A 230686-nucleotide genomic window follows, 5' to 3' on the forward strand; every position below is an offset into this window, starting at 1 on the left:
TTAGATCCAGATCACACTAGCCGTAGTTTTGCTATGGTTCCGAAGGATAAAGAAAAACAGATCATAAATAAAGAAAAAATCTTTGTTTTTTAAATAACTGATCTTTTTGATTAATCTGATCTTAATTGATTATATGATCTAATGATCTGGAGATTTTTGATGACGTAAGGTCATGTTTTAAATAGATATTTTAAAGCGGCAATTCGGAACTATGATCATGATTATTCCGAAACGATGATCAACAAAAGTCAGAAAGCATGATCACAAAGCGCCGTAAGCATGATCATTAAGTTTCTGAAAAGATGATCAAAAAGGTCGTGAAACGATGATCATGATGTTTGTACAACTTATCCACAGAAATAAAGGTACGCCTTGGAAAACTTTGTCTTCGTTTGCGGTAAAGCAATGGGGTTTTACCTTTGGAACAATGATCAAGAGCGTCGTTTTTCATCGTTCTGTCGCTACTTGTGAATACTATTTGCGCAAATGCTGAAACCTTGTCCAATTTTACATCGCGCGCCTTGTTTCTCTGCATTATCCCGAAACAAACGGAAGCATGATCATGATATCGCGTTCTACATTTTGTTTTCGGTTTATTTTCATCGTTCCACGTTTTTATCTTTGATTTAGCCTCTATCCCCCAGTCTATCTGCATTCATCCGTAAATTGGCCGTGAAAAAGCATGCTTCCGAGGCTGAAATTTACTTGATCATTTTTCCGATAAATTGATCGCATTGAAAAATCGATGTGCAATGTACTGGGACACATAATTTCCTTGATCATGCTTTCGTATTTGCTGCGCTCGACGGAAGAATGATCATGATGCGTCCTTGATCATTCTTCCGTACGATATCGCTGTTTTACATGAATAAACATACTGGATGCATGATCAAGGTAGTCGCTTCTCGTGTTTTTAATTAAAAACGTTCATTCATCGTCAAACACTAGATTCATCTCACACTATCCGTAATTTAGCGTCTTTCTATAATCGTTCCGGAAAAACTGTAGATTTACATTGTAAATGCGTGACAGTGTGACATTTTTATTCTTTCAAAGTTTGAAGCACTTTATTGGCATAGATTTGATTAAATTTTGTGATGTTTTTAAGGTGAAATCATAAAACAGGCGTTTGTGAGTGTTTTTTATGTGATGGTTATTCAAAATGCATGTTCACCTTTTTGTTGTTTTTGGATTGTAGTGCTGTACAATTAAATGCAGATATCCTTCCAACGGAATTTGGCATGAAAAGAGAAACAACGATTGAAAATCTCCAGGAATTAGCAGAACTGACGCAACAAGTTCAAGCTGACCGTATTGAGATTGTTTTGGAAGAGCGTAGTGACAACTACTTCCCACCAATGTCTAAGGCAATGATGGAAACCCGCTCAGGTTTGACTCGCCGTAAGCTGGACGATGCTATCGGTAAGATGGAAGCGGAAGGTCATCAATTTACAAAGAATAATGCCAACCATTATTCAATCACGCTTGAAGAAGCGCACATGCTAATGGATGCGGCAGAAGTGCCTAAATTCCATGAACGCAAAAAGAATTCTGAAAACAAACCGTGGATCATCAACGTACAAAACCAAAAGGGTGGTACGGGTAAATCGATGACTGCGGTTCACTTAGCGGCATGTCTGGCGCTAAACCTAGATAAACGCTACCGCATTTGTTTGATTGACCTTGACCCTCAAGGCTCTCTGCGTCTGTTCTTGAACCCACAAATCAGTGTGGCAGAGCATGACAACATCTATTCAGCGGTTGATATCATGCTTGGTAATGTGCCAGATGGCGTTGAAATCGATCGTGAGTTTCTACACAAGAACGTGCTGTTGCCAACGCAATACCCGAACTTGAAGTCGATTTCTGCTTTCCCAGAAGACGCAATGTTCAACGCAGAAGCATGGCAAACACTCTCTGAAGACCCGTCATTAGACATCGTTCGTCTATTGAAAGAGCAGTTGATTGACAAGATCGCGAATGACTTCGACGTGATTATGATTGATACCGGTCCACACGTTGACCCGCTAGTATGGAACGCAATGTACGCATCAAATGCGCTATTGATTCCTTGTGCAGCGAAGCGTCTTGACTGGGCTTCAACAGTAAACTTCTTCCAACACCTTCCTACGGTGTACGAGATGTTCCCAGAAGATTGGAACGGTCTTGAGTTTGTTCGTTTGATGCCAACTATGTTTGAAGACGACAACAAGAAGCAAGTTTCTGTTCTAACTGAAATGAACTATCTTCTAGGTGACCAAGTTATGATGGCCACTATTCCTCGTAGTCGTGCATTCGAAACCTGTGCTGACACCTACAGCACGGTGTTTGATTTGACCGTAGGCGACTTCGAAGGTGGTAAGAAAACGCTCGCTACTGCACAAGATGCGGTACATAAAAGTGCATTAGAATTAGAGCGCGTACTGCACTCTAACTGGCCGTCATTGAATCAGGGGTAATGAATAAATGGCATTGAAAACGTCTGAATTAAACGCGAAATTATTTGGTAAAACCAATAAGCGTCGTGTTGCGACACCTCAAGAAGCGCAAACGGCGGCAAAAGACAAAGCACAAACTATCGAACTTGCTGTAGCTGGCGAGAACACCGTTCAGTTTGAATTGGTGCGCATTCCTGCGGATAAAGTGGCGACAGACACTAGCGTATTTGCAGAGAACGCTCGTGAGCAATCTTTCCTAAACGAACACGCTTTATCAGATGTGTTGGTGACGTTGAAAGAACGTGGTCAACAGTATCCAGCGGTTGGTCGTCGCACTGAAGATGGCAAGATTGAAGTATTAGACGGTAGCCGCCGTCGTATGTCTTGTATCTTAGCGGGGCAGGATTTCTTGGTTTACGTTGGTGACAGCATCAACACAGACCACGCGAAATTCCTTTCTGATGTTGCAAACGCGCACAAGCCACTGTCTCTATACGAAAAAGGTAAAGAGATGCAGGCGAAACTTGAAAGTGGCGAAGCTGAAGACCAAAAAGCACTAGCAAAAATGTTCCAGTGTAGTGAAGCATTGGTGAGCGGTGCATTAAAAGCTGCGGCACTTCCGCTTGAACTTCTGCAAGCTTATCCGAATGTTGGTGATTTAGGTCGTCCAACAATTGTTAAGCTGCATAAGCAGTTCTCGACATTGAACGGCGAACAACAACAAAACTTGTTGGATAAGTGTCGCACGTCGGAAGGTTATTTGTGGCAGCGCAGTACAGCTCAAGGTGTGGCTCGTCTTACTAAAGAAGTGACAGAAAGCATCGAAAGCTGGATTGCAGAATTAGCGCCAGCGAAGCCGGCTAAGAAAGCTGAAAAAGTAGATCTAGTTAAAGGTCGCGCAAGCTACAGCCGTAAAGGTAACAACCTTGCTCTTAACTTGAAGAAAGTTGACGACAGCTTGATGGAAGAAATTCTGGCTTTCGTTGAGAGCAAAATGAAGTAAAACTCTTCTTGTTTGAAACCGCCTTCGGGCGGTTTTTTTATGTCTGCAATTTGACGAAGTCTCCATGAATCCAGATGTGATAACATGGCGTCAGTTCAATGCTTGGATACACGTAATGCTCGCACAATCTGAATTCCTTTCTCAGCTCCAGTTCCAAACTTACAAAGCCTTTCAACGCAATGGCGTGGTGATTTATGGTGATGCCGATTGGCAAAATGCCTTGATTGCCGAATTTCATCAGAAGCAACAAAATCAAACTTGGTTCTGCGTAGGTGAGTGGCAACTAGAAAACACCCACTGCGTAAATGCAAAACAAGGCAATATGTTGCTCGGCCGTGAGTGTGATGTGCTTCTGTTTGACGCAAGAAAAGAGCTTGATGCCAACAGTTTTACCTCGGCTCTTGGTGCGCTCGTCGGCGGTGGGCTATTGATTGTGGTTGCCGACAAAACGCAAGACGCGGATGAAGCGGAACTGTGGCTGCAAACGCAATGGCAACAACTCAGTGTTATTGAGGAGAATTTACCATTACCTCAATTACCCGATTTTATCCAAGCAGAAAAAGCGCATCAGTATAGCGAGCAAACTGAAGCGGTTTCTTTTATCGAAAAAGTGGTGAAAGGGCATCGTAAACGTCCGTTAGTATTAACCGCAGATCGTGGTCGAGGAAAAACCAGTGCGTTAGGTATTGCATGTGCGCAACTTCTAGAGCAAAAGCCATTACGAATTCTCGTCACCGCGCCAAGCATCAAAGCGGTCGAACCTGTTTATCAGCACGCGCAGAGAATGCTATCAACCGCAGAGCGGGTTAAGAAAGACCGATTAGAAGTGGGGCAGGGCTACATTCAGTTCATCGCACCGGATGAATTACTCTCTACTTTACCTGAGTGCGATTTGTTGTTGGTTGATGAAGCCGCCGCGATTCCGGTTCCTATGCTTAAGCAGATTACTGAGCAATATCATCGTCTCGTGTTCTCAACCACCATTCATGGTTATGAAGGTTGTGGCCGTGGCTTCACGCTTAAGTTTGTTGATTGGCTACAAAAGCAAAGACCTGGAATGAAGCTTTGTCATCTTCGACAACCTATTCGATGGGCAGTAAATGACAACTTGGAATCTTGGTTGTACCAAGCATTTTTACTGGATGCAGAACTCACGCCGAGTCAGCCTGCTGAGCTTGGCGATATTTCATTAATCAACCTCCGTAAGTCAGCGTTGATTTCTAATCCTTCCGTATTGAAAACGTGCTTTGCGTTGCTCGTGAATGCGCACTATCAAACCTCGCCAAATGATTTGCTGCATCTTTTGCAAGATGAACATTGCCAGATCTACGTAGCTCAGAATAAGAATGAAATCGTCGGGGTGATGTTAACGGTGGAGGAGGGCAACCTCGATTCGAATCTCGTTAAAGATATTCAACTTGGGAAGCGTCGTCCGAAAGGGCACCTGACACCAGTGACTATTATCAATCAACTTGGTTATGCTGATGTGGGTGCGCTTTCTACTTTGCGAGTCATGCGAATTGCGGTGCATCCAGATTTGCAAGGGCAAGGAATTGGCCAACAAATGTTGAAGCAGTTGGAACAAACTACACCGCCTCATATCTCTTATTTGTCCACCAGCTTTGGTGCAACAGAAGAACTGATTACGTTTTGGAAGCAATCTGGTTTTGAATCCATTCGTCTTGGAAGTATGCGAGATGCGGCAAGTGGGTGTTACTCGTTGTTGATGGTTCGCCAATGTGGCTCACAACAAGGTTGGATAAACGAAGCCAAATCGCTGTTCGAAGAACTGTTGCCATTGAGTGCGGCGTCTACGTATCCTAAGTTGGAGCCAAGCATGCTTCGCGCGCTATTACCAGCCTCGGTATCTACTTGCCAGTCCCATTTAACGAAACGCACTTTAATCGAGAGTTATGCTGAAGGTGGGAACAACTTTGAATCGGTCTCTGTTTGGATTCAGCAATGGTTACTGCAATGTGGTTTGGCTGACGTGTCTGACTTGATGATCAGTAAATTATTCTTAAACAAAGACTGGAGTGAGTGCGCTAAGCAATATGGCTTGCCGGGACGTAAGCAAGTTGAAGCGCAGATAAGGAATGAACTACAAGTTTTGATAGCTAAATTTACAGTGTAAACAGAACAAGCAATTTACACTGTAAAAGTGGTTAACGGGAGGAGAGGGTTTACACTGTAAATCCTCTCCTTTTTTATTTGGTCTTTTGCTAAGGCTGACGGTTGAGATGTAAGGCCAATCTCAATTTACACTGTAAACGGAAGTCTTATCTTATTAGCCATATATAAAATGAGCTAAATAATAAACTTTCCATAAAGTCAGATTACCCATTAGGGATGCTTCACCATCTATTCAAATACAGGTCGTGATGCTTTGGTGAAGTAGGGAGAGCGCAACGCAAAAAATGAATCTAAATCGGATTTAGAAATTCTGAGTGAGCTTATCTCTAGCTCATAAGTCGCGGGGCTTCCTTTAGTGATGTGAGCCTGATTCTGAGAATTGAGAGGTTTGTTCAGAAAATGATTTTGGTTAGACTGAATTGGGTGATGGGTAGCAGATGGATTGGTTATGTGGAAGATATGCCTTGAATGGTCGGAAGACAAAACGACGATTTTTGCCCGCCTACCGGGAGATATTGAACTCGGAGGTGAGCTAAATCAAAAGGAGTTGCCTGAACAGCTTCAAGCAATGAATGCCAGTGAGGCGTTTGTTGATGACGCTGAAGTGGTTCGATTCATTAACTGTGCTCGTGAGCGTAAAGCTGAAGCATACGAAGGCATCGTCGTCGCACAGATTAAGAATGCTCAGGTAGAAGTTGAACTGTCGAACAACGACATGCTCGCTAGCATGAACATTGTAGGTGCTTATGGTGGCCGTGGTTTGCGTGGCCCTGAAATCGTTCAAGCACTGGCTCATGCGAGAGTATCGAAAGGCATCAATAAGTTGGCACTTAAAAAAGTTATGGTCGTCAGCAATCAACTCAAACCCGGAGAAACCTTCACTCAACCTGTCGCCGTTGGCAAACAGCCCGTCAAAGGTAAAGACGCCATCTTTACGCCACTCGTCAAAGACATCACCAAACGTATCCTCAAACCGAAAGAAGGCCAATCGACCAGCGACAAGATTGATTTACGCAACTTGGGTGAAACCATTGCCGTTGATATTGGCGACGAGGTCATGCGTCGAACGCCTGCTACTAAGGGGATTCCAGGTTTTACTGTGCAAGGCCGCGTAATACCTCCTCAAGCAGGCAAAGACAGTCCGATTAAACCGGGTAAAGGAACGGAAATTAGCAAAGCCGATCCTAACCTTCTGCTCGCTTCTGTATCTGGGACACCTCTCATCAAAGACAAAACCATCGAAGTTGATAATGCGCTGTGTCTGAATAGTGTGGGCGTAAATACCGGACACGTTAAGTTTAAAGGCAATGTCATCATCGGCGGCAACATTGAATCTGGCATGATCGTCAAAGCGACAGGCTCTATTACCGTTGGTGGGTTTATTGAGTCTGCGGACGTGCAAGCTGAGGGTGATATCCAAGTGGCGAAGGGCATAATTGGCCACACAGTCAGTGATGGTCAGCCGAAGAGTTGCCACGTTCGAACCAAAACATCGATTCGTGCTAGTTACGCCCAGTATTGTGAATTGCAGTCTGGCGAGGATATAGAGCTCGCTGTGCACAGCATGAATAACGACATTGTATGTGGACGCAATCTGACGATACTTGATGCTAGCGGCAAAAACGGCACTTTAAGCGGTGGTGATGCCAAAGTCGGAAGTAAGGTGCTTTGTTCGCAACTTGGCGTAGAGGGCGATACCGCCACGAAAGTCGAGGCTTTTGCCCGCTACGCCTTGTACAAAGAGCGCATTGCCAGCTTAAAAGAAGAATACAAATCTGCCCAAGAAGGCACGATGGATGTGATTCGTAAGGAGCTTGAATTTAAGAAGCGTCCCAAAGCTGAACGTACCGATGAAGAGCAAGCTCAAATCGAAGTAATGAAAGCGCAAAACAATACTTGCCTTGAAGAAGTTAAACAGAAGCTAGAACACACTGAACAAGAGTTTGAAGTCTCGCTAGAAGAGAATATCGTCGAAGCCAAAGATCGCGTGTTTACGCGCGTTACAGTGCAATTTGGAGACGAACAGGTGACAACCAAACGCACCCATGGCGGTTGTGTGTTTAGCTTTAACCAATACGAAATCAAAGTGGCGGCAAATTTAGAGGAAGAAGACGTCGTCGCGATTTAACTCTTTAATCGGAAGAATCAAAAAGCCCGTGTATTGAGAGGTACACGGGCTTTTGTTTTTGAACGTTACGCAATGTGTTCTTGGTAGTAAGCACCAAGCGCACGTACATCACCGCTGCACATGATCTTCATTGCTTGTTTAATATGGTTAATGGGCCAATCCCACCATTTGATTTCTGACAACATGGCGACACATTCGTCGTCAAAGCGTTGGCGAACAATATGATTGTGACCAACAACAATCGAGTAGGGCGGGACATCTTTAGTGATGACTGAGCGCGCACCAATTACGGCACCATCTCCAATCTTCACGCCCGGCATGATCATCGCTTCGCTGCCAATCCATACGTCATTACCAATTATGGTATCACCTGCGCGTTCAAAGCCACTTTGTACATCTTCTCCAAACTCTTCAGGTGAAAATGGAAAGGTAGAAATCCAATCTACCCGATGGCCTTGATTGCCAGCCATCATAAAGGTCGCGCCAGAAGCGATGGAACAGAATTTGCCAATGATCAGTTTGTCCACTTCTCCATAAACGCCATCTTGCCACTCTTGTTGGGTAACGCTGTCGCCTATCAAATAACGAACCGATTGATCTTCAAATGTTTTACCGTGATAGAACCCCGAGTAATAACTGTAATCTCCCACCTCGATATTCGGGTTGGTGACATGGTCTTTGATCACTTGCCCTTTTAACCAAGTATCGAATGCGTTCATTCGTGATTCTCCGTTCCAATTTTAAGTTGTAAGCAGTGTAGAGCCTTTCTACTATTTCCAGTAGATTGTTTTTAGAGATTCATAATTACCATATGGAAATAAAGTGGCTTAGTTACGTGCCGATGTACATCGCTCTATGTGAAGAGAAGAGTATTGCTGGCGCGGCGAAAAAACTGTGTTGCTCAAACGCGCACGCGAGCCGTCAATTGAGGCAGTTAGAAGAGATTCTGTCCGTACAGTTGATTCAACGTACAACAAGGCAATTTAATCTTACTTACGATGGGCTGCGCTTTTATCAGCAAGTAAAGGGGTTGATGGAAGGAGCGGAGCAGATTAATGAACAAGTGATGGAAAGTGACCGAGTTGCCGGGCATTTGCGCATCGCGGCGTCGGCGTCATTTGGGGCAGCGTTATTGAACCGAGCCTTGATCGAGTTTCGCCAGTTATATCCGGAAGTGACGTTCGAAGTGATCTTTTCAGAAACGCCTGTGGATCTTATTGAGTCTGGCTTTGATGTGGCGTTTTTCTTCACGAACAATCCACCCGAGGGCTATATCGGCCACTATCTACGCTCTTTACACTGTAAACCGTTCGCACACAAAGCGTACTTGTCTAACAAACCAAGCATAACTACGCCGGAAGATCTTTATCAGCTTGACCACATTGTGTATCGCAACGAAGAGTTAAACCTCGATACGTGGGACTTCCATCATATGGAAACCAAACAAAAAGTGTCAGTGGCTTTGCAAAGTGTACTTAGCTTTAATTTGGTTCAATCCATGCTTGAAGCCACTCTTGCGGGATGCGGCGTTGCCATGCTGGATGAATTCGCATTGGAGAAACTCAACGGTGAAGAGCGATCGCAACTCGTGCCGTTACTCCCTGAATGGCAAACGGATGCGATCCTACCACTCTATATTCTTTATCCTAAACGTGAGCATTTACCAAAGCGAACGCAGGCGTTTATTGAGCATTTCAAACAGCAATCATTTTAAGCAGTAATCATTTTAAACTGACAGGTTGTCTTGAGCGTGCAGGTCTTTAATCTCTGCAGTGCCTTGAAAGTGTTGATTACAAGTGCGGCAGTAGAATTGAGGCGTTAACTCGTGATAGTGGTTACCGGTAAAACAGCGTGATACCAACACCATTAAACGGGCTGTTTTGCCGTTGATGTTTTCTGATTGAATGTTGATGCGTTTCATCACGCGTTTGTGTTCAGTCGGTTTGTTGCAGTGTGAGCAAAATTTTACAGGCATAAGGCTCTCATATTGATTCAGTGATGATTAATTGATGAGAGAGTACTTTGCTTAATGATGAAAAAGTAAACATGCATGTAATGATAATTGACAGCAATGCCTATTGGGAAACTCATAGAATGGCTAGTAACTGAAAAGAAGGAAGATTTCACTCCTCGATATTTTAAAGGCAGGAAAAATATCGAGGAGGAAATCTTAGCTAACTAAAACGAGTGTATGGACATTTACAGCTCGTAACGTAGCCCGAAGTGGTAGTAGCTTTCATCTGCATGTGCACCACCAAACGAGACTTCTTGTGCGTTTTCGTAACCGCGTGAGCCATTACGGTCAACGTAACTGGTGTAGATAGAAGAGCGAGGGGTCAGTTTGTATTGCACTTCAACTGTCGTATCTTTCAGCTCAAGCTCGTCGCCGTCGCTGTTTTCTAGAGAGCGGTAACCAGCACGTAGCGCCCATTTGTCATTTACACTGTAAACTGCGGTCAGCTCCATGACTTTATCGGTACTGGTTTCAGAGAAGTAACCTTCTAGCTCATCTTCTGAGTAAAGCGCACCTAACATCAAATCACCCAAGTAGTAACGCGTACCCGCACCCCAGAAGGTGTAATCGGTATCGTTATTTTCACGCACATCGCCTTTGCTTTTTTGCATTGCAACTACAGGGGCTAGTGTACCTAAATCGCCCATTTCTAGGGTGTAACGAAGTGCTGCGTTGTAGCCGTAATCGAGTTCAGAGGTGCTGTTACCAATAATGTAAGCCACAGATGCATCGAAGTTACCAATGCGGTTTTGGTATTGCAGCGTACCGTCTTGACGGAAAACTTGTGTCGCGGTTTTATCCACTTTATTTGCTTGGCGCGCCATAGATACGTCTGATGACGCAAACACATCACCAATGTCGGTGAACATGATTAATCCTGATGCAACACGGCCACCAGTGATTCGACCGTAATCTTGCGCATCAATACCAGCCCAAACGTAACGTGCTGTCAGAGATGGCTTGTCGTTCACTTGGTTGGCGTATTCTGCTGCACCTACCTGATATTGCGCTTGGCCAATGACAGAGGCGTGTTCGTTGATGGTTTGTGAGCCATTCAAACCAATACGGCCATCAAATTCGCCATTGGCATCACCGTGTTCATCATTTTTATTGGTGACGTTAAAGCCTAGACGAGAGTAAATGTTCAAAACCGACCCATCTTCTGCTTGGTAAAGTTGAGCGGCCATCGCTGCGTTTGACGCCATCAGAGTAGGGAGAAGTAGAGTTAAAATGTGCTTTTTCATGTGAACGACCTTTTCGTTTCTATTGTTTTTAAGCACGACAAAGCCCCTTCCGAATAACGGAATAAAATCAATGTCGTAAGAAGTAGAGAGAGGGTGCGCCCTTGAAAGCTCAAGGACGCGAGCTAGTCCATTCCTATAGGGGTTAGAATGATTTAGCTTAAATCAACGTCTTTGCAGCCAAAGAAGTAGGTAGCTAGGAAGCCAACGATGTAAGAGATAAGTAGGCCACCAATGAACACCATCATGCCGGCAAAGATGCCGCTAGCTGAGGTCATCAGCGGAATTGCAACGATACCAGATGGGCCGAAGACTGTGTTTAGACCGACAGGCAGGCCAAGGTAAGAGACTAAGCCGATAAAGAAGCCACCCGCTGCGCCACCAATACAAGCGGTGACGAACGGTTTAACGCGCGGTAGCGTTACGCCGTAAATCAGTGGCTCACCGATGCCAAGTAGACCTGGAATGATGGCACCTTTTACTTGTGTGTGTAGCAGGGCGTCTTTCTTAGCTTTGAAGTACAGCGCCATAGAAGCACCTACTTGACCGCCACCAGCCATGGCTAAGATAGGAAACAGCGAGTTAAAACCTTGTGCTTCCATTAGGGCAAAGTACACCGGCACAAACCCTTGGTGGATACCAAATACCACGGAAATTAAGAACAAACCTGCCAAAATCGCTGCGCCTAATGGGTTGTCATTCAAGTTTAGGAACAACCAAGACATGCCTTTGAATAGCTCACCACCGATTGGCATGATGATCAAAAACGTTACTGCACCCATGATCAAAAGCGTGACAACTGAGGTTAAGATCATGTCCAGATCGTCAGGCATATACTGACGCACTTTTTTCTCGACCTGAGCACCAATGATCGCTGCCATCAACACGCCAATAATGTTACCGCGCGGATCAATCGCAAAACCGAAGAACTCATTCATTCCTGAATAAATGCCCGACGTTGCATCGGGGTTGTAACCCAACACAAATAGCGAAGCGAGTATGGCGCCATTGACACCTGAGCCACCGAAAGCTTGTTGAGCGTTGTAGCCAATTAGAATGCTTAAGAAAGCGAACAGTCCTTTACCAAAGACCTTCATGTAGGCAATCAAATCCAACATAAACTGGCTTGGTGTTTGGTCGAGCACGAAGATTTGTTCCAATAACGTGGCAAAACCGAGCAGCAAACCCGCAGCGATAAAGCCGGGAATCAGCGGTGTAAATATGGTGGCAAACTTACTCAGAAAGCGTTGAACCGCACTGGTTTGTTTACTCTTCATCTGTTTTTTCTGTTCTGCAGCGACAGCAGAAAGATCCTGTTGTGGTGCGTCAGGCTCTTCGCTGTCACCAGAGATTAAGCTGTCGATCAACTTGCTCATCATATCGGCAGCTTGCTGAGCTTTACCGGGACCAAGAATGATCTGGAATTGCTCGTCGCTTTCTACCACACCCATGACGCCGGGAATTTGTTTAATGACGGATTGATCCGCCAAGCTGTTATTCGCGAGAGATAAACGCAAACGCGTCATACAGTTACCGCACTTACTTACGTTGTTACTGCCACCCACTGCGGCGAGCAATTGCGATACGGTGTTAGAGGTAATTTTGGCCATAGGGACTATCCTTCAGTACTAGGGCTATTTAGTTATTATTTAGTGCTGCACGAATAAAACCGTTGTGCTCGGCGAGGCGAGACTTGGCTTGCTCAGCATCCAAATCAGCCAGAATCATTAAAATTGCGGTTTTACAGTGACGTTCACACGCTTCAAGCGCTTTTTCTGCTTGTTCTTTTGTTGCGCCTGTTGCTTCAATCACAATGTTGGTTTGACGCTGAATCAGTTTGGCGTTGGTGGCTTCTACATCCACCATTAAATTGCCAAACACTTTACCGCTGCGAATCATTGCGCCAGAAGTCAGCATGTTCAGCACCAGTTTTTGTGCTGTGCCCGCTTTCATGCGTGAAGATCCGGTGACGACTTCTGCGCCCACTATCGGAAGAATGGCGATGTCCGCAGCTTCTGCCATTGCGCATTCAGGGTTGCATGCGATTGATGCCGTCGTTGCCCCTACAGATTTTGCGTACTCCAAACCACCTAAAACATAAGGCGTACGGCCACTGGCAGCGATGCCAACCACAACATCATGTTGAGTCAGATTCAGCGTCTTTAAATCGTCTTGGCCCATTTGAGCGTTGTCTTCTGCGTTTTCTACCGCTTTCAAAATCGCTTGATGACCACCAGCAATTAAACCGATAACCATATCTGGGTGTGTGCCATAAGTTGGAGGACATTCACTCGCATCAAGAATACCAAGGCGGCCAGATGTACCTGCGCCCATGTAAATCAAACGGCCACCATTGGCGAACGCTGCAGTAATGGCATCGACGGTTTGCGCGATTTGTGGCAATACGGCTTGCACCGCTAACGCGACTTTCTGATCCTCTTGGTTAATGACTTGCAGCATCTCGATGGTAGAAAGCGTATCGATCTCTGCGCTCGCTGGATTGCGGCTTTCTGTCACCAATCGGCTTAAATCAATTTTCATGTTTTGTACTCTTCGTAAATGTTCAATCTGAGGGCGATTCTATGGAATAAAATATTCAGGTTTGGTGATAAAAATCACACTTGAGGTTATTCTTTGTTCAGTGAAAATTTGGAATAATGACGGAGAATACTGATGAGATAACCTATGTAGAAACAAGGGTTGTTAAATTAATCAGGCAGTTAAAGAAAAGTTTGATTATTTCTGTTTTGGAATAATTTATTTAAAGTTTTTGGAATTTTGTCGTGTCCGTTATCAATAAAATCGTCGCAAGACGTACTCAACTCTCTCAAAGTGGTCGTTTGGTTGGCGATTGGATTGTCGAAAATGCAGAAAAAGCCGCCCAATTGACCAGTCAAGAGCTTGCTGCGCAAGTGCAAGTGAGCCAATCGAGCATCGTCAAATTCACCCAGAGAATTGGCTATAAAGGTTATAGCGAGTTCAAATTGGCATTGAACGAAGAGATTGGTCGAAAGCAAGCGATGCAATCCACCCCGCTGCACAGTGATATTCTGGCGGATGACCCGATTGCGGTGATTTCTCAAAAACTGGTTAAAGCGAAAACCGACGCTATGTTCCAAACGACCAATGCGCTCTCTTATGAGGCGTGTCACCAAGCGGTGAAGTGGTTGAGTGAAGCGCGCCGTGTGCAAGTGGTGGGTATTGGCGGCTCTGCGCTTACGGCAAAAGATTTGAGTTTTAAGCTGCTCAAGCTTGGAATTACCGCATTATCAGAACAAGACAGTCACGTACAAATTGCGGTTGCGCGTACGCTCTCTTCGCAAGACGTGCAGATCGCGATTTCTTTCTCAGGAGAACGTAAAGAGATTCTGGTGGCGGCGGAAGCGGCGAAAGAGCAGGGAGCAAAAGTAATTGCTTTGTCTGCTCCGGGGAGAAGCCGATTGAGAGACATTGCGGACATCACGTTTGATACCATCGCCAATGAAACAGAGCATCGCAGCTCTTCCATTGCTTCGCGTACGGCACAAAACGTGATTACGGATCTGTTGTTTATTATTTTGGTGCAACAAAGAGACGAAAGCGCGCGTCAGTTGATCAGTGATATCAGTACCGATATCAAGCAGATCCTTACTTGATCGCTTCGTATAGCTAGAAATTAAAGATCTGGATCGTGCTGCAACAAAGCAATAAACGCATCGAGATGCTTTTCAATCGTGAGATCCGCCGAGATCGGGGGCAATTCCACCGTAATACAAGGTAGTTGGCGTTCATTGCACCAAGTACCGAAAGACCCCGGCGTTTCGTAATCAACATCGTCAACGATAGGTAGATTGAATTGCTTGCCGAGCCATTTGGCCAAATCAGAATGAGCAGGGTCGTCGACAAACGCTAATGGCTCATGAAACGAGACCACAAATTTTGGCCTGCGCAGTTCAATCAAACTAATTAGTGCGTCAACTTCTTGCTCTAGCTGTTCTTTGCTGCCCGTTTTTACTTTCACGTCTCGGACAGGTGTATGCGAGCTCCAGCGATAGACTGTGCCGTGTTCTGTCCAATTCTGTGTAGGAAACGCACGGTTTAGATCGACTTGATTGGCATTGGCTCGTGTACCCAGTTGGTTTGCATCTGGGTTCATCGATAAAATCACATCGTGTTTCAGACACTCCACTGGCAAGCATCTTAACGCGCACGACAATCCGGCGATTGAGGCTGTCTCGTCGCCGTGTGTCCCCGCGAGAATAAGGCCTCGCGAGTTACTTTCTACTTGTGCTGGGAAGTACAACAACGGCGCGCCCAGTACCGATTTTCCATATGATGTTGGCGTAATTAAAAATGCCGCTCTTTCCGTTCTTGGAATTAGACTCACCGTAATCTCCTGATTGTTCGAGTAGTATCTATTCATCACTCAAGCTATATATAACTCATGTTACAGCCGTTGAACTTAGCATCTTGAGATTACTCGGATATAAACTGAACACTTAAAGTTCGTCAATGCTTGTATGATGAATAATGGTACTTGCTTCAAAAGACGTGTTAGGAGAACGAAAAACGATATGGATTTTAAAAAGCATTCAACAGCGTTGCTGGTTTCCTCTTTATTGACCCCATTTTTATCCGCTTCAGCTCTCGCTGATTCTTTGCCTGATGGTGTGCAACTCGCACCAGAACAACATTTAGTACGAGCAAACGATGCAGAAGCGGCGACGCTAGACCCTGCAAAAGCTGAAGGCTTGCCAGAGATGCACGTGATTCGTGATTTGTTTGAGGGATTAGTCATTCAAGATCGAGATGGCAATATCGTTCCTGGTGTTGCGGAATCTTGGCAAACCGAAGACAACCAAACCTTTGTGTTCCAGCTGCGTAAAGACGCCAAATGGTCGAACGGCGATCCTGTGACAGCGGATGATTTTGTCTATTCACTGCGTCGTGCAGTGGATCCGAAAACGGCTTCTCCCAATGTTTGGTATCTCAAACTTACTAAGATCAAAAACATCGCTGACGTAGCAGAAGGTAAAAAGCCACTGGATGATCTCGGTATCACCGCTGTCGATAAACACACTCTGCGTTTCGAACTTGATAGCAAGGTGCCGTACTTTGTCGCAATGACAGGTCACACTTCGATGATGCCGGTACACAAAGCAACGGTTGAGAACAGCGAAAAGCCGTGGAGTGACCCACAGCAGTTTGTTGGCAACGGTGCATTTGTTCTGGATAAATGGGTGGTGAATGAACGCATTGAGCTGAAAAAGAACCCAAACTACTGGGATAGCGCGGATACTCATCTCACTGAAGTGACATACATTCCGTTTGAGAACCAAAACGCATCGATTAATCGTTATGCGGTGGGGGAAGTGGACATCACCTCAGATGTACCAACCCACATGGCGCAAAAGTTGAAGAAGGACTACGAGCAAGCGTATACCGCGGTTCCGCTACTTTGTACTTACTACTACGCGTTTAACACCACGCGTCCTCCGTTCGATGATGAACGAGTTCGAAAAGCCGTGTCTTATTCGATAATGCGTGATGTGATCACGAATGGTGTCACACAAGTAGGTAATCTGCCTGCTTATACGTTCGCACACCAATACACCGCCGGCTTTGATGCGACTCAGCCTGAATACAGCACATGGACGCAAAAACAGCGTGATGAAAAGGCGCGCGAACTGCTGAAAGAAGCGGGATACGGTGATGGTAAGTCTCTGGATTTCAAATTGCTGTACAACACCAGTGAATCGAATAAAGCAATTGCAGTGGCGATTGCTTCTATGTTGAAGAACAACTTGGGCGCGAAAGTCGAATTAGAAAACCAAGAGTGGAAATCTTATCTCGTCGCTCGCAAACAAGGGGACTTCGATGTTATGCGCGCCTCGTGGTGCGGAGATTACAACGAAGCTTCGACCTTCTTGAGTCTACTGCGCTCTGGTTCGTCAGGTAACTTTGCGCGTTACAGCAGTGAAGCCTATGACAACGCGATGAATAGTGCATTGGCCGCAACGGATGAGAAAGCGCGTCAAGGTTTCTATGATCAAGCCGAGCAATTGTTGGCGGCAGATATGCCAATCGCACCGATTTACTACTACATGCAAGCGCGTTTGGTTCGTCCTACGGTTGGCGGTTTTGCCAAGAACAACGTAGAGGGCCGTATCTACTCAAAAGACCTCTACATTAAGAAGTAGCGCTCAAAACAAGCGATAAATAAGAAGCCCCGAAGATGTATCTCAAGGGGCTTCTTTTTATTGCTAGCGAGTAGAGAGCTTGTCCACGAACATTGCGACTCGTTTGCCAAGATACTCTGCTGTTGCAACATCTGAGGCATGCAACTGACCGTCTTCACCGCCTTGAGCAACAATGCCACCTTGCACACCATATCGGTTCAGATTCTGCTCGCCAGAATTGCTGATCTTATCCAATCCGACCCACATCATACCGTGCTGATTAGCTAGCGTTTGTAGGTACTGCAACGTCATTGACTGATCGCCATTCATTGCCCCACCACTGGTAAAGCCAGCCGCGATTTTTCCCGCCCATTTTTGGTAATACCAAGATTCACTGCTTGCATCTGCAAATGCTTTAAACTGCGCTGCTACGCCGCCCATATAGGTCGGTGAGCCAAATATAATCGCATCGCACTCAGCAAGTTCATCCATTAAGTTAGGGTTCACAAAACGTCCCTCAATGATCTCACTGCCTTCAATACGGTGAGAGAGGATTTCACATTCACCTTGCTGCTGAATGCCTTGTTGTTCAACGCCTGCAGCAATCGCGCGAGCAAGCTGACCAGTAACGTCGGTTTTAGAGAAATAAATAATCGCAATTTTGGACACAATGGTTCCTTTTCATCGTTGATTTTGAATCGTGCGAATAAGGCTAGAACCTCAAGCTTGGTTGAGGTCAAGAGATGGTTTGAAATGAGTGAACTAAATGTTTGCTGATCAATTTAAGAGCAATGTAGTTGTTCTTGGAGGGGGCTATTGGCTGAGGAACAAGTCGGTGGTAGATACGTCCAAAAAAACGACCGTATATTAGGTATTTAATTCCAGTAAGCACTTTGTTCTTATGAGAGAATATTCAAGTGATTGCGGGCAGTTTGTTTGTTAAGGGAGTCTGGGTTGATTTACTTATTTTATATATTGGTCTGTGCTTTAGTACTTACTTTCTTTAGCTTAATCTGGAGCGGTGTTAAGTTTTGGAATCTGTACCATGAGACTAGGCCGAGCCTTATGGAAAAAAAGAAGCTATATCTTGTTGTTAGCTTAGCTTCACTTATCGTTGGGTATTTGTTGTTGGAAGCTTTGCCATGGTTGCTCGATTACTCCTGCAGTAATAACTTAGAGGATTTTGTGTCTATCTGTGCTAAGCGTTAACTCGGTATGTTGGTTGGACTGTTTTAAGACGAATCAAAATTAAACAGTCTCCTAAAGACAGATAACTTTTCATCACAAACAAAAAGCCGATGTAGATACATCGCTTTTTAGTGGGTTATTTCTTTCTGCGGGTATAAATGCGTGAGGTGGTTTTTGGCTCCTCAGGCTTGGCCTTTTCTTTTGCCAGTTTGAGTACCGCTTTTTGTAGCATCAAATTGTTCGGGTAAGTGATTAGGTTGCCGTTGTCGTGCTTAATCAGCACGTGGAACATACGGATTTCCTGAATCTCACCACTGATGTCTTCGTCTTTATCTACCACTTTAATTCGGTCACCGACACGGTATGGGAAGACAAAGAAAATCAGAAAGCTTGCTGTGATGTTACTTAGAATCGACCACTGTGCGATGAAAGCCACACCCAATACCGCGAAGATAGACGATAGGAATAGCGACACATCGCCATAACCAATCCCGGTTACAATGGCGAAAAGCGAAGCAAACAAAAACAAGAACGCGACGTTGAAGCAGCGCTGAATAAAGCTCAAGCGCGCTTTGTTTACGCCTTTAGCTTCTGCCAAATTTAGGATCGCACGGTTGGCGATTTTCTTTAGCAAGCGATAAGCGATCAGAATGATGACGCCCATCAACACTTTATAACCGATAGAGCCAGCCGTGAAATACTGACTGATTTGCTCTAAATGCATCCAATGATTCATTTCTTCAACTCGAGAATATTAAGAAGGCGCGTGTTATAGCCGATTTTTGCTCGCAAGTAATTAACTATTTTAGATGCAGAGGAATATTAGTGTTGAACAAATTTTGACCGACATCTCAGTTCCGAATTGAGAAGAGATGAACTCTGATATCTGGTGCGTTGGCTGCTGCTAATCTAGAAACGTAACTTACGAGCGTTATGGAAAATGGTAGGGATGCGATGGAAGAAGATGAAAGGGCAATTATGGGATTGGTGGTTATTGTCGGCTTTGTGTTGCTTTGGATATTCCTCGAAGAGTTTGGCTACTTTGGATTACTGACCATCAATAAATAATGTATGGTCCGCCCCGTTATTGCAACTACAATTTAGTAATAACGGAGTTGGTTTGCGCTAATGTATTCGGAGTCCACGTTGGGAACATTAACTTCCCGCTCCACGATGATATCCGCGCCAGATTATCCTTAAAAGCCCCAAAGCAACTAGGTGCTATTTTTTGTATCAGGTTACTAATCTGGCCGATCGACCGTTTTTGTCATCACGTTCATTGGCGTTGCAAACTTGGTTATGGCTATACAGCCTTAAAAGCTTGGCGGTGGTACAACACCGCCCAAGCTATTCTTGCTAGCTTATTGGCAAGTGCGACTACCACTACATTAAACGGCTTTGTTGCTCGTAAATTGACTAACCAATCTCCAAACACTTTTCCTGTTGTTTCTATCCTAGATAGCACGGACCTCGCTCCATGTATAAATAGAGCGCGAAGGTGTTTGTTCCCTCGTTTACTCATGCCTAATAGCTTTGATTTGCCACCCGTTGAATACTGCCTTGGAACGAGTCCTAGCCATGCAGCCATCTCGCGACCTCCACCAAAGTTTGAAGGAGAACTGATATTAGCCACACACAGCGTTGCTGTTAAATCACCAATACCAGGAATACTCTTCAAAAGCTCGGCATTTTCATTATTTTCAGTAATTGCTTTCAGTTTTCTATCTTGAGTAGATACTTGCTCATTTAGGTATTTATAGTGCTCATGAATCGAGAGCAACTCAGCGACCAGACTCGGTGGTAGTTTTATATCTTGCTCGGCCAACCACTGAAATAGCGCTTTCATCTTGGCATGGCCTTTAGGAAAACTCAGCCCAAACTCAAGTAGTATTGCTCCAATTCGGCTCATACAAGCCGTTCGTTCTTTGATATAACCATCCCTCACTCGATGGATAGCTGCGATTACCTGAGCTTCCTCTGACTTGGCAGAGACAAATCTCATGCTTGGTCGACTCGCTGCTTCTGCTATCGCAGCTGCATCAATAAAGTCGTTCTTGTTACCTTTGACGTAAGGTTTTACATATTGAGGCGGGATAAGTCGAACTCGATGCCCATAGGCTTCACACTTTCTCGCAAGCCAGTGAGCACCACCACAGGCTTCAAAAGCGATGATGGTAGGTTCAAGTACAGATAAGAAACGAAGTAGTTGGATTCGACTAAACTTACGGCGAATAACGTCTTTGCCAGTGTGATTGTTACCAACCGCATGAAAGCAGTGCTTGCCTAAATCGATACCTAAGATGTGAATGGTAGACATATGGTTCACCTCGTTCTGAGAGCCTACTCTAAGCGTAGGGCTTGAGAGTGAGGCGGACCATATAATTAGCCCCGCTACGTAATGAGCGGGGCTTTTGTTTCTCTGAAGCTAAGTGTCTGCAGCTAAGTACCTGAAGCCAAGTATCTGAAGCTAAGTATCTGAAGCTAAGTATGCGTCTACTAGTTAGCGAACGTATTTCGCTGTCGCGCTGACAAACCAATGTTGCAACTTGCCTTCTGGGCTTTCTACCCACAGGTCGTTATGGTAGCGGTAGATGCGACCATTCACAGTGAGGGCTAGCGTGTTATCACCGGTTTGCTCCATGCGGATAAACTGATCAGAAGTCACCAAAAACGGCTCCAAATCATCCGTGCTTGCGCCTTTGTACACCACGAAGTAACCAAACATGTTGCCGGCATCTGGGTCTGTCGAATGAATGCGATGGCCAACCAGCGTGTAGTTGTCGTTGAGCGCTTCTTTGAGAGTTTGTGCCCCCACCGTCTCGTGAGATGGGATAAACACCCAAGCCAGTACACCTATCGCGATCACTAGCAGTAACAGCACTGCTCGCATGAAGTTTTTCATCATGGTTATCCGTTTAACGTTGGAATTTCATTTTGTACATGCGCTTATCCGCTAAATTGATCAGGAAGTCAATGTTGTCGGCGTCTTGCGGATAGCTCGCTACCCCTAAGCTGGTGGACAAAGAGCTTGCTTTATCAGAGGCAAGAATCGGTTTTTCAAACACTACGTTGATGTGGTGCGTCGCTTCGGCGATCTTGCTTTGCTCGGTGGCATTGATGAGTACGGCAAACTCATCACCGCCCATGCGATACACACTAAAGTCATCCATCGCCATGTTGCTCAGACGCTCTGCAACCTCGATTAAGGCGATATCACCCGCTTGGTGCCCCAAGGTGTCATTAATGTTCTTAAAGCCGTTCAGATCGAGCAGGAGCAGCGAGAATGGGGTATCGGTTTCCTCTCTGCGATGTAAATCGATGAACAGCGCGCTGCGGTTGGCAAGATTTGTCAGTGGGTCGCTCAAGGCCAGTTCTTTGTGGAACTTAGACTCGCGTTTGTAGAAGTAAGTCATCAACGCGACGGTGAGAACGAAAATGCCCAACAAGATGTACTGCGCTTGAAGTAAGTTGTAAGCACGTTCTTGTTGTTGTCTGTAGAGTGGGCTAGCAACTCGGAAGTTCTGAGTGACGTAATCAATCATCTCCATATACAAGTTCTGAGTGGCGCGATAAAACTGGGCGGCGGCAATACTGCTACCGGTTTTGGCTTCAACTAAGATTGGTTCGAGTTGTTGGAACTTGTCGAACAAGGATACGAAGTACACCCGCACTTCTTCACGAGATAGGAAAGAATCCGCTTCTTTGTTGTTGATCAGCAGATCAAAACGACTCCATGCCAGTTCATATTGTAACTCGGTGCCGTCGATGTTCATTACGCTTTCGTTCAAACGACGAGCTTCGCCCACCAATTCGGACAGCTCTTTGGACAAATGGAACAAGAACCAAGTCGCTTGGTTTTGTTGGTCGGAGTAGGTTTTGGTCAGCGCGCGGGTTTCTTTTAATAAAACGATGTTTGCGATCAGTAGTGTCGATGCAAACACGAGCAACATCAACTTACTCTTGGTTGAAAAGGGCCCTTGCTTCGGGGTTTTGGGTTTCGCCTTCATTATTGATCTTCTTTCGCACTTATTCTGTTGATTTGCCAAACCATTTGAGCGTGGTATTGCGCGTTATCAAGCTCTGGGTGTTCACTCATTGAGTAAATCAGCCAGTAAGGACCTTTGTTTCTGATTTTGATGTAATTTTGGTTTTGTTTGTATGCCACGATCGGCTGATAACGAAGAATGTCTTCGCGAGATAGGTCAGAGTGGTAGTCATTGAGCGCACGAACTTCTACATGCTGAGGAATGTTGCCAAACGTATGTTGCAACAGTGTACTCAGCTTAACGCCGTCAAACTCGGCGGGGGTTTCTAGCCAAGGTAGTTCGGTAATGTAGGTCGTTTGTGGCAGTGACTCTAGGTCTTTTAGTGTCACAACGACATTGGAATTTTCAGGACTGCTAAACTGTATCGTGTTTGCAAAAAGTGTCGGTGCAAACAAAAGCAAAGCGAGCGCCATTGTTTTTCTCATCTTGTGCCCTTTGAATTTATTGCCCTCATTCCGGTTGGATCGCGTTCACGAACCGATCCGCTGAAATTTCGGTTATATATTTATTAATAATAGAGCCAACTTGATGGATTTATATAATACGTTATGGGTGAAAAGTAACCGTTGGTTGAATATACGTCAAGGTTAATGACAGAGTTAAAAATACAACTATTGGATGAATATATCATTTAGCTCATTTTGTGTGCAGTTTGCTTCACGTTGTCTAACTTTCGCGACACTTTCATCTCATTAGGAGAGTCGATATGTTTGATTGGTACTATAAAGTTATCCTCAATTACACCAACTTTAGTGGCAGAGCGAGACGCCAAGAGTATTGGTACTTTACGTTAGTCAATGTGTTGATCAATTTGGTGATGGGTATCATCGACCGAGTCATTGGCAGCGTGATGCAAATGGAGAATTTTGGCTTCTTCGGTGTGATATATGCGCTGTTTATCATGATCCCGTCGATTGCCGTCACTGTGCGTCGTTTGCACGATTCAGGACGAACCGGTTGGTGGGCATTGATCGCCTTCGTCCCAATCATTGGTATTTTGGTGCTGCTGTACTTCTTGATTAAAGACAGTGAAGAAGGTTCGAACCAATACGGCGCGAACCCTAAATATCAATCATGACGAAGATAACCGTGATGCTGTCAGCTGTGATGGCGAGAGGCAAGTGGGTTTAGATGCCTGAACCCACTTGGAAATAGACCGCGTTGTCCTCATCACTGAAAGCGAAGTCCATACCTGCTTGCAAGCCATAACGACGGGCGATGAGGTAACGAAAGCCCACGCCGTAAGCGTACTCGGCATCGTTTTCAAATAGCGATTCTTCCGTTGAGGCGTAGCCAAAGCCACCGAAGAAGTTGGTCGACCAACGAGTGTTCCATTGGTAAGTCAATTGAGATTCCACCGAGAGTGTTTCATCCCCTTGGTATCGGTTCCTTGCCACACCACGCAGTTCGATATCTGGGTATGACGCAGGCGGTAAAAAGCGCTCGTCAGTATAAAGCGACTTGTATTGTCCACGCAGAGCCAGCGACCAATCATCGGCTAACTCCCAATAATTGATGCCCTCTACGTCCAGTTGTTCGTATTCGTAATCACTGCCAAACGCATCGTTGTACCAAAGGAATTCCGCTTTGTAGTTGTAGCCTTGTGTTGGACTAAAGAAGTTATTTCGGCTGTCCCATTCCAGTGTTAAGCCTAATCCAGAAGTGGTTGGAGAGGTATTGGTCAAGGTTTGCAGCAGCTTATCGGCAACAGGGGAGTTCGTGATTTTCTGGTCGGTAACGAAATAGAGCTGTTTCACACCGATAAACAACGGGGCATCAATAATGCGGTATTGAAGATGGTTGAGCATGCCGCCGCCAGTAATCTCGAAATCTAACCCTTGTCCATTGAATACTCCGTCTAGCCCCGGCAACGTGGACTGTGGGTAGAAGGTCATGTTGAAGTCGCCATAACCGACACCACCAAGGTAACGCACCGTGTCTTGTGCCCAAGTTCGGCGATGGCCAGCAAACCCCATCCAAGTACCATTCTCGGTCGCGAAGCCGCCAACTGCGGTGATCGCAGGCGTTAACAGCTGTGCGCCGCCATCGAGTGATGTTTCCGCCAGTTTGCGCCTTTTCTCCCGCTGCTCATCGGATTCATGCAAAAACACGCCAGTGAACCCCAAACCATAGCCGACAGCAGGTTCAGTAATCACGATCGGGACGGGTAGAAAGCCGTAGGCGTTTTCAGCAAGGTATTCACCCATATCCAATTGCCCATCGATGGGATCGAAAAAGCTTATCGCCTCGGCAATAGGAGAGGTCGCTAACAACCCGAAATAAGTCGAGGTTAGCAGGACTGACGTTGGTTTTTTCATAAAGTGCTAGCGTTAATTGAATGATGTTCAATTACAAGTTAGACGTCATTTCGACAAATTGCAATGGGACTTGTGTAAAGGGAAAGTGAGTGTTTTTAAAACACAAAAAGCCACCCAATAAATAGGTGGCTTTGTATAGAGAGGATTATTAAACCGTTTGGTTTCCTGTGCTCACTCGTTGGCTTAACGAGCCTAAATCAGGTGTTAAGCAAACAGGTACTTCGCGTGGAAGTTCAAGTGATCAGCGATAAAGCTAGAGATAAAGAAGTAGCTGTGGTCGTAACCCGGCTGCATACGAAGCTCAACTGCTGAATCGTGGGCTTTTGCTGCCGCCAGTAACGCATCAGGCTTCAATTGCTCAGCAAGGAAGTTATCAGCATCACCTTGGTCGACTAGCATAGGTAATGGTGATTTTGCTTGCTTAAGTAACTCGCTCGCGTCGTATTGTTTCCAGCTCTCGATATCAGTGCCTAGGTAAGCGGTAAACGCTTTTTGGCCCCAAGGGCATTGCATTGGGTTACTGATTGGGCTGAATGCTGAAATTGAACGGTACTGATCTGAATTTTTCAGACCAATGGTGATCGCACCGTGACCACCCATGCTGTGACCCGAAATCGACTTCACGTCAGAGACTGGGAAGTTACTTTCGATGATCGCAGGCAGTTCTTGGGTGATGTAATCGTACATGTGGTAGTGACGCGACCATGGCTCTTGAGTAGCGTTTAGGTAGAAACCCGCACCTTTACCCAAATCGTAGTTTTCGTCGTCTGCAACGTCGTCACCCCGTGGGCTAGTATCCGGTGCCACAATGGCGATACCTAACTCAGCCGCCATGCGAAACGCGCCCGCTTTCTGCATGAAGTTCTCATCGGTACACGTCAAGCCAGACAACCAGTAAACCACAGGTACTGGGTTTGATTTGGTTGCGTTTGGTGGCAAGAAGATCGCGAAGCGCATGTTGCAGTTCAAAGCGCGAGATTCGTGTGTGTACTGTTTATGCCAACCACCGAATACTTTGGCTTGGCTTAGGCTTTCAATGGTCATGAATAATCTCTCGATAAAACAATGATTTTTAACGGCGGACAAGACCGTTAAAGACAGCGGATGGTTCTCTTCTCAAAGGAGAGTGTATCCAGAGAGAAGAGCGCCTATTTCAAATTTTCAAATATCAGTCACATTCCGTGATCTGCTATCTTGGATTATTTATCCATGTGAAGAACAGTACGGATAGATTCACCTTTGTGCATCAATTCGAACGCTTCGTTCACGTCTTGCAGACCCATAGTGTGCGTGATGAATTCTTGTAGACCGAATTCACCAGCCATGTAACGGTTCACGATTTCTGGAAGCTCAGAGCGGCCTTTAACACCACCGAAAGCAGAACCACGCCATACGCGACCAGTTACTAGTTGGAATGGACGAGTTGAGATCTCTTGACCTGCACCAGCAACACCAATGATTACTGACTCACCCCAACCTTTGTGACAACACTCAAGTGCTTGACGCATCACGTTTACGTTACCGATACACTCGAATGAGTAGTCAACACCACCGTCTGTCATCTCAACGATAACGTCTTGGATTGGCTTGTCGAATTTCATTGGGTTGATTACGTCAGTAGCACCAAGTTGTTTCGCTAGGTCGAATTTGCTTTCGTTGATGTCTACACCGATGATGCGGCTTGCACCAGCCATACGAGCACCGATGATTGCAGAAAGACCGATACCGCCTAGACCGAATACAGCAACTGTGTCGCCTTTTTCAACTTTAGCTGTGTTTAGTACCGCACCCATACCAGTGGTTACGCCACAACCTAGAAGACAAACTTCTTCAAGTGGTGCTTCTTTGTTTACTTTCGCTAGTGAGATTTCTGGAAGAACCGTGTACTCAGAGAAAGTAGAACAACCCATGTAGTGGAAAATAGTTTCACCGTTGATAGAGAAACGGCTTGTGCCATCTGGCATTAGACCTTTACCTTGAGTTTCACGAACTGCCTGACATAGGTTAGTTTTGCCAGATTTACAGAACTTACACTCACCACATTCAGCTGTGTAAAGTGGGATAACGTGGTCGCCAACTTCAACGCTTGTTACGCCTTCGCCAACCATTTCAACGATACCGCCACCTTCGTGACCAAGGATTGAAGGGAAGATACCTTCTGGATCGTCACCTGATAGTGTGAATGCGTCAGTGTGACAAACACCAGTTGCTACGATACGTACTAGCACTTCGCCAGCTTTTGGAAGTTGTACATCAACTTCTTCCATTTTAAGTGGCTCGCCAGCAGCCCATGCAACCATTGCTTTTGATTTAATGTGAGTTTGACCTGGTTTGATTTCAAGCGACATTGGATGTTTCCTTTATATTCTCAGTATATGGAGTGACGTCATAAGCGTAGTTGAGGTTTGTTCACTACGCTGCGTCGTTTTGTTGGTGCCCATTCTAGGTGTTTCACGAAAAATGATAATCCGGCTAAATTGAAAATGATTTTTACGTATACGTAAAAATCAACCAAAAGGCATAATGATTTATGCGAGCGAAACAGGGTAAGTTGGAGAAAAACAAAGTAAGTACGAGAAAATTCGTTTTGGGGTTTGACCTCAAGCGTGGTTGAGGTTTTATTGTGTCGGCCATTGCGAAGAAACATCGATTTAGGATCAGAATGAACAACACAGATTTAAAGGCTTACTTAAACAAGATTGGCGTAACGCAGCAATTGAACGTCAGCGTGGATACGCTCTTTGCGCTACATAATGCGCAGCATCGCCGTTTGCCGTTTGAGAACTTTGATATCGCATTGGGTAAAGGCATTTCGACGTCTGAACAAGACATCATCGACAAGTTGGTTTACCACGAGCGCGGTGGCTACTGTTTTGAATTGAACGGTCTGCTGCTAAGAGTGCTACAACAGGTTGGCTTTGAAGCAAGACCACTGTTAGGCCGCGTACACTTATCTGGCACTCCTTCGGGCAGAACCCATCAGTTCACTTTGGTGACGCTTGGGGATGAAAAGTGGATTGTCGATGCAGGCTTTGGCTCAAATACACCACGCGCACCGCTGCCTTTTGTGACTAATCAACCTATTCATACCGATCTGCAAACATTCCGCTTTGTTGAGGATGAGCGTGTTGGCTACATGCTACAAATTCAGTCTTATGATGATGCAAACCAGTGGATTGATATGTACAGCTTGGACTTTGAACATGTGTTTGATGGCGACATTGTGTGTGGAAACCACTATGCGTCAACGTCACCTCATTCGCGCTTTACGTCCAGTCGCGTTGCCACGCTAGCGACCGAGTTTGGAATCATCACGTTGGCGAACCACACGCTAAAGCACCGCTTGAATAACGAAGTGGTTGAGCAAGAACTGGCAGAAGGGCAAAGCTACCTATCAGCACTGAAAGAACACTTTGGTATTGAGCTGAATGCCGAGTATCAAGACCTGAAACCACTGCCTCAGCTATAACCATTCTGAATGACTTAACCATTGATGCTTGGCGAAAAGTATAGTGAGCATCAATGGGTTTGATTTGGTCTACTCCAAGCTGTTTATCGGTTTAAGTTATTGATTAAAAAGAGTGTGAACGAAGGTCACAGAACGGAACGGCTTGCGATAAGTTGTAAGAAAGTCGCAACCTAATTGTCATTTTTTCTACCTAAGCTCCTCGCCCGATTTCAAAATTATTACTCTTTTATCGGGATGAGAAAAATGAAACGCAGTACATTGACCGTACTCTCCGGTCTGATTGCCGCTACTCTAGTTGGCTGTAATTCAGACTCTTCTAGCAGTGACACCCCAGAACTCGAAGCGCCAGTCCAAGTGGCCTTTATGCCAGACATCCACTTCCACGATGTGTATGGTGATTTCCAAGACGGCTCTTTCCAAGGCTTGTATACCAACTCAAGCGGTAAGTACGCGACGATTCGAACCATGCAATCGCAGATGGAATCGACTCGTCTGTTCAATGAAAACTACTTCGCAATGATTGCGGCTTTGGATGACGTGGTAGAGCGCGGAATTAAGTATGTGGCGCTACCGGGCGATTTCAGTGATGACGGCCAACCTGTGCACATGCGTGGTTTGGTTAAGATCTTCGACCACTATCGTGAAACATACGGACTTGAGTTCTTTGCAGCGCCAGGTAACCACGATCCGGGCAAGCCATTTACCGTAGCGGCGGGCAAATCGGATTACCTTGGTGAAGACGGCAAGAAACAACGCATTTTCAGTCGTGGTAAAGATGAGTGTGTTGATTACGAAGGCGAATGGGGCACGATTCCGGGTGAAGATGGCAACCTAGACACCATCTGTACGGAAGAAGTGAAAGAGTGGGGCTACAAGGAGATAATGGATATCCTTGGCACCCACGGTTTCTACCCACAAGAAGAGTACCTGTACTTCGAAACGCCTTACAGCAGCGACGAAGTCCGCAACAACTACTCGTATGAACTTGCTTCAGAAGAAGCGACTTACGACAAGCGTATGTTCGAGATTTGCCACCAAGGGACGGGCGGTGAGTACAAACAAGACGGTTACACCAACTGTGCGGTGGTTCCAGATACCAGCTACTTGGTAGAGCCAGTGAAAGGCTTGTGGTTGTTGGCCATCGACGCAAACGTCTACAAACCAAAAGACACCTTGCCAGATGGTTCGGTCAATGGTGAGGACTTTGATGGCTCTAGCAGCGCAGGTTACAACATGATGTTGACCCACAAGCAGCACGTTATCGAGTGGATCAGTGATGTGGTGAAAGCGGCGAAAGCGCAGAATAAAACCTTGGTGTCATTCAGCCATTTTCCAATGACTGATTTCTACAATGGTGCTTCAGAAGACATTGAAGACCTGTTTGGTGAAGGCAGTCATCAGCTTTCTCGCGAACCAAACGACGACACCAGTAAAGCGCTGGCTGCGACGGGTTTGAGCATTCACGTTGGCGGCCATATGCACTTCAATGATACCGGCAAGAAGAGCTATGTGATTGACGGTGTGCAACACACGCTGTTCAACATTCAGGCGCCTTCTCTGGCGGGCTACATTCCGGCTTATAAACTGTTGAACATTCGTCCTGATCACCAAGTTGAAGTAGAAACGGTCGTAATCGATAAAGTGGCCGGCTACAACGAATTGTTTGAGCACTATGCACGTGAGCATGAACACCTGACTGAACAAGCAGGTGATGATGAAACTGCAAAGGCGAGCATCTGGAACAAAGAGATTCTTGAAGCCGACAGTTACTACGCACTGACAGATTGGCACATTCGAGAGTTGACGCGCCTGCGCTTCTTACCGAGTGATTGGCCATTAGAAATGCGTGAGATGATCATGCACATGGATGGCGACGACATGCTGATTATGTCTCAGCTTTCGACGGAATTTACCGTGTGCCAGCTAGCGAAAGAGCTTGGCTATGACATCGTCAACTGTAACGAGAACGCTGTTGTCGATTACGAGCAGTTCCAGAAAGACTGGCAAGCTGCGTCGCAACAAGCAGAAGCCATTGCTCAAGAAGGCGGCTTTACGTTGACCGATTTTGCCGCATGGAATGGTGAAGAGCTAGCAACGGATTTTTACCGCCTGCGCAATGCCGATGAGTTGGCGTTCCGTGACATTGAAGAAGCGCAATTGCTGCAATATGAGCTGTTAAGTCGAGAGCTGTCAGAGTTCGCCGGAACGGTCGATTCAGAGCTTGGTGATTTAGGTGAATACTCGGTTGGCGAAGTGTTCCGCTCACGCTTTGGTAGCCTGTTTGTGATTCTTGAGAAGTTCGCGACTGGACAAGCGAGTGATCACTTCCTGATCGATACTGAGCAGCAAACGCTGATTGATCTTAAAGGTGAAGTGAAGCGCGATATTCTCAAAAGCGAATAGCACCCTTATCTAAAATATGGAAAGCGCAGCTCAGTCTGCGCTTTTTTATTTGCGCTGTCTCTCAGTAAGTGGCTTTTCAAAGGTTTACCTTTAACCATGAGAAATAAATGAGGTAAATCATGCGCTTTGAATACATACTTGATGATGAAGTCACCCAAGAACTCGACGCAAAGCTAAGAAGTTTGCTCTCCACTTGCTTCACCAAGGAGCAAGACAAAATCTTCCAAACTCAACGATACTTCAATGAAATGCCTCGTCACCGTTACCTCATTTGGGACGGAGACACCCTTGCTGCCCATGTTGCGGTCCATGAAAAACAAGTGATGATTGATGACCAATCCTTCCCAATAAGTGGCATTGCTGAAGTGTGTGTGCAGCCCGATTCACGAGGAAAAGGGTTGGTGAAGTTACTGCTCAAGGCGGTACATCAAGATGCTTTGGAGCGAGGCGATGCGTTCTCGGTATTGTTTGGCCGTACCCATGTCTACCAGTCCAGCGGCTATCAACCGATCAACAACTTACACATGAAAGTTCAGCCCAATAAGTGGGTTAGCACGAGCGACACTATGGTGTGCTCGCTGAACATCATTTGGCCACAACAGACGGTCCATTTAGTCGGCTATCCTTTTTAAACAGGTTTTCTCCACATGAAACTTTGTGTGAGAATACGCAATACATAGAATTCCACAGGAACCACATTCATGGCGAATTGGGAAGGCGTGAGCGAGTTTGTCGCTGTCGCAGAAACCAACAGCTTCACGGGCGCAGCCAACAAGTTGAAAACATCGGTGGCGCAAATCAGCCGCCGCGTGTCAGCGTTGGAAGAGCGTTTGGCGGTTAAGTTGCTGCACCGTACCACGCGAAAAGTTTCACTAACCGAGGCGGGGCAACTCTATTACCAGCAATGTAAACACCTTGTTGAAGGCTTGGAGTTGGCCGAATTGGCGGTAACGCAAATGCAAGCAGAACCGAAAGGCTTGCTCAAAGTGACCGCTCCTGTGACTTACGGTGAGATGAACTTAGCGCCGTTGTTGCATCAGTTTATTGAGAAATACCCGCAGGTAAATCTGGATTTGAATCTGACTAACCAAAAGTTAGATTTGATTGAGCAAGGCGTCGATGTGGCGATTCGTCTTGGACGTTTGCAAGACTCCAGTTTGATTGCCAAGCGCTTGTCATCTCGACAGCTTTACGTGTGCGCTAGCCCTGCGTACTTAGATCGCTCTGGCGAACCACATACCTTGTCTGAACTGAGTCATCACCAGTGTTTGGTCGGTACAGCAGATTACTGGCACTTTAAAGAGCAAAAGCGTGAGAAGTCTTTACGTGTTTCTGGCCGAATCAAATGCAACAGTGGCTTTGCGTTGGTCGATGCGGCAAAACGTGGTTTAGGTTTGGTGCAATTGCCGGACTACTACGTGCAAGAGGCGTTAGACAATGGCGAGCTGGTGGAAGTGTTAACCGATTACCGAGACGATCGTGAAGGTATTTGGGCGCTATACCCACAAAACCGAAACCTGTCGCCAAAAGTGCGCTTACTGATTGATTTCTTGGCTGAAAACATGAGCTGAGAAAGGTGTCCCCAGCACTTTGCTTATCAGGGGTTATTGATTCGCAAAGGCGGGGACTTGCAGGATGCTGCTTAGTTATTAAAGATGTCGTTCAATTTGTAAAACACGCTAGGCTGGTAGTACTTGAAGTGTGCTGTCAATTGACCTTCTTTTATCTCAGAAAAAGTACTTTCGACGCCATACGTAAGTTCCTCACTCATCCTTAGGAAATCGAGAGGCATATCTTTATCTTCAGCACTATTCATCACGACGGCTTGGTGACGAGTTTGGGCGTGAATATGCTCAAAGCTATGCGCTTTATTTACTTCCCAACCAATACCGTTACGGAAATAAGTTACGAGTGAGAAATCGTCCACATCGATAACTCTTTGTGTAATGGCTGTTCTGTGTTTTAAATCAATACCAACACGACTAATATTTAAAAGTTCGTTATTAAATATCAGAGTAATATCTGCGACTTGGCTACTAGTATCGGTCTTTTCCTGATAATAAACAGAAAACGTTTCATCAGATTCAGACCAGCGACATTCCATCTCATTGTGAAAACCAGATATATCATTCAAATGATAGTCTGATTCACAAAGGTCATGTATCTGGTCATAAGTTTTTTGAAAATGGTCGGCGACCGCTTGATACATCGGAACTACAGGTTCAATCGGATTTACAGGTTCTCCGGGTTCTATGGGGTGAACGGGTGTTTCTGGCTCAATGGGATGCACAGGATGTCCAGGTTCAATCGGATGAACAGGCTCCCCCGGCTCTATAGGGTGAACGGGAGGCGCGGGTTCGATTGGCTGAATAGGTTTTATTCCTGAATCAATGCCGTTGTCACCATTTGTGTCTGAGGAATTACAAGCAGCCAAAAGTGGCAATATACTCGCAAGCAAAAGAGTTTTCTTCATATTTCTACCTAGTCATTATAATTTCGTTTCGATGAAAATAAGAACACTCAATTACTATTCCATTATTCTCTTTATTATTTTTTATTTAAAGAGAAGAGTGATTCCTGACATTAAGGTTAATGCCTTTCCTAATATTATTTAAGCCAACTGACGTTTGGATATAAACAGAATAAAAAAGTAAACTTCAGATTTACGATAGATCTATATTCGTATATTGCCTCCTATTTTTAAAACTGCCTTTATGCGTATTCAGTGATTAACGTTTTTTTCAGCCAATCAGTCGCAATACCGTTGGCTCGAATTTCTGACGTGATCATGTCCATTCGGAACAAGTGTCCTTTTTCACCAAGACTAGTCTGGGTAATCACCACTTTGTGTGAGTTTCTTTTTGCCAATTCCAATGGGACGATAGCCCAACCGACATCTCTGCTTACAAGCTCTATGCTTGTCTCAATATCATCAATTCTCATCTTGTTTACTTCTTCTAGGTCGAGGAAGTGATTGTCCAAATTGAATACGCTACTGCGTGTTATTTGAGTCATGCCTACTAAATCACTTGGCACGACAACTTTATGTTGCAGAGGATTCTCTCTTGCACAAATTAAACAGGTTTTCACGTAATCAATGGTTTGATATTGGATTGTGCTATCAAAAAAGTGTCGCCCAACAATCAGTGCTAGATCGACCTCATCCGCTTCTATCATGGCAACCACATCTTGAGTTGGCCGCTTATGGAGCACCAATTCCACTTGAGGAAACTGTTGTTGAAATCCTATGATGATTTGTCGCATCTTGTCATCCACTAGCCAGTCATCAATGGCGACCACGACTTTATCCTCAACGCCTTGGGCCAAGTGCTCCGCGTGGCGCAAAAACTTACTCTCTGCTGCGAGCATACTTTTGGCATAACCGAGCAAATTTTCGCCTTCTACGGTGAGCTTTGGTTTATAGCCATCGCGTGAGAATAACTCGACCGATAAATCAATCTCTAAATCACTGATGGCATTGCTAATCCAAGACTGCGCTTTACCTTGTTTTCGTGCTGCGGCAGAAAAGGAGCCAAGCTCAGCGGCATTTACAAAGGCTTTTACTTTATCGGTGTTCATGCTTGCCTCGTCGTTATGGTGGGTAGATTATCGACAGCTTAACGAGGTTAAAAGATAGACTCTATATGGATTTGTTATAGTGATTGAAGTGGAGTTTTTAGAGAGTAGAAATGAGTTTGGTTGTAATTTATTGATATTTAAATAATATAAAAAATAAACGCTGAGCTTTTGATCAAAAACTCAGCGTTATCTATAGTAAAAGTAATATAAAGTTACATTTACTATTCGTTTAACTCAGCATCTTCGCGCTTGAGAACCTTGTGGCCATCTTCCGATACGCCTTGTTTCCAGTAACTGCTGAGGTAAAGGTTTTCACGTTCCACTTCTTTTTCGTTACGGAAGTATTGGCGTAGCGCACGCATCGAGTCGAACTCACAAGCACACCACACAGCAGCTTCACCTGTTTTCCATTCCAGTGAGCGAACCTTATCTTCGAGTGATTGCTCGGTGATCCAATGGATTTCCATACCTGCTGGTGCTTCGAGAGCTTGGATATCCGCTTCAGAGATCACACTGATCACCGCATAACCTGTAGCGTCCTCTGGCAGAGTGCGAATCTTTGCAGACAGCGCTGGCAGTGCAGTCATGTCCGCCGCCATGAAGAACCAATCTGCTTCTGTATTTAGGTTCGAGATGCTGCCTGGGCCTGCGATGTTAATGGTGTCGCCTTCTTTGGCAGACATTGCCCAACGCGCGGCAAAGCCACATTGTAGGTCTTTGGTGATGTGACGTACGAAATCGACTTCAATCGTGCATGCTTGCGGGTCGAAGCGTCGAATGGTGTAAGTACGCATGACAGGGCGGTTTTCTTCTGAGAAGCCTTGAATATCAGTGCCGCCGGTTTCGTTGAATAACAGCTTGATGTAGCTGCCTTCGCAATCTTGTGGGAAGTTGCCTAGCGCGTCACCTTGCAGGGTAATGCGCTGCATGTTTGGTGTGACGGCTTGTGTGTTGATGACAACGAGGCTTTTTGGTTGTGGTTTCTTTTTCATTTTAATTCACATTTCACTACGTTTGATAACTATTCTCTTTCTCATCTAAGGTTAACAGCATCTCAATAAGGCAGATAGTGTCTTTATCTAAATTTACACTCTGATCTGAGAATCGGCGATTTAATTTCGGTACGCCTCGCTCAAATGAACACTTCGTCGTCCCGCTTTATAAGATAGTGACTGGACAATAAAAAAGGGCACCGAAGTGCCCTTGAGAGAAGAATGGAGCTTGTTTACTGTGTTTGTTCTAACAAATGCGTCTTCAGGAATCGATCCATCGCTTGGTAACCATCGAGGCGGTTTTCAAGAGAGCGGAAGCCGTGACCTTCGTTCTCCTTAACGATGTACTCCACTTCAACGCCGCGGTCGCGCAGAGCATTAACGATTTGGTCAGATTCACTCTTCACCACTCGTGGGTCTTTCGCGCCTTGCAGAACCAACAGTGGAGCTTTGATTTGGTCTACGTGGAACACAGGTGAGTAGGCTTTCATCATTTTCGCATCTTCTGGATCTTCCGGATTGCCCACTTGCTCATGCAGCATGGCTAGGAAAGGTGCCCAGTATGGTGGGATAGAATCCATGAAGGTGAACAGGTTAGACACGCCAACGTAGTCGATGCCACATTTGTACAGGTCTGGCGTAAACGTCACACCAGCCAATGTCGCGTAACCACCGTAAGATGCGCCGTAGATACACACTTCGCCATCTTGTGCGTAACCTTGGTCAATCGCCCATTTTACGCCGTCCGTGATGTCGTCTTGCATCGACTGACCCCATTGCTTAAACGACTTCTCCCAAAACTCACGGCCATAACCTGTTGAGCCACGGAAGTTCATTTGCAGTACTGCGATACCACGGTTGGCAAACAGCTGAACTTCTGGTTGGAAGCCCCAATGGTCACGCGCCCAAGGACCGCCGTGTGGCAAGACCAATAGTGGTAAGTCTTTCGCTTCACGACCTTTTGGCAGCGTCAGATAACCATGAATGGTTAAGCCATCACGAGCGGTATAGGTGATTGGCTTCATCTCCGCCATGTCTTCTGGTTTATGCCAAGGTGCGTTTGCAGCTAACTTCTCAAGTTGGTCTGAATCGCGATCGTAATAGTAGTAATTTGGACGGTCGGTGTCGCTGTAGGTCACGACAATCATTTTTCTCTCGTCGCGAGTCGTGTTGTTCACCGAAATTTCAACGCCCGGAAGCTTTTCTTGCAGACGCTCAAAAGTCTCTTCATAACCTTTATCAAGGAAATGGTACTGACGCTTGTCCGTTACATAAGAGATAGTCGTGAGCTTGTTAAGTGCGTTTGAGTAACTCGCATTTGTGACGTCCACTTCTGGATGAGAGAAGATCTCGCGCACTTCTTTGTTTGCTTTCACATCGTATTCAATGATCGCGGATTTATCGCGGGTAATGCGAGAAGCAACGTACAAGTTCTTGTTGTCTGGTGTGAACGAGATTGGCGAGAAGTCTTCTTTGAAGGTGAGATTCTTTAACGGACGGAACTCTTCATCCACAGTGTCACGATAGAGGACTGCAGTGTTTACGCCGTCTGAAGTCGAAATCACACGAATGTTACCATCGTGGTCCGTACCCCAGTAACGCACGTTGCCTGGGTTTTGCGCAACCAGCGTGTTTTCACCTGTTTTCAAGTTATGACGATAAACATCAAACACTTGTCGGTTACGCTCGTTAGTCGTGATAAGAATGTCGTCAGGCTGGCTTTCTAAGGTGTCGATAACATAAGCCACGACACCGGACGTTGGTGTGATGGTTTTCTCTTCGCCCGTTTTTACGTTCACCGTAACGAGGTAGAAGTTTTCATCACCACCTGTGTCGCGAGAGTAGATGATGGTGTCATCGCCAACCCAGTAGTAGTAAGCGATGTCGCGATCGGCAATGGATGTGATGCGCTTGACTTGATCGGCTTTGCCCACGGGATGAACAAAGACGTTTTTACGATCTTGCCACGGTTTCATCATCGAAATGTAATCGCCAGCTGGGGAGATTTGGTAGCTCGATACTTCTGAATTACGGAAGAAATATTCCACCGGATATTCTGGCGGAATGACCTCTGCGGTGGTGGTGGTCGAGGTTTGGCTACAACCCGAAACGAGTAAGCCAAAAGCGGTAGCAAGAATGAGCTTGCGAGTACGCATTGTGTAACGCTCCTTGTGTGACAGACCTGTCAGCATCGTGCTTGTCGGTCAGAGTGAATCGATTGTCGCGGCAAAATACAGCGCCGTGACAAAGCAGTGACGAAGTGCGCCTATTCGCTAAATTAGCTTCAGGCGGATGCTTATTAAGTTTTCATGTTTTAGTCACTGCTGTTGCTACTATGACCCAATCCATCCGTGGAAGTGGCGATTATTTGTACTTACCGAACAAAGGACTAGCTAAAACTTGGCATAAGTCACACTTATCTTTCATTGTTTTGTCATTTATATCATTGGGATAGTCGATAAAAGCAGAAGCGCCGCCATGCCATAGTTGAAGCCTTTTACGCGTTTAGACGTGGTCAACCAACGTTGAAGTTGCATGCCTGCCGCCGTCCAAAAAGTCACAGAAGGCAGGTTCGCTAAGCAGAAGATGCCGGCGATAAAAGCCAGTTCTAGCCAAGATCCGCCGCTGCTGTATACGGTGATGGCAGTGAGTGCCATTGACCAGCCTTTAGGATTCACCCATTGAAACGCCACTGCACCCAAAAAGCTCATTGGTCGGTAATCATCTTTGACTTCCGTCTTGCTACTGGTTGCGATCTTGTATGTGAGGTACAACAAGTAAGTCAGGCTCATTACCTTGAGGATGCTATGCGTGATCGGATACGCGTGAAACAAGCCCATAAGACCAATGCCAACCAAAATCAGCATCGCAGCGAAACCCAGCGTGATGCCTAACATGTGTGGGATAGTGCGCTTAAAGCCGACGTTAGCACCAGACGTCATAAGCATGATGTTGTTCGGGCCCGGTGTAAAGGTCGAGACAAACGCAAACAGTGCCAACGCACCAAGTTGATGGTATTCCATAATGTGTTCCTGCATTTCTGTTTTGCCTGCACATAAGCGGGCAAGGGATTACGTTTTCTGACCGGTCGAGAACAATGATAGGTAGAAGCGCCATCAATTTTGTGCTTTTATTTGACGAAAACTCACTCGCTAAACAACAAAAGAGCATCATGGATAGATTTGACGAAAGAATATTGCAAGCGCTGAAATCAGACGGAAGAATCTCCAATGTGGAGCTGTCTGAACGAGTTGGATTATCGCCATCCGCGACCTTGCGTCGAGTGCAAGATTTGGAGCGAAAAGGCGTGATCAAAGGTTATCGAGCGGTGCTGGATAATCAGCAAATGGGCGTCGGTTTTGTCGCGTATGTGTCGATTGGCTTGGCATCGCACTCTAAACACGCGCAACTAGGCTTTGAAGAGCACGTTCGATTTGTCGACCAAGTTGTCGAGTGTCACAACATAACGGGTTCTAACGAGTACCTATTAAGAGTCGAAACTCAAGACCTTGCGGCGTACAAAGCGTTTCATGCCGATGTTCTTGGGGAATGCGAACACGTTAAAGCCATTACAACCATGGTGGTGATGGATACGCCAAAAGATGAGCGTTAATCCTTCCCCCTCGATTTTGTAGCACATCAATTTGAAGTGACTCGAAAGAGTCAGTCGAGTATGAGCATAGTCCACATAAAATGCTGGAAAGCAGTCTGCAATCTGACAATTCCAGCATTTATTCTCACCTTCTAAATAATCGCATCCTGCTAGTTTTTCTACGTCGCTGCCCGGTTCGCGAGCAGCGGGTCAGAAAATTTAAGGATGAATGATGAAATCATACGTAACCCTTCCCCTTGCAAGCTTGGGTGCACTTGCGGCTTTAAGCTCTTTTAATGTTAGTGCCCACGGCTGGGTCGAGTTTCCGAGCGCTCGCCAAAACACTTGTTATTTAGACGGCGGTTTTTGGACTAATGAAATTCCAAACCAGGCGTGTCAAGCAGCCTATGACGAATCGGGGGCTTACCCTTTCGTGCAACGTAGTGAGATTGCTGCAAACGTACCGAACTACCGTGACATGGCACACGTGAAAGCCATTGTGCGTGATGGCGAACTTTGTTCAGCGGGTGATGCAGCTAAAAAAGGTTTGAATATCCCATCGCCAAATTGGCAGCGCACTAACGTCACACCAGATGCGAATAACCAAATCGAATTGGTGTTCTTTGGCAAAGCGCCACATAACCCGTCTTACTGGGAGTTTTATCTTTCTAAACCTACTTATGACGATACTCAGCCACTGACTTGGGACGATTTAGAGCTGATTGATACTGCTGGCGATGTGTATGTGGATGCAGAAAAGCGCTACCGCATGCAGGTAACCTTCCCAGCTGATCGTTCAGGTGATGCGATTCTTTATACTCGTTGGCAGCGTATTGATGTGGCAGGTGAGGGTTTCTACAACTGTAGTGACATTACCTTAAACGGCAATGGTACAACGCCTCCTACCGATCCGGTTGACCCAACAGATCCTGCAAACAACCTGACCGCTCTGGGCTACTTTGTCCCACAAGGCTTTGGTCCGGTAGAAGCGGGAGACACGGTACGATTCCGCACGTTTAATGCAACAGGCAGCGAGATCGTCGATCTGTCACTAGCAATCAGTGCAAACAACACAACAACGTGGGCCGCGGAGTTAGCCGACCAATTTAATTCTCAGCAAACGGGCGATTGGTATGTTGGTATTTGGCACGAAGCAATGAACCACTACATGTTCGATACCAACAACATCTACGCAAACCAAGTGTTGGCTCCGAACGCTAACTTTAGCTACGCGTTGTCATTGATTAAAGGTGATACCACGCCACCAGTCGAGCCGACCAACCTTTGGAGCAAAGACGCGGTGTACAACCAGGGTGATGTCGTGACGCACAACGGCCGTGAATGGACTGCGCAGTGGTGGACAACTGGCGAAGAGCCGGGAACCACAGGTGAATGGGGTGTTTGGCGTTAAGCGCCACTCGTTTCAAATACGCAAAACCCTTCTCAATTGAGAAGGGTTTTCTGTTTTAATTCAGGCTGTTTTCGCTTTGCCATGGTTGCCAATTCATCATCGCATGGCTGGCTAATTTGAGCATCGGAATGTCTTCGTGGGTATCGCCGTAAGCGTAAATCGTTTCGTATTGGCTCAAGTCATAAGCACGTTGAACACGCTCGACCTTTCTTTCCAAACTGCAATCGCCACTTTGGTAACGGCCACTAATGTGTTCACTTTCGCCGAGTAACTCACTACAAAGTAATTGGTAGCCTTGCGTTTGGCTCCATGGTTTTAAGTAGGCGTTAAGTGATGCTGAGACAACGACAATGGTGTCGCCTCGCGCTTGGTGCCATTCTAGTTTCGCTTGAGCTTCTGGGCGAATGTGTTGCTCAATCACCTCTTTTGCAAACTGAGCTCCTAACGCTTCAACGTCTCGAGTTCTTCTTCCTGCAAAGGCGATGAAACTGGCGATAGGGCGCATTCGCTTAGCAGGAATGACGCCTGCCTTGTAGAGCGCATAGAACGGCAGAATCACAACGTTTCCGACCCACTTGCGCAGGCCAAAAACAGAATAGTGGAGGAAGGCGCTAAACATATCTTCATCTGTGATGGTGCCATCAAAATCAAACAGTGCGAGAGATGGCTTTTGGCTATCTGACAATCCGCTGCCTTATGGTTTAGTGTGCGTGTCCGTGAGAGAAGTTTATCACCATCACGCCCGCTGCGATAAGTGCCATGCCAATCCAAAGGCTAGTATCCATGTGCTGGCGGTAAACCAATTGCGAGATTAAAGTCACCGATACAATTGCCAAACCTGCCCAAAGGGCGTGAACAATGCCAACTGGCATGCCGCCTTTCATCGCCTGCGCCAAACAGACAAAAGCAGCCAAGTGACCAATCAAGACAAGGGTTGCAGGCAGTGGTTTGCTAAAGCCATCAGTGGCTTTAAGTGCAACGTGTGAAAGGGCTTCTGCGCCCACGCCTAAAAGTAAGAAAAACCAGCTCATTGTTATCGTTCGTCATCGGTTAATTTGGAATGGGGCTAGTATATTGATGTCGAATAAAATGATAATCCCATGAAAATTCAAATGACTTTTACTTGGTTGTAATAATAAGCTCGTCTTACATACGCTTACATCAACTCGTTGCCGCAATCGTTACACTGCCGCCGTCTTGGTAAAGGAGCGTGTATAGATGCATAAAGCAATAGCGAGTATTGCGGTGATGTTTGCACTGAGTGGCTGTGGTGGCGAAGGAATAACGACAGACTCTGTGCCTAAGTTTAAAGATCACAGAGCGAACTATGAGGTGGACGGTATCGATCTGCTGCATCGTTCGATCACCGACACCATTAGCGATGACTTACTGGGCTTTGAGGCCGAGAACTTGTCTCGCAAAGTGACTTACACGCTCGATCGACTCTCATTAAACATTTTGCGTGATTTTAATGTGAGTACCCTCGCGGAGTTGGAAGCTCTAGTCCCTAATGTTGGTGACAACAAAACCTCTCTGATTTTTGAGTTTCACTTGATGCGCCTAACACCTGAAATGGTGATGGTCAGCTCATCAAACGAGATTGAACACTTCTTTTATGAAGCGGACATCATCGAAACCCGTTTTGGTATCTCAACCTACAAATTCACCGAAGCACCGACGCGTGTTGACATGGTGGTGTATCCAGAAGGCATTGCGATTGAGGCATTCAACCAAGGTTATCAAGCTGAATATGATGCAAGCAAAGGCACGTATAAGGTGCGTTTGCAGTACGACGAGAATGGTGAAAAAAGCCAATATGATGAGCTGATAGTGGACTTGAACAGTGATCAAGTTCGGCTGGAGATAGGCACAACGACGATGGAAGGGCTAGAAGTCAAAGACACCGTTGAGCAAAGCCATCGATTCGAATACAACCGCAAGCAAAACACACTCTCACGCCAATAACACGTTTTTATCTATGAACATTGAAGTGATGACTAGGTTCATTTCTGAGTAACGGTTGGGAGACTGGCTCGGAGTCATGACTTCAATTTCTTTTGCGCCTCACCTAGACCCTTTATTGCGCACATGGGGAAAGTTAGGGTTTCTTTCCCCCGTTTTTCTTTACTGTTCGTCGGAATAACACGGAAGTCGACAATCTAGCGGTAGAAAACCGCCAACCAAATCGTCTCTTGTTCTGGATCTGTCCAACTGACACGATGCTTCGTATGCGCCGGAATGTTGATATGATCGCCCGCCTCTAAACGTTTTACAGAGCCATCTTCATAAGTCAGTTCGCCTGCGCCTTGTAGCACCAACACCCACTCATGTTCTTCTTGATCGTACCATTCGCCCTCTGGCGTGGTTTGCCCTTTTGAGACAATACGCTCGATGCGCAGTTGTTTATGTATGAGTAAATCTTCGAACACTTCTTCACTCAGATCACTGGGTAGGTCTTTAAACAGATTCATAGTGCTTCCTAAATAACGATCAGTCCAAATGGTGCGAGCAGTTGTTCTTGCTGCCAGTCGCAGATCTTAACACCGTATAAAGAGACGCGGCGAATGTCCAAACCTTCTAAATCGACGTGGGTAAGATCGCTCTCTTCTATATTAAAGCTGCCCCATTGTTCTCGACTGAATTCTCCTCTCGATAAGTCAGAGCCTTTAAAGCTCGCGCCCATCAAATTGGCGCCGTTCCATCGGTTTTCAAACAGGTCGCATTTCTCTAGCAGTGCGCGCTCAAAATTGGTGTAAGCCAAGTTGCAGCCCGTGATGTAGGCGATACAAAAGAACACGGTATTGCTGACGCGATTAGCGAAGTTGGCACTTTGAAAGTTTGCACCCTTCAAATCGCATTTGCGCAGTTCGATGCCGACGCAATCCGCGCCATTGAACTGAGACATGGCCAACATGCAGTTGCTAAAGCTAGCATCTTTCAGTTTGGCATAACGGAAACTGCAGCCTTCTATGTCGCTCGGTTGGATAAAACGGCAATCAATAAACTTTGCATCACTCAGATCGGCGTGGTCGAAATTGCACTGATAAAAGCGGCAGTTTTCAAAGGTGGTGTTTTGCAAATCGTGATGAGAAAAGTCTTCCTGTTCGAAAGTGAGATCGGTCTTAATCATGGCTTTTTATCTTTTCCTTGTTCGGTTGGAAGCAGACTAACACCCTAAGTGCCTGATTTTCCAGAAATATAACTTGTTGTATTTCAGTGGCTTACAAAGGCCGAAAATCGCCAATTTAAGCGGTCAAATTGGCGATTTGAAGTAGGTATTTTTTGAAAATAACTCGATCATATCGAGAAAAAAGTTTTGTTGAGCACAGAGGCTCTCAGGGGATGCGGAATGAGAACTGCGACGCACGCTTCTCACACGCACAGTTTGTATTACAGGATTGTGTCCTATTTGCATAATTTGTTGATCAATTTGGCGTTTTTGTATACGGAAAAGCTATATTTTTCACAAATTGATTTCCATCAAAATAGTAGGGTTTCTATATGCTAGATTGCGCGCAGCTCAAGAAAATAGTGATACTCGCGTGCTTCAAGGTTTTGGATTCATTAAGGAACTGCCCAAAAGGGAAGAGCGCAGCTGAGTACAAAAAGAAACAAAGCCCTACAAAAGGAAATAACAATGAAAAAAACAATCTGCAGTTTAGCAGTGGTTGCTGCGTTAGTGTCTCCAAGTGTTTTCGCTCACAGTGAAGGTGACTTCATTCTACGTGTTGGTGCGGCTTCCGTTGTACCAAATGACAGCAGTGACAAAATCCTAGGTTCTCAAGAAGAGCTTAAAGTGGATTCCAACACGCAGCTGGGCTTGACGTTCGGTTACATGTTTACCGACAACATCAGCTTAGAAGTGCTAGCTGCAACACCGTTTAGCCATGATATTTCAACAGATCTAGTTGGCAAGGACATCGCGAGTACTAAACACCTGCCACCAACAGTGATGGTTCAGTACTACTTTGGTGACTCACAAAGCAAATTCCGCCCATACGTGGGTGCAGGTCTAAACTACACCATCTTCTTTGATGAAGGTTTTAACGGCACGGGTAAAGGTGCTGGCCTTTCTGATCTGAAATTGGATGATTCATTCGGTCTAGCTGCAAACGTTGGTGTGGACTACATGATCAACGATAAATGGTTCCTAAACGCATCGGCGTGGTACGCAAACATTGAAACAGAAGCGACCTACAAAGCGGGTGGCGCGAAACAAAAAACTGACGTTGAAATCAACCCTTGGGTATTCATGATCAGTGGCGGTTACAAGTTCTAAGAAAAAGCAGTAGAAAAAGAACAACAATATTATTGGCATGACTTTTAGGGGCAGTTGCGGGGATTGCCCCTCTTTTTTTATTTCATTTTATTCTTCTACTCATCTCTCCTTTCTCTTCCTATTTCTATGATTTTTCTATTTGTAAATGCATCGATTAAAAAATGAATTTTCTGTTAATTCTCGATTGCTGAGAAAAGCGAAAAATTACTATAGCTAGGTTTTGAAATTGTTCTGATAAATTCGATGACAAGCATTCGGTTAATTATTAATCGAACGTCAAAATAAATATTACAAAATGAAGCTAAGGACTGGCTGACTAAGGAAAATTACTCGTAAAGCGTGGAAATTTTACGCGAGTATTTTTCAGTTTTGCTGTCGTTAGCTGAGAAAAATGTCTTTATTTTTCAACCGATAGACAGGAAGAACTTAAAATGAAAGGAACCACACTCATTGCAGTATTTGCTTCGGCAGTATCATTGTTCTCATACAGTGAGAAAATAAGTGCGGCAGAGAAATTTATTACTATCGGCACGGGTGGTCAAACGGGTGTTTATTACGTGGCAGGCCAATCGATTTGTCGTTTTGTAAACCGTGGTGCGGCAGACCACAGCATTAAATGTAATGCACCAGCTAGTGGTGGTGGCGTGGCAAACGTCAATGGTTTGCGCAGTGGCGAATACAATTTCGGCATCATGCAGTCAGATCACCAATACAAAGCCCTAGAAGGTGTGGCTCCTTTCCAAAATAACCAACCAATGACGGACATTCGTGCCGTTTTCTCACTACAAAGTGAAGTGTTCACTATTCTTGCGCGTAAAGATGCAGGCATCACCAATTTCGACGATTTGAAAGGCAAGCGCGTCAACATTGGTAACCCTGGTTCTGGTCAACGCGATACGTTTGAGCAAGTGATGCAAGCAAAAGGCTGGTCGCAGGATGTGTTCAGCTTGGTATCGGATCTGAAGCCAGCAGAACAAGCTTCTGCAATGAGTGACAACAACATCGATGCAATGAGCTACTTTGTTGGCCACCCAAACGGCGCGATTCAAGAAGCCTCAACCACAACGGATGCGGTGTTAGTGCCTGTGACTGGTCCTGAAATCGACAAGTTACTTGCTGAGCGTGCTTACTTCACCAAAGCAACCATTCCGGGCGGAATGTACCGTGGCAACCCGAACGATACGCAATCTATCGGCGGCAAAGCGGTGCTCTCAACCACAGCAGAGACGGATCCTGAGTTGGTGTACCAACTGACGAAATCTGTGTTCGACAACCTAGACCGCTTCAAGCGTTTGCACCCAGCATTTAAAGACCTAAAAGAATCAGAAATGATTGAAGTGGGTCTGTCTGCACCATTGCATGAAGGTGCGGTGCGCTACTACAAAGAGCGCGGCTGGTTGTAAGTAACTCTTAGAACCTTCGATTTTTAGCAAGCGCTGTGATGGGTTCGCAGCGCTTGCTTCTCTGTTGTTTGTGAGAAAATTATGGATAAGACGATCTCCACGTCCCATGCTGATACGCATCCGAGTGAACTGTCGGCAGAAGAACTGATTGCCCAAGATGTGGGTGCTCGCCTGCCAACCGGAATCATGGAAAAGCTGATTGCGGGTTTGGCGTTACTTTGGTCTTTGTTTCAACTTTGGATAGCGTCTCCGCTGCCCTTTATTGTTGGCTTCGGTGTGATGAACGACACCGAAACGCGCGCCATTCACCTTGGCTTTGCCTTGTTGCTTGCCTTCCTAGTCTTCCCCGCTTTTAAGCGCTCTCCGCGCGACCGTGTTCCTGCCTTCGACATCATGTTGGGTTTGATTGCTTGTGCCTCTTCGCTGTACTTGTTTGTTATGTACGAAGCACTAGCACAACGTCCGGGCAGCTTAACCACTGAAGACTTTATTACCGCATTGATTGGTTTGCCTCTGCTTTTAGAAGCGGCGCGTCGAGTATTGGGTCCAGCATTGCCTGTGATTGCGTTGGTGTTTATCGGCTACAGCTTGGCAGGCCCATACATGCCGGGTTTGTTGTCCCACCGTGGCGTGCAGTTGGATGCGCTAGCTAACCACCAGTGGATCACTACAGAAGGTGTGTTTGGTATTGCGCTTGGCGTGTCGACCAGCTTTGTATTCTTGTTTGTTCTGTTTGGTGCGTTGTTGGAACGCGCTGGAGCAGGGCACTACTTCATTCAATTGGCATTTAGCATGTTGGGGCACTTGCGTGGTGGCCCTGCAAAAGCGGCCGTCGTTGCTTCTGGCTTAACGGGTTTGATTTCGGGTTCGTCCATCGCCAACGTAGTGACCACGGGTACGTTCACTATTCCTATGATGCGCAAAGTGGGCTTCTCTCCAGAGAAAGCTGGTGCAGTGGAAGTGGCGTCATCGGTGAACGGGCAAATCATGCCCCCTGTTATGGGCGCTGCGGCGTTTTTGATGGTGGAATACGTCGGCATTCCTTATGTTGAGATCATTAAGCACGCCTTCTTGCCTGCTGCTATTTCTTACATTGCCCTTCTTTATATTGTCCATCTAGAAGCGCTCAAATTGGGCATGCAGCCAATTGATGCTGCACGTTCAAAACCTTGGCTAGCAAGACTCACGGGTTTTGCATTTGGTGCGGCGTTGATTTCTGGTTTGTCGATGGCGGTCTACTATGGCTTAGGATGGTTGAAGCCAGTATTGGGCGACTTTGTCCTGCTGGGGATGGCATTGATTCTTGCGGTAGTGTACTTGGCGCTGCTCAAAGTGGCGGCAAGCAATGAACCGCTACCAGAAGAGGATCCAGATGCTCCGCTAGAACAGTTACCAAATACGCGCGCAGTCTTGTTGTCTGGTTTGCACTACCTACTGCCTGTGGTGGTTTTGGTGTGGTGTTTGATGATTGAACGTTTGTCTCCGGGGCTGTCTGCTTTTTGGGGCAGTGTGATTCTGGTGGTGATCGTTTTGACTCAACGTCCTCTGCTGACTTGGATGCGTAAAGATGGCAAACACGATTACGGTAACTTTAAAGACGGTTGTATTGATTTGCGTGAAGGCTTGATTGCTGGCGCGCGTAACATGATCGGCATTGGTATCGCGACCGCCACCGCAGGCGTAATCGTTGGTGCGGTATCGCAAACGGGTGTTGGCTTAGTATTGGCTGATTTGGTTGAGATGCTGTCGATGGGCAACTTGCTACTCATGCTGATGCTTACCGCAGTATTGAGCTTGATTCTAGGCATGGGCTTACCAACTACGGCGAACTACATCGTGGTATCGAGCTTGCTAGCACCTGTTATCGTCACGCTGGGTCAACAACACGGTTTGATTGTGCCGTTAATTGCGGTGCACTTGTTTGTGTTTTACTTCGGTATCATGGCGGATGTAACGCCGCCAGTGGGTCTGGCTTCGTTTGCAGCAGCAGCGGTGTCGAAAGGCGATCCAATCAAGACGGGCTTAACCGCGTTTTACTACAGTCTAAGAACTGCAGCTTTGCCGTTCCTATTTATCTTCAATACCGATTTGTTGTTGATTGATGTCGATTGGGCGCACGGTATCGCCATCTTTGTTATCTCTACCATTGCGATGTTGATATTCGCTGCGGCGACGCAAGGTTGGTTCCTGACTCGTAACCGTTGGTACGAAGGCGTTTTGCTTTTGCTAGTGGCCTTTACCTTGTTCCGCCCGGGATTCTGGATAGACATGGTGGTGGATCCATACCAATCGAGCAATCCTGCCCAGTTGGCACAAACGCTTGAGCCGCTTGAAGAGGGCAGTGTGCTTAGAATGCGTATCAGCGGTGAAGATGCGGTCGGTAAGATGCGTGAATTCTCGGTGCTGCTTTCGGTTCCTGAAGGGGAAACCGGACAAGACAAGCTGGACGCATTGGGTATTGCGACCTATCAGCAAGGTGAGCAAACTCTTATTGATATCGTCAGCTTTGCGAGCCCAGCAGAGGCAGCAGGATTGCAGTTCGACCAACAAATTGTCGATGTTCGTGTGCCTGTTGAGCGTTATCGTAAAGAGTGGATGTGGATTCCGGCAATGTTGCTGTTTGGTGTTGTGATTTGGCTACAACGTCGAAGAGTAACTGCGCAGCTTGCTGCAGCTCATTGATAGTTAAAGATAAATAACCATAAAGCCCCGTTAGAGTTAGGCTAACGGGGCTAATTATATGGTCCGCCTCACTCTCAAGCCCTACGCTTAGAGTAGGCTCTCAGAACGAGGTGAACCATATGTCTACCATTCACATCTTAGGTATCGATTTAGGCAAGCACTGCTTTCATGCGGTTGGTAACAATCACACTGGCAAAGACGTTATTCGCCGTAAGTTTAGTCGAATCCAACTACTTCGTTTCTTATCTGTACTTGAACCTACCATCATCGCTTTTGAAGCCTGTGGTGGTGCTCACTGGCTTGCGAGAAAGTGTGAAGCCTATGGGCATCGAGTTCGACTTATCCCGCCTCAATATGTAAAACCTTACGTCAAAGGTAACAAGAACGACTTTATTGATGCAGCTGCGATAGCAGAAGCAGCGAGTCGACCAAGCATGAGATTTGTCTCTGCCAAGTCAGAGGAAGCTCAGGTAATCGCAGCTATCCATCGAGTGAGGGATGGTTATATCAAAGAACGAACGGCTTGTATGAGCCGAATTGGAGCAATACTACTTGAGTTTGGGCTGAGTTTTCCTAAAGGCCATGCCAAGATGAAAGCGCTATTTCAGTGGTTGGCCGAGCAAGATATAAAACTACCACCGAGTCTGGTCGCTGAGTTGCTCTCGATTCATGAGCACTATAAATACCTAAATGAGCAAGTATCTACTCAAGATAGAAAACTGAAAGCAATTACTGAAAATAATGAAAATGCCGAGCTTTTGAAGAGTATTCCTGGTATTGGTGATTTAACAGCAACGCTGTGTGTGGCTAATATCAGTTCTCCTTCAAACTTTGGTGGAGGTCGCGAGATGGCCGCATGGCTAGGACTCGTTCCAAGGCAGTATTCAACGGGTGGCAAATCAAAGTTATTAGGCATGAGTAAACGAGGGAACAAACACCTTCGCGCTCTATTTATACATGGAGCGAGGTCCGTGCTATCTAGGATAGAAACAACAGGAAAAGTGTTTGGAGATTGGTTAGTCAATTTACGAGCAACAAAGCCGTTTAATGTAGTGGTAGTCGCACTTGCCAATAAGCTAGCAAGAATAGCTTGGGCGGTGTTGTACCACCGCCAAGCTTTTAAGGCTGTATAGCCATAACCAAGTTTGCAACGCCAATGAACGTGATGACAAAAACGGTCGATCGGCCAGATTAGTAACCTGATACAAAAAATAGCACCTAGTTGCTTTGGGGCTTTTAAGGATAATCTGGCGCGGATATCATCGTGGAGCGGGAAGTTAATGTTCCCAACGTGGACTCCGAATACATTAGCGCAAACCAACTCCGTTATTACTAAATTGTAGTTGCAATAACGGGGCGGACCATACATTTTCTGTCTGGAATATTCGCCAATGTGATTGTCTAAGTCGCGGAATGATTAGCGTCTTCTATACTTTATGCACGATTAGAGTGTGAATGTCTTTGCGCATCATTTGAACAAATTATCAACGCTCAAAATCGGATCTTAACCTTTCAGATCATCTTGTTGTTCGAAAGCGGAAAAATCCTACACTGATCACATAATTGAACACTTGGACAATATAAATGAGCGACGATATCGCGAAGAAATCCTCTTCGAAATCTAAACTGACCAAAATCCTTTTCCTTCTCGTTTGTGCTATCGGCTTCGGTGCGATGTACTGGTCTTGGCAATATTCCGACAGTCACCCGAGCACGGAAGATTCTTATGTAAGAGCCAAAATCCTGTCTGTCGCTCCTCAGGTTCAAGGCCAAGTGATCTCAGTAGAAGCCAAAGATTTCCAAGTGGTGAACAAAGGCGACCTGCTATTAAAGATTGATTCTCGTCCTTATCTGCTAGCAGTCAAACAAGCCAAAGCGGCTTATCAATTGGCGGTTCAACAACACGATGTGGCCGACAAGCAAGTTACTGAAGCGGTGGCGGGATTGGATGCGGCGCGTTCTAACCTGACCGAAGCGCAGTTGGAGTACAAACGTACTAACTCGCTAGTGAAACGCAAATTAGCGTCTGATCAAGATTTGGATACTGCGAAAAACAAACTCGCTAACGCTCAAGCAAGCTTAGAACAAGCACGTGCAACGGTAGAAAAAGCAATTGCAAACCGTGGTGAAGAAGGCGCAGAAGCAGCGGTTGTTCAACAAGCGGCAGCGCAACTTGCACAAGCTGAATTGAACCTTAGTTACACCGACATCACTTCTCCTGTCGATGGTATCGCGGGTGAAATCAACACACATACTGGTTCCGTTGTCGGCATTGGCCAAACTCTGTTCCCTGTGATTGTGAAAGACAGCTACTGGGTACGCGCAAACTTTAAAGAAACTGACCTAACACATATCAAAGCAGGCATGCACGCTGAAGTCGTGATCGACATGTACCCAGACGTAGTGTGGGATGCGAAAGTGGAAGAACTGTCGCCTGCAAGTGGTACTTCTTTCTCTTTGATGCCACCAGAAAATGCAACCGGTAACTGGGTGAAAATTAAACAACGTTTCCCTGTGCGTTTGACACTTGAAGTGCCTGAAGGCGCGCCACAATTACGTGTGGGTGCAAGTTCTGAAGTGACAGTTGATCTGAAAAGTAACGCACAATGAGTAATGAGATTACGGCCGACAAACGGGGAATAGCCACCGTCGCCGTGATGCTTTCGGCCATCATGGTGCTGATAGACATGACCGTTGCTAACGTGTCGCTTTCACACATGATGGGCGCGTTGGGCGCAACGGCAGACCAAATCACTTGGGTGCTAACTGGCTACAGCATGGCTGAGGCGATCTTTATTCCGATGACCAGTTTCTGGGTATCGAGATTTGGTGAGCGTAAAGTCATGCTGGTGGCAGTAATCGGCTTTGTGATTGCCAGTGCTTTCTGCGGGCAAGCGGGCTCACTCGAAGAGATGGTGGTGTTCCGTATTATCCAAGGTGCGTTTGGTGCCTCGGTTATTCCACTGGCGCAATCTACATTGGTTCAGATTTACCCTTCCGAGCAAAAAGGCAAGGCGATGGCGATTTTCTCCATCGGTATCTTGCTTGGTCCGATTTTAGGCCCGGTAGTGGGCGGTGTGATTACTGACAACATCAACTGGCGTTGGATCTTCTACGTCAACTTGCCATTTGGCTTGGTGTGTACTGCACTGATTTATCGCTACATCCACATCAGCAACAAATCCAAACCGAACTTTGACTGGTGGATCATTGGTTATATGGCCCTCGGGGTCGGTGCGTTGCAGTTTGTGCTCGACAAAGGTAACGACGAAGACTGGTTCAACTCCCGCATTATCCAAACTGCAGTGCTGCTTGCGATCATGGGCTTAATCATGTGGATCTACCGCAGTTGGAAGACCAAGAGCCCCATTGCGCCTCTGTGGCTCCTCAAAGACAAAAACCTCATGGTCTCGTCCTTAATGATGGCGGTAGTGTCGATGGCCATGTTCGGCTTGACCACTCAACAACCAATGTTGCTCGAAAGCTTATTGAACTATCCAGTGTCCACCACGGGTATGTTAATGGCACCGCGGGGGCTGGCGTCTGCCTGTATGCTGATATTGGTGATTGTGATTAACCCACAATTCGATCCAAGGTTGAAGATTGTCTTTGGCCTAACCTGTATCGGTATTGGTAGTTACCTCATGACCTTGTACTCCATGGAAATCGATACCTTCTGGATCGTGATGCCAAGCATGATTCAGGGTATGGGCTTAGGTTTGACCTTCTCGACCTTATCGACACTGGCGTACATGACATTGCCAAAAGAGCAGTCAGTGGCTGGGGCGAGTATTTTTAACCTGTTCCGCACCATTGGTAGTTCGTTTGGTATCTCGATTGCGACTACATACCAATACCGCGATAGCCAACAGCAATGGCACGCTTTGGGAGAAGGCTTTAACCCTTACAACCCAGTGCTGCATGACTGGGCTGCGAAACAGGGGTTATCGATTACTGATCCTGTGGCATTGGAGCAATACCAGAACATGCTCCATCAGCAATCGCAAATGGTGGCCTTTGTGCACACCTTCCAGTTGGTCGGGGTGATGTTCGTTATCATGATGCCGATGCTGATATTTATCCGCTCAAGGTAAACCTCTAAAGCCAAACAAAAGCGCCCTTAACACAGCCAGTTAAGGGCGCTTTTTTGTGGTTCATCGCGGCTTTCCGGGGAAAGCCGCTTTTATCTTTAAGAAGAAGTAATCAGTATCTCGATAACCATATCCCATCCGCTTGATTAACTTTATCTTGTTATTTATCCCTTCAAGCGTACAGGTATTCAGCGGGTAGCTTGCCGAAGCAGTAATCCCATGAAGATATGGGCGGAGCTTTCGAGCAAACTCTTTTAGCGGCTTAATTCCACTCTCATTCACTTGCCCCAACCATACATAAGTTTTTAGCCTGAAGTTCAGACTCGCAACGCCATAGCTCTTTTAATTGCGCACCCAGTAAGTAGGTCGTCATCAAGTCCTGATTCATATTCAGTATTTCAGTGAGGTAGCTTTCCTGTTGTGTATTTAAATTATCCTTATTTTTCAATAACACCCAGCGCGAGCGCTTGACCCATTGCCTTGCTTTTTTATCTTGTTTTAGCTTATTGGCTTGGTCCACCCTGACTCTATCCATCACTTCACGACCGAACTTAGCACTGATGAATCCCCTAATGATTTTTATCAAAATCATTAAGTTAAGGTAGATACACATCTTGTCATATGATCAAATGGTTTCGCCAAAAATCAATAATCAGACAACAAAATGTGCGAACTCGATATTTTACACGACTCTCTTTACCAATTCTGCCCCGAATTACACTTAAAACGACTCAACAGCTTAACGTTGGCTTGCCACGCCTTACTTGACTGTAAAACTCTCACTCTTACCGAACTTGGCCGTAACCTGCCAACCAAAGCGAGAACAAAACATAACATCAAACGAATCGACCGATTGTTAGGTAATCGTCACCTCCACAAAGAGCGACTCGCTGTATACCGTTGGCATGCTAGCTTTATCTGTTCGGGCAATACGATGCCCATTGTACTTGTTGACTGGTCTGATATCCGTGAGCAAAAACGGCTTATGGTATTGCGAGCTTCAGTCGCACTACACGGTCGTTCTGTTACTCTTTATGAGAAAGCGTTCCCGCTTTCAGAGCAATGTTCAAAGAAAGCTCATGACCAATTTCTAGCCGACCTTGCGAGCATTCTACCGAGTAACACCACACCGCTCATTGTCAGTGATGCTGGCTTTAAAGTGCCATGGTATAAATCCGTTGAGAAGCTGGGTTGGTACTGGTTAAGTCGAGTAAGAGGAAAAGTACAATATGCAGACCTAGGAGCGGAAAACTGGAAACCTATCAGCAACTTACATGATATGTCATCTAGTCACTCAGACTTTAGGCTATAAGAGGCTGACTAAAAGCAATCCAATCTCATGCCAAATTCTATTGTATAAATCTCGCTCTAAAGGCCGAAAAAATCAGCGCTCGACACGGACTCATTGTCACCACCCGTCACCTAAAATCTACTCAGCGTCGGCAAAGGAGCCATGGATTCTAGCAACTAACTTACCTGTTGAAATTCGAACACCCAAACAACTTGTTAATATCTATTCGAAGCGAATGCAGATTGAAGAAACCTTCCGAGACTTGAAAAGTCCTGCCTACGGACTAGGCCTACGCCATAGCCGAACGAGCAGCTCAGAGCGTTTTGATATCATGCTGCTAATCGCCCTGATGCTTCAACTAACATGTTGGCTTGCGGGCGTTCATGCTCAGAAACAAGGTTGGGACAAGCACTTCCAGGCTAACACAGTCAGAAATCGAAACGTACTCTCAACAGTTCGCTTAGGCATGGAAGTTTTGCGGCATTCTGGCTACACAATAACAAGGGAAGACTCACTCGTGGCTGCAACCCTGCTTACTCAAAATCTATTCACACATGGTTACGTTTTGGGGAAATTATGAGGGGATCTCTCAGAACTTAGCAACAACGTGGAACAAGTCGTAAACGATACGGGCATTTGGGCAATGCGCTTGGACTTCAAGGTCAAAAGCCGTATTCATATCCATTGCTACTGCTTCGATATTTTTGCCATGCTCACCTAGCTGTTCAAAGAACGGGCGAATGTCCTTGCGGCTACGACCTAGTCCTATCCAGATAACCTGATGACTTTTCGCATCTGCAATGACCGTCGCATAGCGGTGTCCTTTAAAAATGGCGAACTCGTCCATGACGAGTTGCCTTAATTCACCCCATTCAACTTGCGGTACTACTTGTTGAAGCCGACGCTTATCTATCTCTTTGATTGTGTGCCAATGAACGCCTGTCACTTGGGCTATATGCTTAATAGGTAGCAGAGGTAACAACTGTTCTATATAGCTTCGTAGGCGGTTAGTGATACGAGCATAAGGCTCTAACCAAGATAGTTGTTCTGTTTTAATGCCGCAGTGGCTGCACTTGATGCGTCGGGTTTGAACGGACAGTTCAACGGGAGCTCCTAGCAGTGTGGCTTCCTTCACGTTACGCCACTGATACTCATGTATGGCTTGAGCTTTAAGCCCGCACGGACACCTAGCGATAGAGTTAGGTTTGAGAGTGAGCTTTATTAATGATGGAGTCTGATGAGACTTTACTATATGAAAGCCTTCCCAGAATGAAGATAGGAAAGTATGATTCGACATGAAAACGGTAGTTTGTGTAGGTTTTGTTTGGCGATAAAACTCTATCACTTACTGCCGTTTTTGTTTTCAGTTCCCGCTTATCCGCGATGAACCTTTTTTGTGGCATTGTTGCTTAAATCTATGTAACTAAATCAAGAAGTTACGATCTGATCGGCTACATCGATTAATCGTCGTAGACTTCGCCGATTTAGCGACTTAGCCAACTACTACCGCACTGATGGTGAAACGAATATTTTCAATGCCGTTGAGAGGTCTGTAAGGTTTTCTAGACTCCGTATTTAAGCTGGCTAACATTCCGCTCATCCCGCGACGAGAAGGTGCAGCCTCTGGGAGCAAGTACACCATCGAAATTTAATAGTAGGTTGTCAGAAGTTCCACGGCTCCCCCAAAAAGTGGAAAAAGCGATATGGCTATCATAAGCGCTCACTATCGGAGACAGCAATGTATCGGGTGAAACAGTTGTTAGGTGGGAAATTAAGCCTAAGAAATTACAATGCTCAGGTTGGCGAGAGTTACGCTATGATCAAAGCGCAGAACAAGCTTACAGGGCTTGGTATGCCTGAAACTCAGTATGTTGTTTAAGAACTGATTAATATGGGGCTACCATGTCTTTTCTCCGAATTTAGCAACAAAGCCCATGCGTGTATCAAAATCCCCAAATTAATGACTTGTTATTTAAATAAGTTAAACGAAGAAGAGGCGTAAAATAAACGATCTTTTCTTATATCCAAAAGTGAAATAAATAAGGCTGAATCATCATCGAAACTCGATAAGGAACGCTTCGACCTTTTCCTGAGAGTATGAAAGAGCTCCTTGGAAGATTGAAAAGTTGCGAGCCTCATACTTCGCGCAGCAATTAGGTTCGCCATATCCGATCTCAGACAAATATATTCGCAATGCAATTAATGAATGCTAGGCGATAAATATCAAAAGTGGTATTAATACTAACGCCGTTTTCTGCATGTTGTTTTTGGCTTTGTTGCTTAAATCGATGGAACTAAATCTAGAAGCTACGATCTGATCGGCTACACCCATCAATCGTCGTAGCCTCATGCCTAAACCTCGTTACAAAACAACTAACTGGAAGCAGTACAACAAAGCCTTAATCAACCGTGGTTCTCTGACCTTTTGGATTGATGAGGAAACGATAGCTGAGTGGAAACAAAACAAACAAGGCAAGCGTGGTAGACCTCGCCGGTTCAGCGACTTAGCCATTACTACTGCACTGATGGTGAAACGCATTTTCTCTATGCCATTGAGAGCGCTACAAGGTTTTCTAGACTCTGTATTTAAGCTAGCTAATATCCCGCTAGTTTGTCCACACTACACCTGTATAAGCCGTCGAGCCAAGGAAGTTGAGATTTCATTTAAAACTAAAACCAGAGGTGCGATACAACACGGCAATTGATGCCACTGGCCTCAAAGTTTATGGCGAAGGTGAATGGAAGGCTAAGAAGCATGGTACTGATGGGAAGCGCAGAGTATGGCGTAAGTTGCATATCGCAGTAGATACGAGCACCCACGAGATAATCGCAGCAGAGCTGAGTTTATCGAACGTAACCGATGCCGAAGTGCTCCCCAACTTACTCAAGCAGACACGTCGTAAAATCATCGAGATATCAGGTGATGGTGCTTATGACACAAGGAGTTGTCACGATGCTATACGAATCAAGGGAGCAGTTCCGCTCATTCCGCCACGAGAAGGGGCAGCCTTCTGGGAGCAAGGACACCCTCGAAATTTAGCAGTAGGTTGCCAGAAGCTCTACGGTTCCAACGAGAAGTGGAAAAAGCGGTATGGCTATCATAAGCGCTCACTATCAGAGACAACAATGCATCGGGTGAAACAGTTGTTAGGTGGAAAATTAAGCTTAAGAAACTACAACGCTCAGGTTGGCGAAACTTATGCCATGATCAAAGCGCTGAACAAGCTAACAGGGCTTGGTATGCCTGAAACTCAGTATGTTGTTTAAGAAGCGTTCAACATGGGACTGCCATGTCTTCTCACCGAATTAAGCAACAAAGCCGTTGTTTTTATTTTTTTTTTTAAATGCTATTCTTTCTTATCTTTGAATTCGTGTATTTTTTCTCGTGAGTTCGTGTGTTTATATTATTTTGTATAATGTTTTTATAGGAATGCTAATAATGAAAAAAAATAAATTTGTGCTAGCTCTTGGTTTGATGACTGCGTCGTCTTACAGCGCTGGTGCGTTGGCTCAGCAAGATGAAGGATGGATAAATCAAGGCCATTCATATTCGTTCTCTAACCGTGTTGAAATGCCATATACGGCGGCAGCAACAGATTCTGCTATGGCTACAATCCATCAGAGTAGTAGTGGTGAGTTTCGATCAATTACTGTCTCTGGTAAGAGTGACTTTCCTCGAGTTAATGATGATTATTTACTAGTAAATGGGACGTATCAACCTGATCGTATTTATTCTAATAAGTCTTCTTTTATTATCTATGATTCAGCTAAAAAGATCGCTGGTTTTTGGAATGAAAAAAATCGTTCTGTTACTCCAATTATGCTCAATTCCATTGACAATATTTTTCCCGGAGTAGAAAGTATTATTCTAATGTCTGGTAATAAACTGACAGAGTTTAATACAGAAACGAAGACTGTTATGGATAGCTTTAGTGTAACTAAACCGATTAGAAAAATTTATCACAATGGCTCTGTAGGGGCTAATGCTTGGGTGATTCTATTTGATGATGGTAAAGTTAAGATCTGGGGCGACGAGTCTTTTGGTGGTAAACCAAGTGATGAATTGCTTGCTAAGCTTGATAAAGTATCAATAAAAGATATTCATGTTACGGAAAAGTCATTTATTGCAAGAACTGACGAAGATAAAATTGTAGCGTGGGGCGGTGATGAAGCAGCAAATGTGCCATCAACGGCACAGACAATGATTGGTACATTTCCAGTATTAGATATCCAAGCAAATAAGTCAGCAGTTGCTGTTTCTACTTCGTTTGGTGTGTTTGCATGGGGTAGTTCTGAGTGTGGAGGAGACTCTGCTTTAGAGGGAACATTGATGCAGTATGGCAATTATAAACTTGATGCAACAGATTGTTCCTTTATTGCGAGTAACAACTCTACTGGCCATACGTTTGTTTGGGGGAATATTAATCAAGAAGAGTCATTTGACTTAAACGGCAGTAACTTTGATATTTATGCTGCAGCTGATAGCTATTTAATTCGAAGCCTTGAGGGGACGCCTCTTGGTTCTATCAATGATGAAATTCCTGCACCGATATCTAGTTCGATGTATGCTTCTGCTAACGAAACTATTGGAGTCTTTGGTGACAGCTTTGTTATGGTTGAAAATAACGGAGTTAATCGTTATTCAGCATGGAAAGATGGCGAAGCAATTTTAACTAACCTGCTCATTACAAATCCAGCAGGAGGTGGTATTTCTTTTGATAATTATTACTTGGCAACAGATGGACGCTCTGATGTTTCTTATATAGCGGTATATGATGCAGCGACAGACGCTGAAGGTGTGATGAAGAGTATTAACAATTAATATCTAATGGTTATCTGAATTCGTACCAATGTTGATTATTAGCATTGGTACGTCAGCATTCATATTTATAATAGATGCTTAAACTCTAAAATAAAACTTGGGCAATTATTGAGGTAAAAGTCGAGCTGATTGGGGGGAGCACACTCAGATAGTCATTATAGTGTCTACCCATATCTTTTATTACCTGTAAATGCAGGTGAGGAGCCCAACCACCGTTTGGTATCTCGATTGCGACTACGTACCCATACCGCGACAGCCAACAGCAATGTCACTTTTTAGTATCTGACGTTTATATCGGTTTTCGAGCAATTAACCGAAGGTCACTTCACTTAAATGCGGGTTGTCTTTGAGTGCTCTCATCGCAATCAATTGTTCGGTTGGGAACGAAATGTGCTCGCCATCGATATCCAAAAATAAGCACTCTTGTCGTTCAATATCGTAGCCTGTATCAAACGCGCTGCCTTGATGTTTCTCACCGTTTTTGAGGGTGATCTCCACGGGCAGATTAAACATACAGGCGATTTCAATAAAATCGTATTGGCTGCAGGTCACCATAACTTTTCTCCTTCTCTCTTCCTTATCAAGACCGATAAAGGACAGAAATACTTCTCTGAAACCTAATCTTCATCTTACGCCCTATTTTGGTCATGAAAAAGACATACAAGCAGGCTTAACTAAAACCATAGTTTAGTGAACAAGACGTAGATAGGACATGTCTGAAACGACACTTAAAAACACGTACTTGGCTCGTGAGCGCGCAACGCAATCACTGATTACTCCTCACACTTACTACGCGCAGTTGGCGCATCGCATTAACCACTCACCTCAATTTGAACATGGGCGCGTCAAAGACAAGATGCCAAACGTGCCAAGCCCTCAGTCTTTTTGGCAAGTGTGTTGGGCCTACATGGGCGGACGTTCGCCGCTCAGTCCCGATAATCAGTTGCCTTATTCATTGATAGAGCCGACGCGGTTTAAACAGCGACAACAAGCGATGCGAGTCACTTGGCTCGGGCATTCCACTTTGTGATTGAGACCGATGGCGTGCGCATCCTGACTGACCCTGTATTCGACTACGCGTCGCCGTTGATTGCTAAGGCATGGTTTGAGCGCAATATCCCCAATACAGCCGTACGTGATAGCTTGCCGATTCCGGATGTTATCGTGATCTCTCATGATCATTACGATCACCTCGAAGCTTCGACCATACGTTACTATTCTGATAAATCCGTAACATTTTACGTGCCACTCGGTGTCGGTAAGCATCTGATTCGTTGGGGCGTTAAACCTGATAACGTGGTGGAATTTGATTGGTGGGAGAGTGTTTATTACGCCAACGTTGAGCTGATTTGCACGCCAGCTAATCACAACTCAGGGCGCACTTATCTGGATAAGAATTCGACCTTATGGGCATCTTGGGTGGTTAAAGGGCAGCAAGAGACCCTCTATTTCAGCGGTGACAGTGCATACGATAGTCACTTTGCACAAATCGCTCAGCGTTGCGGCCCGATTGATATCGCTTGTTTGGAAGTCGCGGCAGATGTGAAAGGCAACCAAGGTTATCCGGTTGAGAACTGGGGACACATGCAAGCGCATCACACCGTACTAGCATTCAAAGATCTGCAAGCGAAGAAGTTGCTACCTGTGCACTGGGCAACGTATGAGCTGTTTACGCACAAATGGGATGAGCCCATTGAGGACTTGATTGAACATTGCCAAGCTGATCACATTGAGCTGATAACCCCGATGGCGGGAGAGAGTTTTTACGTGGCAAAAGAATATAAAAATAAGCCTTGGTGGCAAGCCAATAAATTATGTGAGCAAGCTAGAAAAATACGGGTATAATATGACGGCGCTTCAATAATACCTCGGTTAATTTAACCAACTTTCTTGCTCCTTATAACAAGATTTTTACTGGTCATCGAATCGATAAATTACCAGTGAGTCACTATTTTTCTGTGATCCCTCACGATAATAAATCTCTGAGTACAACTTTTTGATACTTCTCACCTAATAAAATAACCTTCCGAGAGAAAACTTTTACTAAAAATCTTTGTGAACTTAATTTTACGCATCAAAACAATTATACTCATCGCCATACTGATAAGGCTTAAAATAGCTGGTCAAAGTGTGAACGTAATGAGTAAAACTTGATCAGTTAACAACAAGTAAAAGTCTCATCATTGAAACCGATTTAATTGATAAAGAGTGCTGGAAATAATTGGAACCAGCATCACAAGAGTAGGATTCTCTTGAATATATCATCAGGGATGCTGAAGAAATTAAAACAGGCATTGTTAGATGAATAATTCTGCAACGTATTTACTTGCTGCTTTACGAGAAAAAATTAAAGAGAAAGGGATTTGTTATTCCGATCTCTCTGCTGGAATGGGGATTCCTCTATCAACCATTAAGAGACAGTTACACAATACGTCTTTAGGGTTGGACAAAATACTCTCGTATGCCACTCATTTAGATACTGATTTAGTCGAATTGTCTATGCGTGGTAAACAGCTGCAACAAGAAAACGAGCAATTTATCACCGACATTAACAGTGAAATATTTCACCAGTATCCGTACCTGTTTGATTTCTTGTACTTATTACGTCGTAAGGAATGGTCTCCGCAAGATATTGCGAGTAAATACCAATTGACCCATACCTCGATAACCCTTTATTTCCGCGCATTGGAAATGATGGATTACATCGAGCTAAAAGGTGATGACCAATACCGCTTTAAAGACCAAGGTCGCTTTATTTTCGAAGAAGGCTCCAAGCTCGATACTTTGTTTGCTAAGCGCTTTCGAGATGAAGTGTTTAGCCATGATGTGCGACCACCGATTTGCATGGGACGCATTGCTATCACTGAAGAGCAGGAAGAGAAACTGGCGAATGAGGTGTACAACAAACTGATAGAGTTTGATGTGCAAAACAAGAGCGGAGAAGGCAGTAAGCGACTCCGAAACGTCTTGATGACTTACACGCCGGGCAATCAGATATTCCTTTCGGATACGATTCCGAATATTGACGGTGAATTATTAAAAGCCATCTCGATGGCGAATGAAAAATAGTGACTATTTAATCACAAAATAAAGAATTTATATTAAGTGGGTGTGTTTGATAATGAATGTATCAAAGACCCACTATTATCCAAAATTAATGACCTGTTATTTAAATAGGTCAAACGAAGAAGAGACAAATTAACCGAACTCTTCTCAAATCCAAAAGTGAAATAAATAAGGCTGAATCTTCATCATCGAAACTCGGCAGGGCACGTCTCGACCTTTTTTCGCCTGATCAGGACCAAAAGCCAATAAATGAGGGATATAACATGCACTTTAAGACTTCTTTATGTGCGATTGCTGTCGGGGTTGCTCTAACACTTAGCGGATGCAACAGTAGTGATAATGACTCTAATGTGGAAGCGCCACTGAAAGCGGCTGAATTCCACAACACCATTGACCGTGCAGGTGTGCCAGTGGCACTGCGTGATCTTCATGGTGGTCACCTTCGCTACATTCCTATGTTCGATAACGGTTCTTGGCATGGTCACACGCTAGACACTCAAGGTGGCGAAATCACCCTAGGTGGTACCGCGTTGCTAACGGAAGAATACGTGTCATTCATGGCTGCTCGTTTCGACCGTCTAACACTGATGGTTGACGGTGAAGCGATGCCGCTTGAGCTAACAGACGCTTACTCGCAACCAGGCGCACTGATTCAAGAGTACACAGGCGATAACGGCATCACTGCCGAACTTGAAATGCGCTTCGTGACCGACCGTACGTCTCTTGTTAAAACCACCATCAAGAACCCGAACAAGCTGGTTCTTCAAGGCGAATGGGACGGCGAGTTGATGCAAGATTACCGCGCTGACGATGGTGAGCTATACAAAAACAGCGACAGCACAGTGCGCAGTGTTGAAGATGCATACCCTACTTACTCACGTGAAATCGCGGCGACAGAAAACGGCGTAGAAGTGTCTTTTGGCGCGGTTCGCGACTCTTGGTCTCTGCTGACTTCAGGCGACTCTAAGTTTGAAGTAACACGCTCTATCAAACCAGAAACGTCGACCATCGATGATGATAAGAAAGGCTTTGTCCAAACCGCAGAGCTAGGTAATGGCGAAGAAATCACGCTATACACGGCTTACACGCACGTGCAAAACACAGAAGAGCAGGCATCTGAGTTTGCGAAGTTAGATGACGTGATGGCCGATCCAAAAGGCTACATGCATGATTCAGCAATGCGTTGGGAAGAATACCTAGAAAATGGTCTAACCAACAATGCTGCTTCAAAAGAACATGAATTCGTAGCAGTAAAAGCGATGGAAACACTGAGCGCAAACTGGCGTGGTGCTGCAGGTGCCATTGACCACGACACAGTAACACCATCGGTAACTGCACCTTACTTCTCTGGCAACATGACTTGGCCGTGGGATACATGGAAACAAGCGTACGCAATGGCTCACTTCAACCCAGATGTGGCGATGGAAAACATTCGTACTGTATTCCAATACCAAGTTCAGTCTGACGATCCTGTTCGCCCATGGGACGAAGGTTACTTGCTTGACGTGGTGACTTACAACTTGCCGGCAGAACGTTGGGAAGGTATGTCTGCGGAATACAAAAAAGTGTTCCCACTGGCGACAGACGGTTTGAACTGGAACGAACGCAACACCAAACCATCTCTAGCTGCATGGGCAGTATGGGAAGTATACACCGCACTGAAAGACGAGCATAACCGTCCGGAAGAAGCGAAGCAGTGGCTAGAAGAGATGTATCCGAAGCTGGTGGCATTCCACGATTGGTGGCTACGTGCTCGTGATACAAACAAAAACGGCATCCCTGAATACGGTGCAGCAAAAGACCCAATTCATACTGTGTTCGCAGACGATTTGAACCCAAACAAAGATGGCGAATTGCCTTGGGGTGACGATGCAACATTGGATGACATGAAGTTCCAATACAAAGACGAAGCAAATGGCGACAAGTGGATCAAAGAGACTGGCGTCGAGAAATACAACCAGTTGCTAACGTCCGGTGATTACACCGCGATGAGTATCCCAGCGAAAGTAGCTGCGGGTTGGGAATCTGGTCGTGACAACGCGGGTGTATTTGGCTTTATCGACACTATCGACAACCTACAAGGTATGTCTGAACTACCGACACAAGACGAAGCTAAAGTGATCGACCAAATGGGTCGCTACGCACACGATACCAACGGATTCGACAACACCTACGACATGGTCATGGGTGAAGACGGCTCAGTGGTGACTTACCGTGATGATTCGACAGAGAACATGGACAAACTGGCTCTAGCGAAGAAAGACTGGGAAGTGAAGTTCAACGAGAACACCAACGACGCGAACAAGTTGTCTGGCTACTCGTTGATGCAAGAATCGGTAGACCAAGCGTCTTACTGGTACTCAGATAACCTGTTCTTATCGCAAATCGCAGAAGTATTGGGCAAAGCAGATAAAGCGGCTGAGTTTAAAGAGAAAGCGGAAGACACCAAAGAGTACATCAATCGCTGTATGTTCGATGAATCAACCGGTTTCTACTACGACATCGAAGTGGTGTCTGGTGGCTTGAGCAACCAATGTGCAGGTCCAATGTTGGTGAAACGCGGCATGGGTCCAGAAGGTTGGTCTCCACTATTCAACAACGCGGCAACGCAAGAGCACGCGGATAAAGTAGTGAAGAACATGCTTGATACCAGCAAGTTTAACTCACCAATGATCCCACTTGGCACGGCGTCGATGGATAACCCGGCTTACGGCCCTGACATTTACTGGCGTGGTCGTGTGTGGCTCGATCAGTTCTACTTCGGTGTACGTGGTATGGACAACTACGGTTACGGTGTGGAAGCACGTCAGATGGTGGATAAGCTATTCAAGAACGCACAAGGCTTAACAGAAACGACGCCAATTCAGGAAAACTACAACCCTGAAACGGGTGCAGTGCAGGGCGCAAACAACTTCTCTTGGAGTGCTGCGCACCTTTACATGTTGTACAACGGCTTTGTGGGCAAGTAAGGCTCATTCGTCACTAACAACGAGAAGATTTGGGCGTTGCAGATGACCCCCCTAGCATCTGCAACCGCTTCATCCTCTTCAAATTAGGCTCAATAAGATCAAACCGGACGGTGATCTCCGTCCGGTTTTTATAGAGTTAAAACACTACTTTTCGGCACTTTTCTAAAACTTGTAGGCGAGAAAAATCGCGCTACAAAGCCACTTTCTCTTAAAAACCAATAGTTAACCACCCCGCATTTCGTTCTGTCTATTTTCGATACATAACATTTATAAAATGATCGTTTAACTGTTTTGTAACAAAATATATGCTTCATAAATCAATGAGGTCATTAATATTCATTCGAAAGCATTAAGAGTTGTCCTAACCTCGCCGCTGGCCAGCCGCTCCGAGCCGAAATCATTCCCAAACTCTACTCTTCCGCCTGAATCTACCTCATTCTAAGGAGCGTATTGATAAATACCTCACTTTCTTAGTAGTCAGCATGACGTGTTGCGATGCAGCGCCATCAAGGAAGGTGACATGAACTGTTTACAGACCAGCCTTTATAACTTGCTAGAAGACAATAACTTTGTGCCCTCTAAAGAGTACAAATCCTCCATTGCAAGCTACCTACATTCCGATTCCTCACTTACACCTCAAGCGATGGGTAAGCTCACCGGAGAAATATTCCAGAGCAAACAAACCATGGCGTATTACTTGCTGCACAATGCCATCAACGAAGAAGAGGGCGCAGAGTGACTCAAAATGATTGCCAATCGTTATGCGCAAGGGGAAATGAAGCAGCAAATCATGCATCACTGCCAAAACGACAGAAACCACTCGGCCATGTACGCCAGTTTGATACCATTAACGGGTTACCAAACTGAGGTATATCAAGAAGAAAAGTCGAGTGATTTCAGCAATGTGAGCAACTTTTACGACGACATCAAAATCCACCTTTTCCGAGCTCACTCCGTCGAACTTCGTTCTTGGTGTTTATTGGTTTCTCAACTGAGTTTTATCGACCAATCGGATATTCCGTATTTGAAAGAGATGCGACCGACCATTCAGCAGATTTTAGATGATGAGGTGAAGCAAGTTTCTTACACGGCGCAACACGTCAGCCAGTGGTTGGAAGAAGATCCGTCATTGTGCCAAGCGTTCACGCAATGCATGAACCACACTTACCGAGAAACGTGGGACTACCTCGCCTCTATGGCGGAATTCATGCGAGACAGTGCGCCTTACTTTATGGTCTAGGCACAGAACACTTGAGTTTCAAGGCTTGGCCGAGAGGCTCAACGTTGTTTGTACTGCGTTGGACAATAGCCTCTGTTTACGTCTGGTGAGCGCAGTTTTAAGTGCTTGGTGTTGCGTCCAGATACACGTTGTCGCCAAAGCTTGAAACTGCGGGGTTTGAGGTGGCGACGCATCAGGCTGATAACGCCATTTTCGTTCAGGCCGAACTGATGCTCAATGGCTTCAAACGGGGTTCGGTCTTCCCATGCCATTTCTATGATTCTGGATAGTGCGTCGTCGCTGAGGGTCATGGTGTGTTCCTAATCAAAGTTGCCTATTTAAGCTTAGGAACACACATACGTAATCTACGCCGAAACGGTTTAATTGGAAGCCGCTTTTAACCGATAAAATGAGGAAATAAAGTTAGGAATAGCAACGAGTTATTTCTGTGGTTTAAGCTCGACCACATTGCCTTCTGGATCTTCTAAATACACAGAGCGACCGAAGCCCTGAGCACCATATCGTTCGGCAAACTCTTCAACGTGGACGTTATGTTGATGGAGATATTCAAGCAACTCAGACTCTTCAAAAGGCGCAATTTGCAGGCAGAAATGGTCGAGGTTGCGGCCATCTTGGCTTGGCGATTTACCGCCTAACTTGCCGAGTTCACTTTCAACCGTCACCAAATCAATGATGGCTGTGCCAGCACGTAACTGCGTCAGCCCTAAGTCGGGCAACTCCCGCTCGATAGGACATCCCAATAAATCTCGATAGAAACGGAGCATCGCATCGAGATTATCCGTTCTCAATACCACATGGTCGAGGGCTTTGATTTCAATGGGGTTGCGCTGGTTTGCCATGACGTGTTCCTTTTTCGAGCATTGAGAAAAGTATACGCACTAAACCAGCAAGCTGATCGCCATCGCCAGCATGACAACGCCAATAATGAACTCAAGAACCTGCCAAGAGCGAGCATGCTTAAAGATGGGGATCAATAACTTAGCGCCATAGCCAAGGCTGAAAAAGAATACGAAGGAAGCCGATACCGCACCCACGGCAAACTGCCATTTGTGTGGTTCATATTGAGTAGAAATTGATCCTAAAAGCACGACGGTATCAAGGTAAACATGCGGGTTTAACCAAGTGAATGCCAAGCAGATCAGAGCGGTTTGCCATGCACTTTTGGAGGCATCACCTTCAGGATTCATCACGTGTTTTTGCGTCAATGCCGAGCGTAAACTGCTGAGACCATACCAAGTTAGGAACGCAGCACCAGCGTAACGCGCGATGGTTTCAATCAAGGGAAATTGCTTCACCAAGTAGCCAAAGCCCGCTACTCCAAGGGAAATCAAAATCGCATCGGACAGTGCACAAATAAAGCACACCAGAAACACATGATGCTGTTTGATGCCTTGTTTCAGCACAAAGGCGTTTTGCGCTCCGATAGCAAGAATCAGTGATATGCCAAGCGTAAAGCCAGCAAGGTAGGTGGTCATTCTCTCTTCCTTGAACATCGACCAAATATGGCTTCAAACCATAACCTTGTCATTGGTTTTGGGCAAGTGGCGCCGTATTCCGTCGTAAATGTTCTCTACAGAGATTCTCATTGTTGATTCGAGAGTCAATTGACAGATCGGAGGGGGTCAACAATACCTAAATGGTGACAACCACTATGGATTCTGTTTGGAGGCTACATGAATAAACTGGCAAAACTTGCTTTAACCTTTACCTCACTTGCTGCGGTCCCTGCATTGAGCTATGCAGAAGTCATCGAGATAGCGACGTTTACGCTTAAAGATGGCGTCAGCTATGAAGATTTTGCACCCATAGATAAAGCGGTCGAGATAGAACATGTCTCTAAGCAAGCTGGATTTATCTCAAGAGAGTCTGCCAAAGGCCAAAATGGCGAGTGGCTGGTGGTTGTGCATTGGAACACCATCGAAGATGCGGACGCCTCTATGAATTCGTTCATGAGTGCAGAAGCCGCGAGTGGTTTTATGGAGAAAATCGACGCCTCAACCATGAGTATGAAACGTTACTCCAAAGAGTAACCCTTTGGTAAAATGGCCATGTTGTGCACTCTTAATTGTGAGAGTAGACCTCAATTTAAACCGTACTTTCACAATAACTCGATGTTAGTTATTACAATGGCAGCATCCATTTGAAAAAGGAAAAAACAATGAAAGCAGTTTGGTTGATGGCGGGTGCAGTAGCACTAGGTGGTTGTTCTACGACGATGAATACAGCGAGTGACGCTTCTCGTCCGTCGGCAGAGATGTTTCCAGAAATGGATAACATGACTAAGCACGTTTTCTACGTTGAACCAGTAAGTAATGAAGCCGACAAGCGAGTAGAGCTTGTGGTAGGCAAAATGATGGAAACAGACTGCAACCGCGTTTCTCTGGGCGGCAGTGTGAGCGAGCATTCGCTAGAAGGTTGGGGTTACACTTACTACCAAGTTGACGCTTCTCCAGCAGGCGGCATCTCTACATTAATGGCTTGTCCTGAAGACATGGAGAAGGTAGAAACTTTCGTTCAAATGCCAACACGCGACCTTTACCGTTACAACAGCAAGCTTCCTGTTGTGGTTTACGCGCCAGCAGATTTGGACGTGAACATTCGCGTTTGGGCACCTGAAGAATGATTGCTAAGCAGGCAAAAATCGCACTGACATTAGGTGGTTTGCTTGCGCTTGGTGGCTGTGCCTCTACCGCGCCAGAGTATCAATACCAGTGTGACGACGGCCATCAGTTTGCAGCTAGCTTTGATCAGGAAAAAGCGCTGATCACCGTTGATGACGGGAGAGAGATTGAACTCAAACAAGTTCGCTCTGCCTCTGGCGCAAAATATATGTCTGATGACCAAATGCTCGTCTTGCACACCAAAGGTGACGAAGCGATTTTGATCGTCAACGAGATATCCCAAAGTGCATGTCGCGTGACGAAGTAATCGTGAAATTCAAAAGGCTTGGTTGATACCAAGCCTTTTTTGTATGCGCAGTCAAAAGAGGGTTCCGGTTTTATTGAGCTAGTTTGTCGTTCTGTGTTAACAACCCCCTCCAACTCCCCCTTGTATTGATGTGGTTTGCTCGGCATTGAAGTTTCGTTTCTAAGGGGGAGGGTTTTCTCTGGAGTGGCGTGTTCAATCACTCCAATTTGTCTCGTCATTCCGAGGAGCCTAGGCGACATCAGGAATCTCGTTTTAACGCACTCGGACAGTTCCTCCCCTTTGCTCTCGATGTATTTTGATCGCCGAAGCTGAGACCAAGGGGAGGTTAGGTGGGGTTGCTGCTTTGGACTAACAAGAGTCGAGTACATATTTTTTCTAACAGTGATCAGAGATTCCCGACTCGCTCCTTCGTCGCTCTCGAGAATGACAAGTCTTTAGTGCTGCACCTTAAAGTCGTCATTCCGAGGAGCCCAGGCGACATCAGGAATCTTGCTTTAACACGCTCCGACAGTTCCTCCCCTTTGCTCTCGATGTATTGTGATCGCCGGAGCTTAGACCAAGGGGAGGTTAGGAGGGTTGTTTCATTAAAACTAACCAAAACAAAAAAGGGTTGGCACTAGGCCAACCCTTTCTGGTTCTTAAGCATTCAATTATTCGTAATCAGACGCGTAAGTTTCTTCGTAAGTGTGTGAGTAAAGCTCGAATAGGTTACCAAACGGGTCTTCCATGTAGATCATTTGAGCTTGTTTGCTGTCGTCTTCTGGGTGGTAGCGCATGATGTCCATGCGAGCTTTACCGCCAAACTCTTCAATACGTTTGATAGTTTGTGGGAACTGCTCTTTCGCTACTTGTAGACAGAAGTGGAAGATGCCTAGGCGAGAGAAGTCTACCTCGTGGCGCTCTTGACGCTCTTTCATTTCAAACAGCTCAACGCCGATGCCGTCAGATGTTACTAGGTGAGCGATGTTGAAGCCTTTGAAGCCTTCACCGAATACAGCGATACACATACGACCGATTGCCGATTCGCGCTCTTCGATAACTTTTGTGTTGTTCATTACGATGCGAAGACCAAGCGCTTTAGTGTAGAACTCTACTGCTTTGTCCATATCGCCAACCATGATGCCTACGTGATTCATTTTCATAATTCTGCTCCAAAAAACTGTGATGTTTAATTCGTGTTTCGTTTCGATGGAGGTGATTATATGGAGAAATTTTGATTACATTAAATTATCAATAATTTTTAAGATAATAATTTTTTGTTATCAAGTAATGGAGAGAAGGGTAAACAAGCGTATCCTGCATGCTTATCAAATAGTTATCTTATAAATTTCTTTGTGTTTTGAGCTGTTTTATATCGATCGTGAATGGTTTGGTGAGGTAAACTTCTGGCCGAAGTTGCTGCTAGTCATCTGTTTTTATTGATATTAACTAGTTGTGTTTGAACGTTGGTAGTTAGGGTTTTAGGCGAGCCTTTAATCTGAGCTCACATAAAAAGGAATAATAATTTGTACATTTGGAAAACATCAAAGCTGTCTGAGGAACTAAAAGACAACAAAGTGCCAGACAGTGATTGGATTAAATACGCTTTAATATTCTTAATCTTTTATACGGTGACACCGTACTTGATGTTCTTGGCGCCGTATGTAAGCAATGAAGTTATGATAACCGAGGCTATTGGTATCTTAGTCGTGTCAATTTTGGGTGTAGTTGTCACGTATAGAACGAATAATAGAGATGGTAAAACCTACATTCTTCGCTCTATCGCTTTATCTATCCCTTTGTCGTTTAGATTTGTCGCTTTATCTGTGCTTGTTGGGATGGCTATCGTCTCTTTCGACTTTGGCGCTCAGCATTATTTTATTGTTGAATTACTTTCGACATTCTCTGTTATCGCTTTGCAAGCACTCTACTTTTGGCGTTTGAATGTTCATTTAAAGTACATCAACTCATAGCTTTGTACTTTCTACTTTGGTTACAGGCTTTGTGATTAGGCATAAGACTGACTGACGATGAGCTCTCTCAGCCATTTATGGCTTGGGTCATTGTCGAGTTGCTTGTTCCAAAGTAGAAAGAACCCACCTGGTTCCATTTTTATTGGGAGCGGTTTGATCACAATGTCCGATTTACCTTCGAACTCGCGGATGCTTTTGTAAGGGTAAGTCAGTATCAAGTCGCTCTTCTCACACAGTTTTACAGCGCTGGAAATGTCGGACATATTGACGGCGTTGTCGATGCGCAGGCGTTGCGTGTCGAGCACCTCATGTAATAGCCAGCTAGACACACCGCCAGTGATGACTTGGATATGGCGGTACTTCAGGAACGCGTCGAGATTCCATTCTTCCTCTAAGGCTGGGTGTTCTTTTCTCAAGATACACGCCGAGGTGTCACGCATCAGTTCCGCGTAATTTAGAGTGTCAGGGATGGTATCGACATGGGTTTTAGAACGATCATCAAACTCAAAGATGCCCACACCAAAATCTATCTCTCTTCTCTGTAATCGAGTAATGCTGCTGTTACTCCAATCTGCACTTTTGATGGTTATCTTTGGCGCACTAGACAACGCTTGAGGCAGAAAACGTGGGTAAATCGTGGAGTAGGCGGTTTCGATAAGATCGATACTGAAAACGCGAGTCGAGTGTTCTGGGTCAAACTCTTCTGGTTCACGAAGCTGATCAATTTGCATCAGGATTTGTTGTAGCTTGCTTTCTAATGCCAGCGCTTTCGGAGTCGGCAACAAACCTTTGGATTCTCGCTCGAATAGGGGATCATCAAACTCTTGGCGCAATTTAGTAAGCTGTTTACTGACGGCCGATTGAGATAAGAATAGTTTCTCTGCGGTTCTGCTCACGCTACGTTCTTGCAGTAAGACGTACAGACAAATCAGCAGGTTCATATCATTTTTGATTAAGTGGGATAGATTTATCATGATATTCCTATCATTCAACTTACAAATTGAAGGGTATGAATAGAAACTATATCACTTAATTGAATTGAGCCAGAAATACTGACTCGTTGCCCACTTAAACAATCAAACTGTTGAGGTATCGGCTAAGCTCTGCCCGAATCTCTAGCTCTGCTTCTGACAGGTATTTGGGTGCGTGTGCATCAACCTCGGCAATGTTTTGCTCGCGAACTTGATGGGTATCACCGATGGCGTCAAATACGCTGCGCAGCAAGTTCATGGAGTGTGACATCAAAGCTTCGCTCTCTTGTTGTGAGAGTAAAGGCTCGGCGTCAAAACCAAGCGCGCAGAGAATGTCGTTAAAGTGCATCGCATAACCTGAGCCAGAGACATCAAATGTGGTGCTCTTGATGCCATTGGGGCTTCTCTCCCACAGATACGGCGGATGCTTGAGTGTGCCAAAGCCAATTGCGATGACGCGGTCTGTGTAGTGCAGTTCCAACCTTCTGTCCCAGATATCACCAGCTTTTCCTGCCTCAATCACTACTTCAATATTGCCCTTTGGCGACGTGAGTTCACCTTCGACATAGAGATGGGTTTCAGCGCCTTGTGTGTACTCCAATTTCGATTCGTTGATACGTTCGGCACGGACGTATTTTAGTTCAACCTGTGAGTCCTCTAAGCCGAATTTATGCAGGTAGCGAACCAGGCCTGCAATTGCGTGGATGCCCATATCAAAGCCATAACCTCCGCCGCCGCTGGTGGCTAAGTTAAGTAGCTTTCTCGCGTTTAGTAACGCAATTCGGTTTTCAAAAAGGAAGTCTTGGATTGTTTCATGACTGTCGATGGGGTTGTCGGCTGCAATCTCGATAATCTTGCGCGGGGCAGAATCAGGGAGTGCAATAGATGAATCAGCAAAGAGTGCTTCCAACGAAGGAGAAACCAAAGCGGTATCAATAAAGTAAAATTGCGCTCCGCGCCGTTTAAGCTCTGGGATGACTTGGTTAAAGGCTTTGTCGATTTCAGCCAAGGAGAAGGATGGTTTCTCAACTACAAACAGAAGGTCTTGAGTCTCGAGTGCGTTACTCACTTGTTCAATGATGGAGAGATGTGTGCCAACCGGTGTTAAAACGAAGGCGGCAGCAACATCAGTGTGTGAGTGAGCCTGTAAAAACGCATCAAGATCGGCGTAGCGAGCGGAGTAAGGGAATTGGAACTGCGATGTACAGGACTTAGGATGTTGAACTGCAGGGTCGATGGCGACGACATCAAAGCGAGAACTTAAGGTATGCAGAAGGTTCTTATACAAACCCACCACAGACGATTTAGCGTTCCCCAATCCACCAAATACCAATACGACCTTGTTCATAAGCGCCTTCATCACTCGCACATTTGTCGTGACAGACTAGCAAATTTTATCGGCATACTAGCTACTTTTTACCAATCAATAGCCCCACATTTTGTTTTCGTAAATGCAACGCTTTGGCTTTGAGGTTGCTTAAGTTGCCAAAGGCATAAAAGGGAACGTGCAATACGGTTCTAAAGCCCGCTTCAATGATCATATCGTGCCAAGTCGTGCGACTATGAAAGCAGACCCCAACGCCCGCAGTGTTCGCTCCGAGTCGTTGAGTTATCGGAGCAAGCAGTTTGGATGAGGTCGATTGATAAATCAGTGAACTAGGTAAATTGTTGACTAAGAGCCCTTCGTAGAAGTTTTCAAATACGACAACTAAGCCGCCTGGAGTTAAATGTCGGTAGGCACAATGCAGAGCCTCTTGTTGTACTTGCTTGGTGGACTGATAGGTGTCGGTAACAAAGTGATGTAAAACCCAGTTGAACTGGACAATATCAAAACTGCTTTCAAGCGCAGCATCTTGGAAAAGGTGGCAAACCAGATGTTTGTTTGGGTTGGGACGATTTTTGGTGATGAGTGACGCTTCTGGTTCGATAAGCGTGACTTGAGCCTTGGGATAATGATTCAAAATCTTGTCGGCATACATTCCATTCCCGCCACCAACATCGAGTAGGTGAAAAGGCTGCTGTGTAGGGTAGAGCATGTTGAGTTGCTTGGTTAGCACTTCAAACATGTCTTTGTCGATGTATTCCGTGTCAAAGGAGGTGGTTTGCTGCGTATCCAGTTGGCGAACTTTGTCTTGCATGTCACTTTCCTCAAAGCCAAAAAATTGAGTTAGCAAGAATCACTCCGCTGTTTTTAGTGATTATGAGTCTCAAAATGAGAAAGTTTGTAAGTTCAGGTGCTTACGTTTTTGGCTCAACAAAAAAAGCCCACGCGATGGTGGGCTTCAATTGGAATGAGAGGGTGATTACAGGGAGATAAACAAGCCTGCCAGCGCTGCACTCATCATGTTGGCAAGGGTCGCAGCAATCACGGCACGGAAGCCAAGTTTTGCCACTTCTTGGCGTCGCTCTGGTGCCATTGCGTTAATTGAACCCAACTGAATCGCGATAGAGCCGATGTTAGCAAAACCACACAGTGCGAAAGTGATGATGATTTGGCTATGTGCTGAAAGGGTTTCTTTCACGTTGACGAAGTCAAGGAAGGCCACGAACTCATTCAGAATCGTCTTCTGACCGATCAGCGAACCTGCAGTTAGGATTTCGTTCATCGGGATGCCAGCAAAAAACGCCAGTGGAGCGAACAGGTAGCCAAAGATCAATTGCAGCGTTACGTCTTCGTAGCCAAACCAGTTGCCCACGGTTTCAAAGCCTGCGTTGACCATCGCGATGACGCTGACAAAAGCAATCAGCATGGTACCCACTGCAACTGCTACTTTCACGCCGTTCATCGCACCAGAAGCTAAGGCATCAACGATGTTGGAATCTTCGCTTTTCTCTAGCTGAATCGCGCCTTGATGCGCTGATACTTCACGTTCTGGCACTAAGATTTTCGCCATCAACAAGCCACCCGGCGCCGCCATAAAGCTCGCTGCGATGAGGTATTTCAGCTCAATACCCAGTGCTGCGTATCCGCCTAGTACGGAACCTGCCACAGACGCCATACCGCCAACCATTACTGCGAACAGTTCAGAGCGAGTCATGTTGGCCAAGAACGGACGGACCACCAAAGAGGCTTCACACATGGATAGGAAGATGTTGCTGGTTGCAGCAAGAGATTCGACTTGAGAAGTACCTAATAGGCGATGGATAGCACCACCGATGACTTTGATAAGAGCTTGCATCACGCCCAAGTAGTAGAGCATTGAGATGATAGCAGAGAGGAAAATGATAAGAGGGAGTACGCGAATTGCGAAGATGAAATTGCCCGTTGCGAGTTCGCCAAAAACAAACCCGATGCCTTCGTCTGCGAATGAGAGGAGCCCGGATACGCCGTTGCTGATGGAGCCTAACATGGATTGCCCGAGAGGGAAGTAGAGCACCAGTGCCGCAAAACCGGCTTGAAGAGAGAATGCGCCGATTACGGTGCGCCAGTTGATGTCGCGACGACTATCAGAAAGTGCGTAAGCACACGCCAACAAGGCCAATACGCCGGCCAAGCTGAAGATGATTTGCATTATGTTACCTTGCTATGTATCTGTATTTGAGCGAGCCGTGAAAAAGACGCACGCGTGCATAGGCAACATTGCGAGAGTGCAAAATGTTGTCTTTACCCGAAGTCGAATTCAAAGCCCGTAAACGCTAACAGTTACGCTGGGCCCTGTTCCTTGGGGCAAGTTTCCATTTTGCAGCCGATTGAAAGCTGGTTCGGTTCCATTTCATCGTGAAAGGAGAACCTATCTAACCGGGCGCGGAGTATACGCACGGTTTTCGGTGCTGACAATGGTTATTGAGGGGATTTTTCGTTGTACAAAAGCAAGGGCGCAATTGTTAATCAGCTAAGGCCTCAATCGCTTGTTGTACGGAAGTAAAATGGATTTTGATGATGCAGCGCTGTGCTTGAGCAAACTCGTGTTTTTGAATCAGCGCTGTCACTTGCTGCACGTTTAATGTTTGTGGCAATAGACCCAATTCCACTGTGTTATGGCTACCCGTTTTTAATGCAAAGCAGTAACCTTGTGTATCAATCACAATATCATCCTGACCCCAAATCAAGGCTTGGCATTCGGCGTTTAACTGCTCTGGCGAAGCCAAATACACCAGTTCGTCGTCGCCATCGAGTTTGAGTAAACAAGGCCATGTGATCATTGCGTTACCTTAATATTGGAGTGGGTCATTTTAAATCGTCTACACGCTAAATAAGCGATGTAAGGCAAGTACGATACACAAAGCCGAAAGAGAGCAAAAGGCTTTGTGTCTTACTGTGTATTTAAGAGCTTTAGCTTCGCGTTTCTTTAGTTTCGCGTTTATAGAGAGAGGCTAAGCGTACTTGCCAATGATGCCGAGCAAGTCTTCCACTTGATGTGCCACATAATCGGGCTGGGCGTTCCAGTGCTCTGGTTGAGCGCCGCTGTACGCCGCTGCTACGGCAATCACTTTGCAGCTGCCACCTAACTGATGCTCGATATTACGCGCAAACTGCGTGTCTGCCTCGTGGTCACCAATGTACATCAGCAGTTGTTTATCAGAGTGCCCAAAGATGGACTCGATGCATTTAATGCCGCCAAAAGGATCCGGTTTTTGATGCCCGTTAGACACATCATCGTAGCCCACGATAGCTTTAAACGGTGTATTGATTTGGTTGGCGCTGAGTACGTTACGAATGTTGGATTGCGAGTTCTGAGAGCAGACGCCGTGTGGCAGGTGTTCGAACGCGTTCACTACATCGGTAATGCCACTGAATAGATTCACTGGTGTTTGGTTTTGCTCTTGGTGCTCAGCCCACATGGTACCCGCGATGAGCATTTCATCATGGGACAGACCATAGTAGTTTACGTACAGATCTTGCCAGTTTTTCGCCCCGTGATTGGCATGATGGTAATCCACTTCACTGCGTAGGTATTTCGGCAAGTTATCCCCGGTCAGGTGCGGTGCTACAACGGACAATATCGCTTTGGTGATGTCGATATTTTTCGGAACAGAATTTACTAGGGTGCCATCGTAATCCCACAATACGGCGTCTAACTTCATGCAAGACCTTTTGATACAGCGAAGGGTGAGTAGCTTTAAATCTTGCCAGTCTTAATGGGGAGATAATCAGATCTTGCTCATGTTTTCATAAGCTTGCTTTGAGTCGCTCGGAAGAGAGAACAAGCGAGAGAATAACAAAAAGCCAGCAAGGTGATGGTTGCTGGCTTTCTAGTGCGTGCTGCGTTGTACAAGGCGTTAAGCGATGTGCGACATCTCGTTTAGAGTGAAGGTGTCTACCGCGCCTTCAGTTGCTTTCATGTATTGCGCTAGGTGCTCGTTGTCCATGTGCGTGCGCCATAGTTCGCGTGATTCCCAGTTTTCGTAGAAAGTGAAATGCGCTGGGTTTTCGTTATCTTGGTGAAGGTCGTAGTTGATGCAACCTTCTTCGGCACGAGTGACATCAATCAGTTTAAGTAGCTCGGCTTTTACCAATTCTACTTGGTCTGCTTTGGCGATGATGTTAGCGACGATAGTCAATTTAGCCATGATGGAAATCCTCTGTTGATCGTGATGTATCGTGTTGACGAGGTAAAGATTAGTCGCGAATCACTAAATGATAAACAGCACAATGATTGATTTATTATCAAATATAAATTGATAATCGAACTTCAATCTTGTGCTAGCTGTGTTTAAAAACTGGAACCCGGCTGTTGTAAGAATTCCACTTCTTCTGCGGTGCTATCACGGTCCAAAATCGCATTGCGGTGCGGGTAGCGACCAAAGCGATCGATGATCACTTTATGCTTTAGTTCGAACTCGTAGTTCGATTCTCGACCCAGCGCTTTGAACAGCTTCTCTGCCTCTTCATGAATCCGCTTAGACTCACTGTGCATAAATGGCATGTACAAAAAGCTGCGTTCAACGTCCGTCAATTCTTGGTCTAAGCCTAGACGAATTGCCTCTTGTGCCAAAGCAAGCGCGAGAGCATCTTGAGCGAACGCTTTGGGCGTATCGCGGTAAACGTTGCGAGAGAATTGGTCGAGCACGATGATCTCTGCCAGACGGCCTTGCGCTGTGTCTCGCCAGCCAAATAACTCAGATTGAGCGGCTTGTTCTAAGGTAGTGAGAAAGCGTGTTTCGATTTGTTTATCGACGTCGGCATTACTCACAAACCAGTCTTTTGGTTCCAGTTCTTCAAACCAGAAAATCAGGATATCTTGGTACATGGTTGCTTCCCTGATAGAAAAAGAGCTAGGGGTATATAATACCCCCAGCTCTTGGTTTGGCTTATCGACCGTAAGTCTCTTGGATGTAGCGCTCAAACTGCTCACACATCTGCTCGTCTGAGACCGTATTGCTCGCAAGCTCTTTGCTGCCATCCACCACCTTGATGCTGGCATTTAAAGACGCCACTGGGGCACGTTCACGAGTTTGCAGCGAGGCAATTTTTTTCTGCTGAACTTCCCATGCTTGTTCTGGCGATAAGTTACACACGTCAGCCAGATACTTAGCGTTAAAGCCCTCACCCGTTAGGCTAACGATAGTCTCGTTGTGCGATAGGTGATTACCCGCATGCCAGTAATGTTTCGCCAGTAGCGGACCAATCTCTGGGTTGTCAGTCAGGTAGCCAAACTTGTCGAGGAAGTAAGCGCGAGTCTGGTAAACCGCCATGTGTGCTAGCAAGTAACCGTGGTAGGCACACGCTGCTTCATCAGACAGAAGGTGTGGAATTGCCATCAATGGGCGTGGGCTGCATTCCAAACCAAGAATTTGCTTCTCACAATCGCGTGCCAGCTTAGTGATGCGCTCTGGCGTCAGCTCTTCATCGCTTAATTGGTAAAGCGCACGTTCAAAATACGGCACAACCAAAATGCTGCGCTCTTCGTACGCTTTGAATGGCTGACGGCTGTTGATCATCGCTTGAATGATCTCATCCGGTACTGGGTTACCTTCTGCGTCCAACGCGTATTGTTTGAGCCAATCGGCATCGGTTAGCAGGCTGTCACAGAACATGGATTGTGTTTCTGCGTATGCCATGGAAGTTGGTGCGAATTCTTGAGAGAAACACGGCGCGTTCATCTTAACGTTAGCGAAGTGCGCAGCGTGACCGCCTTCGTGGAACAGAGTATTGATGCCATCGTAGCCGCTGCCCACTTGGTCTGGTTTCGCGTTACTGGTGAAGTTCACCTGCGCGGCAACCCATTCGCCTTGGTTGTAGAACGATGGGATAGGACCATGGCAGAAACCATTTGGGTATTTGCCTTTGCGATCAAGCAGGTCTAGCGTCAGTTCTGCGCCTGAGTATTCGATGTTAAGACGACCGAACGATTCCACCCAGCGACGTAGCGACTTTGAGAACGGTACGTACGGGTCTAAGTCACGCATGACATCACCCGCGAACGAGTACACAAAGTTGTAGCCAGTCAGTGCGCTTTGACCTTTCTGCTCAGCAAGGTTTGCCAAGCTGTTTAGGTGAGCATCGCGCGTGCGCTGTTCAAAGTCATCTAAGATGCTGAACAGTTGTTCTGAGCTCATCTTTTCCGTCTTCTTCACTGAGTAATCAAAGAAGGTCTCGTAGCCTAAAGAACGTGCGAATTGGTTACGCAGTTTGATCAGCTCAATAAAGCCGTTTTGCAGCAACCATTGCTCAAGGTCGAGCAGCGTTTGGTGCGCAGATTGACGCACTTCTTCGTGATTATTGGCGCGAATGGTCGAAGATAATACTGGCAAAGAGCCCTCGGCTTGTTCACCATTTTCATTGGTAAATGTCAGAACGTGATTTTGCTTTTTCTCGAACAACTCGGCTTCAAATGCAATCAGAGCATTTTTTTGCGCTTGAGCTTGTTCGCCTTCAATTGCATGCGATTCAAACGTTGCCAACCAGCCTTGCAGACCAATTTGCGTTTGCTGCTTCTCTTGTGGATTTGTGATTGTTTCAGCCGCTTCAAGTTGCGCTTTGATAGCTGAGATTTGCTCGGCGTTACTTAAGAAATTGGTCCAAGCGGTTTGTGCTTTTGTCGAACCATCGTGGTCGTCGCTGATGCCCATGTACGTCTCCCAAAAGAAATCTTCTTTGGTGCGATGGATAGCGAGGTAACGTTGGTTGAGGTCGTTTAGGTATTCCGTTGCAGTCATTTTGATCCTTCAAATGTTTGCTTTATTGAGGTTTTTATCGTCATTGATTATGGCACGCATAAGTAGCAGAAAGGAATGCGAAATCCATTTGCCATGTTTATGGCTTGTAAACAGGAATTTACCGCACTTTTTACATGTGCAGACGTCAGTCACAAAATTTTTCCGTTTTTGATTAGTAATGGCCGTTCTCTATTTATAAAATTCGGTCTTTCGCAGTGGTGCTGAAAGTAAGGAAAACAATAATGAAAACAAGAATCGCAGCTCTAACAATGGGGCTAACCTTGGTGGGATGTTCAGCAACAACACCAACCAATGACCAAGTTTTTAATATCGAGGAAAACTGCGCCGTCATTATGAGTGAAGGAGTGACGCCAGAAGAACGTTGGAGCGCTTACAACAAGCTTATTGAAAGCTATGGCGACCATTATGTATCTGATAAGAACCGCTTGGAATTGGCTCGATGGAACTCATTTCGCCAAAAACTGATTCGCGATGAGAGTCATCAATTACTCAAAGAATTTATTGAAGTGAGTGACTGGGGCTGCGCAAATGGCAATTACCTTGAAGAGATGTACTTATTTGTGAAGGAAACACAAGCGAGCAAATCAGAGTAAGACCTGCGCTTTACTCGTCTTCATCCGATTCTTGATGCTGATTGATCTCTTTACCACACCCTAAACATTGGTTTGAGAGGTCGGTTGGCATCATGATGATCAAACCGCAATGAGGGCATAAATCGCCTTGGTCGTATTTTCTCATTACTAAATCCCCTGTTTGGTTAAGACTTTTTGCAGTTCTTGTTCATAACGTTGAGCTGCATCAGCCAATGCATTTTCGCTATATTCGCGTTCGAATATCGGAGAATTTTTTGCTCCTGTACCGAGATAAACTCGAATGTGGGGGACGTTTTCGTTGTGCTCTTGAACAATACAAAGTCCAACTGCGTGGTCATGATCCATTTTGTATCGCAAGTAGAAGTCGAGTTTTCTGTTTCCGTTTAATCTAGCGCCACCCGTCTTTACGTTGTTGTGTTCTAGAGTATTGAATTTTAATACGTACTTCTTTTGCATTTCTTCAGCAATAGCTTGAAGTTCAACGGCATATGGGTTGCTAGGTGGAACGAACTCTTTAGTTTGAGGTGATTTGGCCTTGAGTTTTGTTTCGATTGCATTAACGACTACGTTCGCATCTTTGTTGAGACTCTTTTTCGCATTGGTGAGCATACGTCGAAGTTTATTGTCATCATTGGTATTACAGACGATATCTAGCGTTTTTTCGATACTCATTCTTCACCTCTCATTAAGTTACGGAATGATATTCTATATATTATTTTTGAGAAGGTCAAAAATGAATCGATTAGCCCTGATTTTACGAAGTAGAACAGCAAACTAAACCAATTTGCATATACTCAATGTGTTAGCGAATACAACGGAAGGTGTCATGTTAACTCCTCATAGACTGATTCTTGGTGCTGCGTTGCTGCCTGTATTTAGCGCGTGGACGAATGCTGCTGAACAAACCGCAGACGTGGTGTACATCAACGCTGGTATTTATGGTCACCCAAAAGCAGACGCTGTTGCCGTGCATGATGGACGGATTGCTTTTGTTGGCGATAAAGCCAAGGCACAAATGTGGGTTGGTGAGGGCACGGAAGTGGTGGATTTGACTGATACCTACTTGTTGCCAGGTTTTGTCGATAACCACAATCATGTGTTTGAGGCGGCTTCCGAAGCAGGCGGTACGTGCTTGTTGCAAGCTGGCACCTTGTTGGATGAGCAAATCCCACAACTGCAAGACTGTAAAGAGTTTGTCCAAGATGGCGAATGGTTGATGGGGTACGGTTTTACGCTTGATGCGACCTTGTCGGAAGAAAACCAGCGCACACCTTTGGAAGTAATCGATGAAGTATTTCCTGAGACGCCAGTGGTGTTAATGGAGCAAACCTCTCACTCGATGTGGGTTAACTCGGCTGCGCTGAAAGCGGCGAACATTGATAAAAGCACACCTGATCCGCAAGGCGGCCGTATTCTCAAAGATCCTGATACTGGTGAGTTGAATGGCATCTTGCTTGATAACGCTGGTGATTTAGTGATGGAACTGGCTTGGAACAGCATGAGTGCGCAATTTGCGGTGAGCTACCAAGGTTTGTTGACGGGATTAGAAGAAGCTGCGCTTTACGGCATTACCACTATTGGTGATGGGAGAATGTACTGGAAGCGAGGTTGGTATGAAGTATGGAAAGAGAGCGAAAAACGAGGTGATCTGACCGCTCGTGTCTCTTTGCGACCATGGATCTATCCGACTGACAGCATGGACTCTCAACTGTCGTATTTGAAAGGCATTCAGTCCGACGACATCTCTCGCTTGCTGCTGGTGAACCAAGTCAAAATGTACAGTGATGGCATCTTCATCAATGGTACTGCCAAAACCCTTACGCCTTATCTTGATACTTACCTGCCTGATTCTCCTTATGGGCTGAATTACATTTCGCCACAAGCGATGCCTGAATGGCTAAGCAAGCTCGATAAACTGGGTTATAGCGCTCATATTCATGCTATCGGTGACGGTGGTATTCGTGAATCACTCGATGCAATTGAGAAGGTGCGCAGTCAGGGCAATCAGCGACGTTACACTTTGACGCATGTCGAGTTGGTGAACAGCAAAGACGTGCCAAGGTTTGCCAAGTTAGGTGTCACGGCAGACTTTCAAATTGGCTCCGATTATGTGGCTTATCATGATCACCAATGGGCAGAAGCTTTCTTAGGTGCTAAGCGAGCGAGAGCCTTGATGAACCTGCGCGCGCTTTATAATGCCGAAGCTAACGTGACGTTAAGCAGCGATTGGAATGTGCATGATTTGAACCCATTGGTCGGCATCTCCAATAGCTTGGTGATGGGCGAAACCGGATTGCCAAACGTCTCAGCTGCGATTGATGCCTACACGATTCATCCGGCTTACAGCTTGGGTTTAGAAAAGGAAATTGGCTCAATCGATATCGGGAAATCAGCAGACTTTGCTGTATTGGATCAAGACATCACCCAGTTGAAAGCGGAAGAGATAGCCCAAGCTCGTGTCCTTATGACTATATTGAGAGGGGAAGTGGTCTACGAGCAATTGGATGACGAATAAGCCGAGCGATGACTCACTCGGCTGAAAGGTTGTTGTCTTTTAGAAGCGTATTTAGAGACTATTGCTCAGGGTATTCGCCCATACCTTGCGTTTGCCCTTCTGCTTTCCAATGCTCGCCTGGGTCAAAGGCTTCATCGCATAGATCAACGGTGTAGCCCATTTCGGTAATTTCTTTCAGGGTGAGGTTGTCAGCAATTTTGGCAATGTCGCCCGCCTTGTTCCGCAGTTCCATGGTTTCCCTCCGGTCACTGTTTGGTTGTCGGTTCAAGTCGCGCCAAGCATAAAAACTTGGGTGGCTCGGTTATAAGTATAAGCAGTGATGAAGGACTTTTTGGGTTAATAGCCATAATTTATTTAAGGTTAATTGGTCGGTATAACACTTTGGCGTCGATACCAGTTCAATATCATGGCGATAGAAGACAAAGTGTGATTTATTGACGCCTCAATCGTGGAGATTTTAGGAACGGAAATGGTGATTCTCGACCACACACTCGCGCAGCAAATCGTCGATCGCACCATGTCGATCATTGGTCACAACATCAATGTGATGAACGCGGCAGGGACCATTATTGGTAGCGGTGATGCTGAGCGTATTGGTCAAAAGCACGATGGTGCAGTGCTGGCGCTGAATCATGGTGACTCGTTAGAGTTGGATGAGCAAAGTTGCCAATCATTGCAAGGCGTGAAACCGGGCATCAATATGCTGCTGCACTTTAAAGGTGAAGTCGTTGGCGTGGTGGGTGTGACTGGTAACCCTGAACACATCCGAGCGTTCGCTCAGTTAGTGAAGATGACAGCGGAACTGACGATTGAACAAGCTTCGCTGGTGGAGCAATTGCAATGGGATCGACGCCATCAAGAAGAGTTTGTTTCAGCATGGTTGAACCAACAACTTAGTGATTCTGAGCACCACGATTGGGCGCAGCGTCTTTCCATCGATTTAACAACACCACGAGTTGCTGTCGTGATCGAGCTTAAAGCAGAGAATGCTCCTGTTAGTTTGAACAGCGTGCGCGGCCTAGTTGACGTGCTGTATCGCTCTGAAGATAAGCCGTTGGTGGCGATCATGTCGATGAATGAAATTGTCGTTCTCAAGTCTTTACGTTCTTCTTCGAATGGTGACCAAAGTGCGCTCGAGAGCATTCAGCGCCGCTTAACTGCTAATCAAATTGATGATGTCCGTCTCGCGATTGGGCAACGTTTTGATGGCGCACAGCAGCTTCCTCTCTCCTACCAAAGTGCCAAGCAGGTGCTTGCTGTCGGTCGTCGCTCTCATCCAGAACAAACCATGCTGAGCTTTTCTGAATACCGCTTACCTGTGTTACTCGCCCCTTTAGCCGATTCTTGGCAAGGTGAACAACTCGCTCAAGCGATGGCAGCTTTGGTTTCGGCAGACAAATCTGGACAGTTGATAAAAACTTTGGAGGCGTATTTTCAATCCAATGGTAATGCCAATGATTGTGCTAAGGCTCTGTATATTCATAGAAATACCTTGAGATATCGTCTGGATAAAATCAGTGAAGTGACGGGCATTTCGACGCAAGATTTTACGGGATTGACCGAGCTTTATATCGCAAGCCAGTTAAGAAAGCTAAATTAGCTAATTGTGCAAATGCACAAAATAATTCAGGCATAGTCAGTATTATTTGGATGTTTGACTAAAGAATGTGCCGAATTTTTAAGTGAGAATAGCCACATTGATGACCTGCGACTTGTTCCTCGCAGCGTGCTGTTTTCAGGAGAATGAAATGAAAGTTGTGATTGCCCCAGATTCGTTTAAAGAGAGCTTGACCGCCAAGCAAGTGAGTGACGCGATCAAGACGGGTTTGTCTCGTGTTTGGCACGATGCAGAATTCGTTACGGTGCCTGTTGCTGATGGTGGTGAAGGGACAGTTCAATCTTTGATTGATGCGACTGAGGGTGAGCAGGTTTTCGTGACCGTAAAGGGCCCACTTGGCAATGATGTCGAGGCGTTTTACGGCATTCTAGGTGACGGTGAAACCGCAGTGATCGAGATGGCAGAGGCAAGTGGTTTGCACCTTGTGCCAAGTGAGCAACGTGACCCGAAAAACACCAGCAGCTTTGGTACTGGTCAGTTAATTTTGAATGCGCTTGATCGCGGTATTCAACGCTTGATTATTGGCTTGGGTGGCAGTGCAACCAATGACGGCGGCACGGGTATGCTGGCGGCTTTAGGTGTTAAGTTTCTAGACAGTGCTGGTCAGCTAATCACTCCTAACGGTGGCGGTTTAGTTGAGCTAACAAGCATTGATGTATCTGGTCTCGACGCTCGCTTAGCGCACTGCGAAGTGCTGGTAGCATGCGATGTGGACAACCCATTGTGTGGCGAGAAAGGTGCGTCAGCGATTTTTGGCCCACAGAAAGGGGCGATGCCGGCGGATGTTGAGCTGTTAGATTCTGCTCTAAGCAAATACGGCGAACTGACAGAGCAAGTGACAGGCAAGCATGTGCTGACTCAAAAGGGCGCAGGCGCTGCCGGTGGTATGGGCGCGGCGTTGCTTGGTTACCTACCAGCACGACTGAAGCCGGGTATCGAGATTGTACTAGAGACCGTAAAACTCGCAGAGCATGTAGCTGACGCTGATATTGTCTTTACTGGTGAAGGTCGTATTGATCATCAAACCGTGCATGGCAAGACACCAATGGGTGTGGCGAAAGTGGCGAAAGAATATGGTTTGCCTGTCATTGCCCTAGCAGGTTGCACAGGTGATAACTTCCAAGCCGTCTACGAGTGTGGCATTGACGCGGTATTCGTATGTGTACCACGCGCAATGAGCTTGCCAGAAGCTTTGGAAGAGGCGGAGGTGAACCTTGCGAACTTGGCTGAAAACGTAGCCAGATTGTGGCAATTACCTCGCTAACACTCCGTGTTTGGTTGAGCAGATAGCTCAGAGAACTCATATCAAAGCCTCCCAATTGCGGCTGTCTCTTATACACAAATCCCCAAGCTTATAGCTTGGGGATTTTTTTGAACTCTTTAACGTGTGTGCGCTCTGATCACTTAAGAATCCTTACTGAAACACTAAGATGACACACTCAGACGCTAAACTTTGGGCACAAGAACAATTTGGACAAGCACAACTTAAAGACCCTCGAAGAACACAACGCCTCATCAGTTTAGCGACTTCCATTGCTAATCAACCAGGAGTCTCCGTGGCTAAACTTCCTTTTTCTCCCGCCGATATGGAAGGGGCATATCGCTTTATCCGCAATGAAAACATCGATGCAAAAGACATCGCTGAAGCAGGTTTTCAATCAACGGTATCTCGAGCTAACGAGCATGAGGAATTACTCGCGCTTGAAGATACAACAACGCTCTGTTTTCCTCATCGAAGTATAAAAGATGAACTCGGGCACACGAATCAAGGCGACAGAATTCGAGCTCTCCATGTACATTCGACGTTACTTTTTGCACCACAAAGTCAGACCATTGTTGGTCTTATAGAGCAACAACGATGGAGCCGAGATATTACTAAGCGTGGGCAAAAGCACCAACACGCGACTCGTCCTTACGAGGAGAAAGAGAGTTACAAATGGGAGCAAGCTTCTCGCCGTGTCGTTGAGCGCCTAGGGGATAAGATGTTAGATGTTATCTCGGTCTGTGACCGAGAAGCTGACCTATTCGAATACTTAACTTATAAACGTCAACATCAGCAGCGTTTTGTCGTTCGTTCAATGCAAAGCCGCTGTCTAGAAGAGCACGCTCAAAAGCTTTACGACTATGCGCAAGCGTTACCAAGCGTCCAGACAAAAGAGCTTACCATCCCCCAAAAAGGAGGAAGAAAAGCGAGAGATGTAAATCTTGATGTTAAATATGGTCAGGTGACATTAAAGGCTCCAGCAAACAAAAAGGAGCACGCAGGCATACCTGTTTATTATGTTGGTTGCCTTGAGCAAGGGACATCAAAAGACAAGTTAGCATGGCACCTCTTGACGTCGGAGCCAGTAAACAACGCTGAAGACGCCATGAGAATTATCGGTTATTACGAGCGTCGATGGCTGATTGAAGACTTCCATAAAGTCTGGAAAAGTGAAGGTACGGATGTGGAGTCACTAAGACTCCAAAGTAAAGGTAACTTAGAGAGGTTAAGTGTCATCTATGCCTTTGTTGCGACACGTTTATTGGCGTTACGCTTCATTAAAGAGGTTGATGAGCTATCAACAGAAAGTTGTGAAAAGGTCTTGGGCAAAAAAGCTTGGAAGCTGCTGTGGTTGAAACTAGAAAGTAAGACGTTACCTAAAGAAACGCCGGATATGGGCTGGGCGTACAAGAATCTCGCTAAATTAGGCGGTTGGAAAGATACCAAGAGGACGGGCAGAGCTTCAATAAAGGCACTTTGGGAAGGATGGTTTAAACTACAAACCATCCTTGAAGGCTACGAACTCGCAATGTCTCTTGATCACTAGACTTGTGATCAAGAGACAGCCCAATTGCGGAGGCTTTGTTGTTTCTGGCGCTGAATGTTTGGAACGGAATGCTGGGAACGAAACGTCTGGAGCGACTACTTGGCATGTTGAGCAATCAGTGCTGCAAGCGTTTCCATCGCAGGGAGCCAGTTTTTCTCCGCTCCATAGTTCGCCACGCTGAGACGAATGCAGTTTTGATACTGTCCCTGAGTGCCAAATACCGAGCCGGGCAGAATACTGATTTTGTGTTCGTTACAGGCTTGATAAAGCGCATAGCTGTCAGTCTTGGGTGGCAAGCGTAACCAAAGCAAGAATGAACCTTGTACTGCATTGATTTTATAGCGGTTCTTTAGCTCAAAGTGTGCATCCAAGCATTGATTGAGCATCTGCAAATATCGTCTTACGTTGGATTGGTAAACACGGCACATACGCGCAGTGTGAGTTCGGTACTTACCTGAGGTTAGGAAAGTGCCCACCGCCGATTGCATCAAGTTCAAACTGCCCATGTTTTCACATAACAGGTATTGCTCGACTTGAGCGCGATAACGTCCCGCTAGCATCCAACCAATACGAAGGCGTGAATCAAGCGTTTTCGATAAGGAGTTGACGTAAATCACCCGTTGTTTCTCGTCCAATTTGCGCAAGCTTGGCAAGGGTTCGTCGTAACTTAACGCGCCAAATACATCATCTTCAATGATTGGAATATCTCCAGAAACCTTAAGCAGTCGCTCTCGTCTTTCAAGAGGCATCATTGAGCCTGTTGGGTTGGTGAAGTTTGGCGTGACAATAATGACTTTGATCTCCCACGTCGCCATGGCCTTTTCCAGCGCATCTGGATCCATACCATCACGAGGGCAGCTAGGGATCTCAACCACTTGTAAACCGAGGGATTCGAGCATCAATAAGTTGCCGAAATAGCAGGGTGATTCCACCGCCACAATGTCCCCTGTCTGTGTTGTTGCTCTAAGGGCAAGACTGATCGCTTGCTGTGCACCGTGGGTAACCAAAAGATCATCCACGTTTGCTGGCGTTCCCAGATCTTGGGTGATCTTCGCCAGCTGTTTGACCAATAAATCATCACCAGGTGGCAATTGATAATGGCTGGAAATATGGCTTTGTTGGCGACTCTGGCGGCCAATTTCGGCATATAGACTTTTGATGGCTGGCGCGTCAATGTTCGGGTGTGCTGAACCTGTCGGAAGCAGCTCTTGATACTCGGGGTAGGTGAGGATTTGTTTGCACACCGAGAGCAAATCCACACGCGTAGGCTTAGCGATCTTGGCTTCATGTCGCTCGGTTGGCTTTACTCGATAACCAGATTTTGGCACCGAGTAAACCATGCTTTGTGCTTCTAGCTCCTGATAAGCGCGGATCACCGTGTTCTTGCTTACCTTGAGTTCAGTGCTCAATTGACGGATGGAGGGCAACTTGTCGTCTGGCTGATAAACCCCATTGCTGATCGCTTGTTTGAGATGCTTCTCGACGATCAAATACTTATTGGCATCAAGTGTACTTGCTAAATCTGTACCCATAAAAACACTTCCATCTGTCACTTTTTGAAAACACTGTACCTAACTACATTAGCAACATTCGAGATTAAAAACATTCAAGATTTAAAAGTAAGTAGAGTGAGGGCGAATCATGTTAATCAGAGCCATTCCTTTTGTGTTCGTGATCCTTTGGGCTTCTGGATTTGTTGGTGCGCGATTTGGTTTGCAGTATGCCGAGCCTGCGACCTTGTTGTCGATTCGCATGGCGTTTAATGTCCTGCTGTTTTTGGTGATTGTGGCCTTTCTGCGTCGTCGCATTCCAGCGGGAAAAGACTTTTGGCACAGCTGCGTTGTCGGGATATTGATTCACGGCTTTTACCTAGGCGGGACGTACTTTGCCATCAGTTTGGGGATGCCGGCTGGCTTAAGTTCGCTACTCGTCGGTATACAACCTATTTTAACGGCCGTATTGCTGGTGGCGTTCGCTTCTGAGCAGTTCAAACCATCACAGTGGATTGGTCTTTCATTAGGTTTTGTCGGTATTGCTATGGTGCTCATGGGTAAGATGGAGTGGCAATCCGATCTGCACAAAACCTTAGCGATTGGCGTTTGCTTGTCGTCGTTATTTGGTATTACGCTTGGCACTTTGTATCAAAAGAAATATTGCCAACAAGTGGATATGGTAGGCGGCGCGACCGTGCAGTATTTAGCGGCATTGGCCATGTTCCTGCCACTCGCGATGCAGTTTGAAACCATGCAGGTGCAATGGACGACGGAATTCATTCTTACTTTAATCTGGCTTGTGGTCGTGCTGTCTTGTGTGGCGATTCTGTTGTTGCTGTACATGGTGAAAAATGGCGCGGCATCGAGTGTTGCTTCTGTGTTCTACCTTGTGCCTCCGACCACGGCGCTTCAAGCTTGGTTTGCCTTCGGTGAGTCGTTTGATTGGATGGGCATTATTGGCTTTGTATTAGCGGCGACGGCGGTCTACTTAGTGGTGAAAAAGCCTGAGCTACCAATGTTTAAATCAAAGGTTGCAAAGCAGAAACGTAAAATATACCTAAATTAGGTAGGGACATTTGCGTGCCAGAGAGTACAATCCGGCTCCTTACATGTTTGTGGAGTCGGATGATGACCGTCAAGCCAGATCGAATGAGCGCGATGCGCAATATCATTGAACAAGTGAAAGCAGAATTGCCGATTTATGAATCGGAGACCTTTGTTTGCGGCCCTGAGGGTAAATGCATTGGTTGCCCTAAAAAACTGTTGGAAATGGTCGATTCTGAACTGAGCTATTGGGAATCTGCAATGGATCGCGGTATCACGCCTCAGTTTGATGAAATCCGCCGATTCGGCAAAATGTGCACCAGCGTACGCCGAGGTTTAATCCGCAATAACGTGCCGTTGCTCAACGCCTAATCAACACTTTTTCGACATCCCCCTCGTTACCTTGTCTTCATTGATTAAACGAAGACAAGGGGCTCTCATGCGCAAATTCTTTTTCTCTGCTGTTTTGTTATTACTTGCTTCCAGTTCTGGTTTTGCGGGTTACAAATGGTTCACTGACAACCAATATAGCGAAGCTGATCTTGCTGCGGGTAAGCAGCACTTTGAATCTTACTGTGTCTCTTGTCATGGTGATAAAGGGCATGGTGACGGATTGGTGACCAAGGCGACGAACATCAAGCCCGATAACATTTTTGATGAACTGACCAACCCATTCGGAACAAAAGTGGAGTTGATAGGGACGGTATTGGAAGGAGAGAATGGTCAAAGCGGTGCAATGCCACCATTCAACTCTGTGCTGAGTGAAAAGCAAGTAAATGACATTTTTGAATACATAAAAAGTATTAACTGAGCCAAATTCTTATTTTAGAAACAGTCACTTATTGGCTTTTGGTGTGCTTCAAGGTTTTGAATTCAGTCGAATTTCTACGTTACTTTCGCCGCTTTTTTCAAGGTAATTTGGCGGTCACTCTCAAGTTCTCGATTCCCTCGTTTTTTCTTATCATTTGCGCGTTTCTCTGCGTAATTTCAGCGATATATTGGCTCGGTTCTCACATGGATGTGGGAGCGAACCCCTATCATTTGTCTGTATGCTGAGAGTCAAAAGTGAAAACAAAAGGATTTACGTTGATGGAAATCACCATCGTCTTAGCAACCTTGGGTTCCATCGCTCTCGCTGCCTTGCCAATTCTGCTCGATATTAACCGTCAAGCCTACGTTTCTATGCTGCACAGTTCACAGTCTTCTCTGGGGACGTCTCTTAAGTTCTTCCATGCCAAAGTGATGATTGATGATGCGCAGGAGCGTAGACAAATCACGTACATTGATCATCAAGTGAACATGCTCAGTGGGATGCCAGAAGCCAGTGCAAATAGCATACGAGCATTATTAGAGATTGGTTTGCCTGCCAAAGGCAACTCACCCATTGATAAGCCGTGTGAAGGCAGCGATTTTTGCATTATGGGGAATCAATTCCCAAACAGTGCCTATTTTGTTGCGATTCCTGAGTATGAGTTCGCTGATCATTCTGGTTTAGATCGTGTGGTGTATATTTGGCCGCAAGGGTACACCTTGGAGCGTGAAGCGTGCTATTTCTATTACGTTAATCAAGCGTCTACGCGCTCGGTGGTTAGAGGGCATGTTACAGAAGGTTGCTAGACATCAAGCAAACTGACGCGAGCAAAAAAGTACAAAGTCCCAAGTGCAGAACTTGGGGCTTTGTTTATTCTTAGGTTGGAAAAACTTAGCGAAGCGCTAAATCTCTGCGACCAACTTTTTTAGCAAGCGAAGCATCTCTTTTTGTTCTGCTGGCTCTAGCGGACTCATCAGCTCTTTATTGACGGCCAGTGGAATTGGCACCAAGGTTTCTTTGAGGCTTCGTCCCTCTTCCGTTAGATAAATACGGAACGAGCGGCGGCTGTTTGGATCGGGATGGCGCTCTACCAAACCTAACTTCTCCAACTTGTCTAAGGTACGAGTCGTGGTCGAGTTTTCTACTTTAGATTTCGCTGCGATATCGCGCTGCGTCACGCCTTCTTCTTCCCACAAACACATCATGGTCGGCCAAAGTGCAACGGTAAGTCCGTGCTTTTTGAGCTCGGCTTCAAATCGTTTAGCTGCATCGTGTGCAACGACATTGATCATCCAGCCAAAGCTGTCTTGTCTGTCAAACTGTTCGCTCATTTTCTTACTCTCATGATAAGGCAACGATTGCCATGGTAACCAATGTTGCAGCAACTAGCACCCCTAAAGCACGGCTTTGCGGCGCGAGATAGACAATTTTCTGTTCCGTGATGAGCGCTTGCTTGTTCATTTGGGTTTGTTTACCTGTGATCATCGCTTTCAACAAGGGTTTACCTCTTAGTTTATAGAAAAGGATCGCACCAACATGTAAGGCGATCAGTAAAGGCAAAAGATCGGCCAAGGTCAGGTGTAACCACTCAAGCCCTGCAAACACGTTGTCGTTAAGCCAAACATCGGAATATGGCCACGTATCGAATAAGCCACCAAGCGCCATTCCCGAGGTACATTGAAGCAGCAATGTCGTCAGTAATGTCGCCACCATCCAGCCGCCTGCAGGATTATGACCCACAGTCGCCGCCGATTTACCTTTTAAGTAAGTAATGACACCTTTCGGCGAGCGGAGAAACTGTCGAAACAAACTGGTTTCGCTGCCGATAACTCCCCAAGCCAATCGCCATAATAATAAGGTGAATAACGCTAATCCCAATTGAATATGAGGTCCATTGCCAGACAACCCAGATGCCATCAAAGCGATAAACAGTAAGGCTTGAGCCCAGTGATAAAGTCGCGTTGCCAAATCCCAAATTTTCATAATTACCTCGATCTTTTCTCGGTGTGATGATCTTCTTTAAGGTAATTTACATAACAATAGTTGCTTATGCAATGGTTGTTATGTAAATTTATTTGCAACCAGACAGCAATAACGAAAAACCAGGAGAATGAAATGAAAAAGACATTGTCACTGATTGCACTTTTACCGACCATCTTTGTATCAACAACAGTGCTTGCCCAAGACTTCAGCGCTCAAATTGAATCGCGTCAGAATGCATTTGAGCAAATAGAGTCCCTGTCGAAACAAGCCGGTAAGACATTGAAAGGCAGCAATACCGATTGGCACGCGCTAGAACAGATTGGTCTTGAACTCACTCGTCACAGCGCGCAACTGCAACAAGCGTTTCCAGAGGGAAGCCAAGTTGATAGCAAAGCGAAGAAAGAAGTGTGGAGCAAACCAGATAACTTCAATCGCTTGATGCTGCAAATGGATGAAGGGTTTGCACAGTTGTATCAAGCTGCGCAGAACCAACAAGTTTCATCGGCTGAGGCAGGACTTAAGCAAGCTCAGAGCACTTGCCGAAGCTGCCATCGCGCATACCGCAGTCGTTGGTAATCAAGCAATTCACAACATTGAATTTATATTGAAGCAAAAAAGAAAATCGTTAAGTGAGAGGTAACCTTATGAAAAAAATCATTCTATTAAGCACGCTGACTGTGGCTTCTTTCTCTAGCTTTGCTGCTGATTATGGTGTGGAGCTGGCTTGGAACACCAATGATTCGGAGCTGGTTCTCAAAACATTGCCAGAACAGAAAGCGGCCTTTAGCCAACTGATCGAACAAGGTGATGTGAAAGACATGTTTGTTTTACCAAGCAGTATTGATGGTAAACCAGTACAGATTTTGCGTTTCGTGTTGTCGGCTGATAACGAGGCGGAAGTCGCCACTAAGCTGCAGGACTTACCTATGTACCAGCAAGATTTGGTGAAGATCGCGAGCATTCAACCACTAGGCGCCAAATGGTTAGACAACACGCCAGAAAGTGATAACTACAGAGTGACGTTGCGTTGGAAAGAGGGCATTGAGGCGTTAGAAATGGACCGTGTATTGGGTGTCGATCTCCAGCGAGTGATCAGCTTGAACAACTCCGGCTTAGTCACGTCGTCTTACATCAATACCCAAGTGTTGGAGAATGGTGTTGAGCGTCCGATTTACTCCGTCGCCGTATTGGCGAAAGATGCCCAACAGGCGCAAAACCTGATGTACTCTTTTGAAGCGGTACAGCTTGGGTATGCGACTTTTGAAATTGAATACTTGGGTAAAAAGCTAGATATGAAAAGCTAACTAAGCCTTTATGTTTAAAGGTCTAGATACAGACGCAACATGTCTTTGTGCTGGATACCGTTCTCCCAAATTGGTTCTGGGTAGTGGAGTAAGAAGTGATCTTTATCCACGCTCTCTACCCTGAAACCCAAGCGTTGATAGTAAGTCAGTTGGTAACCAAACGTCCCCGTTCCTAATATCAACTTTTGAAAAGATTGGCCTTTTAACTGTTCAATGGCAAATCGCAATAAATTTGAGCCAATACCACGTTGTTGATGCGTAGGTGCGACTGAGACGTTCATGATTTCAGCCTGCGTTTCTGAAAGCGGAAGCACCACGCATGTTCCGACGATCTGGTTCTCTTCCACCGCAACAAAACTCAATGAATTTGCAAGATAGCGATTAACGTTGTCTTGGTCTGGATCGGCTTCTAATAGCAAAGCCATCGGGATTTGATTTGGCGATAAGGGTTTATATTCAATCATCACAAGTACGCGGTAAATATTGGGTTCCGATCAGTATATCGCAAAGGCAATGTGGTCTTGCTACTAGAATCAACTTACGGATGCTTTAAGACCATTTTCTGACTCATCAGATATTTGCCGTTAGGCAGTAGCACTTCACCTAACTCGCCACAATGCTCGAAGCCAAACTTCTCATACAAAGCAATCGCAGGATGGTTGGTCTTGTAAACATTCAACGCAATAGTGTCATAGCCATATTGCCAACCGCTTTGAATGGCGGTGGTGAGTAGCTTTTTTCCTAACCCTTGGTTTCGATAGTGGCGGTCAATATGAATGCCGAGAATGCCCGTTTTAGCGAACTCACCTCCTTCGTAGCCACACATTTCGGCCGGGAAGATTTCGATACTGCCAACTAGGCGTTTTTCATCGAAGGCCACAAATTGGGGAATGGATTCTTTTTCCACACGAGTGATTACCTCCCTCAGCATCGTTTTGTTTGGCGCTGGCGAGCGTAAGTATTCTCCTTCCTCATAAACGCGATTCCAGAGCGAAATAAAGTGGTCAATGTCGTTGACGGTAATCGGTCTAATCTGCATTCATCTTCCTTGATTGGTGCATAAAGTTTAGTGGCTCAACTGTATTTGTGCGTATGTAGTTCAGGTGCTTAGCAACTCGGACAAACAACGTATTTGATTTGGGATGGGTTTGCTTGGTATTGGGAGGTCTTGAGGATTGAACCAAACGACGTTTAACCCTGCATCCATTGCTGGGTAAATGTCTTTTTCTGGTAAGTCGCCAACCATGGTAAGTTGGCTCGCCTCAACGCCCAATTGTTTTGCGACCGCAAGATAAAAATCAGGCTGATTCTTGGTAATCCCAAGGTTTGCAAAGCAAAAGTAGCCAGAAAGGTATTGGTCGAGCCCGACTCGTTGAAAGGCTTTTTGAACATCTTCCATCGCGGAATCTGATGCGCTGGTCGCGATATAAACTTGGTGATGTTGTGTGAGTTGAGCCAGAGTCTCTTTGGCTTGAGGAACGGTTTCAACGTGTTCCCAATCGCACATTTTTCCTTGTGCGTGAGGAAAATCGACCATCAAGGTGTTTCCCCAATCGAAAAGATAAATCATGTTCGAATCTCCTTTATTCGTACATCATATCGTCTTTTCGAAAAGGGAAGGAAAGCGCGAAAGATAAATGCGATTCACGTTAGCTTTAACGCTGAAATTCGCTTAAATGCCGTGATCGTTACAAACATTTCATCATAAGACGGGAGTTGGGAACAAAGCCCAGTTTGTCGTAAAACTGCTGCGCATTGTGGTTAAACTCCATGACTTCCAAGCGGACTTGAGTTGCACCTGACTCGCGTGCCCACTGCTCAACGGCCGTCATTAAGGCTCGGCCAACGCCTTTTGACTTCTGATTTTCATCGACGACGATGGTGCCAATGCGGCAAATCAGGTCTTTGATTAAAAAGCTGATAGTTTCATTTTGGGTAATGGTCGCAGTGATAAAGCCAAGTGCTTGTTGACCTTCTTCGGCTATGAGCACCAATCGAGCATCATCGGCCAGCGCATCTGCGAGAAAGGTTCTGTCTTCTTCAGAAGGTGGTACAAAAGTGTGTGGCGCATGACGAAAGTGAAGTTCGCTAATTTGCGTGTTTAATACAAAGAGCGCATTGAGATCGTCGGGTGTCGCTGATCTGATTTTCATTACTGTTCCTTAATTTCCGCCAGCTAGATCGATAAACGAACCTGTGACATAAGAAGCTTCATCACTGAGTAACCACGCGATGGCATTGGCCACTTCATCTACCGTGCCTCCTCGCTTGAGAGGGATTTTTTCACTGAGCCTGTCGACTCGATTCGGCTCGCCGCCATCGGCATGGATGTTGGTATAAATGCAGCCGGGACGAACCCCGTTTACGCGGATGTTTTGCTCCGCCAACTCTAACGATAATCCCTTGGTGAGCGAGTCCATTGCACCTTTAGAAGCGGCGTAATCAACGTACTCAAACGGCGCACCAGAGCGGGATGCAGCAGAGGAGACATTAACAATCGCATTGCCAGATTCAAATCGTTTTGCTGCTTCTCGGCAACAAAGAAAACAGCTCGTCACATTAGCGTTCATGACAGCTTGGAATCGCTCAAGGCTCATGTCCGCAAGACGAGACTGGGTGAATAAGATGCCCACGTTGTTGACGAGGTGAGTGACTTTTCCGAGTGCTTGTTCGGCTTGTTCAAACAATGAGAGTACCTGCTGCTCATCGGAAACATCCGCTTTGATGGCGATGGCTTTACCGCCAGCCTCCTCAATCTCACGAACAACTTGCGCGGCAGCCTCGGCTTGCGCGCGATAGTTAACGCATACGGCATAGCCTTGTTTGGCGAGTAATTTGGCGGTTGCGGCTCCGATGCCTCGGCTTGCGCCTGTGATGATGACTACTTTATGCAAAACACGTCCTTATTTATTTGTCGTGAATATTATTTTTGTAATGAATAGAGCTTATCTGCGTACTTTTTCCCGCCTATTTCATAGGCTTCGGGGATGGTCTCGGTGAGTTGGAAACCACATTTTTCCAGCACTCGCTCAGAGCCAATATTGCCCTCTGTGACCGTGGAGGAAAACTGAGAAATTTTGTGCTGCTCAAATGCCCACTCAATCACACCGGTAAGGGATTCCGTACCAAACTGTTGGCCATAAAATTCTGGCAGCAATAAATACCCGACTTCTGCAATACCATCTTGCAACACAAAGCCAGTGATGCCGATTGGTCGTGCGCTTTGTTTTTCATAAATCACCAAACATAACCAATGCTCGCTTTGGGGTGTCCATGCTGGTAGTCGTGAGTCGAACTTTTGGCGCATTTCGTCTTCGGTCGGCGAGTCAAAACAAAGCGCGATGATTTGTGGTTCGCTACTCAAGCGGCGATACAGACCCCAATCACTTTTCGTTAGCGGTTTAAGCTCAGTTCTTGGGGTGGAAATGGGTAGAGATAACACGTTTGAATCGCCTCCATGTGATCGAGTTTTCATATCTCACACAAACATATCAAAAGTGCTTTGATAAACAACATCTATCGTTATGACGAATAGGTTCGGTCAAGAAAGATTTTTCAGAAAAATGGAATATGCCAAGGAGTCTCTCAATAACGAAAAATAAGTCACCACCTAGGGTGTACGTATGACTCAGATCAATTACCAGATACTACTAAAGAGGTAAATATGCGACAAAGCATGTGAATTTGTGAGTATTTATTTCTAATTATGTCAATTAAAAAACGTTATATCGCCGCAATGGTGGCAGTGGGTATTGGTGTGGGCTGGCTAACTCTAGGTGGCACCGCAGCAGTGATGCATTACACATCCGACACTGAGTTCTGTCTCTCTTGTCACTCTATGGAAATCCCTTACAAAGAGTACCAAGGCTCAGTGCACTTCAGTAATGCCAAAGGTATTCGCGCAGAATGTTCGGACTGTCACATTCCGAAAGAGCCAATGGATTACTTGGTCACTAAGATCCGCGCTTCAAAAGACATCTACCATGAGTTTGTAACAGGTAAGATCGACACGCCAGAGAAGTACGAAGCACACCGTACTGAACTTGCTGAGATGGTTTGGGAGCAGTTCCGTGAAAACGATTCGGCAACCTGTCGTTCTTGTCACGACTTCGATGCAATGGAAGAGTTCGAGCAATCACGTGATGCGGCGAAGATGCACGCATACGGCAAAGCGAATGACCAAACGTGTATCGACTGTCACAAAGGTGTAGCGCACTTCGCTCCAGAAGCGGAACTTGATAGCAAGGCGTTTGAAACACTGATGAGCTTCACTACCAAAACAGCAGCCGACGCGAAAGTGGTTTACCCAGTGACGTCTATCAGCATGGGTGACTTTGGTACGGTGAATCCAACAACCAAACTGAACGTTGTAAAAGCGGAAGGTGACAACCGCACTGTGAAGATCAATGCATTCCAAATGAAAGGCGCTGAGCAAGTGCTTTACATGGGTGAAGGTCAACGCGCGATTGTTGCAACACTATCTGAACAAGGCCAACAAGCAGTTGAAGCTGGCGAGTTCAAAGCAGACGTATACGGCAACGAGTGGCGTCCTGTTTCTCTAACGGCAACGATCGATTCTCCAGTGGTTGATACGCTAGAGCCGGTTTGGTCATACGCAGAAGAGTTGGACAACGTTTACTGTGCAACTTGTCACGCGAAAATTCCTTCAAATCACTTTACTGTGAACGCATGGGGTCCTGTAGCGAAGAGTATGGGTGATCGCACTGATATTTCAGCAGAAAACCTAGAAATTTTGACTAAGTTCTTCCAGCACCACGCGAAAGATGTGGTTGGTCACTAATAGAGAAATAGAAGGATAAGATTATGACTAATTTAACTCGTCGCGGATTTCTAAAAGGCACTGGTCTAACTGCTGGTGCTCTGGCTTTCACTTCATTGACGCCAATGAGCGCACTAGCGTCTGATAAGCGTGGTTCAGGTGTACTTACAGCGGGTCGCATGGGCCCAATGCTGTGTGAAGTAAAAGACGGTAAGCTGGTTTCAACCACAAACGCATTGCCACAAACGGTACCAAACAGTCTTCAAACTACGGGCCCTGACCAAGTTCATACTAAAGCTCGTGTTAAGTACCCAATGGTACGTAAAGGCTACTTGGCAAACCCATCAGCGCCAGAAGGCGTGCGTGGTAGCGATGAATTCGTTCGCGTGTCTTGGGATGAAGTTTACAAACTGATTCACGAACAACACATGCGCATTCGTAAAGAGCACGGTGCTGAATCTGTCTTTGCTGGTTCTTACGGCTGGCGTTCAAGTGGTGTGTTGCACAAAGCACAAACGCTTCTACAACGTTACATGAGCATGGCGGGCGGTTACTCAGGTCACCTTGGTGATTACTCTACGGGTGCTGCGCAGGTGATCATGCCGCACGTGGTAGGTTCTATTGAAGTTTACGAACAGCAAACGACCTACCCAGTGGTTCTTGAGCATAGTGACGTTGTGGTGCTTTGGGGTCTTAACCCAATTAATACACTGAAAATCGCTTGGAGCTCAACAGATTGTGCGGGCCTTGAGTTCTTCCATCAGCTGAAGAAGTCAGGTAAGACGGTTATCGCTATCGATCCAATGCGTTCAGAAACCATCGAGTTCTTCGGTGACAACGCACAGTGGATTGCTCCGCATCCAATGACGGACGTGGCGATGATGATGGGTATCGCGCATACGCTTGTGAAACAAGGTAAGCACGATAAAGAATTCCTAGCGAAATACACCACAGGTTACGACGTATTCGAAGCTTACCTAATGGGTAAAGAAGACGGCGTTGAGAAATCAGCAGAATGGGCATCTAAGATTTGTGGCGTGCCAGTTAAGCAACTTGAGCTGCTTGCAGACATCTTCAGCAAAAACCGCACAATGCTAATGGCGGGCTGGGGTATGCAGCGTCAGCAATACGGTGAGCAACGTCACTGGATGCTGGTAACGCTAGCAACTATGCTGGGCCAAGTTGGTCTACCGGGTGGTGGTTTTGGTTTCTCTTACCACTACTCAAACGGCGGTAACCCTTCACGTGATGCGGGTGTACTTCCTGCTATTTCTGCGTCTCTAGGCGGCGGTTCTTCTGCAGGTAACGACTGGGCGGTTTCTGGTTCTGTTAACGCGTTCCCAGTGGCACGTATTGTTGAAGCACTAGAAAACCCAGGTATGAGCTACCACCACAATGGTCATGAGTTAACGTTCCCTGAGATCAAGATGATTTGGTGGGCAGGCGGTGCGAACTTTACTCACCACCAAGACACTAACCGTCTGATCAAAGCGTGGCAAAAACCAGAGCTTATCGTTATCTCTGAACCATACTGGACAGCGGCAGCGAAGCACGCGGATATTGTTCTACCTATCACCACATCGTTCGAGCGTAACGATATGACCATGACAGGTGACTACAGTAACCAACACCTAGTGCCGATGAAGCAAGTGGTTGAGCCTCAAGGTGAAGCTCGTAACGACTTTGATGTATTCGCGGACATGGCAGAGTTGCTTGCTCCGGGTGGTCGTGATGTTTACACCGAAGGCAAGACTGAAATGGAATGGTTGTACGGTTTCTACAAAGCCGCTCAGCAAGGCGGTCGTGGCCAACGCATCGCAATGCCAAACTTCAGCAAGTTCTGGGAAGATAACCAGTTGATCGAAATGAAAGTGGAACGAGAAGAACGCGCAGTTCGTTCGTTACGCTGAATTCCGTGAAAACCCAATTATGAGCCCACTAGGTACGCCAAGTGGTAAGTTCGAGATCTTCTCTAAGACGATTGAAGGTTACCAGCTAGAAGACTGTCCTCCACACCCAACATGGATGGAGCCAACAGAGTACACGGGTAACGCAACCGATGGTGAACTTCAGCTAATGACAGCGCACGCGGCGCATCGTCTACACAGCCAGTTCAACTACGCGAAGATTCGTGAAGAGTACGCGATTGCTGACCGTGAGCCGATTTCTATCCACCCAGAAGACGCAAAAGCGCGTGGCATTAAGACCGGCGATCTTGTTCGTGCCTTCAACGGCCGTGGTCAAGTTCTGGTTGGTGCATTGGTGACTGATGGCATCAAGCAAGGCTCAGTATGTATCCACGAAGGTGGTTGGCCAGATCTAGACCCGAAAACAGGCATCTGTAAAAACGGTGGCTGTAACGTTCTTACGCTCGATATTCCAACCTCTCGCCTTGCGAACGGTTGTGCGGCGAACTCTGCATTGGTTCGTATCGAGAAGTACGAAGGTCCAGTGCTAGAGCTAACAGCATTCACACCGCCTAAGAACGGTTAATGTGAACGCTAATTAGCAAATTCATCATTTGATGTTTAAAACAAGAAGCCAGCGACACGCTGGCTTCTTTGTATTTGCTTCTCAACTTTCAACAGAGTCTTATTAAGACAGAATCAAACAATAAGCCATCCAATTCCAGATAGTAAATTGAGTTGTAGCTTGGGTAATTAAAATAAAACCATTAATTGAAGATGACTTGAGCAATAAATTGTTTGTCTTCAGTACGGTGAGTAAATTGCCAATTCATCCGTTCACAAATTCGCTCAATAATGATCAATCCATATCCGTACCCCGAACTATTTTCATTATCGGCTTCAAATTGATTTCTGACTTGTAAGCGGTGGTTATTCAGATCAATGAAGACATCACCAGAGCTATAACTGAATGCATTTTTAACTAGGTTGTTGATTACGATTGATATGAAGCTCTTAGGCACAAGCAAATGTATATTGCCTTGCTGCTCAAAGTGGTGCTGAGCACCTTCTTTAATAAACAGAGTTCCAACTTCTTCGAGTTGCTTTTCTATACATTTTGCCAAATCGACCTGCTCAAAATGACGTGAGTTTATCTCTTCCTTTCCCAGTAACAGGAACACTTCGGTCAATACTCTCATGTCTTCACAAGCTCGCTGCGTACGCTGAATTGACTTGAGGGCAACGCGCGGTAGATCCGATACGCGATTCAAGATATCGGCTGATCCTTTGATTACCATGATTGGCGTTCGGAGCTCATGAGAAGCGAAGCGATTGAACTCTTGTTCGCGCTGAAAGTTATGCGCAATGTGCTTCTTACCATCAACAAGGGCTTGCTCAATATAACGCGTTTCACTAAAGCGAGTTTCAACTTCAAAATCTTCGTACTGGGGTGGCATGCGGTCTATTTTGTTGACGATCACGTTGAGTGGGCGGGAGAGAATACGAACAATGTGAATGCCATACAGAAACATCACTATACAAAGGATGGCAACGGAATAAAGCGTAAAGTGATGCAAAGCGCTCTCGTACTCATCCCTGAATTCATCAGAATCGCCTTTGAATACAATGTACATCAGCCCTTTTCCTGAAGGGTGATGGAACACACCGAAGCTCTTTTCATCGGAGCGCACTTCTTGGCCATAAAACCCCAATTGAGTGTGAATCGCGAGCCATTCAGGTACATGTGTTAACGACCAGTAGAAATCAAATACCAAAGAGTTTGGTGGAGGTGCGAGGTGCTGAAACTGTTGGTAGTTGTGCAAATACAGCTCTGCTTCTTTTTCCAACCAATGATTTAAGCTCAGAGATTCAAACTTACTTTCGGCGATGTAAATAATCGTCCAGAAAAACAGGGCAATAATGAATGCCATCCTAGTAAAACTCCAACGTATTTTGGCGTAAATACTGGGGGCTTCTTTATGAACCGGTTTGATTATTGCCCTAATATCCATAAATTTATCCTTGTCGAAAAATAGAAAGAGTATGCGGAAATAATTCGTTCATCCTCATAGGGATATCACACCCATTGAATGTGCGTTATTTATTTTCTTCACGAATGCTTCACGCGTTCTCAAATAACATGGCTCTATGAACAAAATATGAAAATGACTTTCCAGATCCAAAGCGGAGGGAAGGGAAGTGTCTTCAGTGATTGGATTTTTAATGGATTACTTTTATCGAAGGGAATGCGTATGAAAGTAGCGATAACTTATGTGAGCTGCCAGGTGTGTCGAACACAGTTTATGGCGTATAAACACGGCGCTTTTGAAATGAACTTGTTGTATCAGGTTCATTGCAGTAACTCAGAATGCCAACACCAGTGGCAGTTTACGGTCTTGTCTGCGTTGATCGCGAATCAAGTTCCAAGTGGTGCTGTGCAAGCACAAGAGTACTGCTCATTAGCCTCTGATTTGGATGTCGCTTAGATAAGAAAACGCCCGACGCATAGTGTCTTATGGTCGGGCGTTTTTGTATTTCTCGAGCTGAATATGCTTGAGTAGAGTATGTCTCGTTATGACTTAGCGAGAGTCACAAAAGGCATTTTCTTGGTGACTTGAAATGCCGGCAGCAAAGTAAACACGATGGCGACAAATACCACTGAACCAATCAGATCCTCAATTCTGTGCATGCCGAGCCACAAACGGCTGTACGCCACGCCCATTGCCCACACCCATAAGGTAGCAGCAGAGAAATAGCATTTGTTCTGCAAAAATAACCCACCAAAGAAGGCTAAACAGATAGAAACGAAAATCGTATGCCCCGATGGGAAGGAATAGTCTTTTTCACCTTGCCAGTGACGAGTTCTCCATTCGCTGACTTTTTCGGAGATTTCACCAATCACACTCGCTTGTTGTTCAGTCTCCAACTGATAAAACGCTTCTGGGTGTTCAATTAATTGCTCTGCGGCAAGCAGTTCGGTGTAGGGACGCGGGCTTTCTGTCAACAGCTTTAAGCCTGTTTTGCTGGCAAAACCAATCACCAGTAACAATCCCAGCATGGACAGTTTTTGCATCCAATCAGACTGGCTCGGTTTGTAGCGGTAAAGCGACAATACCAACAGCGTTAGAGTGATCAAAAAGCCTTTACTGCCCGCAGAATCGGTTAGCAGAGTAAAGAGAATGCCAGTGCCGTCAGAAACGTGAGAAGTAAGGTCGTGATACGAGGCAAACAGCGAAAGTGGGATGATGCCAAGAATGAACAAGGCGAGCATCATCAAACCGTATTTTTTAGTTTTCATGAAAAGTCATACAGCAGTCGAAAATAGGCGGCTATCTTACGACAATCGATGTGAAAAACTTATCAACGCTCTGTCAATTCGAGCGTGAAAGTGGCATCGCAAGTCTTCGTTGTGAAAGGAGGGACTGTTGAAAGTTTTGAGAGGTGAACGCGCTCATCCATAAGCGCTTTGTTCTGGAGTGAGCAAGGTTAGCTCATCAGCCCTAACAGATATTCCGATGCCGCTTTGGGATCTTCCGAGTGGCAAATTGCTGAAACCAAAGCCAAGCCGTGAACACCAGTGGCGCTAAGCTGCGGAATGTTACTTTCGTTAATGCCGCCAATGGCAACAATCGGCAGTGAAGTCGTGTCTAACGCCATTTTCAAACCATCAATACCCCAATGTTTTTTGGTGTTGGTTTTGGTTGGCGTCGCGAAGATTGCGCTCAAACCGATGTAATCAATCGGAAGAGAATCCGCTTCTGCAAGCTGCTCTTCATTTTCGATGGATAAGCCGAGGATTTTGTTTGGTCCAATCAACTCACGAGCGATATTTGCTGGCATGTCTGATTGCCCGAGGTGAACCCCATCAGCATCGACAGCCAGTGCGACATCAACGCGGTCATTGATGACTAAAGGCACATCGGTATCTTTAAGGATGTCTTTGACGGCTTGAGCACGTTCGATAAACGCACGCACATCACCGTGTTTTTCGCGAACTTGTACCATGGTCACGCCACCTTCCACGGCTTTTCTCACAACACGCTTTAGTGTGGCTAAATCTTGTTGGTCATCGGTGACCAAATATAAACGATAGGCGTTCATTTTGTTTCCTTTGGGCCTCTCATCTACAGGGAATGAGAGGCTGGTATTTGTTAGAGAAAAGCTTAGCTCATTTGCAGTTTTAGGCGTTTTGCCAGTGTCTCTTCATCCAACAGGTAAAGCTCATCCAACAGGTTCATTTGCAGGCTACCTGGGCCGCGAGCTTGTTCCGCTGCAATCTCGCCAACAACGCCTAGTACCGCCGCTGCAGCAAGTCCGGTGTTATCACCAACAGCAGCAAAAGCGCCTGTTAGAGCCGTTAGTGTACAACCCATTCCGGTTACGTATGGCATCATCTCGTGACCATTGTTCAGTCGCACGGTTTGTTCCTTCGTGACGATGTAATCAGTCTCGCCAGAAATCACTACGCTCGCGCCGTACTCTGAGACTAAGAAGTTCGCTGCGCCAAGTGCTGCGTCGCTGCTGTCTAACGCATCGACGCCTTTGCTTTGTGCTTGCTCGCCAGCGAGTGCAATGATTTCTGAAGCGTTACCTCGGATGATGAGTTTGTCTGCAAGGCGTGCGATTTCACGTGATGTCTCGGTACGTAGTGAGCTTGCTCCGCAACCGACAGGATCGAGCACAACGATTTTACCATTGGCATTGGCTTGCTCTACGGCATAGCTCATACGCGGTGTCCAAACGCTGTCTAGGGTTCCAATGTTGATAACCAATGCGCCAGCGAACGACATCATCTCTGCCATTTCCTGCTTGGAGTGCGCCATGATTGGAGAAGCGCCGATAGCCAATAGCGCGTTTGCCGTGTTGTTCATCACCACGTAGTTAGTGATGTTGACGACTAATGGCTTTTGCTGGCGTACTGCGGTTAATGCTTGGGTGATTTGTTCAATTAACATGAGACTCTCCGATTAATCTTGCTGAGCATTCAGACCTTGTTGCCAGAATGCTACTTCCATACGCGTTGCAGTTTTGAATACCTGAATCAGGTTTTGACCACGCTGGCTATTGATATCGATTTCCGCCAATAACTGGTTAAAGTGTTCTGCACCTTTTGCGACACCAGATTGGAATTCCTCACCACCGTAGAGGTTGATCCAACTTGCGTATGGATTGCCTTCGATTACCGTGTTCTCACTTTCAATCAGCATCTTACCGATTACGGCATAACCGATAGAGCATGGCGCTAGTGCCGCGTATAGATCAACAAGATCACCAGTCATGCCAGCATCCAACACGTAACGGGTATAAGCTACCGTACCGAAATCTTCTGGCTCGTTTTCTAAGTCGGATTCTGTCAGTCCCCATTGCTCACAGTAAGTCACGTGGTGGGCGATTTCAGAATCTAGCAATGCATGTACGCTTGGTAGGGCACGGCGCATGTCATCCAAAGTACGTGCTTTGTAGATCGCTAATGCGTAAGCTCGTGCGTACTGCTTTAGGAAAAGAAAATCCTGCTTTAGGTAGTGCAGAAAACAAGGCTGAGCCAGAGTGCCTTGCGCCAATTGCTGCACGAAAGCATGCTCAGTGTATTCTTGCCAATCTTGGTGGCAAGCGTCGATCAAATCTTGGTATTTCATTATGGGTATCTCGTTATCAGAAGACTCTAGGCTTAGAGCCTAAGGTCAGTAGCATTAGTCAAAGCTCGGCACGTAATCTTTTGCTTTTGGCAGTGTTTCGATGATGTTTTGTGAATACATGAATTCGGCATAATCATCGTAGCGTTTCAGATCTACTGCAGATGGACGAAGAGCGAAACGAGTTAGTGTGTCGTTCCAAGCGCGTTGGTTAAGCTCGTTGTTGAGTGTGTCTGGTGAATAAGCCACAAACTCTTTCCACGACTCTTTTGGATGGTTAACGATGTAAGTGGTCGCTTGCTCTAGTGCTCTGTTGAATGCCTTGATGGCTTCTTTGTCGTAGGTTTTTGCATTGGCTACGAAGACTAACTCGTCATACGCTGGTACTCCGTGTTCTTCAGGGAAGAAGGCTTTAGCTTTATAACCTTCTAGTGCCAGTTGGTTGGTTTCGAAGTTACGTAGACCGCCCCAAATCGCATCCACTTTGCCAGATGCAAGAGACGAAGACAGCGCCCAACCTACGTTGATGATTTGTACGTCAGAAAACTTCACGTTCTCTTGCGCAAGCATGGTGCCGATTGTCGCTTCTTCGTTGCCTGCGATCGCAATACCGATCTTCTTGCCTTTTAAGTCGCCAAGGTTTTCATTCTTACCGTTGTCCAACACCATCAGCGTGTTGAGTGGCGTAGCAATCAAAGTCGCAGAGCGGATTAGTGGCAAACCAGCCGCGACATCGATAGTTAGGCTCGGTTGGTATGAAATCGCCATGTCGACTTTACCCGCCGCGACCAACTTAGGTGGTGTACTTGGATCTGCAGGCTCTTGAATGTTGACCTTCAAACCTTGTTCTTTGAAGTAACCGCGCTCTTTGGCAATCACGATAGGACCATGGTTTGGATTGACGAACCAATCCAACATCAGTGTCATCTCTTTTTCAGCGGCAAGGACGTTGGTTGATACCACTGAAGCGAGTAGAGCAGCAGCGCTCATAAGTTTGTTTTTATTCACGGGGTTCTTCCTTTTCTTTCCCAATTTCCTTTGGTTATTTTCGGCAATTACTTGCTTTCCCAAGGGATGGCTTTTTTCAATAATTTATCGGTGATGAAGTAGAGTGAGATAGACAGCACGGCGAGGATAAACAGCGCCGCAAACATCTCATCAATGATCATGCGAGCGTTAGCTTGGAGCATCAGATAACCCAAGCCTTCACTTGAACCTACCCACTCACCGACCACTGCTCCAATTGGCGCGATAACGACGGCAACACGAATACCTGAAGCTAAAGTTGGTAGTGCGGCTGGCAATTGAATATGACGAAGTAACTGCCATTTAGACGCGCCCATGGTCTTGGCAAGGTCGAGGTAACCTGTTGGTGTATTGCGTAAGCCGTCGTAGCAACATGTCGTGACGGGGAAAAAGATGATGATCGCCGCCATGACTACTTTCGATGCAATGCCGTAACCCAGCCAAAGCATGAGCACTGGCGCGATGGCGAACACAGGGATCGCTTGACTAGCAATCAGAATGGGCAGTAACCAACGCTTCAGTGGTTCGAACATCAGCATTTGCAATGCGAACAGCAAACCCATCGATAATCCAAGCGCCAAGCCAAGTAAAATCTCTTGCGCGGTAACCCAAGTATGTTTGAGCAGGACATCGTAACGAGTGACCAATCTATCCAGCACTTCAATTGGTGAAGGTAAGATGAAGCTTGGCATGTCGAATACCACAACAACCAACTGCCACAATCCCAAGATCACCGCTGTGCTAATGACCAAGCGCAGAGCCGGATGGGTCACGCGTTCTTTTTTACTAATGCGTGCCGAAACGGAGTTGTACTGAGTCATATCACTCATAGTCTTTCTCCAATTGATCCAAAATCGCTTGTTGTAGCGCCGCGCACTCTCCATCGAGAACTCGTGGCGGCTTGGAGTCTGGAACGACCAAGTGCTGAGCTTGCGCAGGCGTGCCTTGCAACACATAGAGTTGGTGAGCTAATCGTACCGCTTCTTGTGGGTCGTGGGTAATCAGAACAACCGTCTTATCTTTCAGTAATTCGGCAGATAAGGTTTGCAACTTATGACGAGTAACCGCGTCCAGTGCAGAGAAAGGCTCATCCATCAGAACTAGAGGCTTGTCTTGCATCAGAGTGCGAGCAAGGGCAACGCGCTGTCTCATGCCCCCAGAGAGCTGAGCAGGCTTAGCATCCGCGTAATCGGCAAGTCCCACTTGGGTGAGTAAAGTCAGTGCTCGTTGTTTATTTTGCTCTGGTGCTTGGTCTTGAGAAAATCGAGAACTGAGGAAGACGTTGTCTAACACATTTAGCCATGGTAGCAACAAGTCTTGTTGTGCCATGTAGGCAATACGTTCGTGCAAGGCAATGCCATCCGTGGTGGTTAATTCACCATGCCATTCGACTTTGTCGTCTAACAACCCGGCTAGATAACGAAGGATTGTCGTTTTTCCGCAACCACTGCGACCAAGTAACACAGTCCATTGATTGGCAGGGATGGTCATACTCAACCCTGCTAATGTTGGTGTTTGGCTGTCTTTGTATTGCAGACTTGCCTCGTTAAGCTGAATGCCGAGTGCATTAGCGCACATGCGTGTGACCCGCAAAAAAGTGGTTCACAGGGCCGTGACCTTTACCGACATCCAATTCGTCTGCGTGCGCGATAGCTTGGCTAATGTACTGCTTACCAAGGTGCACCGCTTTGTGCAGGTTGTTGCCTTGGCCAAGGTAAGAAGCGATAGCTGAAGACAGCGTGCAGCCTGTGCCATGGGTGTTTTTGGTTGGAAAGCGTTTAGCGCTGATTAACTCGGCGTTGTCTTGCATGATCAGCAGATCGTTGCTGTTTTCGTCTTTTTCTAAGTGGCCGCCTTTTAACAGCACCGCTTTTGCACCTAGCGCGCGTAAATCAGCAATCATATCGTTCATTTCAGATTCTGATTGAGGTACTGACTTACCCGTCAATGCTGCGCCTTCGGGTAGGTTAGGGGTAATGATGTCTGCAAGCGGAATCAATTCTTCTTTTAAAGTGCTGATTGCCGACTGTTCCAGTAATAGATCGCCGCTGGTGGCCACCATTACAGGGTCAATCACGAGGTGTTTTGGCTGGTATTGTTTAATTTTGTTGGCAACAACTTTGATGATGTTGGAATCTGCCAGCATGCCTACTTTGACTGCAACGATGTTGAGGTCGGTAAATACCGCATCGAGTTGGCTCTCTACATGGTCGAGAGGAATGGGGAAAATCGCAGAAACGCCTTGGGTATTTTGCGAAGTAATCGCCGTGATTACCGAGCAAGCAAAACTGCCGGTTGCGGACATCGCTTTGATGTCGGCTTGAATGCCTGCGCCGCCGCCACTATCAGAACCTGCAATCGTCAACACAATCGGTGTGTCTGTTGAAGTTGCTGCTTGTGGCTGTGTTGATGGTTTTTCTTGGCTTGACTGCTGCGCCATGGTCGCTCCTATTACAGACGTAAAGGAACTGACTTGGCCATTGAAGATCGGTGTATGGATCCGTTGAGGCTAGCTGCGTCGATATAGACTTGAAGCAGGCTAGTGGCAAAGTGATGATAGTTCCCTACGTCAGTGCTAACTGAATCAGGTTCAACGGGTCTCGAATTTCGATCTCAGCCGACGCATTCACTGCATGGGCCCCCCGACTATTTCGTCAAGATAATAGCAGTTCACTCAGTTACGGTGCACGTGTTTTTTCCGGCCAAGAGGGGGCAATCGATTAAATATGAGACTTGAGAGCAGTAAAGATAGACCAGAATTTAGCGTAAATAACGTGCTGCATTGAAACTGGCAGTTCAAGACACTATCTAATAGTGAGATGTCGACATAATACGTAACGAATCGTTCTTTGACTTAGCAAGGATTAGCATAAAACAAGGTTAAAAAAGTGTTAATATTTAACGCGTTGCCAATATGCTTTTGAGTCATCCAATTTAGGTTGTGACTGTTATAAACAGGGTCTAACTCAAAGGTGGGGAAGGCTAGGACGATCAACGAGCAAGGAGATTTCATGCTTAATTCTGTAACAGCGAAAGCGGTGATCGATCATGCCCTCTTTTTAGGGGCTGATTTCGCTGAGCTATTCGTTGAACACCATCAAACCAACACTGTCCAGATCGCATCTGGTGAGGTGGATAAGGTAAACTCGGGTATCGATTTTGGTATCGGTATTCGTCTCTTCTTCGGTCATAAAGTGCTTTACGGTTACACCAACAGCACCGATGAAGCCGAACTTAAACGCGTAACCTCGCTGCTTGCTGCAAAAGATAAGCGTGAGCAAATCGCGTCAGCAGGTTCTCTCAATCTGAACCGCTACCCAATTCAACATGGTTGTCGTATGCCACTTGGCAAAGACGCTAACCTAGATTCTAAAATTGCTTTCCTATTGCAAGTTGACCAAGCTGCACGTGCAGAGAGTGAACATATCAGCCAGTTCATTGGCAGTGTGCTTCAGCGTGAACAACAAGTGTCTATCTTCAACTCAGAAGGTCTACACGTTGACGATACCCGTCACTACATACGAGTTGCTGGTAATACTGTCGCTCAAAAAGGTAATGAGCAGTCTTCTGGTATGGAAGGTCCTGGCGCTCTTGCTGGCTGGGAGTTCAGTGAACAGCTTGATGCGAAAGAGCTAGGTCAAACTATCGCGCAGCAAGCGTTAGTAAAACTTGGCGCAGATGCTTGTCCATCGGGTGAAATGCCAGTGGTAATTGGTAACGGCTTTGGTGGCGTAATCTTCCACGAAGCTTGTGGCCACTTGCTAGAAACCACTTCAGTTGCAAAGAAAGCATCAGTCTTCCACGACAAGATGGGCGAAATGGTTGCTCATACCGCAGTGAATGCAGTCGATGATGGCACCATGACCAACGAATGGGGCTCGATTCATGTTGATGACGAAGGCATGAAGACTCAGCGCACTCAATTGATCAAAGACGGTAAGCTAACCAGCTTTATGGTCGATAAAATGGGTGGCATGAAGACAGGTTACGAGCCAACCGGGTCTGGTCGTCGCCAAAACTACAAGTTTGCACCAACCTCGCGTATGCGTAACACCTTTATCGAAGAAGGTGAGCATTCACTTGATGACATGCTGGCAGGCATCGAACGTGGTATCTATGCGAAGAAGATGGGCGGTGGCTCGGTTCAACCAGGTACGGGTGAGTTTAACTTTGCTGTTCGTGAAGCTTATCTCATTGAAAATGGCAAAATCACCAAACCTCTGAAAACAGCAACGCTGATCAGCACGGGTCCAAAAGTGTTGAAAGAAATCAGCATGGTCGGCAAAGACATGGCGCTTGCGCCGGGCATGTGTGGTTCCGTGAGTGGTTCAGTGCCAACAACAGTCGGTCAGCCAACGCTGAAAGTCGATAACATTCTGGTAGGAGGCGGTAACTAATGAGCCAAGAACAACAACTTCTTAATGCGGTTGATTACGTCCTATCAGAAGCAAAACGCCAAGGTGCAGAAGCGGACGTCATTGTAAACCGCAACAGCAGCTTTTCTCTGAAAGCGAACCAAGGAAAGCTGGATGAGTACAAAGTAAGCTCAAGCCAAGTTCTGGGCGTTCGTGTCGTGAAAGATGCGCGTGTTGCAACAAGCTATTCTGAGTCGTTAGAGCACCCAAGCTTAGATTTGATGCTGACCAACGCACTGCAAAGCGCTCGCTTTTCCAAGCAAGACGAACATCAGACGATTAGTTGCGTGAACAGCCAAATCGCGACTGATGTTGCTGAGATTGCGCAAGAAGATACCACTTCTGTTGACGAAAAAATCGAACTGTCTCTCGCACTTGAGCAAGGCGTAGTAGCGCTACCTCACGCTTCTAGCGCACCTTACAATGGTTACAGCGATGGCGAAACACAACTGATCATTGCCAATACTCAAGGCACATTGTGCCAACATTTCGAGCGCTCGTTCACTTGTTACGCGTATACCTTGTTTGAAAAAGACGGCAAACAGTCAATGGCGGGTAGAATGTCACTTGGTCGCCGTTTTGATGAGTTGAATCCAGCTTACTGTATCGAAGGTGGCTACAACCTTGCTCGTGATCTTCTTGAAGGTGCTCCGGTTGCGACAGGTAACTACCCTGCTATTTTCCACATTAATGCGCTAGCAAGTTTATTCGGTGCTTTCGGCAGTGCTTTCTCTGGCGTAAGCGCGATGAAAGGCATTACGCCACTGGGTGATAAGCTTGGTCAACGTGTTGCGAGTGATTTAATTACCTTTACTGATACGGCTTACATGCCAATGGTATGGCAATCGCAAGTTTTGATAGTGAAGGCTTTGCTACTCAAGACAATGTGATGATTGCTAATGGTGAGTTGAAAACCTTGTTACACAACAGCCAGACTGCAAGTTACTTGGGCGCAGTCTCGACAGCAAGTGCCGCTCGCGGTGCAAAATCGAGCTTAGATGTATCAGCAAATCACAAAGTGATTGCGACAGGTAACAGCAGTGCATCAGAAGTAAAAGCGGGTGAGTACCTAGAGTTAGTCGAACTTCAAGGTGTCCATTCTGGTGCGGATGCAGTGAGTGGTGATTTCTCATTTGGTGCGAGTGGCTTCTTGTGCCGTGATGGTGAGCGCATTCAACCAGTGCGTGGTATCACTGTGGCGGGTAACTTCTACAAGATGCTGCAAGAAGTTGAGGCTGTGGGTGATACTCAGTTAATTAACGATAGCCGCACTTTGTTCTCGCCAGACGTTCGCTTTGCACGCTTGAGCATTGGTGGTAAGTAAACTTAGCATTCCTATAGAAACAAAAAGAGGACTCAATGGAGTCCTCTTTCTTTTATAGAGTGATTAACTCGCGAGAATTAAAATTCGCGAATGTCCAACTCATTGTGGATCAATACCACACACTGAGAAGCGAAAAGCATCTTAGGACCTAAGCTGATCTTCTCTGTGCCAAGGCGCTTTAAGCTGTTAAAAGACTTCCTCGGCATCGGAATATGGTCAGTTAGCAAGAAACATGGGTTTCCACCGATTTCTGCATCACGAACAAATTCGCCTTTTTTATCCAACATATATAGTTGGTGATCTTCTGCCAGTTCTTGCACTAGGCGTTCAAAACTGACGGTACGAACGGTGATACCAGGTTCGACTTCACGAAGTTGCTCTTTGCCCATACCAACCGAAGCATCCAAAGCGCGAGCCACTGCTGCAATCAAGGTTGACTCATGAAAGCCTCCAATGTTGGTGATGTCGTTGGAGCGAATAGTAATGGTGCGTGAGAAATCTTTTGTGCTTTCTAAAACCAAGTGAACAACCACATCTTCACGGTGTGATTGAGCAACGAACATAGTGTTCATCATGGTATGAGCAAGAATCTCTGTATGCGCTTCATTACCAACACCTTCTAACAGTGCTTTGCTGGTGGTTGGCGCCGCGCGAGCTCGTAAAACAAAAGAGCGCATGAATTTAGCCTCTATATAGGAAGAGTGAATGCGCGGAAGTATATACCCAAGCAGGGAAGGGATGCGAGTTTGATAGCAAATGTGAACTTACTTACAAAGCTTCGATTGTCGTGCGGAGTGTGCTGGTTAGAATAGAGGCAACCTGTTAGGAGCGGTATATGGAAATCAAAAAAATAAACAAACAAGTCTATAGAAAGAAGGTCAACCTAGTGATTGGTGGCTTTGTTGCATTGCTTGCTATCTCTTCTCTTGCTTTTAGTACGCTATTGATCGTTTTGTTCGGTAATACAGATGTAGTACCTGAACAGTCGACGGGGAACTTTCACTGGAACTTAATTGGTGTTGTGGTTGCCTTAGCTACTTCACTGTCTTTGTTGAACCAATTCAAAACACGCCCTTATATGGAAGAAGTGTTGTATGTCTGGAAACTCAAGCAGCTGCACAACAAGATCTTTCGCAAACTGAAAAGCATTAAAGCCGCTTCTGCTGAGCACGATGTAAAAGCGCTGACGATCCTTAAGTTCTACTACACGACTCAAAGTCAGGTGTTTGAGTTAGACAACAACACATTGACGATGAGCAGTGTAAATAAAGAATTAGAGGCAATTGAGCAAATAGAAGCAGCGAAGTCATTGGAGCTTGATATCACAAGCTTTGAAGAGTCTTGGGTTGACACATATTGATTGCCTATTTGCTACGTTAAGTTAACAACTAAGTGCTAAAAATAAGCGTTTGAGTGAGATTTCATCACTCGACGCTTTTTTTTAAGTTTTTTTCTAAAAAAGGGTTGCCAAGAAAAATCATCTCCCTATAATGCGCCTCCGTTGTCAGGGCAAAGCGGAAACGCAAAAGTGGTTGACAATGAGGCGAAAGAAAAGCTTCTAAAAATTAATTTGAAAAAAGTGTTTGACACTAAGAATTAATTCCTTAGAATACGCCTCCGCTTCGATAGCAAAGCTTACGAAGCAAGCTCTTTAACAATATAGACCTATCAATCTGTGTGGGCACTCGTTGATGATAATCCAATTAGAAGCTTCGGCTTCAAATTAGGTTTCAATGAAACGAAGTGACCAATCAAGTCTTCGGACTTGGCACAGTCAATTCATTATCGTTCTGTTGGAACGATGATAGCTTTAGAATTACATTAGTAGTTTTGAAGTCAGTATTCATTGAGCCTCTCCCTATTTATTTAGGGAATCAAAAACTTTAAATTGAAGAGTTTGATCATGGCTCAGATTGAACGCTGGCGGCAGGCCTAACACATGCAAGTCGAGCGGAAACGAGTTATCTGAACCTTCGGGGAACGATAACGGCGTCGAGCGGCGGACGGGTGAGTAATGCCTAGGAAATTGCCCTGATGTGGGGGATAACCATTGGAAACGATGGCTAATACCGCATAATGCCTACGGGCCAAAGAGGGGGACCTTCGGGCCTCTCGCGTCAGGATATGCCTAGGTGGGATTAGCTAGTTGGTGAGGTAATGGCTCACCAAGGCGACGATCCCTAGCTGGTCTGAGAGGATGATCAGCCACACTGGAACTGAGACACGGTCCAGACTCCTACGGGAGGCAGCAGTGGGGAATATTGCACAATGGGCGCAAGCCTGATGCAGCCATGCCGCGTGTGTGAAGAAGGCCTTCGGGTTGTAAAGCACTTTCAGTCGTGAGGAAGGTAGTGTAGTTAATAGCTGCATTATTTGACGTTAGCGACAGAAGAAGCACCGGCTAACTCCGTGCCAGCAGCCGCGGTAATACGGAGGGTGCGAGCGTTAATCGGAATTACTGGGCGTAAAGCGCATGCAGGTGGTTTGTTAAGTCAGATGTGAAAGCCCGGGGCTCAACCTCGGAATAGCATTTGAAACTGGCAGACTAGAGTACTGTAGAGGGGGGTAGAATTTCAGGTGTAGCGGTGAAATGCGTAGAGATCTGAAGGAATACCGGTGGCGAAGGCGGCCCCCTGGACAGATACTGACACTCAGATGCGAAAGCGTGGGGAGCAAACAGGATTAGATACCCTGGTAGTCCACGCCGTAAACGATGTCTACTTGGAGGTTGTGGCCTTGAGCCGTGGCTTTCGGAGCTAACGCGTTAAGTAGACCGCCTGGGGAGTACGGTCGCAAGATTAAAACTCAAATGAATTGACGGGGGCCCGCACAAGCGGTGGAGCATGTGGTTTAATTCGATGCAACGCGAAGAACCTTACCTACTCTTGACATCCAGAGAACTTTCCAGAGATGGATTGGTGCCTTCGGGAACTCTGAGACAGGTGCTGCATGGCTGTCGTCAGCTCGTGTTGTGAAATGTTGGGTTAAGTCCCGCAACGAGCGCAACCCTTATCCTTGTTTGCCAGCGAGTAATGTCGGGAACTCCAGGGAGACTGCCGGTGATAAACCGGAGGAAGGTGGGGACGACGTCAAGTCATCATGGCCCTTACGAGTAGGGCTACACACGTGCTACAATGGCGCATACAGAGGGCAGCAAGCTAGCGATAGTGAGCGAATCCCAAAAAGTGCGTCGTAGTCCGGATTGGAGTCTGCAACTCGACTCCATGAAGTCGGAATCGCTAGTAATCGTGGATCAGAATGCCACGGTGAATACGTTCCCGGGCCTTGTACACACCGCCCGTCACACCATGGGAGTGGGCTGCAAAAGAAGTAGGTAGTTTAACCTTCGGGAGGACGCTTACCACTTTGTGGTTCATGACTGGGGTGAAGTCGTAACAAGGTAGCGCTAGGGGAACCTGGCGCTGGATCACCTCCTTAAACGATGATTACTCACGATGAGTGTCCACACAGATTGATACGGTTTATAAGTAAAAGAGACGAAGATATCCCAATATCTTCAATCCAGTGTCCCGTTCGTCTAGAGGCCTAGGACACCGCCCTTTCACGGCGGTAACAGGGGTTCGACTCCCCTACGGGATACCATTGGGTCGTTAGCTCAGTTGGTAGAGCAGTTGACTTTTAATCAATTGGTCGCAGGTTCGAATCCTGCACGACCCACCATTCTTTAAGAATGACTCTCAAGATGGGGCTATAGCTCAGCTGGGAGAGCGCCTGCCTTGCACGCAGGAGGTCTGCGGTTCGATCCCGCATAGCTCCACCATTCTTGACGTCTACCACAAGACGAAAAACTTATGTGGGCGATTAGCTCAGTTGGGAGAGCACCTGCCTTACAAGCAGGGGGTCACTGGTTCGAGCCCGGTATCGCCCACCATCTTTAAGCATTCTCTCTTGAGAGTTTTTAAAAATGGTTACTTCATAAGAAGTGATTAGCTCTTTAACAATTTGGAAAGCTGACAAAACAAACTTTTAAGTTTGTTTGTAAAGTTCTCAATGTTTGTCTTTATGACAAACACCAAAAAACACATTCAAGTGTTCTTGGGAATATCACTTTTACAGTGATTATTCGAAATTGAGTCCGGCAAAATCGAAATGTCTCTCGCTCATTCAAATAATGAGAGACAACTTTGGTGATTTGAACATCAACTCGAAACTCCTTCGGGTTGTATGGTTAAGTGACTAAGCGTACACGGTGGATGCCTTGGCAGTCAGAGGCGATGAAGGACGTATTAACTTGCGATAAGCCCAGATTAGGTAGTAAAAACCATTTGAGTCTGGGATTTCCGAATGGGGAAACCCACTTACATAAGTAAGTATCGCTGCGTGAATACATAGCGCAGCGAGGCGAACCGGGGGAACTGAAACATCTAAGTACCCCGAGGAAAAGAAATCAACCGAGATTCCGAAAGTAGCGGCGAGCGAAATTGGACTAGCCCTTAAGCTTTTTATGCGTCAGGTGAAACTTCTGGAAAGTTGTGCGATACAGGGTGATAGCCCCGTAACCGGCAACGCATATAAAGTGAAATCGAGTAGGGCGGGACACGTGATATCCTGTCTGAATATGGGGGGACCATCCTCCAAGGCTAAATACTACTGACTGACCGATAGTGAACCAGTACCGTGAGGGAAAGGCGAAAAGAACCCCTGTGAGGGGAGTGAAATAGAACCTGAAACCGTGTACGTACAAGCAGTAGGAGCACCTTCGTGGTGTGACTGCGTACCTTTTGTATAATGGGTCAGCGACTTATATTCAGTGGCAAGGTTAACCATCTAGGGGAGCCGTAGCGAAAGCGAGTGTTAACTGCGCGACTCAGTCGCTGGATATAGACCCGAAACCAGGTGATCTAGCCATGGGCAGGTTGAAGATTGAGTAACATCAATTGGAGGACCGAACCGACTAATGTTGAAAAATTAGCGGATGACTTGTGGCTAGGGGTGAAAGGCCAATCAAACCTGGAGATAGCTGGTTCTCCCCGAAAGCTATTTAGGTAGCGCCTCGGACGAATACTACTGGGGGTAGAGCACTGTTAAGGCTAGGGGGTCATCCCGACTTACCAACCCTTTGCAAACTCCGAATACCAGTAAGTACTATCCGGGAGACACACGGCGGGTGCTAACGTCCGTCGTGGAGAGGGAAACAACCCAGACCGCCAGCTAAGGTCCCAAATTACTACTAAGTGGGAAACGATGTGGGAAGGCTCAGACAGCCAGGATGTTGGCTTAGAAGCAGCCATCATTTAAAGAAAGCGTAATAGCTCACTGGTCGAGTCGGCCTGCGCGGAAGATGTAACGGGGCTAAGTAGTAAACCGAAGCTGCGGCAATGCACTTTAGTGCATTGGGTAGGGGAGCGTTCTGTAAGCGGTTGAAGGTGTGTGGTAACGCATGCTGGACGTATCAGAAGTGCGAATGCTGACATGAGTAACGATAAAGGGGGTGAAAAACCTCCTCGCCGGAAGACCAAGGGTTCCTGTCCAACGTTAATCGGGGCAGGGTAAGTCGACCCCTAAGGCGAGGCCGAAAGGCGTAGTCGATGGGAAACGGGTTAATATTCCCGTACTTCTTACAATTGCGATGGGGGGACGGAGAAGGCTAGGTGGGCCTGGCGACGGTTGTCCAGGTTCAAGTGCGTAGGCTGAGAAATTAGGTAAATCCGGTTTCTCTTAAGGCTGAGACACGACGTCGAGCTACTACGGTAGTGAAGTCATTGATGCCATGCTTCCAGGAAAAGCCTCTAAGCTTCAGATTGTAAGGAATCGTACCCCAAACCGACACAGGTGGTCGGGTAGAGAATACCAAGGCGCTTGAGAGAACTCGGGTGAAGGAACTAGGCAAAATGGTACCGTAACTTCGGGAGAAGGTACGCTCTTGATGGTGAAGTCCCTTGCGGATGGAGCTGACGAGAGTCGCAGATACCAGGTGGCTGCAACTGTTTATTAAAAACACAGCACTGTGCAAAATCGTAAGATGACGTATACGGTGTGACGCCTGCCCGGTGCCGGAAGGTTAATTGATGGGGTTAGACTTCGGTCGAAGCTCTTGATCGAAGCCCCGGTAAACGGCGGCCGTAACTATAACGGTCCTAAGGTAGCGAAATTCCTTGTCGGGTAAGTTCCGACCTGCACGAATGGCGTAATGATGGCCACGCTGTCTCCACCCGAGACTCAGTGAAATTGAAATCGCTGTGAAGATGCAGTGTACCCGCGGCTAGACGGAAAGACCCCGTGAACCTTTACTACAGCTTGGCACTGAACATTGACCCTACATGTGTAGGATAGGTGGGAGGCTTTGAAGCAAGTACGCCAGTATTTGTGGAGCCGTCCTTGAAATACCACCCTTGTAGTGTTGATGTTCTAACGTCGACCCCTAATCGGGGTTGCGGACAGTGCCTGGTGGGTAGTTTGACTGGGGCGGTCTCCTCCCAAAGAGTAACGGAGGAGCACGAAGGTGGGCTAATCACGGTTGGACATCGTGAGGTTAGTGCAATGGCATAAGCCCGCTTGACTGCGAGAATGACAATTCGAGCAGGTGCGAAAGCAGGTCATAGTGATCCGGTGGTTCTGAATGGAAGGGCCATCGCTCAACGGATAAAAGGTACTCCGGGGATAACAGGCTGATACCGCCCAAGAGTTCATATCGACGGCGGTGTTTGGCACCTCGATGTCGGCTCATCACATCCTGGGGCTGAAGTCGGTCCCAAGGGTATGGCTGTTCGCCATTTAAAGTGGTACGCGAGCTGGGTTTAGAACGTCGTGAGACAGTTCGGTCCCTATCTGCCGTGGGCGTTGGAAGATTGAAGGGGGCTGCTCCTAGTACGAGAGGACCGGAGTGGACGAACCTCTGGTGTTCGGGTTGTGTCGCCAGACGCATTGCCCGGTAGCTAAGTTCGGAATCGATAACCGCTGAAAGCATCTAAGCGGGAAGCGAGCCCTGAGATGAGTCTTCCCTGATACTTTAAGTATCCTAAAGGGTTGTTCGAGACTAGAACGTTGATAGGCAGGGTGTGTAAGCGTTGTGAGGCGTTGAGCTAACCTGTACTAATTGCCCGTGAGGCTTAACCATACAACACCCAAGGGGTTTTGATGGACTCAATGTAAGAACATTGAATGTGTAAATAGAACTTAAAATCAGTTTTCCAAGTTTTTTGCCTTCAGTTTTTAGAAAAAGCTGAAAGTAAAAGCAAGAATTTGCTTGGCGACCATAGCGATTTGGACCCACCTGACTTCCATTCCGAACTCAGAAGTGAAACGAATTAGCGCCGATGGTAGTGTGGGGCTTCCCCATGTGAGATTAGGACATCGCCAGGCTTTAATATCGCTTTTAGATAAATCTAAAGGCAAAACTAAGAATTAGCATCATTAGTGTAAGACTAAATTTTAGTAACAATTTGTGGAGAGATGGCTGAGTGGTTGAAAGCACCGGTCTTGAAAACCGGCGTACGTTAATAGCGTACCTAGGGTTCAAATCCCTATCTCTCCGCCACTATTAAGAAGCCTCGCTAGAAATAGCGAGGCTTTTTTCATTTCTGACGTTTGTGAATTAGACGGGATTTGCATTAAGTTCCAGTTAGTCACAACCCTAGGCTAGGCATTTCCGAACTAGGCCACTACATAGAAAGCCCGCTGAAAAATCAGCGGGCTTTCGTCGTTTTTAGCATTCGAAAGTGGTCTAATGTTATATCTTCTATTAGTTTGAAAACTGAGCAGGTTGCAGTGTCACTCATTATCTATAATGGTGATTTCCCTAAGCTTAACTTTATGAATTTTAGGCACAAAAAAGCCCAAGCTTGAAGCTCGGGCTTTTCAATATCCGTTGCTTAATCGAGTTATTAGAACTCTTTTGGAGCAAAACCTGTCATTACGTCTAGACGCAGTTCTTTACCCACTTTTGTTAACGGGTGAACGATAATCAGGCCGCGTACACGCTTCTTAAGCTTGCCGATATCTGCTTGTTCTGCTTTAGTGATTTCACGAGAGAATGGCATATCAAGCAGGCTCTTACGTTCTTTGTTTAGCTCGTATGTTTGCTTGTGCTTAAGTTGATTCAGCTTCTTCGTTAAGTCATCAACTTCATTCGTGAACTTAGTAATCATTTCGTGATCACCACGAGAGCGCGCCGCATCCAATTTGCGTTGGCAATTATCTAAACGGTTGTGCAGCTTTTGAATATCAGTTTTTATGCTCATGGTAATTGGGCTCAAATTTTTAATGGTCGAGGAGTATAGCATAGCTGAAATTCTACGCTCTACTATACTGCTCGATCTACCGATTTAGTTGATAAGCTCATTACCTGAAGGAGTGCCTGTAAAGAAGGCTTCTACGTTACTTAGGGTCACAGACGCGATGTTGTTGAGGGCTTCATGAGTCAAGAACGCTTGGTGCCCAGTGAATAGTACGTTGTGACATGCAGACAAGCGACGGAACACGTCATCGACAATCACATCATTGGATTTGTCTTGGAAGAACAGGTCTTTTTCATTGTCGTATACATCTAAGCCCAAAGCTCCTATTTTGCCTTGTTTTAGCGCCTCAATCGCCGCAACTGAATCAAGCAGTTCACCACGGCTAGTGTTTATGATCATTACACCGTCTTTCATTTGCGAGAATGCTTTCTCATTCAACAGGTGGTAGTTCTCTTCACTCATTGGACAGTGTAGCGAGATGACATCTGCGTTAGCATAGATCTCTTCAAGAGAGCAGTAACGTGCGCCCATTTCCAACGCAAGAGGGTTTTCATATGGGTCGTAACAAAGAACTTCCATCCCCAGCCCTTTAAAGATGCGCATGGTGGCGATACCTATCTTACCTGTCCCTACGACACCAACAGTCTTGCCATAAAAGTTAAAGCCGACTAGACCTTCTAGGTTGAAGTTTGCGTCACGGGTACGCTGGTAAGCTTTATGCAAGCGTCGATTCAGACACATCATCATACCGACAGTGTGCTCTGCCACGGCTTCTGGCGAATAGGCAGGAACGCGGACAACTTGTAAGCCAAGTTCTTTCGCCGCTTCCAAATCGACCTTGTCGAAACCTGCACAACGCATCGCGATCAGTTTCGTGCCACCAATGGAAAGTTGTTTTAGAACTGGAGCAGACAGGTCATCGTTTACAAAGGCGCAGACAACTTCGCAACCCTGTGCCATTTTTGCAGTTTTAGGCGTTAATCTAAAATCATGATAGTGAAATTCGAAGTCTCGGTTGTTTTTGATTTTGTTGAAAGAGGCTTCGTCGTAGGATTTTGCACTGAAAAAAGCAATGTTGAGCATAATACCCTCTCTATTTGTGCTGAATTTGTAAAGTAATCTCCTTATAAAGTAAGCCAATTTTAGTATAATGAGTAGTTAAATTTGCACACATTAAGTTTGCTTTAGTGTGGCCATCTGACTAGCATGGTTGCTCTTTTTTGTGTTCCCCTTAAGTGGATGAGTTAGGCGTTCTGGCGATGTCAGTAAAATGGTTGTCTTTGATCTTGTGTTGTACGTTTGTGTCTGGTGCTCACGCAGCGGTCGACTTGGTGAAAGTTGATAAGTCAAAGCGTAGGATGTATCTGATGGAGAATGGCGAGGTCGTTAAAGAGTATCGCATCGCATTGGGTGCTAATCCAAAAGGCCACAAGCAAGAAGAGGGTGACAATAGAACTCCAGAAGGTGATTACACGTTAGATTACGTGATCAACGATTCTGCTTTCTATCGCTCTGTGCATATTAGCTACCCTGACGCGATTGACCGTTTGGAAGCGCATCGAAGAGGTGTGTCACCTGGCGGCGAGATCAAAATTCATGGTCTTAAAAATGGTGAGACTCAATCACCTCAATTTATTCAAAGCTTCGATTGGACTAACGGTTGCATTGCCATTACTAACGAAGAAATGGACGAATTTATCAGGCTAGTCAAAATGGGAACCCCAATTACTATTGAATGGTAATGGAGCTCCCAATATCGACATCTCAGCTATTACATAAAACGACTTGGATGGTCACTAAAGATGCCATCCAAGATTGGCAGATGTTTTAGTTTGTTGGGATTGTTCACTGTGTAACACATCACCTTATAGCCTGCTTGTTGTAGCTTATTTATTTGGCGTGAGCGAACCCAGTTAATATTAAGGTTACAGCTGTAGGCATCAACTTCTTCGAGCAACAATCGGTCTTTTCGAGTAAAGAATTCACTCAGTACACCTAGTCGATAACCCTCACAATGTTTGTGTAGTGCTCTAATGACGTCATGACTAAAGCTTGATAAAAGGATGCGTTCTTTAGGTAAAGGACCGCCTAGAAGAGTTTGAGCCACCATATGAGCAACGTCATTGGCAGAGTGATGATCTACTTTAACCTCGATGTTAAGGTTTAGGTCATTTTCTGCAGCAAGCTCTAGGAGTTCAGATAGTGTCATGATGGATTCATTGGCGAATTCATCGCTGAACCAACGACCAAAATCTAACGCTTTGAGCTCAGATAATGTCATTTGGTCAATTCGACCTTTACCATTGCTGCAACGGTTCACGGTATGATCATGGCAAACTACCAGTACATTGTCTTTGGTCGGTTGTACGTCGACTTCAACCCAATTTAACCCTAAATCGATCGCAGCTTGAATGCTGACTCTTGTATTTTCGGGGAACTTACCTGCCACACCTCGGTGGCCAATCAATAGCGTTGTCATATACGTCTATTCTCAATAAGAAACTGCACAGAATTGTACTCTTTTTTCTTTCTGAGCATAGAGCGCAAACGTACGAGGTAATCTAAAACAGCGCCTATTGATGCATATATAAAGACGAATTTTTCATCATTCAAACGTCACAAAGCAGAGAAATACTGGTTTGGATCGGTGTTCTGAGTCAAATTACGCAATAGGACTTTTGTGCTCTCATGCCCCCTATTTCTAAGGTGGACACAAAGTGAGAGCTTCGTTTTATTATCAGGGAGAGAAGTATGAAAATCGGTGTCATTGGTGCTGGAGCCGTCGGTGTTGGGGTATGTAATTACCTGCTGACTATGGGCAGCGTGAGTGAATTGGTTCTACTAGATCAAAACTTAGAACGTGCCGAAGGTGAGGTATTCGATTTTCGACATACCGCAGCACTGACCTTCTCAAAGAACACTCATATCATTCCTACTGACGATTACCTTGATCTTTTAGGAGCGGATATTGTCGTCATCACTGCTGGTGCGCAAATCAAGCAAGGCCAGACTCGTATCGATATTGCTGAAATCAATGCCAAAATTGGTGTTGAGATCGCTCGTAAAGTTGAGCGAGTTGCCCCAAATGCCACGCTTATCGTTGTCTCTAACCCGTGCGACATTGTGGCCCACTTTATCGTTACCAATACTGGATTTGAGAACAACAAAGTGATCAGCAGTGGTTGTGTGATTGATACTGCTCGCTTGATGAGTATTGTGGCAAATCGTGTCGATTTAGATCCTAAGAACATCTTTGGTTATGTTCTTGGAGAGCACGGCAGTAACTGTTTTACGCCTAAGAGTTTGATTTCCATCGCGGGCCAACCAGCAGATTTCTACTGTGATGCCAATAATATAGAGCGTATTGATGCCGACGAACTGCTCGAAGCGGTAAAACAGGCAGGATATGAGATTTTTCGTCGTAAGCAAAATACGGTTCATGGTATCGCAGCAAGTGTATTCCGCATCATTCAGGCTATCAAAATTAATGAGCGCTCAGTTCTCCCTGTCGGTACCATGATGTCGGGGCAATATGGCGTTGAAGGCGTCGTTATCAGTTTACCTACAATCGTTGGCAAAAAAGGCGCGGAGTCAGTGCTTACTCATCCATTTTCTGAAGAAGAACTAGAAACGCTTCAGTCCATCAGCAGCAACCTGAGAGGAATAGTCGAAGATGTTGCAAAAGTAACCGGATTAAAGTGCTGATTTAAAAGAGTAAAATATACTGGATATTGCAAGAGAGAGCCTGCTGAAAAGTGGGCTTTTTTTACGCTTGTTTTTTGGGCAAAAACCTTAAAAACTATGGTTGTTTAATCTGCAAATGAGTAATAGAATGCGAACCATTTTTATTTAAGTGGTGGTGTGCAATGTCTCGAGTTCTGATCGTAGATGACGACGTTCCTTTGTGTGAATTGTTGGAAACCGTATTGCAAGAAGAGGGCTATATCGTCTCCTCTGTTCATTGCGGAGAGAGCGCATTGCAGTATATGGAGAAAACACCCGTTGACCTCGTACTTCTCGATGTGATGCTACCAAATCTAAATGGTATGCAAGTCGCTCGTCGCATTTGCCAACGCTTTGCTACCCCTATTTTGATGCTTACAGCCTTAAATGACGAGAACTCGATGTTAGATGGTTATCAAGCCGGTGCGGATCAGTACATTGGTAAGCCATTTAACGTCTCGGAACTCCTGATGAGAATCAAAGCCATTCTTCGCCGAGTTGGCCTGGAGCGCCAGAGACAGGCTATGTGTTCTACGGTACAGAGCATTAGTGATCAGTTAGACAGTCTACCTTTAACTGGAACAGAAGCTGAGCTGTTGAGTTACCTAGTAAAAAACCAAGGTGTCGTGATCTCTAAAGCGGAATTACAAACAAAAGTCCTTAAAAAGGAACTGAGTCCGTTTGATCGAAATCTGGATATGCACATCAGTAATATTCGACGTAAATTGGTAGAAGCGGGTTTATCCAAACAGCACATCAAAACGTTTCGTGGTAAAGGTTATAGCTACTTAGAGGCTGTGACTGGCTAATGAGATTTGTGTGCCCATCTTACTTTGTGAAACGAAGAGACAGCCTCGCATTTCAGCTTTTTAGCTACATGACGGCCATCGTCATTAGCATCTTGGCCGTTCAAGCGGTTGCCGAACAAGCCCTAGTCAAAGCCATGCTAAAGGTACCTGCTAGTGTAAAGACTGAAATGTTGGACCTAGCACATCAAGCTAACGTGTTGATCGAAGAAGGTGACATGGACGAGCTGGCCGATTGGGCGAATGCACAACACTTTTACTTGTTTGTACTCGACGAAAATCAGCGCCCTCTTACACACCGTTTGATGCACCCGCACTTTGAATTCAAGTTGAAATTTAAGCGACGTTTGGACGAACAACTGGAAGGTCGAGTAAGTCGTCCGATATTTAATATCCCTCTTGTCGGAAACAACAGCCTAGTGATTCAGTTGCCTCATCGTTTGCACCCCGCTCATGATTTCATCCTTTATTTCTCTGTATTAAAGGTTGTGATTGCGGCGGTCATCTTGGCGCTGTTCTCTTTGTTAATGGCGCGGAATTTACAGCAACCATTGGATCGCTTAAGAGAAGCAAGTAAAAGACTTTCGAATGGTGACTTCAACGTCAGTGTGGTGGATGAGCTTAAGTCGAACACTCGAGAGTTTAACGAGTTGGCGCAAGACTTCGACCACATGACAAAAGAGATTCATTCTCTTGCTGAAAAGCAGCGTCGCTTGATTCGTGATGTTTCCCATGAGTTACGTACACCATTAGCGCGCCAAAACTTAGTGTTACACCTATTGCGTAAGCGAGTAGGGGAAAATGAACAAACCTTAGTGACACGTATGGAAGAAGAGGCCAATGAGCTGAATCATCTTATTGGTGAAATCTTGGAATTCAGCCGTTTAGAGAATGCTCGCTACGATACGGAATTAAAACGCAGCGACTTAGAAGTGCTACTGGCGCCTCAAGTCGAGCGCTGCAAAATCGATTTGCAGATACAGCAAAACCTTACATTTGTTTCTGAGGCGACAAGAACAAAAGCGCAATGTGACGATACGTTAGTGGTGCGTTGTTTGAATAATTTGATTGGCAATGCCATTAAGTATGCTGGTCAGTCAGCCCAGATAGATGTTTCTCTAGCAAACAAAACAACGGACAAGCACAGCTATTTGGCAGTGACGATAGCCGACAATGGTCCTGGCATTCCACAAGATAAACTGACAGATATTTTTGATCCGTTCACAAGACTGGACGCTTCTCGAGACAAAAAGTTAGGTGGTTACGGTCTTGGGTTGGCCATTGTAAAAGAATCCATGCGAATGATGGGTGGGAAAGCTGTTGCAAGCAATCGTTCAGAAGGCGGGCTTGCAGTAACATTACTTTTTAGACAGTAAAATCCATGTCAAAAGTGCTGATTTAATGTGATCTAGATCTCGATTGTCGGCGAGTATGACCCTTTACCGCTTTACAAAACTTTACGAATGCAAAGAATGTAAATTTAATGCAAATAGTAATAGTTATCACTTATATTCACTCGCGAAATAACTAAGAGGGAACCACATAGCAGTTATGTGCTACCCAATAATCGGAGTGAATGGGTATGTTTTCTAAGAGCCAATTGGCATTAGTGATTGGTGCGGTGTTAGCGGCACCTGCAGTGGCAGAAGTTCAAAATGCGGATGAGCACCTAGTCGTAGAAGGTCGCGAATTCGGTTACAAAGCGGATACGAATACAACAGCAATGCGCATGGAAATGACGCAACTGGAAACTCCAGGACAAGTTGCTGTGATTGATGAAGCGGTAATCGATGAGCAGCGTGCAAGCACGTTAGGTGAAGTTCTACAAAATGACGCGAGTGTTAGTGCGGGCGGTACAAGCCGTAACCGTGAGCGTTTCTCGCTACGTGGTTTTGAACTGAGCAGTTCAGACGGCTTCCTACGTGATGGTCGTCAGCATTGGTCACACTACCGTCAACCAATTGAGCTTTTAGAGCGTGTTGAAGTTCTTAAAGGTCCATCAGGTCTACTTTACGGTAAGTCAGAACCAGGTGGTCTGGTGAACATGGTTTCGAAGAAGCCGACAACAGAAACTCACGCGAGCCTGAGCCAAGATATCGGTTCAGATGACCATTCACGAACTGTACTTGATGTCAGTGGTTCGTTGAATGAAGAACAAACGTTGCGTGCTCGTGCCATTCTTGCAAAAGAAAGCTACGGCTCATGGCGTAAATACGGTGATGGTACGGAACCACAAACTGACCGCGTAGTGGGTGGTTTGGTGGTGGAATACGATATCACTGAAAACATCATGGTGTCAGCGCACTATGACCGTACAAAAGATGACGGTAGCGTTGATTCAGGTGCTTACATTGTCGATGGTAAAGCCGTTCGCGGTGATAAGTACATCTGGGATGCACAATGGTCAGAGATCGACAATGACGTAGAAAACTACGGCATCGACATTAATGCACAGGTGACGGACAGCGTTAACGTGAAAGCGGGCTATAACCGTCAAGACTTCAAACGTTTCGACGTAGAGTCTTACCCTAAGTTCGATATGTACGAAGAAAACGGTACGATCAAGCACAAGGGTAACGAGCGTTCTGACCACTGGGTATTTGATACTGCTTACGTAGATGTGACGACTGACTTTTCTCTGTTTGGTACAGATAACACTTTCTTAGTCGGTGCAAACTACTTGGATTACAGCTACGACCGCTTTATGGCTTTCCATGACGGCGAGTATGTTCCAGCAGGTGAGACGGTAGTGAAGCCAGAGCCAACGAGTTCTAAGAAATGGCCTACTAGCGAATATGATACTTGGGGTATCTACGCGCAAAACATGATGACAATTAACGATTACTGGCAGGTACTTGCTGGCGTTCGTTACGATGAAAAGCGCAGCGATGACCTAACGGAAAGCCAAGTATCACCAAAACTAGGTGTGATTTTCCACCCTGCAAGCAACGGTTCTATTTACGTTCAGTACTCTGAGAGCTTTATGCCTCAAGGCACGGTAAACAGTACTGATTACACCAACGATGGTGAAGAGCTAGACGCAGAACGCGGTATCTCTTATGAAGTGGGTACTAAGTGGGAACTGTTCGATGAACGTCTGCTTCTTTCTGGTGCTGTGTTTGATATCACTCTAGAAAACATCGCATTAGATGTTGAAGACGGCGTTAATGCTGGCGGTGATGTGATGTACAAGAAGACTCAAGATGGTGAGCAAGTACACCGCGGTGCGGAAATTCTAGCGCAAGGTTTTGTGACTGAGGAGCTTTCGCTAACGGCTTCTGCAATGTACCTAGATGCAGAAATCACTGAGAGTGCGGATTACAAAGGTAACCGTCCAGCGGATGTTCCAGAGTTTTCAGCAAGTGTTTGGTCTCGTTACAAAGTGCAGAACAACACTGATGTTAACCTAGGTCTGATTTATGAAGGTGAGCGCTACGGTGACGCAGCGAACACATTTAAGAAAGATGGGTATGCACGTATTGATATGGGCGTTGCGTACACTCACAAGTATGATGAGAACTTAGATATTGTGGCTCGATTCAATGTAGAAAACTTGTTTGATACTGACTACCTAGCAGGTGGGGGTAGTACCAACAGTAAACAAGAAGGAGCTAGCGGTGTAGTGATAGGCGAGGGCCGAAACTACATGGCGACAATTCAGTTCAAGTACTGATAACAAACTGATTTTTAAAGGGGAAGAGTTGTCTTCCCCTTTAGTCGTTTTTGGAAAACAGAAAATATAACTCGTATGAATCTAATGAAATCAAGTATCGCTCTGTTGATCACATCGGTTTTGATTCCCGTTCAAGCGGAAAATCTTAACGATGCTCAAGCAGTGCAGAGTAAAACTAACCAAGCGTCTGCAGTAAGCCAGAAGCGTATCGATGCAAGTGCTGAGAAGTCTTTGTCACTAGAAGCTGAAATTGAACAGTTGAATGAAGAAGTCAGCAACTTGAAGATTTATCGCGACCACCTTTTAAACCTTGTTGATAGTCAAAACGAGGAAGTGGCAAGCTTGAATGAGCAAATTGAGCAGATCGCTCAAACTCGTCAAGGTGTGGTACCGCTTATGTATCACATGTTGGATGGTCTAAAGACTATCGTCGCGAATGATAAGCCGATCCGCAAAGCGCAACGTGAGGAGCGTATTGCTAAGCTTGATGCCATGATGACTCGAGCAGATGTCGCGGATGCTGAGAAGTTCCGTCGTATTCTAGAAGCGTACCAAATCGAAATGGACTACGGCACTAAGATTGGTATCTACCAAGGCAAGATTGCATTGGAAGGTAACGACCAAGTTGAGGCTGATATTCTTTACTTAGGCCGTGTGTCGCTAGTTGCTCGTAGCCTATCTGGTGAGCAGTTCTGGAGCTGGTCACAACAACAGAACGCATGGCAGTCCGTTGGTTCAGAACAAAAATCTGAACTCGATAAAGCGTTTGCCATGGCAAATAAACAGATCGCACCAAGCATGCTAACTCTGCCAGTGTCTCTAAACGTAGCGGAGGGCAAATAAATGATGAAGAAATGGCTATCGGTTGCATTGATCTCTACTGCTGCGCTTTTACCGCATACGACGTTTGCAAGTGACACTCTGCTGCAAAAAGCACAACAAGAAAATCGCCAACAGCAATCCCATAACGTAGCTCGTGAATCTGGTTTTAACAAGACTCAGCAAGAGCTACAGGCAATGAAGAATAAGCTTGTAGCAGAACGTGCGGCGCTACAAGCAGAAGCTGACACGCTTGGTGTTACGTTTAGTGAAAACGAAGCTGAACTGGCTCAACTAGAAGAAAAACTACGTTTAGAAACAGGTAGCTTGGGTGAGCTATTTGGTGTTGTTCGTCAAAACGCAAAAGAGCTGGAAGCAGAACTTAAGCATTCCGTTACTGGTGTAGACGCAAACTCATATCAGCAAAATATCGATGATATCGTTGCGGCGAAATCCCTGCCTACTCTGCCTCAGCTTCAAGCGATGTGGCGCAGCATGGAAGAACAAGTTAAAGCAAGTGGTGAGATGGCGAAAGTGTCATTCACTCTGCTTGATGGTGAAGGTCGTGAACAGACGGTCAACGGTGTTCGCCTTGGCTCAATGGCGCTATTGGATGACGCTGGTTACGTGAAGTGGAACGGTCAACGCGGCGATGCAGTAAGCTACCTCCGCCAACCAGAAAATGGACCAACAGCAAGCTCGCTGAACTCGGGTGAAATCGATTCTTTAGTGATTGACCCATCACGCGGCATCTTGCTTGAGCAATTGGCAAATTCTCCGACAATGGCGGATCGCCTGAATGCAGGTGGTGTCGTAGGTCAGATCATTCTTGGCTTGTTAGCGGTTGGTTTGATCATCGCGTTGGTTCGTGGTGTGTCATTGATGATTGCTCGTCAAAAAATCGCCAAACAGTTAAAGAATCCAACTAAACCAGAAGATAACCCGCTTGGTCGTATCCTTGCTGTGTACCAAAAAGACAAACATCGTAGCGTTGAAGCATTAGAACTTCGCTTATTAGAAGCGGTAGTTGACGAGCAGACTCACCTTGAGAAGGGGTTGTCGATGCTGAAACTGCTTGCTGCTCTAGCACCGATGCTTGGTCTATTAGGTACGGTAACTGGTATGATCGAAACGTTCCAAGTGATCACTCAGTTTGGTAATGGCGATCCAAAAGTCATGGCAGGTGGTATCTCTATGGCGCTAGTTACAACTGTTCTTGGTCTTGTTGCGGCAATGCCATTGCTTCTTGCTCATAACGTCTTGAGCTCTCAAGCAGAGAACATTCGCAATATTCTTGAAAAGCAAGGCATTGGTCTTGTTGCGGAACAAGCTGAGCGCGATATGCCAAAAGGCAAAAACAACCCTAACACGACAGCGGAGAACGCAGCGTAATGGAGCAGATCCTACTCAACACATTGGGTTTGATCAGCGAGGATTGGGCCTCAACCTTGATGAGCTTTATGCAGCAAGGTGGCCAAATCCTATGGTGGCTAGCAGCCGTTGTAGCGGTGTGTTGGTTACTGGTTATGGAGCGTGTACTTTACCTGACAATGGAGTTTCCGAAGGTGAAGAAACAGCTTTGTGAGCAGTGGCTAGCAAGACCTGACCACCACTCTTGGTACGCGCATCAAATCCGCGAAGGATGGATTGCAAAAGCACACATTGAACTGCGCCAAAACCTATCAACCATCAAAGTACTCGTGGCGATTTGCCCGATGTTAGGTTTGCTAGGTACGGTGACTGGTATGATCACGGTTTTTGATGTGATGGCCACACAAGGCAGTAGCAATCCAAAATTGATGGCTTCAGGCATTTCACTTGCAACACTGCCAACTATGGCAGGAATGGTTGCGGCACTTGCAGGCATGTTTGTCCATGCACGTTTGAGCAAAGTGTGTGAGCGTAAAGCCCTCCAGTTAGAACAATCTTTAAGGAGTCAGAAGTGAGACTCGGACGTAGAAATAATCAACAAGATGAAGCGCAAATCGATCTAACATCGATGTTGGATATCGTGTTCATCATGCTGATCTTCTTCATTGTGACCAGTTCATTTGTACGTGAGTCAGGTGTAGAAGTTAACCGCCCACAAGCATCGAACGTGGTTAGCCAAAAAGACGCAGGCATTTTTATTGCGGTAACAGCGGCGAACGATGTGTACATCGATAAACGTTTGGTGGATATCGAACGTGTTGAAGCGACCATTGAGCACTTGTTACTTGAGCAACCAGAAGCATCACTTGTCATTCAAGCCGATGAGCACGCATACAACGGGACGGTTGTGAAAGTGATGGATGCGGCGAAAGGTGCTGGTGTGAAGAACATCGCATTGGCAGCGGAGAAACCTTAATGGGCAGGCTACTACTCGCGCTACCAGCGTCAATTTTGATTGCGGTGAGCTTGTTTAGCTTTATGGCGTGGATGGTCGACAAAGGCAATCAACGCGCACCTCAACCGTCAGAGGCGGTGCGCTTTGACATGGTGATGGTCGAGAATGATGCTGATGTTCAACGTCGTCAACGCTCGGTTCCTGAACAGCCAGAACCACCAAAAGCACCAGAACCGATGGATTTGTCTCAAGCGGAAACCCAAGTAGAGCCGATGAGCCAAGTGACGCCAATCAGCGCATTGGGTTTGAACACGGCTCTGGATGGCATTGCGATCAGTGCTCCTAATTTAAAAGGCACGATGGGTAACCAGCAAGCATTGCCTCTGTACCGCGTTGATCCTCGTTATCCAAGCAAAGCACTGAAACGTAAAATGGAAGGTTACGTAGTGATGCGCTTTACCATTGACGCGACAGGCCGCCCTAAAGACATCGAAGTGATTGACGCTAAGCCAAAACGTATCTTCGAAAAAGAAGCGATTCGAGCGCTGAAGAAATGGAAATATCAACCGAAAGTTGAAGATGGTGTCTCAATTGAGCAGTTCGGACAAACCGCTAAAGTGGAGTTCAAGTTAGCCAAATGATGAAGCAATTCTTAATCGGTGCGGTATTAAGCCTAAGTGCTTTTACCACCGTCGCGAATGAACTGAGTCAATACACGGCGACTCGTGTTCAACGCGCTCATAACCTAGCGCAAGAAGAAAAGCTGCAAGAAGCCATTTCAACTCTTGAAGGCCTCGATTTATCTCGTGGTTACGATCAAGCGTTTGTGGCGCGAATGCTGGGTATTTTCTACTGGCAGAATGAGCAAGTTAAGCCTGCAATTAAACAGCTAGAGATTGCGGTAAACAGTGGTCTTCTGGAAGATGAGCAAGCTTGGCAAACGCGCAAAATGTTGGCTGATATGTTACTAAATGAACAGCAGTTCTCTAAAGCTTTGCCACATTATTATGGCTTGAGTAAATCCGTTCCTGAGAGCCAAAAGGCGTATGAAATTTGGCTGCGTATTGCACAGTCTCATTACCAGTTAAGTCAGTGGAATAAAGTTCTCTCTGCAATGGCTCGTTATGAGAAATATGGCCAGCCAGACGAAATGGCACCACTGTCCATCAAGCTATCTGCAGAGCTAGAGCTGAAAAAGTGGCAGCCAGCGATTGGCACGATCAAACGCTTGATTGCGATCGAGCCAGAGCGTGTGGAATGGTGGCGTCAGCTTGTTGCTCTGTATCTACGTGTGGATGATGATAAGCGTGCTCTTGATGCTTTGGCTCTTGCGAAGCTGAAAGGCGTAGAGTTGAACCAAGATGACCTCAAACTTCTTGCTCAGCTGTATGGTAAGCGCGGTATTCCAGAGCGTGCAGCAAAAGTGTTGGGTGAGTTAAATGAAGTTAACTCAGACAGCAAGCTTAAAGCGCAGCAAGCTACGTACTGGCAAATGGCGAAAGAATGGGATAAGTCGATAGCGAGTTGGCGCGTGGCCGCGAAGCTGGATCGCCAATACTATTGGAACTTGTCTCAGTTGCTTGTCCAAGAAGGGCACTACAAAGATGCTCTGATTGTATTGGATAAAGTCTCTGGTCGCAAAGCGGATGTGGCATTGGTTAAGACACGTGCCTACTACAAGCTGAAACGAATTGAAGACGCACTTGCCAACGCAAAACGCGCAAATGAGATTGAGCCTTCAACTCAAGCTGAGAGTTGGGTGAAATACCTATCTCAGTTGCGTAAAGCGAAAGCGAGCCAGAATAGCTAAGTCCATGTGACAATAGAACATGCATCAACGATCGAAAGACCCGGGTTATATCTCGGGTCTTTTTGTTTGTAAATATTGAGTCTGGTTCGATCTCTTTTTAAATATCATAACGTTATATTACCGCTATCCAGCGATAAGACTGGAACGTCAGCTTTTGTTTATAAGGATAATACAATGATTCTCGATTCTGACATCTGGCTATGGTGCCCGTTAATTTTGGCGATAGCAGCGGCTTTTCTCCGCCATACTGGAGTCGCACTCGTATTGCTTGGCATCACCTTGTTTGGTGGCTTTATTCTCGGCCGTATTGAGCTTATCGCCTTGATCAGCTCTTTGTTTGTGCTTGGCGTGTCATACCGACTTCCAAGCCTCGCTTCAAGGCTAAAAGCGCAGCCAAAAACGAAACCCATTTTCTATTTGGGGTGGGGAGTCGTAATTGTTTGGTGTGTTCTGTTGTTTGTCCATCTGATCTCGGGATTCAATAATCTGCAAGTGCTCGACAAGGTATCTGCGGGGCCGTTAAGTGCTCCGTTCTCTATGTACCTTAACTTAGACAAGCCGCTTGCCTTCTTTGCACTCTTACTGGCTTATCCGATTTTGCTAGGTGGTGAGTCAAAAGTAAGAGTCAAACCGGCATTGCTGGTGATGATTCCTTTGCTCTTATTGTTGCCTATTGCGTCAGCGTTTGGTGCTATAAAACCAGAATTGAGTGTGCCATCTTGGTGGTGGTTATTTGCTTTGAACAACTTAGTCCTGACTTGTGTGGCAGAAGAAGCGCTATTTCGTGGATTTATACAGCAGTCGCTGTCCCGTCGCTTTGACTGGCGAGTCGGCTTGGTAGTAGCGAGTCTTTTGTTTGGTTTGGCTCATTTTGCTGGTGGCCCACTATTAATGGTATTCGGCGCGCTTGCAGGGGTTGGGTACGGTTTGGTCTTCCATTTTACTGGCCGTTTATGGTGCGCTGTGCTCGCCCACTTCGTGTTTAATTTCTGTCACTTGCTTTTCTTTACTTATCCAATTCTCGCTCGATAACGCCCCCCCTCTGATTTACTCCCGTCAGTATCGACGGGAGTAGTGCTTTTTGACCAAACGTAAACAATGTAAATTAAATGCCAATACGAATGATTATCACCTAAATTACTTCCTCATTTACTGGTGATGATTGTTTTCTATGTTGCTCAAAAGCAAAGGCGTCCAGACTTGGGCACGCCGTCTGCACATTTATATTTCTATGGCTCTTTTATTGGTGACGCTGTTTTTTGCGTTAACTGGTATTACGTTGAACCGCCCAGAACTGTTTGAGCGCAGTGAACCCATCATTCAGCAACACACACTCACAGTTCCTTCCGAGCAACTATTTGCGAATGAAGGAAGCTTCCAACCCAATCGCTCTGCCCTGTTGAGTTTCTTAACACAAGAAACAGACCTACGAGGCACACCATCAGCACTCGATGTGTATACCGAGGTTGAGGATGGTGAATTGATGATTGGTGAACTCTCTTTAGATTTCAAAGGCCCAGGCTACAACGCCACCGTTTTCGTCGATATGACGACGGGTGAAGCTGAAGTTGAAACCACTAACTACGGCATGGTTGCGCTACTAAACGACCTACATAAAGGTCGCAACAGTGGCGATACGTGGAAATGGTTTATCGACATAACAGCCTTGCTAATGGTGTTTTTTGTGCTGACCGGTGTGTGTTTGCTGCTTCCAAAGAAAAAGACTTTTAGAACATCAATGCAGTGGATGAGTTTTGGCACTGCGTTATCACTCGTTATTTATTTTTTCGCTGTGCCATAACAGCCTATTCAGAGAAAAAACCAATGTTAAACATGGGCCGAATTTTTCGCCGTCACCCGTTTAGTAAAGCCGCATTGATCGCGGCTTTATCTCCTTTGCCGCTTATGGCCGCTCCTTTTCCAGATAATGCCAAAGTCGACTTTGAGTTTGAGTTACCAAAGATTGATACCTCGATGTACGCAAGACCTTATGTCGCAGTATGGATCGAAGATGAAAAGCGTAAACCAGTCAAAACCATTCAGCTTTGGGTAGGTAAAGATGAATGGTTGAAAGATCTTCGCAGCTGGTGGCGCAAAGTGGGTCGTTACGATCGCGAATTGGTCGATGCCGTAACGTCAGCCACTCGACCTGCAGGCCAATACCGATTCGTTTGGGATGGCACTAATGATGATGGTCAACGACTCAAGCAGGGCAATTACACCCTACATGTAGAAGTCGTGCGTGAACACGGTGGCCGTAATTACCTACGTCAAAAAATTCAGTTAGCGGACAGTGAAGTGCGCTACCAAATAAAACCAACGGAAGAGACGGGCGTCATTACCGTCAATTACCAAGTTAAGTGATAGAGAAGGAATAACAATGAAAACCAAAATGAAAGCGGTGGCATTAGCAAGTGTAATGGCAATGGGGCTAGCGGCCGCGACAACAGCACAAGCGCACCCTCGTTGGGTTCTCCCTTCTCACTTTACGGTATCAAAAGAAGGCGGTGATTGGTTAACGTTCGATGTGACAGCGTCTCACGGTACGTTTGTATTCGATAAGCCAGCAGGTAGCGAGCAAGCGTTCGTGATCATGCCAGATGGTCGTTCTGAGCGTCCAAACTTTGTCGTACGCGGTAAGCGTCGTTCAATGTTTGACTTCTTCTTTGTTGAAGAGGGCACGCACAAAGTGGCTATCAACAACCAACCTAGCTACTACACCCAGTACAAAGCAGGTCGTCGTGACACGGTTAAGTGGGCGAAAGCGAGCAAAGCAGACCGTGCAAGCGTTATTCCTGAAAAAGCACGCGATGTCGTTACCCAACTTAGCTACACACGTGCAGAAAGCTATGTAACGGTTGGTATGCCAACAGAAAAGGCACTAGAGATTGAAGGTAAGCTGTTAGAAATGAAGCCGATTACGCACCCTTCAGACATTATTGAAGGTGAAGAAGTGACATTCCAATTCTTCTTTAACGGCGAGCCTCAGCAAGGTGTCACGGCGGAAATTACGCGTGAAGGTACTCTGTATCGCAACCACCAAGAGCAAATCGATGTGGTCAGCGGCAAGGATGGAAAAATCACCTTCACTCCAGATGTAGCAGGCCGCTACTTAATGAAAGCAAACTACAAGGGTGAGCTGAAAAACGATCCACTTGCAGACAAAGCAAGCATGAACGTTCACCTAACGTTTGAAACTCAACTTAACTAATCAAAATTTGGCTCAGCCATTCGCTGAGCCAATTTGGATGCATCATGAAAAACGTTTCTATTCTTAAAACCTCAGTGTTGGTTGCTGGTTTTATCTCTTCTCAAGCGTTCGCGCACTTCCCATTGATGAGTTGCCATTTAGAGCAAGCCAAAGTGATTTGTGAGGCGGGCTATTCAGATGGTTCTACCGCGGTGGATTACGACGTTGAAATGTACGATTACGACGACAACTTGATCGCCAAAGTAACGACAGATAAACGTTCCATTGCTGAGTTCACTCATCCTCAAACCGATTTTTATTTGGTTTTCGATGCGGGGCATGAAAACCCAGTAGAAGTGGATATCGTTGAGTTAAAAGAGAAATGATTACCCAGAAGATCAGACCGGATAACGGCAGTCGAGAAGGTAAATGGGTTGCTCTAACCATCGCAGGTATTCTTGCGGTCTCCACGATTTTGCTGCCTCACCATCAAGCTGAGACAGAACATACCGAAGTGCTAGCGCATCAAGTTCTCATCACTGACCTTGAACAAGAAGAACTTGCGATGATCGCCGAGCTAAAGTTGGCGCATGAAGAGATTCGAGATCTTCACCTAGATGCTGGCGAGTGGCCTGCCGTCAGCGAATTGGAAGAATTTTGGGTTGCACCATTTGTGCAAGACCAAAGCTGGCAGCGAAAAGGCTCTCATCAATGGCAACGCTTAGATGCAGGGATTTATCTCGGTGTAAGGCAAGATGAAAAAGGCGCGGCTTCCATGCTTCTCGATAGTCGTAATGAACACGCTGACATTTGGTTTATTCAATCCACAACAAAGGCGTCTGATTTGTCTCTTGCAAAAACAAGCGAACGCCAGAAGCAAGGTTGGCAACAAATTGTTCTTGTCCCAGCTACGTCTTCAAATGCTCACGCCCATTAAGCTTAATTTTAACGATAACAACTATGATGAAACGATCTTTTCTACGTCGAATTATAACGGCTAGTGCATTGCTGGCAGTAGCTTCATCGAGCTTTGCAGCAGATAAGCTCAATATTGGTATTACGCTCCAACCATACTACAGCTATGTGAAAGCGGTGGTCGGTGATAAAGCAGAAATTCTACCGCTGGTGGATGCAGGTTTTAACCCTCATAACTATTTACCTCAACCTAATGATTTAAAGCGTTTGAAGCAAATGGATGTGATTGTGGTCAATGGCATCGGCCACGATGATTTTGCTCTTAAAGTGATTCAAGCTTCACAACGTGACGATCTTGTGGTGATAGAGGCGAACAAAGAAGTACCGCTGTTACCTGCGATGGGTCAATCAGTCGGTAAAGGCGCAGTTAACCCGCATACGTTTGTTGGTTTATCTACCACGATTCAAAAGGTTTACACGATTGCGAGTGAGCTAAGCAAGCTCGACCCAGAAAACGCGGCGTTTTATCGCAAGAATGCGCGCTCTTACGCAAAAACATTCCGCCTTTTGAAGCGTGATGCCATGTTGTCTTTGGGGCAACTTGATACAGCAGGTATGAAGGTCGCTACTACGCACAATGCTTATGGTTACATCTTGCAGGAATTCGGCGTAGACGTCGCAGCAGTTATCGAACCTGCTCATGGTGTAGAGCCAAGTGCAAGCCAGTTACAAGAAACGATAGAGAAGATTCGTCAATCTGGTATTGATGTGCTGTTTTACGAATTAAACATGCCAAATCGTTTTGTTGATACGATCGAAGAAGCGACCGGTGTTCAGCTTTATCGTTTTTCTCACATGACTCATGGCGAATACGAAGCCAATAAGGTTGAAGTCGAAATGCGTGAGAACGTCGCGACTCTGATTGAAGCGATGAAGTTCGTTGCAAGCAAGCACGAACAGGAGAAAGTTTGATGCAAGGGCCTTCTATTTCTCTCGATGGGGTAAGCCTTCAATATGGCGACAACCTGATTCTGCAAGACATACAAACCCAATTTGAAGCTGGCCAATGTCACGTCATCATGGGGCCTAACGGTGGTGGGAAGACTTCTCTTTTACGCTCTGTTTTGGGCTTAACCCCATTTACTGGTGATATTTCTGTCCATTGGCCAGACAGCGAACATGCAGCGAAAATCGGCTATGTACCACAAAAAGCCATGTTTGAAGCCAGTCTGCCGCTCACGGTTATGGATTTTGTTTTGCTTAACCAAACCAGAGTGCCTCTGTTTTGGCGACGTAAAACCATGCAAACTCAACAAGCGCTTGCTCAACTAGAGCGCGTCGGTATGGCTTCACGTAGTGACCGACGAATGGGACAGTTATCGGGTGGTGAGCAACAGCGTGTTTTGTTCGCTCAAGCGTTATTAGACGAACCTAGTCTGCTTGTTTTAGATGAGCCAACGACGGGCATGGATGAGCAAGGTGTTCGTTACCTTGAAAGTTTAATTCATGAAGTTGTTGGGGAAGGTAAAACCGTGCTTGCTGTGCATCATGATGTGACGGCTGTGCGTCGTTTGGATGCTCAGGTCCATGTCGTGAATCGTCAAATCGTGGCGTCAGGACACCACACAGAAGTATTGAGTCCAGAACGTATCGAGTCGTTATTTAAGCACTACACAGCAAAAGTGGAGGCGGCATAATGGATTGGTTAAGAGAGCTCGCTCTGCATGGTGTGGAAGCTGGTTGGCTAAGTGACAGTTTTGCTTACGCGTTTATGGTCAACGCGATAGTGGCTGCGCTCATTCTTGGTCCCTTGCTGGGTGGTTTAGGCACGCTAGTCATTGCGAAGCGTTTAGCGTTCTTTTCAGAGGCCGTCGGTCATGCTGCACTAACAGGTATTGCGATTGGTGTACTGCTTGGTGAGCCACCAGAAAACCCATTTATTGGATTATTTAGCTTCTGCATGATCTTCGCACTGCTGCTGCATTTCGTGCGAAATCGAACCAATGTTCCTTACGATACATTAGTCGGCGTATTTCTAGCACTGGCGCTGGCGGTCGGTGCTGCCTTGCTGATGTACGTGGCACGCAAGATCAACATCCACATGCTGGAGAATGTTCTATTTGGTTCAATTCTGACGGTAACAGACAGAGACATTACGATTCTGGCCGTGAGTTGTTTGATCATCTTATTGCTTTTGATCCCGACATTTAACCGCATATTACTGACTTGCATCAGCCCAGATATCGCACGTGTCCGTGGATTCAATACCAGCTTCTACGATTACTTGTTCGTCATGATGATCACGCTTGTGACCATTGCAGCTGTGAAGATCATTGGCGCCGTATTAGTTGGGGCATTACTGCTGATTCCTGGTGCAACAGCCCGCCTTCTTACTAAAAGAATGGGCAGCTTTGTGTTGCTCTCATCACTGCTGGCGACCATCGCGTGCTTGGTTGGTACGGTCTTACCGATGGAGTTGGAACTCCCTGTGCCATCTGGCGCGTCGATCATCATTGTTTCGGCAACCTTCTTCTTAACTGCAACCATGTATCGCATTGTGCGTAAAGCCTAAATCTGGATATTCGAATATGAACACGAAAAAGATAATTATGGGATTGAGCTTGGCAATAGCGAGTACAGCAGCACCGTTTGCTTTTGCCAAAGACATCGTTACGAGCACTCCTGTGACCTACATGCTGGCTCAGCAGTTGATGCAAGGGACGGATATCGAGACGACTTACTTGCCGCCTAGACGTTACGGGATTGAGCGTTTGGTGAATTGGTTTGCAAGTAAAGGACATGAACAAGTTACCGCAGCAGGAAAAAATGCAACGGTAGCGATCACGCTAGGTGCTGTTTGGCATCAAGACCCTACTTTTGTGTATGCGCGTCAGGGAAATGTGCGCTTGATAGAGATTGATGCCTCTCAAGCGATTTCACCGAGAGCACAAGGTGTTGCGGCATTAACGTTGGATAATGGTGAGACGTCGAAATACGCGTGGATGAATCCGAGTAACTTGATTCGAATGGCGGCGATTGTCGGTGAAGATCTACAGAAGGTATACCCTCAAAATCAAGCTCAGATTGAAAAGAACCAGCAAGCCTTGATGCTGGACGTGCGGGAACTGATCAATCAACAACAAGAAGTAATTTTCGAAAAAGAGATCGATTCGGTGGTATTGTTGGGTGAATCGTTAGAAGATTTTGCATCAGGAAACCAACTGTTTGTGGTCGATCGCCAATTCAAACCAGAATTGGAATGGTCAGAGGCAGAGAAACTATCTTTAAAAGCTCAATTTGAGGAAGATGAAACTCTGTGGCTGATCACTGATAAACGCCCGTCAAAAACGTTAACTTCATTAGTTTCACAGGATCGCATACTGCAAATTGATGTTATTGACCGATGGGGCAGTAAAGGTATCAAAACTGAGAAGCCACTCGCACGCTGGCAGTTGTAACACGCAAAACACCACACAAATTATGAAGGGAATTGAAAAGTTCCCTTTTTTTATGGGATCGTGATCAAAAATTAGCCACAAATAACACCAGTTGCATAAGAAAGTATTTGTTTCATTTATATTTCATTACTACTTTGTTATCTGTTCGTTGCGATTGATGCATTTTATTTTGCTGTCGGGGCGAATCAGTACAAACAACTATATGGATGTTAACAATGAAAATGAAAACTCTAGCCGTTGCAGTGGCGGCACTAGCATGTGGTTCTCAAGCTTTCGCAGCTGAAGTTTACAACAGCGATGGCACATCTCTTTCTATCGGCGGCCACGTTTCTGTGGGCGTGGGTGAGTACTTTGAGGAAGATGTACGCATTCATGACGTATCTCCTCGTATCAATGTTGGCGGTAAACAGGACATCGGTAATGGTGTGACAGTTGACGCTAAAGGCGAATGGTCTATCAAACTACTAGACGGTGGTGAAAGCTCGTTCAACACTCGTTTGGGTTACATTGGTGCGACACATGAGCAGTTTGGTCGCGTTGTTGCTGGTACACAATGGTCACCATACTACGACGTAGCAGGTGTTGCGGATTTACCAATCGCGTTTGCCAACGACTTCTTGTACGCAGATCAATACAACCTTGGTTCAGCTCGTGCAGAACGTATGCTTAGCTACCGTAAGGGTTTTGAGTTTGGTGAAGGTTTCGGCTTTAACCTAGGTCTTGGTTGGCAAGGTGAGCACGATATGTATGATGCTCGTGGCCAAATCGCTCTGAGCACTGAACTAGCAGGCTTTGGTCTAGGCTACGTTTACAGTGGCGGTGACCGTCAAATCGGTACTAAGAACGAATCCGCTACATCTCATGTATTCTCTGCTAACTACGGTAAATACGGTTCTGGTATCTATGCTGCGATCGTTTACGGTATGAACGAATACTTCTATCAAGGTCTAGAAGAAACAATTCAGCTTGAAGGCCTATTGGCTTACGGCGTAAATGATTGGACGTTCAGTGTTAACTACGAGTCTGTAGAAGACGATAAAGCTGGCGACACGCTATTTAGCCAATCTGCTCTACAAGCTGAATACGCTGTGACTCCTGCTTTTGTTACTTTTGCTGCATACCAGTTTGACCTAGGTAATGATATCGACGTTGAAGAAAATGATTACTGGACAATCGGTGCTCGTTACTACTTCTAATAAATAGGACAGTTTCTACTGCCTAAACACATTTATTGTGTTAACGCCTACTCGCTGTGAGTAGGCGTTTTTCTTTCTGTTTAGCTCATCTGAGTCATGTCACCGAGTATCTAGATTGAAAAATGCCCGCGTAAAAGCGGGCATTGTTTTCGGTGACTCATAATGAATGACGACTAAAGCTTATTTGGTCTCCAACAGATCGAGGAAGAAAGCGTACTCAAGCGCGTCTTCTTTTAATCGTTTGAATCGACCAGAAGCACCGCCGTGGCCTGCTTCCATATCGGTTTTGAACAGCAAGACATTATCATCAGTCTTCATTTCACGAAGTTTGGCTACCCACTTCATTGGCTCAAAGTATTGAACTTGTGAGTCATGCAAACCTGTCGTCACTAGCATGTTCGGGTAATTCTGAGCTTTCACGTTGTCGTACGGTGAGTAGCTCAGCATGTAGTCGTAGTAGGTTTTGTCGTTTGGATTACCCCACTCATCGTATTCGTTGGTCGTGAGAGGAATCGACTCATCCAACATGGTCGTCACGACATCAACAAACGGAACGTGCGCGCCAATACCACGGTAGAGCTCTGGTGCTTGGTTGATTATTGCGCCCATCAGCAAGCCGCCCGCAGAACCACCAACAGCAAACACTTTATCTTTTGCGCCATAACCTTCTTCAACCAGTCCATTGGTTACGTCGATGAAGTCATTGAAGGTGTTTTGTTTAGTCAGCTTTTTGCCATCTTCATACCAAGGACGCCCAAGCATTTCTGAACCACGAATATGCGCGATTGCGTACACGAATCCACGATCAAGTAAGCTCAAACGAGTTGAACGGAATGTTGGTTCGATGGTGGAGCCGTATGATCCGTAGCCGTACTGATAGATTGGGTTAGTGCCGTCTTTCTTGAAGAGATCTTTACGGTAAACCAATGAAACTGGCACTTGTTTGCTATCACGAGCAGTTACCATGATTCGCTCTGACTGGTAGTTATTGGCATCAAAATCACCAAGTACCGGTGTTTGCTTCATGATTTCAGATTCACCTGTATTTAGGTCGAAATCGTAGTAAGTTCCCGGTGTCGTCAGGCTGCTGTAGTAGATGCGAACTTTTGAATTGTCTAACTCAAGGTTGCCCGTGAGGTAAGCAGCAAAAGCCGTATCGTTGAACTCGAGTGGAAACTCTTTGCCTGTTGATAATTGACGAACCTTCACGGTCGACAAGCCATTCGTACGCTGCTCATAAACAAGGTGATCGTCAAACAAGTCGAAATCAACTAGCTGAGAATTGTCGTTAGCAGGAATGACATCGACCCATTTAGAGCGGTCATGCATCTCTTCAGCTTTCACTTTCATCAAACGGAAGTTTACGGCTTGATAGTTGGTGTAGATGTAGTACCAATCATCCAATTTAGCGATGCTGTACTCAATACCAGTCTCTCTAGGGTAGAAAGCTTCGGCTTTGGCGTTCGGGTTGTTCGCATCAATCACAGACACGCCACTTGTTTCTGTACTTGAGTGCCAAATGTAAACTTGCTCACCGTCTTTACTCTTACTCAAGAAGGTGTAGTAAGCGCTGTCGGTTTCTTCGTATATTAGCTCATCGCTTGTTTGAGGCGTGCCCAATACATGGCGGTAAACCTGATAACCTAAAAGTGTTTGAGGGTCTTTCTTGATGTAGTAGAAAGCTTGGTTGTCGTTTTGCCACGCAATCGCACTTGATGCACCTTCAATTTCATCTTTTAGATATTTGCCCGTCGTGAGGTCTTTGATCTTGATGGTGTAAATACGGCGACTCAGGGTATCTTCGCCATAAGCCAACAAGTTTTCATTTGGGCTAATCGTTAAGCCGCCAATACTGAAAAACTCATGTTCTTTTGCCAGCTCGTTAACATCTAAGATGACTTGCTTATCTTTACCTGCAAAGTCTTTTGCACGTAGGTGAACTTCGTACTCGTTGTCGCCTGTCACTTCATTCGAGTAGTAGTAACTGCCTTTTCGAACGGGTACTGAATTGTCATCTTTCGCAATACGACCTTTGATCTCTTCAAAAAGCTGTTCTTGTAGTGCTTCGGTGTGTTTTAAAACAGTTTCTGCGTACTGATTCTCTTGCTCAAGGTGTTGCAAGATTTCTGGATCTTGGCGCTCATCATCGCGCATCCAGTAGTAATTATCGATTCGTGTATCACCATGAATATTCATTGCATGAGGGACTTTTTTAGCAACTGGTGCTTGGGTTTGTTGAGCAACGAGTTGCGATTGGGAGTAATGGTTCATGGTTGGTAATCCTTGATTGCTGCATCCGGCGACTAGCGCGACCGATACGGCCAACGTGGTTAAAGTGAAACGCATCTGTGTATCCTTATTGTGTACTCTTCTCGTGTTTTTTCGCCATTCATTTATCTTGCGAGTAAAAGTACATTTGTGTTCTTCCAGTGAATGTATTTATATCGAATGGCAAACCAATAATTTCTGTATAAGCAACTGTTCTTTTTAGCAAAGATTGGATGGGATGTTAAATGCAATTGCTGGTGGATGAGAGCTAAAGGGTAAGATGTGTGCAACAAAAAAGGGACACACTTTTCAGCATGTCCCTTTTGGGTGATGAGAGCCAGATTTTAGATCGCCAATGGCATTTCGTTTGAGTGATCGTGCTTGCGATTAACCCAACGCAAACCAAACATAGCAATGATCGACATGGCCATCATCAAACAACCTAGTGGCATTTGATCTTGTGCCGGGAAGAACGAAGCCAACAGCGTCGCGATACCCGCACCTAGGTTTTGCATGCCACCCAAAATCGCACCGCCAGTGCCTGCGTGGTATGGGAACGGTGAAAGTGCACCTGTTGTTGCCGCTGGGAACAAAATGCCTGCACCCAAGAAGTAAATGGTCGCACCGCCAATCAGAGTCAACGCCGTTGTGAGACCAAACAAACCCGGAATCAATACCACTGCTGAGCCAACTAAGATAGCGACTAGACCAACATTTAGAGCACGGCGCTCAGAGCGACGTTGCGCGATGTAGCTAGATAAGCCTGCGCCGACTAAGTAACCTGGAATCGGCAAGACAAACAGTAAGCTTACTGTGGTTGCTGGTAAACCAAGCACGCCGCCTAGTAGTACGCCAGCTGCAGCTTCAAATACTGCAACGCCTGCGAACGTAGCAACCAACACCAATAAGAAGCCTTGGAAGCGTTTGTCTGAAAGCACGAACTTGTAGCTCTTTGCCACAGATTCATGTTTGCGGCGCTCTTTTGGCAAGGTTTCCATCATGCTTGTCATCATGGTGATGACCACCGCGATACCAAATAGTGCTAGGAACAGGTAACTAGAACGCCAACCGAAAGCTTCTGTTAGGTAGCCGCCCAATACTGGCGCGATCAATGGTGAGAAAATCACACACATGCTGATCAAGCTGTTTGCGCGGTGCAGTTCTGCGCCTTCAAAGCAGTCACGAGTCAGTGTACGAGACATCGCACCGCCACAACCGATACCCAAACCTTGGATAAAGCTACCTGCTAGGAACCATTCGTACTCATGAGCAAATAGCGCCACCAAAGTACCAAGAATGTAGATGATCAAACCCGCAATGATGATCGGCTTGCGACCAAGACGATCAGAAAGCGTACCGTACACGAACTGCGATAGACCATAAGGGATCAGGTAACATGCCATCACAGCTTGAAGTGAAGACGCTGATACCAAGAACTCACCCGCCATATGACCGATAGAAGGCACGTACATCGTTTGAGTCATTTGACCTACGGCAGTCAGAATTGCGATTAAAAAGGTAAGTTTCGCTAATGGAAACGAGGCGGACATTTGCGTATCTCTCCAGAAATTTAAGACGTAAAAAGCCTTAGCGCTCCATGTAGGAGAGCCAAATAAACAAAGTGATTAGGGAATCTAGGCGCGAGATATTAGAGCTTGAGTGCTGACTTAGCAATCAAAAAGTGTGAAGTTGAGCAAGATAAAAATCTATGATTTGGATTAGAAAATCTAATCTATTTTTGTTGGGTGTTGAAAACGAAAAAGGGAGCCGAAGCTCCCCTTGAAATTCTGTGCTCATTGAGAACAACTTTCGTTATTCACGACCCGAAGCGTAGGCGTAAAGCAACTCAAGTGCGATAGTCGCGCCAGCCAAGGCCGTGACATCGCTGTGGTCGTAAGGAGGAGAGACTTCTACCACGTCCATACCTACGATGTTCATGCCGGCGAAACCACGAATGATCTTCAGAATTTTATCTGAGTTCAGACCACCACAAACTGGTGTGCCTGTACCTGGTGCAAATGCTGGATCCAGACAGTCGATGTCAAAAGTGACATACACAGGCTTATCCGCAACCGTGCGACGAATCTCTGCCAGAATCTCTTCTACCGACATGTCGTTCGCTTGCATCGCGTTGATCACATTGAAGCCGTGATCTTGTTGGTCATATTCAGTACGAATACCAATTTGAACTGAGTTCTTCGCAGAAATCAGACCTTCTTTTGGCGCATGGTAGAACATAGTACCGTGGTCGTAAGAACTGCCGTTTGCGTATGTGTCAGTGTGCGCATCGAAGTGAATCAGTGCCATTTGACCATGGTGTTTCGCATAAGCACGTAGGATTGGTAGCGTGATGAAGTGGTCACCACCCAAGCCTAGCATTGTCTTACCGCTCTTTAGAATCTCACTTGTTGCCGCTTCTAGGCGGTAAGTGAAGTCTTCAGCATCACCACAATCGAACACAAGGTCACCTGCGTCGATCACTTTCAATTTATCAAATACGTTGAAGTCCCAAGGGAACTTCTTGCCTTCCCAAGCAAGGTTTACTGACGCACGGCGGATCGCATCTGGACCCATACGCGCACCAGGACGACCAGAAGTCGCCATGTCCAGAGGAACCCCTAGCACTACAACGTCTGCGTCTGCCGATACTGGATTTTTGATGTACGGTCGACGTAGAAACGACATAGAGTTGGAGTAAAGCGAATAATCGGTTTTAGTAAACAAATCATTCATATCAGAAGTCCTCTAAATAGGTGTAGCCTGCCAAACCTTGTTCTAGTTCAGCTAGGATTTGTTCTTGTTCACTGGCTTCAACACGTGCTGAAACCAATTGTTTGTAATTGTCACGAATCGCATCTACGTCGATGTGAACGTAGCGCATCATGTCTTCTACGCTATCACCTTCGTTGATGTAGCTGATCTCAAATTGACCTTCTTCATCAACATTGACTACTGCACTGTGGGTGTCACCAAATAGGTTGTGCATGTCACCAAGGATCTCTTGGTATGCGCCTACTAGGAAGAAGCCCATTAGGTACGGTTTGTCGTTGCTCCATGCTGGTACTGGTAGTGTGCTCTCAATGCCTTGGCCATCAACGTAATGGTCAATTGCGCCATCGGAGTCACAAGTGATGTCCAACATCACCGCACGACGCTCTTCCACATCGCCAAGACCAGAAAGCGGCAGAACAGGGAATACCTGATCAATACCCCATGCATCTGGCAGGGACTGGAAAAGAGAGAAGTTCACGAAGAACTTGTCTGCAAGACGTTCGCTCAACTCATCCAAAATAGGACGGTGGAAACGGTTCTTGGTACTCATTTGACGACTTAGCTCGAAGTAAATGCGCAGCGACAGTTGCTCTGCCCACGCACGTTGTTCAAGGTTCAGTACGCCAGTAGCGAATTGTGAGTGCACCTCAGCCAAATCGCTTTGGGTATCGTTGTAAATTTCAATTAATGCACGCGCATCTGTACCATCTTGCAGGTTCTCCCAGTTTCGCCACATGTTTTGTAGCAAGAATGGAGCGTCTGTAGCTGGCTCGAACACTTCTTCCGGTTGGTATGTTTCAGTACCAATAACGTTAGAGATAAGTACAGCGTGGTGTGCAGTTAAAGAGCGACCCGATTCAGAGATGATCACTGGCATCGGTTGCTCGTATTGCTGACACACATCACCAACAGTATTTACGATGTTGCGCGCATATTCTGCAAGGCCGTAGTTCATCGAGTTCGAAGATTGGCTACGTGTGCCGTCGTAGTCTACTGCTAAACCGCCGCCAACATCGAAGTAATCAATGTTTGCACCCATGGCACGTAATTCACAGTAGAAACGTGCTGATTCGTTTACACCATTACGCACGTCACGGATGTTTGCCATCTGTGAGCCAAGGTGGAAGTGAACCAACTGCATGGTGTCCAGTTTGTCTTCGCGTTTTAGACGCTCAATCACGCTCAATACTTGAGACGCAGATAGGCCGAACTTCGATTTTTCACCGCCGCTTGCTTGCCATTTACCCGCACCTTGAGATGCAAGGCGGATACGTAAGCCAAGACGTGGTGTTACGCCCAAGCTTTTTGCTTCTTCAAGTACTAGATCAAGCTCAGATAGCTTCTCTAGTACGATAAATACTTTGTGACCTAGCTTTTCACCGATCAGTGCTAGACGCACGTATTCACGGTCTTTGTAGCCATTACACACGATCACGGAGCTGCCTTGTTGAGCCAGTGCAAGTACTGCCAATAGCTCTGGCTTACTGCCTGCTTCAAGACCCAGCTGTTTATTTTCTAGCTGTGCTTGGCTTGCTAAGATCTCATCAACCACTTCACGCTGTTGGTTTACTTTAATTGGGTACACCAGCAGGTATTTGTTTGGATATTGGTATTCTTCAATTGCTTGGTTGAAAGCTTGGCAAATGCCATGCACGCGTTGGTGTACGATTTGTGGGAAGCGCACTAACACAGGCAGATTCAACTGCTTAGCTTCTAGTTCATTTACAATCGCACTGAAAGGGATTTGGTGTGCACGGTCACTACGAGGAGATACGTATACCTCGCCTTGGTCATCAATTCCGTAGAAGCCTTGGCTCCAGTAGTGAACGTTGTAGTCCGCGCGGATGCGGTCTAATTTAGTTGCTTTTTCCAACTCGATTCTCACAAAAATGTATTTAAGCCCTCATTGGAAATAGAGGAGAAAATACAAAAAAGCAAATCATGAGGCGCTAACCTCATACCCTGACACGAACTCCGTGTGCGCGCATTAACGGATAAAACCCAACCAGAGTCTAATGATTAAAATTTGTGCTTTCGATTAACAACTGTTGTTGATGGTTGGTGTAAACATTTATTTAACAGACTGTCCATTCTGCTGTTATAGTTGGTCTGACCAGTAAGGATTTGGTCGATAAGAAATAAGAACAAAGACTCAACAAAACAAGGACATGTTTTGCAGCTGCACAGAATTCAGGGATACATCCAAACCATGTATCTCGCCGAGTATCCAGACAAATTGATGCTGCTTGATGGCGCAAGTCGAGCGGATATTCCTCACCTCAAAGATTTTATCGAGCACCAGCTCAATCGCCCGTTCACAGACCTAAAACTGGTCGTCGTTACCCACATGCACCCAGACCACGCTGGTGCGGCGCACAAACTAAGAGATCTAACGGGCTGCCAGCTATTGGCAGCCAAACGAGATACACATTGGTATGGGGGCTTTGATGGTTGGCTAATGCATCTAACGGATCTGATTTTGGCGCGTTGGATGGCGAACCGAATGCGCAAACCCAAGCGCAACTTATGGTATTCGCGAAAACTAAAGCCAGATATTGAGCTGGTGGATGGAGAGGTGATTCCCGGTTTTGCTGATTGGAAGATATTGGAAACACCGGGGCATACCGACAGGGATTTATCGGTTTATCACGCCGAACAGAGTGTGTTGTACGTAGCGGATTTAATGGTGCAGGTGAAAAGCCATTTGATCGCGCCATTTCCTATCTTTCATCCCAACCAATATCGCAGTTCGTTAAAACGCGTTTTTGAGATGAAACCAAGCTGTTTATTGGCGGCACATGGGGGAGAGGTTGAGTTTGATGAAGACGCGTATCAACACATCATCAATACCGCACCGGTTAGACCCATTACGCATTGGCGAGTAACGAAGATAAAGCTGAAAGGATTAATGCGTTCTGTTCTGAAAAGGAAGAACGATAGACAGGAGAAGGGCAGCTAGAAAATCAGAGAAGAGCCAGATGAGCGACCACGGAGTTCGCTCATCTGAAGCTACGGGGATTATGGAGCCAATAAATGAGATTGGCTCGGGTCTACCAGAACTTTGTCTGCCATACCCTGACGACCTAACAACATCATGTAAGTCATCTTTTCACGGTTAGTTAGCGTGATGTCGATTGGCCACTCTTGGTCGCCCATGCGTAGCATCGTTGTGATCACGCAGCGGTGTTCGAAAGTACCGTTTGATGATTTCACTTTGCGGTTCGCCTTCAGTGGAGCTTTACAGCGAACGACTTGCTCTAAGTGGTAAACATCTGGGTGTAGATCGAACTCTACGTATGACTGACCGTCTTGTTCAGTGCACTCTAGGTTATCTACGTGCAGAGAAGAAGTCTGTGCGCCTGTATCAATACGCGCTTCAAGGTGAGTAATCCCTAACTCAGGTAAGCAAATTGCTTCGGCGTTCCCAATGATCATTTTCTGATTCATAGTGTCATCCTAGCGATGAGTTAAAAGAGAGCCCTTTATCAGGCTCTCACTCAAACAATTATCAGCCTTTACCGCGAGTACGGTTAGCGTTTGGTTTTGCGTTCTTCTCGATGAAGTCGAAGATCATGCCAGCAACGTCTTTTTCAGTTGCTGATTCGATACCTTCAAGGCCTGGAGAAGAGTTCACTTCCATTACAACAGGGCCGTTCTTCGATTGAAGAATATCAACACCACATAGGTTTAGACCCATCACTTTCGCTGCGTTGATTGCTGTTGCACGCTCTTCTTTGCTTAGTTTAACAAGCTGAGCAGAACCACCACGGTGAAGGTTAGAGCGGAACTCGCCTTCTTTTGCTTGGCGTTTCATTGCTGCGATAACTTTGTTACCCACTACGAAACAACGGATGTCTGCGCCGTTTGCTTCTTCAATGAACTCTTGCACCATGATGTTTGCTTTTAGGCCCATGAATGCTTCGATCACGCTTTCTGCTGCTTTCGTTGTCTCAGCAAGAACAACACCGATACCTTGAGTACCTTCAAGTAGCTTGATAACCAATGGTGCGCCGCCAACGTTTTTGATCACGTCCTGAATGTTGTCAGGGTGGTGAGCAAAACCTGTGCGAGGTAGACCAATGCCTTTGCGTGATAGCAGCTGCATAGAGCGTAGCTTGTCACGAGAGCGGCTGATTGCTACTGACTCGTTCACACAGAATGTGCCCATCATTTCAAACTGACGTACAACCGCTGTACCGTAGAAAGTGATAGAAGCACCGATGCGTGGAATAACCGCGTCGTACTTTGGCAATTCTTCACCCATGTAACGGATCTTAGGGTTGTTACTCGTAATATCCATATAACAGTGCAGAGTATCGATAACATCAACTTGATGTCCGCGCTCTTCACCCGCCTGCTTTAGGCGCATGGTTGAATATAGATTCTCATTACGAGAAAGAATAGCAATACGCATGGCAATTCCTTAGTAAGTCAGTACCAAATTAAAAATGTAAGTATAGAGTATAGTGAGTGGGTGTAATTGATGTGACAGAATCCACTCTCTTCAGCGACTTAGAATTGTGGTTGGACAACCACGTCGTCAGAGGTGCGAACCTTAGGGCGTTTTCTCAGTAGATGAAAACGAAAAAATATCGTCGATACGACAAAAATAATTTATCGAACTCTCACGCCTTGCTGCATGCGACTGTCAAGGGAATGAAAAAGAAAAATGAGTCAAAATTTCATCAATTTACTATGGCACAAATCACAAAAAAGCGGCCATTCAGCCGCTTTTTGTTATTGAACTAAGTAATGACTTAAGAAGAGTTCAGCCGTTTGGGTGGCTAAAACCCTAGATTCTTCCAAGGTTAGCGAAGCTCGCATTCCCATCAATTGTGGCCAGAATGCGCTGCCTTTAATTAAGTTGTGCAATTGAATGCTTGCCACGTCCACATCATCAACCTTCAATGTGTTTTTTTCTGATTGCTGAGTGAGCCAACGGTACAAGGCCGTTTCTTGCTTTGACATGTGTTCTGCTTGTTCTTTGAGATCTTCCGGCTTAAACAAGAAGTGTCCGAAAGCCACTTTCGCCAGTTCAATATAATCAGGTGCGGTTACCACGATAATTTCGCTGTACAACAATTCGACCAGTTGATCTTTGAGAGGGAGTGTTGGTAAACGTTCAATGTCGCTATCCATCATTGAAGAACGCCATAGTTCCGTTAGTAACTCTGTCACGATCGCTTCTTTAGAAGGGAAGTGGTTGTAGACCGTGCGCTTAGAGACTTGCGCGATAGCTGAGAGCTTATCCATGCTGGTGTTTTGCACCCCAAACTCTTGGAACGCTTGCTTTGCTGCGCACAGGATGGCTTCTCTTTTGGTCTCACTGCGACCTTTTCTTTTTACATTCATAAACTTGCCGAGTTAAGAAGATCATTTCTGGATCTATTTTACACTAAGTAGTTTACTTTTGATAATTAGAATGTAAACTGCACCGTGTAGTTTACTTTTGTTCGGGTTAACTTTTTATGAAAAAAACTTTGCTAGCCACAGTAGGAGCGTTCGCGATGGGTACATCAATGATTTCTTGTTCTAATGTTGATACTGAAAAAGCGCCAACATACCCGGACAAATTTGCAAACACAGAGTTGGAATACAAAAGCAGCTTGGGTGACATGTTCGGCATCATGAAAGCCTACTTTACGACTGAGCGCCTCAATCCAACGCCAACGATTGAAATTCCGGTTCATGCAATGACTGCGAATCAACTGTTAGAAGAGCAAGATGACGTTATCTACCGTTTAGGTCATTCAAGCGTATTAATGAAGCTCGATGGCAAACTGGTGATGACTGATCCTGTATTCAGTGATCGCGCGTCTCCTGTGCAATGGGCAGGGCCAAAACGTTTTCACCAAACACCAATCACGCTAGAAGATTTACCAAGTATCGATGTGGTGGTGATCAGCCATGACCATTACGATCACCTAGATAAAGCTTCTATTAAAGTACTAGGCGACAAAGTGGGCACTTTCTTGGTGCCGTTAAAAGTGGGGCAATTACTGGTTAACTGGGGTGTGCCGAAGGAGAAAGTGATCGAGCTAGATTGGTGGGAGTCACATTCTGTCGACGGCATTGAATATACACTGACTCCGACTCAGCATTTCTCCGGTCGAGGTTTGACAGACCGCGATACGACACTGTGGGGCAGTTGGGTTATTAATGCACAGCAACACAAAGTGTTCTTCAGTGGTGACTCTGGTTACTTCAATGGCTTTAAAGAGATTGGCGAAAAGTACGGTCCGTTTGATTTCACTATGATTGAAACCGGCGCCTACAATGAACTTTGGTCAGACATTCACATGTTCCCTGAGCAAAGTGTTCAAGCACACATTGATGTGCAGGGTAAAGTGATGATGCCGATTCACAACAGTACGTTTGATCTGTCGATGCACGATTGGAATGAACCGATGCAACGCGCGTTAGACATTAGTGAAGAGCGCGGTGTTACGTTAGTGAGCCCTGAGATTGGTCAACGCTTTGCTATTGCGGAGCCTCAGCCTGCTAAGGCATGGTGGCAATAATGTCTGAGCTAAACAGCCAAACACCAGAATAGTTAAGTCACTTATTAGTAGTTACTTGGTATTAGTTACTTGCTATTAGTTACGTGGCCAGGGATAAGGATAAAGGTGCGATGAAAGCAAAGTGGACGTTGTTACTTACATTAAGCATTCTGCCTACCTTTGCACTAGCAGGGGTAGAGCAAGATATCTCGACGTTGATAAAACGAGTTGAGCAATCCTCTTGCACCTTTATCCGCAACGGTAAGGCGTACACTAATCAAGAAGCGGCAGAACACATGCGCAATAAATGGGATTACGCAAAAGATGACGTTGATTCTGTAGATGTGTTTATAAAAGAGGTCGCGTCAAAGAGCTGGTTATCTGGCAAACCATATTGGGTGGATTGTCAAGACAAGCGCATTACCAGCGAAGAGTGGCTAACTTCATTGATGAGCCCCACCAATCACATCCAATAATACTTCTTTAATGGTCTGGTATCGCAGCGGCAGTGTGCGGCTGCGTTTTCTCACCAAAAACAAATCTTCGTATACCGGTTGTTTTAACTCAGCCACATACAACTCTTCTCTTAGTGGAAAGCTCTCCACCGCACTGTAGGGCAAAACGGTAAAACCAAGCCCTTTGCTGACGGGCAAAAGAATCTGACTGAGTTGGTTAACGTAGCCCGATAATGGCATGTCACTGACCTTGATCTCTTTGAGTAAAGGTTCTGCACATTGGTCGAAAAACAACGTCATATAATGTTCAGCATCCGGGTGACCAATCACGCCACAACTTCGAAGCAGCTCAGGTGTTAACGTTTTTCCATGATAGGACTTTGGTAAGATCAAACACAGCGCTTCTCTGCCAATTTGTTCACTTTGGAAAACACTCTTGTTAGGAGAGTAAGTCACTATGCCCATATCAATACGGCCATCAGCAACCCCGTTTAGAATCGACTGGTTTGGTGCCGCTTCCAAGTGAATCGACAATCCGCGATGCTGGGTTTGTTTTTCAAGCAGTGGATCAAACAGCATCAAGGCAAGTGCTCCGGAACAAGCTAGCTTGCAATGACCTGCAAAGGGATCATCGAAGCTTAGATCTTCCAGTAAATTTTTCTCTTTCTCTTCCAACTCTAACGCGTAGGCATACACCATTCGGCCTTGCTCTGTCAGTTCAAAGCTTTTGTTCTCGCGCTTAATCAATGGGTGCTGACAAGCTTGCTCTAGCTTTTTGATGTGCTGACTGACACCGGGCTGGGTCATATAGAGCTTTTCTGCTGTCTGAGTAAAGTGGCCGACTTCGACAAGAGTTTTGAATGTGTGTAACCAAACTGGATTAAGCATAGGACGTTGTTTGCTCAGCGTTTATTAAAGAAAGCGTTTCGAGAGAAAGTGTAGAAATAATAGCATGATGCGTGGAATAACGCAGAGGAGGATGGTAAATGACAGGCAAAATAAAACCCCGCCTGGTTTCCCAGACGGGGCTTATTCTTTTTCGCAGCAATCCGGCTACTAATAGGTGCTCCCTGCATCTATCCTTGATTGTGGCTAAGTCCTTTAACCGAGTTCCTTGTTCATCGCCTTCCTAGCGGTGTCCATTCTTGCCTATCATCCTGACGGGCGAACTCTATCCTAGAGCTTAACTACATCCTTGCTGACAACTCATCCTAAGCTATCAAATCTTCATCCTGAAGATACCCAATCCTTTAGGCTTTTTTCCTGTTCCCGCCAACATCCTGTCGACACACTTAGTATTGTTGTTTTGCTGATTACTCTCAATCAGCTAGGTAAAAAAACTTTGGCAGCGAATATTGCTTAAAAAAGGATAATTATTAATTTTCAGTTAGTTAGGTTTGTTGTTCGATTTGTTCTTAGTCAAAAATGGTCGTTTTGCTTACATCGCTTGTGAGAGATCTCGCACAAGGTGACGAGCGAATGTACGAATCGGCGTCTTTTTCGTCTTGTTTAAGAGTTTGCTCAAGATCACAACTCGACTTGTAGCCATAAGATTTGGCGATGGCTTTAGATGAAATTCCCATTTCCTTTATCGCAAACGCAGCCCACTCATCACGAGTTTTTTGCATGATCTGGCGCAGCTTGGTTTTAAAGTTACTCATAAAAGCTCCTTAGTTAGCTTGTCTTTACAAGAGAAGAATAAGGAGCGTGATGAGGCTTAGTTGATAGTATGCCGCTCAATATCAATACTATTGAGGCGTGATGAAGAATATCCCGGTAATACTGATATTATTTGCGCGTGAAACAATACTATCTTGTGGAGTGGCAAATGGCGCACATCGAAAAAGTACCGCAAAGGCCTGGTTTTTCTTGGCGCTACCGTCGTATTGATGAACCAGCGAAAGAATACGATTTTCATTTTCACGATGACGTCTTTGAGTTGGTCATCCATCGCCACTTTACGGGGACTTTGCACATTGGGCATCGCGAACTAGAGGTGACCCACAATCAGATGCTGTTAATTGCGCCGGGTGTGCCTCACTCTATTCACTCCACGTCGGTAGAAAGCAATTGCGAGACTCATGTGATTTGGTTTAAGCGTGAGTGGATCGCGAACCTAATGTTCTATTGTACTGAGTTACGCAAACTAGACCCGTTATTGAAAGCTGCAAATAAAGGAGTGGTGTTCTCTGAGCGAACGGCACAGCAAGTAGTGGATCTTCTGCAAGAGTTGATGAAAGTGCCCGCGATGGAGCAATTGTCGAGATTCATTCATATCTTATCTTTGGTTGCCCATGACGAAGCGGCGAAAACCTTGATGACCCATTCATACCTTTCGATGAGTGAACACGAGCAACAAGAAAGAGAGCGCGTCGCAAGTGTGAATGCGTATCTTGAGCAGCATTTTGCCAACAAGGTGACATTGGCCGATTTAGCCAATTACTTGTCGTTGAGTGAAAGTGCGGTCACACGGTTGTTTCAAAAGCACTTTAAAGAGCCCTTTAGCCAACGCTTGATGAAGCTACGAATCAACCATGCCGCGGATTTATTGCAATCGACGGAGTTACCAATAGGAATTGTGTTCGAACGAGTAGGTTATCGCAATCAAGCTTTGTTTAATCGCCACTTTAAAACCTACAAAGGGCTAACTCCGCGAGATTACAGACAACATTACCAGCAGCGAATCCAACCTTAGTTTGAACATGTGCGTACTTTTGTTGTGTACTGAACTGGAATTTATGTGCAACTGGTATATTATTTGCTAGGTTATCTAAGAATCGTTATTAAGATTCGATGACAGGTTAAATAGGGAACTTGATTGCCATATTTCTGTCATAAGTGATGAGTAAGTTGACCGTATCAACAAGATAAAAGCAGTTTTACTGGTCAAAAAATGACTGCAACGCTTCTACTTTTATCATTATGTTGTGAAATTAGTCACGGTTAATTGATTCGTTCCTCGATAGATTGAAGGGGAATACAACCTTAGACAATAAGCTCAAGATGAGCGTTACCTATATAGATGAGGGAGATTGCTATGAAAAAGATGAGAAGAGCTCAGCTACATCGTGTTCGTATCCAATACTGGAAAGACACAAAGACTGAGACTGCTAAAAAAGCATAGTAAACCATACTCAATGGCACTGAGCTGGCAATGGACGGATAACCTTCCATAAAATGCCAGCTCTAAAATTATCTAGCACATCCATACTTTCCAAGGCTTTAAGCTTCCTGCTTTCTTAAACAAAGCTTCCAAAACAACCAAACGTTCCACTCTTTCTAGATTCAACATTTCAGCACAAAACCATAGCCGTAAATGCAAAAAAGCCAGTCCGAAGACCAGCTTTCTCATTACTTGCTCAACTCTGTTTATTACAGAGTGATTCCGTAATTACAGGTAGTTTGCGTCAACCAATTCGCCAGCTTTTGCGCTGCTTACTTCTGGGCGAGCTTGTAGCCAAGCTAGAACCTGTGCTTTTTGTTCTTCAGTTGCGCTTTCGTAACGCTCAGTTGAACATAGGAAGCCTTCAAACAGCTCTAGACCGCCGCCACCAAAGCATAGGTTTAGGCCATCAATGTAGTCGATAAACTCATCAACGAATGCATCGTAACGGTCGAAGTCGTTGATGTCTGTTTCACAGCTGATTTCAAAGCCTAGGATCGCGAATTCACCTAGGAATAGCTTCTTACGCAGACGACGATTTTTGTTATCGATTTTATCTAGTTTCATGATTATCTCTCGTGGATGATTTGAGTACACCTTATACCCCCAAATCTGGCTTAGCCCAAGTAAAATCGGGAGTACATAGAATAGATGGGTGCTTTATAACATTTTCTAAACACAAAGTTCATAAAGATAGACTAGTTCTGTCACTTTTCTCTTCCAAACTTCCCCTCGCTCAATGATTTACAAACCTATAATTCAACCTAACACTGGGAAAGCAACACCATGAGTAAGGAAACCTTCGACGCGACGCGTTACAACCAGAGTAATAACAAGCCTTTTGAAGAAGTACTGGAAGCGAGTCTATCTCGACGCAGTATCCTGAAAGGTGGCCTAGGTATTAGTGCGATGACCGCTTTTGGCGCATTTGGTCTATCTGGGTGCAACTCTTCTAGTTCAGGCACTTCTGCTGGTGGCGGCTCTGGCGTTTCAAGTGCAGTCCTCAATTTTGATTCGATTCCAGGCTCACTGACGGATGCAGTATCGATTCCGCAAGGTTACGTCGCACAAGTATTGGTGCCATGGGGTACGCCTCTAAACGCACAAGGTAACGCTTGGAAAGACGACGGAAGCAATACAAGTACCGACCAGCTTAATGCATTGGGTATGCACCACGACGGCATGCACTTTTTCTCGCTAAACGACAGCGACACTGACGGTTTGTTGTGTATCAACCACGAGTACATTGATACCGCAGCTCTGCATCCAAGCGGTCCGACAGCTGTGGGCGGTGTGCGTACTATCGTCGATGAAGTTCGTAAAGAAATTAACGCACATGGTGTGTCTGTGGTTCGCGTTCAACTTGAAGACAACATGTGGAAGTTAGTGGATACCGATCCACTAAACCGCCGTTACACTGGCGCGACAGTCATGGACCTTTCTGGCCCTGTCGCGAATACAGAATTGACCGTGACTCGCTTCTCACAAGATGGCAGCCAAGCACGTGGCACATTAAACAACTGTGGTAATGGTTTTACGCCTTGGGGTACTTACCTAACGTGTGAAGAGAACTGGCCGGGTTACTTCGTTAACGCTGGCGTTCGTACTGAGGAACAAGATCGTATTGGTGTTGATGACACAAGCACTCGTTACCTATGGGAAACGTTAGCGGGTAATGCGGAAGAGCGTTTGGACGAATTCACACGATTCAATGTAGAATCAACAGGCGCAAGCGCATTGGACGATTACCGTAACGAGGCGAACGGCCATGGTTACATTGTTGAAATCGACCCTTACACGCAAAACTCGCGTGCGAAGAAGCGTACTGCACTAGGTCGTTTCCGCCATGAAGGCTGTACATTCGGAAAACTTGAAGAAGGCAAACCAGTAGTATTTTACTCTGGTCATGACTCTCGCTTTGAGTACCTATACAAATTTGAATCTGCGGCAGCGTGGGATCCTGCGGATGCTAACCCTGATAATCGCTTGGCGATGGGTGACAAGTACATGGATGAAGGCACACTGTATGTGGCGCGCTTCAACGAAGATAGCTCTGGTACTTGGTTACCACTGGCACTAGACAGCACGACAGTTTCTGGTGGTACTTTGGCAGATAGCTTCAATTCTCTAGCAGAAATCATCCTGAATACGGCTGGTGCAGCCGACCTAGTTGGTGCGACGCCAATGGATCGCCCAGAGTGGTGTACCGTTGACCCATTCACAGGCTCGGTTTACCTGACGCTAACGAATAACACTAAGCGTACAGAGGAAACTAACCCTGCAAACCCACGTTTGAACAACAAGTTTGGTCACGTAATCCGTTGGGATGAAGGCGAAGCAGCAACAGACTTCACGTGGGATATCTTTGTGTTTGGTTCTCCGGCAAACGGTGATGCGGACACTAACCGTTCGAGCTTGACCGAGCTTAACCAGTTTGCGAGCCCAGACGGCTTAGCGTTTGACCCTCGCGGCATTCTGTGGATTCAAACGGACAACGGTGCAGATGAAGTGACGTCTTACACCAATGACCAAATGCTTGCGGTTGTACCTTCTAAGCTGACGGATGAAAACGGCACACAAGAAGTGATCGGTGCAGAAAACCAAGCTGAGTTGAAACGTTTCTTTGTTGGCCCTAACGGTTGTGAAGTGACGGGCTTTACCATTAGCCCAGATTACAAGTCTCTGTTCGTGAACATTCAGCATCCAGGCAACTGGCCTTACAGCGACAATGCAGCAGAAGAAACACCTGCGGGGATGACACTGCGTCCACGTGCAGCAACGGTGGTTATTCGCCGTGAAGACGGTGGTGAAATTGGTGTTTAACCAATAGGTCATACGACTGAATATCGGGAATAAGAAAAGCCCTGCGTTTGCAGGGCTTTGTTTTTTTCTATCTAAATACACATGCACTTTATATCTAGACAAGTAACTTAGTTTTTGAGCGAGCCGCCCGCAGTGCGAATCACATCTTGATACCAGAAGAAGCTCTTCTTACGTTTACGTTCTAACGTACCTTGACCATCGTTGTGGCGATCAACGTAGATGTAACCGTAACGTTTGCTCATTTCAGCGGTTGAGTTCGCTACCAAATCGATTGGTCCCCAACTGGTGAAGCCCATCAGCTCAACGCCATCCAAAATTGCTTCATGTGCTTGCACAAGATGGTCATTCAAGTAAGCGATGCGGTAATCATCTTGAATCTCACCGTTTTCGTCGATTTCATCACGCGCGCCTAAGCCATTTTCTACGACGAACAGTGGCTTTTGGTAGCGGTCGTGAAGGAAGTTCAACAGAACGCGAAGGCCTTTTGGATCGATCAACCAACCCCATTGGCTCTTCTCAAGATATGGGTTTGGTACGCTATCGACGATGTTACCCACTTCTTTCTGTTTCGGGTCTGCACTTGCACAGCCACTTGCGTAGTAGCTGAATGAGATGAAGTCGACACTTGCCGATGCGATCTCTTCTAAATCGCCTGCTTCCATCTGAATTTCGATGCCGTTTTCGCGGAAGTAACGCTTCATGTAGCCAGGGTACTGACCACGAGTTTGTACATCACCGAAGAACAACCACTTGTTGTTTTCATGCATAGCAGCAAGCACGTCATCAGGATTACAGGTGTATGGGTAGTTGATTGCGCCAAGCAACATGTTACCAATCTTGCCGTTTGGTACGATTTGCTGACACAGTTTTACCGCTTTTGCGTTGGCGACTAGCTGGTGGTGAATCGCTTGGTAAATCTCTTGTTCACTGGCGTCTTCTTGCAAACCGACACCAGTAAATGGTGCGTGTAGAGACATGTTGATTTCGTTGAACGTTAACCACAGCTTCACTTTGTCTTTGTAGCGTTCTAGCACGGTGCGGGCATAACGTTCGAAGAATTCGATGACGCGACGATCGCCCCAACCGCCGTAGTTCTCGACCAGTGCGTAAGGCATTTCGTAGTGAGATAAGGTCACGAAAGGTTGGATGTTATGCTCGGCAAGTTCGTCAAAGATTTTATCGTAGAACGCCAAACCTTCTTCGTTAGGTTCTAGCTCGTCTCCGTTCGGGAAGATGCGGCTCCAAGCCAAAGATAGGCGCAGACAGTTAAAGCCCATCTCTTTGAACAGCGCAATGTCTTCTGGGTAGCGATTGTAGAAGTCGATCGCCACATCTTTGATACCCGGCGTGCGTTCTTCACGGGTTTGATGCGGACTCAAAATACCGTTCGGCAGCATGTCTGATGTCGATAACCCTTTACCCCCAAGGTTGTACGACCCTTCTACTTGGTTTGCAGCAATGGCACCGCCCCAAAGAAAATGTTCAGGAAACTTAATCATGTTTCTCACTCTTTATCGTTCGGAAGTTATTCGTTTTATTTGCTTGAGAATAGTGTAGGTCAAGGAGGGATTCTTGTATCGAGATCGTGTTTTTCTCAAACAGCGGGGATGCCTAGTTCTAATGATGATTTTGTAATCAATATCAACTTAGGCTGATTTGAACAATAGAGTGAAAGTCAGCCCATTTTGTTCATTCTTATGCACGGTAATTTGTCCGTTCATATCACGCATATTGTTAGCCGTAATCGCTAAACCCAGCCCTAAGCCTTCACCAATTTTCTTTGAGGTTTGGAAGGGTTCAAACATGGATTCAAGCATCTCATCCGACACGCCGCAGCCATTGTCACTGACGATCAGTTCGACCTGATTACCGGTTGGGTTGACGATCAAGCTGAGCTGCGGGTTGGTGGTATGGTTCATCGCGTCTAGCGCATTCGAGACAAGATTACCGAGCACCTGAAGCAGTCGTTGTTCTTCGCCCATGATGTTAGGTAAGTCATGAGGAACTCGAACACGCACATCCACCTTGTCTAATTGGGATTGATAAACGCGTAAGGTCTCTTCGAGTGCGGAGGTAAGAGAAATCGCTTGTAGGCTTTCTGGTTTGTTATAGGCGAACGTCTTTAGTTGACTGGTCATGCTTGCCATGCGATCAATCAGCTTCTGCACCAATACATTGTTGGCTTTCATCATCTCGGTTTCGCCACGTTCTGCCAGCAGTTCGTTTGTAGTGAGCAAGGTACGCAAGCCCGTCAGTGGCTGATTGAGCTCATGAGTAATCGCGCTGGACATGCGACCCAAGGCGGCCATTTTACTCGATTCAATTAACTGGCTTTGCGCTTCTTTTAGCGCTTGAGTACGCTCTTCTACTCGCTGCGCCAGTTCTTGGTTGACCTGTTGCAGTGACTGCTCGGCTTTTTTCCGCTTGCTGATGTCGATGATCGTCGCAAGGAAATACTGCTCGCCATGCCAAGGGAAACTGGTCAGTGAGAACAAGACAGGGAAGACGCTACCGTCACTTCGTCTGGCAATGGTTTCGACCGTACTGATCTCTGCGAGCTCTTTATGTTTAGGTAAGTCCTTGAGCAACTTAAGTGTGGTGGAATTAGGATTGCCTGCATCGAATAACTCCCAAGCAAAAGCATGTCGATTGACGCTTTCTGGTAAACAGAACAAACGCTTCGCCATTGGGTTAAGATCGAACAGTTGGCCTTGTTCATCAATCAATAGCAAACCAACGTGGGTCTTATTGATCATCTGTTTCAAGCGGCGTTGGGACTCTTCCAACAGGGCTTGAATTCGTTGTTGGTTGATGTGCTTTTGGCGACGTTGTAGACCAATGATGACGAGTAATACAACTAACAAGAGCAGCGTTGCTACGCTCCAACCAATCACATTGATGGTTTGTTGAATCGGCTTAGAAGGGGTGAGGTAGCTGACGTTCCAATTCAAATCATCTAATTTAACGGTGTGTGCAAAATAACGCTGTTGGTTGAGCGTCCACACACTGATGTTGGTGTTGTCGTATAAGCGTTGCGTTTCTAACTGAACGGTGTTGCTCGGTTCGTTAAACCAGTCTGCGTTATAGAGCGAGCTGCTTGATAGGAAAAAGCGTTGCTGGCGATTTTGCAACGTAATGATGTCTTGGCTGGTAATGGTCTGTTCGGTTAATAAGCTGAGGTTGATTTGTACCACCACAATGCCTGCGATATCCAGACCATCGTAGATAGGGGCTGCAAGGTAATACAACGGACTCGAACCTTTGGTTTTGTTCACTAAGGAAACCCCACCGCCTTGATTGTGAATTTGTTCCACAATGGCTTTTCGGTCAGACAGGCTAAAGCGCTCTTCGATCAAACTTGAGACCAATACTTCGCCAGAGTTAGACAGGATTAGCCAACCTTCCGTATTGGCGGCTTTATCTAGTTGAGTCAGTTGGGTTTGCAACGGTTCGTAATAAGTCAGATTCCCTTTCACAAAAGCGATGGTTTCAGGGTTATTGGTGACGAGATAAGGCAGGTGATAGAAGCGTTTAAGTGCACGGCGAACTTCACCAATATAGTCGAGCAGTTTTTGCTGAGCTTCGGTTTGAGTTTGTACGCTCAACCACTGACGAGCAACCTCTCTACTGGCGCTATAGCAAGACAACATCAGCACTGCCGCAATTGCGACCACAAGCCATGTTTTGCCATTCCTTTTGCGCTGCATACTGACTCCATTCAGCTAGTGCGTTTTCACCAACAGTCATTAAAGAGTGCGCCTAACTGGTTGGATGTTAAAGACTTGTAAGCAAGAAGTGAGATCTAGCTCCTTTTCTCCTCAGTGGTTTTTGCTACCGTTAATAAAGAGCGATTTCTTTCCCACCCCATAAAGCAGGCTGTAACTCATGGCTTTTGACGACATCCCTAAAATTGCACTTATCGAAGACGATGATATTGTTCGTCAGGCTACCAGCCAATGGCTGCAACTGGCTGGGTTCAATGTGACCGCATTTAGTTTGGGGGAGGAGGGCAAAGCCGCCATTCTTAGCCAAGAATTTGATGCGATTGTCAGTGATGTTCGCCTGCCGGACACCGACGGCTTGTCAATACTAGAAAGCCTTATTGCTAATCACATTCCAACGCCAGTTATTTTGATCACCGGACATGGTGACGTCGATATGGCGGTAGGGGCGTTACAAAACGGTGCGTTCGATTTTATCGAGAAACCTTTTCAACCTGAGCGCTTGTCCCAACGAGTGACCGAAGCGGTAGAGAGCTATCGCGCGCAAACGTCTACTCAAGATCGTCAAGAGTATCTATCTAGCGTTAGCGGCTTAGAAGAAGTGTTGATTGGGCGAAGCCGAGTGATGCAACAGCTTAGAGAACAAGTAGCCAAGTTAGCACGCATTGATACCAACGTGATCATTTACGGTGAAACAGGTTGTGGTAAAGAGCTGGTGGCGACCAGTTTGCATAATGAAAGCCAACGTAGAACCCATCATTTTGTGCCAATCAACTGTGGCGCGATTCCCGAGAACCTGTTTGAAAGTGAGCTGTTTGGGCACGAAGCTGGAGCCTTTACCGGAGCGGGTAAAAAGCGCATTGGTAAATTGGAATACGCGGATAAAGGCACCTTATTCTTTGATGAAATCGAGAGTATGCCGCTGTCCATGCAGGTGAAAGTGTTGCGTTCATTACAGGAACATACGGTTGAGCGCGTTGGGGGTAATCAGCAGATCTCGGTTGATTTGAGAGTGATCGCCGCCGCGAAAGAAGATCTCAATGATCATGATGAGTTTCGTCAGGATTTGTACTATCGCCTCAATGTGGCACAGATCTATTTGCCACCACTACGTGAGCGAGAAGAAGACGCGTTGATCTTGTTCGAACACTTTGCTCTGAAAAGTAACCCTGAGAGTCGTCCACTGAGTGAAGCTGATAGAAAAGCCATTCTTGCTTACGCTTGGCCCGGTAACGTGCGTGAGCTAAGGAATGTCGCGATGCGTTTTGCACTGGATGAAACCGTCTCCGTAATGGAAATTCTCTCCAGTCGACCATCTTCTACAACCGAAGAGACACAAGCAGGCGTTCCGTTGGCGATTCAGCTACACAACTTTGAGCGTAAGGTGCTGCATGACTCGCTAGTTCGACACCAAGGACGAATTACGGATGTGATGGTCGAGCTAGATTTACCGCGCCGAACCCTCAACCAAAAGATGCAGAAGTTTGGTCTAAATCGCTCTGACTATACATAGAAAAAACGGCTTCTGAGGAAGCCGTTTTTTGTTGAGGTACTTATTTGTTAAGGTACTTGCCAATCTAGGCTTGGTTTACCAACTCGGTTTGTTGTTGGCTTGCCTTGCGGGTAAAGACTACACCCACAATCACCATAGCAATCGTTGGAACAATCCAGCTTGCAAAGTAGTGGTACAGTGGCATGTTGCTGTCTAACCATTGGTTTGTGGCTTCTGGCATGTAACCTAGGATGTGCAGCGCATCAATACAACCGAACGTTAGAGCAGTGAACGCCGTCGCGACGACCATGATTTGCGACATCTTGTTGCGCACTGGTGCCATGATCATCAACGCAATCGCGACTGGGTGAAGCGCCACAACCGCTGGCAATGTGATAGCCAATAGTTGCTCTAGACCTACGTTAGCGATCAAACCTGCCAATATCATGGTCGTGATAACGCAGCCTTTGTAGTTCACTTTGCTGAAAGTGTTGTCGTAAAACTCACTGCCTGCTGTGGTTACGCCGATAGCAGTAGTCAAACACGCCAATACCATCACGGCACCTAGTAATAGTGAGCCAAATGCGCCGAAGTGGCTGAAGGTGAATGCCGTTAAAATGTCGCCGCCATTACTGAACTCAGAACCCAAGTATGAGCTTGTCGAACCAATGTAAGCCAATGAGATGTAGACAAATGCCATGGCAACCGCGTACATCAAAGCTGCGATCAGCGTGTATTTTGCGGTGGCTTTCGGACAATCCACACCCATGCTGCGAATCGCGCGGAAGATAATCCAACCAAAACCGATAGAACCTAGCGCATCCATGGTCATGTAGCCTTGGGTCAAGCCTTCAGCAAATGCGCCAGATACGTATGGTCCCGTTGCGGCAGTTAGCTCACCTGCAGGAGAAATCAAAGCAGTCACAGACATGATGATCAAGATGCCCATCAAGGCAGGCGTTAAGATCTTACCTAGGTTGTCGACCAATTTGCCCGGGTATAGCGCAAACATGATGGTGATAGCACAGAAGGCAATAGTGAAAGGCACCAAAGCGGCATCACCAAACATTGGCGCAAAGCTGAATTGGTAAGCCACGGTAATCGCACGTGGGATTACGAACGCAGGGCCAATCACAATAAACACCATCACCCAAAAACTGGTCGCTAAAGGTTTAGGTAGGGCGGCGGTTAGTTTGTCTGAACCGTTTACGATAGCCACCATCACCAGTGCCATCGCAGGCAGACCTACGCCCGTTAAGAGGAAGCCAGACATCCCGCTCAGAAAGTTTTCACCTGCTTGGTAACCCAAAAATGGAGGGAAGATCAGGTTACCCGCGCCTAAGTACATGGCGAAAGTCATGAAGCCCAAAGCGGCGATATTGCGTGCGCTTAACATTGTTATTCCTCTTATGTTTCGCTTGGAAGAAACTGAAAGGAATGGGAGGAGTATGTGGTGTTCCCGTCAGCTTCTTCTCAAGCTGACAGAAAGTTTAGATATAGCCTGTCAGCTCTGAATCAGTTTCAGAGAGAGCAGGAGGATCGCAGCAGCAACGCCAGATGGGCGTTTTAAAGCGAATTGTAATTGCGCAGTTGCTGACATGGGTGATCCTTAATGACGAAAAAATACCAAGGAATACGTTTGCCTTGGCGTGTTGTTACCCTAACGAACATAGGGCTATTGGCACAACCCCGAAGTAGAAAATAAGTTGATACGGTCAATGTTTGTTTCTGAACTGGTGGATCGAACTGCTTTTTAAATTCAAAATTAGAATAAATGACTTTTCATTTCTTTAACATGGCTTGTTTTGCTGTATTTTTGTGCTATTTGTAGTCGTTTAGGCTATAAACCTCCGCTGATAAAGTGAGCAGTTTAGAATGATGCGCTGTTTCTTCTTATTGTTAAGACGCTCATTAGTTGCAGTTCAATCCAAAATTGCATCGGCAAAATATTGCTTATTAGTGAATCGTGCATTTATTTTGTCTTGATCACATTTTATTAACCTTTTGCGATCTAGGCGCACAACCTTCTTCTCTTCAATGAGCAAGATCTTGCTCATTACTTTGCTATCAAATCAGCATGATTTTGCTCATTTTTGATGTCTTTCAGCACTTAGTTCAATAAATACAAAGGGTTAAAAGTTGGCATTTCAATTGCTCTAGGGAATGTGTTGTTAATAAAGATTTAACATGATGTAAATCCCCAATCGTGAAACGACTACACGGAGAGTAATAATGAAAATGAATAAGCTGGTAAAAGCTTTGGCTGTCGCTGTGACTTCTTTTGGTATTGCTGCCAACGCTGCGGCAGAAGATCGTAGCTATATTCTTGCAACGGCATCGACAGGTGGTACTTACTACCCTGTGGGCGTAGCGCTGGCGACGTTAAGCAAAGTGAAGTTGGCACCAAAGCACCACTTCTCCCTTTCTGCAATCAGCTCTGCGGGCTCTGGTGAAAACGTCAAACTGCTGAACGAAAACGAAGCACAGTTCGCGATTCTACAAGGTCTTTACGGTGCATGGGCTTGGTCTGGAGAAGGTCCTTATGAGAAGAGCGGTCGTCAAGAACAGCTGCGTTCGGTCTCTATGCTGTGGCAAAACGTTGAGCACTTTATTGTTCGCTCTGACTTAGCAAAAACTGGCACTGTGACTGACCTGAACAACCTAGATGGCAAGAAGTTTTCTATCGGTAAGAAGAACTCTGGTACTGAAAACTCTGGTCGCCAAATCATGAAAGGTCTGAAGGTCGACCCTGATAAATTCAATCTTGCTTACATGGGTTACGGCGGCAGTGCGAGCGCACTTCAAAACGGCACCATTGACGGCATGAACACGCCTGCAGGTGTACCTGTTGGTGCGGTCACTCAAGCTTTTGCTGCGTTGGGTAAAGACATTTCGATTCTTTCGTTTACTGACGAGCAAATCAAAGAGGCGAACGGCAATTACAACCTATGGACGAAGTACGAAATTCCTGCGAACACGTATCCAGGTCTAGATAAGCCGATCACTACCATTGCACAGCCAAACTTCTTGGCAGTTCGTGAAGATATCTCGGAAGAAGACGTTTACCAGCTAACCAAAGCAATTTACGAGAACCTGCCGTTCTTACAAGGTATCCACAAAGCAACAAAAGCAATGGCGATTGAGAAAGCGATTGCTGGCTTGCCAGTGCCTCTTCACCCAGGCGCGGCGCGTTACTACAAAGAAATGGGCATCGAAATCCCATCAGACCTAATGGCGAAATAACGCCTACTTGGCCCCGAGTTTTGGCTCGGGGCATTTTATCCCTACCGATTTCAAAGATGGAAAAAGCCGCCAGAGCTTGGAGTATGAGATGAGCGACTCAATAGAAAAGGAATTGCAGAAGTTTGAGCTGCCCACGCGCACTGATTTTCCGTGGGTAACCACCACAATTACAGTGTTTGGCGTGGTGTTGTCTGCTTTGCACATTTGGTTTAATACCTTATCGACGTTACCAGAGTTATGGATTTCCGCTACCCACTTTGCTGGCTTTGCGGTGATTTGTGCGCTTTGGTATCCGGCTCATATCTCTCTCAAGCAGAGTAAGATTGCACTCGGCATCGATGTGTTGATTGCCATGGGCGCGGTCGCGTGTTTGCTCTACATTCCCTATGCCGAAGATGCGCTATATGAACGCGGTGTGAAGTTCGTGACCAGCGATTGGGTCTTCGCCATCATGGCAATTCTGATTGTTATTGAGCTGATTCGACGCACCATGGGCTGGTTTATTCCAGTGCTGATTGTGGTGTGTCTCAGTTACGTTGTGCTTTGGGGTAAGTGGGCGACAGGTATTTTCCACTTCCCGGGTTTGAGCATGGAAACCTTGCTCTACCGCAGCTTTTATTCTTCTGAGGGCATGTTTGGCTCTATCTCGCGCATCAGTTGGACTTTCGTATTCATGTTCATTCTGTTTGGTGCGTTTCTTGTGCGCTCTGGTGTCGGTGATTACATCATCAATGTGGCACGTGCTGCGGCTGGCAAAATCATTGGTGGTCCGGGTTTTATCGCAGTGATTGGCTCCGGTTTGATGGGCTCAGTATCGGGCTCTAGTGTGGCAAATACGGTTTCCACCGGTGTTATCAGTATTCCTTTAATGCAAAAAGCAGGTTTCCCTTCGCGCTTTGCGGCGGGGGTTGAAGCTGCAGCGTCGACAGGTGGTCAGTTGATGCCACCAGTGATGGGAGCGGGTGCTTTCATCATGGCGTCTTACACGCAAATTCCTTATGTCGATATCATCGCGGTTTCTTTCATTCCTGCTCTTATCTATTTCTTGTCTGTTGCGTTCTTTGTGCGTATCGAAGCCAAACGCAGCGGCGTTCAAAAAATCACGACCAGCGATGAATCTCTACTGAAAGTGCTGATCAGCGGTTGGCACAATCTTATCCCACTGGCGGTATTGGTTACTTTGTTGGTTCAAGGCTTTACGCCAACTTACGCTGCGGGCTTGTCGATCATTTCTGTGGTGGTGGCTTCTTGGTTCTCGAAAGATCATAAGATGGGACCAAAAGCGATCATCGAAGCACTTTCGCAAGGCGCGAAAAACATGGCGACAACAGCCGTATTGCTGGTGGGTATCGGTTTGGTGATCAACGTGATCAGTACAACGGGCATCGGCAACACCTTCTCATTGATGATCGACGGTTGGGCGAATGGTGACTTGTTCATCATGATCGTTCTGATTGCACTCGCTTCTCTTGTTTTGGGTATGGGTTTACCCGTGACAGCGGCGTATATTGTATTGGGCACACTTTCTGCCCCTGCGCTTTACAAGTTGATTGCGGAAAACCAATTGCTTGAATTGATGGTGTCAGGTCAATTGCCTGAACAAGCAAAAGCCATCTTTATGTTGGCGGCGCCAGAAAAGCTGGAACTGCTTAATGCACCAATGGCGTTGGAAACCGCGAAAGAAATGGTGGCGTTAGTACCTGCGGACTTTATGGAAACTCTACTAGAACAAAGTTTGGGTATGGAAGCGGTAGGCTTGGCATTGCTGGCCGCTCACCTCATCATCTTCTGGCTATCGCAAGACAGTAACGTTACGCCTCCAGTGTGTTTGACCGCATTTGCAGCAGCGACCATCGCTAAAACACCGCCAATGCGCACTGGTTTGATGGCATGGAAAATTGCCAAAGGTTTGTATCTTGTACCGCTGTTGATTGCTTACACAGGCTTAGTCAGTTGGGATGTGACGTCAGTGATTACCGTGGGCTTCTTTGCCATCATCGGTACCTATGCATTGATTGGTGCGATTGAAGGCTACTTGGAAGGTCCTCTAAACATTCTGACGCGTCTCTTGTTGGTAGTGGTGGGTACATTGCTGGTTTGGCACGACATCCCAATGTTGGTTCGTGTGGCAAGCTGCGCGGTATTTGTCGCGGTGTTCATTTACAGTGGTCGCAAGTTCAAATTGCAACAATCTCAACTATCGGTTTTATAAGAGGTCGTATGAAATCAGTCTATGACTACATCATTGTTGGTGGCGGTATCGTAGGTGTGTCGACGGCATGGCAACTGCAGCAACGCCACCCAGACAAGTCCATTTTATTGGTTGAGAAAGAGTCCGGTTTTGCGAGGCACCAAACCGGACACAATAGCGGCGTGATTCATGCTGGAGTGTACTACGCTCCGGGCAGCCTAAAAGCCGATTTTTGTAAGCGTGGGGTAGAGCGAACCATTTCGTTCTGTGCTCAGCACGATATTCCGGTGGAGAACTGTGGCAAGTTACTGGTTGCGACCAATGAGCAAGAAGTCGAACGCATGAATGCCCTCTATGAGCGCTGCCATGTCAACGGCATCGACGTAAAGCTACTCGATGAAGTTCAACTTAAACTGGCTGAGCCAAACATCACGGGATTGGGCGCGATTTATGTCAAAACCACCAGTATTGTCGATTATCGTTTGGTCACTGAGCAGATGGCGGAAGAGTTCAAAAAGCTCGGCGGTCAAATCAGTTTGAGAACCAAAGTGGTGGCTGCCGAAGAGAAGGATGAAGAAGTCCAACTGACCTGCACTTCAGACGGTCAAACCATGCAGCTCAATGCCAAGTTCTTGGTCACTTGCAGCGGCTTGATGGCGGATCGCATGACTAAGATGATGTCTATTCCGACCGATTTCCAAATCATCCCTTATCGCGGTGAATACTACCGCTTAGATAGCAAACACGACCAAGTGGTGAATCATCTTATTTACCCAATTCCCGACCCTGATTTGCCATTCTTAGGCGTCCACCTGACCCGCATGATTGATGGCAGTGTGACCGTCGGTCCAAATGCGGTGCAAGGCTGGAAGCGAGAAGGGTACGACAAGGTTAATTTCAGCTTGCAAGATACCATGCAAATGCTCAGTTTCTCCGGTTTCTGGAAGGTGACACAAAAGCATCTAAAAACCGGACTGGATGAGTTTAAGAACTCGTGGTGGAAGCCGGGCTACCTCAAGTTGGTCAACAAATATTGCCCAAGCATCAAGGTCGACGATCTCAAACCATATCCTGCGGGTATTCGTGCGCAAGCAGTGTTATCCGACGGAACCTTGGTTCATGACTTTTTGTTCGCCGAGAGCGCCAGAAGCCTGCACGTTTGCAATGCACCCTCTCCCGCAGCGACATCTGCGATGCCAATTGGGGAATACATTTGCGATAAAGTGAATGAAAAGATAGAGGCGAAAACGGTATAAAACAAAGGCGACGTAACGGTCGCCTTTGTTGTATTTGAATCTGGGAATTAGGAGTTGCCATCTTTAGGGCAGAGTTCGCCCTTCTTGGCGTGCCTTTCTATCATGTAATCGCCGCGAGCACTGTGCAGGACAATCGCGTTCCAGACTTCTCCATCTTTGAGCTCAAACTCCATAGCATAGTGTGTACCGCCGACGATTTGAGTTCTGACATCATTGATTTGTTTTAACTTATCCGTCGCATTCATTTGATGCAGAATCATGCTGAGCGAGCGCTCTGCATCCGGTGTCACTTTCGCCACTTGCCAACCTCCGGGGACACCACCCTTTGAACCACAGATGGCTTGCATTTTCTTCTTCAAACTAGGAGACATTTGCTTGTCTACGGCCAATGCGTTACCTGCAAATGAAAAAGCGGCCAACGACATCATCGCGGTCCACATCATCCTTAACTTCATAATCCACTCCATTGTTTTGTTATTGATTGAGTATAAGCACGCCTTTCACGGTTTACATAATAGCAAGGTCTTCTGTGCCAACAGATAAATACGTAATGGGGGAGTTAAACAGGCTAAAAACGATCGCTTTTGATAGCGGCTCGTAACATTCTTTAGAGGAGGAGACGTTATGAGTCTGAAGCATTATTTTGAAAAGGTCTCACCAAAGTTTGAACCGGGAGGCCAGTACCACAAGTTCTACCCACTCTTCGAAGCTGTTGAAACCCTTTTTTATACGCCAGGTAAAGTGAATCACGGCGTAACCCATGTTCGAGACAGCATCGATTTGAAGCGCATCATGATCATGGTGTGGTTAGCCGTATTCCCCGCGATGTTTTGGGGCATGTATAACATCGGCCAGCAATCCAGCGACGCTCTACTTTATGGCCTTGACCAAGCTGCCGCTCAACAAGCCATTGATGCCTCCTGGGGGCTGAGTTGGGTTTGGGGTTCAGTAGAGGCGGCCAGTCAAGCGGGTTGGGCGAGTAAAATGCTGGTCGGTGCAACCTACTTTTTGCCTGTCTACGCGACTGTGTTTGTGGTTGGTGGGTTCTGGGAAGTGCTGTTTGCTATCGTCCGCAAGCACGAGGTGAATGAAGGCTTCTTTGTGAGCTCCATTCTGTTTGCGTTAATTCTCCCGCCCACCATTCCGTTGTGGCAAGCCGCTTTAGGTATCACTTTTGGTATCGTGGTAGCGAAAGAGATCTTCGGTGGTACGGGGCGTAACTTCTTAAATCCTGCATTGGCAGGGCGGGCATTCTTGTACTTCGCTTATCCTGCGAATATGTCTGGCGGTGCCGTTTGGGTTTCGGCTGATGGTTACTCTGGTGCAACCCCTCTTAGCCAATGGTACGAAGGTGGTCAGAGCGCTTTGACCAACAACATGACAGGCCAGCCTATCTCTTGGGTGGACGCTTTCGTTGGTAATTTACCGGGTTCTATGGGAGAAGTCTCGACCCTGCTGATCGCGCTTACAGGTTTGGTGCTTATCTTTATGAAGATCGCGTCGTGGCGGATTGTTGCGGGTGTCTTTGTTGGCTTAGCCGTGACGTCGCTACTGCTTAATGCTATTGGTTCGAATACGAATCCTATGTTCTCTATGCCTTTCTATTGGCACTTTGTGATTGGTGGCGTCGCGTTCGGTACTTTCTTTATGGCCACCGACCCCGTATCGGCTGCATTCACCAATGGTGGTAAATGGGCTTACGGTATCCTGATTGGTGTGATGACGATATTTATCCGAGTGCTCAACCCTGCTTACCCAGAGGGCATCATGTTAGCGATTCTGTTTGCCAACTTATTCGCACCTCTGTTCGACTACATGGTGAAAGAGCAGAATATCAAACGCAGAGTCAAGCGCCGTGCCGCAGGGTGATTTGCAATAAGTAGCCCTAATTATATTGAGGTTTCTGCCTGCAACGGGTTGCTAATAAGTCCTTAAAAACTTGGAATTTTATAGTTTATTGGTATGAAAAGTGAGGGCGGGTTCACTGAAAATTGTTTAAATCTTGCTCTATAGTGAAAAGGTCAGCGGCACAGTGTCACTGACCTTTACTTTATTTAGATCAGGAGGACGAGAATGACGAGAATTAAGGATATTCTTGATAGCCGTTTAGTGCTGTCGTTCTGGTATAACCTCGACTACTGTTTGTCCCTTCTCAGTAAGATTTCTGTTCGTTAATTTCCTCAATGCTCCCGCATTGAACCTTTCTATTTTTATTAATAAAAATCAGAAAATTAAAGCAGATTGCGCTTATTCGCGCAAAGCAATGCGTATAAGGAAATTAATAATGAAACGTATCCCAGAACCGTTCCGTATCAAAATGGTTGAGCCAATCAAAATGACGACGTTGGCTGACCGAGAAATTGCCCTTAAACAAGCGGGCTTTAACCCATTTCTTCTTCGTAGTGATGATGTTTACATCGACTTGCTAACTGACTCTGGCACTGGTGCTATGAGTGACAATCAGTGGGCCGGCATCATGATGGGTGATGAGTCCTACGCGGGGAGTCGCAACTATTACAACTTGTGTGATGCGGTAGAGCACTTCTTTGGTTACAAGCTTACTGTGCCAGCGCACCAAGGCCGTGGTGCCGAGCAAATCTTATTCCCAGCCTTGATTGAGCGCATGCGTCAGGTTCGTGGAGGTGAGACTCCAGTGTTCATCTCTAACTATCACTTCGATACTACAGCGGGCCACATTGAACTCAATGGCGGTAAAGCGATTAACGTAGTGACGGAAGAAGCGTTCGATACGACAACGCCATATGACTGGAAGGGTAACTTTGACCTTAATAAGCTGGTGGCCACGATCGAAGAACACGGTTCTCATAACATCTGTGCGATCATCACCACGGTCACGTGTAATAGCTCTGGTGGTCAGCCTGTGTCGATGGAAAACATGCGCAGCGTGTACGAAATCGCAACCAAGTACGACATCCCTGTGGTGATTGATTCGGCTCGCTACTGCGAAAACGCTTACTTTATCAAGCAGCGTGAAGCGGGTTACGAGAACAAGTCGATTCTGGAAATCATCCGTGAGATGTACCAGTACGGCGATATGCTCACCATGTCTGCGAAGAAAGACCCAATGGTAAACATTGGTGGTATGTGCTGTATTCGCGATCACCAAGAGCTATTCCAAGCGGTACAAACACGATGCGTTCCGATGGAAGGTTTTGTCACTTACGGTGGTATGGCTGGCCGTGATATGGAAGCCTTGGCTCGTGGTCTATATGAAGGCGCTGATGAAGACTACCTTCACTACCGCATTAGCCAAGTTCAGTACTTGGGTGAGCGTCTGCGCGAAGGTGGCATTCCAATCCAATACCCAACCGGTGGTCATGCCGTCTTTGTTGATGCGGCTAAGATTTTGCCTCATATCCCACCAGAGCAATTCCCTGCACAAGTGTTGTGTAATGCTTTGTACTTAGAGGCGGGGATTCGAGCGGTAGAGATTGGTTCACTGTTGCTTGGTCGAGATCCGGAAACAGGTGAACAGAAAGCCTCTGAGCTGGAGTTGATGCGTTTGACTATTCCGCGTCGTGTGTACACCAATGACCATATGGACTACATCGCCGATGCGATCATTGAGTTGAAGGACCGAGCGCATGAGTTGAAGGGGTTAACCTTTGATTACGAGCCGCCAGTGCTTCGTCACTTCACTGCACGTTTTCACAATATTGAATAAGATGGGTTTCTAGAAAAGCAAAAGGCTGCGGTGTTCGCAGCCTTTTTTATCTTTGCCGTTTGCGATTACGCTAACTCTAGCGTGATTCGCACAAATTGCTCGTCTTGATACAACACTTCGTAATTGAAGGTGTTACTCGCATAAATACTACCTAGGAACAACGAACGTTGGCTCATTGGCCCACGGAAAAGCATCGAAATTGGTGCGATCAAGGCGTTATTGTCGTCGAAATGTTGGTTTAAATTCTCTGATAACACACACAGCAAGCAGCCATGTTGATCGTGGGAGAGATCTACATCTTCCGGACGAGAAAGTAGTACAGTTGTACCCAGCTTTTTCTCAACTTCATTGATCAACAGTAGGTAACTGTCGAGGTGAGGCTGTGGGTTTCCTGGTTTATCGGCACCTACACAACGTTCGAGTAAGGCTTCTAAATTGCCATTTTCCCCTTTTGCCTGTTGAGTCAGAGACTTTAATGGCTTTTTAATCAGTTTGTAGCGATTGCTTTTTAGTTTCGGTTTTAACCACTTCTGGAGCAGGTCGTTACGTTCTTTTAAGGGAATAATTCGCGATGACGCGTGGATTTTGAAGTGCAGGTGTAATAAAGCGTGCACCGCAAGTTCACTAAGTAATTGATTAGCGTCCGCGGATTGTTTTGCCTGCTTAGAACTTTGCATTACACTCTAAATTTCTTTGTAAAGAAAGGAATGGTGCCGAGAGAGGGACTCGAACCCTCACACCAAAGGCACTAGCACCTCATGCTAGCGTGTCTACCAATTTCACCATCTCGGCATCATGATGCTCTGAATACACAGAGGCTTCGGAATGAAGCGTTCCAAATTGTATATCCAAAATCCATAGATTGGCGAGAGCAAAATTGCTCATTTTTGGTCTTTGGTGTTCAACTGAACATTTATTGTTCATTTTTAGCCATTTCATCTTACCTTTCCCTCCTAATACCCCTATTTTCCCTACAAGTATGACCATAAAAAGGCATCTTTGCTTAAATTATGAACGCTTGAACGTTTGCGTAAATAAATGTGATGAAACTCTCGTTTTGATGGCTATACTTGCGACCCGTTTAAGCGGGAATTAGGGTTCGTTGTTCAGGACCCTTACCCATACAAGCCGTCACATGGAGCGAGATGAGTTACGAACTCTCTAGCAGTGAATGACCCCACGGACCGGACCAGCTACGTTCAATTGCTTGTATAAGGTAAAAATAAGATGTCGAACTATCCGTTCTTCCTCCAATCTGGATCTGCGAGTGCATCGTCACTCGATGCGTTGTCTCTTTCTTCTGCCAATGCTTTTGGCGCTCCTTTCTTTTTCAACGTTCAGTAGGTCCGATTCATGAGTGTTCTATTTAGTCTATTTGGTATTGTTGCACTACTAGGTTGTGCGTTCCTGCTGTCAGAGAGCCGTTCTTCAATCAATTGGAAAACTGTGTCTCGAGCATTGTTGCTTCAAATGGGTTTTGCAGCTTTAGTGCTTTATTTCCCATGGGGGCAAGCGGCACTGGCGAGTTTGAGTAGTGGTGTTGCAGGGTTATTAAGTTTTGCCGATGAAGGCATCAAATTCCTCTTTGGTGACCTTGCTTCTACTGGCTTCATCTTCGCGGTTCGCGTTCTTCCTATCATCATCTTCTTCAGCGCTCTTATCTCTGCCCTTTACTACTTGGGCATCATGCAAAAAGTAATTCAATTTATCGGCGGTGCAATCCAAAAATTCTTGGGTACCAGCAAAGCTGAATCTCTTGTTGCAACAGGTAACATCTTCCTATCTCAAGGCGAATCGCCACTTCTTATCCGTCCTTTCTTGCAAAACATGACTCGTTCAGAACTGTTCGCGGTAATGGCGGGTGGTATGGCATCAGTAGCGGGTAGTGTTCTAGGTGGTTACGCAGGTCTAGGTGTTGAGTTGAAATACCTAATCGCAGCAAGCTTCATGGCAGCACCTGGTAGCTTGTTGATGGCAAAAATCATTGTGCCAGAGCGTCAAACACCAAGCGATTACAACAACATCGAGCTGGACAAATCAGAAGAAAGCAACGTGATCGACGCGCTAGCAAGCGGTGCGATGGGCGGTATGAAAGTCGCGGTTGCGGTAGGTACAATGCTGATCGCGTTTGTAAGTGTGATTGCGATGGTGAACACCGGCCTGGAAAATCTAGGCGAAATGTTCGGCTTTGCAGGTATCACGCTACAGGCAATCTTTGGCTACCTATTTGCTCCTCTTGCTTGGTTGATTGGTGTGCCTAGTCACGAAGTTCTAGCGGCAGGTTCTTACATCGGTCAGAAAATCGTAATGAACGAATTCGTGGCATTCATCGACTTCGTACAACATAAAGCAACTCTGACTGAACACACACAAGTGATCATCACGTTTGCGCTGTGTGGTTTCGCAAACATCGGTTCTATTGCCATTCAACTTGGTTCTATCGGTGTGATGGCTCCAGAGCGTCGTAAAGACGTAGCGAACATGGGTCTGAAAGCGGTAGCAGCAGGCACGCTAGCTAACCTAATGAGTGCATGTTTGGCGGGTATCTTTATCTCTCTATAAAGGAATGCCAGCACATAAAATACTTTAATAAAACCCGCCAATTTGGTGGGTTTTATTTTATTAGGCTACCGAATGAGAGGTTGGTTAAATATTTAAGAGTACATCGCTCTGTATTATTCATTTCTGAGTCATTTGCTCCTTATATCGAATAGTATTGCCGTACGGTTTGGGCTTACTTTCTAATTTGTTAATATGACAAGGAGGAAGAGCGTGACGTCAAAAGTCGTATCGGTGGTGCTTGCCGATAGAGAGCGGACAGGGCTAGGGCCTCTAACAGAAACATGTTGTAAATCGGTCACGCAGTTTGCGGGATCTCATCGTTTGATTGATTTTGCCTTGAGCAATCTGATTCAGGCAGGCGTTAAACGAAATCTGGTTTTAACCCGCTTTCATTGTGCTGCGTTGAACACTCACATTGAACAGGCGTGGCAAAGCTATCAAGCACGCATCGAAGTGCTTGAGCCGACTTATCCTCAAACTACTTATCCTCAAACTCGGCTTTTGCCTGCATTGGAACAAAATTGGACCGATGTACTGTTGCAGAATCTTGATTCGATTAATCACCCGACCGATGAGCATGTACTGTTGGTTGGTGGTGAGCAAATTCATCGCAACTACATTGCCTCGTTACTTCAATACCACCAAATCCAAAAAGCAGAACTGACTTTGGTTGTCGTACAGGTGCCAATCGAGCAAGCCTCGAAATATCATGTCGTAGAACTGGATGCTCAACGTCATGTTGTGAGTATTCAACATCAACCAGAACATCCTGCAGAAATACCAAACAAGCCGGGCTTTGCCATGGTGCTGACAGAAAACTATCTCTTCCAACGTCCAGTGTTAGTAAAGGGATTGTTTACTAACGCGAAAAAGCTCGATGGTCAGCATGATCTGACTAAGGATATTGTTGGTCTAATGGCTCGTCGTGTGAAGGTTGAGTTGTTTGATCTCGGAGTTCTTTATTCAGAGCAAACGCCTATGTATTGGCATGGATTGAATAACGTTGACGACTATTGGCGTGCACAAATGATGTTGTTGACGGAAAACCACCGTTTGAAAAAATCTCAATCAGAGCCGCTATTAAGTGAAAAAGCGCAGTCAGATAGACCTTGTCAACGCAATGATATTGATGGCATTAAAGTGCGCATTAAAGACAGCTACATCGCGTCAGGGTGCAACATTGAAGGGGCTTGTTCTATCCGCTCAGTGATTGGTGTTGACTGTGACTTGGGCAGAAACAGTATCCTGCATGAAGCGGTGCTCATGGGGCGCTGCCAAATTGGGGCGAATAGCCGAATTACCCGTGCAATCATTGAAGAGGATGTCCATATTGCTCCGGGCACGGTCATTGGAGAAAAGCCGGAAAAAGACAGTGAGCAATTCTTCATTACCGAAGGTGGACTTGTGGTGATCCCAAGGGGCAGTCGTGTCGGGTTTGAAAGTGAACTTGCGCCTCTGCACGAGAATTACCCCGAAGGCGTTACAGCCAACACTTTCTAATAAAAGGTATGGTGGTTTCTAAAGAAGGTTCTACCAAAAGACAATTTGTTGTCTATTCTAATTTATAAAGATAAATAAAATTCTAAATTACAATAAGTTGGCTAGGAGAGAGCATGCAGTTTGAACGCGCTCATTTTGCAGATGCACTAAAACATTTCAGGAAAAAATCTAAATATTCGCAAGATGCCTTGGCCGAGTTACTTTCTTCCGCTCATCGTGTGTTTTCAAGTTTGAATCAAGCCACACTCAGTCAGTGGGAAAGGGGGCGAATAGAACCGACACTGTTACGTCGCCTAGGTATCGCTCACTTCTTTCAGCAGCCCTATCATTATGATGAGCAAGAGCTAAAAAGCGTCAAGAAGGCATTGCAACACCCGGTGAATTTTCAGAACTTAAGCACTGTGTACGAGTATGAGATTACTCATCGTAGCCATGTCGCTTTCGAGAAACTGGACGAAGATGACAAACAGTTGATTTGTGAGTCACATTATCGGCAAAACGGCAGTGCGGTAACGGATACATTAGACGCTCTGCACCTCACGCAACCAAAGGTATTTTGCTTCTACTACAAAAAAATGCTGGTGGGGCACATTCTTTATGAACAAAAGCAGAACGCGATTTATCTGGTGAGTGTGGTGTTCCTCACTAAAACCATCCGAACGGCATTGCTTTCTCATATTGCTGAAATCAGTAAAGGTTTGACGGTTTACTTCCCGATCCGAGACCACAGTTTGAATCAGTTTATGGAAGACTGTTTTTTAGAGAAGTGTTGTTATAGCCACAGCGTTACGTTTTATGCCGGAACCAGTGAGCAGTTTTTTGAGAATCCGATGATCTTAAGTGTGATGCAAGGGTTTCAGGACTTTCGCTTAGTACGCTACGAGCAAGTAACAAAAAAGCAGAGTTAACCACTCTGCTTTTTAATGATTGCTTTTGCTGTTCGTTTATCGCGACTGTTCAGTCTTCTTTGGCATGAGACCATAAGGCAGGGATTCAAAGGCGTAAGGCTGATTTTTCACTGTCGGTGCTTGATGCACACCTTGCCAATCAAGCAGCATAATCGCCAATACGTTGCGGTGTTCACCGTATTTTAGATCGTAATCGCCTTCCACCGAGGGAATCATGCCTTGTTCGGTATTGATGGCGCTTTGAATCGCCTGACGTGTTTTATCAACCACCGGATCGTCATCCAAACCAGCCAACAAGAAAGTAATCCCAACCTCCGCTATCACGTCTTCTTTTGAACGCAGGATGATGGTGTCGATGTTGTCGCGAAAGTAGTCATAAATCCATTGATGATCCGCTTCATTCACCTGCTTTTGGTAGTATTGCGAATCGCCAAAGATGATGTGCGTCATACCATAAATTTTGTTGCTGTATTGCTGAGGTGACAGCTTCTTGTCTTGGCTATCAGGATACGTGCTACGGAAGGCTTTGGTAAACTGTGCCACCACATCTTGCTCTCCAAGCTGTCGCAACCAATACACTTGATTCGCTAACTGCGCAGCCCATGCTTCAATCATCTCAGGATCAGTGGCGTATCGAGAGAAATCATAGCGGCGCAAGACACTTCTCAAGGTTTTATCTTGCTTGTGTTTTAAGCCATATTCATCTGCTCTCGCCATTGCCCCTAGCAAATCCACGCCTAAATAAAAATATTCTGGCTGATGCTTGGTCACGGTATAGCGGCGCTGACCTCTTTCATCTTCTTGGTCGTGGTAATTCGCGAGGCGCTCTTCTGAATAGAGGAAGATCTGTTCTTGAGTGGTGACATCGCTGGCAAAATGGTTCAGGCGACTGGCGACTTGTGCCATGTCAGTCCAAACGGCTGGAAGGTATTTGTCATCTAAGGTTTGGCGATACATTCGAAGGCCAAAGTGCCCTTCACGAAATGCAGGCAGTGTGTAGAGCCGCGATTCATAGGTATCTTTAATTAACTGAGCGGATTGTGAATAGGTCAAAACGGGAGACTCTTGCGCGGCTTGCACTTGGAAAGCCAGTGAGCATGAAAGCAACACGGCTAAGCTGAGAGGTTTGATACGCATAAACACATTCCGTTGGAAATCTAGAATTCAAACCTACCATCAATGCTTAGTTGCTATGTAATAACTCAGTCAATAGTTGGTCACGATATGGCGGAAAGTCAGATTAATACGTTCGCCTTTTGGTTTGGCTGTTTTTGGCACTGCATGCTTCCAGTGGTGCTGAAGCTCACCCGCCATAATAAGTAATGAACCGTGGCTAAGTTCATATTCTATTTGGGTTTTACAATGTAAATTTCGCAGTAAAAATCGACGGGTTTCACCGAGGTTAATCGATGCGATAACAGGGTTTCTTCCTAGTTCTGGTTCGTTATCTTGGTGCCATCCCATGGAGTCTTGTCCATTGCGATATAAGTTGGCTAATACTGAGTTGAACTGCACTTCAGCGATGGCCTCACTGCGCGCCTTAAGTTCTGTTAGTTCAGGTGTCCAAGGATGTGGTGCCATGGTTAATCCTGAATAGGTGTAATCCACATCGCCGTGCCAAGCTTGTAAGCGAGGCTGCAAGACAGAACGACCAAACATCATGATGCTTTCTTGTTGCCAAGGTAAGGTGGAGCGGAGTTGCGAAAAGTAGCGATCAGCGTCTAATTGACTCAGAAAGTTAGGATCATAGTAGATCTTTCCCTGTGCTACTTCTTGCCAAAATGAGCTTTTAAATAAATCACCTTGTACTTGCATCTCACTTTACCTGTCTCATTTATAAAAAGGTTCGATATTTATTACCTTTCCGATAAGTATTGGTTATTCTTAAATTAAATAAGTATTTTAACAATAAATATAAAGCTTCGTGGCGAATCGCTACGAGCTAGTGGGGAACAAATGCGTTATTCACCCAGAAAACAGTGTTATTTTGCATTGTTCTTCCTCACTTTTTTTGCCTTGTCTGTTGGGGTTATCGAGCTGTTGCACCGAAACCAGCAAAACCTCCATCAAGAGCGAGTTCAAGTTGAGGCCAAAGAACAACTTTCCATTCTCCGTTCCAATTTGGAAGCGGAACTCATGGCTGACATCTACAACGCGAGCACACTTGCCACTCTCATCACTTTGCTACCCAACGAAGAAGAGCGCAAGCTGAATATCGCGGTTAACCGTATCCTGAACAAGAGTAAGCGCATTTCCGTTATTGGCATCGCGGAAAACGACATCGTTCGTTATCTCTTTCCTCTTCAAGGCAATGAGAGCGTTTTAGGGCTCGATTATCGCACCGTTCCTGAGCAATGGGTCCAAGTACAAAAGGCCAAAGACATTGAAGAGATATTCATAGCGGGGCCAGTTAAGTTGGTGCAAGGCGGGTTAGGGCTGATTGTGCGTGTGCCCGTTTTTCGAGATCCGCCTTTTAATGATGATTATTGGGGGGTGATCAGCGCTGTGATTGATTTTGACAGCTTGCTCCGAGAAACTGGTGTGATTGATTTCTCTTACCGCTATCACATGACTATCAGCGGGTACGATAGCGGAGGTGAATTCGGTGATGTGTTTTTCGGCCAGCCAAGCAAAAGCGGGCAAATATACGCAAAAGAGCAGGTTCACTTCCCATACGGAGGATGGAGCCTCGCCGTTTACTCGGATGACCGGTTAGAGCAGCAAGTACCTTGGTATATTTTACAACTGGCTCGCTTAGTCGGTTATCCCATCGTGTTAGCGATGAGTATTGCGTTGATTGTGATTTACCGCTTATACATCGTCGCCGACAGCCGAGCGTTGCACGATGAGCTAACGCAATTGCCAAATCGACGCTATTTTATGCAGTCATACAAGCAGCAGTTCGAAATTGCGAAGCGCTACAAAAAGCGTTACAGCTTCGCTTTGATCAACATCGATCTCGACCATTTCAAACACATTAATGATACCTATGGCCATGATGCGGGCGATAAAGTGCTGGTGGCGTGTGCGGAGAGGATCAAAAGTAGTTTGCGTCGCTCTGACATCGTGGCGCGGATGGGCGGTGATGAGTTCTTGGTGGTTGTACACAATCCAAAGACGGAAGAGAACATTCAAGCCTTGTTGAAGAAACTGAGGTTTGCATTGTGCTCAACGCCAGTTATCTATGACGAAGAGCTGATCTATTTACGAACCAGTATGGGCTACGCCATGTTTGACCCAGAAATGACCTCACCGCAGCAAATGATGAAAATCGCAGACGAGCGTATGTATCAACAAAAACACTATGGCGGGTAGCGTTTAAAACGAAGTAGGCTTGCAAAGCAACGTCTATAAGCGAAATGCAACGTTAGAATACAGACAGTTAGAGCCTCGTATACCTACGGGGCTTTTTCATTTTGACAGTCTTTCTTATTTAAACGCTGATTTGCTGATAAAGGGATTAGTAGCAATGTGTGTAGTAGCATATTTTGCATTGATTTGCATTTTGCAACTGCGATTTGCAAAGTGTATGCTCAATAAAGCACCAATATGCATCAAGATCGAAGAAAAAACGGAGTTTTAAAAGTTGGCACGCATCGTGCTTTATACAGAGTGACCCTTATTAAGCCGAGGGTCACCTAGCCAACTGACGTTGTTAGTGAATACACATTGTTCACAGATATATACCGCCAATCACCTTTATTGTGATTGGCGTTTTTTCTTTCTAGAGGTCAAGAATTTGCACCTCATCGCCCGCTTCCCCTGAATCTCCGCACTTGTTGTAACAGCTTGGCTGTCTTGGACACACCGCACCTCTCGAACAAATCAATCGAGCTTGAGTTTGAATCCCACGTTCAATCCAGTTGATGTTGAGTATCTTAGCTATCGTGGTGAGATCTTTCTTAATGTGCTGAGGAATCACAGTACTACCGCCTGACGATACGCATAGAGACTTCAACTCTTCTGCAATCGCAATAGCGTCACCACCTTGGGCTGAAATCGCAGGGTTGAGGTCTATACCTGCACACAGAACACGATTGTTACCGGCTGGGTCGAAGACGTTGACCGATTCACAGCAGTAGATACGCGGCTCATTACCGACATTAAGAATCGAAATTTGCGCAGAACTGGTATCCAGTGGTTGGGACAAGCGACGAAATACCGCCCAATGCTGACAAGGGTCATTTACCTTGCGCATGTTACCCCAAGGAAGCGGGATACCATTACCGCGATACACGGCTTTGAGTTTGCCTGGTCCATAAGCATCGAAGTAATGCCAGTGTGGATAGGGTGACACCACCGTCATGCGACGCATTGCGACCGAAGGGGAAACCCCGGCTTTTTTGTGCACATCGATTTCATAACCAGAGCGGTCAAGCAGCTGGCGAAATGGCACTTTTGGACACAGCAAGGCACCAGCAAAGAAGCTCGACTCAAAATCGCGCCATGCTTGTAGAATGTCTTGTGAGTTGAGCTCAGAGTTTGAAACCTGCGAACCACTTTGCTCCCAGTTGTTCTGATGCCCAATAGACAGCACGTTACTCATACCGTCACTGCTGTGCAGTACTCGATGGCCGATGTACACCGCTAAGTCGTACTTCAAACGTGTTGGATAATCACGCATGCGTTTGTTGAGGTAAATCGTCCCCGGCGCTTCCATGAACGACGTGATCAACTGCTTTGCACTCACGCCAAGTTCATCAATCACATCTTGCGGTGCTCGGTCTACCCAGCGAATGTCTAGCCCCATGCTTTTTGCAATGTCGATCAGATCTTCCACTGACAGATTGAGCCTCTTTAAGCCCACTTCTTCCGCTGCCCGTTCCAGATCTGGGAAGTGGTTTTGGTGGTTTTCTTGGTGTGCTCGAATCAATAGATGAGCAAACTGACGCCCTGTGATACCAGTTTGGGAGAGCATTTCTGGTATCGCGATTTGCAGGATATCGTTAGAGAACAGGAAGCTGGGTTCGAGCGCCATCCCGTTAATGCCGCCACGGTTGCCTTTATTGGGCGTGATGGCTTCGAGCTCTGGCTCATCGTCTAAAAACCAAGCGGGTTCTTTTTGGAAAACTTCGGCGATCACTTCCAACATATCGATGCTCGGGACGCGTTTTCCACGTTCGATCATCGACAGATAAGAAACCGACGGCGCGTATTCAGGATTGATCCTAACGCAACGCGCAGACAAATCTTCCATCGTTAAATGGTTATTCTTCCTTAGGTTACGAATTTTCGTCCCTAAGAAGTGTGATTGGCGGATAAGACTTTTTGACACAGACATTTTGTAAAATTCACATTGTAAAATTTTTGTTGTGAAATTGTAGTAAAAATTTCGCTAGTCTACATAATGAGCAGGCAAGGAAATTAACCATCCACTTCACAGATTTGCCTGAAACTTAAACGGAAGTTTTAAGTTTTTACTCTAGGAAGAGTGTTTAAGTGCGAGGAAACGACGATGAATATGCTGAATTTCGATAAAAAAGACATCCAACAACAAGAACGCCCATTTATCGCTGAAGCCGTATTTGCCGTCGAGGCGGTAAGTGCTGAGCAGCAGAGTGAGAAACAAGTTAAGGCGAAGCAACTACTAGACCGTATGTTCCCACTGGAGAACGGTTCTCACCAAGACGTATCAAGCTACGTGATCGACTACCGCCATGTTATGGCTTACTTCAAAGACGGTACCCACAGCGGTCTTAAAAGCCCAAAGCATTTTGTGGCGTACACAGGTGAGAAAGAAGACCCTAAATCGATTCTGTTTAAAGACGAATCAGGTAGCCACGCAGAAGTGATGTTTGGTTGTCACAAAGGCACAGGTTGTGTGGAGTTGATGGACATCGACGATATCCAATTGGAGACACGCACCACCTTTAGCCCAGAACTAACCGGCAATGCACCAACTGCGATGCGCCACTGGATCAGCCTAATCAAAGGCGATAAGAAAGGTAAACCAATGGCATGCAGTGAAGACAAAGAATACACCGCGAAGAACGGCGATGATTACTTCTTAAGCTACTGCTACAGCATTGATTAATGACTTAAGAAACAAATAACAAGCCAGCCCAAGAAAGACAAAACCCCAAGCAAGCGCTTGGGGTTTTGTTTATATTTTTAGCCTGTGTGAATTGCTTTCGCTAGTTTGCTTTACTTGCATTACAGCGGCATCACACGGTTGCGACCCAGTTGTTTGGCTTCGTAGAGCTGTTTATCCGCTTTGTTCACTAAGCTTTCTGGCGTATCACCCACTTCGAACTCCGCCACACCAAACGATGCGGTAATGCTTTGCACTTGAGTGCCAGAGCGTTTGTCACGGACGCGAAGTTTCTCAATCATTCGACGCAAAGTGTCTGCGTATTGGCGCGCAATACGTAGCGACTTATTCGGGATAATAACGGCGAACTCTTCACCACCAAAACGATAAGCGCTGATACCATCACGGCAGCTTTGTTGCAGACGGCGCGCAATGGCTTTAATCACCGTATCGCCAAACAAATGGCCGTAGTTGTCGTTAAATGCTTTGAAGTGATCAATATCTAACATCACCAAGGTCATTGCTTGGTTACTGTCGATCAGCATTTGCAGGTCGTTATCGAAAGCACGGCGGTTGTACAGGTTTGACAGGCCATCAAACAGCGCGTCTTTTTGTACTTCAGCCAGCTGGTTTTTAAGACGGGAAATCTCTTCACTGGCCGTGGTGAGTTGGCTATTTAGGAATTTGGTGGAATGGCGAATCTCGCGGGATTCAACAACAAGCTGACGAACAACATTCATCACTTCTTCGATGCTCAGGCTGTTGTCTTCAACTTTTTCTAGTTTGTTGAAGCTCTTGTCTACCATGTCTGAGAAGGATGAAGTATCCGTAATGGTGTCACTCATTGAGCTAGAGACTTCACCCAGCAGCACTTCGACGTTCGTTTTGAGCTCTTCTAAGCTGGTTTCAGCTTTGCTCGCCACGTAGTTGTTGTAGAGCTGTTTATGCATAGCGGGTGGACAGACGTCATAATTCTCCAGAACCATATCTAACTCTTGGTTTAGTTCTGGGATCGTCTTGTCTACGTAGGTGTACCACAGCGCGTAGTTGGCAGGTGTCGCCGCTACGTGGTTCTTTATCATTAGTGGCACCGCTTTTTTCAGATTTGCGGTTGATTTCTTAAATTCGTCGGTCATTTCTGCGGTGTTACAAGCAAAATGGAATTAGGCTAAGGGTAACGGATATAAAACAATATCGCTTTAATTTTTGTCATTTTTGCTTGGTTTTCTTAAAAAAAATGAGCAAATAATCAAACAGTTTCATGAATGTAAGGTTTGATTATTAAATTTGATAAAATTATCCGTAACATTCTGTTTACTAAAGAGGTTTGTTTGATGGAGTTTTGAGCAATGTCGATGGTGCGCTGATCGTGACCAACGAAGATGCGTAAAAACTGGCATGTGCGTAATAGAAAAGAGCCAAAAGGAGCTTCTTTTGAACAAAACAATCGGACTGTACTGGTTTACCAACGATTTAAGATTGCACGACAATCCGCTCCTACTAAGAGCTTCTGCAGAAGTTGATTTGCTTATCTGTATATACTGCTATCCAAAGGTTTCCTCCTACCTGAAGCAATACGCACAAGAGCCGGAGTTCGGGTTTGCCAAACAACAATTTTTGGATGAGTCGCTGCATTGCCTGAATTTGTCTTTGAATGCACTTAATCAGCGTTTGCAGGTTGTTGACTTACATCCATACCAAGCGATCAAGCACGCTGCTGACAAACTTGGCGTCACGCACCTCTATGTGGATGCTGTTGCTGGATCAGACGAGCAAGATGTGGTCGATAAGATTCAAGCAGAAGCGCCCCATTTAGTGGTTATTCAGAGTGAAGTACGTAGCTTGTTTTCTGTTGAAGATTTACCTTTTGAGCTTGAAGCGCTTCCTGATACCTTCACCAAGTTCCGAAAAAAGGTTGAGAAACTTGCTCTAACCGAACCTGTAGAAGCAGTGACGACATTGCCTCCGCTGCCAGACGGACTCGCACTGCCGACGTTGAGTTTGACCCGTGACGTCCAGCTAAGCCTGTTTACTGGTGGTGAGCGAGCAGGGCTTGAACATTGTCGTCAGTATTTTGCTTCAACACTAGCAAGTGAATACAAGCAAACGCGCAACGGTTTAGATGGTATGGATTACTCCACCAAGTTCTCTCCTTGGTTAGCTCATGGGGGTCTTTCTCCGAAAACCATTTATGCCATGTTGAAACGTTATGAAGCTGCGAATGGCGCAAATGATTCAACCTATTGGATTTACTTCGAACTGCTTTGGCGTGAATACTTTTATTGGTATGCCCGTCGATACAAGCGGCAGCTGTTCCGATTCGGTGGCATCCAAAATCAAGCACCACTCACCAGCTTTTATGCGCACCGTTTTCAACAATGGAAGAAAGGTGAAACGCCATTTCCTATCGTGAACGCGTGTATGCACCAGCTTAATGAAACCGGTTATATGTCGAATCGTGGCAGACAGTTAGTCGCCAGTTGTTTAGTGCATGAGCTTGGCCTCGATTGGCGTTATGGCGCGGCGTACTTTGAGTCACAACTGGTTGATTACGATGTGGCATCGAACTGGGGAAACTGGCAATACTTAGCAGGCGTTGGTGCTGATCCGCGTGGTTCACGACAATTCAACCTCGAAAAGCAAACCGAAATGTACGATCCGCACATGGAGTTCATCGATAGGTGGCAAGGTCGTTGTGCTGGTGCACATTTGGATGGTGTAGACATGGTCGATTGGCCGATTGTGATGGGCAGCAGTGACAAAGCTTCGTCATCGGAGAAACCGTAATGCAATTTGAAACCGTACGATTGATCTTGGGCGATCAACTTAACAGTGAGCACTCTTGGTTTCAGCAACCGGATGAGCAAGTGCTTTACCTGATTGCGGAGCTCAAGCAAGAGAATACTTACGTCACGCATCATATTCAGAAAGTGTGTGCGTTCTTTTCTGCAATGGAACAGTTTGCGAAAGAGCGTCAGAGCGAAGGTCATCAAGTTTTGCACCTCACGTTGGATGACACACAATCCTTCGACGATCTTGAGCAAGTCTTGCAACACTACGTGAGCGAAGTTGGTGCAAGTAAGTTTGAATATCAACGCCCCGATGAATACCGTTTACTAGAGCAGTTAGCCAAACTAAAGCTTGATGGGGTAGTGACTCGCTGTGTCGATTCGGAACACTTTTTGTTGCCGTTTGAGGAAATTGAATCGCAGTTCCCTCAAGGCAAACACATCATGATGGAGCATTTTTATCGTCGTATGCGCAAGCGCTTCGACATCTTGATGCAAGACGGAAAACCCGTCGGCGGAAAATGGAATTACGATGCAAATAACCGTAATAAGCTCAAAGCCAAAGATATTGAGCAACTGCCACAACCTTTGATGTTCAGCATCGACGTACGCGGCATTGTGGAGCGGTTGGCAAAACATGACATCAAAACTATCGGAAATCTCGAAGGGGATTTGTTGTGGCCAATTAATCGCGCGCAAAGCCTGTCTTTACTCGCGCATTTCTGCCAAGTCTGCTTGCCGTTGTTCGGCCGTTTTCAAGACGCCATGACAGGCCAGCACGATGCTAAGTGGAGCTTGTATCACAGCCGAATTTCATTCTCGCTCAACAGCAAATTGCTGCACCCGAGAGAAGTCATTGATGCATCACTCAAGGCATTTCACTCCAACGCAGATATCGACATTTCTCAAGTCGAAGGGTTTATTCGCCAAATCTTGGGATGGCGAGAATACATCAGAGGCGTCTACTGGGCGAATATGCCTCATTACCCGAAAAAGAACGAGTTGGGCGCAGACAGAAAGCTGCCAGACTTCTTTTGGAATGGCGAAACCAAAATGGCCTGTATGCGCAATGCGATTGGTCAATCCCTCGATTATGCCTACGCACACCATATCCAACGTTTGATGGTCACAGGTAACTTCTGTTTGCTAACCGAGATAGATCCAGACCAAGTGGATGAGTGGTATCTCGGTATCTATGTTGATGCGATTGAATGGGTCGAAATGCCGAACACTCGTGGTATGGCATTGTTTGCGGATGGCGGCATTGTTGGCACCAAACCTTACGCGGCGAGTGGCTCTTACATCAACAAGATGAGCGACTATTGCAAAGGCTGCCATTACGACAATAAAGCGCGCAGTGGGGAAGGATCGTGTCCGTTTAACAGTCTTTATTGGCGCTTTATGAACAAGCACGACAAGCGTCTCGCAACCAATCCACGAATCGGGATGATTTTCCGCTCTTGGGACAACATGGAAGAACAGCAGCGCCAAGCGATACTTGATACCGCAGAGCACTACATAGAAAACGTGGAGAACTTGTGATGGAAATACTCATCATCGGTGGCAATGGTGGAATTGGTTTGGCGATGGTGCAAGAAGCCGCAGCTCGGTTCCCTCAAGCTCGCGTGCATGCCACTTATCGTAAGCAGAAACCAGATTGGCAACACCCAAATGTCGTTTGGCATCAAGTGGATGTATCGCAAGACGATCGGGTAAAAGCATTCAGTGAGCAGATTGAACATGTCGATTGGTTGGTGAACTGCGTTGGTATGTTGCACACCCAAGACAAAGGCCCTGAGAAGAACCTTAGCTCGCTCGACGCAGACTTCTTTCAGCAAACCATCATGGTTAATACTTTGCCAAGTTTACTGTTGGCGAAATACTTCACGCCCAAGCTAAAACGCAGTACTGCACCTAAGTTTGCGACCATTTCGGCCAAAGTTGGCAGCATTAGCGATAATCAGTTAGGTGGTTGGTACAGCTATCGAGCATCGAAAGCCGCATTAAACATGTTCCTTAAAACCATGTCGCTCGAATGGCAAAGAATGGTCAAACACGGCACTGTGCTGTCACTTCACCCAGGCACCACAGATACAGTTTTGTCGGCACCTTTTCAAACCAATGTGCCAGAGGGAAAGTTGTTCACGCCAGAGCGAGTTGCTAAGGATCTATTAGGCTTGATAGAAAAAGCAACCCCGCAAGATAGCGGGGCGTTTTGGGCTTATGATGGGACGTTATTGCCTTGGTAAGAGAACGCGTACAAACGTTAATACAAAGGAAATAACGATCTCCAGAGAGGTTCGGAGTGACCTACGTTTTCGTTGATTTATTTCTTCGGCAACGCTCAGAACAATAAACGATTTCCTCCCAATTTCGCGTCCACTTCTTTCTCCAAGAAAATGGGCGCTGACAGACCGGACAGACTTTTATGGGAAGGTTGGATTTAAAACCTTTCATCGCGCTGAATGTTCACTCCTAATTTGGTTAAAACCGTGGTTTAGCTACTTATCAAATAGGTAAAGGTAATCGCCGTAGCCTAAACTCGCCATCTTGTTTACTGGTACAAACTCCATTGCGGCTGAGTTCATGCAGTAGCGTAATCCCGTTGGCTTAGGGCCATCTTTAAATACATGACCAATATGCGAATCGCCAAACTTACTGCGGATCTCTGTGCGCGGATAAACCAGTTTAAAGTCGGTTTTCTCTACGATGTAGCCTGGGTTAATTGGTCTCGTAAAGCTTGGCCAACCTGTGCCCGATTTGTACTTATCCGTTGACGAGAACAAAGGCTCACCAGTGACGATATCAACGTAAATGCCTGCTTCTTTGTTATCCCAATACTTGTTGTTAAAAGGACGCTCTGTACCTTCTTCTTGTGTCACGTAGTATTGAAGCTCAGTCAATTTAGCTTTGATTTCTTTGTCTGAAGGCTTTTCGTACACCTTCACTTTCGTCACCAACTCTTTTTCGTTGATAAGTTCACGCAGCGTTTTTGGGTTGTCTTTACGATCTTCACCAAACACTTCATCAAGATATTTATCGCGACCTGATGCGTAGCGGTAGTATTTGTACTTCAGGCTACTCTTCTTGTAGTAATCCTGATGGTATGACTCCGCAGGGTAGAACTTCTCAAACTCGATCAGCTCTGTTTTCAACGGTTTTGGGTAGATCATCGCCTTATCGATTTCCATCATAAATTGCTCAGCAATCTGTTTCTGCTCGGCGTTATGATAGAAGATCGCTGGGCGGTATTGGGGACCACGGTCGACGAATGAGCCTTTGTCGTCAGTCGGGTCGATATGGCGGAAGAAGTAGTCCAGCACTTGTTCGTAGTTCACGACAGCGGGATCGTACTTCACCTCAATCACTTCAATATGGCCTGATTTACCAGAAGAGACTTGTCGATAAGTTGGGTTCTCTAAATCACCGCCTGAGTAACCAGAGACAACGTCTAACACGCCAGGCAATTGTTCTAAATCGGATTCGGTACACCAGAAGCAGCCACCTGCAAGTGTTGCAATGTCAGTTTTACCAGATGCGTTCATCTTATCCATGGTATCGGCGGTACCTGTTTTACTTAGCAAGATGAACAGTACAGGGAGTGTGAATGAGAATCCCACCAATAGCTTAGATACTTTCTTCATAACTTCCTCAAACGTCATTTTTCTCAATGAATGTTACGTAAGAAGACAGAAGTAAGAGCGAAAAAATTACAGTGATTACGAAAAATTCTTTGCCCTTTCTCACAACAGGGCTACAGTAACGGCACGAAACAAGCGCTCATTGGTAGAAGGTTTCCGATGAGGCAAAAGCAATAATAAGGGAAACCATGCAAGCAGAAGTAAAATGGGTCGAAGACTTTAAATTCCTTGGCCAGTCTCAATCTGGTCACTCAGTCGTGATGGATGGCAATGGCGGTGCAACGGCACCAAGCCCAATGGAAATGGTGTTGATGGCTGCTGGTGGTTGTAGCTCTGTGGACGTTGTTGATGGTCTAAAATCAGCGAGCCAGAAAGTGGCTTCTGTCAACGCAAAACTCACCACAGAACGACGTGAAACCGCGCCACGTATCTTCACTCAGGTGAACATTCACTTTGAAGTCTCTGGTGAAGCGCTAGACCCAGAAATCGTTGCTAAAGTGGCGGCGGACTCATTAGAAAAATACTGCTCAGTATGTCTAATGTTGGGCGAAGGCGTTGAGATGACTCACAGCTGGGAAATCGTATAACACCGACGTGACACAATGACAAAATAGGAAAGAGAAAAGCTCGTGCTTTTCTCTTTTTTTATTCCTCTTTTACGCTAATCTATTGTGGTCAAAAGTTGTAGGAATGATCCAGTGACCGAATTAGAAAAAATGATGTCTGGCCAAGTGTTTAACGGCACAGACGAAGAGATCGAAGCGATCCGCACTCACGCAACTCATGCGTTGAAGGCCTTCAATAACAATACCGATGAATCTCAACGTGATGTTTTGCAAAAGGATCTGTTTGGTAAAGTTGGCATGAGTATGGTCCGAGCGCCGTTCCATTGTGAGTTTGGTAAGACGATTGAAATCGGTGAAGAGACCTTCATCAACATGAATGTCGTCATGCTTGATGGAGCCAAAATCACCATTGGTAGCCACGTACTTATCGGCCCTAGTGTGCAACTTTACACGGCATCACATTCGTTGGATTACCGTAGCAGACTTAAGTGGGAAACGTTTTGTAAGCCAATCACCATTGAAGATAGTGTTTGGATTGGTGGCAATTCGGTGATCAACCAAGGGGTAACCATTGGTGCTCGCTCAGTCATTGCTGCTAACTCAGTGGTAAACAGCGATGTTCCACCAGATTGTTTGTATGGCGGTACGCCTGCCAAATTGATTCGTCGCTTAAACGAGGACGAGTAATCACACATACTCACGGCGCTTATTCTCATAATCAATAAGCGCTTGTTTACATATCGGGTTCATTAATTTATAAATTTCATGTGCTTATGTTTGTTACCTGCGAAATTTGTAAGAAGAATGTATGAAGCTGAAAGTTGTAAGTATTTGCTTAATTGTGGTGGCGGTGTTCGCGAGTGCTCGCCTCTATTTTGATGCCCAAAAGCTCGTGCTTCCGCAATGTTCCCAAGAAGAAAGAGTCGAGACTTGGGTTCAATTCGTCTTTGACTACTCCATTCTCAGCGATTTCGATATAGAAGCATTGGAAGCACGAATCGAGGAAGACTTATCCTTTTCAAATCTTATTCTCTCAAACTCATGTATCCCCATGGTTCGTAAGAGTGCTGGTTATGAATTCTTCGATGCTCGCAATGCGAAGCCAGCGGACATGTTGTCCTCCCATTATGAACTTAATCTGCAACACCCCAGTTTGTTGGAACGCGCGTACCAAGAGCCAAACTTCTATGTTGTGCTAGTCCTAAGTGAAGACAACAGTTACTTTGATTATGAGTACAAAATCGCCGAAACGTGGGTCGATCTGTTTCCTAACTTTGTGGTTTCTGATGTACGAGCTGCTCCACTCGCCTTGGAGCATGAGCTAGGGCATTTAGCGTGGGCACAACATGATTTAAAAACACTGTCATCTCAGCTTCAGAGTAGAACACTCAACTCCATGACGACGGAGGATAACCAATCACAGATCAAGCGTTATGCTCATGCTGCTTTGTGTGGTGATTCTGGAACCATCATGAGCTACTCAGATAACCTCCTACCTGTGTATTCCAGCCCAAATATTACCTATGAAGGTCAAGTCTGTGGGGATGTCGAAACCGCCGACAATGCTCGACTGTTAACTGAGTATGCGCGAGCGCTGAGGGGAAAGGTCAGTGCGAGGCTTTAGCGAGACAATTTTTAGAAAACAGAATCGATTTCAAGGAGCTTATTATGTCGAAAAAGACGGAAGTTGTTATGTGTCCTTCGTGTGGTGTGGAAACGCATCATGTTGTGGTGTTGGTCAGAAAGAAAAGTGCTTTTGAGGGAGATAAGAATCGCAGTAAGAAGGAGTTCATTTCTGGTTTTCTAAAAAGCACAGTCTTTGGTGCTTTCCTTGCGTCTATGGATGAGTTTTCTCGTCATCTAATCTGCGAAAACTGCGGCAACAAGATCATTCAAGATTGATCGTGATAGTCCTCCTGCCAATTAAACAAAAATGAGCTCCAATTTGAGCTCATTTTTTATCGATGCCTGTTACTTAAGAATGGAAGATCACTTGCTCGTCTTCCGTCATTACCAGCGTCGCTTTGTTTTGCTCAATAAGCTGCGCGGCATAAGAAGGCGTTACAGCTTGCATCTCGCCTTTTGCTTTTAGCGTCAGTGATTCCCACGCTTGGTCACGATATTTACCCGCTTGGGTGTATTGAATCAGTACTTTCATAGCTTCACACTCCGGTGTGGTTGACGTGCTACTTAAGTTAGCGCTCCTATGATGGTTGCGCACCTGTTAAAAATGAAACATTAGATTAACTAAATGCTAAGAGTTGAAGATTGAGGCTATCTCGCACCATGCTTATTGGTCAGATTCCAAAGGTATTTTGTGGTTCTACATTGCTTTGCACTAACTTGGTGATCCTTGCACTAAGTTAGTGGGCTTTTATGTAGTGGGCTATTACGAACTCAAAGTAAGGTTATGATATTTAAAGGCTTAAGTTTTTGGCATGAGATTTGGATTACTGATAACTGTGTCGCAAGAGCATAAGGTTAGAAACACTGTTATGTGTATCTAACGGACAATTTGGCAATAGACATCTAGGGTTCCGGCTGTTGATACAGTGTCTGGGTCAAGAGTTGTCAACCTCGCAAGAGGTCACACGGAGGGATAGAAGCCCGGGAGATTAAACCAAGCCATTTGGTTGTGTCTCTTGTGTTGATATCTAAGTGTGACTCATGGAGGAGATTCCAATGAAAGCTCGATTCAAGAAAAGCGTACTCACCGCAATGCTTGGCACCACTCTGTTGGCCACTGCATTTCCCTCAACAGCATTAGCAGAAGAGAAACAGAAGTTTACGCTCGCGTGGTCTATTTATGTAGGTTGGATGCCTTGGGATTATGCAGACCATTCTGGCATTTTAGACAAGTGGGCTGAGAAGTATGGCATTGAGATTGATGTCGTACAGGTCAACGATTACATCGAATCGATTAACCAGTTCACCACCGGTCAGTTTGATGCCACTGTCATGACCAATATGGATGCCTTAACCATTCCTGCTGCAAGTGGCGTAGATTCAACCGCGCTGGTTGTCGGTGACTTTTCTAATGGTAACGACGGTATTGTTCTCAAAGGTGACAAAAGTCTCTCCGATTTAAAAGGCCAATCTATCAATCTCGTTGAACTGAGTGTTTCGCACTATCTAATGGTTCGTGCTCTAGAGAGTGTTGGGCTGAGTGAGCGAGATGTTAAGGTCGTCAATACGTCGGATGCGGATCTGGTCGCCGCGTTTAGCACTAATGATGTCTCTTCCGTCGTGACATGGAACCCACTGCTCAGCGAAATTACTTCTCAACCAGATACTTCTTTTGTTTTCGACTCTTCTGATATTCCTGGGGAAATAATTGACCTTCTTGTGGTGAACACAGACACCCTGCAAAACAATCCTGCTCTGGGCAAAGCGCTGACTGGCGCATGGTATGAAATCATGTCGGTCATGCAATCCGACTCCAAAGGTGATGAAGCGAAGTCATACATGGCACAAGCTTCAGGCACAGACCTTGAAGGTTACAAGTCTCAGCTGCAAGCGACCAATATGTTTTACTCCGCCGATGATGCCGTGACTTTTACTCAAAGCCCGAAACTGGCCACGACAATGCAAAAAGTCAGCGAGTTCTCTTTCGAACATGGGTTACTGGGGGACGGCGCTCCGGATGCTAAGTTCATTGGCGTAGAGACACCTGCAGGTGTGTACGGAAACCCAAATAACATCAAACTCCGATTTACTTCTGAATACATGCAAATGGCGGCAGAGAACAAGTTGTAACTGCTGTATTTGGTTATTGGAAATGGAGTTGTTATGACCAAAGTTATCAATCGTTACCCATCGAAGTTTGGGCGTGTCATGTTGGGTGTGATGCCTTTCCTAGTCATGTTGGCGGTTTATGTCACGGCATCCGATGCCCGGTTAGCTGAAAATTCAGCAGACAAGTTACTGCCAGCATTTAGCAGCTTCGCTGACGCCATTGACCGCATGGCCTTTACACCAAGTAAGAGAACGGGCGAATACCTGATGTGGGTAGACACCAGCGCCAGTTTGGTTCGTCTTGGTTGGGGGATAGGGATCAGTGCACTGCTTGGACTTTCGTTAGGGATTGCTACTGGCATCATTCCCTTGGTGCGCTCGTCTTTGTCACCGGTGATTACCGCGGTTTCACTGATTCCACCTATGGCGATTCTACCTATTCTGTTTATCTCGTTTGGTGTCGGTGAAGTATCAAAGGTGGTGCTGATCGTGGTCGGAGTGTGCCCGATCATTATTCGAGACATTCAGCTACGTGTGCAAAGTTTACCTGATGAGCAGCTCATCAAAGCTCAGACACTTGGGGCTAATAGTTGGCAGATCATTGTCCGAGTCATCTTGCCGCAAATCATGCCCAAGTTGATTGAAGCTGTGCGACTCACATTAGGCAGTGCATGGCTGTTCTTAATTGCGGCAGAAGCGATTGTCGCAACAGAGGGCTTGGGTTATCGAATCTTCCTTGTTCGTCGTTATTTATCAATGGATGTGATCTTGCCATACGTTTTGTGGATCACGATTTTAGCCTACTGCATGGATTGGTTATTGCGTTTGGCATCGCAAAAACTGAGCCCTTGGTATCACCAAGCTCAAGGAGAGAATCATGGCTGACCAGCAACCGATTATTGAAATCAAACAAGTGTGGAAAGAGTACGGCGACAACATTGTGCTAGAGCGTTTGAACCTCACGGTGAATCAGGGCGACTTTGTCAGCATTGTAGGTGCTTCAGGGTGTGGAAAAACCACCTTTCTGAATATGTTGTTAGGAACCGAAACACCGTCTAGAGGACGCATACTTTTGGATGGTCAACCTTTGGCTAAAGAACCGAGTGTTGAGCGCGGTATTGTATTTCAAAAGTATTCAGTGTTTCCCCATTTGACCGTACTTGAAAACGTTATGTTGGGCTATGAGTTTGAAGATAAAGGCGTGACCAGTACTTTGTTTGGGCGTTTGCTAGGTGCCAAAAGACAACAAGCAAAGCAACAAGCTCAAGCCATGCTAGAGCAGGTCGGGCTCATTGCGGCTCAAGATAAGTATCCCCATGAGTTATCAGGTGGCATGAGACAACGGCTGTCGATTGCTCAAGCTTTGATTAAGAAGCCAAGAATACTCCTACTGGATGAGCCGTTTGGTGCGCTTGATCCTGGTATTCGAAAGGACATGCACACCTTAGTTAAATCGCTGTGGAAAGAGCAGCAACTCACCGTATTTATAATCACACATGATCTCAGCGAAGGTTTTCACCTTGGTAATCGCCTATGGGTGTTTGACCACACTCGACAAGATGACCAAGCCCCGGAAAGGTTTGGTGCTCAAGTGACGTTTGATATCCCGACGGAGCAAATTGATCAAACGCCTCGAGATCTTATTCTCAAGAAAATCGCATAAGGAACTGAATATGTTAATAGGACAGGACGTGTCTTTTTCCGACACATTACCCGGTGCTGCACACTGGTCTATGGTGGTGCCGAAAGGGCGCACGGTAAGGTTTAAAGACTTAGAAGGCGGAGCAAACTTGAGTGTGTTGTTCTACAACCCAGCAAACCCTCTAGAGCGCTACAATGCGCCAGATACATTGAAGTGCCAACACACCTTTAAACTGTCGACGGGTAACTGTTTATACTCGGATATGGGGCGAATCTTCTGTTCTATCGTTCGTGATGATACCGGATGGATCGATACCGTTTGTGGTGTTGCGAACAAGCAGAAAGTGGCGCAAAAATGGGGGGAAAGAGACTACCAAACTGAGCGAAATCAATGGAAGCAAAATGGCTACGATGCCTTGCTAGTTGAAGTGGCAAAATACGGCTTAGGAAAGCGAGATTTGGCCGCAAACCTTAATCTGTTTAGCAAAGTGGCGACGGATGAAGAAGGCAATCTGGCTTATCACTTAGGCCACAGTAAAGCCGATGACTGTATCGAACTTCGCTTTGAGATGGATACCTTGGTTGTGATGACCACGTGTCCACATCCTCTCAATCCATCAGAGACCTATCCATATAAACCAGTAGAAGTATCCGTGTTTGAGTCGGAGGCGATGTTAGAAAGCGATGCATGCCTAAATCATCGAGAAGAAAATGCGCGCGGTTTTGAAAACAACCGACGCTATACCAATGCTACTCAGCAAGCGTCCTCTCAATCTCATCATCGTTATTAAAGGAGTAAAACATGATCGTAGAAAGCCAATTAATACCAAGTGAAGCGCTCTATCGAGATGTCGTTCCTGCGGGTGACTACTACATGAAGGTGGTCAAGAAAGGCCACACCGTTCGTATTCTAGATATTGAAGGCAACCAAGCGGCGGATGTGCTGTTTTACAATGCGAATGACCCATCAGAACGTTACAGTGCAATGGATACGATACGAGAGCAAGGCAATGTTTACCTCACCGCAGGCACTAAAATTCTCTCAGATCTTGGTAACGTGATGCTTGAAATCGTCGCAGACACATGTGGTAGACACGATACTCTTGGCGGTGCGTGTGCGACGGAAAGCAATACGGTCCGCTATTCGATTGACAAAAAATGCATGCATGCCTGTCGCGACAGCTGGTTACTTGCGGTTTCAGAGAATGAGCACTTTGGCATGAGTAAGCGCGACCTCACTCATAACATCAACTTTTTTATGAATGTGCCTGTCACCGCGGAAGGTGGGTTGACCTTTGCGGATGGGATCAGTGGCGCTGGTAAATACGTTGAGCTCAAAGCCCACATGGACACCATCGTACTCATGTCAAACTGCCCGCAATTAAACAACCCATGCAACGCTTACAATCCAACGCCTGTTGAGGTTCTTGTTTGGCAATAACTCCCAGTAAATGAGCTGAGAAAACGAGCTAGGGACGACCCTATTTGATGCTCTTTATTCTTCCGGGACGACCCGGATTTTAGGGACAAAATTATGTTTAGTAAGGTGTTAATTGCTAACCGTGGTGCCATTGCCTGCCGTGTAATTCGTACATTAAAACAACTCAATATTGGAAGTGTCGCCGTTTACAGTGAGGCCGATGCGCAAAGCCTACATGTTGTCGATGCAGACCAAGCTTTCTCACTTGGAAAGGGTGGAGCATCGGAAACCTATCTCGATCAAGAAAAGATTATCTCTATCGCCAAACAGGCGGGTGCGGAAGCCATTCATCCCGGCTACGGCTTTCTTAGTGAAAACCCAGAATTTGTAGAACGTTGTGAACAAGAAGGGTTGGTCTTTTTAGGACCTACCGCGGAACAAATGCGAGCGTTTGGCTTGAAGCATTCAGCTCGCCGTATTGCAACACAAGCGAAGGTTCCGTTGCTTCCCGGGACGGAGCTTCTCAGTGACAAACAACAAGCACTTATCGCGGCAGAACAGATTGGTTATCCAGTGATGCTGAAAAGTACTGCTGGTGGTGGTGGCATAGGCATGCAATGTTGCTTTTCTAGTGACGAACTGACGGAAGCTTTCGATAGCGTAAAGCGGCTTAGCGCAAACAACTTCAGTAGTGACGGTGTGTTTGTCGAAAAGTTTATCCAGCAAGCTCGTCACATCGAGGTGCAGATTTTTGGTGATGGACGCGGACATGTGGTTGCACTCGGAGAGCGAGATTGCTCAGCTCAGCGACGAAACCAAAAAGTCATCGAAGAAACGCCAGCTCCGAACTTGAGCGAAAGTATCCGAACAGAGCTCCAGAACACGGCAATTCGTCTTGCTAGCAAGGTGAACTATCGAAACGCGGGTACGGTCGAGTTTGTGTTGGACCAACAAACCCAAGCGTTCTACTTTTTGGAAGTGAACACACGGCTGCAAGTCGAGCATGGTGTAACGGAAGAGGTGTTTGATGTTGATCTGGTCGAATGGATGATTCGACAAGGTGCAGAGGCATTCGATCTGGAAAAAGCAGGCACAAACCTAGAATCAAAAGGCCATGCTATTCAAGTTCGACTCTATGCAGAAGACGCCAATAAAAATTTCCAACCTTGTGCTGGTCTATTGAGCCATGTGAACTGGGCGAAGCAAGATAACTTACGCATCGAACATTGGATTGAGGCCGGGGTGGAAGTCTCTCCGTTCTTTGACCCTATGCTTGCTAAAGTCATCGTTCATGCGAAAGACCGAGAGACCGCACTAGCAGAGCTTAAACGCGGCCTAGATAACAGCGTTGTTTATGGCATTGAGCACAACCAAGCTTATCTGAGCCAACTACTCGATAGTGAGTTAGTCAAAAAGGGCGAAGTGCTGACTCAATCTTTAAACAGTTTTGAATTCCAACCTCATACTTTTGATGTGCTCAGTGGCGGGACGCAAACCACGATTCAAGATTACCCTGCACGTACCGGTTATTGGGATATTGGTGTACCACCGTCGGGCCCCATGGACTCATTAAACTTCCGTTTAGCGAACTGCCTTGTTGGAAACCTTGAGTCAGCGGCAGGGCTAGAGATCATAGTGTCTGGTCCAACGCTAAGATTCAATCAGGCCACGTTTATCGCGCTGACTGGAGCAAAGATAGAAGCTTCACTGGATGGTCAGCAAATCGAAATGAAAACCCGAGTAAAAGTGGAAGCGGGACAAGTGTTAAAGCTGGGCAAGGTACTTGATGGAGCTAGAACTTATCTGGCGGTGCATGGAGGAATAGATTGTCCAGAATACCTTGGCAGTCGTTCAACATTTACCCTTGGGCAGTTTGGTGGTCACGCTGGGCGAGCACTTGTGGCTGGTGATGTTTTGCACATCAATAGAGAAGTGTCACAGGCAGAACCAAAGCTAGACGCGATAACACAAACCGAATTCGATGGTGAGTGGCAAATTAGGGTGATTTACGGCCCACATGGAGCACCGGACTATTTCACCCAACAGGATATCGACAGCTTCTTTGACGCAGAATGGAAAGTGCACTTTAACTCCAGTCGTACTGGCGTTCGCCTAATCGGACCGAAACCAAATTGGGCGCGCTCTGATGGTGGCGAAGCAGGTCTACATCCCTCCAATATCCATGACAATGCGTATGCGGTTGGCACGATTGATTTTACTGGGGATATGCCAGTCATTCTGGGGCCTGATGGCCCAAGCTTAGGTGGCTTCGTTTGTCCTGCGACCATCATAAAAGCAGACCTATGGAAAATGGGACAACTCAAGGCGGGTGACAAAATTCGTTTTATTCCGGTGTTGGTGGAAGACGCAGAACATGCGGAGCGCGTGCAACTGGCTCAGATTGAAACGGGCGTGATCAGCGAGCTAGCACTGCAAAAAGTCGAACCTATCTCACCGGTCATCAAAACCATTCCAGCTGACCGCTATGGCGAAGAGGTTATTTATCGTCCAAGTGGCGAAGATTACTTATTGGTCGAATATGGCCCTCAAGTGTTGGATATCCGTCTTCGCTTTCGTGTTCATGCCCTCATGATCAAGTTGCAGCAGAAGCAAATTGTGGGCGTTGAAGAGCTCACTCCGGGGATTCGGTCCCTGCAGATTCACTACGATAACCTTGTGTTACCGAGAGAGCAGTTACTAGCAGAGTTAGAAGCGATTGAAGCTGGGTTAGATAACATTGACCAGTTATTGGTGCCTGCCCGAATCGTGCATTTACCGCTTTCTTGGGACGACGAAGCAACACGACTTGCGATTCGAAAATACGATGAAGTGGTTCGTAAAGATGCGCCTTGGTGCCCTGATAATATTGAGTTTATCCGCCGTATCAATGGCCTCGATTCTGTCGAGGACGTAAAGAAAATCGTCTTTGATGCCAGCTACTTAGTCATGGGACTTGGGGACGTTTATCTTGGAGCTCCAGTGGCAACACCGATGGATCCTCGACATCGCTTGGTCACAACAAAATACAATCCAGCTCGTACTTGGACACCGGAAAATGCGGTGGGGATTGGTGGTGCATATATGTGTGTCTATGGCATGGAAGGGCCGGGAGGATATCAATTTGTCGGGCGCACCTTGCAAATGTGGAACCGCTACCGCCTAACAGAAGCTTTCACTAAACCTTGGCTGTTGCGATTTTTTGATCAGATTAAGTTCTATGAAGTCAGTGCAGAAGAGCTCCTCGATATTCGTGAGAAACACCCACAAGGTCATTATCCAGTGAAAATTGAACAGACTGAATTTTCACTCTCAGATTATCAAGCTTTTCTCGATGAACATGCTGATGAGATCAATGTAAGCAAAACGCGTCAGCAGAAGGCTTTTGAAGAAGAGCGTCAACGCTGGGAAGAGTCAGGACAAGCGAACTTTGTAGCGACAGAAATCGAGCAATCATCTGTGAAAACGGAACTCGCAGAAGGGCAAGAGGCGATAGAAAGCCATGTTGCAGGCAATATTTGGCAAGTGCTTGTTGAGCCGGGACAGATCGTTAAAGAAAACGAGGTCGTGATGATACTTGAAGCCATGAAGATGGAACTAGAAGTGACAGCAAGTGTGTCTGGTGTTGTCGATTCCATTTGTCATGATGCCGGCGCGCAAGTTCATGCTGGTGAGCCACTCCTTGTTGTAAACACGTGTGCCGCATAACGGTTCTAAGGATAGAAATATGAATGATTCAACCGTATCAAATCTCTCTCAATCAGCCCCTTTAACGATTTGTGGTTTGCTAGAGGCTTATCGCTCTGAAGAACTCGACGTTAAAGCGTTTCTAACTGAAAAACTTCAGCAAGTGCGAGAGGATGAGTTTAACTCTTGGATTTCAGTGATTTCAGATGAACAACTGGATGTTTTTCTAAATTACCTAACGGAAAAGGGCAGCCACGACTTACCTCTGTTTGGTGTTCCTTTCGCCATTAAAGACAATATTGATCTCGCCGGATTAGAAACGACAGCGGGTTGTGAAGCATACCGCTATCAACCTTCTGAATCCGCATTTGTTGTTGAACTGCTGATAAAAGCGGGGGCTGTACCACTTGGAAAAGCCAATATGGATCAGTTCGCGACAGGCTTAGTTGGTACTCGCAGCCCTTGGGGGGCAGTGAAAAACAGCTTCGACCCAAGTTATATTTCGGGCGGCTCAAGCTCGGGTAGTGCGGTTTCTGTGGCGACTAACCAAGTCTACTTTTCGTTAGGGACTGACACAGCAGGCTCCGGGCGCGTTCCTGCTGCATTTAATAACCTATACGGTCTAAAGCCGAGTAAGGGTTTGTTGAGTTGCAGTGGCGTTGTTCCTGCCTGTCGAACCTTGGACTGCGTAACTTTCTTTGCAAAGAGTGCAGAGGATCTCAGTGCACTGTATCAAGTCGCTGCTAAATACGATGAGAAGGATTGCTTTTCACGATGTTCTATTGGGCGAAGCTTTGACGACCCGAAAACATTTGCAGGTGTTCGGGTTGGTGTTCCAAACGAAGCGCAATTGAAGTTCTTCGGTAATGATGAGTATCGCAAGCTTTATGCTCAGGCCGTAGCTCGCTTGGAAGCATTGGGTGCCGAGGTGATTCCGTTTGATCTTAAGCCATTTATCCAAGCTGCAGATTTACTCTATCACGGTCCTTGGGTTGCGGAGCGCTATGCCGCGATACAAGAGTTCTTTGAGAGTAATGAAGAAAACTGTTTGGATGTGATTCAAAAGATTGTCGGTGGAGCAAAAACGCTCTCTGCAGCAGAAACCTTTAAAGCCATCTACCAACTTCAAGAATACAAAGTACAGTGTGATCAGTTGATGGATGACATTGATGTTGTTCTTACCCCAACGGCAGGCACCATCTACAAGATTGATGAGGTCAATAACGACCCTATTGCACTCAATACCAACCTTGGTTATTACACTAACTTCATGAACTTGTTGGATTACAGCGCCATTGCGATACCCGCTGGATTCATTGATGAAGGGCTGCCATTTGGCGTGACTTTGTTTGCTCAGGCGTATCAAGATGAAACCTTAATCAACTTGGCTTGTGAGTGGCAAACCATGATGAACTTGCCTCTTGGTGCGACTCAAATTCAGCTTGCTAATCTTGATAGTGTAGATCTGCTGGTGTGCGGGGCGCACATGAAAGACTTAACGCTAAATCATCAGTTGATTGATCTAGGGGCGAATTTCAAGCTACGAACTACAACGTCTGAAAACTACGCGCTTTATTGTCTTGCTGGTGGGCCACCATTAAGACCGGGCTTGGTAAGAATGCCAGAGCAAGGTAAGAGGATTGAAGTCGAAATTTGGCGAATACCGAAACGCCATATTGGAACATTGCTTGAACAAATTCCACACCCGCTAGGGTTAGGTAATGTCGAGTTAGACTCTGGCCAATGGGTGAAGGGCTTCATTTGTGAGCCCATCGCTGTCGATGGCTCAACGGACATTACCCATACTGGCGGGTGGAGAAGTTTTATCGCCGAAACGCTCTAGGTGAATACAATTCTAAAAAATTCTGTACCTAGCAGATTATCTCCCTCAGTTTCATTGCTGTGCTTGTGCTGAGGGAGGTCGCAACATCAATAGATCAGTAGCGATCCCAATACGGTGTATCAGTGCCGAGCTTTTCGCTGATGAAGTCGATGAACACACGTACTTTCAATGGCATATGTTTGCGCTCTGGAAACACCGCATAGATGGCATGCTCAGGGAGAGAGAACTCTTCCATCAGCGGTTTTAAGTTACCGGCTGCAAAGTCTTTCGCGGCGATGAAAGTCGGTAATTGCGCGATGCCAGAGCCTCTTAATAACAGTTGGCGAATTGCTTCGCTGTTGTTGACCACAAAGTTGCCCTTCGGCAGTACCTTGTATTCGTTGCCGCTGTTAATGAACATCCATTCGACCCCGCCTCGGAAATACGAATAACGCAAACAGTTGTGCGTCACTAAATCGCTTGGTTTGGTTGGTACGCCAAACTCTTCTAGGTATTCGGGAGAGGCGCACAGTACGCTTTTACACGGAGCAAGGCGTTTAGCGACAAGGTTAGAAGTTGCAAGTTCACCAATGCGAATCCCCAAATCAAAGCCTTGTTCGACCAAATCCACCATGGCGTCTTCTAGCTGTAAATCCACCTCAATTTTCGGGTAACGTGCGAGAAATTCGCTGATAAGTGGCGCAACGTGCAAAACACCGAAAGACATCGGTGCAGTGATTTTGAGCCGACCTTGCGGTGAACCTTGCAACTCAGAAACGGCATCGACACCTTGTTGAGCTAAGTTGACTGCTTGTGAAGCGTACTCGAAGTATCGACGTCCAGCTTCGGTTAGGCTGAGCTTTCTTGTGGTGCGATTGATCAAGCGAATACCGAGGTCATCTTCGAGTTGGTTGATGCGTTTGCTTATCGCCGATTTAGTCAGGTTTAACTGCTTGGCGGCAAGGGAAAAGCTGCCGCATTCTACGACAGCGACAAATACTGGCAATGACGCAATGGCATTCACGGCGTGCTCCTAGGTTATTGGGTTATCTATTATTAATTTTATTGTTGAGAAAAACGATACAATCATTTTCCAATTATAGAGATTATCTTCAAGAAGAAAACAATTAGACTATGCGGCAGAAAACGACCTGGATATTGGAAAGAAGAAAATGAAATACGATTGGATCTTGTTTGACGCTGACGAAACCTTGTTTCACTTTGATGCCTTCAAAGGTTTGCAGCTGATGTTTTCTCGCAAAGGCGTAGATTTTACCGAGCAAGATTTTGCCCACTACCAAACGGTCAACAAGCCACTTTGGGTAGATTACCAAGATGGCAAAGTGACGGCAGATGAGCTCAAGCACAAACGCTTTACTGAGTGGGCAGCAAAGCTCAACACCACAACGGCGGATCTCAACACTGCATTCCTAGAAGCGATGGCAGACATCTGTACTTTGTTGCCGGGTGCGAAAGAGTTGATGGAAGCGCTGCAAGGTAAAGCCAAAATGGGCATCATCACCAATGGTTTTACCGAGCTGCAAGCGATTCGCCTAGAACGCACAGGTATGAGCGATTACTTCGAGCACGTGGTGATTTCTGAGCAAGTTGGTATTGCTAAGCCGGATCTGGGTATTTTTGAATACGCGATGACGCAAATGGGCAACCCATGTAAGACGCGCGTATTGATGGTGGGTGACAACCTGCACTCTGATATCTTGGGGGGCAACAACTTTGGCATTGAAACGTGTTGGTTGAACACCACAGGCGCAAGTGTGGATGAGCGCATTGCACCAAGCTACACGGTGGAATCGTTGAACGAGCTTAAGAACATCCTTGTGGCTTAAGCGAGCGAATAATCAAAAAAAGCGCTGATTTCTCAGCGCTTTTTTGTTTCTATCGATGCTGCTTTTGTATTCATCGATCTTGCTTATTAGCTAGCGTTGTTTTCCGCCAATTCACGTTGTGCTTGTTGTTCTTTCTCGCCAAGTTTGAAGTAAATCTTACCGACGATGACTTCTGAAATCAGGATAGTAAACACCACCGCAAAGAAGGCGACGACACCGTTCCAAGGACCACTAAAGTCAACCTTGTCACCGAACAGAATGTTAATTGCTTCTAGCATCACGAACTTCGAACCGACCAAGATAACGTAAGTCGAGATACCACGGTAAATCTTAGGTGCCGTACCCGGCTTCGATTTAAAGTACTCTGCGATTTTGTGTTCCGCTTTGATAGACAGCTTCAAGAGCAACTGAAGCAGCAATGCCGCGGCGAAAGAAATCGTAAATGAATCAATGGTTACGAAATCCCAATATTCGTCATAGAAGTTCAGTACCGTAAGGTCTACCAATACCGCCAAGGTATAACCAACAAACAGACGTTGTGGAGTGTTGAAACCGTAGACTTTATCCGATGCGCTCATAAGAACCCTCAATCAATAATGAACAAGTTTGCAAAGCCATGCTTTGCGTCGATGGGTTAACTATATGAGTTCCGCGAACTGAAAACTTGCCATTTCGCGCCATAGTAATCATTGCGATGAATGATTGTTTTGATTGGATATATTGAATACCAATAAGCGTGTTGAATTTGAAAACCGTCTACAAACTGACACGCAAACAGCGTTAGAATGGCTTCTAATCCAATCACTAATTTCGAAGAATCAAGCAGTAAGGACTCTCATGGCAGACATCAAGCAGCTCGACAGCAAAGTGGTGTATCAAAACAAATGGATGACGGTACGTGAAGATAAGATCCAACGCCCTAGCGGAGCAGAAGGCATCTACGGTGTGGTCGACAAGCCAGACTGTGCAGCGATTCTGGCGATCGATAACGGCGTGATTCACTTAGTACAGCAGTTCCGTTACACCGTAGGGCTACGTTGTTGGGAAATCCCACAAGGGGCTTGGGAATCAAATCCAGATGCGGATCATCTTGAGCTAGCAAAAGGTGAGCTTCGAGAAGAGACGGGTATGCAGGCCAATAAGATGGAGTACGTTGGTGCGCAGTTCATCGCTTATGGATTCTTAAACCAGACTTGCCATGTGTATTTCGCGAGTGAGTTAGCCGAAGTGGGCAATCAGCTAGACAGTGAAGAAGAAGACTTGATCACACGCTCGTTCTCAGTTGAAGCGTTCGAGCAAATGATGATAGATGGTGAAATCAAAGACTGCGTCACCATTGCCGCTTATGGTTTGGCGAAATTGAAAGGCTTGGTGTAAGCAAAACGAAGCTACTAAGTTACTCAAGGTGATAAGCTAAAAGGCTCGTGATGAGCCTTTTCGTGTTTAAAATTGAGATGACTTAGCGTCGCTTTTTATTGCCACAGATGCTGGCTTGATTGCTATTCACCGCCACCATCTCCACCGCCGTCTCCTCCATCAGCATCGAAATCATCCGAATCGGTAGCGGGCTGTTGTTTGTGGCTGTCTTGAATCTCCGCGTAAGTCAGTAAAGCACTGATGCTCACAAGATCTGTCGCTTGGTCAAATAAGGCAAGTGAGACTTCTGATTGAAATTCAGCGTGTTCACCTAGCTCTTGGCTTAGGCCCATCGGCACGTAAGCGGCTTGGCTAATCAACATGCCGTATGCGATCAGGGCAAAGGCATCATCTGTCTTACCATTTTCTTTCAGCGCCCAATCGATCTCTTCCTTCGAGTAATCTGCTTTCTCACCATACTCGAGTGCTAGTTTTGGCGTGATGTCCTTTGCGACCTCACGAATTTGGCGGTTTCGTTTCCAACTTCCAAACATAAAACTTCCTTTTCTATGGGTGGTGAACGTTATGGTTATCGCTTCTCTAACACTTCAATCAGCTCATATCGATACAAGCTCGCATCGGCTGGTGCATTCTCTGGAGTAAATCGCTGAGTGCGTTTGATTTTTAAGGTGTACTCGGAACCTGATTCAAATTCAAAGCCGTCGATTTGCTCATAGAAGTAGTTACCATCGACCACCATGCATTTCATTGGCCCAACACCCACACAGTCCACCAGTTCTGGACCTACATTAACGGTCATTACTTTTGCGGTGTCATCGGATTCGTGTTGAGCACAGCCAAATAGCGCTGCTGCCATCATAGGCAACACAACATAGCGTTTTAGATTCATTCTTTGCTCCTTAAAGGGTTACCAAATCATCATAGCAAGCTTGACGAAAAGTGATGGTAAACCCACGATAAAAAAGATAAACCCACCCTAACAATTTTTGCTTGTGTCTGTCTCTAAACGCTGCTTATAGAACCCGCACTGAGGATTCTCGTTGTAGAGACTATTAATCATCGGGAAAAGGGATTGAGAGGATGAGCTTGAACTTTGCGATGGTGGCTTTATAGTATTCCATTCACAAACCTTTTGGCGGAGCAGTAACGTGAAATTATTGGCAGATAAAACGGGTGAGCAGTTCTTGCAGATTTTAGATGAGCAAGGTGACGCGCTAACGGTGCAATTCATCTCCAATGAAGGTGAGCCAAAAGGACAACCATTCAAAGATTCTCTCAAGGGCTTGAAGCTAGCGGGATGGTCTCATCGAACAACGTCGACTGCGATTGGTATCTCTCGATTCAAAAAGGGTTATCTAGAGGATGCACATGTGAGCTTTGCGCTGCATCGTTTGTACCCGTTGGGACGCAAAGTCAAACTGCCAAGCGGCGAGATTGTGCAAATCGCTAGCTACGCCAATACCCACGCAGATGGCTATTACATGTTTGTTCGTCGTGATGATGAGCAAGAGTTGGTGCGCATGAAGATGTCACCAGATTGGCTGTTAATGCCATCAGAGAAGTTACTTGCTCTACCGTATTACCCACGCCCTCGTACTCAACAAGAGCTTAACGTGATCGACGATTTCGACAAATGGGCTGGTGGCTTTTAATCCCCAGTCTGTCGATAATTAAACCCAAATCGCGCTAAGTAGTGCCAGACTTTTTTCAAATCTTGCTCGTCAAACGCTTTTGCTTTTACCGCTTCACCAATAATGCGTGGCGTTAGCATGCCATTTTCTGCAACTTGATTTGCGATGTCTAAAATGGTTTGTCCTCGGTAGTCCGGATAAAGATTGATGTCTTCTATTGAGACACAAAAACCACTGTGCCAACGAATTTCAACTGGCAATTCACGAGCGTAATCTTCTATCTCTGTGCCTTTAAATGAAGGGTCGAGCACCAAGGCTTGAATATCTTCCTCTAAGCGCAAATCGCCGTGGATTTGAGTTTCGATATAGGCGTCCAACCTGTCTGGCGCTTGTGCGTTTAACTCATCCAACAAGGGTTGAACGCGTTCAATGGTCGCGAAGTGCTCAGGCTCGAAAAAGCTATCTGGATAACAGAATGTCGCTCGTTTGCTGATCTCTGGTTTCAATAAGAAGTAGCTCGAACCAAATCTTGGTGAAGCGCCAATTTCTGAACCTGAGAAGTTTAACGCGCCATACTTTGGGCGTTGATTTGGTTGGCTATTATCGTACACACCATCAAACACGCGCTGCTCCCAACGCCAACGCTCCCCACCTTCGTAAGCCGTCAGTCCGCCATTGCTTGTACCAGTTTCAAATTGGGATTTGATCTTTCCATCTTGGGCTATTGCTTTAAGCAGCGGTTCGCCCTTAGAAGTGGTTCGATCGGGATGAAAGTTGATGGTCACTGCGAAAGGATGTGACTGCGGTACTCCTGCGGATTTCGAGCGAATCACATCAAGAGCACGTTGAGTTAATGGATGATCGAACACGACATTGGCCTCTGGTTTTTCTTTCAACTTACCCAGTTTATCCGTGCGGTGCAATTAGGAGATTTAGCTTTTCTCACCATCCTGCGGCCAGTCGCGAACGTGCACATCCATTTGTGGGAAGGCGATTTCGATGTCGTTCTCTTTGAACAGTTTATCGATGTTTTTGTTGATGATGTGAATGGTCGATAAGCGGTGATCGATGGAGTTAATGTGTACACGCAACTCGAAATCCAAGCTGCTTGCCCCGAACGCTAAGAAAAAGACTGACGGAGACGGATCGTTCAGCACTAATGGATGCTCTTCCGCTACTTGATACAACAACTCTTCGACCTTTTCGACATCAGAGCCGTACGCCACGCCAATTGGAATCACAATACGAGTGATTGAATCGGTGAGTGACCAGTTGATGAGCTTTTCGGTAATGAAGGTTTTGTTCGGCACCACAATCTCTTTATTGTCCCAATCGATGATGGTGGTTGCGCGAGTTTGGATTTTACTCACTGTGCCTGATAGGTCATTGATGGTGACGATATCACCAATACGAATTGGGCGCTCAAACAACAAGATCAAACCAGAGATAAAGTTTGCGAAGATTTCTTGTAGACCGAAGCCTAAGCCAACACCAAATGCTGCCACGAGCCATTGTAGGCGCGACCACTGAAAGCCAAGAATGGCGAAAGCAGACAGCACACCCGTCATCAAAATCAGATAGCGAAGCAAAGTGGTCACCGCGTAGCCCGTGCCAGGAGATAACTCTAAACGGCGCAGAATCAGCAGCTCCAGAATACCCGGTAGGTTGCGCACGCCAACAAAGGTAACTAGCAAGGTGATCAGCGCATAAATCAAAGATTGTAGCGTCACGTCAACCAAGGTCGAACTGCCGCTGACCACTTCACTGACTTGCCACACCACCACTTTATCGAGCCAACTGGTCATCTCTAACGCACTCGACCATAAAGTCAGAACCGCAATTACCAAACCAATCAAGGATAAACCGCGCAACAGTGTCATGGATTGTTCGCTGATCTGCTCGCTACCCAAGCCTTGCTCTTCCACTTCCGGGAAGTTTTCTCTGAGTTCGGCAATTTCAGGTGGCTCGTCTGCTTGCTCTTGTTGCTGAGCAATTAATTCTTCACGGCGCGCCAGTAGGCGTTGGTAATTAAGTTGACGGTGTTCGAGTTTGAGCCAGCGCTCGCCAAGCTGATACGTAAACAAGACGCCAAGCACGACAAACAGGGTGAGTTGCTGGTAAATGAGCAACAGCCATGCAGCAATGTACAAACCCATCAACGCCATAATGATGATGGCAATGAAGGAGCCGAGGATCATCACTTTAAGCAGCAACAATCCAAGTCCGCGATTGAGCGGGACAGGCAGTGTCGATGGGATGCGATCAGATTTAAGTAAAGCGCCATACACCATTGTCATGCCGACCATTAGCATCAGGAAGAACAGGCGAGATATTTCTGCTTCTTGGTCACCGGCAACCAATTCTGCAAAGAAGATCAGCAAGAGGAAGAGGGCAAACGGAAAACGCAGGCGGTTACTCTGCTTATGAACATAATCACAAATGCGTTCTGGCCAATTTAGGTGCAGCTCCAACAGGCCTTTTTTCGAACTCATGGCATAAATCAATTCGATCACAAACAAGGCAGAAGCGCTGGCAACAATCAGCATTTTGGATTCGGTTGCGTTGGGAGCAGGCCACAGCCAGAACAGTGCCGCTGCGGTGATGGCATACCAAAGTGGCAGAATCACGGCTCGACACATCGCCATAAACAGCAGTGAAATACTGTTTTGGAAGCGGTCCTTGAGCGGGTGGCCAAACACCTTTTTGTATTCATGACGAAGTCGAGTCGTACGACGAACGAAACGACGCCCCAGATAAAACAACACCAAGGTGTAGAAAACAAACGCACCACCCACCATTTTGAGTTGGTCAGGATTGACCTCATCTTGCAGGGTTTTCAATGGGGTTTTGGTGCCAAACCAAATCTCTTTATCGAAGTCAGTTAGGTGCTGCCAGAAAGGCACATTACTGCGTGTCCAAAGTTGTTGTTCACGTAAGAATGCTCGCGCATTTTCGACTTCGATGGCGTACTGGTTGATGGTCAGTTGCAGTTTTCCCAAGGCGATAATGAGTTTTTCATAATCTTGTGAGAGCTGTTCAACTAACTCGTGTGATAAGGTTTCTAAACGGTCTGGAGTTTTGGCATTGGATTGCGTTGCACGAACGGCATCTTCAAGCGCAAAATCATCCAGCAACTGACTGATTTCGTATTTGCGGATGTGAGCATTGGCGATCTCATCGGGAATGGTCTTGTTTTGAATTTGGTTTGGCAAACGCTGCAGCTGAGCGCGAATCGAGGCGCCAAATGCGGTGCTGTCTCGCAGCCATGAGAGGTTTTCTTTGATTAGGCGCTGTTCTTCCGACAAGCTCCGGCGCTCTGATTCAAACTTTTGCCCAGCAATGCGTGCTTGGTCGATTTCTACCAACACTTGTTCTAGCTCTAACGTGTACTGACGAAGCTGCTCAATGAGTCGTTGTTTCTCCACATCAGATTCATCGGCCTTCGCGCTTAGTTCTCGCGCTTCGGCAATCAAACCTCTTACCGATTCTTGTTCAACTCGGGTGAGCTTGTCTTGCAGTGCAATCAGCATGGGAGAGGCTAACTGAAGCTTCTTCGCCAACAATTGCTGTTCTAATCGCACAAGCTCTGTGCGTTCATCCAAACTTTGTAGTTCAGCTGTCATCACCTCTTTTTGTAACTTAAGGTAGGTGAGATTCGCGGTCTCTAACCATTGTTCTATTTCTGCGCCGTTTTCACTTTTGACCAATGAGGCTTGCTCGATTTGTTGATTCAATTGAGCCAAAGAGACGGGGAGGGAGGTTCTTGCTGCGTTGAGTTGTTTGGTCTTTTCAGCATTCGCTTGTGAAGTGGTGCGCCATTCACTCATCGCTGCCTGAAGTGACGCTATGGATTGCGATAGGTCGCTGTAACTATTGAGCTGCTTGGCCTTGAACATGTCGAGCTTGTCGGCTTCTTCGATTTGTTTGAGAAGACGCTCTCGCTGCAAGGGGAACTGGCTAATGATTTTTCGGTAATCGTCACGCGATGCTTTCTGCGCGTCGAACCCTGTAATTTGATTGAGTAGAGTTTCGTACTGACCAATCAGCGTATCGTTTTTTGGTGACTCCGCGTTCAAGCGTGCGATTTCGCTTTTCAGAAAATCGGTTTCGGGTAGGGTTTGCGCGACGGTGACAAAGGAAATCAGCAATAATAACACAGCGGTTAAGCAACGCAAGCTGCGGGCAAACATCGGCTTTATCATTCCCTTCACACCAACCTCGACTCTGAATTTATTGAGTAGAAATAAGTGTATACGCTAGATGGAATGTACGCCTGTTTTGACAAAAAATCCCCGAGCGCACCAGAAGCCAAGCACTCGGGGATAAACTAAGAAAAGATAGTTGGGGGGGTTAAGCGACCGCTTTTTCGCCAAGGGCGCGTAGGTCTTGCATGGTGTCTGCGTAGCTCTTTGGTTTACCGAACAGACCCGCAGTACCAAGAATAAAGTACTCCACTTTGTCGCTCAGACGTTCAATTACTTCTGGGCTGATCGCGCCGTCGATGGCGATCTTAGTGTTGGTGCCTTTCGCTTCGATCATTTCGATAATACGCTCGATGCGGTTGTAAGCATTCGGAATAAAGGCTTGTCCTGCAAAACCAGGGTTTACCGACATCACCAAAATCACGTCCGTCACATCCAGTACGTCTTCAATCGCGCTCAGTGGTGTGCCCGGGTTGATTGCTAAACCGGATTTAATGCCTTTCGCTTGGATGTTACCGAGTGAACGATGCAGATGCGGTGGTGCTTCTGCGTGGATGTACATCAGTTTAGGGCCCAGTGCTGCAAACAAGTCGATGAACTGGTCTGGGTCCGACAACATTAGGTGCACATCGTATTCGATGTCCGTTAGGTTACGAATCGCTTTGATGTCTTCTGGGCCAAGCGCGAAGTTTGGTACAAAGTGACCGTCCATCACATCAATATGCAGCATATCGACGTTCGCTTTTTCTAGCTCTTTCAGCTCGCTTGCCAACTTAGAGAAGTCGACACACATCATTGAAGGACAAAACTTAGCCATCTTATCGCTCCTCAATTTCTGCAATTTGGTTTACACGGTTCTGATGACGACCACCTTCGAACTTTGCTTCTAACCAGCTATCGATGATCATTTTTGCTAGCTCAATGCCAATAACGCGAGAGCCGAACGCAAGGATGTTGGTGTTGTTATGCTGTTTAGATAGCTGCGCCGTGTATGGGTCGCTACAAACGACTGCGCGAATGCCCGGAACTTTGTTTGCTGCTAGCGAAATGCCAACGCCTGTACCGCAAATCAAAAGACCTTGGTCTGCATCGCCACTTGTTACCGCTTTCGCGACGGCTAAACCGTATTGAGGGTAGTCAGTACGCTCTGCTGAATGCGTGCCGAAATCAATCACTTCAATACCTTTACTTTCTAAGTGTTTGATAACCAATTCTTTATGTTCGATCCCTACGTGATCACAACCGATAGCAATTTTCATATTCGTAACTCTTAAGCGTTCAGATTTGCCTTAAAGTTTACAAATAAAATTACAACTGTAAACGGCGAATTTAATTAAAACTCACCGGAAGTTATTTAAGTTATTGTATTTAAAATAAATAAAAGTTCACAATAAAATTCACATAAATAAAAAATTCACAGAAAGTTTATTTTTGTGATCTCGGTAGAGGCAGAGTCTATGACTTATTGATAGCTTAATAGGCAGTTAATCCATTAATCACGAAACAGGTTTGAATATGTCTTACACGATGATTGCAGAAGAGTTGGTGGGCTCGTTAGGCGGAGAAGAAAACATTGTCTCTGTCGCTCACTGTGCCACTCGATTACGCGTAATGGTTGCCGATGAAAACAAAATTGATAAGAAACGCATCGAAGGCACCGACAAGGTAAAAGGCGCATTTTTTAACAGCGGCCAATACCAAATTATTTTCGGCACCGGAACGGTGAACCGAGTCTTTGAAGCGTTTGAGAACTTAAAGCTGAAGACAGCTTCGAAAGATGAACAACGTAAAGCGGTTGAAAAACAAGGGACGGCTTTCCAACGTGCAATTCGTACGTTTGGTGATGTTTTCGTGCCAATCATTCCAGCGCTTGTTGCGACAGGTTTGTTTATGGGTTTGCGTGGCTTGTTCATGCAGCCAGAGATCTTAGGCTTGTTTGGTCTAACGCCAGAAACCATTCCGCAAAACTTCATTCTTTATACTCAAATTCTGACGGATACTGCCTTCATTTTCCTACCAGCATTGATCGCGTGGTCGGCGGCGCGCGTGTTTGGTGGTTCTCCTTTAATTGGTCTGATTTTGGGTATGATGCTGGTGTCGCCAGCGCTGCCAAATGCATGGTCTGTGGCGTCTGGTGAGCTTGATCCAATCATGTTCTTTGGCTTTATTCCCGTGCTTGGCTACCAAGGTTCGGTCATCCCTGCCTTTATTGCCGGTATGTTGGGAGCAAAACTAGAGCGCCGTATTCGTAACTTCGTACCAGAAGCGTTGGACTTAGTAGTAACGCCATTCCTAACGCTATTGGTGATGATTACGGCTTCTCTATTTGTAATTGGCCCTATCTTCCACTGGTTAGAACTTATTATTCTGCAAGGCGCACAGTTCATGCTGGATCTGCCACTGGGTCTGAGCGGTATCTTGATTGGTGGTCTACAACAAATCGTTGTGATGACGGGTGTTCACCACATCTTCAACCTGCTTGAGATTCAATTGCTGACCAACACTGGCGCAAACGAATTCAACGCAATCATTACCGCTGCAATCGCTGCACAAGGTGCTGCTTGTCTTGCGGTAGGTGTGAAAACTAAAGACAAGAAACTCAAAGCTCTGGCAATGCCATCAACACTATCTGCATTCTTGGGTATCACTGAGCCAGCGCTATACGGTGTGAACCTTCGCTTCTTCAAACCATTCATCATGGGCTTGATTGGCGGTGCAGTTGGCGGCTTCTTCGCAACGGTATTTGGTTTGAAAGCAACAGGCATGGCCATCACGGTCATTCCAGGAGCGCTGCTCTACTTGAATGGTCAAATGCTGGGTTATCTAGCGGTGAACTTAATTGCTATTGGTACGGCATTTACTCTGACTTACCTATTTGGTTACTCAGACAAGATGTTGCAAGACAAGTAATCCCTTGTGTTTTCATCCCCCTGACTTCAGGGGGATTCCTGTTTCTAGATTTTAATTAGGCTTACCATGACAGCAGAACAAACCTACATTAACGACGTGTTGGCGATTGCCTTAAATCAGATGGCAAAACCGCAAGAAGACCCTTACCGTCCGACTTGGCACTTTGCGCCGCAATTTGGTTTATTGAACGACCCAAACGGCTTGGCGCACTTTGCGGGTGAATATCACCTGTTTTATCAATGGAATCCAAAAGCGTGTGCGCATGGCGCGAAAGCATGGGGACACGCCACCAGTAAAGATCTTATTCACTGGCAGCATCAACCTTTGGCGTTAGCACCAACAGAAAACTACGAAACGCACGGCTGTTATTCTGGCTCCGGCTTGGTGGTGGATGGTGCGCTGGAACTGTTTTACACCGGCAACGTGAAATTCGAACAAGGTAGCCGAACCGCTTACCAATGCCGAGCTACGTTAGAGGCGGGCAAACAGGTAGAGAAGCAAGGCATTGTGCTCGACTTACCACAAGGCTACAGCGGCCATGTGCGCGATCCAAAAGTATGGTTGCACGATGGTGAGTACTACATGGTGCTGGGTGCAGAAGCTCTCGATTACAAAGGCAAAGTGCTGTTGTACCGTTCATCAGACCGAAAACAATGGCAGTTTTTTGGTGAAGTATTTGGTGATGGCTGCAATCAACATCAAAGTGATGACTTTATGTTGGAATGCCCAGATCTTTTCCCAATTGGTGACCAATACGCCCTGATCACTTGTCCGAAAAACTGGTTAGAAGTGGACGGTCGTAAAGTGGAAACCTTTGATGTGACCTATCATCTCGGTCAGCTTGATTACCCAACTGCGAGCTTTGAACATGGCGAAGGCGTATTGATGGATCATGGTTTCGACTTTTACGCGCCACAGACGTTTGAAGATGAACAAGGCCGTCGCATTCTCTTTGGGTGGATGGGGAAACCAGATGAGTTCGAATCTTATCAACCTACGATAAAGTTTGGTTGGATTCACCAAATGACTTGCCCGCGAGAGCTGATTCTTCAAGACGGACGCTTACTGCAAAAACCAAGTGCAGAACTCGAATCTTTGCGTTCGCAACTACAAAGCTTTACCAACCAATCACTGCGTTTTTATGGATTGTCTTCTGAGCTGCTGATTGAAGATGTTCCGGCACAGCTGACGATCGATGTTGCCGCCGATTTGAAGTTGCAAGTGACGCCACAAGGGCTAGCAACAATCCGCCGAAATCTGAAAACGGGTGAGTGGGAATCAAAGCAGTGGCAAGGTGAGGTTCGTCATCTACAAATTCTTCGCGACCATTCATGTGTGGAAGTATTTATTAACCAAGGTGAGGCGGTGTCGACATCACGCTTCTTCGGCCAAAACGCACAAGGTGTGGGCTTTGTGATTGAGAGCGAAAGCGCAGTCACGGCAACGCATTGGCAATTAAAGGCATAACCGTAACTGCAAGTGCAGTTACCATGACGAGAGAGCGGTAGCTATGTATAATGATCCGACTGTTTCACAAGGAATGATATTGTCCGTGGATGTCAATCAAGTAATTCCCAATATTCGTATGCGTATGCCTTCACTCACGCGTACCGAACAATCCATTGCGGAAAACTTTCTCAAGCCTCACTTCATGCAGAAGTCGACTTCAATTAAAGAAGTGGCGGAGCGGTTGGGTGTGTCAACGGCGTTGATCGTTAAGGTGTCAAAGAAGCTTGGCTTCAGTGGTTTTAAACAGCTTAAAGACGCGTTAAACGCCCATCATCACTCAGATTCTTACGCGCCAAGTGAGCAACTTCAGCCGGATGATTCTTGCGAGCAGATCGTCACTAAGGTGCTGCAAAACTCCATCAATGCCTTGACGGAAATCCTCAACTTTGTGGATGCCAACATGGTGAGCGCTGCTGCCGAGGCCATCATTAACGCGCGTAACATTGAGTTGTACGCAGCGGGTGGTTCGAACATCATCTGTGAAGATTTCCAGCACAAGCTTTTGCGTTTTGGTATTCGCGCCTCGGTGCCTCGTGACCGTCACTTAATGTTGATGTCGGCTAGCGTGCTGAGTGAAAAAGACGTAGTGCTGGTGGTATCGCATTCAGGTCAAACCGTTGATTTGATGGATGCTGTCCGTCTTGCGAAGCAATCTGGTGCGACGATCATCTCTATCACCAACAACTTCCACGCTGAGTTATCCCAGCTTTCCGATTACCCGCTTTACGCGCCGGCATCGCCAGAGCCATTGCTGGGTAAAAACGGCATCGCGCGCTTGGTCAAACTTGCCATGATCGACAGCTTGTATGCGACCATCGCGAGTAAGATTCCAGATCAAGCGGAAGAGAATTTAGAGAAGACCACCAAAGCGGTAGCGATTCTGCACCGATAAAGGTCGCTGAACGAGGCAAAGCTTCGAGATAAACAGGATTCAAAAGCAATAAAGGCTGACATAACGTCAGCCTTTTTCTTATCTGTACCTCGGGTTCTAGAATTAGAACGGATGGTTCGATAGTTGGTTGCTGCTTTCTAGCATCTTCTCAGCTACGTAGCGATGGGTGGCGGTAGTTGGGTGAGTCACATCCCAGAACACAAACTTGTCAGAGCCAGAAGAAGCACATTCTGAGCGCAGCGCATGGTGATACAAGTAATCTGCAGAAGACGAGCGGTTGATGTCTTGGCAAGCTTGGCTCGCATTAACGAAGCCGTGTTGCTCTGGGTTCGCTGTTAAGCTTTCAAACAGGGCATGGGTATCATACAGAGTGATGTTGTAGCCTTGCGCTGTGTAGTACGCCGCTTGCGATTTGATGAACTCGTTCATCTCGACGATCTTCGCACGGATCTTGTCGATTTCCTCTTGAGTTGAGTAGGTAAACTGCGGCGCACGAGTGGCGTCTGGCAACGTCATCAACAACAAGTTCTTCGCACCCGCATCGGTCAGTTTGATCAACGCTTCCGCGTAGTCTGATTTAACTTCTGGCACGCTACGGTTGTAGTTCATGAAGTCATTCAAACCAAACTCAAGCGTAAATAAAGTATTGGCAGGTTTGTAGTTTTTGGCCAGTTTCGCATACGCCAAGTAAGATGAAACTTGTTCACCCACTCCCGTCAGAGCGATGTATTGGTTTTCACCTGCTGCTCCGCCTACAGCCCAGTTGTAGAGCGGTAGGTTCTTGGCTTGAGCAATGTACTCTGTCCATACAAACCCGTTAGAGAAATGCCCTAAGAACCAGCTATTTGGGTTTGGGAATCGCCATTGTGATGCGTTAAAGATGTTGCCTGTATCCGACAAACTGTCACCCAGCGCCACGACCTTGTTGATTTGATCGGGCTGCATGACTGGATCGTTGCTCCAGATGGTGTGGTTGTAGGAGAAACGGTTATCGGCAGCAAAGAAGGTGATGTCAGCGTTTTCATTCGCCAGATCTAGGGTCTGCTCACAACGCTCTTTGATGATGCCTTGTGGCGTGTCGGTGTAAAACATGTTTTTGAAAGAAACAGCACTCCACCAATAGCCGTCAATTGTGAAGTAACTGCCGTCAGGATTCTCGGCCCATTCCCAATCTGTCGCAGGCTCGTCTTCTGAATAACTGGTGCGGTACCAACAGCGAACATAAGTGTAGGTTTGTTTCGCTTGTGCACTTCTGACTTGCGAGGCGCTTACCATTTCAGGAGTCAGGGATGGCTCGTCGGCGTGAGCCAAACTCAGTGGTAGTAATAATGCACTAAGTAACGTAATGGTCTTATTCATGATTCACTCTCTATGATGATTATCGTCATGATTTAAGTGAGAATTTATCTCACTAAACGCCCTCATTCTGAGTAAATACCCTACTTAGTCAAATATCTAATTATTCATTCTGTCAATTTTGGTACCGCAATCGTATTTCAATAGATTTGGTAAATACTAAGATTTTATAAAATCTAGAGTAATTACTCACTAACATTAATTTAACATGCACTTTTTGTGTTAATAAGTAATTGCTTTATAAGGTTTTGGTGGTGTTTTTATATGTTAACTAAATCTTTTGTTTAGATGATCTTTTGTTCATTGTTGTGTATTCATGAAACAAATTGTTTGGCATTTTTAGGCGATAACCTATAGCTGAATCGCTCATGCATAAGTCAGGGTTATGATTTTTCATGAGGATAAAGTGAATAAAAATCAGCTCGAAAAGGAATAGAGCAAATGCATCACACAACAACTAAATTAAATGGCTTGTTTTCATTGTCTGCCGTTGCAGTAGCACTGACATTTTCGATGTCAGCGCATGCGGCTCCTTTAACGGGGTTCGACGAATCTAACTTGCCGACCAAATACATCGTCAAATTTAAAGAAGATACGTCCAGTCCTTCAGCATTGGGTGGGAACTCATTCTGGGGACCACGTATCGCGCAAGAGTCGGTCTTAGATCAGCTCAAAGCGCGTAAAGTGGAGAAGCTAGGAAATCGCGCGATCTACAGCGTGGAGATGGAAGACTCGGAGTTGGGGCAATTACGTAACCGCAGCGATGTGGAATACGTTGAAATTGACCCACCGCGTTATCTGTTAAGCGAGACTATCCCATGGGGCTACGAGGCGGTGAACGCTCAGCTTTTGGATGACTCGAATGCAGGGAATCGCACCGTGTGTATCATCGACTCGGGTTACGATTTGGCGCACAACGATCTGAGTGGTAACCGAGTGTCGGGCACAAACGACAGCGGTACCGGCTCTTGGAGTGTTCCGGGGAACAACAACGCTCACGGTACACACGTAGCGGGTACGATTGCCGCGATTGCCAACACGGAAGGCATCAAAGGCGTTATGCCGAACCAAAACGTGAATTTGCACATCGTTAAGGTGTTCAATGAAGCGGGTTGGGGCTATTCATCCAGCTTGGTGAAAGCGGTACAAACTTGTGCTGACAACGGCGCGAACGTCGTCAACATGAGCCTTGGTGGTAGCCAGTCGAGTGTGACAGAGAAAAACGCGTTGCAAACCATTTACGACCAAGGCGTGCTGCTGATTGCCGCTGCGGGTAACGATGGTAATACTGCGCACAGCTACCCAGCATCTTACGATTCAGTTATGTCCGTTGCGGCAGTGGATGATAAGCGTGATCACGCGGCGTTCTCTCAAGCGACAGACCAAGTTGAAATCGCAGGTCCGGGCGTAGCGATTCTATCTACGGTGACAGTGGGTGAGGGTAAGCTTTCAGACATTCGCTTGAACGGTGTTAGCCAGTTCGATCGTGGCATCGTTCCTCACAACCGCTTGATCCAATCGGGTGGCAGTTACGGTCCTGATCCAGTAGCCGGTTCTATCACGGCGACACTGGCAAGCTGTGATGTATCTGGTAGCAGCTTCAGCTGTGGCGATATGTCTGGCAAGATCTGTTTGACCGAGCGTGTGGGTAACCAATCATCAGGCAACTACCCAGAAATCGATGCTGTTCAAGCGTGTTACAACGCAGGCGCAAGTGCGGCGATTGTGTACAGTAACTCTGAGCTACCGGGCTTGCAGAATCCTTTCCTTGTCGATCAAAACAACGCGGCGCGTATTGTGTCTGTAACGGTTGATCGTGCTTTCGGTCAGGAGCTGTTGGGCTACGTTGGTCAAGACATCACGGTATCGACCACCAAGGGTGAAGACTACGAGTACTACAACGGTACTTCGATGGCGACGCCGCACGTAACTGGTGTTGCAGGTTTAGTGTGGAGTTACCATCCAACCTGTACCGCAGCACAAGTACGTAACGCACTGATCAAGACAGCAACGGACATCGACGTAACAGGTCGTGATAACCGCACTGGTCATGGTCTTGTGAATGCTGAGGCTGCGAAACAATACCTAGACGCAGGCTGTAATGGTCCGGATGGCGGCGGCTCTGGCAACGACAACGTTCTAGAAAATGGCGTGGCGAAAACGCAGCTTTCTGGCGGCAGCAAATCAAGCACAGTATTCGTGTTTGACGTCCCTGCGGATGCAACGCAAGCGACATTCAACATGAGTGGTGGTTCTGGTGATGCTGACCTTTACGTGCGCTTTAACGGCACACCAAGCACCAGCACTTACGATTGTCGTTCATGGGCGGGCGGTAATGGCGAAAGCTGTAGCTTGAACGTATCTGGCGCAGGGCAATATGAAGTATTGGTTTACGGCTACAGCGCGTACTCTGGTGTTTCTCTTGTAGCAGCGCACAACGGCTCGGGTGATTCATCAGGCGGCGGTTCTGCACCTTCTAGCTACACCAACTCGAATGCAGTAGCGATTCCTGACAACAGCTCTGCAGGTATCGTAAGCCCATTAGATGTGGCTCGCTCTGGCGATGCAGGTTCAGTGACTATCGACTTGGATATCACTCACACCTACATTGGCGATCTTCGTGTCACGCTAACGTCACCAGATGGTGGTCAAGTAGTACTGCACGACAATGCGGGTGGTGGTGCGAACGACATTAAAACCAGTTTCCAAGCGGACTTCTCTGGTTTTGAATCGCAAGGCACATGGGAACTTAAAGCGGTGGACAATGCCAGAAGAGACACAGGCACCATCAACAGTTGGACTCTGACCTTTCAATAAGGAGTGACTATGAAGAAGTTGACCTTACTTTCTTTGTCTGCGGTAGGCGCTACCGCACTATTGGCAATCGGACTGAGCTCAAGCAGCTTGGCAAACAATCAAGGATTTCCTCTCGTGGATGAACGCCAAGATCAAGCCGAGCAGCAACCTGCACGCTACTTTGTTAAGTATCATGAAGGGAAAGAGAGCGAAGTGAGAGCGCTTCTTCGTCAGCACAACATTGAAGTGGTCGACGCTCTGGTGAAACAACACGTGTTGGTTGTGGTGGGTGAACGGGCGGAAGTCGATAAGCTCGCCGCTCACGATGCGGTCGAATACACCGAGCAAGAGCCGACAAGAAAGCTGCTATCTAACGGAACTACGCTTCAATAAGCCAAGCTTTCTTAAGATAGTGCCAAAAAAGAAAAACGCCCCTCACGTGAGGGGCGTTTGTTTTCTTTCTATGATTACTTTCTATAACTGGTTTCTTCTAAAGTCAGTCATTTGCTATGACTATAGATTTTCTAGGATTGATGCCGATGAGCCTATTCGCGCATCAATCAAGCCAGTTCTCAGCTAATCATATTCAAGCTAACCACTTAGCGAACAATCAGACCCAGTAAGATACCAACAGCGCCGAAGTCTGCGTCACTAAAGGTTGTGTTAGCAAAGCCTAGGTCACCAAGTACTGGCATTAGGAATACTGGTAGGAAGGTAATCAGTAGACCTTGTGCAAAAGCACCCAAGATTGCACCGCGACGACCACCTGTAGCGTTACCAAATACACCTGCAGCAGCACCCACAAAGAAGTGCGGAACGACGCCTGGGATAATCACAGTAAGACCCATCACGTAAAGTAGGAACATACCCAAAAGACCCGCCGCAAAGCTCGATAGGAAGCCAACCAATACCGCATTTGGTGCGTATGGGAATACAACCGGACAATCAAGCGCAGGTTTTGCGTTTGGTACTAGTTTGTCTGAGATGCCTTTAAACGCTGGAACGATTTCTGCGATAACCATACGTACACCTTGAAGGATAACGTACACACCACCGGCGAATGTGATGGATTGCATCAGCGCGAACATGAACCAGTGCTTACCACCGCTGACTTCGCGTACAAAGTCGCCGCCAGCGAAGATACATGTCACCATAAAGATGATGCCCATGGTGAACGAGATTGCCACTGGCGTATCACGTAGGAACAACAAGCTCTTAGGTACGTTCATCTCTTCAGTAGAGTGTTCTTTGTTACCGAACTTGCTGCCAATAAAGCCCGCTAGTACGTAAGAAAGGGTAGAGAAGTGACCAATAGCAACGTCGTCAGAACCTGTAACTTGCTTCATGTACTTGTGAGCAATCGCAGGGAAGAACACCATCACAGAGCCCACAACTAGAGAGCCAAGCGCGATCAGTGGAACGCCTTTCATGCCGCTAGAAGCAAGGATTGCTGCTACCATCATCGACATAAATAGTGTGTGGTGACCCGTTAGGAAGATGAATTTCCATGGCGTGAAGCGAGCGATCAAGATGTTCACTAACATACCGAAGAACATGATCATCGCCATCTCTTTACCAAACGCTTCTTGCGCGATAGAGACGATAGCTTCGTTGTTTGGAACCACGCCTGTGATGCCAAATGCGTGTTGGAAAATCGTCGCAAAGTCACCCAGAGAAGTCACAACCAGACCTGCACCCGCGCCAAGCACGATGAAACCAAGAATGGTTTTTACTGTACCTTTAATACACTCGGTGACCGGTTTTTTCTGGGCAATTAAGCCGATTAGGGCGATAAGACCTACCAGAACCGCTGGCTCTGATAGGACATCGTTCATTAAGAAACTGAAAAACTCCATAACGCCACCTTATAGAGCGCCAAGCTCTTGAAGTGCCACAGATAGACGCTCTTTCATTGCCACTTTGTCGACCATGTTATCAAGCGCAACGATGCGTGGTTCAACACCAAGTGCATTCAACTGTTCAACGATGTCGTTAGTACCGATGAAGATGTCACAATCCGTACCTTTTGCAGAACCTAGATCGATATGATCCACTTCTGCGTTTACATTCAATTCTTTCACGATGCCTTTGATGCTCATTTCCATCATTAGGCTAGTACCAAGACCGTGACCGCAAACAACCATAATTTTCATAATTCAGACCTTTTCTTTTTATAGGGGTGTATGCCCATTTTGAAGGGCACATCAGGAGTTAGTATTTTTCGATGATCGCGAGAACATCTTGTGTGTTTTGAGCGGTGCAGATCGCTTCTACATGCTCTTCATTCATAAACAACTCAGCCAGTTTAGAAATCGCATCCACGTGCGAGTTACTGTCTGTCGCGGCTAGCGTAACCAGCATTTTCACTGGGTCGTTACCTTCAGAATCGAAGTTCACGCCGCTTTGAATCACTGTGATTGCAAGAGACAAACGGTTAACGCCATCTTCAGGGCGAGCGTGTGGCATTGCCATACCAGGACCTACCACGTAGTAAGGACCGAGCTCTTCGTGTGAGCGGTAAATAGCGTCCACGTAGCTTGGCTCAATCGCGCCATTTTCAATCAGTGCTTCACAGGATTTGCTCACCGCATCTTTCCAGTCAGTAGCATCAGAATGGATGCGAATCACATCAGAGGTAATCAGTTCACGTAGCATTGGATCTTTCCGGTTTGTTGTTTTGTTGATGGGTACTTTATCGATCAATTTGTCAGAAAAACCTGAGGATGATCACAAATGGTAGCGCTATCTGATAGCGCTATCATAAATTGTGATAGCGCTACCATTTTTATCAGTCATCCGAGTTTCATATGCTTGTGATCGACTTCTAATGCGCTAATATCAAAACCAATAAAACGCTGTGGTAAGATGTCGCGGCAGAAAATAGAGAACACTAAATAAGAACAATGAGCGAACCTCGCAAACGAAGAAGTACTGGCAATGTCACCTTGGCGGACGTCGCTAAAAAAGCCGGCGTAGGCACCATGACGGTGTCGCGAGCATTACGAACGCCCGAGCTAGTATCTGACAAGCTGAGAGAAAAGATTCAACAAGTGGTTGATGAGCTCGGCTATATCCCGAATAAAGCGGCAGGGGCTTTGGCGTCTGCTGAAAGTTACTCCATCGCTCTTATCATTCCTTCCCTGTTTGAAAAAGCGTGCGCGCTTTTCTTACCGAGCTTTCAACAAGCGTTGAACAAAGCGGGTTATCAGTTGCTGCTTGGCTACAGCGACTACTCGGTAGAACAAGAAGAGAAACTGCTTTCGACATTTCTTGAGAGCCGTCCAGCCGGAGTGGTGTTGTTTGGTAATGAACACAGCCAACGAACCAATCAACTTTTGGAAGCCTCGAACACACCAGTATTGGAAATTGCTGAGTTAAGTTCGAAAGCCAGTTATCTCAATATCGGTGTTGACCATTTTGAGGTGGGTAAAGCCTGTACCAAGCATGTGATTGAACAAGGCTTCAAGAACGTGGGCTTCATTGGTGCGCGCGGCGATCACTCCACTTTGCAACGTAAGCTACACGGCTGGCAAAGCGCGATGATTGAGAACTACCTTGCGCCGGACCATTTTTTAACCACGCACGAAGCACCATCTTCACAATTAGGTGCGGAAGGATTGGCAAAACTATTGCTGCGCGATTCAAGTTTGAATGCTCTGGTATGTAGCCATGAAGAGATTGCGATTGGCGCATTGTTTGAGTGTCACCGCCGAGTGCTGAAAGTCCCGACCGACATTGCGATTATCTGTTTGGAAGGCTCTTCCATGGGTGAGCACGCCTACCCAAGTTTGACCTGCGCGGAATTCGATTACGAACGTATGGGGACGAAAGCCGCAGATAAGTTACTGCAAGCCATTAAAGGTGAGCCTGTAGAGCATGCAACGGACATGGGCTTTAAGCTAAAACGCCGAGCGAGTACTGCGATCAACTAACTTGATTTGGTTAGCGACAAAACGCATAAAAAAACCTCTCAATGCTAGAGAGTTTTTTATGCGTTAGAACAGTGATTCTCGACTACGGACGCTCACCTGCCGCTAGGCGACGTTCGATATCTGCAACCACTTCTGGGAAGTCAACAATGGTGTCGATGAGGTAATGCGGCGAGCTCTTGAGCAATTTTGCACGCGCTTTTTCACGAGCGGCATCAAGCGTTGCTTTGTCCGCGGCTTGGTATTCTTCAAACGTTAGACCTGCTTCGTTACCAGAAAGCAGCAAGCCAACGGTCCACATACCGGCGTTGTGACCTTCATCGATGCCCGGTGCGGCGTCATCCACTTTGATACACGCGTTAACGTCGGTAACATTCAGCTCAATCACGTTTTTCAGTGCCATAAATGGTGCAGGGCGACCACCTTGAGGTAGGTCATCCGTTGCTACTACGTAATCTGGCTTGTAACCGTAATCCGCTGCCACTGGAATCAGCACGTTCATCACTTCGCGAGGGTAACCAGAACAAGAACCGATCTTGATGCCTTTGTCTTTCAGACCGTTCACAACTTCAATCGCATTAAGGATTGGGTCTGCATGGTCAGCCACTTTTGCTTTTTGCAGAGGCATAAATGCTGCGTAGATAGCGTCGATGTCCTCGCTGGTCATTGAGCGACCAAACTTCTCATTCCAACGCTTATCAACCGCAGGAATACGACCCACAGCTTGGATGTGATCCCACTTACCAAGCCCCATTGGTTCACGTGCTTCTTCTAGGTCGATTTCAAAGTCAAAGCCTTGTTTGAACGCTTCCACAAAGATGCTGGTTGGTGCAAAAGAGCCGAAATCTACGATAGTGCCAGCCCAGTCAAAGATCACTGCTTGAATTGGTGAGTTGCTCATGTTCAATCCTTTTTCTTGCTTGCCAGAGCGCTTGCCTACACGTTGGAACCGCGCTCTGGGTAAATTGGTTTTTGTTGAGGTTAGAAGTAGTTAAAGTCTTTGCACACTTTGGCGATCGCTTCTTCGAAAATTGCCAACGCTTCTGTCAGCTGTTCGTGAGTGATGATCA

The 230686-nt window shown here is 46.1% G+C and carries 204 protein-coding genes, 6 tRNA genes, 3 rRNA genes, 9 pseudogenes and 2 riboswitches (1 of these 224 cut by a window edge); of the genes and pseudogenes, 120 read left to right on the plus strand and 102 right to left on the minus strand.

Features of this window, described 5'->3' with window-relative positions; translation table 11 throughout:
* Positions 1-1241: 1241 nt before the first annotated feature.
* From KJB05_RS18375 to KJB05_RS18390, 4 genes are all read left to right on the plus strand, one after another.
* On the plus strand, positions 1242-2459 hold the full coding sequence (locus KJB05_RS18375) for an AAA family ATPase (protein ID WP_005428912.1): 1218 nt from the start codon (positions 1242-1244) through the stop codon (positions 2457-2459).
* 7 nt (positions 2460-2466) lie between these two features.
* A complete protein-coding gene (locus KJB05_RS18380) occupies positions 2467-3441 on the plus strand; it encodes a ParB/RepB/Spo0J family partition protein (protein WP_208444538.1) in 975 nt (324 codons plus the stop codon).
* A 115-nt stretch (positions 3442-3556) separates the two neighbouring features.
* Positions 3557-5575, plus strand: a complete 2019-nt coding sequence (locus KJB05_RS18385; RefSeq protein WP_208444573.1) for a GNAT family N-acetyltransferase — start codon at positions 3557-3559, stop codon at positions 5573-5575.
* A gap of 447 nt (positions 5576-6022) precedes the next feature.
* The gene (locus tag KJB05_RS18390) at positions 6023-7702 is read left to right on the plus strand and encodes a FapA family protein (protein WP_208444537.1); all 1680 of its coding nucleotides are present in this window, start codon (positions 6023-6025) and stop codon (positions 7700-7702) included.
* Positions 7703-7767: 65 nt separating this feature from the next.
* On the opposite strand, the gene KJB05_RS18395 is transcribed toward KJB05_RS18390, so the two are convergent.
* Complete coding sequence (locus KJB05_RS18395) at positions 7768-8421, minus strand: CatB-related O-acetyltransferase (protein WP_208444536.1); 654 nt, start codon at positions 8419-8421, stop codon at positions 7768-7770.
* Between the two features lie 92 nt (positions 8422-8513).
* Between KJB05_RS18395 and KJB05_RS18400 the strand changes: the two genes are divergently transcribed.
* Positions 8514-9416, plus strand: a complete 903-nt coding sequence (locus tag KJB05_RS18400; RefSeq protein ID WP_208444535.1) for a LysR family transcriptional regulator — start codon at positions 8514-8516, stop codon at positions 9414-9416.
* A 12-nt stretch (positions 9417-9428) separates the two neighbouring features.
* Here the strand turns inward: KJB05_RS18400 and KJB05_RS18405 are convergent, their stop codons facing one another.
* The 4 genes from KJB05_RS18405 to murQ all read right to left on the minus strand — a co-directional run bounded on the left by KJB05_RS18405 (position 9429) and on the right by murQ (position 13498).
* Complete coding sequence (locus KJB05_RS18405; protein WP_208444534.1) at positions 9429-9677, minus strand: hypothetical protein; 249 nt, start codon at positions 9675-9677, stop codon at positions 9429-9431.
* Positions 9678-9901: 224 nt separating this feature from the next.
* Positions 9902-10960, minus strand: coding sequence for a porin (locus KJB05_RS18410; RefSeq protein ID WP_208444533.1), 1059 nt, complete (start codon positions 10958-10960; stop codon positions 9902-9904).
* A 152-nt stretch (positions 10961-11112) separates the two neighbouring features.
* A complete protein-coding gene (gene murP, locus KJB05_RS18415; protein ID WP_208444532.1) occupies positions 11113-12567 on the minus strand; it encodes a PTS N-acetylmuramic acid transporter subunit IIBC in 1455 nt (484 codons plus the stop codon).
* 28 nt (positions 12568-12595) lie between these two features.
* Complete coding sequence (gene murQ, locus KJB05_RS18420) at positions 12596-13498, minus strand: N-acetylmuramic acid 6-phosphate etherase (RefSeq protein WP_208444531.1); 903 nt, start codon at positions 13496-13498, stop codon at positions 12596-12598.
* A 242-nt stretch (positions 13499-13740) separates the two neighbouring features.
* Between murQ and KJB05_RS18425 the strand changes: the two genes are divergently transcribed.
* Entirely contained in the window at positions 13741-14592 is an 852-nt protein-coding gene (locus KJB05_RS18425; RefSeq protein ID WP_005428937.1) for an SIS domain-containing protein, read from the plus strand.
* A 20-nt stretch (positions 14593-14612) separates the two neighbouring features.
* Here the strand turns inward: KJB05_RS18425 and mpaA are convergent, their stop codons facing one another.
* Entirely contained in the window at positions 14613-15323 is a 711-nt protein-coding gene (gene mpaA, locus KJB05_RS18430) for a murein tripeptide amidase MpaA (RefSeq protein WP_208444530.1), read from the minus strand.
* A gap of 187 nt (positions 15324-15510) precedes the next feature.
* On the opposite strand from mpaA, the gene KJB05_RS18435 reads away from it, so the two are divergent.
* On the plus strand, positions 15511-17136 hold the full coding sequence (locus KJB05_RS18435) for an ABC transporter substrate-binding protein (protein ID WP_208444529.1): 1626 nt from the start codon (positions 15511-15513) through the stop codon (positions 17134-17136).
* Positions 17137-17199: 63 nt separating this feature from the next.
* Here the strand turns inward: KJB05_RS18435 and KJB05_RS18440 are convergent, their stop codons facing one another.
* Together KJB05_RS18440 and KJB05_RS18445 are read right to left on the minus strand one after the other, a co-directional pair.
* Positions 17200-17784, minus strand: a complete 585-nt coding sequence (locus KJB05_RS18440; RefSeq protein ID WP_208444528.1) for an NAD(P)H-dependent oxidoreductase — start codon at positions 17782-17784, stop codon at positions 17200-17202.
* A gap of 655 nt (positions 17785-18439) precedes the next feature.
* Positions 18440-19027 carry a mechanosensitive ion channel family protein gene (locus tag KJB05_RS18445; RefSeq protein ID WP_005428947.1) on the minus strand — a complete coding sequence of 196 codons (588 nt, stop codon included), beginning with the start codon at positions 19025-19027 and terminating at the stop codon, positions 18440-18442.
* 209 nt (positions 19028-19236) lie between these two features.
* On the opposite strand from KJB05_RS18445, the gene KJB05_RS28880 reads away from it, so the two are divergent.
* Entirely contained in the window at positions 19237-19371 is a 135-nt protein-coding gene (locus KJB05_RS28880) for a hypothetical protein (protein ID WP_009706678.1), read from the plus strand.
* A gap of 235 nt (positions 19372-19606) precedes the next feature.
* Here the strand turns inward: KJB05_RS28880 and KJB05_RS18450 are convergent, their stop codons facing one another.
* From KJB05_RS18450 to KJB05_RS18465, 4 genes are all read right to left on the minus strand, one after another.
* The gene (locus tag KJB05_RS18450) at positions 19607-20620 is read right to left on the minus strand and encodes an IS110 family transposase (RefSeq protein WP_213053086.1); all 1014 of its coding nucleotides are present in this window, start codon (positions 20618-20620) and stop codon (positions 19607-19609) included.
* A 183-nt stretch (positions 20621-20803) separates the two neighbouring features.
* Positions 20804-21208, minus strand: a complete 405-nt coding sequence (locus tag KJB05_RS18455) for a hypothetical protein (RefSeq protein ID WP_208446050.1) — start codon at positions 21206-21208, stop codon at positions 20804-20806.
* A gap of 10 nt (positions 21209-21218) precedes the next feature.
* Positions 21219-22310, minus strand: coding sequence for a GGDEF domain-containing protein (locus KJB05_RS18460; RefSeq protein ID WP_039986391.1), 1092 nt, complete (start codon positions 22308-22310; stop codon positions 21219-21221).
* A complete protein-coding gene (locus tag KJB05_RS18465; RefSeq protein WP_208446051.1) occupies positions 22310-22774 on the minus strand; it encodes an oxidoreductase in 465 nt (154 codons plus the stop codon). The genes KJB05_RS18460 and KJB05_RS18465 overlap by 1 nt, the downstream gene beginning before the upstream one ends.
* A gap of 281 nt (positions 22775-23055) precedes the next feature.
* Here KJB05_RS18465 and KJB05_RS18470 point away from each other — a divergent pair, with 281 nt between their 5' ends.
* On the plus strand, positions 23056-23427 hold the full coding sequence (locus KJB05_RS18470) for a DUF805 domain-containing protein (RefSeq protein ID WP_208446052.1): 372 nt from the start codon (positions 23056-23058) through the stop codon (positions 23425-23427).
* Between the two features lie 49 nt (positions 23428-23476).
* Here KJB05_RS18470 and KJB05_RS18475 read toward each other — a convergent pair whose 3' ends face one another.
* From KJB05_RS18475 to KJB05_RS18485, 3 genes are all read right to left on the minus strand, one after another.
* A complete protein-coding gene (locus KJB05_RS18475; protein ID WP_199453079.1) occupies positions 23477-24667 on the minus strand; it encodes a BamA/TamA family outer membrane protein in 1191 nt (396 codons plus the stop codon).
* Positions 24668-24871: 204 nt separating this feature from the next.
* The gene (fghA, locus tag KJB05_RS18480) at positions 24872-25711 is read right to left on the minus strand and encodes an S-formylglutathione hydrolase (protein ID WP_208446053.1); all 840 of its coding nucleotides are present in this window, start codon (positions 25709-25711) and stop codon (positions 24872-24874) included.
* Positions 25712-25866: 155 nt separating this feature from the next.
* On the minus strand, positions 25867-27015 hold the full coding sequence (locus tag KJB05_RS18485; protein WP_005447284.1) for an S-(hydroxymethyl)glutathione dehydrogenase/class III alcohol dehydrogenase: 1149 nt from the start codon (positions 27013-27015) through the stop codon (positions 25867-25869).
* A 314-nt stretch (positions 27016-27329) separates the two neighbouring features.
* Between KJB05_RS18485 and KJB05_RS18490 the strand changes: the two genes are divergently transcribed.
* The 4 genes from KJB05_RS18490 to KJB05_RS18505 all read left to right on the plus strand — a co-directional run bounded on the left by KJB05_RS18490 (position 27330) and on the right by KJB05_RS18505 (position 32110).
* A complete protein-coding gene (locus KJB05_RS18490) occupies positions 27330-28136 on the plus strand; it encodes an arylamine N-acetyltransferase (protein ID WP_208446054.1) in 807 nt (268 codons plus the stop codon).
* A gap of 243 nt (positions 28137-28379) precedes the next feature.
* The gene (locus KJB05_RS18495) at positions 28380-30539 is read left to right on the plus strand and encodes a metallophosphoesterase (protein WP_208446055.1); all 2160 of its coding nucleotides are present in this window, start codon (positions 28380-28382) and stop codon (positions 30537-30539) included.
* Positions 30540-30658: 119 nt separating this feature from the next.
* Positions 30659-31171 (plus strand): GNAT family N-acetyltransferase, encoded by a 513-nt coding sequence (locus tag KJB05_RS18500; RefSeq protein WP_009706783.1) that lies wholly within the window; start codon positions 30659-30661, stop codon positions 31169-31171.
* 69 nt (positions 31172-31240) lie between these two features.
* The gene (locus KJB05_RS18505; RefSeq protein WP_005434817.1) at positions 31241-32110 is read left to right on the plus strand and encodes a LysR family transcriptional regulator; all 870 of its coding nucleotides are present in this window, start codon (positions 31241-31243) and stop codon (positions 32108-32110) included.
* Positions 32111-32181: 71 nt separating this feature from the next.
* Here the strand turns inward: KJB05_RS18505 and KJB05_RS18510 are convergent, their stop codons facing one another.
* The 5 genes from KJB05_RS18510 to KJB05_RS18530 form a co-directional block, all read right to left on the minus strand.
* The gene (locus tag KJB05_RS18510) at positions 32182-33012 is read right to left on the minus strand and encodes a hypothetical protein (RefSeq protein WP_208446056.1); all 831 of its coding nucleotides are present in this window, start codon (positions 33010-33012) and stop codon (positions 32182-32184) included.
* Positions 33013-33251: 239 nt separating this feature from the next.
* Complete coding sequence (locus KJB05_RS18515) at positions 33252-34118, minus strand: LysR family transcriptional regulator (RefSeq protein WP_208446057.1); 867 nt, start codon at positions 34116-34118, stop codon at positions 33252-33254.
* A 221-nt stretch (positions 34119-34339) separates the two neighbouring features.
* Positions 34340-35110, minus strand: a complete 771-nt coding sequence (locus tag KJB05_RS18520; RefSeq protein ID WP_208446058.1) for a siderophore-interacting protein — start codon at positions 35108-35110, stop codon at positions 34340-34342.
* 233 nt (positions 35111-35343) lie between these two features.
* On the minus strand, positions 35344-37266 hold the full coding sequence (locus tag KJB05_RS18525) for a S9 family peptidase (protein WP_009706785.1): 1923 nt from the start codon (positions 37264-37266) through the stop codon (positions 35344-35346).
* Positions 37267-37548: 282 nt separating this feature from the next.
* On the minus strand, positions 37549-38133 hold the full coding sequence (locus KJB05_RS18530; RefSeq protein ID WP_005434823.1) for a LysE family translocator: 585 nt from the start codon (positions 38131-38133) through the stop codon (positions 37549-37551).
* 149 nt (positions 38134-38282) lie between these two features.
* Here KJB05_RS18530 and KJB05_RS18535 point away from each other — a divergent pair, with 149 nt between their 5' ends.
* Both KJB05_RS18535 and KJB05_RS18540 read left to right on the plus strand, forming a co-directional pair.
* On the plus strand, positions 38283-38723 hold the full coding sequence (locus KJB05_RS18535; protein ID WP_027726611.1) for an Lrp/AsnC family transcriptional regulator: 441 nt from the start codon (positions 38283-38285) through the stop codon (positions 38721-38723).
* Positions 38724-38934: 211 nt separating this feature from the next.
* Positions 38935-40113, plus strand: coding sequence for a lytic polysaccharide monooxygenase (locus tag KJB05_RS18540; RefSeq protein ID WP_199453461.1), 1179 nt, complete (start codon positions 38935-38937; stop codon positions 40111-40113).
* 55 nt (positions 40114-40168) lie between these two features.
* On the opposite strand, the gene KJB05_RS18545 is transcribed toward KJB05_RS18540, so the two are convergent.
* Both KJB05_RS18545 and KJB05_RS18550 read right to left on the minus strand, forming a co-directional pair.
* The gene (locus KJB05_RS18545; RefSeq protein WP_208446059.1) at positions 40169-40798 is read right to left on the minus strand and encodes an HAD family hydrolase; all 630 of its coding nucleotides are present in this window, start codon (positions 40796-40798) and stop codon (positions 40169-40171) included.
* A gap of 16 nt (positions 40799-40814) precedes the next feature.
* Positions 40815-41144, minus strand: a complete 330-nt coding sequence (locus KJB05_RS18550; RefSeq protein ID WP_005533114.1) for a multidrug efflux SMR transporter — start codon at positions 41142-41144, stop codon at positions 40815-40817.
* A 187-nt stretch (positions 41145-41331) separates the two neighbouring features.
* Here KJB05_RS18550 and KJB05_RS18555 point away from each other — a divergent pair, with 187 nt between their 5' ends.
* The gene (locus KJB05_RS18555) at positions 41332-42078 is read left to right on the plus strand and encodes a hypothetical protein (protein ID WP_078610196.1); all 747 of its coding nucleotides are present in this window, start codon (positions 41332-41334) and stop codon (positions 42076-42078) included.
* A gap of 194 nt (positions 42079-42272) precedes the next feature.
* Here the strand turns inward: KJB05_RS18555 and KJB05_RS18560 are convergent, their stop codons facing one another.
* Positions 42273-42584 (minus strand): cupin domain-containing protein, encoded by a 312-nt coding sequence (locus tag KJB05_RS18560; protein WP_132698185.1) that lies wholly within the window; start codon positions 42582-42584, stop codon positions 42273-42275.
* A gap of 8 nt (positions 42585-42592) precedes the next feature.
* Positions 42593-43243, minus strand: coding sequence for a Qnr family pentapeptide repeat protein (locus KJB05_RS18565; RefSeq protein ID WP_009706791.1), 651 nt, complete (start codon positions 43241-43243; stop codon positions 42593-42595).
* 507 nt (positions 43244-43750) lie between these two features.
* Here KJB05_RS18565 and ompW point away from each other — a divergent pair.
* From ompW to KJB05_RS18595, 6 genes are all read left to right on the plus strand, one after another.
* Complete coding sequence (gene ompW, locus KJB05_RS18570; RefSeq protein ID WP_208446060.1) at positions 43751-44392, plus strand: outer membrane protein OmpW; 642 nt, start codon at positions 43751-43753, stop codon at positions 44390-44392.
* Positions 44393-44823: 431 nt separating this feature from the next.
* Positions 44824-45795, plus strand: coding sequence for a TAXI family TRAP transporter solute-binding subunit (locus tag KJB05_RS18575; RefSeq protein ID WP_020195112.1), 972 nt, complete (start codon positions 44824-44826; stop codon positions 45793-45795).
* Positions 45796-45876: 81 nt separating this feature from the next.
* Positions 45877-48477 carry a TRAP transporter permease gene (locus KJB05_RS18580; RefSeq protein WP_208446061.1) on the plus strand — a complete coding sequence of 867 codons (2601 nt, stop codon included), beginning with the start codon at positions 45877-45879 and terminating at the stop codon, positions 48475-48477.
* A 119-nt stretch (positions 48478-48596) separates the two neighbouring features.
* Entirely contained in the window at positions 48597-49610 is a 1014-nt protein-coding gene (locus tag KJB05_RS18585; RefSeq protein WP_213053086.1) for an IS110 family transposase, read from the plus strand.
* 451 nt (positions 49611-50061) lie between these two features.
* Positions 50062-51087 carry an HlyD family secretion protein gene (locus KJB05_RS18590; RefSeq protein ID WP_208446504.1) on the plus strand — a complete coding sequence of 342 codons (1026 nt, stop codon included), beginning with the start codon at positions 50062-50064 and terminating at the stop codon, positions 51085-51087.
* On the plus strand, positions 51084-52571 hold the full coding sequence (locus KJB05_RS18595) for an MDR family MFS transporter (protein WP_208446503.1): 1488 nt from the start codon (positions 51084-51086) through the stop codon (positions 52569-52571). Before KJB05_RS18590 ends, KJB05_RS18595 begins: the two co-directional genes overlap by 4 nt.
* A gap of 60 nt (positions 52572-52631) precedes the next feature.
* Here KJB05_RS18595 and KJB05_RS28965 read toward each other — a convergent pair.
* Positions 52632-53124 (minus strand): annotated as a pseudogene (locus KJB05_RS28965) (transposase); the annotation flags it as partial.
* A gap of 108 nt (positions 53125-53232) precedes the next feature.
* On the opposite strand from KJB05_RS28965, the pseudogene KJB05_RS18605 reads away from it, so the two are divergent.
* Positions 53233-54439 (plus strand): annotated as a pseudogene (locus KJB05_RS18605) (IS4-like element ISVsa5 family transposase).
* A gap of 12 nt (positions 54440-54451) precedes the next feature.
* Here the strand turns inward: KJB05_RS18605 and KJB05_RS18610 are convergent.
* Positions 54452-55156, minus strand: a pseudogene (locus KJB05_RS18610) (ISL3 family transposase); the annotation flags it as partial.
* A gap of 178 nt (positions 55157-55334) precedes the next feature.
* Here KJB05_RS18610 and KJB05_RS18615 point away from each other — a divergent pair.
* The 3 genes and pseudogenes from KJB05_RS18615 to KJB05_RS18630 all read left to right on the plus strand — a co-directional run.
* Positions 55335-55738 (plus strand): annotated as a pseudogene (locus KJB05_RS18615) (transposase); the annotation flags it as partial.
* A 469-nt stretch (positions 55739-56207) separates the two neighbouring features.
* Positions 56208-57126: pseudogene (locus tag KJB05_RS18625) on the plus strand (IS5 family transposase).
* A gap of 172 nt (positions 57127-57298) precedes the next feature.
* Entirely contained in the window at positions 57299-58681 is a 1383-nt protein-coding gene (locus tag KJB05_RS18630; RefSeq protein WP_208446038.1) for a hypothetical protein, read from the plus strand.
* 309 nt (positions 58682-58990) lie between these two features.
* Here KJB05_RS18630 and KJB05_RS18635 read toward each other — a convergent pair whose 3' ends face one another.
* Positions 58991-59236, minus strand: coding sequence for a Rho-binding antiterminator (locus tag KJB05_RS18635; RefSeq protein WP_208446037.1), 246 nt, complete (start codon positions 59234-59236; stop codon positions 58991-58993).
* A 157-nt stretch (positions 59237-59393) separates the two neighbouring features.
* On the opposite strand from KJB05_RS18635, the pseudogene KJB05_RS18640 reads away from it, so the two are divergent.
* The 4 genes and pseudogenes from KJB05_RS18640 to KJB05_RS18655 all read left to right on the plus strand — a co-directional run bounded on the left by KJB05_RS18640 (position 59394) and on the right by KJB05_RS18655 (position 65956).
* A pseudogene (locus KJB05_RS18640) lies at positions 59394-60526 on the plus strand (MBL fold metallo-hydrolase).
* Positions 60527-60982: 456 nt separating this feature from the next.
* Entirely contained in the window at positions 60983-61750 is a 768-nt protein-coding gene (locus KJB05_RS18645; protein WP_032802841.1) for a transcriptional regulator, read from the plus strand.
* Between the two features lie 260 nt (positions 61751-62010).
* A complete protein-coding gene (gene ygjK / locus KJB05_RS18650; protein ID WP_208446036.1) occupies positions 62011-64716 on the plus strand; it encodes an alpha-glucosidase in 2706 nt (901 codons plus the stop codon).
* Between the two features lie 520 nt (positions 64717-65236).
* A pseudogene (locus KJB05_RS18655) lies at positions 65237-65956 on the plus strand (GTPase).
* 38 nt (positions 65957-65994) lie between these two features.
* Here KJB05_RS18655 and KJB05_RS18660 read toward each other — a convergent pair.
* The 3 genes from KJB05_RS18660 to KJB05_RS18670 form a co-directional block, all read right to left on the minus strand.
* Positions 65995-66246, minus strand: coding sequence for a TIGR03643 family protein (locus tag KJB05_RS18660; RefSeq protein ID WP_005428362.1), 252 nt, complete (start codon positions 66244-66246; stop codon positions 65995-65997).
* 129 nt (positions 66247-66375) lie between these two features.
* The gene (locus KJB05_RS18665; protein ID WP_005428272.1) at positions 66376-66795 is read right to left on the minus strand and encodes a VOC family protein; all 420 of its coding nucleotides are present in this window, start codon (positions 66793-66795) and stop codon (positions 66376-66378) included.
* A gap of 39 nt (positions 66796-66834) precedes the next feature.
* A complete protein-coding gene (locus tag KJB05_RS18670) occupies positions 66835-67431 on the minus strand; it encodes a LysE/ArgO family amino acid transporter (RefSeq protein ID WP_208446035.1) in 597 nt (198 codons plus the stop codon).
* 198 nt (positions 67432-67629) lie between these two features.
* On the opposite strand from KJB05_RS18670, the gene KJB05_RS18675 reads away from it, so the two are divergent.
* From KJB05_RS18675 to KJB05_RS18685, 3 genes are all read left to right on the plus strand, one after another.
* A complete protein-coding gene (locus KJB05_RS18675) occupies positions 67630-67986 on the plus strand; it encodes a hypothetical protein (RefSeq protein WP_199481719.1) in 357 nt (118 codons plus the stop codon).
* A gap of 128 nt (positions 67987-68114) precedes the next feature.
* Positions 68115-68579: an ecotin family protein gene (locus KJB05_RS18680; protein ID WP_208446034.1), complete on the plus strand. Its 465-nt coding sequence runs from the start codon at positions 68115-68117 to the stop codon at positions 68577-68579.
* Positions 68576-68884, plus strand: a complete 309-nt coding sequence (locus KJB05_RS18685; protein WP_039974345.1) for an MliC family protein — start codon at positions 68576-68578, stop codon at positions 68882-68884. Before KJB05_RS18680 ends, KJB05_RS18685 begins: the two co-directional genes overlap by 4 nt.
* Positions 68885-69534: 650 nt before the next feature.
* Here KJB05_RS18685 and KJB05_RS18690 read toward each other — a convergent pair.
* Positions 69535-70026 carry a VOC family protein gene (locus KJB05_RS18690; protein ID WP_005428296.1) on the minus strand — a complete coding sequence of 164 codons (492 nt, stop codon included), beginning with the start codon at positions 70024-70026 and terminating at the stop codon, positions 69535-69537.
* Positions 70027-70389: 363 nt separating this feature from the next.
* On the opposite strand from KJB05_RS18690, the gene KJB05_RS18695 reads away from it, so the two are divergent.
* A complete protein-coding gene (locus tag KJB05_RS18695) occupies positions 70390-70836 on the plus strand; it encodes a hypothetical protein (protein WP_033005077.1) in 447 nt (148 codons plus the stop codon).
* 35 nt (positions 70837-70871) lie between these two features.
* On the opposite strand, the gene KJB05_RS18700 is transcribed toward KJB05_RS18695, so the two are convergent.
* The 9 genes from KJB05_RS18700 to KJB05_RS18740 all read right to left on the minus strand — a co-directional run bounded on the left by KJB05_RS18700 (position 70872) and on the right by KJB05_RS18740 (position 79907).
* Positions 70872-71810, minus strand: a complete 939-nt coding sequence (locus tag KJB05_RS18700; RefSeq protein WP_208446033.1) for a LysR family transcriptional regulator — start codon at positions 71808-71810, stop codon at positions 70872-70874.
* Positions 71811-71904: 94 nt separating this feature from the next.
* Positions 71905-73155, minus strand: a complete 1251-nt coding sequence (locus KJB05_RS18705; RefSeq protein WP_208446032.1) for a hypothetical protein — start codon at positions 73153-73155, stop codon at positions 71905-71907.
* Positions 73156-73216: 61 nt separating this feature from the next.
* Positions 73217-73945 (minus strand): class I SAM-dependent methyltransferase, encoded by a 729-nt coding sequence (locus tag KJB05_RS18710; RefSeq protein WP_208446031.1) that lies wholly within the window; start codon positions 73943-73945, stop codon positions 73217-73219.
* 165 nt (positions 73946-74110) lie between these two features.
* Positions 74111-75319: a NupC/NupG family nucleoside CNT transporter gene (locus tag KJB05_RS18715; RefSeq protein WP_208446030.1), complete on the minus strand. Its 1209-nt coding sequence runs from the start codon at positions 75317-75319 to the stop codon at positions 74111-74113.
* A 313-nt stretch (positions 75320-75632) separates the two neighbouring features.
* Positions 75633-75950: a DUF4144 family protein gene (locus tag KJB05_RS18720; protein WP_208446029.1), complete on the minus strand. Its 318-nt coding sequence runs from the start codon at positions 75948-75950 to the stop codon at positions 75633-75635.
* 171 nt (positions 75951-76121) lie between these two features.
* Entirely contained in the window at positions 76122-76832 is a 711-nt protein-coding gene (locus tag KJB05_RS18725) for an HAD hydrolase-like protein (protein WP_208446028.1), read from the minus strand.
* A gap of 195 nt (positions 76833-77027) precedes the next feature.
* Positions 77028-77318 (minus strand): putative quinol monooxygenase, encoded by a 291-nt coding sequence (locus KJB05_RS18730; RefSeq protein WP_005435368.1) that lies wholly within the window; start codon positions 77316-77318, stop codon positions 77028-77030.
* Positions 77319-77461: 143 nt separating this feature from the next.
* Positions 77462-77998, minus strand: coding sequence for a DUF924 family protein (locus KJB05_RS18735; RefSeq protein WP_208446027.1), 537 nt, complete (start codon positions 77996-77998; stop codon positions 77462-77464).
* A 61-nt stretch (positions 77999-78059) separates the two neighbouring features.
* A complete protein-coding gene (locus KJB05_RS18740; RefSeq protein ID WP_208446026.1) occupies positions 78060-79907 on the minus strand; it encodes a M3 family metallopeptidase in 1848 nt (615 codons plus the stop codon).
* 242 nt (positions 79908-80149) lie between these two features.
* Here KJB05_RS18740 and KJB05_RS18745 point away from each other — a divergent pair, with 242 nt between their 5' ends.
* Entirely contained in the window at positions 80150-80521 is a 372-nt protein-coding gene (locus tag KJB05_RS18745; RefSeq protein WP_033005074.1) for a hypothetical protein, read from the plus strand.
* Between the two features lie 10 nt (positions 80522-80531).
* Here KJB05_RS18745 and KJB05_RS28885 read toward each other — a convergent pair whose 3' ends face one another.
* On the minus strand, positions 80532-80666 hold the full coding sequence (locus KJB05_RS28885) for a hypothetical protein (RefSeq protein WP_258070486.1): 135 nt from the start codon (positions 80664-80666) through the stop codon (positions 80532-80534).
* A 2-nt stretch (positions 80667-80668) separates the two neighbouring features.
* Complete coding sequence (locus tag KJB05_RS18750; protein WP_208446025.1) at positions 80669-81193, minus strand: hypothetical protein; 525 nt, start codon at positions 81191-81193, stop codon at positions 80669-80671.
* 154 nt (positions 81194-81347) lie between these two features.
* Here KJB05_RS18750 and KJB05_RS18755 point away from each other — a divergent pair, with 154 nt between their 5' ends.
* Positions 81348-83036, plus strand: a complete 1689-nt coding sequence (locus KJB05_RS18755) for an amidohydrolase (protein WP_208446024.1) — start codon at positions 81348-81350, stop codon at positions 83034-83036.
* A 58-nt stretch (positions 83037-83094) separates the two neighbouring features.
* On the opposite strand, the gene KJB05_RS18760 is transcribed toward KJB05_RS18755, so the two are convergent.
* Entirely contained in the window at positions 83095-83268 is a 174-nt protein-coding gene (locus KJB05_RS18760) for a hypothetical protein (RefSeq protein ID WP_009706819.1), read from the minus strand.
* A 237-nt stretch (positions 83269-83505) separates the two neighbouring features.
* Between KJB05_RS18760 and KJB05_RS18765 the strand changes: the two genes are divergently transcribed.
* The 3 genes from KJB05_RS18765 to KJB05_RS18775 all read left to right on the plus strand — a co-directional run bounded on the left by KJB05_RS18765 (position 83506) and on the right by KJB05_RS18775 (position 87464).
* Positions 83506-84636, plus strand: a complete 1131-nt coding sequence (locus KJB05_RS18765; RefSeq protein WP_208446023.1) for a sugar diacid recognition domain-containing protein — start codon at positions 83506-83508, stop codon at positions 84634-84636.
* A gap of 148 nt (positions 84637-84784) precedes the next feature.
* Positions 84785-85918: a glycerate kinase gene (locus KJB05_RS18770; protein WP_208446022.1), complete on the plus strand. Its 1134-nt coding sequence runs from the start codon at positions 84785-84787 to the stop codon at positions 85916-85918.
* A gap of 166 nt (positions 85919-86084) precedes the next feature.
* Positions 86085-87464: an IS4 family transposase gene (locus KJB05_RS18775; protein WP_213053097.1), complete on the plus strand. Its 1380-nt coding sequence runs from the start codon at positions 86085-86087 to the stop codon at positions 87462-87464.
* Positions 87465-87559: 95 nt separating this feature from the next.
* On the opposite strand, the gene KJB05_RS18780 is transcribed toward KJB05_RS18775, so the two are convergent.
* A complete protein-coding gene (locus tag KJB05_RS18780; protein ID WP_208446082.1) occupies positions 87560-88996 on the minus strand; it encodes a PLP-dependent aminotransferase family protein in 1437 nt (478 codons plus the stop codon).
* A 109-nt stretch (positions 88997-89105) separates the two neighbouring features.
* On the opposite strand from KJB05_RS18780, the gene KJB05_RS18785 reads away from it, so the two are divergent.
* From KJB05_RS18785 to KJB05_RS18800, 4 genes are all read left to right on the plus strand, one after another.
* Entirely contained in the window at positions 89106-90023 is a 918-nt protein-coding gene (locus KJB05_RS18785; RefSeq protein WP_208446081.1) for a DMT family transporter, read from the plus strand.
* A gap of 62 nt (positions 90024-90085) precedes the next feature.
* On the plus strand, positions 90086-90373 hold the full coding sequence (locus tag KJB05_RS18790; RefSeq protein ID WP_009706824.1) for a hypothetical protein: 288 nt from the start codon (positions 90086-90088) through the stop codon (positions 90371-90373).
* A 67-nt stretch (positions 90374-90440) separates the two neighbouring features.
* The gene (locus tag KJB05_RS18795; protein WP_208446080.1) at positions 90441-90812 is read left to right on the plus strand and encodes a c-type cytochrome; all 372 of its coding nucleotides are present in this window, start codon (positions 90441-90443) and stop codon (positions 90810-90812) included.
* 278 nt (positions 90813-91090) lie between these two features.
* Entirely contained in the window at positions 91091-91618 is a 528-nt protein-coding gene (locus tag KJB05_RS18800; protein WP_208446083.1) for a hypothetical protein, read from the plus strand.
* A 96-nt stretch (positions 91619-91714) separates the two neighbouring features.
* On the opposite strand, the gene KJB05_RS18805 is transcribed toward KJB05_RS18800, so the two are convergent.
* The gene (locus KJB05_RS18805) at positions 91715-92143 is read right to left on the minus strand and encodes a MarR family transcriptional regulator (protein ID WP_005435347.1); all 429 of its coding nucleotides are present in this window, start codon (positions 92141-92143) and stop codon (positions 91715-91717) included.
* A 10-nt stretch (positions 92144-92153) separates the two neighbouring features.
* A complete protein-coding gene (locus KJB05_RS18810; protein WP_208446079.1) occupies positions 92154-92795 on the minus strand; it encodes a cytochrome b/b6 domain-containing protein in 642 nt (213 codons plus the stop codon).
* A 132-nt stretch (positions 92796-92927) separates the two neighbouring features.
* Between KJB05_RS18810 and KJB05_RS18815 the strand changes: the two genes are divergently transcribed.
* Together KJB05_RS18815 and KJB05_RS18820 are read left to right on the plus strand one after the other, a co-directional pair.
* Entirely contained in the window at positions 92928-93371 is a 444-nt protein-coding gene (locus tag KJB05_RS18815; RefSeq protein WP_208446078.1) for a cytochrome c, read from the plus strand.
* A 68-nt stretch (positions 93372-93439) separates the two neighbouring features.
* Complete coding sequence (locus KJB05_RS18820; protein WP_208446077.1) at positions 93440-94099, plus strand: hypothetical protein; 660 nt, start codon at positions 93440-93442, stop codon at positions 94097-94099.
* A 14-nt stretch (positions 94100-94113) separates the two neighbouring features.
* Here KJB05_RS18820 and KJB05_RS18825 read toward each other — a convergent pair whose 3' ends face one another.
* From KJB05_RS18825 to KJB05_RS18850, 6 genes are all read right to left on the minus strand, one after another.
* Entirely contained in the window at positions 94114-94563 is a 450-nt protein-coding gene (locus KJB05_RS18825) for a GNAT family N-acetyltransferase (RefSeq protein WP_199481702.1), read from the minus strand.
* 74 nt (positions 94564-94637) lie between these two features.
* Positions 94638-95138 (minus strand): GNAT family N-acetyltransferase, encoded by a 501-nt coding sequence (locus KJB05_RS18830; protein WP_208446076.1) that lies wholly within the window; start codon positions 95136-95138, stop codon positions 94638-94640.
* 60 nt (positions 95139-95198) lie between these two features.
* A complete protein-coding gene (locus KJB05_RS18835; RefSeq protein ID WP_208446075.1) occupies positions 95199-95669 on the minus strand; it encodes an HAD family hydrolase in 471 nt (156 codons plus the stop codon).
* A gap of 118 nt (positions 95670-95787) precedes the next feature.
* Positions 95788-96252, minus strand: a complete 465-nt coding sequence (locus tag KJB05_RS18840) for a GNAT family N-acetyltransferase (RefSeq protein ID WP_208446074.1) — start codon at positions 96250-96252, stop codon at positions 95788-95790.
* Between the two features lie 9 nt (positions 96253-96261).
* Complete coding sequence (locus tag KJB05_RS18845; RefSeq protein WP_208446073.1) at positions 96262-96993, minus strand: SDR family oxidoreductase; 732 nt, start codon at positions 96991-96993, stop codon at positions 96262-96264.
* A 29-nt stretch (positions 96994-97022) separates the two neighbouring features.
* Positions 97023-97574 (minus strand): GNAT family N-acetyltransferase, encoded by a 552-nt coding sequence (locus KJB05_RS18850; RefSeq protein WP_208446072.1) that lies wholly within the window; start codon positions 97572-97574, stop codon positions 97023-97025.
* Between the two features lie 231 nt (positions 97575-97805).
* Here KJB05_RS18850 and KJB05_RS18855 point away from each other — a divergent pair, with 231 nt between their 5' ends.
* Positions 97806-98900: a NapC/NirT family cytochrome c gene (locus KJB05_RS18855; protein WP_009706835.1), complete on the plus strand. Its 1095-nt coding sequence runs from the start codon at positions 97806-97808 to the stop codon at positions 98898-98900.
* 23 nt (positions 98901-98923) lie between these two features.
* Positions 98924-101372: pseudogene (locus KJB05_RS18860) on the plus strand (molybdopterin guanine dinucleotide-containing S/N-oxide reductase).
* A gap of 181 nt (positions 101373-101553) precedes the next feature.
* Here KJB05_RS18860 and KJB05_RS18865 read toward each other — a convergent pair.
* Positions 101554-102717 (minus strand): HAMP domain-containing sensor histidine kinase, encoded by a 1164-nt coding sequence (locus KJB05_RS18865; protein WP_244142968.1) that lies wholly within the window; start codon positions 102715-102717, stop codon positions 101554-101556.
* A gap of 321 nt (positions 102718-103038) precedes the next feature.
* Here KJB05_RS18865 and KJB05_RS18870 point away from each other — a divergent pair, with 321 nt between their 5' ends.
* A complete protein-coding gene (locus KJB05_RS18870) occupies positions 103039-103272 on the plus strand; it encodes a hypothetical protein (RefSeq protein ID WP_155397103.1) in 234 nt (77 codons plus the stop codon).
* Between the two features lie 86 nt (positions 103273-103358).
* Here KJB05_RS18870 and KJB05_RS18875 read toward each other — a convergent pair whose 3' ends face one another.
* The 8 genes from KJB05_RS18875 to thiD all read right to left on the minus strand — a co-directional run bounded on the left by KJB05_RS18875 (position 103359) and on the right by thiD (position 109885).
* Positions 103359-104084 (minus strand): phosphatase PAP2 family protein, encoded by a 726-nt coding sequence (locus KJB05_RS18875; protein ID WP_208446070.1) that lies wholly within the window; start codon positions 104082-104084, stop codon positions 103359-103361.
* Positions 104085-104272: 188 nt separating this feature from the next.
* Entirely contained in the window at positions 104273-104887 is a 615-nt protein-coding gene (gene thiE / locus KJB05_RS18880; RefSeq protein WP_208446069.1) for a thiamine phosphate synthase, read from the minus strand.
* Positions 104888-104949: 62 nt separating this feature from the next.
* Positions 104950-105741 (minus strand): hydroxyethylthiazole kinase, encoded by a 792-nt coding sequence (gene thiM / locus KJB05_RS18885; RefSeq protein ID WP_208446068.1) that lies wholly within the window; start codon positions 105739-105741, stop codon positions 104950-104952.
* 12 nt (positions 105742-105753) lie between these two features.
* Entirely contained in the window at positions 105754-106422 is a 669-nt protein-coding gene (gene tenA / locus KJB05_RS18890; RefSeq protein ID WP_053053386.1) for a thiaminase II, read from the minus strand.
* Between the two features lie 54 nt (positions 106423-106476).
* Complete coding sequence (locus KJB05_RS18895; protein ID WP_208446067.1) at positions 106477-107427, minus strand: ABC transporter substrate-binding protein; 951 nt, start codon at positions 107425-107427, stop codon at positions 106477-106479.
* A gap of 47 nt (positions 107428-107474) precedes the next feature.
* On the minus strand, positions 107475-108275 hold the full coding sequence (locus KJB05_RS18900) for an ABC transporter permease (RefSeq protein WP_009706843.1): 801 nt from the start codon (positions 108273-108275) through the stop codon (positions 107475-107477).
* Entirely contained in the window at positions 108268-109023 is a 756-nt protein-coding gene (locus KJB05_RS18905) for an ABC transporter ATP-binding protein (RefSeq protein WP_208446066.1), read from the minus strand. The genes KJB05_RS18900 and KJB05_RS18905 overlap by 8 nt, the downstream gene beginning before the upstream one ends.
* A complete protein-coding gene (thiD, locus tag KJB05_RS18910; protein ID WP_208446065.1) occupies positions 109013-109885 on the minus strand; it encodes a bifunctional hydroxymethylpyrimidine kinase/phosphomethylpyrimidine kinase in 873 nt (290 codons plus the stop codon). Before thiD ends, KJB05_RS18905 begins: the two co-directional genes overlap by 11 nt.
* Before the next feature lie 104 nt (positions 109886-109989).
* Positions 109990-110100, minus strand: a riboswitch (TPP riboswitch).
* Between the two features lie 356 nt (positions 110101-110456).
* Between thiD and KJB05_RS18915 the strand changes: the two genes are divergently transcribed.
* Together KJB05_RS18915 and KJB05_RS18920 are read left to right on the plus strand one after the other, a co-directional pair.
* Entirely contained in the window at positions 110457-111842 is a 1386-nt protein-coding gene (locus KJB05_RS18915; protein ID WP_005435311.1) for a TldD/PmbA family protein, read from the plus strand.
* Positions 111842-113184, plus strand: a pseudogene (locus KJB05_RS18920) (TldD/PmbA family protein). Before KJB05_RS18915 ends, KJB05_RS18920 begins: the two are co-directional and overlap by 1 nt.
* Positions 113185-113261: 77 nt before the next feature.
* On the opposite strand, the gene trmY reads toward KJB05_RS18920, so the two are convergent.
* Entirely contained in the window at positions 113262-113861 is a 600-nt protein-coding gene (gene trmY / locus KJB05_RS18925) for a tRNA (pseudouridine(54)-N(1))-methyltransferase TrmY (RefSeq protein WP_208446063.1), read from the minus strand.
* 158 nt (positions 113862-114019) lie between these two features.
* Here trmY and KJB05_RS18930 point away from each other — a divergent pair, with 158 nt between their 5' ends.
* From KJB05_RS18930 to KJB05_RS18970, 9 genes are all read left to right on the plus strand, one after another.
* A complete protein-coding gene (locus KJB05_RS18930; RefSeq protein ID WP_208446062.1) occupies positions 114020-114544 on the plus strand; it encodes a DUF3087 domain-containing protein in 525 nt (174 codons plus the stop codon).
* 525 nt (positions 114545-115069) lie between these two features.
* Positions 115070-116622 (plus strand): 16S ribosomal RNA (locus tag KJB05_RS18935).
* An 89-nt stretch (positions 116623-116711) separates the two neighbouring features.
* Positions 116712-116787 (plus strand) — tRNA-Glu (locus KJB05_RS18940).
* Positions 116788-116789: 2 nt separating this feature from the next.
* Positions 116790-116865 (plus strand) — tRNA-Lys (locus tag KJB05_RS18945).
* A 24-nt stretch (positions 116866-116889) separates the two neighbouring features.
* Positions 116890-116965: transfer RNA gene (locus KJB05_RS18950), tRNA-Ala, on the plus strand.
* 35 nt (positions 116966-117000) lie between these two features.
* Positions 117001-117076: transfer RNA gene (locus tag KJB05_RS18955), tRNA-Val, on the plus strand.
* A 295-nt stretch (positions 117077-117371) separates the two neighbouring features.
* Positions 117372-120262: ribosomal RNA gene (locus tag KJB05_RS18960) — 23S ribosomal RNA — on the plus strand.
* A 128-nt stretch (positions 120263-120390) separates the two neighbouring features.
* A 5S ribosomal RNA gene (gene rrf, locus KJB05_RS18965) occupies positions 120391-120507 on the plus strand.
* The 16S, 23S and 5S rRNA genes sit together here with 5 tRNA genes alongside, the layout of an rRNA operon.
* Positions 120508-120591: 84 nt before the next feature.
* Positions 120592-120682: transfer RNA gene (locus KJB05_RS18970), tRNA-Ser, on the plus strand.
* Positions 120683-121028: 346 nt separating this feature from the next.
* On the opposite strand, the gene KJB05_RS18975 is transcribed toward KJB05_RS18970, so the two are convergent.
* Both KJB05_RS18975 and KJB05_RS18980 read right to left on the minus strand, forming a co-directional pair.
* Entirely contained in the window at positions 121029-121385 is a 357-nt protein-coding gene (locus KJB05_RS18975) for a YibL family ribosome-associated protein (protein WP_208444050.1), read from the minus strand.
* Positions 121386-121469: 84 nt separating this feature from the next.
* Positions 121470-122465, minus strand: coding sequence for a 2-hydroxyacid dehydrogenase (locus KJB05_RS18980; RefSeq protein ID WP_208444049.1), 996 nt, complete (start codon positions 122463-122465; stop codon positions 121470-121472).
* A 176-nt stretch (positions 122466-122641) separates the two neighbouring features.
* Between KJB05_RS18980 and KJB05_RS18985 the strand changes: the two genes are divergently transcribed.
* Positions 122642-123124, plus strand: a complete 483-nt coding sequence (locus tag KJB05_RS18985) for a L,D-transpeptidase family protein (RefSeq protein WP_061010893.1) — start codon at positions 122642-122644, stop codon at positions 123122-123124.
* A 29-nt stretch (positions 123125-123153) separates the two neighbouring features.
* Here KJB05_RS18985 and KJB05_RS18990 read toward each other — a convergent pair whose 3' ends face one another.
* A complete protein-coding gene (locus tag KJB05_RS18990; RefSeq protein ID WP_208444048.1) occupies positions 123154-123861 on the minus strand; it encodes a glycerophosphodiester phosphodiesterase family protein in 708 nt (235 codons plus the stop codon).
* 272 nt (positions 123862-124133) lie between these two features.
* Here KJB05_RS18990 and KJB05_RS18995 point away from each other — a divergent pair, with 272 nt between their 5' ends.
* The 21 genes from KJB05_RS18995 to KJB05_RS19095 all read left to right on the plus strand — a co-directional run bounded on the left by KJB05_RS18995 (position 124134) and on the right by KJB05_RS19095 (position 143298).
* Positions 124134-125087: a hypothetical protein gene (locus tag KJB05_RS18995; RefSeq protein WP_045480021.1), complete on the plus strand. Its 954-nt coding sequence runs from the start codon at positions 124134-124136 to the stop codon at positions 125085-125087.
* Positions 125088-125248: 161 nt separating this feature from the next.
* Complete coding sequence (locus tag KJB05_RS19000) at positions 125249-125914, plus strand: response regulator transcription factor (protein WP_005438307.1); 666 nt, start codon at positions 125249-125251, stop codon at positions 125912-125914.
* Positions 125914-127287, plus strand: coding sequence for a sensor histidine kinase (locus tag KJB05_RS19005; protein WP_039985323.1), 1374 nt, complete (start codon positions 125914-125916; stop codon positions 127285-127287). The genes KJB05_RS19000 and KJB05_RS19005 overlap by 1 nt, the downstream gene beginning before the upstream one ends.
* A 206-nt stretch (positions 127288-127493) precedes the next feature.
* On the plus strand, positions 127494-129584 hold the full coding sequence (locus tag KJB05_RS19010) for a TonB-dependent siderophore receptor (protein WP_208444047.1): 2091 nt from the start codon (positions 127494-127496) through the stop codon (positions 129582-129584).
* A gap of 75 nt (positions 129585-129659) precedes the next feature.
* On the plus strand, positions 129660-130427 hold the full coding sequence (locus KJB05_RS19015; protein WP_208444046.1) for a DUF3450 domain-containing protein: 768 nt from the start codon (positions 129660-129662) through the stop codon (positions 130425-130427).
* Positions 130428-131795, plus strand: a complete 1368-nt coding sequence (locus KJB05_RS19020) for a MotA/TolQ/ExbB proton channel family protein (protein ID WP_208444045.1) — start codon at positions 130428-130430, stop codon at positions 131793-131795.
* The gene (locus KJB05_RS19025; RefSeq protein ID WP_038896582.1) at positions 131795-132349 is read left to right on the plus strand and encodes a MotA/TolQ/ExbB proton channel family protein; all 555 of its coding nucleotides are present in this window, start codon (positions 131795-131797) and stop codon (positions 132347-132349) included. The genes KJB05_RS19020 and KJB05_RS19025 overlap by 1 nt, the downstream gene beginning before the upstream one ends.
* Positions 132346-132750 (plus strand): biopolymer transporter ExbD, encoded by a 405-nt coding sequence (locus KJB05_RS19030; protein ID WP_005438299.1) that lies wholly within the window; start codon positions 132346-132348, stop codon positions 132748-132750. Before KJB05_RS19025 ends, KJB05_RS19030 begins: the two co-directional genes overlap by 4 nt.
* Positions 132750-133370, plus strand: coding sequence for an energy transducer TonB (locus KJB05_RS19035; protein WP_005438297.1), 621 nt, complete (start codon positions 132750-132752; stop codon positions 133368-133370). Before KJB05_RS19030 ends, KJB05_RS19035 begins: the two co-directional genes overlap by 1 nt.
* The gene (locus KJB05_RS19040) at positions 133367-134539 is read left to right on the plus strand and encodes a hypothetical protein (RefSeq protein WP_208444044.1); all 1173 of its coding nucleotides are present in this window, start codon (positions 133367-133369) and stop codon (positions 134537-134539) included. The genes KJB05_RS19035 and KJB05_RS19040 overlap by 4 nt, the downstream gene beginning before the upstream one ends.
* A 174-nt stretch (positions 134540-134713) precedes the next feature.
* Entirely contained in the window at positions 134714-135571 is an 858-nt protein-coding gene (locus KJB05_RS19045) for a CPBP family intramembrane glutamic endopeptidase (protein WP_208444043.1), read from the plus strand.
* Between the two features lie 139 nt (positions 135572-135710).
* Positions 135711-136340 (plus strand): PepSY-associated TM helix domain-containing protein, encoded by a 630-nt coding sequence (locus KJB05_RS19050; RefSeq protein ID WP_009705133.1) that lies wholly within the window; start codon positions 135711-135713, stop codon positions 136338-136340.
* 23 nt (positions 136341-136363) lie between these two features.
* Positions 136364-136903 (plus strand): DUF2271 domain-containing protein, encoded by a 540-nt coding sequence (locus tag KJB05_RS19055; RefSeq protein WP_208444042.1) that lies wholly within the window; start codon positions 136364-136366, stop codon positions 136901-136903.
* Between the two features lie 16 nt (positions 136904-136919).
* A complete protein-coding gene (locus KJB05_RS19060) occupies positions 136920-137750 on the plus strand; it encodes a DUF4198 domain-containing protein (protein ID WP_208444041.1) in 831 nt (276 codons plus the stop codon).
* Between the two features lie 44 nt (positions 137751-137794).
* Positions 137795-138115 carry a hypothetical protein gene (locus tag KJB05_RS19065; RefSeq protein WP_208444040.1) on the plus strand — a complete coding sequence of 107 codons (321 nt, stop codon included), beginning with the start codon at positions 137795-137797 and terminating at the stop codon, positions 138113-138115.
* Positions 138112-138666, plus strand: coding sequence for a hypothetical protein (locus KJB05_RS19070; RefSeq protein ID WP_039842812.1), 555 nt, complete (start codon positions 138112-138114; stop codon positions 138664-138666). Before KJB05_RS19065 ends, KJB05_RS19070 begins: the two co-directional genes overlap by 4 nt.
* Positions 138667-138689: 23 nt before the next feature.
* The gene (locus tag KJB05_RS19075) at positions 138690-139616 is read left to right on the plus strand and encodes a zinc ABC transporter substrate-binding protein (protein WP_208444039.1); all 927 of its coding nucleotides are present in this window, start codon (positions 138690-138692) and stop codon (positions 139614-139616) included.
* A complete protein-coding gene (locus KJB05_RS19080) occupies positions 139616-140341 on the plus strand; it encodes a metal ABC transporter ATP-binding protein (protein ID WP_208444038.1) in 726 nt (241 codons plus the stop codon). The genes KJB05_RS19075 and KJB05_RS19080 overlap by 1 nt, the downstream gene beginning before the upstream one ends.
* Complete coding sequence (locus KJB05_RS19085) at positions 140341-141216, plus strand: metal ABC transporter permease (RefSeq protein WP_045413497.1); 876 nt, start codon at positions 140341-140343, stop codon at positions 141214-141216. The genes KJB05_RS19080 and KJB05_RS19085 overlap by 1 nt, the downstream gene beginning before the upstream one ends.
* Positions 141217-141232: 16 nt before the next feature.
* Positions 141233-142102 carry a zinc ABC transporter substrate-binding protein gene (locus KJB05_RS19090; RefSeq protein WP_208444037.1) on the plus strand — a complete coding sequence of 290 codons (870 nt, stop codon included), beginning with the start codon at positions 141233-141235 and terminating at the stop codon, positions 142100-142102.
* A gap of 215 nt (positions 142103-142317) precedes the next feature.
* Complete coding sequence (locus KJB05_RS19095) at positions 142318-143298, plus strand: porin (RefSeq protein WP_208444036.1); 981 nt, start codon at positions 142318-142320, stop codon at positions 143296-143298.
* A 180-nt stretch (positions 143299-143478) separates the two neighbouring features.
* On the opposite strand, the gene KJB05_RS19100 is transcribed toward KJB05_RS19095, so the two are convergent.
* From KJB05_RS19100 to speA, 4 genes are all read right to left on the minus strand, one after another.
* Positions 143479-145644, minus strand: coding sequence for a S9 family peptidase (locus KJB05_RS19100; protein ID WP_208444035.1), 2166 nt, complete (start codon positions 145642-145644; stop codon positions 143479-143481).
* A 266-nt stretch (positions 145645-145910) separates the two neighbouring features.
* Positions 145911-147116 carry a multidrug efflux MFS transporter EmrD gene (emrD, locus tag KJB05_RS19105; RefSeq protein WP_005438266.1) on the minus strand — a complete coding sequence of 402 codons (1206 nt, stop codon included), beginning with the start codon at positions 147114-147116 and terminating at the stop codon, positions 145911-145913.
* 262 nt (positions 147117-147378) lie between these two features.
* Positions 147379-148299: an agmatinase gene (speB, locus tag KJB05_RS19110; protein WP_005432598.1), complete on the minus strand. Its 921-nt coding sequence runs from the start codon at positions 148297-148299 to the stop codon at positions 147379-147381.
* Between the two features lies 1 nt (position 148300).
* Positions 148301-150211 carry an arginine decarboxylase gene (speA, locus tag KJB05_RS19115; RefSeq protein WP_208444034.1) on the minus strand — a complete coding sequence of 637 codons (1911 nt, stop codon included), beginning with the start codon at positions 150209-150211 and terminating at the stop codon, positions 148301-148303.
* 336 nt (positions 150212-150547) lie between these two features.
* Here speA and KJB05_RS19120 point away from each other — a divergent pair, with 336 nt between their 5' ends.
* Entirely contained in the window at positions 150548-151297 is a 750-nt protein-coding gene (locus tag KJB05_RS19120) for an MBL fold metallo-hydrolase (RefSeq protein ID WP_208444059.1), read from the plus strand.
* Positions 151298-151356: 59 nt separating this feature from the next.
* On the opposite strand, the gene KJB05_RS19125 is transcribed toward KJB05_RS19120, so the two are convergent.
* The 3 genes from KJB05_RS19125 to KJB05_RS19135 all read right to left on the minus strand — a co-directional run bounded on the left by KJB05_RS19125 (position 151357) and on the right by KJB05_RS19135 (position 153690).
* The gene (locus tag KJB05_RS19125) at positions 151357-151785 is read right to left on the minus strand and encodes a RimK/LysX family protein (protein ID WP_005432588.1); all 429 of its coding nucleotides are present in this window, start codon (positions 151783-151785) and stop codon (positions 151357-151359) included.
* Between the two features lie 61 nt (positions 151786-151846).
* Entirely contained in the window at positions 151847-152752 is a 906-nt protein-coding gene (gene rimK, locus KJB05_RS19130; RefSeq protein WP_005438260.1) for a 30S ribosomal protein S6--L-glutamate ligase, read from the minus strand.
* 323 nt (positions 152753-153075) lie between these two features.
* Entirely contained in the window at positions 153076-153690 is a 615-nt protein-coding gene (locus KJB05_RS19135) for a TetR/AcrR family transcriptional regulator (protein WP_005438259.1), read from the minus strand.
* A 155-nt stretch (positions 153691-153845) separates the two neighbouring features.
* Between KJB05_RS19135 and KJB05_RS19140 the strand changes: the two genes are divergently transcribed.
* Positions 153846-154859, plus strand: a complete 1014-nt coding sequence (locus KJB05_RS19140; RefSeq protein WP_208444058.1) for an MBL fold metallo-hydrolase — start codon at positions 153846-153848, stop codon at positions 154857-154859.
* Between the two features lie 110 nt (positions 154860-154969).
* Positions 154970-155314: a DUF5329 family protein gene (locus tag KJB05_RS19145; RefSeq protein ID WP_045398874.1), complete on the plus strand. Its 345-nt coding sequence runs from the start codon at positions 154970-154972 to the stop codon at positions 155312-155314.
* On the opposite strand, the gene KJB05_RS19150 is transcribed toward KJB05_RS19145, so the two are convergent.
* Together KJB05_RS19150 and KJB05_RS19155 are read right to left on the minus strand one after the other, a co-directional pair.
* A complete protein-coding gene (locus KJB05_RS19150; RefSeq protein ID WP_038896566.1) occupies positions 155282-156181 on the minus strand; it encodes a LysR family transcriptional regulator in 900 nt (299 codons plus the stop codon). The two genes, KJB05_RS19145 and KJB05_RS19150, sit on opposite strands and share 33 nt — an antisense overlap.
* A gap of 527 nt (positions 156182-156708) precedes the next feature.
* Positions 156709-156954 (minus strand): hypothetical protein, encoded by a 246-nt coding sequence (locus KJB05_RS19155; protein ID WP_186176261.1) that lies wholly within the window; start codon positions 156952-156954, stop codon positions 156709-156711.
* A gap of 167 nt (positions 156955-157121) precedes the next feature.
* Here KJB05_RS19155 and KJB05_RS19160 point away from each other — a divergent pair, with 167 nt between their 5' ends.
* Positions 157122-157988 carry a helix-turn-helix domain-containing protein gene (locus KJB05_RS19160; protein ID WP_208444033.1) on the plus strand — a complete coding sequence of 289 codons (867 nt, stop codon included), beginning with the start codon at positions 157122-157124 and terminating at the stop codon, positions 157986-157988.
* Between the two features lie 696 nt (positions 157989-158684).
* On the opposite strand, the gene KJB05_RS19165 is transcribed toward KJB05_RS19160, so the two are convergent.
* Positions 158685-159023 (minus strand): YggL family protein, encoded by a 339-nt coding sequence (locus KJB05_RS19165; protein ID WP_005438242.1) that lies wholly within the window; start codon positions 159021-159023, stop codon positions 158685-158687.
* A 219-nt stretch (positions 159024-159242) separates the two neighbouring features.
* Between KJB05_RS19165 and KJB05_RS19170 the strand changes: the two genes are divergently transcribed.
* Positions 159243-161279 (plus strand): PhoX family phosphatase, encoded by a 2037-nt coding sequence (locus tag KJB05_RS19170; protein ID WP_208444032.1) that lies wholly within the window; start codon positions 159243-159245, stop codon positions 161277-161279.
* Positions 161280-161386: 107 nt separating this feature from the next.
* Here the strand turns inward: KJB05_RS19170 and ascB are convergent, their stop codons facing one another.
* Both ascB and KJB05_RS19180 read right to left on the minus strand, forming a co-directional pair.
* Complete coding sequence (ascB, locus tag KJB05_RS19175) at positions 161387-162778, minus strand: 6-phospho-beta-glucosidase (protein WP_039989596.1); 1392 nt, start codon at positions 162776-162778, stop codon at positions 161387-161389.
* 147 nt (positions 162779-162925) lie between these two features.
* Positions 162926-164986 (minus strand): ATP-binding protein, encoded by a 2061-nt coding sequence (locus KJB05_RS19180; protein ID WP_208444031.1) that lies wholly within the window; start codon positions 164984-164986, stop codon positions 162926-162928.
* A 178-nt stretch (positions 164987-165164) separates the two neighbouring features.
* Here KJB05_RS19180 and KJB05_RS19185 point away from each other — a divergent pair, with 178 nt between their 5' ends.
* The gene (locus KJB05_RS19185) at positions 165165-166514 is read left to right on the plus strand and encodes a sigma-54 dependent transcriptional regulator (RefSeq protein ID WP_208444030.1); all 1350 of its coding nucleotides are present in this window, start codon (positions 165165-165167) and stop codon (positions 166512-166514) included.
* Between the two features lie 64 nt (positions 166515-166578).
* On the opposite strand, the gene brnQ is transcribed toward KJB05_RS19185, so the two are convergent.
* Positions 166579-167889, minus strand: coding sequence for a branched-chain amino acid transport system II carrier protein (brnQ, locus tag KJB05_RS19190; protein ID WP_208444029.1), 1311 nt, complete (start codon positions 167887-167889; stop codon positions 166579-166581).
* 836 nt (positions 167890-168725) lie between these two features.
* On the opposite strand from brnQ, the gene KJB05_RS19195 reads away from it, so the two are divergent.
* The 3 genes from KJB05_RS19195 to lhgO all read left to right on the plus strand — a co-directional run bounded on the left by KJB05_RS19195 (position 168726) and on the right by lhgO (position 173183).
* Positions 168726-169736, plus strand: a complete 1011-nt coding sequence (locus tag KJB05_RS19195) for a TAXI family TRAP transporter solute-binding subunit (protein ID WP_005374185.1) — start codon at positions 168726-168728, stop codon at positions 169734-169736.
* A gap of 88 nt (positions 169737-169824) precedes the next feature.
* On the plus strand, positions 169825-171948 hold the full coding sequence (locus KJB05_RS19200; protein WP_009705104.1) for a TRAP transporter permease: 2124 nt from the start codon (positions 169825-169827) through the stop codon (positions 171946-171948).
* Positions 171949-171956: 8 nt separating this feature from the next.
* On the plus strand, positions 171957-173183 hold the full coding sequence (lhgO, locus tag KJB05_RS19205; protein WP_208444028.1) for an L-2-hydroxyglutarate oxidase: 1227 nt from the start codon (positions 171957-171959) through the stop codon (positions 173181-173183).
* Between the two features lie 47 nt (positions 173184-173230).
* Here lhgO and KJB05_RS19210 read toward each other — a convergent pair whose 3' ends face one another.
* On the minus strand, positions 173231-173638 hold the full coding sequence (locus tag KJB05_RS19210; RefSeq protein ID WP_208444027.1) for a cystatin: 408 nt from the start codon (positions 173636-173638) through the stop codon (positions 173231-173233).
* 169 nt (positions 173639-173807) lie between these two features.
* On the opposite strand from KJB05_RS19210, the gene KJB05_RS19215 reads away from it, so the two are divergent.
* Both KJB05_RS19215 and KJB05_RS19220 read left to right on the plus strand, forming a co-directional pair.
* Positions 173808-175052, plus strand: a complete 1245-nt coding sequence (locus KJB05_RS19215) for an NADH:ubiquinone reductase (Na(+)-transporting) subunit B (protein ID WP_102388689.1) — start codon at positions 173808-173810, stop codon at positions 175050-175052.
* A gap of 415 nt (positions 175053-175467) precedes the next feature.
* Entirely contained in the window at positions 175468-176868 is a 1401-nt protein-coding gene (locus tag KJB05_RS19220) for a tryptophanase (protein ID WP_009705100.1), read from the plus strand.
* 65 nt (positions 176869-176933) lie between these two features.
* On the opposite strand, the gene KJB05_RS19225 is transcribed toward KJB05_RS19220, so the two are convergent.
* Together KJB05_RS19225 and KJB05_RS19230 are read right to left on the minus strand one after the other, a co-directional pair.
* The gene (locus tag KJB05_RS19225; protein ID WP_208444026.1) at positions 176934-177545 is read right to left on the minus strand and encodes a DUF2913 family protein; all 612 of its coding nucleotides are present in this window, start codon (positions 177543-177545) and stop codon (positions 176934-176936) included.
* A 31-nt stretch (positions 177546-177576) separates the two neighbouring features.
* A tRNA-Leu gene (locus tag KJB05_RS19230) sits at positions 177577-177660 on the minus strand.
* A 561-nt stretch (positions 177661-178221) separates the two neighbouring features.
* On the opposite strand from KJB05_RS19230, the gene KJB05_RS19235 reads away from it, so the two are divergent.
* The 3 genes from KJB05_RS19235 to KJB05_RS19245 all read left to right on the plus strand — a co-directional run bounded on the left by KJB05_RS19235 (position 178222) and on the right by KJB05_RS19245 (position 181838).
* Entirely contained in the window at positions 178222-179430 is a 1209-nt protein-coding gene (locus KJB05_RS19235; RefSeq protein ID WP_005438212.1) for a NupC/NupG family nucleoside CNT transporter, read from the plus strand.
* 210 nt (positions 179431-179640) lie between these two features.
* Positions 179641-180930 carry a sugar phosphate nucleotidyltransferase gene (locus KJB05_RS19240; protein WP_208444025.1) on the plus strand — a complete coding sequence of 430 codons (1290 nt, stop codon included), beginning with the start codon at positions 179641-179643 and terminating at the stop codon, positions 180928-180930.
* Positions 180931-181043: 113 nt separating this feature from the next.
* On the plus strand, positions 181044-181838 hold the full coding sequence (locus tag KJB05_RS19245; protein WP_208444024.1) for a helix-turn-helix transcriptional regulator: 795 nt from the start codon (positions 181044-181046) through the stop codon (positions 181836-181838).
* Between the two features lie 36 nt (positions 181839-181874).
* Here the strand turns inward: KJB05_RS19245 and KJB05_RS19250 are convergent, their stop codons facing one another.
* Positions 181875-182975, minus strand: a complete 1101-nt coding sequence (locus KJB05_RS19250; protein WP_208444023.1) for a DUF3541 domain-containing protein — start codon at positions 182973-182975, stop codon at positions 181875-181877.
* Between the two features lie 69 nt (positions 182976-183044).
* The gene (locus KJB05_RS19255; RefSeq protein WP_132699604.1) at positions 183045-183653 is read right to left on the minus strand and encodes an alpha-ketoglutarate-dependent dioxygenase AlkB; all 609 of its coding nucleotides are present in this window, start codon (positions 183651-183653) and stop codon (positions 183045-183047) included.
* A gap of 141 nt (positions 183654-183794) precedes the next feature.
* Between KJB05_RS19255 and KJB05_RS19260 the strand changes: the two genes are divergently transcribed.
* Positions 183795-185153, plus strand: coding sequence for a diguanylate cyclase (locus KJB05_RS19260; protein WP_208444022.1), 1359 nt, complete (start codon positions 183795-183797; stop codon positions 185151-185153).
* Positions 185154-185562: 409 nt separating this feature from the next.
* On the opposite strand, the gene KJB05_RS19265 is transcribed toward KJB05_RS19260, so the two are convergent.
* Positions 185563-187119, minus strand: a complete 1557-nt coding sequence (locus KJB05_RS19265; RefSeq protein ID WP_005438205.1) for a DUF3612 domain-containing protein — start codon at positions 187117-187119, stop codon at positions 185563-185565.
* Between the two features lie 174 nt (positions 187120-187293).
* Between KJB05_RS19265 and KJB05_RS19270 the strand changes: the two genes are divergently transcribed.
* On the plus strand, positions 187294-187872 hold the full coding sequence (locus tag KJB05_RS19270; RefSeq protein ID WP_005438204.1) for a malate synthase: 579 nt from the start codon (positions 187294-187296) through the stop codon (positions 187870-187872).
* A gap of 119 nt (positions 187873-187991) precedes the next feature.
* On the opposite strand, the gene KJB05_RS19275 is transcribed toward KJB05_RS19270, so the two are convergent.
* On the minus strand, positions 187992-189005 hold the full coding sequence (locus KJB05_RS19275) for a GGDEF domain-containing protein (protein WP_005438203.1): 1014 nt from the start codon (positions 189003-189005) through the stop codon (positions 187992-187994).
* Between the two features lie 298 nt (positions 189006-189303).
* Here KJB05_RS19275 and KJB05_RS19280 point away from each other — a divergent pair, with 298 nt between their 5' ends.
* The 3 genes from KJB05_RS19280 to KJB05_RS19290 are packed head-to-tail and all read left to right on the plus strand — an operon-like array spanning position 189304 to position 192907.
* Positions 189304-190656, plus strand: a complete 1353-nt coding sequence (locus KJB05_RS19280) for a DASH family cryptochrome (protein WP_208444021.1) — start codon at positions 189304-189306, stop codon at positions 190654-190656.
* Positions 190656-192200: a cryptochrome/photolyase family protein gene (locus KJB05_RS19285; RefSeq protein WP_208444020.1), complete on the plus strand. Its 1545-nt coding sequence runs from the start codon at positions 190656-190658 to the stop codon at positions 192198-192200. Before KJB05_RS19280 ends, KJB05_RS19285 begins: the two co-directional genes overlap by 1 nt.
* Positions 192200-192907, plus strand: coding sequence for an SDR family oxidoreductase (locus KJB05_RS19290; protein WP_208444019.1), 708 nt, complete (start codon positions 192200-192202; stop codon positions 192905-192907). The genes KJB05_RS19285 and KJB05_RS19290 overlap by 1 nt, the downstream gene beginning before the upstream one ends.
* Before the next feature lie 61 nt (positions 192908-192968).
* On the opposite strand, the gene KJB05_RS19295 is transcribed toward KJB05_RS19290, so the two are convergent.
* Together KJB05_RS19295 and msrB are read right to left on the minus strand one after the other, a co-directional pair.
* A complete protein-coding gene (locus KJB05_RS19295) occupies positions 192969-193115 on the minus strand; it encodes a DUF2256 domain-containing protein (RefSeq protein ID WP_208444018.1) in 147 nt (48 codons plus the stop codon).
* A 44-nt stretch (positions 193116-193159) separates the two neighbouring features.
* Entirely contained in the window at positions 193160-194302 is a 1143-nt protein-coding gene (gene msrB / locus KJB05_RS19300; RefSeq protein ID WP_027726693.1) for a peptide-methionine (R)-S-oxide reductase MsrB, read from the minus strand.
* A 185-nt stretch (positions 194303-194487) separates the two neighbouring features.
* Here msrB and KJB05_RS19305 point away from each other — a divergent pair, with 185 nt between their 5' ends.
* The 4 genes from KJB05_RS19305 (at position 194488) to KJB05_RS19320 (ending at position 196767) form a co-directional block, all read left to right on the plus strand.
* Positions 194488-194886 carry an OsmC family protein gene (locus tag KJB05_RS19305; RefSeq protein ID WP_208444017.1) on the plus strand — a complete coding sequence of 133 codons (399 nt, stop codon included), beginning with the start codon at positions 194488-194490 and terminating at the stop codon, positions 194884-194886.
* Between the two features lie 111 nt (positions 194887-194997).
* The gene (locus KJB05_RS19310) at positions 194998-195552 is read left to right on the plus strand and encodes a sugar O-acetyltransferase (RefSeq protein ID WP_208444016.1); all 555 of its coding nucleotides are present in this window, start codon (positions 194998-195000) and stop codon (positions 195550-195552) included.
* Between the two features lie 121 nt (positions 195553-195673).
* A complete protein-coding gene (locus KJB05_RS19315; protein WP_208444015.1) occupies positions 195674-196489 on the plus strand; it encodes a hypothetical protein in 816 nt (271 codons plus the stop codon).
* 44 nt (positions 196490-196533) lie between these two features.
* Positions 196534-196767, plus strand: a complete 234-nt coding sequence (locus KJB05_RS19320) for a hypothetical protein (RefSeq protein ID WP_009705085.1) — start codon at positions 196534-196536, stop codon at positions 196765-196767.
* A gap of 73 nt (positions 196768-196840) precedes the next feature.
* Here the strand turns inward: KJB05_RS19320 and KJB05_RS19325 are convergent, their stop codons facing one another.
* Positions 196841-197023 carry a hypothetical protein gene (locus KJB05_RS19325; protein WP_009705084.1) on the minus strand — a complete coding sequence of 61 codons (183 nt, stop codon included), beginning with the start codon at positions 197021-197023 and terminating at the stop codon, positions 196841-196843.
* Positions 197024-197383: 360 nt separating this feature from the next.
* A riboswitch (guanidine-I (ykkC/yxkD leader) is annotated at positions 197384-197481 on the plus strand.
* Between the two features lie 66 nt (positions 197482-197547).
* On the opposite strand from KJB05_RS19325, the gene KJB05_RS19330 reads away from it, so the two are divergent.
* From KJB05_RS19330 to atzF, 7 genes are all read left to right on the plus strand, one after another.
* Positions 197548-198621, plus strand: a complete 1074-nt coding sequence (locus tag KJB05_RS19330; RefSeq protein ID WP_244142873.1) for a putative urea ABC transporter substrate-binding protein — start codon at positions 197548-197550, stop codon at positions 198619-198621.
* A 33-nt stretch (positions 198622-198654) separates the two neighbouring features.
* Entirely contained in the window at positions 198655-199485 is an 831-nt protein-coding gene (locus tag KJB05_RS19335) for an ABC transporter permease (RefSeq protein WP_208444013.1), read from the plus strand.
* Positions 199478-200263 (plus strand): ATP-binding cassette domain-containing protein, encoded by a 786-nt coding sequence (locus tag KJB05_RS19340; protein WP_208444012.1) that lies wholly within the window; start codon positions 199478-199480, stop codon positions 200261-200263. The genes KJB05_RS19335 and KJB05_RS19340 overlap by 8 nt, the downstream gene beginning before the upstream one ends.
* 10 nt (positions 200264-200273) lie before the next feature.
* Entirely contained in the window at positions 200274-201032 is a 759-nt protein-coding gene (locus KJB05_RS19345) for an urea amidolyase associated protein UAAP1 (protein ID WP_078608801.1), read from the plus strand.
* Between the two features lie 11 nt (positions 201033-201043).
* Positions 201044-201682, plus strand: a complete 639-nt coding sequence (locus KJB05_RS19350; protein ID WP_038895845.1) for an urea amidolyase associated protein UAAP2 — start codon at positions 201044-201046, stop codon at positions 201680-201682.
* Between the two features lie 93 nt (positions 201683-201775).
* A complete protein-coding gene (gene uca, locus KJB05_RS19355; RefSeq protein WP_208444011.1) occupies positions 201776-205366 on the plus strand; it encodes an urea carboxylase in 3591 nt (1196 codons plus the stop codon).
* 19 nt (positions 205367-205385) lie between these two features.
* Complete coding sequence (atzF, locus tag KJB05_RS19360; protein ID WP_208444010.1) at positions 205386-207188, plus strand: allophanate hydrolase; 1803 nt, start codon at positions 205386-205388, stop codon at positions 207186-207188.
* Positions 207189-207282: 94 nt separating this feature from the next.
* Here the strand turns inward: atzF and KJB05_RS19365 are convergent, their stop codons facing one another.
* Positions 207283-208191 carry a LysR family transcriptional regulator gene (locus tag KJB05_RS19365; RefSeq protein ID WP_050913267.1) on the minus strand — a complete coding sequence of 303 codons (909 nt, stop codon included), beginning with the start codon at positions 208189-208191 and terminating at the stop codon, positions 207283-207285.
* A 148-nt stretch (positions 208192-208339) separates the two neighbouring features.
* Here KJB05_RS19365 and yjjG point away from each other — a divergent pair, with 148 nt between their 5' ends.
* Positions 208340-209014: a pyrimidine 5'-nucleotidase gene (gene yjjG / locus KJB05_RS19370; RefSeq protein WP_208444009.1), complete on the plus strand. Its 675-nt coding sequence runs from the start codon at positions 208340-208342 to the stop codon at positions 209012-209014.
* A gap of 86 nt (positions 209015-209100) precedes the next feature.
* Here yjjG and KJB05_RS19375 read toward each other — a convergent pair whose 3' ends face one another.
* Entirely contained in the window at positions 209101-209592 is a 492-nt protein-coding gene (locus KJB05_RS19375) for a hypothetical protein (RefSeq protein ID WP_005442324.1), read from the minus strand.
* 259 nt (positions 209593-209851) lie between these two features.
* Here KJB05_RS19375 and KJB05_RS19380 point away from each other — a divergent pair, with 259 nt between their 5' ends.
* The gene (locus KJB05_RS19380) at positions 209852-210391 is read left to right on the plus strand and encodes an NUDIX hydrolase (RefSeq protein ID WP_171370708.1); all 540 of its coding nucleotides are present in this window, start codon (positions 209852-209854) and stop codon (positions 210389-210391) included.
* A 122-nt stretch (positions 210392-210513) separates the two neighbouring features.
* On the opposite strand, the gene KJB05_RS19385 is transcribed toward KJB05_RS19380, so the two are convergent.
* Positions 210514-210924: a hypothetical protein gene (locus tag KJB05_RS19385; RefSeq protein WP_208444008.1), complete on the minus strand. Its 411-nt coding sequence runs from the start codon at positions 210922-210924 to the stop codon at positions 210514-210516.
* 35 nt (positions 210925-210959) lie between these two features.
* Complete coding sequence (locus KJB05_RS19390) at positions 210960-211280, minus strand: DUF4377 domain-containing protein (RefSeq protein WP_208444007.1); 321 nt, start codon at positions 211278-211280, stop codon at positions 210960-210962.
* A gap of 259 nt (positions 211281-211539) precedes the next feature.
* Here KJB05_RS19390 and KJB05_RS19395 point away from each other — a divergent pair, with 259 nt between their 5' ends.
* A complete protein-coding gene (locus tag KJB05_RS19395; protein WP_009705070.1) occupies positions 211540-212043 on the plus strand; it encodes a hypothetical protein in 504 nt (167 codons plus the stop codon).
* Here KJB05_RS19395 and KJB05_RS19400 read toward each other — a convergent pair.
* The 4 genes from KJB05_RS19400 to rpiB all read right to left on the minus strand — a co-directional run bounded on the left by KJB05_RS19400 (position 212040) and on the right by rpiB (position 217483).
* On the minus strand, positions 212040-212891 hold the full coding sequence (locus KJB05_RS19400; protein ID WP_208444057.1) for a DUF3626 domain-containing protein: 852 nt from the start codon (positions 212889-212891) through the stop codon (positions 212040-212042). The two genes, KJB05_RS19395 and KJB05_RS19400, sit on opposite strands and share 4 nt — an antisense overlap.
* Before the next feature lie 63 nt (positions 212892-212954).
* Positions 212955-216224 (minus strand): mechanosensitive ion channel domain-containing protein, encoded by a 3270-nt coding sequence (locus KJB05_RS19405; RefSeq protein ID WP_244142872.1) that lies wholly within the window; start codon positions 216222-216224, stop codon positions 212955-212957.
* Between the two features lie 148 nt (positions 216225-216372).
* A complete protein-coding gene (rpe, locus tag KJB05_RS19410; RefSeq protein ID WP_009705067.1) occupies positions 216373-217041 on the minus strand; it encodes a ribulose-phosphate 3-epimerase in 669 nt (222 codons plus the stop codon).
* Position 217042: 1 nt separating this feature from the next.
* Positions 217043-217483 (minus strand): ribose 5-phosphate isomerase B, encoded by a 441-nt coding sequence (gene rpiB, locus KJB05_RS19415; RefSeq protein ID WP_005442339.1) that lies wholly within the window; start codon positions 217481-217483, stop codon positions 217043-217045.
* Between the two features lie 256 nt (positions 217484-217739).
* Between rpiB and KJB05_RS19420 the strand changes: the two genes are divergently transcribed.
* From KJB05_RS19420 to KJB05_RS19430, 3 genes are all read left to right on the plus strand, one after another.
* Positions 217740-219134 carry a sucrose-specific PTS transporter subunit IIBC gene (locus tag KJB05_RS19420; protein ID WP_005442341.1) on the plus strand — a complete coding sequence of 465 codons (1395 nt, stop codon included), beginning with the start codon at positions 217740-217742 and terminating at the stop codon, positions 219132-219134.
* Positions 219135-219200: 66 nt separating this feature from the next.
* Positions 219201-220601 carry a sucrose-6-phosphate hydrolase gene (locus tag KJB05_RS19425; RefSeq protein WP_208444006.1) on the plus strand — a complete coding sequence of 467 codons (1401 nt, stop codon included), beginning with the start codon at positions 219201-219203 and terminating at the stop codon, positions 220599-220601.
* Positions 220602-220686: 85 nt separating this feature from the next.
* Positions 220687-221535, plus strand: coding sequence for an SIS domain-containing protein (locus KJB05_RS19430; protein ID WP_009705064.1), 849 nt, complete (start codon positions 220687-220689; stop codon positions 221533-221535).
* A 102-nt stretch (positions 221536-221637) separates the two neighbouring features.
* On the opposite strand, the gene KJB05_RS19435 is transcribed toward KJB05_RS19430, so the two are convergent.
* Positions 221638-222897, minus strand: a complete 1260-nt coding sequence (locus KJB05_RS19435; protein WP_208444055.1) for an SGNH/GDSL hydrolase family protein — start codon at positions 222895-222897, stop codon at positions 221638-221640.
* Positions 222898-223332: 435 nt separating this feature from the next.
* Between KJB05_RS19435 and KJB05_RS19440 the strand changes: the two genes are divergently transcribed.
* Complete coding sequence (locus KJB05_RS19440; protein WP_050907009.1) at positions 223333-225708, plus strand: S8 family serine peptidase; 2376 nt, start codon at positions 223333-223335, stop codon at positions 225706-225708.
* Between the two features lie 9 nt (positions 225709-225717).
* Positions 225718-226080, plus strand: a complete 363-nt coding sequence (locus KJB05_RS19445; protein WP_199454076.1) for an ATPase — start codon at positions 225718-225720, stop codon at positions 226078-226080.
* Between the two features lie 206 nt (positions 226081-226286).
* Here the strand turns inward: KJB05_RS19445 and KJB05_RS19450 are convergent, their stop codons facing one another.
* The 3 genes from KJB05_RS19450 to KJB05_RS19460 are packed head-to-tail and all read right to left on the minus strand — an operon-like array spanning position 226287 to position 228342.
* Positions 226287-227543, minus strand: a complete 1257-nt coding sequence (locus KJB05_RS19450) for a PTS ascorbate transporter subunit IIC (RefSeq protein WP_005384349.1) — start codon at positions 227541-227543, stop codon at positions 226287-226289.
* A gap of 9 nt (positions 227544-227552) precedes the next feature.
* Positions 227553-227840: a PTS sugar transporter subunit IIB gene (locus KJB05_RS19455; RefSeq protein WP_005374080.1), complete on the minus strand. Its 288-nt coding sequence runs from the start codon at positions 227838-227840 to the stop codon at positions 227553-227555.
* Positions 227841-227898: 58 nt separating this feature from the next.
* Entirely contained in the window at positions 227899-228342 is a 444-nt protein-coding gene (locus tag KJB05_RS19460) for a PTS sugar transporter subunit IIA (RefSeq protein WP_038898189.1), read from the minus strand.
* A 248-nt stretch (positions 228343-228590) separates the two neighbouring features.
* Between KJB05_RS19460 and KJB05_RS19465 the strand changes: the two genes are divergently transcribed.
* Positions 228591-229619, plus strand: coding sequence for a LacI family DNA-binding transcriptional regulator (locus KJB05_RS19465; RefSeq protein WP_005442357.1), 1029 nt, complete (start codon positions 228591-228593; stop codon positions 229617-229619).
* A gap of 82 nt (positions 229620-229701) precedes the next feature.
* On the opposite strand, the gene phnX is transcribed toward KJB05_RS19465, so the two are convergent.
* Both phnX and KJB05_RS19475 read right to left on the minus strand, forming a co-directional pair.
* A complete protein-coding gene (gene phnX / locus KJB05_RS19470) occupies positions 229702-230517 on the minus strand; it encodes a phosphonoacetaldehyde hydrolase (RefSeq protein WP_208444005.1) in 816 nt (271 codons plus the stop codon).
* A gap of 80 nt (positions 230518-230597) precedes the next feature.
* On the minus strand, positions 230598-230686 hold the end of the coding sequence (locus tag KJB05_RS19475) for an aspartate aminotransferase family protein (protein WP_208444004.1). The gene runs 1291 nt beyond the window's last position; the window shows 89 of its 1380 coding nt (coding positions 1292-1380); its start codon lies off the right edge, out of view; it ends in the stop codon at positions 230598-230600.

The organism is Vibrio sp. B1ASS3 (genome assembly GCF_905175355.1).
Lineage (GTDB): Bacteria > Pseudomonadota > Gammaproteobacteria > Enterobacterales > Vibrionaceae > Vibrio > Vibrio owensii.

Excerpts from the sequence above, each read along its gene's own strand:
- KJB05_RS28885 (WP_258070486.1), bottom strand. The coding sequence starts at position 80,666 with ATGAGAAAATACGACCAAGGCGATTTATGCCCTCATTGCGGTTTGATC.
- KJB05_RS19155 (WP_186176261.1), bottom strand. The coding sequence starts at position 156,954 with ATGAGTAACTTTAAAACCAAGCTGCGCCAGATCATGCAAAAAACTCGT.
- KJB05_RS19225 (WP_208444026.1), bottom strand. The coding sequence starts at position 177,545 with ATGCAAAGTTCTAAGCAGGCAAAACAATCCGCGGACGCTAATCAATTA.
- KJB05_RS18725 (WP_208446028.1), bottom strand. The coding sequence starts at position 76,832 with ATGAAGTTAGACGCCGTATTGTGGGATTACGATGGCACCCTAGTAAAT.
- KJB05_RS18565 (WP_009706791.1), bottom strand. The coding sequence starts at position 43,243 with ATGATTAAGACCGATCTCACTTTCGAACAGGAAGACTTTTCTCATCAC.
- KJB05_RS18520 (WP_208446058.1), bottom strand. The coding sequence starts at position 35,110 with ATGAAAAAGAAACCACAACCAAAAAGCCTCGTTGTCATCAACACACAA.
- KJB05_RS19100 (WP_208444035.1), bottom strand. The coding sequence starts at position 145,644 with ATGCGTTTCACTTTAACCACGTTGGCCGTATCGGTCGCGCTAGTCGCC.
- KJB05_RS18525 (WP_009706785.1), bottom strand. The coding sequence starts at position 37,266 with ATGCGTACTCGCAAGCTCATTCTTGCTACCGCTTTTGGCTTACTCGTT.
- KJB05_RS18670 (WP_208446035.1), bottom strand. The coding sequence starts at position 67,431 with ATGACCACCTACCTTGCTGGCTTTACGCTTGGCATATCACTGATTCTT.
- KJB05_RS18560 (WP_132698185.1), bottom strand. The coding sequence starts at position 42,584 with ATGAATCTGTTTAAAGACCTACCCAGTGATCTGAGTGAAGAAGTGTTC.
- KJB05_RS19135 (WP_005438259.1), bottom strand. The coding sequence starts at position 153,690 with ATGAATGTAAAAAGAAAAGGTCGCAGTGAGACCAAAAGAGAAGCCATC.
- yjjG (WP_208444009.1), top strand. The coding sequence starts at position 208,340 with ATGAAATACGATTGGATCTTGTTTGACGCTGACGAAACCTTGTTTCAC.
- KJB05_RS18505 (WP_005434817.1), top strand. The coding sequence starts at position 31,241 with ATGGCGAATTGGGAAGGCGTGAGCGAGTTTGTCGCTGTCGCAGAAACC.
- KJB05_RS19405 (WP_244142872.1), bottom strand. The coding sequence starts at position 216,224 with ATGATAAAGCCGATGTTTGCCCGCAGCTTGCGTTGCTTAACCGCTGTG.
- KJB05_RS18590 (WP_208446504.1), top strand. The coding sequence starts at position 50,062 with ATGAGCGACGATATCGCGAAGAAATCCTCTTCGAAATCTAAACTGACC.
- KJB05_RS18975 (WP_208444050.1), bottom strand. The coding sequence starts at position 121,385 with ATGAGCATAAAAACTGATATTCAAAAGCTGCACAACCGTTTAGATAAT.
- KJB05_RS19195 (WP_005374185.1), top strand. The coding sequence starts at position 168,726 with ATGAAAATGAATAAGCTGGTAAAAGCTTTGGCTGTCGCTGTGACTTCT.
- KJB05_RS18900 (WP_009706843.1), bottom strand. The coding sequence starts at position 108,275 with ATGAGTGATATGACTCAGTACAACTCCGTTTCGGCACGCATTAGTAAA.
- msrB (WP_027726693.1), bottom strand. The coding sequence starts at position 194,302 with ATGAAGAAAGTATCTAAGCTATTGGTGGGATTCTCATTCACACTCCCT.
- KJB05_RS19200 (WP_009705104.1), top strand. The coding sequence starts at position 169,825 with ATGAGCGACTCAATAGAAAAGGAATTGCAGAAGTTTGAGCTGCCCACG.
- KJB05_RS19050 (WP_009705133.1), top strand. The coding sequence starts at position 135,711 with ATGTTGCTCAAAAGCAAAGGCGTCCAGACTTGGGCACGCCGTCTGCAC.
- KJB05_RS19450 (WP_005384349.1), bottom strand. The coding sequence starts at position 227,543 with ATGGAGTTTTTCAGTTTCTTAATGAACGATGTCCTATCAGAGCCAGCG.
- KJB05_RS19140 (WP_208444058.1), top strand. The coding sequence starts at position 153,846 with ATGGGTACATCAATGATTTCTTGTTCTAATGTTGATACTGAAAAAGCG.
- KJB05_RS18660 (WP_005428362.1), bottom strand. The coding sequence starts at position 66,246 with ATGACCCTCAGCGACGACGCACTATCCAGAATCATAGAAATGGCATGG.
- KJB05_RS18995 (WP_045480021.1), top strand. The coding sequence starts at position 124,134 with ATGAAAATCGGTGTCATTGGTGCTGGAGCCGTCGGTGTTGGGGTATGT.
- KJB05_RS19010 (WP_208444047.1), top strand. The coding sequence starts at position 127,494 with ATGTTTTCTAAGAGCCAATTGGCATTAGTGATTGGTGCGGTGTTAGCG.
- ygjK (WP_208446036.1), top strand. The coding sequence starts at position 62,011 with ATGCACTTTAAGACTTCTTTATGTGCGATTGCTGTCGGGGTTGCTCTA.
- KJB05_RS19035 (WP_005438297.1), top strand. The coding sequence starts at position 132,750 with ATGGGCAGGCTACTACTCGCGCTACCAGCGTCAATTTTGATTGCGGTG.
- KJB05_RS18770 (WP_208446022.1), top strand. The coding sequence starts at position 84,785 with ATGAAAGTTGTGATTGCCCCAGATTCGTTTAAAGAGAGCTTGACCGCC.
- KJB05_RS18800 (WP_208446083.1), top strand. The coding sequence starts at position 91,091 with ATGGAAATCACCATCGTCTTAGCAACCTTGGGTTCCATCGCTCTCGCT.
- KJB05_RS19335 (WP_208444013.1), top strand. The coding sequence starts at position 198,655 with ATGACCAAAGTTATCAATCGTTACCCATCGAAGTTTGGGCGTGTCATG.
- fghA (WP_208446053.1), bottom strand. The coding sequence starts at position 25,711 with ATGACCATTGAAAGCCTAAGCCAAGCCAAAGTATTCGGTGGTTGGCAT.
- KJB05_RS18595 (WP_208446503.1), top strand. The coding sequence starts at position 51,084 with ATGAGTAATGAGATTACGGCCGACAAACGGGGAATAGCCACCGTCGCC.
- rpe (WP_009705067.1), bottom strand. The coding sequence starts at position 217,041 with ATGGCTAAGTTTTGTCCTTCAATGATGTGTGTCGACTTCTCTAAGTTG.
- KJB05_RS18465 (WP_208446051.1), bottom strand. The coding sequence starts at position 22,774 with ATGAGAAAAACAATGGCGCTCGCTTTGCTTTTGTTTGCACCGACACTT.
- KJB05_RS18705 (WP_208446032.1), bottom strand. The coding sequence starts at position 73,155 with ATGAACAAGGTCGTATTGGTATTTGGTGGATTGGGGAACGCTAAATCG.
- KJB05_RS18915 (WP_005435311.1), top strand. The coding sequence starts at position 110,457 with ATGCTTAATTCTGTAACAGCGAAAGCGGTGATCGATCATGCCCTCTTT.
- KJB05_RS19380 (WP_171370708.1), top strand. The coding sequence starts at position 209,852 with ATGGCAGACATCAAGCAGCTCGACAGCAAAGTGGTGTATCAAAACAAA.
- KJB05_RS19460 (WP_038898189.1), bottom strand. The coding sequence starts at position 228,342 with ATGCTACGTGAACTGATTACCTCTGATGTGATTCGCATCCATTCTGAT.
- KJB05_RS18500 (WP_009706783.1), top strand. The coding sequence starts at position 30,659 with ATGCGCTTTGAATACATACTTGATGATGAAGTCACCCAAGAACTCGAC.
- KJB05_RS18540 (WP_199453461.1), top strand. The coding sequence starts at position 38,935 with ATGAAATCATACGTAACCCTTCCCCTTGCAAGCTTGGGTGCACTTGCG.
- KJB05_RS18385 (WP_208444573.1), top strand. The coding sequence starts at position 3,557 with ATGCTCGCACAATCTGAATTCCTTTCTCAGCTCCAGTTCCAAACTTAC.
- murP (WP_208444532.1), bottom strand. The coding sequence starts at position 12,567 with ATGGCCAAAATTACCTCTAACACCGTATCGCAATTGCTCGCCGCAGTG.
- KJB05_RS18930 (WP_208446062.1), top strand. The coding sequence starts at position 114,020 with ATGGAAATCAAAAAAATAAACAAACAAGTCTATAGAAAGAAGGTCAAC.
- KJB05_RS19125 (WP_005432588.1), bottom strand. The coding sequence starts at position 151,785 with ATGAATCAGAAAATGATCATTGGGAACGCCGAAGCAATTTGCTTACCT.
- rpiB (WP_005442339.1), bottom strand. The coding sequence starts at position 217,483 with ATGAAAATTGCTATCGGTTGTGATCACGTAGGGATCGAACATAAAGAA.
- KJB05_RS18550 (WP_005533114.1), bottom strand. The coding sequence starts at position 41,144 with ATGAGCTGGTTTTTCTTACTTTTAGGCGTGGGCGCAGAAGCCCTTTCA.
- KJB05_RS19420 (WP_005442341.1), top strand. The coding sequence starts at position 217,740 with ATGTCTTACACGATGATTGCAGAAGAGTTGGTGGGCTCGTTAGGCGGA.
- lhgO (WP_208444028.1), top strand. The coding sequence starts at position 171,957 with ATGAAATCAGTCTATGACTACATCATTGTTGGTGGCGGTATCGTAGGT.
- KJB05_RS18715 (WP_208446030.1), bottom strand. The coding sequence starts at position 75,319 with ATGCAAATCATCTTCAGCTTGGCCGGCGTATTGGCCTTGTTGGCGTGT.
- KJB05_RS18690 (WP_005428296.1), bottom strand. The coding sequence starts at position 70,026 with ATGAAAATGAATCACGTAGGCATCATGGTTGGCGATATGGACAAAGCA.
- KJB05_RS18475 (WP_199453079.1), bottom strand. The coding sequence starts at position 24,667 with ATGAAAAAACCAACGTCAGTCCTGCTAACCTCGACTTATTTCGGGTTG.
- KJB05_RS19170 (WP_208444032.1), top strand. The coding sequence starts at position 159,243 with ATGAGTAAGGAAACCTTCGACGCGACGCGTTACAACCAGAGTAATAAC.
- KJB05_RS19290 (WP_208444019.1), top strand. The coding sequence starts at position 192,200 with ATGGAAATACTCATCATCGGTGGCAATGGTGGAATTGGTTTGGCGATG.
- rimK (WP_005438260.1), bottom strand. The coding sequence starts at position 152,752 with ATGCGTATTGCTATTCTTTCTCGTAATGAGAATCTATATTCAACCATG.
- KJB05_RS18990 (WP_208444048.1), bottom strand. The coding sequence starts at position 123,861 with ATGACAACGCTATTGATTGGCCACCGAGGTGTGGCAGGTAAGTTCCCC.
- KJB05_RS18905 (WP_208446066.1), bottom strand. The coding sequence starts at position 109,023 with ATGTGCGCTAATGCACTCGGCATTCAGCTTAACGAGGCAAGTCTGCAA.
- KJB05_RS18785 (WP_208446081.1), top strand. The coding sequence starts at position 89,106 with ATGTTAATCAGAGCCATTCCTTTTGTGTTCGTGATCCTTTGGGCTTCT.
- KJB05_RS18460 (WP_039986391.1), bottom strand. The coding sequence starts at position 22,310 with ATGAAGGCGAAACCCAAAACCCCGAAGCAAGGGCCCTTTTCAACCAAG.
- KJB05_RS19325 (WP_009705084.1), bottom strand. The coding sequence starts at position 197,023 with ATGAAAGTACTGATTCAATACACCCAAGCGGGTAAATATCGTGACCAA.
- KJB05_RS19390 (WP_208444007.1), bottom strand. The coding sequence starts at position 211,280 with ATGAATCTAAAACGCTATGTTGTGTTGCCTATGATGGCAGCAGCGCTA.
- KJB05_RS19180 (WP_208444031.1), bottom strand. The coding sequence starts at position 164,986 with ATGCAGCGCAAAAGGAATGGCAAAACATGGCTTGTGGTCGCAATTGCG.
- KJB05_RS19465 (WP_005442357.1), top strand. The coding sequence starts at position 228,591 with ATGAGCGAACCTCGCAAACGAAGAAGTACTGGCAATGTCACCTTGGCG.
- KJB05_RS18830 (WP_208446076.1), bottom strand. The coding sequence starts at position 95,138 with ATGCAGATTAGACCGATTACCGTCAACGACATTGACCACTTTATTTCG.
- KJB05_RS18410 (WP_208444533.1), bottom strand. The coding sequence starts at position 10,960 with ATGAAAAAGCACATTTTAACTCTACTTCTCCCTACTCTGATGGCGTCA.
- KJB05_RS19025 (WP_038896582.1), top strand. The coding sequence starts at position 131,795 with ATGGAGCAGATCCTACTCAACACATTGGGTTTGATCAGCGAGGATTGG.
- KJB05_RS18810 (WP_208446079.1), bottom strand. The coding sequence starts at position 92,795 with ATGAAAATTTGGGATTTGGCAACGCGACTTTATCACTGGGCTCAAGCC.
- KJB05_RS18735 (WP_208446027.1), bottom strand. The coding sequence starts at position 77,998 with ATGTACCAAGATATCCTGATTTTCTGGTTTGAAGAACTGGAACCAAAA.
- KJB05_RS19320 (WP_009705085.1), top strand. The coding sequence starts at position 196,534 with ATGTCGAAAAAGACGGAAGTTGTTATGTGTCCTTCGTGTGGTGTGGAA.
- KJB05_RS19275 (WP_005438203.1), bottom strand. The coding sequence starts at position 189,005 with ATGACCGACGAATTTAAGAAATCAACCGCAAATCTGAAAAAAGCGGTG.
- KJB05_RS18755 (WP_208446024.1), top strand. The coding sequence starts at position 81,348 with ATGTTAACTCCTCATAGACTGATTCTTGGTGCTGCGTTGCTGCCTGTA.
- KJB05_RS18400 (WP_208444535.1), top strand. The coding sequence starts at position 8,514 with ATGGAAATAAAGTGGCTTAGTTACGTGCCGATGTACATCGCTCTATGT.
- KJB05_RS19255 (WP_132699604.1), bottom strand. The coding sequence starts at position 183,653 with ATGCAAGTACAAGGTGATTTATTTAAAAGCTCATTTTGGCAAGAAGTA.
- KJB05_RS18395 (WP_208444536.1), bottom strand. The coding sequence starts at position 8,421 with ATGAACGCATTCGATACTTGGTTAAAAGGGCAAGTGATCAAAGACCAT.
- KJB05_RS18585 (WP_213053086.1), top strand. The coding sequence starts at position 48,597 with ATGTCTACCATTCACATCTTAGGTATCGATTTAGGCAAGCACTGCTTT.
- KJB05_RS18985 (WP_061010893.1), top strand. The coding sequence starts at position 122,642 with ATGTCAGTAAAATGGTTGTCTTTGATCTTGTGTTGTACGTTTGTGTCT.
- KJB05_RS18630 (WP_208446038.1), top strand. The coding sequence starts at position 57,299 with ATGAAAAAAAATAAATTTGTGCTAGCTCTTGGTTTGATGACTGCGTCG.
- uca (WP_208444011.1), top strand. The coding sequence starts at position 201,776 with ATGTTTAGTAAGGTGTTAATTGCTAACCGTGGTGCCATTGCCTGCCGT.
- KJB05_RS19245 (WP_208444024.1), top strand. The coding sequence starts at position 181,044 with ATGCAGTTTGAACGCGCTCATTTTGCAGATGCACTAAAACATTTCAGG.
- KJB05_RS18485 (WP_005447284.1), bottom strand. The coding sequence starts at position 27,015 with ATGTCGCTTGAAATCAAACCAGGTCAAACTCACATTAAATCAAAAGCA.
- KJB05_RS19440 (WP_050907009.1), top strand. The coding sequence starts at position 223,333 with ATGCATCACACAACAACTAAATTAAATGGCTTGTTTTCATTGTCTGCC.
- KJB05_RS19070 (WP_039842812.1), top strand. The coding sequence starts at position 138,112 with ATGATTACCCAGAAGATCAGACCGGATAACGGCAGTCGAGAAGGTAAA.
- KJB05_RS19250 (WP_208444023.1), bottom strand. The coding sequence starts at position 182,975 with ATGCGTATCAAACCTCTCAGCTTAGCCGTGTTGCTTTCATGCTCACTG.
- thiM (WP_208446068.1), bottom strand. The coding sequence starts at position 105,741 with ATGTTAATTGAACAAATCACCCAAGCATTAACCGCAGTACGCCAGCAA.
- KJB05_RS18375 (WP_005428912.1), top strand. The coding sequence starts at position 1,242 with ATGAAAAGAGAAACAACGATTGAAAATCTCCAGGAATTAGCAGAACTG.
- KJB05_RS19215 (WP_102388689.1), top strand. The coding sequence starts at position 173,808 with ATGAGTCTGAAGCATTATTTTGAAAAGGTCTCACCAAAGTTTGAACCG.
- KJB05_RS19060 (WP_208444041.1), top strand. The coding sequence starts at position 136,920 with ATGAAAACCAAAATGAAAGCGGTGGCATTAGCAAGTGTAATGGCAATG.
- KJB05_RS19015 (WP_208444046.1), top strand. The coding sequence starts at position 129,660 with ATGAATCTAATGAAATCAAGTATCGCTCTGTTGATCACATCGGTTTTG.
- KJB05_RS18635 (WP_208446037.1), bottom strand. The coding sequence starts at position 59,236 with ATGGTGACCTGCAGCCAATACGATTTTATTGAAATCGCCTGTATGTTT.
- KJB05_RS19145 (WP_045398874.1), top strand. The coding sequence starts at position 154,970 with ATGAAAGCAAAGTGGACGTTGTTACTTACATTAAGCATTCTGCCTACC.
- thiE (WP_208446069.1), bottom strand. The coding sequence starts at position 104,887 with ATGAACGCCTATCGTTTATATTTGGTCACCGATGACCAACAAGATTTA.
- KJB05_RS19345 (WP_078608801.1), top strand. The coding sequence starts at position 200,274 with ATGTTAATAGGACAGGACGTGTCTTTTTCCGACACATTACCCGGTGCT.
- KJB05_RS19350 (WP_038895845.1), top strand. The coding sequence starts at position 201,044 with ATGATCGTAGAAAGCCAATTAATACCAAGTGAAGCGCTCTATCGAGAT.
- atzF (WP_208444010.1), top strand. The coding sequence starts at position 205,386 with ATGAATGATTCAACCGTATCAAATCTCTCTCAATCAGCCCCTTTAACG.
- KJB05_RS18840 (WP_208446074.1), bottom strand. The coding sequence starts at position 96,252 with ATGAAAATCAGATCAGCGACACCCGACGATCTCAATGCGCTCTTTGTA.
- KJB05_RS18490 (WP_208446054.1), top strand. The coding sequence starts at position 27,330 with ATGAACAACACAGATTTAAAGGCTTACTTAAACAAGATTGGCGTAACG.
- KJB05_RS18805 (WP_005435347.1), bottom strand. The coding sequence starts at position 92,143 with ATGAGCGAACAGTTTGACAGACAAGACAGCTTTGGCTGGATGATCAAT.
- KJB05_RS18685 (WP_039974345.1), top strand. The coding sequence starts at position 68,576 with ATGATTGCTAAGCAGGCAAAAATCGCACTGACATTAGGTGGTTTGCTT.
- KJB05_RS18870 (WP_155397103.1), top strand. The coding sequence starts at position 103,039 with ATGAAAGTAGCGATAACTTATGTGAGCTGCCAGGTGTGTCGAACACAG.
- KJB05_RS19340 (WP_208444012.1), top strand. The coding sequence starts at position 199,478 with ATGGCTGACCAGCAACCGATTATTGAAATCAAACAAGTGTGGAAAGAG.
- KJB05_RS18740 (WP_208446026.1), bottom strand. The coding sequence starts at position 79,907 with ATGACTGCAACGGAATACCTAAACGACCTCAACCAACGTTACCTCGCT.
- KJB05_RS18780 (WP_208446082.1), bottom strand. The coding sequence starts at position 88,996 with ATGGGTACAGATTTAGCAAGTACACTTGATGCCAATAAGTATTTGATC.
- KJB05_RS18580 (WP_208446061.1), top strand. The coding sequence starts at position 45,877 with ATGGATAAGACGATCTCCACGTCCCATGCTGATACGCATCCGAGTGAA.
- KJB05_RS19005 (WP_039985323.1), top strand. The coding sequence starts at position 125,914 with ATGAGATTTGTGTGCCCATCTTACTTTGTGAAACGAAGAGACAGCCTC.
- KJB05_RS19260 (WP_208444022.1), top strand. The coding sequence starts at position 183,795 with ATGCGTTATTCACCCAGAAAACAGTGTTATTTTGCATTGTTCTTCCTC.
- KJB05_RS18515 (WP_208446057.1), bottom strand. The coding sequence starts at position 34,118 with ATGAACACCGATAAAGTAAAAGCCTTTGTAAATGCCGCTGAGCTTGGC.
- KJB05_RS19095 (WP_208444036.1), top strand. The coding sequence starts at position 142,318 with ATGAAAATGAAAACTCTAGCCGTTGCAGTGGCGGCACTAGCATGTGGT.
- KJB05_RS19445 (WP_199454076.1), top strand. The coding sequence starts at position 225,718 with ATGAAGAAGTTGACCTTACTTTCTTTGTCTGCGGTAGGCGCTACCGCA.
- KJB05_RS19120 (WP_208444059.1), top strand. The coding sequence starts at position 150,548 with ATGTATCTCGCCGAGTATCCAGACAAATTGATGCTGCTTGATGGCGCA.
- KJB05_RS18730 (WP_005435368.1), bottom strand. The coding sequence starts at position 77,318 with ATGGCTAAATTGACTATCGTCGCTAACATCATCGCCAAAGCAGACCAA.
- KJB05_RS18795 (WP_208446080.1), top strand. The coding sequence starts at position 90,441 with ATGCGCAAATTCTTTTTCTCTGCTGTTTTGTTATTACTTGCTTCCAGT.
- KJB05_RS19160 (WP_208444033.1), top strand. The coding sequence starts at position 157,122 with ATGGCGCACATCGAAAAAGTACCGCAAAGGCCTGGTTTTTCTTGGCGC.
- KJB05_RS18710 (WP_208446031.1), bottom strand. The coding sequence starts at position 73,945 with ATGCAAGACAAAGTTCGCCAACTGGATACGCAGCAAACCACCTCCTTT.
- KJB05_RS18835 (WP_208446075.1), bottom strand. The coding sequence starts at position 95,669 with ATGATTTATCTTTTCGATTGGGGAAACACCTTGATGGTCGATTTTCCT.
- KJB05_RS19210 (WP_208444027.1), bottom strand. The coding sequence starts at position 173,638 with ATGAAGTTAAGGATGATGTGGACCGCGATGATGTCGTTGGCCGCTTTT.
- KJB05_RS19455 (WP_005374080.1), bottom strand. The coding sequence starts at position 227,840 with ATGAAAATTATGGTTGTTTGCGGTCACGGTCTTGGTACTAGCCTAATG.
- KJB05_RS18760 (WP_009706819.1), bottom strand. The coding sequence starts at position 83,268 with ATGGAACTGCGGAACAAGGCGGGCGACATTGCCAAAATTGCTGACAAC.
- KJB05_RS19000 (WP_005438307.1), top strand. The coding sequence starts at position 125,249 with ATGTCTCGAGTTCTGATCGTAGATGACGACGTTCCTTTGTGTGAATTG.
- KJB05_RS19375 (WP_005442324.1), bottom strand. The coding sequence starts at position 209,592 with ATGAGCGCATCGGATAAAGTCTACGGTTTCAACACTCCACAACGTCTG.
- trmY (WP_208446063.1), bottom strand. The coding sequence starts at position 113,861 with ATGCGCTCTTTTGTTTTACGAGCTCGCGCGGCGCCAACCACCAGCAAA.
- KJB05_RS19235 (WP_005438212.1), top strand. The coding sequence starts at position 178,222 with ATGAGTGTTCTATTTAGTCTATTTGGTATTGTTGCACTACTAGGTTGT.
- thiD (WP_208446065.1), bottom strand. The coding sequence starts at position 109,885 with ATGGCGCAGCAGTCAAGCCAAGAAAAACCATCAACACAGCCACAAGCA.
- KJB05_RS18865 (WP_244142968.1), bottom strand. The coding sequence starts at position 102,717 with ATGGCATTCATTATTGCCCTGTTTTTCTGGACGATTATTTACATCGCC.
- KJB05_RS19270 (WP_005438204.1), top strand. The coding sequence starts at position 187,294 with ATGAATATGCTGAATTTCGATAAAAAAGACATCCAACAACAAGAACGC.
- KJB05_RS18575 (WP_020195112.1), top strand. The coding sequence starts at position 44,824 with ATGAAAGGAACCACACTCATTGCAGTATTTGCTTCGGCAGTATCATTG.
- KJB05_RS19220 (WP_009705100.1), top strand. The coding sequence starts at position 175,468 with ATGAAACGTATCCCAGAACCGTTCCGTATCAAAATGGTTGAGCCAATC.
- KJB05_RS18665 (WP_005428272.1), bottom strand. The coding sequence starts at position 66,795 with ATGGCAAACCAGCGCAACCCCATTGAAATCAAAGCCCTCGACCATGTG.
- KJB05_RS18765 (WP_208446023.1), top strand. The coding sequence starts at position 83,506 with ATGGTGATTCTCGACCACACACTCGCGCAGCAAATCGTCGATCGCACC.
- KJB05_RS18875 (WP_208446070.1), bottom strand. The coding sequence starts at position 104,084 with ATGAAAACTAAAAAATACGGTTTGATGATGCTCGCCTTGTTCATTCTT.
- KJB05_RS19165 (WP_005438242.1), bottom strand. The coding sequence starts at position 159,023 with ATGAAACTAGATAAAATCGATAACAAAAATCGTCGTCTGCGTAAGAAG.
- KJB05_RS19080 (WP_208444038.1), top strand. The coding sequence starts at position 139,616 with ATGCAAGGGCCTTCTATTTCTCTCGATGGGGTAAGCCTTCAATATGGC.
- KJB05_RS18790 (WP_009706824.1), top strand. The coding sequence starts at position 90,086 with ATGACCGTCAAGCCAGATCGAATGAGCGCGATGCGCAATATCATTGAA.
- KJB05_RS18820 (WP_208446077.1), top strand. The coding sequence starts at position 93,440 with ATGAAAAAAATCATTCTATTAAGCACGCTGACTGTGGCTTCTTTCTCT.
- KJB05_RS18510 (WP_208446056.1), bottom strand. The coding sequence starts at position 33,012 with ATGAAGAAAACTCTTTTGCTTGCGAGTATATTGCCACTTTTGGCTGCT.
- KJB05_RS18825 (WP_199481702.1), bottom strand. The coding sequence starts at position 94,563 with ATGATTGAATATAAACCCTTATCGCCAAATCAAATCCCGATGGCTTTG.
- KJB05_RS18700 (WP_208446033.1), bottom strand. The coding sequence starts at position 71,810 with ATGATAAATCTATCCCACTTAATCAAAAATGATATGAACCTGCTGATT.
- KJB05_RS19040 (WP_208444044.1), top strand. The coding sequence starts at position 133,367 with ATGATGAAGCAATTCTTAATCGGTGCGGTATTAAGCCTAAGTGCTTTT.
- KJB05_RS19330 (WP_244142873.1), top strand. The coding sequence starts at position 197,548 with ATGAAAGCTCGATTCAAGAAAAGCGTACTCACCGCAATGCTTGGCACC.
- KJB05_RS19075 (WP_208444039.1), top strand. The coding sequence starts at position 138,690 with ATGATGAAACGATCTTTTCTACGTCGAATTATAACGGCTAGTGCATTG.
- KJB05_RS18435 (WP_208444529.1), top strand. The coding sequence starts at position 15,511 with ATGGATTTTAAAAAGCATTCAACAGCGTTGCTGGTTTCCTCTTTATTG.
- KJB05_RS18455 (WP_208446050.1), bottom strand. The coding sequence starts at position 21,208 with ATGATGAAAAACTTCATGCGAGCAGTGCTGTTACTGCTAGTGATCGCG.
- KJB05_RS18530 (WP_005434823.1), bottom strand. The coding sequence starts at position 38,133 with ATGGAATACCATCAACTTGGTGCGTTGGCACTGTTTGCGTTTGTCTCG.
- emrD (WP_005438266.1), bottom strand. The coding sequence starts at position 147,116 with ATGTCCGCCTCGTTTCCATTAGCGAAACTTACCTTTTTAATCGCAATT.
- KJB05_RS18645 (WP_032802841.1), top strand. The coding sequence starts at position 60,983 with ATGAATAATTCTGCAACGTATTTACTTGCTGCTTTACGAGAAAAAATT.
- KJB05_RS19265 (WP_005438205.1), bottom strand. The coding sequence starts at position 187,119 with ATGTCTGTGTCAAAAAGTCTTATCCGCCAATCACACTTCTTAGGGACG.
- KJB05_RS19315 (WP_208444015.1), top strand. The coding sequence starts at position 195,674 with ATGAAGCTGAAAGTTGTAAGTATTTGCTTAATTGTGGTGGCGGTGTTC.
- KJB05_RS19425 (WP_208444006.1), top strand. The coding sequence starts at position 219,201 with ATGACAGCAGAACAAACCTACATTAACGACGTGTTGGCGATTGCCTTA.
- KJB05_RS19385 (WP_208444008.1), bottom strand. The coding sequence starts at position 210,924 with ATGTTTGGAAGTTGGAAACGAAACCGCCAAATTCGTGAGGTCGCAAAG.
- KJB05_RS18470 (WP_208446052.1), top strand. The coding sequence starts at position 23,056 with ATGTTTGATTGGTACTATAAAGTTATCCTCAATTACACCAACTTTAGT.
- KJB05_RS19020 (WP_208444045.1), top strand. The coding sequence starts at position 130,428 with ATGATGAAGAAATGGCTATCGGTTGCATTGATCTCTACTGCTGCGCTT.
- KJB05_RS18680 (WP_208446034.1), top strand. The coding sequence starts at position 68,115 with ATGAAAGCAGTTTGGTTGATGGCGGGTGCAGTAGCACTAGGTGGTTGT.
- KJB05_RS18450 (WP_213053086.1), bottom strand. The coding sequence starts at position 20,620 with ATGTCTACCATTCACATCTTAGGTATCGATTTAGGCAAGCACTGCTTT.
- tenA (WP_053053386.1), bottom strand. The coding sequence starts at position 106,422 with ATGAAATACCAAGATTTGATCGACGCTTGCCACCAAGATTGGCAAGAA.
- ascB (WP_039989596.1), bottom strand. The coding sequence starts at position 162,778 with ATGATTAAGTTTCCTGAACATTTTCTTTGGGGCGGTGCCATTGCTGCA.
- ompW (WP_208446060.1), top strand. The coding sequence starts at position 43,751 with ATGAAAAAAACAATCTGCAGTTTAGCAGTGGTTGCTGCGTTAGTGTCT.
- KJB05_RS19185 (WP_208444030.1), top strand. The coding sequence starts at position 165,165 with ATGGCTTTTGACGACATCCCTAAAATTGCACTTATCGAAGACGATGAT.
- KJB05_RS18380 (WP_208444538.1), top strand. The coding sequence starts at position 2,467 with ATGGCATTGAAAACGTCTGAATTAAACGCGAAATTATTTGGTAAAACC.
- KJB05_RS19150 (WP_038896566.1), bottom strand. The coding sequence starts at position 156,181 with ATGCTTAATCCAGTTTGGTTACACACATTCAAAACTCTTGTCGAAGTC.
- speB (WP_005432598.1), bottom strand. The coding sequence starts at position 148,299 with ATGAATGATTTGTTTACTAAAACCGATTATTCGCTTTACTCCAACTCT.
- KJB05_RS18720 (WP_208446029.1), bottom strand. The coding sequence starts at position 75,950 with ATGATCACATGGCCTTGTTTACTCAAACTCGATGGCGACGACGAACTG.
- KJB05_RS19085 (WP_045413497.1), top strand. The coding sequence starts at position 140,341 with ATGGATTGGTTAAGAGAGCTCGCTCTGCATGGTGTGGAAGCTGGTTGG.
- KJB05_RS18675 (WP_199481719.1), top strand. The coding sequence starts at position 67,630 with ATGAATAAACTGGCAAAACTTGCTTTAACCTTTACCTCACTTGCTGCG.
- brnQ (WP_208444029.1), bottom strand. The coding sequence starts at position 167,889 with ATGTTAAGCGCACGCAATATCGCCGCTTTGGGCTTCATGACTTTCGCC.
- KJB05_RS18405 (WP_208444534.1), bottom strand. The coding sequence starts at position 9,677 with ATGCCTGTAAAATTTTGCTCACACTGCAACAAACCGACTGAACACAAA.
- KJB05_RS19090 (WP_208444037.1), top strand. The coding sequence starts at position 141,233 with ATGAACACGAAAAAGATAATTATGGGATTGAGCTTGGCAATAGCGAGT.
- KJB05_RS18495 (WP_208446055.1), top strand. The coding sequence starts at position 28,380 with ATGAAACGCAGTACATTGACCGTACTCTCCGGTCTGATTGCCGCTACT.
- KJB05_RS28880 (WP_009706678.1), top strand. The coding sequence starts at position 19,237 with ATGGAAAATGGTAGGGATGCGATGGAAGAAGATGAAAGGGCAATTATG.
- KJB05_RS18535 (WP_027726611.1), top strand. The coding sequence starts at position 38,283 with ATGGATAGATTTGACGAAAGAATATTGCAAGCGCTGAAATCAGACGGA.
- phnX (WP_208444005.1), bottom strand. The coding sequence starts at position 230,517 with ATGAGCAACTCACCAATTCAAGCAGTGATCTTTGACTGGGCTGGCACT.
- KJB05_RS18555 (WP_078610196.1), top strand. The coding sequence starts at position 41,332 with ATGCATAAAGCAATAGCGAGTATTGCGGTGATGTTTGCACTGAGTGGC.
- KJB05_RS19065 (WP_208444040.1), top strand. The coding sequence starts at position 137,795 with ATGAAAAACGTTTCTATTCTTAAAACCTCAGTGTTGGTTGCTGGTTTT.
- murQ (WP_208444531.1), bottom strand. The coding sequence starts at position 13,498 with ATGAAAATTGATTTAAGCCGATTGGTGACAGAAAGCCGCAATCCAGCG.
- KJB05_RS18850 (WP_208446072.1), bottom strand. The coding sequence starts at position 97,574 with ATGAAAACTCGATCACATGGAGGCGATTCAAACGTGTTATCTCTACCC.
- KJB05_RS19285 (WP_208444020.1), top strand. The coding sequence starts at position 190,656 with ATGCAATTTGAAACCGTACGATTGATCTTGGGCGATCAACTTAACAGT.
- KJB05_RS18855 (WP_009706835.1), top strand. The coding sequence starts at position 97,806 with ATGTCAATTAAAAAACGTTATATCGCCGCAATGGTGGCAGTGGGTATT.
- KJB05_RS18745 (WP_033005074.1), top strand. The coding sequence starts at position 80,150 with ATGAAAACAAGAATCGCAGCTCTAACAATGGGGCTAACCTTGGTGGGA.
- KJB05_RS18445 (WP_005428947.1), bottom strand. The coding sequence starts at position 19,027 with ATGCATTTAGAGCAAATCAGTCAGTATTTCACGGCTGGCTCTATCGGT.
- KJB05_RS19055 (WP_208444042.1), top strand. The coding sequence starts at position 136,364 with ATGTTAAACATGGGCCGAATTTTTCGCCGTCACCCGTTTAGTAAAGCC.
- KJB05_RS18775 (WP_213053097.1), top strand. The coding sequence starts at position 86,085 with ATGACACACTCAGACGCTAAACTTTGGGCACAAGAACAATTTGGACAA.
- KJB05_RS18390 (WP_208444537.1), top strand. The coding sequence starts at position 6,023 with ATGTGGAAGATATGCCTTGAATGGTCGGAAGACAAAACGACGATTTTT.
- KJB05_RS19045 (WP_208444043.1), top strand. The coding sequence starts at position 134,714 with ATGATTCTCGATTCTGACATCTGGCTATGGTGCCCGTTAATTTTGGCG.
- KJB05_RS18980 (WP_208444049.1), bottom strand. The coding sequence starts at position 122,465 with ATGCTCAACATTGCTTTTTTCAGTGCAAAATCCTACGACGAAGCCTCT.
- KJB05_RS19295 (WP_208444018.1), bottom strand. The coding sequence starts at position 193,115 with ATGAAAGGTTTTAAATCCAACCTTCCCATAAAAGTCTGTCCGGTCTGT.
- KJB05_RS18750 (WP_208446025.1), bottom strand. The coding sequence starts at position 81,193 with ATGAGTATCGAAAAAACGCTAGATATCGTCTGTAATACCAATGATGAC.
- KJB05_RS19305 (WP_208444017.1), top strand. The coding sequence starts at position 194,488 with ATGCAAGCAGAAGTAAAATGGGTCGAAGACTTTAAATTCCTTGGCCAG.
- KJB05_RS18815 (WP_208446078.1), top strand. The coding sequence starts at position 92,928 with ATGAAAAAGACATTGTCACTGATTGCACTTTTACCGACCATCTTTGTA.